The 209,748-nt window shown below is 63.5% G+C and carries 201 protein-coding genes, 2 tRNA genes, 3 pseudogenes and 2 riboswitches (1 of these 208 running past the window's edge); of the genes and pseudogenes, 94 read left to right on the plus strand and 112 right to left on the minus strand.

Features of this window, described 5'->3' with window-relative positions; all coding sequences use genetic code 11:
* The 7 genes from hpf to QUG01_RS02395 all read right to left on the minus strand — a co-directional run.
* Positions 1 to 124: the 5' end (the start) of a ribosome hibernation-promoting factor, HPF/YfiA family gene (hpf, locus tag QUG01_RS02365; RefSeq protein ID WP_500828707.1), read on the minus strand. Its footprint begins 203 nt before the window's first position; the window shows 124 of its 327 coding nt (coding positions 1-124); it begins with the start codon at positions 122 to 124; its stop codon lies off the left edge, out of view.
* 69 nt (positions 125 to 193) lie between these two features.
* Complete coding sequence (locus QUG01_RS02370) at positions 194 to 1,594, minus strand: RNA polymerase factor sigma-54 (RefSeq protein WP_500828708.1); 1,401 nt, start codon at positions 1,592 to 1,594, stop codon at positions 194 to 196.
* 3 nt (positions 1,595 to 1,597) lie between these two features.
* Positions 1,598 to 2,326, minus strand: a complete 729-nt coding sequence (lptB, locus tag QUG01_RS02375; protein ID WP_500828709.1) for an LPS export ABC transporter ATP-binding protein — start codon at positions 2,324 to 2,326, stop codon at positions 1,598 to 1,600.
* Positions 2,323 to 2,868: a lipopolysaccharide transport periplasmic protein LptA gene (gene lptA / locus QUG01_RS02380; protein WP_500828710.1), complete on the minus strand. Its 546-nt coding sequence runs from the start codon at positions 2,866 to 2,868 to the stop codon at positions 2,323 to 2,325. Before lptA ends, lptB begins: the two co-directional genes overlap by 4 nt.
* The gene (gene lptC, locus QUG01_RS02385) at positions 2,858 to 3,427 is read right to left on the minus strand and encodes an LPS export ABC transporter periplasmic protein LptC (RefSeq protein ID WP_103318624.1); all 570 of its coding nucleotides are present in this window, start codon (positions 3,425 to 3,427) and stop codon (positions 2,858 to 2,860) included. The genes lptA and lptC overlap by 11 nt, the downstream gene beginning before the upstream one ends.
* On the minus strand, positions 3,424 to 3,948 hold the full coding sequence (locus tag QUG01_RS02390) for a KdsC family phosphatase (protein WP_261173834.1): 525 nt from the start codon (positions 3,946 to 3,948) through the stop codon (positions 3,424 to 3,426). The genes lptC and QUG01_RS02390 overlap by 4 nt, the downstream gene beginning before the upstream one ends.
* Positions 3,949 to 3,991: 43 nt before the next feature.
* Entirely contained in the window at positions 3,992 to 4,972 is a 981-nt protein-coding gene (locus tag QUG01_RS02395) for a KpsF/GutQ family sugar-phosphate isomerase (RefSeq protein WP_500828711.1), read from the minus strand.
* A 121-nt stretch (positions 4,973 to 5,093) separates the two neighbouring features.
* Here QUG01_RS02395 and QUG01_RS02400 point away from each other — a divergent pair, with 121 nt between their 5' ends.
* Entirely contained in the window at positions 5,094 to 7,064 is a 1,971-nt protein-coding gene (locus tag QUG01_RS02400) for a monovalent cation:proton antiporter family protein (protein WP_500828712.1), read from the plus strand.
* Positions 7,065 to 7,144: 80 nt separating this feature from the next.
* Here the strand turns inward: QUG01_RS02400 and QUG01_RS02405 are convergent, their stop codons facing one another.
* From QUG01_RS02405 to QUG01_RS02415, 3 genes are all read right to left on the minus strand, one after another.
* Positions 7,145 to 9,295: an AsmA family protein gene (locus tag QUG01_RS02405; RefSeq protein WP_500828713.1), complete on the minus strand. Its 2,151-nt coding sequence runs from the start codon at positions 9,293 to 9,295 to the stop codon at positions 7,145 to 7,147.
* A gap of 58 nt (positions 9,296 to 9,353) precedes the next feature.
* A tRNA-Gly gene (locus QUG01_RS02410) sits at positions 9,354 to 9,427 on the minus strand.
* Between the two features lie 137 nt (positions 9,428 to 9,564).
* Positions 9,565 to 9,744 carry a hypothetical protein gene (locus tag QUG01_RS02415; protein WP_500828714.1) on the minus strand — a complete coding sequence of 60 codons (180 nt, stop codon included), beginning with the start codon at positions 9,742 to 9,744 and terminating at the stop codon, positions 9,565 to 9,567.
* Between the two features lie 204 nt (positions 9,745 to 9,948).
* Between QUG01_RS02415 and QUG01_RS02420 the strand changes: the two genes are divergently transcribed.
* From QUG01_RS02420 to QUG01_RS02440, 5 genes are read left to right on the plus strand one after another with little or no spacing between them, the layout of a single operon-like run.
* Positions 9,949 to 12,318 (plus strand): Hpt domain-containing protein, encoded by a 2,370-nt coding sequence (locus QUG01_RS02420; protein ID WP_500828715.1) that lies wholly within the window; start codon positions 9,949 to 9,951, stop codon positions 12,316 to 12,318.
* Between the two features lie 8 nt (positions 12,319 to 12,326).
* The gene (locus QUG01_RS02425) at positions 12,327 to 13,301 is read left to right on the plus strand and encodes a chemotaxis protein CheX (protein WP_500828716.1); all 975 of its coding nucleotides are present in this window, start codon (positions 12,327 to 12,329) and stop codon (positions 13,299 to 13,301) included.
* A gap of 25 nt (positions 13,302 to 13,326) precedes the next feature.
* Positions 13,327 to 13,695, plus strand: a complete 369-nt coding sequence (locus QUG01_RS02430; protein WP_500828717.1) for a response regulator — start codon at positions 13,327 to 13,329, stop codon at positions 13,693 to 13,695.
* A gap of 38 nt (positions 13,696 to 13,733) precedes the next feature.
* The gene (locus tag QUG01_RS02435) at positions 13,734 to 14,522 is read left to right on the plus strand and encodes a methyl-accepting chemotaxis protein (protein ID WP_500828718.1); all 789 of its coding nucleotides are present in this window, start codon (positions 13,734 to 13,736) and stop codon (positions 14,520 to 14,522) included.
* Complete coding sequence (locus tag QUG01_RS02440; protein ID WP_500828719.1) at positions 14,519 to 15,091, plus strand: hypothetical protein; 573 nt, start codon at positions 14,519 to 14,521, stop codon at positions 15,089 to 15,091. The genes QUG01_RS02435 and QUG01_RS02440 overlap by 4 nt, the downstream gene beginning before the upstream one ends.
* Positions 15,092 to 15,160: 69 nt before the next feature.
* On the opposite strand, the gene QUG01_RS02445 is transcribed toward QUG01_RS02440, so the two are convergent.
* Positions 15,161 to 15,901 carry a dienelactone hydrolase family protein gene (locus tag QUG01_RS02445; protein WP_500828720.1) on the minus strand — a complete coding sequence of 247 codons (741 nt, stop codon included), beginning with the start codon at positions 15,899 to 15,901 and terminating at the stop codon, positions 15,161 to 15,163.
* Positions 15,902 to 15,965: 64 nt separating this feature from the next.
* Positions 15,966 to 17,651, minus strand: coding sequence for an HTH-type transcriptional regulator SgrR (gene sgrR / locus QUG01_RS02450; RefSeq protein ID WP_500828721.1), 1,686 nt, complete (start codon positions 17,649 to 17,651; stop codon positions 15,966 to 15,968).
* An 86-nt stretch (positions 17,652 to 17,737) separates the two neighbouring features.
* Here sgrR and QUG01_RS02455 point away from each other — a divergent pair, with 86 nt between their 5' ends.
* Positions 17,738 to 17,968 (plus strand): hypothetical protein, encoded by a 231-nt coding sequence (locus tag QUG01_RS02455; RefSeq protein WP_500828722.1) that lies wholly within the window; start codon positions 17,738 to 17,740, stop codon positions 17,966 to 17,968.
* On the opposite strand, the gene QUG01_RS02460 is transcribed toward QUG01_RS02455, so the two are convergent.
* The 5 genes from QUG01_RS02460 to hflK all read right to left on the minus strand — a co-directional run bounded on the left by QUG01_RS02460 (position 17,956) and on the right by hflK (position 25,054).
* On the minus strand, positions 17,956 to 20,340 hold the full coding sequence (locus QUG01_RS02460) for a chitinase C-terminal domain-containing protein (protein WP_500828723.1): 2,385 nt from the start codon (positions 20,338 to 20,340) through the stop codon (positions 17,956 to 17,958). The two genes, QUG01_RS02455 and QUG01_RS02460, sit on opposite strands and share 13 nt — an antisense overlap.
* 459 nt (positions 20,341 to 20,799) lie before the next feature.
* Positions 20,800 to 21,885, minus strand: a complete 1,086-nt coding sequence (locus QUG01_RS02465; protein WP_500828724.1) for a TerC family protein — start codon at positions 21,883 to 21,885, stop codon at positions 20,800 to 20,802.
* A 9-nt stretch (positions 21,886 to 21,894) separates the two neighbouring features.
* Positions 21,895 to 23,148 carry an NRAMP family divalent metal transporter gene (locus tag QUG01_RS02470; protein ID WP_500828725.1) on the minus strand — a complete coding sequence of 418 codons (1,254 nt, stop codon included), beginning with the start codon at positions 23,146 to 23,148 and terminating at the stop codon, positions 21,895 to 21,897.
* Complete coding sequence (gene hflC / locus QUG01_RS02475) at positions 23,145 to 24,023, minus strand: protease modulator HflC (RefSeq protein WP_500828726.1); 879 nt, start codon at positions 24,021 to 24,023, stop codon at positions 23,145 to 23,147. The genes QUG01_RS02470 and hflC overlap by 4 nt, the downstream gene beginning before the upstream one ends.
* Positions 24,023 to 25,054, minus strand: coding sequence for an FtsH protease activity modulator HflK (hflK, locus tag QUG01_RS02480; RefSeq protein ID WP_500828727.1), 1,032 nt, complete (start codon positions 25,052 to 25,054; stop codon positions 24,023 to 24,025). Before hflK ends, hflC begins: the two co-directional genes overlap by 1 nt.
* Before the next feature lie 228 nt (positions 25,055 to 25,282).
* Between hflK and QUG01_RS02485 the strand changes: the two genes are divergently transcribed.
* The 3 genes from QUG01_RS02485 (at position 25,283) to QUG01_RS02495 (ending at position 26,916) form a co-directional block, all read left to right on the plus strand.
* Entirely contained in the window at positions 25,283 to 26,182 is a 900-nt protein-coding gene (locus QUG01_RS02485) for a prohibitin family protein (RefSeq protein ID WP_500828728.1), read from the plus strand.
* A gap of 104 nt (positions 26,183 to 26,286) precedes the next feature.
* Positions 26,287 to 26,502 carry an HP1242/YdcH family protein gene (locus QUG01_RS02490; protein WP_103318591.1) on the plus strand — a complete coding sequence of 72 codons (216 nt, stop codon included), beginning with the start codon at positions 26,287 to 26,289 and terminating at the stop codon, positions 26,500 to 26,502.
* Between the two features lie 120 nt (positions 26,503 to 26,622).
* Positions 26,623 to 26,916: a hypothetical protein gene (locus QUG01_RS02495; RefSeq protein WP_500828729.1), complete on the plus strand. Its 294-nt coding sequence runs from the start codon at positions 26,623 to 26,625 to the stop codon at positions 26,914 to 26,916.
* Between the two features lie 89 nt (positions 26,917 to 27,005).
* Here QUG01_RS02495 and QUG01_RS02500 read toward each other — a convergent pair whose 3' ends face one another.
* Entirely contained in the window at positions 27,006 to 27,395 is a 390-nt protein-coding gene (locus QUG01_RS02500) for a YybH family protein (protein ID WP_274771764.1), read from the minus strand.
* A gap of 77 nt (positions 27,396 to 27,472) precedes the next feature.
* Positions 27,473 to 28,243, minus strand: a complete 771-nt coding sequence (locus tag QUG01_RS02505) for a 2OG-Fe dioxygenase family protein (RefSeq protein WP_500828730.1) — start codon at positions 28,241 to 28,243, stop codon at positions 27,473 to 27,475.
* A 154-nt stretch (positions 28,244 to 28,397) separates the two neighbouring features.
* Here QUG01_RS02505 and QUG01_RS02510 point away from each other — a divergent pair, with 154 nt between their 5' ends.
* Entirely contained in the window at positions 28,398 to 29,081 is a 684-nt protein-coding gene (locus tag QUG01_RS02510) for a DUF1345 domain-containing protein (protein ID WP_500828731.1), read from the plus strand.
* Positions 29,082 to 29,135: 54 nt separating this feature from the next.
* Here the strand turns inward: QUG01_RS02510 and QUG01_RS02515 are convergent, their stop codons facing one another.
* From QUG01_RS02515 to aceB, 3 genes are all read right to left on the minus strand, one after another.
* Positions 29,136 to 29,747, minus strand: coding sequence for a glutathione S-transferase (locus QUG01_RS02515; RefSeq protein WP_500828732.1), 612 nt, complete (start codon positions 29,745 to 29,747; stop codon positions 29,136 to 29,138).
* Positions 29,748 to 29,836: 89 nt separating this feature from the next.
* Entirely contained in the window at positions 29,837 to 30,529 is a 693-nt protein-coding gene (locus tag QUG01_RS02520) for an SIMPL domain-containing protein (RefSeq protein ID WP_500828733.1), read from the minus strand.
* Between the two features lie 147 nt (positions 30,530 to 30,676).
* Positions 30,677 to 32,272, minus strand: coding sequence for a malate synthase A (aceB, locus tag QUG01_RS02525; RefSeq protein ID WP_500828734.1), 1,596 nt, complete (start codon positions 32,270 to 32,272; stop codon positions 30,677 to 30,679).
* Between the two features lie 127 nt (positions 32,273 to 32,399).
* Between aceB and QUG01_RS02530 the strand changes: the two genes are divergently transcribed.
* Both QUG01_RS02530 and treR read left to right on the plus strand, forming a co-directional pair.
* A complete protein-coding gene (locus QUG01_RS02530) occupies positions 32,400 to 33,296 on the plus strand; it encodes a LysR family transcriptional regulator (protein ID WP_500828735.1) in 897 nt (298 codons plus the stop codon).
* 81 nt (positions 33,297 to 33,377) lie between these two features.
* Entirely contained in the window at positions 33,378 to 34,082 is a 705-nt protein-coding gene (treR, locus tag QUG01_RS02535) for a trehalose operon repressor (RefSeq protein ID WP_500828736.1), read from the plus strand.
* 247 nt (positions 34,083 to 34,329) lie between these two features.
* On the opposite strand, the gene QUG01_RS02540 is transcribed toward treR, so the two are convergent.
* Positions 34,330 to 34,746 (minus strand): cytidine deaminase, encoded by a 417-nt coding sequence (locus tag QUG01_RS02540; protein ID WP_500828737.1) that lies wholly within the window; start codon positions 34,744 to 34,746, stop codon positions 34,330 to 34,332.
* Positions 34,747 to 35,274: 528 nt separating this feature from the next.
* On the opposite strand from QUG01_RS02540, the gene treP reads away from it, so the two are divergent.
* The 5 genes from treP (at position 35,275) to bcaP (ending at position 41,955) form a co-directional block, all read left to right on the plus strand.
* Positions 35,275 to 36,729, plus strand: a complete 1,455-nt coding sequence (gene treP / locus QUG01_RS02545; protein WP_500828738.1) for a PTS system trehalose-specific EIIBC component — start codon at positions 35,275 to 35,277, stop codon at positions 36,727 to 36,729.
* Complete coding sequence (gene treC / locus QUG01_RS02550; RefSeq protein ID WP_500828739.1) at positions 36,722 to 38,371, plus strand: alpha,alpha-phosphotrehalase; 1,650 nt, start codon at positions 36,722 to 36,724, stop codon at positions 38,369 to 38,371. The genes treP and treC overlap by 8 nt, the downstream gene beginning before the upstream one ends.
* Positions 38,372 to 38,467: 96 nt before the next feature.
* On the plus strand, positions 38,468 to 39,724 hold the full coding sequence (locus tag QUG01_RS02555; protein WP_500828740.1) for a carbohydrate porin: 1,257 nt from the start codon (positions 38,468 to 38,470) through the stop codon (positions 39,722 to 39,724).
* Positions 39,725 to 39,828: 104 nt separating this feature from the next.
* On the plus strand, positions 39,829 to 40,296 hold the full coding sequence (locus QUG01_RS02560) for a hypothetical protein (protein ID WP_500828741.1): 468 nt from the start codon (positions 39,829 to 39,831) through the stop codon (positions 40,294 to 40,296).
* 261 nt (positions 40,297 to 40,557) lie between these two features.
* Positions 40,558 to 41,955 (plus strand): branched-chain amino acid transporter BcaP, encoded by a 1,398-nt coding sequence (bcaP, locus tag QUG01_RS02565; RefSeq protein ID WP_500828742.1) that lies wholly within the window; start codon positions 40,558 to 40,560, stop codon positions 41,953 to 41,955.
* 73 nt (positions 41,956 to 42,028) lie between these two features.
* Here the strand turns inward: bcaP and QUG01_RS02570 are convergent, their stop codons facing one another.
* From QUG01_RS02570 to QUG01_RS02590, 5 genes are all read right to left on the minus strand, one after another.
* On the minus strand, positions 42,029 to 42,583 hold the full coding sequence (locus QUG01_RS02570) for a flavodoxin family protein (RefSeq protein ID WP_500828743.1): 555 nt from the start codon (positions 42,581 to 42,583) through the stop codon (positions 42,029 to 42,031).
* A gap of 214 nt (positions 42,584 to 42,797) precedes the next feature.
* Entirely contained in the window at positions 42,798 to 44,258 is a 1,461-nt protein-coding gene (locus tag QUG01_RS02575) for a DegQ family serine endoprotease (RefSeq protein WP_500828889.1), read from the minus strand.
* 123 nt (positions 44,259 to 44,381) lie between these two features.
* On the minus strand, positions 44,382 to 45,014 hold the full coding sequence (gene nth, locus QUG01_RS02580; protein ID WP_500828744.1) for an endonuclease III: 633 nt from the start codon (positions 45,012 to 45,014) through the stop codon (positions 44,382 to 44,384).
* Positions 45,011 to 45,781: an electron transport complex subunit RsxB gene (gene rsxB / locus QUG01_RS02585; protein ID WP_500828745.1), complete on the minus strand. Its 771-nt coding sequence runs from the start codon at positions 45,779 to 45,781 to the stop codon at positions 45,011 to 45,013. The genes nth and rsxB overlap by 4 nt, the downstream gene beginning before the upstream one ends.
* 81 nt (positions 45,782 to 45,862) lie before the next feature.
* Complete coding sequence (locus tag QUG01_RS02590) at positions 45,863 to 46,756, minus strand: LysR substrate-binding domain-containing protein (protein ID WP_500828746.1); 894 nt, start codon at positions 46,754 to 46,756, stop codon at positions 45,863 to 45,865.
* 105 nt (positions 46,757 to 46,861) lie between these two features.
* Between QUG01_RS02590 and QUG01_RS02595 the strand changes: the two genes are divergently transcribed.
* The 3 genes from QUG01_RS02595 to QUG01_RS02605 are packed head-to-tail and all read left to right on the plus strand — an operon-like array spanning position 46,862 to position 48,148.
* Positions 46,862 to 47,176 carry a carboxymuconolactone decarboxylase family protein gene (locus QUG01_RS02595; protein ID WP_500828747.1) on the plus strand — a complete coding sequence of 105 codons (315 nt, stop codon included), beginning with the start codon at positions 46,862 to 46,864 and terminating at the stop codon, positions 47,174 to 47,176.
* Between the two features lie 10 nt (positions 47,177 to 47,186).
* The gene (locus QUG01_RS02600) at positions 47,187 to 47,594 is read left to right on the plus strand and encodes a tautomerase family protein (RefSeq protein WP_500828748.1); all 408 of its coding nucleotides are present in this window, start codon (positions 47,187 to 47,189) and stop codon (positions 47,592 to 47,594) included.
* Complete coding sequence (locus QUG01_RS02605; RefSeq protein ID WP_500828749.1) at positions 47,588 to 48,148, plus strand: DUF4865 family protein; 561 nt, start codon at positions 47,588 to 47,590, stop codon at positions 48,146 to 48,148. Before QUG01_RS02600 ends, QUG01_RS02605 begins: the two co-directional genes overlap by 7 nt.
* A 92-nt stretch (positions 48,149 to 48,240) precedes the next feature.
* Here the strand turns inward: QUG01_RS02605 and QUG01_RS02610 are convergent, their stop codons facing one another.
* Positions 48,241 to 49,206: a SphA family protein gene (locus QUG01_RS02610; protein WP_500828750.1), complete on the minus strand. Its 966-nt coding sequence runs from the start codon at positions 49,204 to 49,206 to the stop codon at positions 48,241 to 48,243.
* A gap of 171 nt (positions 49,207 to 49,377) precedes the next feature.
* Here QUG01_RS02610 and QUG01_RS02615 point away from each other — a divergent pair, with 171 nt between their 5' ends.
* Positions 49,378 to 49,908 (plus strand): GNAT family N-acetyltransferase, encoded by a 531-nt coding sequence (locus QUG01_RS02615; RefSeq protein WP_500828751.1) that lies wholly within the window; start codon positions 49,378 to 49,380, stop codon positions 49,906 to 49,908.
* 229 nt (positions 49,909 to 50,137) lie between these two features.
* On the opposite strand, the gene acs is transcribed toward QUG01_RS02615, so the two are convergent.
* The 5 genes from acs to QUG01_RS02640 all read right to left on the minus strand — a co-directional run bounded on the left by acs (position 50,138) and on the right by QUG01_RS02640 (position 55,270).
* The gene (gene acs, locus QUG01_RS02620; RefSeq protein ID WP_500828752.1) at positions 50,138 to 52,102 is read right to left on the minus strand and encodes an acetate--CoA ligase; all 1,965 of its coding nucleotides are present in this window, start codon (positions 52,100 to 52,102) and stop codon (positions 50,138 to 50,140) included.
* 72 nt (positions 52,103 to 52,174) lie between these two features.
* A complete protein-coding gene (locus QUG01_RS02625) occupies positions 52,175 to 53,854 on the minus strand; it encodes a cation acetate symporter (RefSeq protein ID WP_500828753.1) in 1,680 nt (559 codons plus the stop codon).
* Entirely contained in the window at positions 53,854 to 54,162 is a 309-nt protein-coding gene (locus QUG01_RS02630; protein ID WP_103318538.1) for a DUF485 domain-containing protein, read from the minus strand. Before QUG01_RS02630 ends, QUG01_RS02625 begins: the two co-directional genes overlap by 1 nt.
* A 383-nt stretch (positions 54,163 to 54,545) precedes the next feature.
* Positions 54,546 to 54,746: a hypothetical protein gene (locus QUG01_RS02635; RefSeq protein WP_500828754.1), complete on the minus strand. Its 201-nt coding sequence runs from the start codon at positions 54,744 to 54,746 to the stop codon at positions 54,546 to 54,548.
* A 77-nt stretch (positions 54,747 to 54,823) separates the two neighbouring features.
* Positions 54,824 to 55,270 (minus strand): lysozyme, encoded by a 447-nt coding sequence (locus tag QUG01_RS02640; RefSeq protein ID WP_500828755.1) that lies wholly within the window; start codon positions 55,268 to 55,270, stop codon positions 54,824 to 54,826.
* A gap of 311 nt (positions 55,271 to 55,581) precedes the next feature.
* On the opposite strand from QUG01_RS02640, the gene QUG01_RS02645 reads away from it, so the two are divergent.
* From QUG01_RS02645 to QUG01_RS02665, 5 genes are all read left to right on the plus strand, one after another.
* Positions 55,582 to 56,124 carry a cytochrome b gene (locus QUG01_RS02645; protein WP_500828756.1) on the plus strand — a complete coding sequence of 181 codons (543 nt, stop codon included), beginning with the start codon at positions 55,582 to 55,584 and terminating at the stop codon, positions 56,122 to 56,124.
* Between the two features lie 21 nt (positions 56,125 to 56,145).
* The gene (locus QUG01_RS02650) at positions 56,146 to 56,715 is read left to right on the plus strand and encodes a YceI family protein (protein WP_500828757.1); all 570 of its coding nucleotides are present in this window, start codon (positions 56,146 to 56,148) and stop codon (positions 56,713 to 56,715) included.
* Between the two features lie 31 nt (positions 56,716 to 56,746).
* On the plus strand, positions 56,747 to 57,325 hold the full coding sequence (locus QUG01_RS02655; protein ID WP_500828758.1) for a YceI family protein: 579 nt from the start codon (positions 56,747 to 56,749) through the stop codon (positions 57,323 to 57,325).
* A gap of 567 nt (positions 57,326 to 57,892) precedes the next feature.
* Positions 57,893 to 58,888, plus strand: coding sequence for a hypothetical protein (locus QUG01_RS02660; RefSeq protein ID WP_500828759.1), 996 nt, complete (start codon positions 57,893 to 57,895; stop codon positions 58,886 to 58,888).
* Between the two features lie 15 nt (positions 58,889 to 58,903).
* Positions 58,904 to 59,938, plus strand: a complete 1,035-nt coding sequence (locus QUG01_RS02665) for a fatty acid desaturase family protein (protein WP_500828760.1) — start codon at positions 58,904 to 58,906, stop codon at positions 59,936 to 59,938.
* Here the strand turns inward: QUG01_RS02665 and QUG01_RS02670 are convergent.
* Genes QUG01_RS02670 through QUG01_RS02685 form a run of 4 tightly spaced genes read right to left on the minus strand, consistent with a single transcriptional unit; the run spans position 59,927 to position 65,013 of the window.
* Positions 59,927 to 61,018: an NAD(P)/FAD-dependent oxidoreductase gene (locus QUG01_RS02670; protein ID WP_500828761.1), complete on the minus strand. Its 1,092-nt coding sequence runs from the start codon at positions 61,016 to 61,018 to the stop codon at positions 59,927 to 59,929. The genes QUG01_RS02665 and QUG01_RS02670 overlap by 12 nt on opposite strands.
* Positions 61,008 to 62,822: a LodA/GoxA family CTQ-dependent oxidase gene (locus QUG01_RS02675; protein ID WP_500828762.1), complete on the minus strand. Its 1,815-nt coding sequence runs from the start codon at positions 62,820 to 62,822 to the stop codon at positions 61,008 to 61,010. Before QUG01_RS02675 ends, QUG01_RS02670 begins: the two co-directional genes overlap by 11 nt.
* Positions 62,823 to 62,837: 15 nt before the next feature.
* Positions 62,838 to 64,118: a ferritin-like domain-containing protein gene (locus QUG01_RS02680; RefSeq protein ID WP_500828763.1), complete on the minus strand. Its 1,281-nt coding sequence runs from the start codon at positions 64,116 to 64,118 to the stop codon at positions 62,838 to 62,840.
* A 55-nt stretch (positions 64,119 to 64,173) separates the two neighbouring features.
* Positions 64,174 to 65,013, minus strand: a complete 840-nt coding sequence (locus QUG01_RS02685; protein ID WP_500828764.1) for a heme-binding protein — start codon at positions 65,011 to 65,013, stop codon at positions 64,174 to 64,176.
* Positions 65,014 to 65,578: 565 nt separating this feature from the next.
* Between QUG01_RS02685 and QUG01_RS02690 the strand changes: the two genes are divergently transcribed.
* The gene (locus tag QUG01_RS02690; protein WP_500828765.1) at positions 65,579 to 66,892 is read left to right on the plus strand and encodes a hypothetical protein; all 1,314 of its coding nucleotides are present in this window, start codon (positions 65,579 to 65,581) and stop codon (positions 66,890 to 66,892) included.
* A 10-nt stretch (positions 66,893 to 66,902) separates the two neighbouring features.
* Here QUG01_RS02690 and QUG01_RS02695 read toward each other — a convergent pair whose 3' ends face one another.
* The 4 genes from QUG01_RS02695 to QUG01_RS02710 form a co-directional block, all read right to left on the minus strand.
* Positions 66,903 to 68,021, minus strand: coding sequence for a MalY/PatB family protein (locus tag QUG01_RS02695; protein WP_500828766.1), 1,119 nt, complete (start codon positions 68,019 to 68,021; stop codon positions 66,903 to 66,905).
* A 76-nt stretch (positions 68,022 to 68,097) separates the two neighbouring features.
* Positions 68,098 to 68,844, minus strand: a complete 747-nt coding sequence (locus tag QUG01_RS02700; RefSeq protein ID WP_500828767.1) for a helix-turn-helix domain-containing protein — start codon at positions 68,842 to 68,844, stop codon at positions 68,098 to 68,100.
* Positions 68,845 to 69,000: 156 nt separating this feature from the next.
* Positions 69,001 to 71,241: a M9 family metallopeptidase gene (locus tag QUG01_RS02705; protein WP_500828768.1), complete on the minus strand. Its 2,241-nt coding sequence runs from the start codon at positions 71,239 to 71,241 to the stop codon at positions 69,001 to 69,003.
* A 439-nt stretch (positions 71,242 to 71,680) separates the two neighbouring features.
* Entirely contained in the window at positions 71,681 to 72,706 is a 1,026-nt protein-coding gene (locus QUG01_RS02710; protein WP_500828769.1) for a magnesium transporter, read from the minus strand.
* 75 nt (positions 72,707 to 72,781) lie between these two features.
* A riboswitch (M-box (ykoK) riboswitch) is annotated at positions 72,782 to 72,949 on the minus strand.
* A gap of 354 nt (positions 72,950 to 73,303) precedes the next feature.
* Between QUG01_RS02710 and QUG01_RS02715 the strand changes: the two genes are divergently transcribed.
* Positions 73,304 to 74,080: an HAD-IIA family hydrolase gene (locus QUG01_RS02715; RefSeq protein WP_500828770.1), complete on the plus strand. Its 777-nt coding sequence runs from the start codon at positions 73,304 to 73,306 to the stop codon at positions 74,078 to 74,080.
* Positions 74,081 to 74,154: 74 nt separating this feature from the next.
* Here QUG01_RS02715 and QUG01_RS02720 read toward each other — a convergent pair whose 3' ends face one another.
* Entirely contained in the window at positions 74,155 to 75,150 is a 996-nt protein-coding gene (locus QUG01_RS02720; RefSeq protein ID WP_500828771.1) for a sodium:calcium antiporter, read from the minus strand.
* A 62-nt stretch (positions 75,151 to 75,212) separates the two neighbouring features.
* Positions 75,213 to 75,358: riboswitch (yybP-ykoY riboswitch) on the minus strand.
* 285 nt (positions 75,359 to 75,643) lie between these two features.
* On the opposite strand from QUG01_RS02720, the gene QUG01_RS02725 reads away from it, so the two are divergent.
* Positions 75,644 to 77,521: a methyl-accepting chemotaxis protein gene (locus QUG01_RS02725; RefSeq protein ID WP_500828772.1), complete on the plus strand. Its 1,878-nt coding sequence runs from the start codon at positions 75,644 to 75,646 to the stop codon at positions 77,519 to 77,521.
* Positions 77,522 to 77,553: 32 nt separating this feature from the next.
* Here the strand turns inward: QUG01_RS02725 and QUG01_RS02730 are convergent, their stop codons facing one another.
* From QUG01_RS02730 to QUG01_RS02760, 7 genes are all read right to left on the minus strand, one after another.
* Complete coding sequence (locus tag QUG01_RS02730) at positions 77,554 to 78,558, minus strand: ABC transporter ATP-binding protein (protein ID WP_500828773.1); 1,005 nt, start codon at positions 78,556 to 78,558, stop codon at positions 77,554 to 77,556.
* 15 nt (positions 78,559 to 78,573) lie between these two features.
* The gene (locus QUG01_RS02735; RefSeq protein ID WP_500828774.1) at positions 78,574 to 79,374 is read right to left on the minus strand and encodes an ABC transporter permease; all 801 of its coding nucleotides are present in this window, start codon (positions 79,372 to 79,374) and stop codon (positions 78,574 to 78,576) included.
* The gene (locus QUG01_RS02740; protein ID WP_103318481.1) at positions 79,371 to 80,276 is read right to left on the minus strand and encodes an ABC transporter permease; all 906 of its coding nucleotides are present in this window, start codon (positions 80,274 to 80,276) and stop codon (positions 79,371 to 79,373) included. Before QUG01_RS02740 ends, QUG01_RS02735 begins: the two co-directional genes overlap by 4 nt.
* 67 nt (positions 80,277 to 80,343) lie before the next feature.
* Positions 80,344 to 81,444 (minus strand): ABC transporter substrate-binding protein, encoded by a 1,101-nt coding sequence (locus QUG01_RS02745; RefSeq protein ID WP_500828775.1) that lies wholly within the window; start codon positions 81,442 to 81,444, stop codon positions 80,344 to 80,346.
* Between the two features lie 177 nt (positions 81,445 to 81,621).
* Positions 81,622 to 82,881, minus strand: a complete 1,260-nt coding sequence (gene hcnC, locus QUG01_RS02750; RefSeq protein WP_500828776.1) for a cyanide-forming glycine dehydrogenase subunit HcnC — start codon at positions 82,879 to 82,881, stop codon at positions 81,622 to 81,624.
* A 1-nt stretch (position 82,882) separates the two neighbouring features.
* Complete coding sequence (locus QUG01_RS02755; RefSeq protein ID WP_500828777.1) at positions 82,883 to 84,289, minus strand: FAD/NAD(P)-dependent oxidoreductase; 1,407 nt, start codon at positions 84,287 to 84,289, stop codon at positions 82,883 to 82,885.
* Positions 84,286 to 84,597 (minus strand): (2Fe-2S)-binding protein, encoded by a 312-nt coding sequence (locus QUG01_RS02760; protein ID WP_500828778.1) that lies wholly within the window; start codon positions 84,595 to 84,597, stop codon positions 84,286 to 84,288. Before QUG01_RS02760 ends, QUG01_RS02755 begins: the two co-directional genes overlap by 4 nt.
* A gap of 539 nt (positions 84,598 to 85,136) precedes the next feature.
* Between QUG01_RS02760 and QUG01_RS02765 the strand changes: the two genes are divergently transcribed.
* The 3 genes from QUG01_RS02765 to QUG01_RS02775 all read left to right on the plus strand — a co-directional run bounded on the left by QUG01_RS02765 (position 85,137) and on the right by QUG01_RS02775 (position 87,229).
* Positions 85,137 to 85,616, plus strand: a complete 480-nt coding sequence (locus tag QUG01_RS02765; RefSeq protein ID WP_500828779.1) for a hypothetical protein — start codon at positions 85,137 to 85,139, stop codon at positions 85,614 to 85,616.
* Positions 85,617 to 85,652: 36 nt separating this feature from the next.
* Positions 85,653 to 86,156 carry a hypothetical protein gene (locus QUG01_RS02770; protein ID WP_500828780.1) on the plus strand — a complete coding sequence of 168 codons (504 nt, stop codon included), beginning with the start codon at positions 85,653 to 85,655 and terminating at the stop codon, positions 86,154 to 86,156.
* Positions 86,157 to 86,233: 77 nt separating this feature from the next.
* On the plus strand, positions 86,234 to 87,229 hold the full coding sequence (locus QUG01_RS02775; RefSeq protein WP_500828781.1) for an asparaginase: 996 nt from the start codon (positions 86,234 to 86,236) through the stop codon (positions 87,227 to 87,229).
* 28 nt (positions 87,230 to 87,257) lie between these two features.
* On the opposite strand, the gene QUG01_RS02780 is transcribed toward QUG01_RS02775, so the two are convergent.
* Complete coding sequence (locus QUG01_RS02780) at positions 87,258 to 87,395, minus strand: hypothetical protein (protein WP_500828782.1); 138 nt, start codon at positions 87,393 to 87,395, stop codon at positions 87,258 to 87,260.
* A 440-nt stretch (positions 87,396 to 87,835) separates the two neighbouring features.
* Here QUG01_RS02780 and QUG01_RS02785 point away from each other — a divergent pair, with 440 nt between their 5' ends.
* The 9 genes from QUG01_RS02785 (at position 87,836) to QUG01_RS02825 (ending at position 93,715) form a co-directional block, all read left to right on the plus strand.
* Positions 87,836 to 88,387 (plus strand): AAA family ATPase, encoded by a 552-nt coding sequence (locus tag QUG01_RS02785; RefSeq protein ID WP_500828783.1) that lies wholly within the window; start codon positions 87,836 to 87,838, stop codon positions 88,385 to 88,387.
* A gap of 206 nt (positions 88,388 to 88,593) precedes the next feature.
* Entirely contained in the window at positions 88,594 to 88,809 is a 216-nt protein-coding gene (locus tag QUG01_RS02790; protein WP_500828784.1) for an RNA-binding S4 domain-containing protein, read from the plus strand.
* Position 88,810: 1 nt separating this feature from the next.
* Positions 88,811 to 89,005, plus strand: coding sequence for an oxidoreductase-like domain-containing protein (locus QUG01_RS02795; protein WP_500828785.1), 195 nt, complete (start codon positions 88,811 to 88,813; stop codon positions 89,003 to 89,005).
* Positions 88,992 to 89,858: a 3',5'-nucleoside bisphosphate phosphatase gene (locus QUG01_RS02800; RefSeq protein ID WP_500828786.1), complete on the plus strand. Its 867-nt coding sequence runs from the start codon at positions 88,992 to 88,994 to the stop codon at positions 89,856 to 89,858. Before QUG01_RS02795 ends, QUG01_RS02800 begins: the two co-directional genes overlap by 14 nt.
* A gap of 7 nt (positions 89,859 to 89,865) precedes the next feature.
* Positions 89,866 to 90,447, plus strand: a complete 582-nt coding sequence (locus QUG01_RS02805; RefSeq protein WP_500828787.1) for a dihydrofolate reductase family protein — start codon at positions 89,866 to 89,868, stop codon at positions 90,445 to 90,447.
* Between the two features lie 13 nt (positions 90,448 to 90,460).
* Positions 90,461 to 91,084, plus strand: coding sequence for an L-threonylcarbamoyladenylate synthase (locus tag QUG01_RS02810; protein WP_500828788.1), 624 nt, complete (start codon positions 90,461 to 90,463; stop codon positions 91,082 to 91,084).
* A gap of 20 nt (positions 91,085 to 91,104) precedes the next feature.
* Positions 91,105 to 91,746 (plus strand): site-2 protease family protein, encoded by a 642-nt coding sequence (locus QUG01_RS02815; RefSeq protein WP_500828789.1) that lies wholly within the window; start codon positions 91,105 to 91,107, stop codon positions 91,744 to 91,746.
* Between the two features lie 58 nt (positions 91,747 to 91,804).
* On the plus strand, positions 91,805 to 92,443 hold the full coding sequence (locus tag QUG01_RS02820; protein ID WP_500828790.1) for a site-2 protease family protein: 639 nt from the start codon (positions 91,805 to 91,807) through the stop codon (positions 92,441 to 92,443).
* 75 nt (positions 92,444 to 92,518) lie between these two features.
* The gene (locus QUG01_RS02825) at positions 92,519 to 93,715 is read left to right on the plus strand and encodes a tryptophan--tRNA ligase (protein ID WP_500828791.1); all 1,197 of its coding nucleotides are present in this window, start codon (positions 92,519 to 92,521) and stop codon (positions 93,713 to 93,715) included.
* A gap of 55 nt (positions 93,716 to 93,770) precedes the next feature.
* On the opposite strand, the pseudogene QUG01_RS02830 reads toward QUG01_RS02825, so the two are convergent.
* The 4 genes and pseudogenes from QUG01_RS02830 to flgA form a co-directional block, all read right to left on the minus strand.
* A pseudogene (locus QUG01_RS02830) lies at positions 93,771 to 94,115 on the minus strand (methyl-accepting chemotaxis protein); the annotation flags it as partial.
* Between the two features lie 216 nt (positions 94,116 to 94,331).
* A pseudogene (locus tag QUG01_RS02835) lies at positions 94,332 to 95,096 on the minus strand (PAS domain-containing protein); the annotation flags it as partial.
* A gap of 184 nt (positions 95,097 to 95,280) precedes the next feature.
* Positions 95,281 to 97,869, minus strand: coding sequence for a TonB-dependent receptor plug domain-containing protein (locus QUG01_RS02840; protein WP_500828792.1), 2,589 nt, complete (start codon positions 97,867 to 97,869; stop codon positions 95,281 to 95,283).
* A 384-nt stretch (positions 97,870 to 98,253) separates the two neighbouring features.
* Entirely contained in the window at positions 98,254 to 98,943 is a 690-nt protein-coding gene (gene flgA, locus QUG01_RS02845; protein ID WP_500828793.1) for a flagellar basal body P-ring formation chaperone FlgA, read from the minus strand.
* Positions 98,944 to 99,067: 124 nt separating this feature from the next.
* On the opposite strand from flgA, the gene flgB reads away from it, so the two are divergent.
* The 13 genes from flgB (at position 99,068) to QUG01_RS02910 (ending at position 110,250) form a co-directional block, all read left to right on the plus strand.
* Positions 99,068 to 99,424, plus strand: coding sequence for a flagellar basal body rod protein FlgB (flgB, locus tag QUG01_RS02850; protein ID WP_043626395.1), 357 nt, complete (start codon positions 99,068 to 99,070; stop codon positions 99,422 to 99,424).
* Between the two features lie 3 nt (positions 99,425 to 99,427).
* Positions 99,428 to 99,832: a flagellar basal body rod protein FlgC gene (flgC, locus tag QUG01_RS02855; RefSeq protein ID WP_043626392.1), complete on the plus strand. Its 405-nt coding sequence runs from the start codon at positions 99,428 to 99,430 to the stop codon at positions 99,830 to 99,832.
* Positions 99,829 to 100,518 (plus strand): flagellar hook capping FlgD N-terminal domain-containing protein, encoded by a 690-nt coding sequence (locus tag QUG01_RS02860; protein ID WP_500828794.1) that lies wholly within the window; start codon positions 99,829 to 99,831, stop codon positions 100,516 to 100,518. The genes flgC and QUG01_RS02860 overlap by 4 nt, the downstream gene beginning before the upstream one ends.
* Positions 100,519 to 100,538: 20 nt before the next feature.
* Positions 100,539 to 101,720: a flagellar hook protein FlgE gene (locus QUG01_RS02865; RefSeq protein ID WP_500828795.1), complete on the plus strand. Its 1,182-nt coding sequence runs from the start codon at positions 100,539 to 100,541 to the stop codon at positions 101,718 to 101,720.
* Between the two features lie 4 nt (positions 101,721 to 101,724).
* On the plus strand, positions 101,725 to 102,456 hold the full coding sequence (locus QUG01_RS02870; RefSeq protein WP_500828796.1) for a flagellar basal body rod protein FlgF: 732 nt from the start codon (positions 101,725 to 101,727) through the stop codon (positions 102,454 to 102,456).
* 12 nt (positions 102,457 to 102,468) lie between these two features.
* On the plus strand, positions 102,469 to 103,257 hold the full coding sequence (gene flgG / locus QUG01_RS02875) for a flagellar basal-body rod protein FlgG (protein ID WP_103319288.1): 789 nt from the start codon (positions 102,469 to 102,471) through the stop codon (positions 103,255 to 103,257).
* A complete protein-coding gene (flgH, locus tag QUG01_RS02880; RefSeq protein WP_500828797.1) occupies positions 103,254 to 103,907 on the plus strand; it encodes a flagellar basal body L-ring protein FlgH in 654 nt (217 codons plus the stop codon). Before flgG ends, flgH begins: the two co-directional genes overlap by 4 nt.
* Before the next feature lie 8 nt (positions 103,908 to 103,915).
* Complete coding sequence (locus tag QUG01_RS02885; RefSeq protein WP_103319292.1) at positions 103,916 to 105,022, plus strand: flagellar basal body P-ring protein FlgI; 1,107 nt, start codon at positions 103,916 to 103,918, stop codon at positions 105,020 to 105,022.
* A gap of 142 nt (positions 105,023 to 105,164) precedes the next feature.
* On the plus strand, positions 105,165 to 105,587 hold the full coding sequence (locus QUG01_RS02890) for a rod-binding protein (protein ID WP_103319293.1): 423 nt from the start codon (positions 105,165 to 105,167) through the stop codon (positions 105,585 to 105,587).
* A 12-nt stretch (positions 105,588 to 105,599) separates the two neighbouring features.
* Positions 105,600 to 106,967: a flagellar hook-associated protein FlgK gene (gene flgK, locus QUG01_RS02895; protein ID WP_500828798.1), complete on the plus strand. Its 1,368-nt coding sequence runs from the start codon at positions 105,600 to 105,602 to the stop codon at positions 106,965 to 106,967.
* An 8-nt stretch (positions 106,968 to 106,975) separates the two neighbouring features.
* Entirely contained in the window at positions 106,976 to 107,884 is a 909-nt protein-coding gene (gene flgL, locus QUG01_RS02900; RefSeq protein WP_500828799.1) for a flagellar hook-associated protein FlgL, read from the plus strand.
* Between the two features lie 4 nt (positions 107,885 to 107,888).
* On the plus strand, positions 107,889 to 108,920 hold the full coding sequence (locus QUG01_RS02905; RefSeq protein ID WP_500828800.1) for a hypothetical protein: 1,032 nt from the start codon (positions 107,889 to 107,891) through the stop codon (positions 108,918 to 108,920).
* A 115-nt stretch (positions 108,921 to 109,035) separates the two neighbouring features.
* Complete coding sequence (locus QUG01_RS02910) at positions 109,036 to 110,250, plus strand: phospholipase D-like domain-containing protein (RefSeq protein ID WP_500828801.1); 1,215 nt, start codon at positions 109,036 to 109,038, stop codon at positions 110,248 to 110,250.
* A gap of 6 nt (positions 110,251 to 110,256) precedes the next feature.
* Here QUG01_RS02910 and QUG01_RS02915 read toward each other — a convergent pair whose 3' ends face one another.
* Positions 110,257 to 110,700 carry an Lrp/AsnC family transcriptional regulator gene (locus QUG01_RS02915; RefSeq protein WP_307913807.1) on the minus strand — a complete coding sequence of 148 codons (444 nt, stop codon included), beginning with the start codon at positions 110,698 to 110,700 and terminating at the stop codon, positions 110,257 to 110,259.
* Positions 110,701 to 111,097: 397 nt separating this feature from the next.
* Here QUG01_RS02915 and QUG01_RS02920 point away from each other — a divergent pair, with 397 nt between their 5' ends.
* Positions 111,098 to 111,706: a LysE family translocator gene (locus QUG01_RS02920; RefSeq protein WP_500828802.1), complete on the plus strand. Its 609-nt coding sequence runs from the start codon at positions 111,098 to 111,100 to the stop codon at positions 111,704 to 111,706.
* Positions 111,707 to 111,748: 42 nt separating this feature from the next.
* Here the strand turns inward: QUG01_RS02920 and QUG01_RS02925 are convergent, their stop codons facing one another.
* From QUG01_RS02925 to ppk2, 4 genes are all read right to left on the minus strand, one after another.
* Positions 111,749 to 113,830 (minus strand): methyl-accepting chemotaxis protein, encoded by a 2,082-nt coding sequence (locus tag QUG01_RS02925; RefSeq protein ID WP_500828803.1) that lies wholly within the window; start codon positions 113,828 to 113,830, stop codon positions 111,749 to 111,751.
* Between the two features lie 269 nt (positions 113,831 to 114,099).
* On the minus strand, positions 114,100 to 115,866 hold the full coding sequence (locus QUG01_RS02930; RefSeq protein WP_500828804.1) for a hybrid sensor histidine kinase/response regulator: 1,767 nt from the start codon (positions 115,864 to 115,866) through the stop codon (positions 114,100 to 114,102).
* Positions 115,863 to 116,411 carry a putative pterin-binding protein gene (locus tag QUG01_RS02935; RefSeq protein WP_500828805.1) on the minus strand — a complete coding sequence of 183 codons (549 nt, stop codon included), beginning with the start codon at positions 116,409 to 116,411 and terminating at the stop codon, positions 115,863 to 115,865. Before QUG01_RS02935 ends, QUG01_RS02930 begins: the two co-directional genes overlap by 4 nt.
* 157 nt (positions 116,412 to 116,568) lie before the next feature.
* Complete coding sequence (ppk2, locus tag QUG01_RS02940) at positions 116,569 to 117,555, minus strand: polyphosphate kinase 2 (RefSeq protein WP_500828806.1); 987 nt, start codon at positions 117,553 to 117,555, stop codon at positions 116,569 to 116,571.
* Between the two features lie 208 nt (positions 117,556 to 117,763).
* On the opposite strand from ppk2, the gene QUG01_RS02945 reads away from it, so the two are divergent.
* The 7 genes from QUG01_RS02945 (at position 117,764) to QUG01_RS02975 (ending at position 125,481) form a co-directional block, all read left to right on the plus strand.
* Positions 117,764 to 118,465 carry an ABC transporter ATP-binding protein gene (locus QUG01_RS02945; protein WP_500828807.1) on the plus strand — a complete coding sequence of 234 codons (702 nt, stop codon included), beginning with the start codon at positions 117,764 to 117,766 and terminating at the stop codon, positions 118,463 to 118,465.
* On the plus strand, positions 118,462 to 119,838 hold the full coding sequence (locus QUG01_RS02950; RefSeq protein ID WP_500828808.1) for an ABC transporter permease: 1,377 nt from the start codon (positions 118,462 to 118,464) through the stop codon (positions 119,836 to 119,838). The genes QUG01_RS02945 and QUG01_RS02950 overlap by 4 nt, the downstream gene beginning before the upstream one ends.
* 10 nt (positions 119,839 to 119,848) lie before the next feature.
* Complete coding sequence (locus tag QUG01_RS02955; protein WP_500828809.1) at positions 119,849 to 120,616, plus strand: outer membrane lipoprotein-sorting protein; 768 nt, start codon at positions 119,849 to 119,851, stop codon at positions 120,614 to 120,616.
* A 3-nt stretch (positions 120,617 to 120,619) separates the two neighbouring features.
* Entirely contained in the window at positions 120,620 to 121,843 is a 1,224-nt protein-coding gene (locus QUG01_RS02960; protein ID WP_500828810.1) for a hypothetical protein, read from the plus strand.
* A gap of 9 nt (positions 121,844 to 121,852) precedes the next feature.
* Positions 121,853 to 122,875, plus strand: a complete 1,023-nt coding sequence (locus QUG01_RS02965; protein ID WP_500828811.1) for a sensor histidine kinase — start codon at positions 121,853 to 121,855, stop codon at positions 122,873 to 122,875.
* Between the two features lie 30 nt (positions 122,876 to 122,905).
* Positions 122,906 to 123,628, plus strand: a complete 723-nt coding sequence (locus tag QUG01_RS02970) for a LytR/AlgR family response regulator transcription factor (RefSeq protein WP_500828812.1) — start codon at positions 122,906 to 122,908, stop codon at positions 123,626 to 123,628.
* A 185-nt stretch (positions 123,629 to 123,813) separates the two neighbouring features.
* Positions 123,814 to 125,481, plus strand: a complete 1,668-nt coding sequence (locus tag QUG01_RS02975; RefSeq protein WP_500828813.1) for a SulP family inorganic anion transporter — start codon at positions 123,814 to 123,816, stop codon at positions 125,479 to 125,481.
* A 108-nt stretch (positions 125,482 to 125,589) separates the two neighbouring features.
* Here QUG01_RS02975 and QUG01_RS02980 read toward each other — a convergent pair whose 3' ends face one another.
* Positions 125,590 to 126,516, minus strand: a complete 927-nt coding sequence (locus QUG01_RS02980; protein WP_500828814.1) for a 2-hydroxyacid dehydrogenase — start codon at positions 126,514 to 126,516, stop codon at positions 125,590 to 125,592.
* Between the two features lie 174 nt (positions 126,517 to 126,690).
* Positions 126,691 to 128,058, minus strand: a complete 1,368-nt coding sequence (locus tag QUG01_RS02985; RefSeq protein WP_500828815.1) for an HD-GYP domain-containing protein — start codon at positions 128,056 to 128,058, stop codon at positions 126,691 to 126,693.
* 156 nt (positions 128,059 to 128,214) lie between these two features.
* On the opposite strand from QUG01_RS02985, the gene QUG01_RS02990 reads away from it, so the two are divergent.
* Positions 128,215 to 128,724, plus strand: coding sequence for a GNAT family N-acetyltransferase (locus QUG01_RS02990; RefSeq protein ID WP_500828816.1), 510 nt, complete (start codon positions 128,215 to 128,217; stop codon positions 128,722 to 128,724).
* 4 nt (positions 128,725 to 128,728) lie between these two features.
* Here QUG01_RS02990 and QUG01_RS02995 read toward each other — a convergent pair whose 3' ends face one another.
* From QUG01_RS02995 to QUG01_RS03005, 3 genes are all read right to left on the minus strand, one after another.
* Complete coding sequence (locus QUG01_RS02995; RefSeq protein WP_500828817.1) at positions 128,729 to 129,121, minus strand: hypothetical protein; 393 nt, start codon at positions 129,119 to 129,121, stop codon at positions 128,729 to 128,731.
* 91 nt (positions 129,122 to 129,212) lie between these two features.
* Complete coding sequence (locus tag QUG01_RS03000) at positions 129,213 to 130,688, minus strand: protein adenylyltransferase SelO (protein WP_500828818.1); 1,476 nt, start codon at positions 130,686 to 130,688, stop codon at positions 129,213 to 129,215.
* Between the two features lie 297 nt (positions 130,689 to 130,985).
* Complete coding sequence (locus QUG01_RS03005) at positions 130,986 to 133,253, minus strand: YgiQ family radical SAM protein (RefSeq protein ID WP_500828819.1); 2,268 nt, start codon at positions 133,251 to 133,253, stop codon at positions 130,986 to 130,988.
* Positions 133,254 to 133,527: 274 nt separating this feature from the next.
* On the opposite strand from QUG01_RS03005, the gene kdoO reads away from it, so the two are divergent.
* The 8 genes from kdoO to QUG01_RS03045 all read left to right on the plus strand — a co-directional run bounded on the left by kdoO (position 133,528) and on the right by QUG01_RS03045 (position 144,002).
* A complete protein-coding gene (kdoO, locus tag QUG01_RS03010; protein WP_500828820.1) occupies positions 133,528 to 134,379 on the plus strand; it encodes a Kdo hydroxylase KdoO in 852 nt (283 codons plus the stop codon).
* 251 nt (positions 134,380 to 134,630) lie between these two features.
* The gene (locus QUG01_RS03015) at positions 134,631 to 135,239 is read left to right on the plus strand and encodes a GNAT family N-acetyltransferase (RefSeq protein WP_500828821.1); all 609 of its coding nucleotides are present in this window, start codon (positions 134,631 to 134,633) and stop codon (positions 135,237 to 135,239) included.
* Between the two features lie 149 nt (positions 135,240 to 135,388).
* Positions 135,389 to 137,071, plus strand: coding sequence for a glutamine--tRNA ligase/YqeY domain fusion protein (locus QUG01_RS03020; protein WP_103319346.1), 1,683 nt, complete (start codon positions 135,389 to 135,391; stop codon positions 137,069 to 137,071).
* 92 nt (positions 137,072 to 137,163) lie between these two features.
* A complete protein-coding gene (gene ushA, locus QUG01_RS03025) occupies positions 137,164 to 138,807 on the plus strand; it encodes a bifunctional UDP-sugar hydrolase/5'-nucleotidase UshA (protein WP_500828822.1) in 1,644 nt (547 codons plus the stop codon).
* Positions 138,808 to 139,060: 253 nt separating this feature from the next.
* Positions 139,061 to 140,278, plus strand: a complete 1,218-nt coding sequence (locus QUG01_RS03030; protein WP_500828823.1) for a 6-phosphofructokinase — start codon at positions 139,061 to 139,063, stop codon at positions 140,276 to 140,278.
* A gap of 117 nt (positions 140,279 to 140,395) precedes the next feature.
* Positions 140,396 to 141,769 (plus strand): cysteine--tRNA ligase, encoded by a 1,374-nt coding sequence (gene cysS, locus QUG01_RS03035; protein WP_500828824.1) that lies wholly within the window; start codon positions 140,396 to 140,398, stop codon positions 141,767 to 141,769.
* Between the two features lie 108 nt (positions 141,770 to 141,877).
* Entirely contained in the window at positions 141,878 to 142,093 is a 216-nt protein-coding gene (gene rpmE / locus QUG01_RS03040; RefSeq protein ID WP_043624491.1) for a 50S ribosomal protein L31, read from the plus strand.
* Between the two features lie 247 nt (positions 142,094 to 142,340).
* Positions 142,341 to 144,002: an ArnT family glycosyltransferase gene (locus QUG01_RS03045; RefSeq protein ID WP_500828825.1), complete on the plus strand. Its 1,662-nt coding sequence runs from the start codon at positions 142,341 to 142,343 to the stop codon at positions 144,000 to 144,002.
* 134 nt (positions 144,003 to 144,136) lie between these two features.
* Here QUG01_RS03045 and QUG01_RS03050 read toward each other — a convergent pair whose 3' ends face one another.
* From QUG01_RS03050 to QUG01_RS03075, 6 genes are all read right to left on the minus strand, one after another.
* Positions 144,137 to 144,955 carry an HDOD domain-containing protein gene (locus QUG01_RS03050; protein ID WP_500828826.1) on the minus strand — a complete coding sequence of 273 codons (819 nt, stop codon included), beginning with the start codon at positions 144,953 to 144,955 and terminating at the stop codon, positions 144,137 to 144,139.
* A 314-nt stretch (positions 144,956 to 145,269) separates the two neighbouring features.
* Positions 145,270 to 147,231: an acetoacetate--CoA ligase gene (locus QUG01_RS03055; RefSeq protein WP_500828827.1), complete on the minus strand. Its 1,962-nt coding sequence runs from the start codon at positions 147,229 to 147,231 to the stop codon at positions 145,270 to 145,272.
* A 62-nt stretch (positions 147,232 to 147,293) separates the two neighbouring features.
* Positions 147,294 to 148,187, minus strand: a complete 894-nt coding sequence (locus QUG01_RS03060) for a hydroxymethylglutaryl-CoA lyase (RefSeq protein WP_500828828.1) — start codon at positions 148,185 to 148,187, stop codon at positions 147,294 to 147,296.
* A gap of 9 nt (positions 148,188 to 148,196) precedes the next feature.
* The gene (locus QUG01_RS03065) at positions 148,197 to 148,706 is read right to left on the minus strand and encodes a GyrI-like domain-containing protein (protein ID WP_500828829.1); all 510 of its coding nucleotides are present in this window, start codon (positions 148,704 to 148,706) and stop codon (positions 148,197 to 148,199) included.
* 27 nt (positions 148,707 to 148,733) lie between these two features.
* On the minus strand, positions 148,734 to 149,216 hold the full coding sequence (locus tag QUG01_RS03070) for a tetratricopeptide repeat protein (protein WP_500828830.1): 483 nt from the start codon (positions 149,214 to 149,216) through the stop codon (positions 148,734 to 148,736).
* Between the two features lie 31 nt (positions 149,217 to 149,247).
* The gene (locus tag QUG01_RS03075) at positions 149,248 to 151,203 is read right to left on the minus strand and encodes an acetyl/propionyl/methylcrotonyl-CoA carboxylase subunit alpha (protein ID WP_500828831.1); all 1,956 of its coding nucleotides are present in this window, start codon (positions 151,201 to 151,203) and stop codon (positions 149,248 to 149,250) included.
* On the opposite strand from QUG01_RS03075, the gene QUG01_RS03080 reads away from it, so the two are divergent.
* Positions 151,178 to 151,450 (plus strand): hypothetical protein, encoded by a 273-nt coding sequence (locus tag QUG01_RS03080; RefSeq protein ID WP_500828832.1) that lies wholly within the window; start codon positions 151,178 to 151,180, stop codon positions 151,448 to 151,450. The genes QUG01_RS03075 and QUG01_RS03080 overlap by 26 nt on opposite strands.
* On the opposite strand, the gene QUG01_RS03085 is transcribed toward QUG01_RS03080, so the two are convergent.
* From QUG01_RS03085 to QUG01_RS03105, 5 genes are all read right to left on the minus strand, one after another.
* Positions 151,445 to 152,230 (minus strand): enoyl-CoA hydratase/isomerase family protein, encoded by a 786-nt coding sequence (locus tag QUG01_RS03085; RefSeq protein WP_500828833.1) that lies wholly within the window; start codon positions 152,228 to 152,230, stop codon positions 151,445 to 151,447. The two genes, QUG01_RS03080 and QUG01_RS03085, sit on opposite strands and share 6 nt — an antisense overlap.
* A 10-nt stretch (positions 152,231 to 152,240) precedes the next feature.
* On the minus strand, positions 152,241 to 153,839 hold the full coding sequence (locus tag QUG01_RS03090; protein ID WP_500828834.1) for a carboxyl transferase domain-containing protein: 1,599 nt from the start codon (positions 153,837 to 153,839) through the stop codon (positions 152,241 to 152,243).
* A 14-nt stretch (positions 153,840 to 153,853) separates the two neighbouring features.
* On the minus strand, positions 153,854 to 154,216 hold the full coding sequence (locus QUG01_RS03095) for a nuclear transport factor 2 family protein (protein ID WP_500828835.1): 363 nt from the start codon (positions 154,214 to 154,216) through the stop codon (positions 153,854 to 153,856).
* Positions 154,217 to 154,347: 131 nt separating this feature from the next.
* On the minus strand, positions 154,348 to 155,517 hold the full coding sequence (locus tag QUG01_RS03100; RefSeq protein ID WP_500828836.1) for an isovaleryl-CoA dehydrogenase: 1,170 nt from the start codon (positions 155,515 to 155,517) through the stop codon (positions 154,348 to 154,350).
* A 123-nt stretch (positions 155,518 to 155,640) separates the two neighbouring features.
* Positions 155,641 to 156,111, minus strand: coding sequence for an NUDIX hydrolase (locus QUG01_RS03105; RefSeq protein ID WP_500828837.1), 471 nt, complete (start codon positions 156,109 to 156,111; stop codon positions 155,641 to 155,643).
* 104 nt (positions 156,112 to 156,215) lie between these two features.
* On the opposite strand from QUG01_RS03105, the gene QUG01_RS03110 reads away from it, so the two are divergent.
* Entirely contained in the window at positions 156,216 to 156,665 is a 450-nt protein-coding gene (locus QUG01_RS03110) for a YaiI/YqxD family protein (protein ID WP_500828838.1), read from the plus strand.
* A gap of 16 nt (positions 156,666 to 156,681) precedes the next feature.
* Here QUG01_RS03110 and QUG01_RS03115 read toward each other — a convergent pair whose 3' ends face one another.
* The 8 genes from QUG01_RS03115 to QUG01_RS03150 form a co-directional block, all read right to left on the minus strand.
* Complete coding sequence (locus QUG01_RS03115; RefSeq protein WP_500828839.1) at positions 156,682 to 157,140, minus strand: hypothetical protein; 459 nt, start codon at positions 157,138 to 157,140, stop codon at positions 156,682 to 156,684.
* Between the two features lie 99 nt (positions 157,141 to 157,239).
* Positions 157,240 to 158,130: a DMT family transporter gene (locus QUG01_RS03120; RefSeq protein WP_500828840.1), complete on the minus strand. Its 891-nt coding sequence runs from the start codon at positions 158,128 to 158,130 to the stop codon at positions 157,240 to 157,242.
* Between the two features lies 1 nt (position 158,131).
* Complete coding sequence (locus tag QUG01_RS03125) at positions 158,132 to 158,872, minus strand: helix-turn-helix transcriptional regulator (protein ID WP_103319385.1); 741 nt, start codon at positions 158,870 to 158,872, stop codon at positions 158,132 to 158,134.
* Positions 158,873 to 159,099: 227 nt separating this feature from the next.
* Positions 159,100 to 160,323 (minus strand): L-lactate MFS transporter, encoded by a 1,224-nt coding sequence (locus QUG01_RS03130; protein WP_500828841.1) that lies wholly within the window; start codon positions 160,321 to 160,323, stop codon positions 159,100 to 159,102.
* A 106-nt stretch (positions 160,324 to 160,429) separates the two neighbouring features.
* Positions 160,430 to 161,176 (minus strand): LytR/AlgR family response regulator transcription factor, encoded by a 747-nt coding sequence (locus QUG01_RS03135; protein ID WP_500828842.1) that lies wholly within the window; start codon positions 161,174 to 161,176, stop codon positions 160,430 to 160,432.
* Entirely contained in the window at positions 161,173 to 162,840 is a 1,668-nt protein-coding gene (locus tag QUG01_RS03140) for a LytS/YhcK type 5TM receptor domain-containing protein (RefSeq protein ID WP_500828843.1), read from the minus strand. Before QUG01_RS03140 ends, QUG01_RS03135 begins: the two co-directional genes overlap by 4 nt.
* Positions 162,841 to 162,967: 127 nt before the next feature.
* Positions 162,968 to 164,965, minus strand: a complete 1,998-nt coding sequence (locus QUG01_RS03145; protein WP_500828844.1) for a pyridoxamine 5'-phosphate oxidase family protein — start codon at positions 164,963 to 164,965, stop codon at positions 162,968 to 162,970.
* Positions 164,966 to 164,984: 19 nt separating this feature from the next.
* Positions 164,985 to 165,497 carry a MarR family winged helix-turn-helix transcriptional regulator gene (locus QUG01_RS03150; protein ID WP_500828845.1) on the minus strand — a complete coding sequence of 171 codons (513 nt, stop codon included), beginning with the start codon at positions 165,495 to 165,497 and terminating at the stop codon, positions 164,985 to 164,987.
* Between the two features lie 110 nt (positions 165,498 to 165,607).
* Here QUG01_RS03150 and QUG01_RS03155 point away from each other — a divergent pair, with 110 nt between their 5' ends.
* Positions 165,608 to 166,513: an EamA family transporter gene (locus tag QUG01_RS03155; RefSeq protein ID WP_500828846.1), complete on the plus strand. Its 906-nt coding sequence runs from the start codon at positions 165,608 to 165,610 to the stop codon at positions 166,511 to 166,513.
* Here the strand turns inward: QUG01_RS03155 and QUG01_RS03160 are convergent.
* Both QUG01_RS03160 and QUG01_RS03165 read right to left on the minus strand, forming a co-directional pair.
* Positions 166,506 to 167,012 carry a GNAT family N-acetyltransferase gene (locus QUG01_RS03160; RefSeq protein ID WP_500828847.1) on the minus strand — a complete coding sequence of 169 codons (507 nt, stop codon included), beginning with the start codon at positions 167,010 to 167,012 and terminating at the stop codon, positions 166,506 to 166,508. The genes QUG01_RS03155 and QUG01_RS03160 overlap by 8 nt on opposite strands.
* Before the next feature lie 66 nt (positions 167,013 to 167,078).
* A complete protein-coding gene (locus tag QUG01_RS03165) occupies positions 167,079 to 167,471 on the minus strand; it encodes a MerR family transcriptional regulator (RefSeq protein WP_199153251.1) in 393 nt (130 codons plus the stop codon).
* Between the two features lie 118 nt (positions 167,472 to 167,589).
* Between QUG01_RS03165 and QUG01_RS03170 the strand changes: the two genes are divergently transcribed.
* From QUG01_RS03170 to dcuC, 3 genes are all read left to right on the plus strand, one after another.
* Positions 167,590 to 169,278, plus strand: coding sequence for an AMP-binding protein (locus QUG01_RS03170; RefSeq protein ID WP_500828848.1), 1,689 nt, complete (start codon positions 167,590 to 167,592; stop codon positions 169,276 to 169,278).
* A 92-nt stretch (positions 169,279 to 169,370) separates the two neighbouring features.
* Positions 169,371 to 170,051, plus strand: a complete 681-nt coding sequence (locus QUG01_RS03175) for a UPF0149 family protein (RefSeq protein ID WP_500828849.1) — start codon at positions 169,371 to 169,373, stop codon at positions 170,049 to 170,051.
* Between the two features lie 593 nt (positions 170,052 to 170,644).
* Complete coding sequence (dcuC, locus tag QUG01_RS03180) at positions 170,645 to 171,994, plus strand: anaerobic C4-dicarboxylate transporter DcuC (protein ID WP_500828850.1); 1,350 nt, start codon at positions 170,645 to 170,647, stop codon at positions 171,992 to 171,994.
* A 278-nt stretch (positions 171,995 to 172,272) separates the two neighbouring features.
* Here dcuC and QUG01_RS03185 read toward each other — a convergent pair whose 3' ends face one another.
* The 3 genes from QUG01_RS03185 to QUG01_RS03195 form a co-directional block, all read right to left on the minus strand.
* The gene (locus tag QUG01_RS03185; RefSeq protein WP_500828851.1) at positions 172,273 to 172,788 is read right to left on the minus strand and encodes a DUF5610 domain-containing protein; all 516 of its coding nucleotides are present in this window, start codon (positions 172,786 to 172,788) and stop codon (positions 172,273 to 172,275) included.
* Positions 172,789 to 172,814: 26 nt separating this feature from the next.
* Positions 172,815 to 173,480 carry a DUF5610 domain-containing protein gene (locus QUG01_RS03190; RefSeq protein ID WP_500828852.1) on the minus strand — a complete coding sequence of 222 codons (666 nt, stop codon included), beginning with the start codon at positions 173,478 to 173,480 and terminating at the stop codon, positions 172,815 to 172,817.
* A 196-nt stretch (positions 173,481 to 173,676) separates the two neighbouring features.
* Entirely contained in the window at positions 173,677 to 175,461 is a 1,785-nt protein-coding gene (locus tag QUG01_RS03195; protein ID WP_500828853.1) for an acyl-CoA dehydrogenase C-terminal domain-containing protein, read from the minus strand.
* A gap of 188 nt (positions 175,462 to 175,649) precedes the next feature.
* Between QUG01_RS03195 and QUG01_RS03200 the strand changes: the two genes are divergently transcribed.
* The 6 genes from QUG01_RS03200 to QUG01_RS03225 all read left to right on the plus strand — a co-directional run bounded on the left by QUG01_RS03200 (position 175,650) and on the right by QUG01_RS03225 (position 182,254).
* Positions 175,650 to 176,207 (plus strand): DUF2062 domain-containing protein, encoded by a 558-nt coding sequence (locus QUG01_RS03200; RefSeq protein ID WP_500828854.1) that lies wholly within the window; start codon positions 175,650 to 175,652, stop codon positions 176,205 to 176,207.
* Positions 176,194 to 176,751 (plus strand): NUDIX domain-containing protein, encoded by a 558-nt coding sequence (locus QUG01_RS03205; RefSeq protein WP_043628394.1) that lies wholly within the window; start codon positions 176,194 to 176,196, stop codon positions 176,749 to 176,751. Before QUG01_RS03200 ends, QUG01_RS03205 begins: the two co-directional genes overlap by 14 nt.
* Positions 176,738 to 177,055: a PilZ domain-containing protein gene (locus QUG01_RS03210; protein ID WP_103319420.1), complete on the plus strand. Its 318-nt coding sequence runs from the start codon at positions 176,738 to 176,740 to the stop codon at positions 177,053 to 177,055. Before QUG01_RS03205 ends, QUG01_RS03210 begins: the two co-directional genes overlap by 14 nt.
* Positions 177,056 to 177,362: 307 nt before the next feature.
* Positions 177,363 to 179,291 (plus strand): PrkA family serine protein kinase, encoded by a 1,929-nt coding sequence (locus tag QUG01_RS03215; protein WP_500828855.1) that lies wholly within the window; start codon positions 177,363 to 177,365, stop codon positions 179,289 to 179,291.
* 147 nt (positions 179,292 to 179,438) lie between these two features.
* Positions 179,439 to 180,716 carry a YeaH/YhbH family protein gene (locus tag QUG01_RS03220; RefSeq protein ID WP_500828856.1) on the plus strand — a complete coding sequence of 426 codons (1,278 nt, stop codon included), beginning with the start codon at positions 179,439 to 179,441 and terminating at the stop codon, positions 180,714 to 180,716.
* A complete protein-coding gene (locus tag QUG01_RS03225) occupies positions 180,713 to 182,254 on the plus strand; it encodes a SpoVR family protein (protein ID WP_500828857.1) in 1,542 nt (513 codons plus the stop codon). The genes QUG01_RS03220 and QUG01_RS03225 overlap by 4 nt, the downstream gene beginning before the upstream one ends.
* Before the next feature lie 126 nt (positions 182,255 to 182,380).
* Here QUG01_RS03225 and QUG01_RS03230 read toward each other — a convergent pair whose 3' ends face one another.
* The 5 genes from QUG01_RS03230 to QUG01_RS03250 all read right to left on the minus strand — a co-directional run bounded on the left by QUG01_RS03230 (position 182,381) and on the right by QUG01_RS03250 (position 185,904).
* Positions 182,381 to 182,848, minus strand: a complete 468-nt coding sequence (locus QUG01_RS03230) for a hypothetical protein (RefSeq protein ID WP_500828858.1) — start codon at positions 182,846 to 182,848, stop codon at positions 182,381 to 182,383.
* Positions 182,849 to 182,916: 68 nt separating this feature from the next.
* On the minus strand, positions 182,917 to 183,714 hold the full coding sequence (locus tag QUG01_RS03235) for an ATP-binding cassette domain-containing protein (protein WP_500828859.1): 798 nt from the start codon (positions 183,712 to 183,714) through the stop codon (positions 182,917 to 182,919).
* The gene (locus QUG01_RS03240) at positions 183,707 to 184,672 is read right to left on the minus strand and encodes a FecCD family ABC transporter permease (RefSeq protein WP_500828860.1); all 966 of its coding nucleotides are present in this window, start codon (positions 184,670 to 184,672) and stop codon (positions 183,707 to 183,709) included. Before QUG01_RS03240 ends, QUG01_RS03235 begins: the two co-directional genes overlap by 8 nt.
* A 33-nt stretch (positions 184,673 to 184,705) precedes the next feature.
* Positions 184,706 to 185,512: a 4-hydroxy-tetrahydrodipicolinate reductase gene (gene dapB, locus QUG01_RS03245; RefSeq protein WP_500828861.1), complete on the minus strand. Its 807-nt coding sequence runs from the start codon at positions 185,510 to 185,512 to the stop codon at positions 184,706 to 184,708.
* On the minus strand, positions 185,509 to 185,904 hold the full coding sequence (locus tag QUG01_RS03250) for an outer membrane protein assembly factor BamE (RefSeq protein ID WP_500828862.1): 396 nt from the start codon (positions 185,902 to 185,904) through the stop codon (positions 185,509 to 185,511). The genes dapB and QUG01_RS03250 overlap by 4 nt, the downstream gene beginning before the upstream one ends.
* A 97-nt stretch (positions 185,905 to 186,001) precedes the next feature.
* Here QUG01_RS03250 and fur point away from each other — a divergent pair, with 97 nt between their 5' ends.
* Genes fur through QUG01_RS03265 form a run of 3 tightly spaced genes read left to right on the plus strand, consistent with a single transcriptional unit; the run spans position 186,002 to position 187,873 of the window.
* Positions 186,002 to 186,433 carry a ferric iron uptake transcriptional regulator gene (gene fur / locus QUG01_RS03255; RefSeq protein WP_500828863.1) on the plus strand — a complete coding sequence of 144 codons (432 nt, stop codon included), beginning with the start codon at positions 186,002 to 186,004 and terminating at the stop codon, positions 186,431 to 186,433.
* Positions 186,430 to 187,131: a leucyl/phenylalanyl-tRNA--protein transferase gene (gene aat / locus QUG01_RS03260; RefSeq protein WP_500828864.1), complete on the plus strand. Its 702-nt coding sequence runs from the start codon at positions 186,430 to 186,432 to the stop codon at positions 187,129 to 187,131. Before fur ends, aat begins: the two co-directional genes overlap by 4 nt.
* Complete coding sequence (locus QUG01_RS03265; RefSeq protein ID WP_500828865.1) at positions 187,118 to 187,873, plus strand: arginyltransferase; 756 nt, start codon at positions 187,118 to 187,120, stop codon at positions 187,871 to 187,873. Before aat ends, QUG01_RS03265 begins: the two co-directional genes overlap by 14 nt.
* A 46-nt stretch (positions 187,874 to 187,919) precedes the next feature.
* Here the strand turns inward: QUG01_RS03265 and QUG01_RS03270 are convergent, their stop codons facing one another.
* The 8 genes from QUG01_RS03270 to QUG01_RS03305 form a co-directional block, all read right to left on the minus strand.
* Positions 187,920 to 188,381: an outer membrane lipoprotein gene (locus QUG01_RS03270; RefSeq protein ID WP_103319466.1), complete on the minus strand. Its 462-nt coding sequence runs from the start codon at positions 188,379 to 188,381 to the stop codon at positions 187,920 to 187,922.
* A gap of 20 nt (positions 188,382 to 188,401) precedes the next feature.
* Positions 188,402 to 189,436 carry a quinone-dependent dihydroorotate dehydrogenase gene (locus QUG01_RS03275; RefSeq protein WP_500828866.1) on the minus strand — a complete coding sequence of 345 codons (1,035 nt, stop codon included), beginning with the start codon at positions 189,434 to 189,436 and terminating at the stop codon, positions 188,402 to 188,404.
* Between the two features lie 64 nt (positions 189,437 to 189,500).
* Positions 189,501 to 190,091, minus strand: coding sequence for a malonic semialdehyde reductase (locus QUG01_RS03280; protein WP_500828867.1), 591 nt, complete (start codon positions 190,089 to 190,091; stop codon positions 189,501 to 189,503).
* Complete coding sequence (gene motD / locus QUG01_RS03285) at positions 190,088 to 190,885, minus strand: flagellar motor protein MotD (RefSeq protein ID WP_500828868.1); 798 nt, start codon at positions 190,883 to 190,885, stop codon at positions 190,088 to 190,090. Before motD ends, QUG01_RS03280 begins: the two co-directional genes overlap by 4 nt.
* A 16-nt stretch (positions 190,886 to 190,901) precedes the next feature.
* The gene (locus QUG01_RS03290; protein WP_500828869.1) at positions 190,902 to 191,840 is read right to left on the minus strand and encodes a S49 family peptidase; all 939 of its coding nucleotides are present in this window, start codon (positions 191,838 to 191,840) and stop codon (positions 190,902 to 190,904) included.
* A gap of 43 nt (positions 191,841 to 191,883) precedes the next feature.
* Positions 191,884 to 192,243, minus strand: coding sequence for a Rieske (2Fe-2S) protein (locus tag QUG01_RS03295; protein WP_500828870.1), 360 nt, complete (start codon positions 192,241 to 192,243; stop codon positions 191,884 to 191,886).
* Positions 192,219 to 192,875 (minus strand): HAD family hydrolase, encoded by a 657-nt coding sequence (locus tag QUG01_RS03300; RefSeq protein WP_500828871.1) that lies wholly within the window; start codon positions 192,873 to 192,875, stop codon positions 192,219 to 192,221. The genes QUG01_RS03295 and QUG01_RS03300 overlap by 25 nt, the downstream gene beginning before the upstream one ends.
* Positions 192,875 to 193,813 carry an RluA family pseudouridine synthase gene (locus QUG01_RS03305; protein ID WP_500828872.1) on the minus strand — a complete coding sequence of 313 codons (939 nt, stop codon included), beginning with the start codon at positions 193,811 to 193,813 and terminating at the stop codon, positions 192,875 to 192,877. Before QUG01_RS03305 ends, QUG01_RS03300 begins: the two co-directional genes overlap by 1 nt.
* Positions 193,814 to 194,340: 527 nt before the next feature.
* Here QUG01_RS03305 and QUG01_RS03310 point away from each other — a divergent pair.
* The 4 genes from QUG01_RS03310 to QUG01_RS03325 all read left to right on the plus strand — a co-directional run bounded on the left by QUG01_RS03310 (position 194,341) and on the right by QUG01_RS03325 (position 199,692).
* Positions 194,341 to 197,304, plus strand: coding sequence for an Rne/Rng family ribonuclease (locus QUG01_RS03310; RefSeq protein WP_500828873.1), 2,964 nt, complete (start codon positions 194,341 to 194,343; stop codon positions 197,302 to 197,304).
* 96 nt (positions 197,305 to 197,400) lie between these two features.
* Positions 197,401 to 197,476, plus strand: a tRNA-Asn gene (locus QUG01_RS03315).
* Between the two features lie 179 nt (positions 197,477 to 197,655).
* Positions 197,656 to 198,258, plus strand: a complete 603-nt coding sequence (locus QUG01_RS03320) for a phosphatase PAP2 family protein (RefSeq protein WP_500828874.1) — start codon at positions 197,656 to 197,658, stop codon at positions 198,256 to 198,258.
* Between the two features lie 141 nt (positions 198,259 to 198,399).
* The gene (locus QUG01_RS03325) at positions 198,400 to 199,692 is read left to right on the plus strand and encodes an L-cysteine desulfidase family protein (protein ID WP_500828875.1); all 1,293 of its coding nucleotides are present in this window, start codon (positions 198,400 to 198,402) and stop codon (positions 199,690 to 199,692) included.
* 64 nt (positions 199,693 to 199,756) lie between these two features.
* On the opposite strand, the gene QUG01_RS03330 is transcribed toward QUG01_RS03325, so the two are convergent.
* From QUG01_RS03330 to QUG01_RS03350, 5 genes are all read right to left on the minus strand, one after another.
* Positions 199,757 to 200,686, minus strand: coding sequence for a CysB family HTH-type transcriptional regulator (locus tag QUG01_RS03330; RefSeq protein ID WP_500828876.1), 930 nt, complete (start codon positions 200,684 to 200,686; stop codon positions 199,757 to 199,759).
* Positions 200,683 to 201,756, minus strand: coding sequence for a sulfate/molybdate ABC transporter ATP-binding protein (locus QUG01_RS03335; protein ID WP_500828877.1), 1,074 nt, complete (start codon positions 201,754 to 201,756; stop codon positions 200,683 to 200,685). Before QUG01_RS03335 ends, QUG01_RS03330 begins: the two co-directional genes overlap by 4 nt.
* A gap of 1 nt (position 201,757) precedes the next feature.
* The gene (gene cysW / locus QUG01_RS03340; protein ID WP_500828878.1) at positions 201,758 to 202,636 is read right to left on the minus strand and encodes a sulfate ABC transporter permease subunit CysW; all 879 of its coding nucleotides are present in this window, start codon (positions 202,634 to 202,636) and stop codon (positions 201,758 to 201,760) included.
* Entirely contained in the window at positions 202,636 to 203,493 is an 858-nt protein-coding gene (cysT, locus tag QUG01_RS03345; protein ID WP_500828879.1) for a sulfate ABC transporter permease subunit CysT, read from the minus strand. Before cysT ends, cysW begins: the two co-directional genes overlap by 1 nt.
* A gap of 480 nt (positions 203,494 to 203,973) precedes the next feature.
* Positions 203,974 to 204,969, minus strand: coding sequence for a sulfate ABC transporter substrate-binding protein (locus QUG01_RS03350; RefSeq protein ID WP_345909944.1), 996 nt, complete (start codon positions 204,967 to 204,969; stop codon positions 203,974 to 203,976).
* 206 nt (positions 204,970 to 205,175) lie between these two features.
* Here QUG01_RS03350 and QUG01_RS03355 point away from each other — a divergent pair, with 206 nt between their 5' ends.
* The 3 genes from QUG01_RS03355 to QUG01_RS03365 are packed head-to-tail and all read left to right on the plus strand — an operon-like array spanning position 205,176 to position 206,772.
* A complete protein-coding gene (locus QUG01_RS03355) occupies positions 205,176 to 206,051 on the plus strand; it encodes an EAL domain-containing protein (RefSeq protein ID WP_500828880.1) in 876 nt (291 codons plus the stop codon).
* Between the two features lie 40 nt (positions 206,052 to 206,091).
* A complete protein-coding gene (locus tag QUG01_RS03360) occupies positions 206,092 to 206,289 on the plus strand; it encodes a hypothetical protein (RefSeq protein ID WP_500828881.1) in 198 nt (65 codons plus the stop codon).
* Complete coding sequence (locus QUG01_RS03365) at positions 206,290 to 206,772, plus strand: GNAT family N-acetyltransferase (protein ID WP_500828882.1); 483 nt, start codon at positions 206,290 to 206,292, stop codon at positions 206,770 to 206,772.
* 77 nt (positions 206,773 to 206,849) lie between these two features.
* On the opposite strand, the gene QUG01_RS03370 is transcribed toward QUG01_RS03365, so the two are convergent.
* From QUG01_RS03370 to QUG01_RS03390, 5 genes and pseudogenes are all read right to left on the minus strand, one after another.
* On the minus strand, positions 206,850 to 207,407 hold the full coding sequence (locus QUG01_RS03370) for a phosphonate degradation HD-domain oxygenase (RefSeq protein ID WP_500828883.1): 558 nt from the start codon (positions 207,405 to 207,407) through the stop codon (positions 206,850 to 206,852).
* Entirely contained in the window at positions 207,407 to 208,543 is a 1,137-nt protein-coding gene (locus QUG01_RS03375) for an alpha-D-ribose 1-methylphosphonate 5-triphosphate diphosphatase (RefSeq protein WP_500828884.1), read from the minus strand. The genes QUG01_RS03370 and QUG01_RS03375 overlap by 1 nt, the downstream gene beginning before the upstream one ends.
* Complete coding sequence (gene phnL / locus QUG01_RS03380; protein ID WP_500828885.1) at positions 208,540 to 209,247, minus strand: phosphonate C-P lyase system protein PhnL; 708 nt, start codon at positions 209,245 to 209,247, stop codon at positions 208,540 to 208,542. Before phnL ends, QUG01_RS03375 begins: the two co-directional genes overlap by 4 nt.
* Before the next feature lie 4 nt (positions 209,248 to 209,251).
* A complete protein-coding gene (locus QUG01_RS03385) occupies positions 209,252 to 209,563 on the minus strand; it encodes a hypothetical protein (RefSeq protein ID WP_500828886.1) in 312 nt (103 codons plus the stop codon).
* 14 nt (positions 209,564 to 209,577) lie between these two features.
* Positions 209,578 to 209,748: pseudogene (locus QUG01_RS03390) on the minus strand (IS1595 family transposase); the annotation flags it as partial.

Below are 209,748 nucleotides of genomic sequence, written 5' to 3' on the forward strand. Positions count from 1 at the left end.
ACAGGGTCACGGAGATGTCGATCACGTTGTCGACATGGCGGGTAATGCGCTCCAGTTTGTTCTCGATGTATTCGCGCAGCGACGGAGTGACTTCCAGGTGCAGGCCAGTTACTTTGAGGTTCATACCCTAGCTCCTTCTGGTGTTGACCGCCCGGGCGGGTTGTCGGGCGGCATTGTATTCTTGTGCAGGCCCTTACAGCGCCTTGCGCAGATTCACCGCCGGAATCTGCATGGCTTCACGATACTTGGCTACGGTGCGTCTGGCAACCTGTATTCCCTGCTTGGCCAGCGCGTCGGCGAGGGCGCTGTCCGACAGCGGCTTCGCCCGGTTTTCGCCTTCTATCATGCTGCGAATGTGGGCCTTGATGGCGGTGGCGGAACACTCGTCACCGCTTTCAGTCTCCAACGAACTGCCGAAGAAATACTTGAGCTCGAACAAACCTCGCGAACAAAGCAGGTATTTCTGGCTGGTGGAGCGGGATACGGTGGATTCGTGCAGGCCCAGCTCTTCCGCGATATCGCGCAGAATCAGCGGCCGCATCGCCACTTCGCCTTGTTCAAAGAACAACTGTTGACGCTCAACAATAGCTTCCGCCACTTTCAGGATGGTGTCAAACCGTTGCTGGATGTTCTTGACCAGCCAGCGGGCCTCCTGCAGCCGGGCGGACATCTCGCCGCCCTGGCCGCGGCTGTCGGCCAGCATGCGCTCGTACAGCTGGTTGACGCGCAAGCGCGGCACGGCCGAGCGGTTCAGCTCCGCCACCCAGCGTCCGCGCAGCTTGCGCACGCTGATGTCGGGGATCACGTAGTGGACATCGCCGTGATGGAAGCCGGTGGCCGGGTGCGGGTTGAGGCGGGCGATCAGCGCCTGCGCCGCGCGCAGTTCGGCGTCGTTGCAAGTCAGCAGCTTTTTCAGTTTGGCGTAGTCGCGGCCCCCCAGCAGCGCCAGATGTTCGCGCACGATGGCCAGGGCCAGCGCATGGCCTGATTCTGTTGTGGGCAGCCGTTGCAGCTGCAGTTGCAGCGATTCCGCCAGCGTGCGCGCGCCGACGCCGGCTGGGTCGAACTGCTGCAGCAGGGCGAGGCCTACGGCCAGCTCGTCGCTTTCCAGCTGCAGCTCCAGCGGCAGATGGCTGGCCAGCTCGTCCAGGCTTTGCGGCAGGTAGCCGTCGTCGTCCAGCTCCTCGATCAGCAGCCGCACGATGGCCTCGTCGCGGCGCGGCAAGGCGATCTCGCCCAGCTGCGCCAGCAGGTGCTCGCGCAGGCTGATCTGGCAGGGGACATTGAGCATCGGGTCGTAGTCGTCGTCGCCGCCGTGGCGGCTGCCTGCGCCCCAGTCCAGCAGCTCGGCCGCGCTGTCGTCGCGGCTGTCTGCCGCTTCGCTCTCCGTCGTTTCCCGCGTTTCCGCCGCCTCCGAGGGCGCGTCGCTGTCGCGCGGCTCGTCGCCGCGTTCCAGCAGCGGGTTGTCCAGCAGAAAGCGCTCCACCTCGGCCTGCAGGTCCAGCGTGGACAGCTGCAGCAGTTTGATCGACTGCTGCAGCTGCGGGGTCAGCGTCAGCTGTTGCGAAACCTTGAGCTGTAGTGCCTGCTTCATGGTTTACAGGTGGAAGTGTTCGCCAAGGTAAACCTTGCGCACCTTGTCGTTGTTGACCAGCTCCTCCGGCTGGCCGGAGGCCAGCACCGAGCCGTCGCTGATGATGTAGGCGCGGTCGCAGATGCGCAGCGTCTCACGGACGTTGTGGTCGGTGATCAGCACGCCGATGCCGCGCTCTTTCAGGAAGGAGATGATTTTCTGAATATCGATTACCGCGATCGGATCGACGCCGGCGAACGGTTCGTCCAGCAGGATGAAGCGCGGCCGGGTGGCCAGCACGCGGGCGATTTCCACGCGGCGCCGCTCGCCGCCGGACAGCGCCAGCGCGTTGCTGTCGCGCAGATGGCCGATGTTCAGGTCGTCCAGCAGCAGGTCCAGTTCCTTTTCCAGCTCCTTGCCCTTGAGGCCGGAGATTTCCAGGATGGCGGTGATGTTCTCCTCCACTGTCATGCGGCGGAAGATGGACGCCTCCTGCGGCAGATAGCCCAGGCCCAGCTGGGCGCGCTGGTGTATCGGATAATGGGTGATGGATTGTTCGTCCAGCCGGATGTCGCCATCGTCGGCGCCGATCAGGCCGACGATCATGTAGAAGCTGGTGGTCTTGCCGGCGCCGTTGGGGCCGAGCAGGCCGACGACTTCGCCGCTTTCGATATTCAGCGAGACATCCTTGACCACGGTGCGCTTCTTGAAGCGCTTTTTCAGCTTCGAGACGGTGAGAACGCTGTGCTTCATGGCTTGGCGGCTCCGCTGGCCGCCGGCTGCGAGGCCGTCTTTTTCGGCTGCAGGATCACCACGGAGCGGCCCTTGCCCGAGGCGGAGGCGCCGCCGCCGACCACTTCGAAGGTTTCTTCCAGCGTGTTGTAGCGGATGACGTTGCCGATGGACAGGTCGCCGTTGCGCTTGACGCGGGCATTGCCAGTCAGCACCACCAGGTGTTTGGCGCTGTCGTAGTCGAGCACGCTGCTTTGGCCCTCGACCCAGCCGCCGTCGCGGTCCATTTTCTGGCGGAAGGTGACGATGCGGCCGGTGGCGTGCATGGTCTGGTTGCCTTGTTTGTCCTGGGTGACGGTCAGTTGGTCGGCGTTCAGCCGCAGCGTGCCCTGGATCACCACCACATTGCCGTTGCAGATCGAGATGCCCTTGATCTGGTCCATGGTGCAGCCGTTGTCGCTGGTGATTTCGATCGGTTTGTCGCGGTCGGCCTGTTCGGCCTGGACCAAGGTGGAAGCGGCCAGCAGCATGCCGGCCAGCAGGATTCGGGTCTTATTTGGCATAGATGATCTTGGTTGTGGACAGCAGATTGAGCAGACCCAGCGGCTCCTGATAGGTGAAGCCGATGGAGTGGGCCACCGAGTTGCCCTGGGTGATCACGGACGGCGATTTGGAGCTGGCGTAGCGCTTGCCGGTGTCCACGAACATCGCGCTGCTCTGCAGCCGGGTTTCCGGCTGCTTGCTGTCTGCGGGTTTGATCAAAAGGACTTTTTTGTCGAAGAAAGCCTGCTGGTTCTTGTTGTTGTAGCGGCCAGTCTCGCCGATCACGTGGTACTGCAGCACGCCCGCATCGTATTGATACAGGTCCGGCTTCTCAAAAAACGCCTCAGGCTTGCCGGGGTACTGCCACATGCGGCTGGCGATCAGCTTGTCCAGCATTTTGCCGTGTTCGTCGTAGCGGGTGGCGATCAGATCCTCCGCCACATATTCCGGCTTGTCCGGGTCCAGCTCGCGATGACGGGTGTCCCAGCGCGAAACTTGGTCCAGCCACAGTGTCAGCATGGCGGTCAGGCCGATCAGCAGCACCGGGAACAAGCGGTGGGAACGCAGCAGGCGCATCATGCCAGGTATTCCTCGACAATGGCGTCGAAGGTGCCTTGCGCCTGCATGATCAGCTCCACCAGCTCGCGCACCGCGCCATGGCCGCCGGGGTTGCCGGTGACGTAATGGCAGTGCTGGCGCACCTGCGGCGGCGCTTCCGGCACCGCCACCGCCAGGCCGACGCGAGTCAGGATGGGCAGGTCGATCAGGTCGTCGCCGATGAAGGCGCATTCCTCGGCTTTGAAGCCGGTTTTCTGCAGCAGGTCGGCCAGCGCGACTTTCTTGTCGTGCACGCCGCCGTAGTAGTGGTCGATCTTCAGCGCGCGGGCGCGGTGTTCCACGCAGCGGTCGGCGCGGCCGGAAATGATGGCCAGTTGCACGCCGGTGCGGCTGAGCAGGCGCAGGCCTAATCCATCCTGCACGTAGAACGATTTGCTCTCTTCGCCCTGAGCGTTGTAGTAGATGCGGCCGTCGGTCATGACGCCATCCACATCCATGATCAGCAGTTTCACCTTGCGGGCCTGCTCGGCAATCATACGCATACTTATGTCCTGTAAGCCGTCCGCCATGGGGCGAGCGGCGGAATCAGAATACTCCGGCGCGCAGCAGGTCGTGCATGTGCAGCACGCCCGCCAGCTTGCCGGCATTATCCACCACGGCCAGGCTGGTGATCTGTTTTTCCTTCATCACGAAGCCGGCTTCGGCCGCCAGCTTGTCCTGATGAATGGTGCGCGGGTTGGCGCTCATCACTTCGTCTATTTTCAGACGGTAGACGTCGGCGGCTCTTTCCAGCGTGCGGCGCAGGTCGCCGTCGGTGTAGATGCCGAGCAGCGTGTTGTCCGCGGCGCAGATGGTGATCATGCCGAGGCGCTTCTGCGACATCTCCAACAGCGCGTCCTTCAGCAGGGTGCCCGGCGCGACGCGCGGCAGATCATCGCCGCCGTGCATCAGGTCGCGCACATGCACCAGCAGACGGCGGCCCAGGCTGCCGCCGGGGTGGGACAGCGCGAAGTCGCTCTGGCCGAAGCCGCGCACCTCCATCAGCGTGACCGCCAGCGCATCGCCCAGCGCCACCTGCACCGTAGTGCTGGTGGTGGGCGCCAGGTTCAGCGGGCAGGCTTCCCTTTCCACATGGGTATGCAGCAGGATGTCCGCGGCCTGGGACAGAGACGATTCGGCGCGTCCGGTGATGGCGATCAGCTTGCTGCCCTTCAGCTTGAGCGCCGGCAGCAGCGACACCACTTCGGCGGACTCGCCGGAATTGGACAGCGCGATGACCACATCGTCGCCGGTGATCATGCCCAGGTCGCCGTGGGCGGCTTCGGCGGGATGGACGAAAAAGGCCGGCGTGCCGGTGCTGGCCAGCGTGGCGGCTATCTTGCGCGCCACATGGCCGGACTTGCCCATGCCGGTGACGATCACGCGGCCCTTGCCGGCAAGAATGATTTCAACGGCGGCCAGGAAGTCGCCGTTCAGACGCTCGGCCAGCGTGCTCAGCGCCGCAGCCTCGGTTTGCAGGACTTCGCGCGCCATTTCCAGGCGGCGGGTGTCTTGTATTTTTTCCATAAGGCAAAAGTATATCAAAGGTTATAATCGATTGACGCGCGCGCTGGTGCAACTTTTGCTTGGGCGCGTCGTTTTTCGTCGCTTCCTTCCCCTGCCACCACCGCTGGAGACCCCGCCGCCAATGCATTCCATGGCCCCCATCGTTCTTGTTTTGTTGGCCGCCGTGTTGGTGGTGACCTTGTGCCGCAGCCTGAGGGTGCCGGCGATGCTCGGCTATCTGGTGGTGGGCTTTCTCGCCGGTCCCGGCGTGATGAAACTGATTCCCGAGGGCGAGGAAACCGCCTTTCTCGGCGAGATCGGCATCGTGTTCATGATGTTCACGATAGGCCTGGAGTTTTCGCTACCCAAGTTGAAGGCGATGCGTCAGCTGGTATTCGGCGTCGGCCTGGCCCAGGTGGCCGTCACCATGCTGCTGGTGGCGCTGGCGATAGGCTGGATCACCGGCAGCCCCTTGATCGGCCTGGCGACGGGCGGCGCGCTGGCGATGTCGTCCACCGCCATCGTCAGCAAGCTGCTGGCCGAAAGACTGGAATTGAACCAGCCGCATGGCCAGCTGGCGATAGGGGTGCTGCTGTTTCAGGACATCGCGGTGGTGCCGCTGCTGATCCTGCTGCCGGCCTTCGCCGGCGGCAGCGACACGATGTGGCTGGACCTGGCCAAGGCCGGCGGCAAGATCGTGGTGGTGCTGGCGCTGTTGCTGTTTTTCGGCCAGCGGCTGGTGCGGCCGTGGTTCCATCTGGTGGCGCGGCAGCGTTCCGGCGAGCTGTTCATGATCAATGTGCTGCTGGTGACGCTGGGCGTGGCGTGGCTGACCGAGCTGTCCGGCCTCAGCCTGGCGCTGGGCGCCTTCGTCGCCGGCATGCTGATTTCGGAAACCGAATACCGCTACCAGGTGGAAGAGGACATCAAACCGTTCCGCGACATCCTGCTTGGCTTCTTCTTCATCACCGTGGGCATGCGGCTGGAGCTGCCCATTCTGTTCGATCACCTGGGCGTGGTGCTGCTGTTGCTGGTGCTGCTGCTGCCCTTGAAGCTGGGCGTGGTGTTCGGCCTTGGGCGTTTGTTCGGCCACCGCTCCAACGACGCGATGCGCGCCGCGCTGGCCTTGGCGCAGGGCGGCGAATTCGGTTTCGTGCTGCTGGCCTTGGCCATGAACTTGAAGCTGGTGCCGATTCCGGCAGCTCAGGCGGCGATCGCGGCCATCCTGATCTCCATGCTGATTGCGCCCTTCCTCATCATGCATGGCGAACGCATCACCCGGCGCCTGATCAAGCAGGACTGGATGCTGCAGTCGCTGGACCTGCATCAGATGCTGGTGGCCAGCATGAGCAAGAACGAGCACGTGCTGATCTGCGGCTACGGCCGCAGTGGCCAGGCGCTGGCCCGGCTGCTGGAAGCCGAGAACATCAATATGTTCGCGCTGGACATGGACCCGGAGCGGGTGCGCGAAGCCGGCGAGGCCGGCGACCAAGTCGTGTTCGGCGATGCCGGCAAGAAAGAAGTGTTGATCGCGGCCGGCCTGATGCGGGCCAAGGTGGTGGTGGTGACGTTTGCCGATACCCACGCCGCCTTGCGCATTCTGCACGCGGTGCGAGAGGTGCGGCCGGAGTTGCCGGTCATTGTGCGCACCGTGGATGACAGTGAAATGGATGTGCTGCGCCAGGCTGGCGCGGACGAGGTGGTGGCCGAGGTGATGGAGGGCAGCCTGATGCTCGCCTCGCAGGCCCTGCTGGAAGCCGGCGTGCCGCCCAGCCGTGTGCTGCGGCGCATCCGCGCGGTGCGCGAGGAGCGCTACGATCTGTTCCGCGGCTTCTTCCGCGGCGCCAGCGACGAGGTGGAGAGCCTGGAGGAGGCGATGGTGCCGCGCTTGCTCAGCGTGCAAGTGTGCGGCGGCGCCTTCGCCATCGGCCAGCCGCTGGGCGCGCTGCGGCTGGAGGATGCCGGGGTCGAGGTGAAGGCGGTGCGGCGCCAGCGGACGCGGCGCACCGATTTCGATGACAGCTTTGAACTGCAGGCCGACGATATCCTGGTCTTGCTGGGCACGCCTGAGCAGCTGGCGTTGGCGGAGTCGCGCATTCTGCAGGGCGAGTGAGCCGCAGCCGCGTATGGCATCGATGAAACGAAAAAGCCCCGTATGTTACGGGGCTTTGTCTTGCGCGCAGGCTGCGCCGCTTACGGCAGGATGGTGGTGATCTGCTTCTGCAACTGCTGCTTCAACGCCTGCTGCTTCTCGCCTTCGGTCTTCTTGCCCTTGACCAGGGCATTGAAGTCCAGGGCGTACACTGGGGCGTTGATCGGCCCGGTGATCTTCAGCGGCACATTGACGCCCTTCAGCCGCGCAAACTCCTGCGGATTGGCCTGCACATCCATCGCGTAGTCGACAATGCTCTGTTTCAGGTCCAGTTTGCCGCCGCCCTTGACATTGACCAGCTGCGAGGCGAGCTTCAGGTCCTGGCTGCGCGCCACGCCCTTGTCCAGCTTGAAGCTGGTGGACAGGGTGGAGAAGGTGGTCTTCTGGTCGTTCTGCGCCGCGCTGTTCCATTCCTTTAATTCCGCCGGCAGATTCTTCAATGCCGCCACCAGGTCGATGCCGGTCAGCGCGCCGTTGTTCAGGCTGAAGGCGGCGTCGCCGCTGAGGGTGTTGCGCAGCTCGGCGAAGGATTTGCCGTCGGCGCTGATGTCGATCTGGCCATTGCCCTTGCCGTCCAGCCGGCCAAAGTTGAACAAGTCCACCAGCAGCGGGCGGATCTTCATGCCCTGCAGCGTTTGCTTCACCGCCAGATGCGGCACGTCGCGCCGGCTCAGCGAGGCATCGCCCTGCAGCCGGCCGTCGTAGATGTCGGCCGACATCTGGTCCAGCTCGAAGGCGCGCGGATTGATGCGGACATTGCTGCTGATGTGGTTGATGCGGAAGCGGCCCATTTCCAGCTCGCCGATGGCGATCTTGCCGTTCAGGTCGAAGAAATCCAGCCAGTCCAGCGGGATCTCGTTGGTGTTCTGGAAGATGGCCACCGGATCGCCCTGGGTTTCCGGCAGGTAGCGGTTCAGGTCCAGTTTGCCGATGGACAGCATGGCCTCGTGCCGCGGCCGGATCAGGCCGTATTGGCTGAGCGTGGCGGAAACATCGGAGCCGTCCAGCTTGCCGCCGACCCGCAGGTTGAAGCGCGGTTCGTCGATATCGCCGTCCAGCATGCCGTCCATGCTGGCCACCAGTTGGCCGCGCGGCAGCGCCGGCGTGGTGATGGTGCTGGTCAGCTTCAAGGGCTGCATGCGCAGCTGGCTCAGCCCGGCCAGCGACAGCGGCGCGTTCAGTTTGACGTTGACCTTGGTGGAGCCGGCCAGCCAGTTGAACTCGCCGTTCAGCTTGTCGGCGTACAGCCCGCCCTCGCTCAGCTTCAGATTGTCCAACGCGGCTTGCAGCTGGTATTCGCTGCGGGCGTAGCTCAGCTTGGCGCTGAGGCTGCCGGACGGCATGGTCAGCTCATGCAGGCTGGCGTTGACCTGCGGCAGCGTCAGTTTGACTTCGCTGGTCGGACGGTCGCTGTTGAAGCTGACCGTGACGTCGTTGCCGGTGGCCTGCAGCGAGGCGAAATTGAATTTGTAGGCGCCGGCGATGCCGAGCTTGGTTTCGCCCAGCCCCTGGATGTTGCTGATGGCCACGGCGTCCAGTTCCGGCAGGCTGACTTGGTCGTCCTGAATGGTCAGCGGCGTGTTCAGCGCCAGCCGCACCGGGCGCTTGTCGTCATCCAGCACGGCGCCGGCGCTCACTTTCGCGGTGCTGCGCAGGCCATCGGCGTCCACGCTGATGCTGGAGAGGCGCTTGTCGGTATGCGTCATCTGGTCGGACAGCAGCAGCGTGCCTTCGCGGATGCGCAATTGGTCCAGCTTGAAGCTGTAGCCGTTCTGGTTATGGCGCTGAAACAGGTCGGCGATGTTCAACTGCCCATCCAGGCCTCGGCTGATGCTGGCGCTGGGGCCGTACAACTCGACTCCCTTGATTTCGCGGTTGCCCAGCAACAACGGCATCCAGGCCAGCGACACGCGCAGCATTTCCACGCGGGCAAAGACGTCGGGCTTGCCGGCTTCGCTGATGCTGATGCGCTCGATATCGAGTCCGGGGGAGGGGAATACATTCGGGGTGATGCGGCCTTCAATGCGCACGGTGCGGCCGCTGTCCTGCAGGGCCCGGGTGAGGTTGCCGCGCACCGCGGCTTCGTCGAACTGCCAGTAGATCAGGGCGCGGATCAGCACCAGCGCGGACACCACGGCCAGCAGACCGTAGGTCGAGATTCTTAGCCACAGCCGGCCTGAGTTCCATTTCATCTGATTTCGCTCGGATAGGCTATGCATGCGGGATTGGTCGTGAGGAATGGGAGGGCGCTGGAGCGGGTGAAGGGAATCGAACCCTCGTCGTAAGCTTGGGAAGCTTCTGCTCTACCATTGAGCTACACCCGCGCGCTTCGCTAGAGCACCCGAATTTAGCGGGTTTCGCCGGGGTTGGCAAGGTTTTGCGGCGCAGCAAATCCAGTCGCCGTAGCGGATTTTGAAGTGGTTATTGATTTTGGTTTGCTAAGTGATTGATGCGCAAAGATTCATGCGGAATGGCTGACCAGTGTCAGTGGGTTTTGTGCGGGCCTGCTGGCTCCAGCAAAGCGCCGACCATTTTGGCCAGCAGTTCGCGCGCGTATGACCTGATTGCGCAGTTCCTCCGCCGATGGCTGGTTGTAGAGGTCGAAGACGTCCTTCAGCTCGAAGTCCATCGTCGTGGCCATCTTCTCCAGCGGTTCTTATGATTTTTTTGCATAGTCCCTGTTCAATGCTAATGACGTTCACATTGAAGCGTTAGCTTATCAGTTTGACCCCGAATGTGATGGATTCCTGTCATAACGCTGTCATCGTCTTTTGAAAAAATGGTTCGGATAATTATTTAAAAGCATACTGTTTAAACATTAACAATCTTTTGCGTTGGGCAGGCCATGAGTATACGTAATAGGATTCTCTTGCTGGTATCGGTCAGCTTCTTGTCCATCCTCGCCGTCGGCGGCTATGCGGTATGGAAATCGCATGCCAATGCCGCGGCCGTCAAATCGGTGACCGAGGGCGAGGTGCCCAGCGCGCTGGCCTCGGCCGACCTGCTCTCATCGTTGAAGGACGTGCAGCTGGGCATGATGACCTTCCTGCAAGCCTCCGACGCCAATCTGCAGTCCCAGGCCAAGGAGCTGCTGGCCGCCAGCGAGAAGGCGCTGCGGTCGCAACTGGCGTTGCAGAGGAGCATGGCCAGCAGCCCCACCCAGCGCGGTCTGGCCGATCAGGCGCAGGAGGTGTACGACAACTACGTCGGCGCCATCAACGATACCATCAAGTTCAAGCAGGGCGGACAGAGCGACCTGGCCGACGCCACCTACGCCGGCGGCGTGCTGCAATACCATGACAATCTGCAGCAGATCGTCACCACGCTGCGGGTGGAGAAAAACCGCAACAAGGACGAGGCGATCCTGACGCTGAACCGCAACCTGTCCGGCGCCGCGATGACGCTGACGCTGGTGACGGTGGCGACGCTGCTGGCGCTGGGCGCGCTGGGTTGGCTGCTGTACCGCCAGATCGTGCTGCCGATCCGCCACATGCAGGACACCATGAGCGAGATCGCCGACAGCCAGGACTTTTCGCGCCGGGTGCCGGTGGCGCGCGAGGACGAGATCGGCAAGTCCATCGTCGCCTTCAACAGCATGGTGGCGCGCATCGAGGAGAGCAGCGCCCTGGTGCGGCAGAAGAGCAACGACATCCAGGCCATGCTGCAGAACATCCCGCAAGGCATTCTCACCATCGTCGACGGCATGGCGGTGCATCACGAGTACTCCGCCCATCTGGAATCCATCCTGGGACACGGCAACATCGCTGGCCGCAACATCATGGATGTGCTGTTCGCCGACGGCAAGCTGGGCGCCGACGCGCTGTCGCAGGTGGAGGCCGCCATCGCCTCCTGCCTGGGCGAGGACAGCATGAATTTCGAATTCAACCGCCACTTGCTGGTGGGCGAGCTGGAACGCCAGGGCAAGGTGCTGGATCTGAGCTGGTCGGTTATCGTGGACGAGCAGGACCGCGTGGAGCGGCTGATGCTGTGCGTGCGCGACGTGACCGAGCTGAAGACCCTGGCCGCCGAGGCCAACGAGCAGAAGCGCGAGCTGGCCATCATCGGCGAGATCCTGGCGGTGAGCCAGGACAAGTTCCACGACTTCATTGCCGGCGCTGTGCGCTTCATCGGCGAGTCCGAGCAGTTGATCCGCCAGTATCCCAACGGCGACCGCGAGGCCATCAATCAGCTGTTCCGCAATCTGCACACCATCAAGGGCAACGCCCGCACCTACGGCTTGTCGCAGCTGACCGACATCGTGCACCAGGCTGAGCAGAGCTACGAGCTTTTGCGTCAACCCAAGCCGGAAATCGTCTGGGACCAGACCCAACTGCTGCGCGAGCTGGAAGCGGTGCGCGACAGCGTAGAGCACTACGCCCGCGTCAACGAGGTGAGCCTGGGCCGCAAGGGGCCGGGCCGGGTGGGCGGCGCCGATTTCCTGCTGGTGGACCGCGATCAGGTGCGCGAGATGCTGCAACGGCTGGAAACCGTCAACACTGGCAATCTGCACGAGCTGATTTCCGTCCACAACAGCGTGCGCCATGTGTTGAGCCGCATGGGCACGGAGCCGGTAACGGAAATCCTGGCCGGCGTGCTCGATTCGCTGCCCTCGCTGGCGCATGAGCTGGGCAAGGACGTGCCGCAGGTGCGGGTGCGCGACAACGGCTATGTGCTGCGCAACCAGGCCTCCGCCACCCTGAAGAATGTGTTCATGCACCTGATGCGCAACGCGCTGGATCACGGCCTGGAAGCCCCGGACGAGCGCGTGGCGCTGGGCAAGAGCCCCCAGGGCGCCATCGTGCTCGACTTGCGTGTGGCCGACGGCCGCTTGGAGCTGGCGCTGGCGGACGACGGACGCGGGCTGGCTTTGGGGCGCATCCGCGAACGCGCGCTGCAGCAGGGGCTGATCGCCGCCGATGCCGAGCTCAGCGACGAAGAGACCGCCCAGCTGATCTTCCGCCCCGGCTTTTCCACCGCGGCCAAGCTGACCGCCGTGTCCGGCCGCGGCGTGGGCATGGACGCCGTGCAGTCCTTCGTCAAGCGGGAGCAGGGCAGGATAGAGCTGCGTTTCCTCGACAACGAGCGCGGCATGGACTTCCGCCGCTTCGAGACGGTGGTGGTGTTGCCGGACAGCCTGGCGGTGGCGGTGGAGCCGCGCGCGGCCATCAGCGATGTGGCGCACGTTGCCGCTGAAAACGCCCTGAATCCGGTGTGAGCGCAGCGATGACCGATACCCTGCAAACCTGCCTGCGCACCAAGATGCTGGTGCTGGATGACGGCCAGACCTATTCCGGCCGCCTGAAGCACTTCTGCCGCGACAATGAACTGATCTGCATCCGGCCGCAAAAAGCCGGCGCGGACAACGTGATGGCCATCTTGCGCTCCAATGTGGACTTGGGCGGCATCATGCTGTTCGAATACTACGGAGGCCGCAAGGCCGGGCTGGAGCTGGCGCGGCAGATCCACGCCGCGCGGCCGGAACTGCCGATTTTCCTGCGCCGCGAGCAGACGCCCAGCCTGGCCGGCCTGTCCGAACGCGACGCGCTGCGTTTTTGCTGCGGCTATACCCTGAACGATCTGCATATTCTCAGCGACGCGCTAGCTTCGTCCATCTTCAGCCGCATCTATCCCAACCCGCTGGTGCGCGGCATCACCGAGATGAGCCGCGACGCGCTGGCGCTGCTGTTTCCGCGCTGCGAGGTGACGGTGCAGGCGCCGTTCCTGGCGGTGAAGGACCGCCTGGTCTACGGCGAGATGTTCACGCTGATCGCCATCGAAAGCAGCTGGTGCCGCGGCTACATGATGCTGCAGGCCGAGGAGGCGCCGCTGATGGCGCTGCTGGAGCCAGAGGGCGATGCCGAGCCCGATTTCCGCCAGCTCAATGCCGCATTGGGCGAGGCCACCAATCTGATCTGGGGTTCGTTCAAGAACCGTTACGCCGGCAATGGCGCGCAGCATCCGGCGCTGCTGACCCAGGTGCCCATCATCGTCAACCACCAGCGGCGTTATATCTCCTTCGGCTCGGAGGATCCGCAGCTGTGCATCAAGTACCAGCTGCGCGACCGCGACGCCGCCGACGGGCATGAGGTCACGCTGGTGCAGCGCTTCGTATTCAACCTGTGCTGGTCTCCGGACGAGTTTCAGGAAACACCTAGTGTCGAATCGCTGGTGGAATCCGGCGAGCTCGAACTGTTTTGAAACCCAATGATAAAGAGGAAGTGAAATGGCTCAAGTTCTGATGGTGGATGACTCCAGCACCGTGCGCAATGAAGTGGCGGATTTCCTGAAGGCCAACGGCATCGCCGTGGTGACCGCGGTGGACGGCAAGGACGGTCTGGACAAGTTGCGCGCCCATCCCGGCATCAAGCTGGTGGTCAGCGACGTCAACATGCCCAATATGGACGGCCTGACCATGGCCGAGAAAATCCGCAGCGAGCTGAAAAACGCCGCGGTCAACGTGATCATGCTCACTACCGAGAACAGCCCGGCAATGAAGGAACGCGGCAAGGCGGCCGGCGTCAAGGGCTGGATCGTCAAGCCGTTCAACGGCGCGGCCGTGTTGCCTACCTTCAAGAAGCTGGTGACCGGCTGAGCCACGCCGCCGCGCGGACGCGGTACGGAAAGAACGAGATGGACGCAGTAAGCATGATCGCCTTTGTCTGCGCCGGCCTGTGCCTGGCGCTATCGGTCGTGGTTGGCGCGCTGGCTTGGCGCGCCGCCGGACGCCATCGCTTGCAACTGAGCGAGCGCGATGCCCGCATCGCCGAACTGGAGCGGCTGGAGCCTCCGGAGCGGGTGGCGGAGCGTTACCGGCAGCAGCTGGAGGCGGCCGAGGCAGCGCATGGCCGCAAGCTGGATGAGATGAAGGCGCAGTTGGCGCAACGGGAGGCGGAGGCGCAGCTCCTGGCGGAAGCCGCGCGCGAATCGGCGCGGCGCGAATCCCGCGACGAGGCCTTGCAGGCGCTGCAAAGCGTGCGCGCCGAAATGCGCCAGGAGCAGGCGACTCTGGCCGGCGACGTGGAGCTGCTGCTGGGGCTGGTGCAGACCATAGAGCGCTGGCACGAGGAAATGCAGGCCATTCTGGTCAATAACCGCCGCCTGAAAGAACAGAACGAAGACTTCTCCACCATCGTCAAAAACGTGGTGATGCTGGCGCTGAACGCCTCCATCGAGGCCGCGCGCGCCGGTGAATACGGCCGCGGCTTCTCGGTGGTGGCCGACGGCGTGCGCCAGTTGGCCAGCAACGCCGCCGATCTGTCAGGCGAATACAAGAAGAATCTGGAGCGCAACGACCTGGTGACCACCACCACCTTCCAGGATTTGCAGGCCTGCGGCAATATGATCCGCACCGCGGTGTTCGGCCTCAAGGCCTCCAGCGAGCGCATCCTGGCCAAGCTGGAAAGCGGGGAGACGGTATGATCAGCGCCGCCGCGGTGGAGTCGCTGGAAAAGATTTGCGAGCAGGCGCTGCGCGAGGGCTGCGGCGTCGGCGAGGACGGCCCTTGCGTGGTGTCGGCGCTGGGCGAGCAGCTGCCGCGACTGGATATCGTCGGCGACGAACTGATGCTGCTGAATATTTCCTCCTACCATTTCCGTTTCGCCATGCTGTTCCAGTTTGCCGACGATGCCGCGATGAAGGACAGGTTGGCGCGCTGGGTGCGCAGCAGTTCTCCGCTGACGGCGGCCGCGCTGCGCGACGCGCACGGCGAGCTGGCCAATATGATTTGCGGCGCGGTCAACCGGGCGCTGTGCGCCGTCTTTCGCCATGTCGGCATGTCCACGCCGCTGGGGGTGGGCGCCAGCAGCCTGCAGCATCTGGAACTGCTGAACAGCGCCTTGCGCCGCAGCTGGCGGGTGGACATGGGCGGCGGCGCGCATTTTTGGCTGACCGCATGCCTGACCCTGTCGAGCGGCGCCAGCCTGGATTTCCGCTACCAGCCGCCGACGGCGGCGGTGGCGGAGAGCGTGGGCGAGCTGGAGTTGTTCTAAAAACCGTTCATCAACGCCCTGATCCGGTGTTGCGCTTGCTGCGCGCAGCGGATATGCGACGATAGGTAATCAAGCAAACAGCCCGCGCAGGAACTCCTCCGCCAGCATGCGCGCCTCCGGCAGGTTGTACAGCGTATGCGGCGCATTCGGCAGCAGAACCAGCCGCGCCTTGGGCATGTCCGCCAGTGCGCGCCGGCTGTCGCCATCGACTTGGCGGCCGCGGTTGTATTGGCTGTCGCGGCCGAAGAACGGATCGGTGTCCGACAGCAGATTCAGCAGCGGGCAGTCGGCATCAAAGCCATTGTCCGCTTTCTCCACAAAGTAATTGTCCTCGCAGCTCCAGCCATAGAGGATGCGGCCGGCGAATTCCTGGCCGCGCCAACGGGCCGCGGCCACGCCGCCCTCGCTGCTGCCGGCCAAGGCCAGCCGCTGGCTGTCCACCCATGGCAGTTGCGGCAGCGCCGCCACTGCCATGGCGATCTCTTCTTGCCGCAGCGCGTGCACCGCCTCGTATTGCTCCACTGGAGCTGGACTTTGATAGCGCGGACGCTGGGGACGGGCGAAGCTGTCCGGCGCCAGCGTGGCGATGCCCAGGGTGTCGCTGGCCCAGCGCTGAAACGCCAGCGTCTGTTCATTCAGGCCGGAGGAGCCGTGCAGGAACAACAGCAGCGGCAGCGGTTGGCCTGGTCTTGCTGGCGGAAGCGCCGCCAGCCTGCCTTGCCAGGGCGCGTCGCCGCAGACGCCGGCGGGCAGCGTCAGCATCGCTTGGCTTATCGGTTCAGGCAGGTAGGCGGAGTCAGTGCGGGACATGGCCTTGGTTTGGGGGAGGAGGCGCAATCGATTGTGCCTGCCGCCCTGCGCGGCGGCAACGGGCTCAGTCTTCTTCGGGCCGCAGCCAGACGGATTTGAAATCGAACCAGCCCATGCTGTTGAGACGAAAGTCCTCGATCTGGCCCGGCCCTTTCAGCCGCAGCCAGTTGTGGAACAGCGGCAGGATCCAGTGTTGGCGCACCGTCTGCGCCGACAGGCTGGCCGCGCTGTGTTCGCCGCCGCGCCAGCCGCGCAGCCAGTCCGTCAGCGGCAGCGTTGTTTCCAGGCAGCGCCGCAGCAGCGGCGTGCCCAGCAGCCAGGCCGGCACGGCGTAATCCGTGCCGCTGCTGAAGTTGACGGTGCCCAGCCACAGGTCCGTTTCGGCCAGTCCCAATTCCCAATCGCTATAGCGATGGACCGCGCACTCCAGCGCGATGCCGTGCGCGGCGAGGCAACGCGCGATGGCGTCCGCGATCTGGCGGTATTCCGGATGCTGTTCGTAATAGGCCAGCCGCAGCCGCGTCAAAGGCGGGGCGGGCGGGACAGGCTCGGGCTGGACGTGGTGCCAGCGCGGCAGCAGGCCGGAAGCGGCCACCCAGTACTGCCGGGTGGCCGGCGGCGTCTGCTGCATGATGGCCAGCGGCGACAGCGCCTGGGCCAGCCACAGGCGCACGGCATCATCGCGCATGGCCGGGGAGCGGCCATCGCACAACAGATAGTAGACGCCGGTTTCCAGCGCCATCTCGGTTTGCTCCTCCACCGGCAGGGGATTGATTTCCACCGTCAGATTGCAGGTTTCCTGCACCTTCAGCGACAGCTGGTCTCCGAGCTGCGGCATCATCCAGATATCGACTTGGTCCAGCAGCGCGCGGAAGCCGAAATAATCGTCGAAGGCTTGCAGCGACAGCCGGTGCGCGTCGTTGACGGCCACGCGGTACGGGCCGGTGCCGACCGGGCGGGAGGCGAAATCCGGCAGCGCGGCGTGGTCCGCCGGCAGGATCAGCGCGGCCGGGTCCGCCAGCAGCCAGGGCAGCCACGGGTCCGGCTCCGACAGCTCCAGCGCGATGCTTTGCGGCGACAGGCGGCGCACGCCGCGCAGATGGGCGAACAGCGGCTGCGCGCGCAGCCGCGCCACGCTGGCGGCGATGTCGTCCTGGCGCAGCTCGCGGCCATCATGCCAGCGCACGCGTGGCCGCAGATGGAAATGCCACTCTAGATCAGAATAGGGTTCCCAGTGGTGCGCCAAGTCACCCTCTATTTCCCCTTTTTCCTCATTCAGCCGGGTCAGGCCGTTGAAGATCTGGCTGACCAGATGGCGTTCGGAACGCCTGAGCGGCGTGCCGGGATGCAGATTAGGCATCGGCCGGTAGTAGGGCACGCCCAGCACCTGGCGGTCTGCGCTCCAGCGCCGTCCCAGCCTCGACAGCAGCAATGGCGCCAGTTGCTGCGGATCGTCGCCCAGCAGGGCGACGGCCTGCTCCACCTTGCCTTGTTCCAGCAGCTGCGAGGCTTGCTGTTGCTGCAGTTGGCCGATATCGCGCAAAAAGCGCAACGCCGAGCGCTGGCCGCGTCCCGAGCGGGCGCTCCACTCCAGCCAGCCCAGCGCCTGCATCTGGGCCAGCAGGCTGCGCATGTGGCGGCGGGTGCAGCACAGCAGGTCGGCCAGCTGCTGCAGCGACACGGCGCAGGCTTGACCTTCCAGGCCGCGATGCAGGCGGCTGTATTGTTGCAACAGGCGGTTAGGGCTCATAAAGAGGAAATTTGTAGTAAAAAGTCAGCAATTTTTTGTTCACGTTATTGGCGTGACAATACGGTCTCCCACGCAAGGAGTCCAGCATGAAAACCGAACCAATGTCAGATTTCTTTCCGCAATATCTGAGCCGCCAGCGCCGCTTGTTCGGCATTGATCCCTCTGAGGCCATGGCGCAATTGAGCGAGGTGATGCAGTGGCAGGAGGGGACGGGAAAAAAAGCGGCCGGGGATGAGGCCCGGCCGGCAAGGGAGGAACTGGAGAGGAAACATGCCGGCCCGCCGTCTAGCGAGCCGGGCAAGGCTTACTGCAAGTAAGGCAGATACGGCGCTTCGTCGCGGATGGCGTAGGTTTTGCCGTTCAGTCCCACCGTATAGTGGCTGGGGCCGGAAATCGGCAGGTAGTACACCACGTCCAGCGTCACGCTCTGTCCCGGCGCCAGGGTCTGCCAGGTGGGCAGTTTCACCGATACGCGGTTGAAATCGCCCTTCAGGCCGCCGATATTGCTGCCGCTGTGACCCACGCTGATCACCTTGAGGCCGAAGCCGGACTGGTCGGCGATATTGGCCGGGGCCGAGGTCGGCACGTCGAACTGGAACTCGGTGCCGCCGGGCAGCGTGGTTTTGGAGCGGTTTACGATGGTCAGCTTGGGGTTGATCGGATAGTTGTTGTCGCCCAGCGCGAAATTGCCCAGGCTGAAGCCGACGTCTATGGCTGCGGTCGGAGCGGGAGCGGCGTTCGCGCGCTTGGCGTTCACCTTGGCCGGCTGGCTGAAGGTGTTGTACAGCAGGTTGGTCAGCGTATTGCCGATGTAGTACTCGCCCTGGCCGTTGTTGCGCTGCGCGTTCCAGTCGTAGTCGCCGGCCAGTTCCCAGAACATGACGCCGCCGATATTGTTGGCGTCGATCCAGGCTGCCTTTTGCGCGATGGACTGCTCATCCTCGGTGGACAGGAACACGTTCTTGCTGGCGTTCCACAGCCACGGCGCGGCCAGCGCGGCGTTGTAGTTGCGCTGGTAAGTGCCGATGAGCTGGTTGATCGGCTGGGTGACGTCGATGCCGTAGGACGCGAGATAGCTGCCGGCGATGCCTTTCTCCAGGTTCTTAGCGTGCCACATCGGGTTTGAGCCGCCCGGGATCTCCTTGCCCTTGTCGTCCAGGTCGTGCCAGATATTGTCTATGCCCACCGCGCCGTCGCCGCATTCGGTGAGACCGGTTGGGCAGTTGCTGCCCACCGCGCTGCCCCACAAGCCGTTGCTGCCGCCCGTCACGTTTTTCCAGCCGCGGGTGTAATAAGGCACGCCCATATTGACGCGAGAGGCCGGCAGGCCGCCGCGGTAGTAGTGGTAGGCCCAGTCGGTGTTGAGGTAGCCGATATTGCCGTATTGCGCGGTGCCGTAGACGTTCCAGAACGAGAGTTCGGCATCCTTGCCGTCGTCGTACAGCGCGGCGTTGGGGCCGACGAAGCGGTTCCACGAGCCGTGCAGGTCATACGACATCACGTTGACGAAGTCCAGATACTTCAGGCCGGGGAAGGTTTCCATGCCGCGCAGCAGGTAGCCGGAGGCCGGCACTGCGGCGGTGATCTGGTAGTAGTGGCCGTCCTGGGCGGCTGCGCGGTCCAACCGGTCGCGCAGCGTCTGCAGCAGCGCGACGTAGCCCTTGCTCAAGGAGCCGAGGCGGGCGTTGGAGAAGCTCCAGTCCAGCGGGTTGCCGGCGTTGCTCATCGAGGTTGGGTATTCGAAGTCGATGTCCACGCCGTCAAAGCCGTATTTGCGCAGGAAGGCGACGGCGGAATCGGCAAAAGCATTGATGCCGGCCTGGTTGACGCTGCCGTCGGCGTTGACCGTCATGCTGTAGAAGCCCCCGCTGGCCACGCGCTTGCCGCTGGCGTCGAAGTAGCCGCCGGTTTCGGCCCAGCCGCCCACCGAGATCAGCGTTTTCACGCCCGGGAATTTGCGCTTGTACTGGGTCAGCAGGTTGAAATGGCCTTTGTACGGCAGGCTAGCGTCCATCTCGGCGCCGGCTACGCCGGGCCAGGTCATGTCGGTGGCCGGGTTGCCCGGCGCGCTGTCGTTGACCGACAACTGGTTGTTGCCATCCACATGGGCGAAGGCATAGTTGATGTGGGTGAGTTTGCCCCAGGGGATATTGTTGACCAGATAGGCCGGGCTGCCGTCCTTGCCGGTGCGCCAACTGGTGAAGTAACCGATGATGCGGCGGCGGCTGCCGTTGGCCAGCTGTTCCGCGCCGCCTTGCTTGTAGGCGGCGCAATAGGGCACATCCACGCTGGGGGTCTGCGCCAGCGCCTCCGGGCGACACAGCGCGTTGCCGGTGGGAGCGGGCACCTGCACCAGCGGCGGATCGACGGGAGGCGGATTGCCGCCGCCGCACTGCCCGATCAGCTGCCAGGGGCTTGCATCGCCGCTCGTCGGGGTATTGCCCTGAGTCCACCACTTGGCTTGCCAGGTCTGGTTCTGGTAGCTGACGCGCTGCCCGCCGTTGTAAACCGTTGCGGCGTTCCAGGCGGGATCGGTACAGCTGTTGTCAGCGGTTTTCACTGATCCGGTTGCTTGTGCCTGCGGCCAGGGCGCGTCGCCGCTAAGCGCGGCATGGCCGGCCAGTAGCGCGGCGCCTCCGACGGCGCCCAAGGCCAGACTGCTTTTTACCAACATTAGGGTTTTGCTCACTCTATTCTCCTTTGTCTAAGACGACGCCAAACCGGATGTTCTAATTTGTATTTAAGTGGTATTGACAGGTGGACTCTAGTTGGTATGGATTGAGAATGCCCCTGTACTTTTTAACAGTCTGGCCTGGCATGGGAAATCGGCTGCCAACCGTTGCGCCGCAGCAGGGGGCTCGGGTGTGAAATGTATATAAAGCAAGCATTTTGGATGTTTTGACGACTTTGTTTGAGGCGGCAGACGATGGGGCAGGGGTGTGGAAAGGCAGGGTGGTGGGTGGGGCGGCAAGCAAGGAAGCCTGCTTGGAGACGGATGATATTTGGGTCCACATTAATACCAGTTGCGCCGCTGGCCAAACCGCGAAGAGCATGCGAGCCAAGGCGCGCCGATACGGCAAGCAGATGCCGCGCAGGGGCAGGAGGCAGTGTTGAAGGGCGCCGGAGTCTGCGCCCTTGCAGGGTAGGTTCAGCGCGCTGGTTTGATCGGGTGTTTAGGCGCAGGCAGCAGGCCCTGGCTCAGCAAGTGCCAGCCGAGCCATAGCAAAACCAGGATGCCGATCAGCGCCGCCGCGCCGACCAGTAGCCGCAGCGCAGGGCTGAGGCGGTTTTTTGCGCTGAAGTCCTCCGCGTCGGCGTTTTCCGCAGCGATGGCTTCCGGCGCAGCCATTGCCGCGATATCCAGCGGGACGGGTTGCGCTGCCGGCGGCGGGACAGGCTCGATGGCGGCATGGGACACCGGCTCCAAACAGTCTTCAGTGGCTGGAGCCGCGGTGGCTTGCGGCTGAATGTTGGCCTCTCCCAGCAGCGCCAGGCGGCGGGTCAGGGGTTCAAACGGCCGCCACGGCGGCATGGGTGGCAGCTTGGGGCGCTGCTCGCGGATGATGCGGCTTTCCAGCAGCACGAACAAGGCGCCCAGCAACGGCACCACCAGTTGCAGCGCCGGCGCCTGCGCGGCGACCCAGTCGCCCCACAGCGCATCGCTTACCGCCAAGCTGCCGGCCAGCCAGCCCAGCGCCGCCGCGCCGGCCGGGATCAGCAGCGGATAGTCGTCCATCAGCCGCGCCAGCAACAGGCTGCCGTACATCAGCAGGGGCACGCTGAGCATCAGGCCGAATAGCAGAAACCACACGCTGCCTTGCGCGGCGGCGGCCAGCGCCACCACATTGTCCAGGCTCAGCGCCAGATCGGCGCCGACCACCAGCATCACCGCATTCCACAATTGCTGGCTGTGCCCGGCTTGTTCCGCCAGCTGCGATCCATCGTCGCCGTCGGTTTCGCCCAGCAGCAGCTGCATGGCGATGACCAGCAGGATGACGGCGCCGATCAGCTTCAGCATGGGCACCATCAGCAGCACGCCGGTCAGCGCCGCCAGCAACAGCCGCAGCGCGATGGCGAAGCCGGTGCCCCACATGACGGCGCGGCGGCGCAGCGCCGGCGGCAGCGAGCGGCAGGCCAGCGCGATCACCAGCGCGTTGTCGCCGCTGAGAATCAGGTCGAGGAAGGTCACCTGAAAGGTCAGGCCAAAGGCGTGGGCGAGGCTGTCGGGTTCCATTTCTATCCTTTAGCCCAGGCTGCCGACGATGCCGGCGTAGAGGCTGAAGCCAGCCACCGGCAGCAAGAGCGCCGCCAGCGCCAGCCGGTAGCGCCGGCTCAGCTGCAGCGCCGGCGGCAGCTCGCGGCAGGCCAGCCAGTACAGGCCGGCCAGCATGACCGGCAGCAGCAGCGCGTTGGCCACCGAGGTGGCGATGGACAGCTTGACCAGATTCACGCCGGACGACACCAGCGCGCCGGTGACGATCAGCATGGCGGCGAAACTGCCGTAGAACCAGGGCGCCTCCAGCGGGTGCTTTTCCAGCGATTCGCGTTTGCCGGCCAGCTCGCCCAGCGTCCAGGCGCTGGTGAGGCACACCACGATGGTGGCGACCAGCGCGCCGCCGGACAGGGCCAGCGCGAACAGCAGCTTGCCGCCGGTGGGGCCGAGCAGGCGGGTGAAGCCGCCGGCGATCTGCGGGATGGTGTCCAGGGTTGCGCCGCCGGCGCCGTTGCCGAAGGCCACCGCGGCGGCGATCAGGATGCCGGCGGTGATGACTTGGCACAGAATGGCGCCCAGCAGCGTGTCCAGCCGCGCCGGCTTCAGGTCATCCAGCGTCAGGCCCTTGTCCAGCATGGCCGACTGTTGGTAGCACAGCGTCCACGGCATGATGCAGGTGCCGATATTGGCGGCGGCGAGCAGCAGGTAGTCATGGTTGGCCAGCGGCAGCTGGCTGAGCTGCGCCAGCATTTGTCCTGGCACGGGGCGGGCCAGCCACGCTTCGGCCAGGAAGGCCAGCTCGAACACGCCCAGGCCGATGGCGATGCGCTCCACCGAGCGGTAGCTGCCGGTGCACACCATGATGAAAATCAGCGCGCACAAGAGCCCTATGCTGCGCCAGACCGGAATGCCGAAGATTTGGGCGATGCCGGCCAGGCCGCTCAATTGGGTGGCCAACGCCCCCAGGCAGCTGGTCAGCAGCAGGGCTGCGGAGGCCCGTTCGGCGCGGCGTCCCCAGCGCCGGCGCACCAGTTCGCCGTAGCTCTTGCCGGTGCCCAGCGCCAACCGTATCGTCAGCTCCTGCGCCATGTACAGCACGGGAATCAACAGCAGGAGCAGCGGCAGCATGCGGTAGCCCCAGTGCGCGCCGCTCTGCGCGGCGGCGATCACGCTGCCGGTTTCGGTGTCGGCCAGCATCACCACCAGGCCGGGGCCGACGGCCGCCAGCAGGCGGCGCAAGCGGCGTAGAGTGCTGGGTTGCAGCGCCATGCTGGCTTCGCTCATGGTTTGGCGCCCGCGGGGCCGTTTTTCAGGTCATGCAGCAGCGCCGAATCCGGCGACAGCACCAGCACTGGAGCGGACTCCGCCAGCGACTGGCGATAGGTCTGCAGCGAGCGGTAGAACTTGTAGAACTTGGGATCGCGGCTGAAGGCCTGGGCCAGGATGCGGCCGGCTTCGGCGTCGGCCTCGCCGTGGGTGATGGCGCTCTGGCGCTGCGCCTCGGACAGGATCACAGTGCGGTCGCGGTCGGCCTTGGCCTGGATCTGCTGCGCCCATTCCGCGCCCTGGGCGCGCAATTCCTTGGCTTCCTGCTGGCGAGCCGACTTCATCCGGTCGTAGATGGCCTGGCTGGTTTCCAGGGGCAGGTCGGCGCGGTGCAGCTGCACCTCGGTGACTTCCAGCCCCATCGGTCGGGCGCGTTCCATCACTTCCTGCTGGATGCGTTCGACAATGCCGCGGCGGCGCGGCGACAGCAGGTCGGTCAGCGGCGCCTTGCCCAGCTCGCGCCGCAGCGAGGTGCTGACCAGCTGCGTCAGCTGGGCGCGGGCCTGCTCCTCGGTGCGCAGCGCCTGGTAGAAGCGCAGGGTGTCGGCGATGCGATAGCGGGTATAGGTTTCCACTTCCAGCCGCTTCTCGTCGCCCAGAATGATCTGCTCCGGCGGCGGAGCCAGTATTTGCAGACGGGTATCGTAATACTGCACGCTATCAATCAGCGGCAGCTTGAATTTCAGCCCCGGCTCGCCGTCCACATTGACCGGCGCGCCCAAGCGCACCACCAGCGCCTTCTGCCCCTCGTTCAAAGTGTATTGCGCCGACAAGGCCAGCCATACGGCGGCAATGCCGGCCACCCAGCCTATCCCGCGCCATTGCTTGTCCATCAGCGGTTCTCCTTGCCGGGCTTGGCTTTGTCTTGCAATTGCAGCAGCGGCAGCACGCCGCTGCCGTTCTTGCCGCTGCCGTCTATCACCACCTTGCTGGCCTTTTTCAGCATCTCGTCCATGCTTTCCAAATACAGGCGCCAGGCGGTGACGTCCTTGGCCTGGGCGTAGGTCTGGTACACCGAATCGAAGCGCTTGGCCTCGCCCTGCGCCAGATTGACCACCTGGCTGCGATAGGCCTCGGCCTCTTGGCGGATGCGCTCCGCCTCGCCGCGCGCCTTGGGCAGGATGTCGTTGCTGTAGGCCTGCGCCTCGTTGCGGGCGCGCTCCTGGTCGGCGCGGGCGCGCTGCACGTCGTTGAAGGCGTCGATCACCGCCGCCGGCGGGTCCACCCGCTGCAGTTGCACCTGGGTGATCAGGATGCCGGCTTGCTGGGCATCCAGCCTTTGCTGGATCAAGCCGCGGGCCTCCTCGGCCACCTGCTGGCGGCGGTTGGACATCGCCGCCTGAATCGGGGTGTGCGAGAGCACCTCGCGCAAGGCGCCCTCGGCGGTGATGCGCAACGCCTCTTCCGGCTTGCTGGTGCGGAACAGGAACTGGCCGGCGTCCTTGATGCGCCAGAATACCGCGCAATCGGCCTCGACGATGTTTTCGTCGCCGGTCAGCATTTGTTTCTCGCGCGGGTCGGCCGCGTCCGGCGGCGAGCCTTCGTACAGATTGGCCAGCTTCAGTTGCTTGATCTGGGTGGCCTTGGGCAACTGCACGGTTTCGATCGGCCACGGCAGGTGGTAGTGCAGACCGGCCGAAGTGGTGTCGGTCCAGCGGCCGAAGCGCTGCACCACGCCTTGCTCATCGGGCTGCACGCGATAGATGCCCGAAGCCAGCCAGATGATGGCGGCCATGCCGGATAGCAGCGCCAGCCCCTTGCCGCGCATGCCCAGCAGTTCAAGCGTGTAGTCCAGACGCTGGCGAATGGCGCCGAATGTCGAATCCGCGGCATGGGTTTCCTGGGGCGGGAGCGGGCTGGGCATGTGAGGATCCTGGTTTTTGACCTTGTTGCTAAGCGGGTTAACGCAGTCGATGCGGCTTGGATGACATCTGTTGCCAATTTAGCCCATTGCAGATGCGTCCAGGCGGCAACCATAGCAAACCCGGCTTATCCATATTGCATCGAATTGTTTGCAAGACATATGCTGTGGTGGGCAGATGGCTGGCGGATGGCGCCGGCGGCACCGTTGCCCATTTATCGGGATGATGGCATGCAAGCGTTGAAGGGATGGATATGGAAACTGGGCGTGGCCGCACTGGGCTTGATCGTATTGTTCAATATATTGGACAAGACCATATTGAGCTGGACCGTGATCAATCCCGGTTATACCGGCATCAAGATCAACCGTTTGGTCGACCGCGGCATCAGCAAGGAAAACGTGGTCACCGGCTTTGTGTTTTACAACCCCATCCAGAGCGTAGTAGTGGTGTACCCCACCTTCGTGCAGCGCGAGGTATGGACCCGGTCGGCTAGCGAGGGCAGTCCGGCCAACGAGGAGTTGAGTTTCAATACCAAGGATTCGGTGCCGGTGGCGATAGACGTGGCGGTGTCCTACCTGCTGCGCGCCGACAAGGTGCCGGAGTTCTATACCCGCTTCCGCGCCGACGACATCTCCAACTGGACGCACGGCTATCTGCGCGACACCGCCCGCAATATCGTGGTGGCCATCGGTTCCGAATACAGTTTTGACGATATCAACGGCGTCAAGAAGGAAGAGTTTCTGAACCGCGTGGCGGCGGAGTTGAACCGGCGCACGCAGCCGATAGGCGTGACCATCCAGCAATTCGGCCTGGTGGGCGCGCTGAGGCCGCCGCCGGAGCTGGCCAACGCGGTCAATGCCAAGACCAAGGCGATCCAGGACTCCATCCGCACCGAAAACGAAGTGCGCGCGGCCCAGGCCGAGGCAAGGAAAAAAGTGGCGATTGCCGAGGGCGAGGCGGCAGCCAACCGCGCGCTGGCCTCGTCGCTGGACGACAGGCTGCTGGCCTGGGAGAGGCTGAAGCTGCAGCGCGCCTACATCGATAAATGGAACGGCCAGATGCCTGGCGTGGTCAGCGGGGAGGGCGGCGGCATGCTGCTGAATATTCCGGCGCCTCCTGCCCAGAAATGAGGCGCTTTAGCTGAGGCAGGTCAAGCGCCCCGCGGGGATTTGCCTTTAGCATGGGGTCATGAGCCGGCGCGGCCAGCGCCGACACCCCACCCAGGAGGCTGCTGATGTTTCCCGAATACCGCGATCTGATTTCCCGCCTGAAGACAGAAGATGCCCGTTTCGCCAAGCTGTTCGACCTGCACAACCAGCTGGATCAGCAGATCAAGAATATGGAAGAACGGATTGTTTCCGCCACGCAGCAGGAAATTGAAGTGCTGAAGAAAGAAAAGCTGAAGCTGAAGGACGAGTTGTATGTCTTGTTGAAGTCGCATACGTCCTGATTGCCTCATCGCTTGCCCGCGTCGGATAAGCCGAAACCGTTGGTTTCGGCTTTTTTGCTGCACATTGGAACAGTTGGAGCTAAAACTATAAAACGATCATGCAGGGACGGGGACGCAACCATGCACTTCGACGAAGTTCACAGCAAGCATTTTGTCACCCTCAGCCGGACGCCGCAGCCGCATGTCCTGATGGAGCAGGCCTTGGTGGCCATGGGAGGCGGCGGCAACGACGGCATGAATTTCCGCAAGCAGGCGCTGGCGGCGGCGGGATGGAGCTATGACGGCCTGGTGCCGTTCGCCAAGCATCCCGATCATGCCGCCCAGGCCTTCAACAAACTGCGCCAGGCTTTCGCCAAGGCAGACACGCCGGAGCAGCTGTTGCAGGCTTTGGGAATAAATGAGGGCCTGATCTGACCCTTGCCAGGCTGGTGGTGGGCCACCATGTCTTTTACGATGGCGGCGCAACGCGCGCCGCCATTGTCTATTCGCATGCCAGTTTTGACTTACTGCTGCGGCTCCAGCAATTGGTGGCCGTAGGAGTTGTCTATGGTGCAGCGCCAGGCGCCATCGGTGTCCTGAGCGAAGACATAGGTGGCGTCGCGGGTGATTTCGTCCAGCTCGTCCGCCTTCAGCCGCGTTTTGGCCAGCGCCAGCGCGCTGGCGCCGCTGTGCAGGATGTGCACGGCGTCCTGGCTGACTTGCAGGCTGTGGTTGAAGTGGGCGGCGATGGCGATAAAGGCTTGCCGGATCTGCTCTTTGCCGCAGGCATTGAGTCCGGGGCGTATTACCAGTACCGCATCATCGGCGTAAAAATCCATGAGCCGGTCAAAGTCTTGCGCGTTGATTGCCGCGTCGGCGGCGGCGATCAGCTGGGCGACGGGATGATCTTGCATGGCGGCCTCCTCATGCGGTCGATATCGCCACTTTACGCCGGTTTGCGCGGTCCGGATATCCGGACCGCTGGGTAGCATCAGCGGCGCCTGAAACTCAGCAACAGCACATCGCGTATGCCGTCGCGGGAGGGGTCCAGTTGCGCGACCGGCGTCACCCCGTGCAGCACCCGTTCGTCGTTGATGAGAACCAGGTCCAGCGGGTCGGTCAGCGTGAACTCGGCAAGCGGCTCATGTTCCAAGTTGTACAGTTCGGTGGCGCCGTTTACCAGATTGTGGCGGCCCACCATCATGATCAACAGAAACTGCATGCCGTCGCGGTGTATGCCTTCCGGGGTGGGTTTGCCCGACAGACGGTTGCGCGCTTCGATCCGGTACTGGTGCGCCTCGATGTGCCACGGCGTGTATGGCGAGAGCTTGCCGAATACGCTGCAAGCGAGCTTTAGCACGGATTGCATGGTGTGGCCGAGCAGGATCTCGTTGCGTATCGGCTCGTAGTGGCGCGGCACGCCGCCGTTCAGCGGATTGTAGAAGCGGCTCTGGTAATGCGGCTGATGCGGCTCGGAGCGGGCGTGGCGCGCGCCGGGTTGGGCGCTGAGGGTGGCATGCAGCCGTTTGCGGTAGCGGCCGCCATCCGCCATGAATTTGTCCAGCTGCAAGTGGTTCCAGCTATCATGGAACGCTTCCCAGTCATCCAGCGCCGACGCATTGCCCTGTAATAGCAGCCGACGCGTCTGTTCTGCCGGAATCAGGCAGAAATCCTGGCGTGCCAGCCGTTGGCAAATCGGCTCGAGTAAGGCGTCATCATTCAGCATCGCAGGCTGCTGGGGCGAGTAAGATGCCGAGCTCATGCCATTGTCCTGTTTTGTCGATTTGCGGATTGTGCCCGGTTTTTTGAAAAAACAAAAATAAATATTTGTTATAAATTTTACATGCCAAATAGACTTGTTCAGTCCGCCGCCTGGCGGTTTCCCATCCACCTCAATCAAGGAGCAAGAGCAATCCATGACCCTGTTCGCCATCGCCCGTCGTTCCCTATTTGTCCGCCTCGTGCTGGCCCGGCCACGCTTGAGCGGGTCGGCGTTGTTCGGCCTGTTGGTCATCCTGATCCTGCCGCATGTCGTCGAGATGTACGACGTCACCCGCTACATCGTCGGCTGGAACGCCGGCGCCTGGCTGTACCTGGCCTTGGCCGGCGGCATGATGTTCGGGCCGCGCCGCCAGTCGGCGCGGCATTGGGCCAGACTGGAGGATGAGGGGCAGTGGCTGGTGCTGTTGCTGGTGTGCCTGGCGGCGGCAGCCAGCCTGAGCGCCATCGTGATGGAGTTGGCGGTGGTGAAGGACATGCGCGGTTGGCAGCGCGCAACCCATATCGGTTTGGCGGTGCTGACGCTGCTGTCGTCCTGGGCGTTTACCCATGTGATGTTCGCCTTGCACTATGCGCGGGCCTTTTATGCCGAGGAGGCGCGCGGCGGCTCCGGCGGCTTGGAGTTTCCGGGCACGGATCAGCCGGACTACAGCGATTTTCTGTATTTTGCCTTCATCATCGGCACATCGGGCCAGACCGCGGACGTCAGCTTCACCAGCTCTTGCCAGCGCCGCACCGGAACCGTGCATTGCGTGCTGGCTTTCTTCTTCAACGCCACCGTGCTGGCCTTGATGATCAATATCGCCGCCGGCTTGATCTGAATGGCAAACGCCACCGGATTGCGCCGGTGGCGTTTTGTCGGAAGCCGTTGAAAATCAGGCGGCGGGCGGCTCGGTGTCGATGAAGGACTGGCGTTGGTTCAGCCGCTGCAGCAGCGCGTCCAGGTTCGGATACGCGGCGCGCCATTGGATCTCCGGCGCGCGGAAGTCCAGATAAGCCAGGCAGCAGCCAACGGCGATATCGGCCAGGCTGTAGCCGTGGCTGGTGCACCACGGTTTCTCGCCCAGGTCTTCCGACAGCGTGGCCAAGCCGCGCAGAATCTTGCCGCGCTGGCGCTCCACCACTTCCTCCATCTGCTTTTCAGGCGGGCGGCGATGTTCCAGCACGATGGTCACCATGGCGTCGATGATGCCGTCCGCCAGCGCCTCCCAGCGCCGGGTATTGATGATCTGACGGTTGTCCTGCGGCAGCAGGCGCGACACCGGCGAGCTGTTTTCCAGATATTCGACTATCACCCGCGAGTCATACAGCGTGGAGCCGTCGTCCAGTTCCAGCACGGGCACCTTGCCCAGCGGGTTGTACTCCGGCACGCGGGTGTTGTCTCTCCAGGGCACATCTTCCTCGAGCGGGCAGTCGATTTTCTTTTCAGCCAGCACGATGCGCACCTTGCGGGCATAGGGGCTGGTCAAAGAGGCGATCAGTTTCATTTTCGGCGATGGAGAGATGACGGGGAGGTTGCCGGCCCCCGGGGCGGCCAGCACCTAACTGTAGCGCAAGCCGGCCGGGGCTGAAAGCCTTACTTGAGTTCCACCTTGCCGCTGACTTGCAGTTGCAGCTGGCTTTGGCCCGGTTGAAGGTCTGGCTGGGCGACATTGGCTTCGGCGCCGGCCATGGCCGCCTTCATCATCATGACCGGAGGCCTGAAACCGTGGTTTTGCTGGCCGATGTCCAGCTGCTGAATGTTGACCACGCTCTTGCCCAGGGCCTTGGCGGCGATCTCGGCCTGGCTCTTCAGGCTGGCGATGGCCTCCGGAATCATGCCTTGCTCGGCCTCGCGCCGCGCCAGATCGGATACGCCGAATTGCACGCCCTGCAACAGCATGGTTTGCTGCAGCTTGGCGATCAGTTCTGCCGCCTGGCTGAAGTTGCGGCTTTTCAGCTGGATTTCCGAACGGCCTTGCCAGCCATTGATCTTGCCGTTTTTGTCGTAGCTGGGCCAGGTGTTGTAGCTGCCGCTGGAAAGCTGGACTTCCTTGTATGTTTTACCCTGTGCCAGGCTGCTGGCGGTGATCTTGTTCAGCCTGTCCGCCAGGACTGCCGCTTGACTGTTGCTTTGTTGCACATACAGCGTGGCGGAGATCTCGTCGTTAGGGACTTCCCGCTGCGCATTGGCGGATAGATTGAGCTGGATGCCGTCGGCGGCGGCGAACGGCGCCGCGCCAGCCAACAGGCAGCACATCAGCATGGGTTTGATGCGGGATTTTTTCATTTCGGCTCCTGAGCGGATGGATGGCGGAAAGTAGACTCCGCTTCGATTCACTTGGCAAGCGGCGGTTCCATGCTGTGTGGCATTTTCATTGTCGATGAAAAATGCCAAACGGCCCCTAGGGGCCGTTTGGCAAGCCATGGCAGGCGGTCAGGCGATGTATTCGTAGCCCGGCAGCGTCAGGAATTCGACGAAGTCGTCCGAGGTGGTCAGCAGGTCGAACATCTTGGCCGCGTCGTCATACTGTTGCGTCCAGCGGCTGCCGTATTCGGCCTTCAGCTTGGCCACTTCCTGGGCTTGCAGCGCGCGGAACAGCTCGACTGTGACCTTGCGGCCGTCGTCCAGCACGCCCTTGGGCGAGCGTATCCATTGCCAGATCTGCGAGCGCGAAATCTCGGCGGTGGCGGCGTCCTCCATCAGGTTGTGGATGGGCACGCAGCCGTTGCCGGAAATCCAGGCGCCCAGGTACTGGATGCCGACGTTGATGTTCATGGCCAGGCCCGCTTCGGTGATCGGCGCTTCCGGCTGGAAATTCAACAGATCGGCGGCGCTTACCTGCACATCCGGGCGCTGCTTGGCGATCTGGTTGGGCGCGTCGCCCAGCACGGCGCTGAAAGCGGCGTCGGCGATAGGCACCAGGCCCGGGTGGGCCACCCAGCCGCCGTCGTAGCCGTCGGTGGCGTCGCGGTCCTTGTCCGCCTTGACGCCGGCCAGCGCCTTTTCATTGGCGGCGGCGTCGTTCTTGATCGGAATCAGCGCTGCCATGCCGCCGATGGCCGGAGCGTTGCGGTGGTGGCAGGTTTTCAGCAGCAGCAGCGCGTAGGCGCGCATGAAGGGCACGGTCATCGTGATCAGCGCGCGGTTGGCCAGGCAGAAGTCGCGGTTCTGCTTGAACTTCTTGATGCAGCTGAAGATGTAGTCCCAGCGGCCGGCATTCAGGCCGGCGGAGTGCTCGCGCAGCTCGTACAGGATTTCGTCCATTTCGAAGGCGGCGAGGATGGTCTCGATCAGCACGGTGGCCTTGATCGTCCCCTGCGGGACATTCAGCTCGTTCTGGGCGAACACGAACACATCGTTCCACAGCCGCGCTTCCAGATGGCTTTCCATCTTGGGCAGGTAGTAATAAGTGGCGCTGCCGTGTTCGCGCAGGTAATGGATGTTGTGGAAGAACGACAGGCCGAAGTCGAACAGGCTGCCGGACACGATCTCGCCGTCCACCTTGACGTGCTTTTCCATCAGATGCCAGCCGCGCGGACGCAGCAGCAGGGTGGCGATGCTGTCGTTCAGCCGGTACTGCTTGCCTTCCGGGCTTTGGTAGGAAATGGTCTTGCGATAGGCGTCGCGGACATTGATCTGGCCGGCGATCTGGTTGTCCCAGCTGGGGCAGTTGGAGTCCTCGAAGTCGGCCATGAAGCTCTTGGCGCCGGAGTTCAGCGCGTTGATCATCATTTTGCGCTCCACCGGGCCGGTGATTTCCACGCGGCGGTCCAAGAGGTCCGCCGGCAGCGGCGCGATTTTCCAGTCGCCGGCGCGCACGGCGGCGGTTTGGGGCAGGAAGTCCGGCAGCTTGCCGGCGTCCAGCTCCGCCTGGCGCGCCACGCGGGCGGCGATGCGCTCGCGGCGCGTGGACTCGAAGCGGCGGTGCAGCTTGGCGACGAATTCCAGCGCCTCCGGCGTGAGGATTTCGGCGTAAGCCGGAGTGATGTCGGCGAGGATTTCCACGCCCTGCGGAAGATTGGCTGCCATGCGCGCGCTCCTTGATGAGAGGGTAATGATGTGAGAATGCTGCAATGCAATGATTGACAGTCTATTCGGCGCGCGAGTAAAAAGAAATGGTGAGATTTGCACAACATTTTTTACTTTTAGGTAGCTAATGAGCGAGTTGAAGCAGCTGGAGACCTTTGTCGCCGTGGTGGGGCTGGGCAGCCTGTCGGCCGCGGCGCGGCAGCTGGGCGTGGTGCCGGCCATGGTGGGGCGGCGGCTGGACGCGCTGGAAGAAAGGCTGGGCGTGCGCCTCTTGGTGCGCACCACGCGCAACGTGGCGCCGACGCAGGAAGGCGAGGCGTTTTACGAGGACTGCCAGCGCATCCTGGCCGATTTGACAGAGGCCGAGGCCGCAGTGGCGTCCGGCAGCGGCAAGGCGCGCGGCCATCTGCGGCTGTCCGCGCCGGCTGGTTTCGGCCGCCGCCACGTGGCGCCGCACGTCGCGGCGTTTCAGCGCCTGCATCCGGAAGTGAAAGTCACCTTGGACCTGTCCGATCGATTGGTGGATTTGCAGCGCGATCGCATAGACTGCGCGATCCGCATCTCCGACCTGTCCGATTCCAGCCTGGTGGCCATCCGCCTGGCGGAAAACCGGCGCGTGGTGGTGGCGTCTCCTGAATATCTGGCCGCCCACGGCGCGCCGCGCGCGCTGGAGGATCTGCAGCGCCATCAGTGCCTGTCGCTGGGGGAAAGCCAGAGCCGCGGCTGGAGCTTTGCGGTCGACGGCAAACCGGTAAACCTGAAAGTGTCCGGCGCGCTGGAGTGCAACGACGGCGCAGTGCTGCACGACTGGGCGCTGCAGGGTCTGGGCCTGGCCTGGCGCTCGCTGTGGGAGGTCAAGGACGATCTGTCCGAAGGCCGGCTGGCGACGGTGCTAGACGATTTCTCGTCGCCGGACTACCCGGTGTACGCGGTGGTGCCGCAGCGCAAGCTGCTGCCGGCCAGGGTGCGCCATTTCATCGAGCACTTGAAGGCGGCCTACGCCGCGCCGGGCTATTGGGATTGAGGGCGGTTTGCCGCGCCGGGCGCGGCTTGCTAAGGTAGGGCCTCGCCGCGCAGGGGCCGCGCGCACAAGAAGACAAACAACGTGAACAAATACCATCAGATCTATTCCGACATCGTCGCCGACATCGACAACCGGCGTTACGCCCAGGGCGAGCGCATCCCATCCGAATCCGAGCTGATGCACAGCTACGACGCCAGCCGCGGCACCGTGCGCAAGGCGGTGGACATGCTGCAGGAGCGCGGCTATGTGCAGAAGATACACGGCAAGGGCATGTTCGTGCTCAAGCCGGGCAATATCGAATTCCAGCTCAGCGGCATCGTCAGCTTCCAGGAAATGAACGAGCGCATGGGGCGCAAGGTGGTCTCCCGCGTGGCGGAGCTGGCGGAACAGCCGGCCGACGCCGCGCTGGCCAAGGCCACCGGCCTGGCCGAGGGCACCGGCATAGTCAAGATCAAGCGGGTGCGCAATATCGACGGCGAGAATGTGATCCTGGACGTCAATCACTTCGTCGCCAGCCTGGTGCCCGGCCTGAACGAAGACATCGCCGCCGGCTCCATCTACCGCTACATCGAGCAGGAGCTGGGCCTGACCATCAGCTACGCCCAGCGCATCATCGAAGCCCAGCCCTGCAGCGACGACGACCGCCGCTACCTGGACCTGAACGGCATGGACCACGTCATCGTGGTCAAAAACCTGACCCACCTCTACGACGGCCGGCTGTTCGAGTACACCGAGTCGCGGCATCGATTGGACAAGTTCTATTTCACGGATATTGCCAGGCGCTAGTATTTTTCATTAGGGTTTGCGCGTGCTGGAGTGCCAATTGAATTTGGCCCGGTAACGTTTCAGTTAATGCTTCCTCCGGCGCGAGTGGACAAAATTTTTTGTAGCTTAATTCAGTCCAATGGTCGGCGATGTCGAATTGATCGGTGGTGGAGTCGTAGCTTTGTCCGGAGGTGCGATGGTAGACGTGGAGTTAGGCGTTTCATCATATTTCCGAGCTTCGGTACGGAGTATTTTACTCCCGAAACTCTCACTCTCCGGCATCGCGGACGGCATCGAGCCAATAATGCGGATTCACTTCGCGCAGTAGTTTGGATTGCCATGCGCCCAGCTTGCCGGGAACGGACACCGCAACTGCAACTTCCGGCCCCCAAAGGGCCAAACGCTCTTGGCAGACACCGCAAGGAGGAAGAATCAAAAATGGACGATCCGGTTGACTGCGAGAAACACACACAGAAGCCACTACCTGCTCTCCAAGCCGATAAGCCTCGCAAAACGCGCCGGTTTCATGACAAAGACTAACGGCATCATAGGGCGCTTGAAGCCCTACGCTGGTAAGAATGCGCCCAGCGTTGGTGCGAATGGCAGCGGCACCGGCATAGCCAGAAGGGAAACGTTGTAATGCCTGCTGTATTGCCGCATCCACGAGAGATTGGTCAACGCACATTATTTAATTGCTCGAATGCTTAATTAGCTACCCGAAATGCCGGGCGAAGTGTGATATTTTGGTGTGCAATAATTATGCCGTCAAGATTTTAATATTGAAATCATCATGACATCATGTATTTTGGACATCATTTGGGTCCCACCACGTACCCAGGATACTGCCATGATTTCGGCGACTCGGCGACTCGGCGACTCGGCGGAACTCCCGGCTTTGCCGGGATTCCGCCCTACGGCAGGCGGTTTTGTAGGGTGGATGCCCCGCAGGGGCGATCCACCGTTGATTGCAGAACAGATGAATGAGACCGGCCCGGCGCGGAGTGATCCGCCCGGGCCTTCTCTTTGCCGCTGTCGCGAAATGGCGGCAGTCGGTTTGACTTTTCGCAAACTCGTACATACGAGTGTTGACCAACTTGTATGTACGAGTTAACTTGCCCTCGGTTGCCATGCAGACAATCACCACAAACAGGCGGATTTCGGGCATCGTGAATAGACGCTGACCCGCCGCCGCAACAAGGGACAGGGAGGGATGATGAGTCACAACTATCAAGCGATCGCCGCGCAGATACTGCAAAACATCGGCGGCGCGGCCAATATCCGCCAGGCGGCGCACTGCCTCACCCGGCTGCGCATCTCTTTGCACGACGAATCCAAGGTGAACGGCGATGCGCTGCGCCAGGTGGCACTGGTGAAGGGCCACTTCAGCAATGCCGGGGTGTTCCAGATCGTGATCGGCGCCGGCGACGTGGACCGCGTCTACGCCGAGATGGTGAGGCAGGGCGGCGTGGCGCGCGCCACCATCGCCGACGTCAAGGCCAGCGGCGACGCCAAGCAGAACCGGCTGCAGCAGCTGGTCAAGGTGTTCTCGGACGTGTTCATGCCGATATTGCCGGCCATCGTCATCGCCGGCCTGCTGATGGGCGCCAACAATCTCTTGGGCGCCAAGGGCATGTTCATCGCGGACAAGAGCCTGCTGGACGCCTATCCGGGCCTGTCCGGGCTATGGGGCCTGATCAATATGATGGCCAACACCTCCTTCGTGTTCTTGCCGGCGCTGGTGGGCTGGTCGGCCGCCAAGCGCTTCGGCGGCAGCGAGATTCTCGGCATCGTGCTGGGCCTGCTGCTGGTGCATCCGGACTTGCTGAATGCCTGGAATTACGGCAAGGCGGCGGCCGGGCTGGACGGCGCGTCGGTGCCTTACTTTGATCTGTTTGGCCTGCATATTGAGAAGGTGGGCTACCAGGGCCAGATCCTGCCCATCCTGGCCGCTGCCTGGGTGATGTGCCGCGTCGAGCTGTGGCTGAGGTCCCGGGTGCCCAACGCGGTGCAACTCTTGGTGGTGCCCATCGTCACCATCGCGGTCAGCGGCTTCCTGGCGCTGGCGGTGATCGGCCCCTTGGCGCGCCACCTGGGCATTGCCGTCACCGACGCGCTGGTTTATGTGTTCAACCTGGCGCCGTGGCTGGGCGCTGCGCTGTTCGGCGCGCTGTACGCGCCGCTGGTGCTGACTGGCATGCACCATATGTTCATCGCGGTGGACCTGCAGCTGATCTCCAGCCAGGGCGGCACCTTCATCTGGCCGATGATCGCGCTGTCCAATATCGCCCAGGGCAGCGCCGCGCTGGCGATGTTCTGGCTGGCGAGGAACGCCAACGACAAGAATATGGCGTCCACCTCGGCGATATCTGCCTTCTTCGGCATCACTGAGCCGGCGATGTTCGGCGTCAATCTGCGCTACAAGCTGCCGTTCTACGCGGCGCTGGCCGGTTCGGCCTGCGCGGCGGTGTTGATCAGCCTGGGCCACGTCAAGGCGTCGGCGATCGGCGTCGGCGGCCTGCCGGCCTTCATCTCCATCATTCCGCAGCACATCCCGCTGTTCCTGGCGGGCACCGTGCTGGCGCTGGCGCTGCCCTTCGGCCTGACCTGGCTGCTGGCGCGCCGCCAGTTGACGGCGGCTGCCCAAGAGGAGGCTGCGCAGCATGCTTAAGGACATGAAACAGGCGGTGGTGTACCAGATCTACCCCAAGAGTTTTTGCAGCCACCGCAACCAGCCCACCGGCGACCTGTTGGGCGTGGTGGACCGGCTGGACTACCTGGCCTGGCTGGGGGTGGACTACCTGTGGCTGACGCCGTTCTACCGCTCGCCGCAAAACGACAACGGCTACGACGTCAGCGACTACTACCGCATCGACCCGGCCTACGGCAGCATGGAAGACTTCGAGTTGCTGTTGGCCGAGGCCAGGCGGCGCGGCATCGGCGTGATGCTGGACATCGTGGTCAACCACACTTCCACCGAGCACGCCTGGTTCCTGGAGGCGCTCAAGGGCAGGGACAACCCGTACCGCGACTTCTACATCTGGCGCGACGCGCCGAACAACTGGCAGTCCAAGTTCGGCGGCAGCGCCTGGGAGAAGGACGAAGCCAGCGGCCAGTACTATCTGCATCTGTTCGACAAGACCCAGGCCGACCTCAACTGGGACAACCTGGCGCTGCGCCAGGCGGTGTTCGAGATGGTGCGTTTCTGGCGCGACAAGGGCGTGGCCGGCTTCCGGCTGGACGTGATCAACCTGATCTCCAAGGACCCGGCCTTTTCCGAGGATGACAGCGACGGTCGCCACTTCTACACCGACGGCCCGCGCGTGCATGAGTATCTGCAGGAAATGCACCGCGAGGTGTTCGCCGGCCATGACTTGCTGACCGTGGGCGAGATGTCATCCACCTCGCTGGAGCACTGCATCGCCTACAGCCGGCCGGACCGGCGCGAGTTGAGCATGACCTTCAACTTCCACCATTTGAAAGTCGATTATCCAGACGGGCAAAAATGGCGGCCGGGCCAGGTGGACTTCATCGCGCTCAAGCGCATCCTGTCCGCCTGGCAAACCGGCATGCACGCCGGCGGCGGCTGGAACGCGCTGTTCTGGTGCAACCACGACCAGCCGCGCGCTTTATCGCGCTTTGGCGACGACGGCCGCTATCGGACCGAATCCGCCAAGATGCTGGCCACCGCGCTGCATGGCCTGCAGGGCACGCCGTATATCTACCAGGGCGAGGAGATAGCCATGGCTGATCCGGGCTTTGCCGACATCAGCCAGCTGCGCGATGTGGAAAGCCTCAACGCCTACCGCCAGCTGTTGGAGGAAGGCTTCAGCGACGGCGAGGCGATGGCGGTGATACGCCAGCGCTCGCGCGACAACGCCCGCACGCCCATGCAGTGGGACGACGGTCCGCACGCCGGCTTTAGCGCAGCCGAACCCTGGATAGCGGTGGCGCCGGATGCCGGCAGCGTCAACGTCGCCACCGCCATCGGCGACCCCAACTCCGCCGTGCATCACTACCGGCGGCTGATCCAGCTGCGCAAGCAGTATCGGGTGTTCGCCGACGGCGATTACCGCTGTCTGACGCCGGATCATCCCAACCTGTGGGTTTACACCCGCCGCTGCGCTGACGAAATGCTGCTGGTGATCAGCCACTTCGGCGCCGACAACATCCATTACCTGCCGCCGCAGGACGTGGTGCCGGAGGGGTGGATGCTGCAGCTCTTGCTGTCCAACTATCCGCCGCAGGCCGTCGGCCAGCTCAAGCCCTGGCATTCGCTGCTGTACCGCGCGACGCCGCCGGCTTCCCCGTAACGCTTTCCTAAAGCCTTGCCCCGCCATGCCAGCCATCAGGCCGGCAGGGCGGCGCTTTGCCCGCGCGCGGGCCTTCATCCACACAAGGAGACGATAATGAGGACGAAAACGATCAATTGGCTATGGATCTTGCTGCCGCTGGCCTGGCATATCCAGGCGCGGGCCGACGACGCCCCGGCGCCGCAGATCAGCGCCGAGCAACTGAGCGGCGCGGTGAAAAAGGCGCTGGACGACATGGGTTTCCAGTTTGACGGCTATCTGCGCAGCGGCTTCTACGGCAGCGCCGGCGACAATCGGCCCAAGGGCCAGTACCAGCTGGGCGGGGACTTGCAGCACTACCGCCTGGGCAATGAGGGCGATACCTATATCGAGTTCGGCGTCGGCAAGAAATGGACGCTGGGCAACGGCGTGAGCTGGGGCGCCTATGTGATGCCCACCATCTACAACGGCAAGACCAGCGCGTCTCAGGTCTACGGCTATATCAGCGGGTTGGACTTCGCGCCCAACCTGACGCTGTGGGCCGGCCAGCGTTATCACCGCATCCAGGACATCCACATCCTGGACAACTGGCTGATGCAGGATGGCGACAACTACGGCGCCGGCGTGGACGGCATCGCCGTGGGCCAGGCCAGGCTGAACCTGTCCGTTTCCTCGTCCGGCAGCTACGCCAACGACAACGCCTCGCTCAACAACGCGCGCCGCGCCAACTTCCAGCTGAGCGGCATAGCAAGCAATCCCGGCGGCAAGCTGACGCTGACCGGCGCGGCGATAGGCGGCGATTTCGCCATCGGCAAGCCGGGCGCGGCGCTGGGGCTGTTGCACAATCAGAAGGATTTCCTGGTTACTGGCCTCAATAACTCGCTGTTTCTGCAAACCTCAACCGGCCATGCCTCGCTGTCTGGCCAGTTCTACAACCTCGACAGCAATGGCGCGGCGCAGGCCGGCGCGCGGCAGAGCCGCATCGCCGATGTGTTGGACTGGCAGCGCGGGCGCTTCGGCGGCCAGGCGGTGCTGGGCTGGCAGACGGTGGCGCCGGACCGCGCCGCCAAATACCGCGACGCCACGCTGGGCGGGCGCTTGTCGTATGGCGTGATGGCCAACGTCAAGCTGCTGACCGAGATCGGCCTGACCAGCCGCGATACGGACAATCAGCCGCAGCAGCGGCTGAACAAGGCGACGCTGGCGGTGGCTTTTTCGCCGAATACCGACTTCTGGACCCGTCCCGAGCTGAGGGTGTACGCCAGTCATTTCGCTTGGAACGACGCGGCGGCGCAGGCCAATCTGAGCGGCTTTGCCGCCGGCAGCCGCACCCACGCCACGACGCTGGGCGTGCAGATCGAGGCTTGGTGGTGAGCTGGTCAGCATCCTGAAGTTTTTGCAGTGCCGCGGCGAAAGTTGCGGCACTTTGCGTTTTTGCGGCAGTCTGAAGCCGATACGGTTTCGTGTCGGGAGAGAGTATGAGGTGGGTTCTGCTTGGCGGCATGCTGGCCGCGTGTCTATGCGCGGGCTTGGCCTCGGCTGATGGCGTGGCCGCCTCCGCGCCAGCTCCGGCCGCGGCGAACGGGGTCCGTTTGGAGTGCCTGCCGTCCGGCGACGCGGTGGGCGGTTGGCGCGACTGGGTGGCCACGCGTCTGGCCTTGCGCGGGCTGGAAGAGAACCCGCGCGGCGAGTGGCGGCTGTGTTTCACCGAAAGCCAGGAGCAGCAATGGGTGACGCAGCCTACAGACTGGCGCTACGACGGCTATTGGCGCGATCCGCCTTATCGCCTGGAAACCTGGCCGGTGTTGAATCTGGCGGTGCGCGCTGCGGACGGCGCCGTGGTGTGGAGCGGGCGCGAGCGGCTGGGCGGCGGCGACAATGCGCGCGAGCGGTTGGAAGCCGCGGCGCGCAGGCTGCTGGACAGGATGTCGCTGCCGCAGCAATAAAATTAATGAATGCCGAATGGCTGGATTTTGGCCATTGCCGTTTTCCCGTATTGTGGCAATAGGCCCCTGCTGTAGTATCGGATGCCTTCGTTGACATGGCCTGCGCATAGACAGGGCAGCGGCGGAGGGACAAATCAGATCACTTTACAGCCTAATCCGAGCATGAGGCGCCCGCCTGGACAGCGGGCGTCTCGTCGTTTCAGCGCGATGCGCTTTGCGCGCGCGCCGACCGGTGCCGGCCAAAATACGGGATAGTAGACAATGAGTTTGATGCGCAAGAAGAGCGTCCAGGGCATGCTGGCCACCGCTCAGACTTCGCGCGGGCTGCGAAAAGAGCTCTCCGCGTTTGACCTTACCATGTTGGGCATCGGCGCCATCATCGGCACTGGCATTTTCGTGCTGACCGGCACCGGCGCCACCATCGCCGGCCCCGGGCTGGTGCTGTCCTTCGTCATCAGCGCCTTCGCCTGCGGCTTTGCCGCGCTGTGCTATGCCGAATTCGCCTCCATGCTGCCGATTTCCGGCTCCACCTACACTTATGCCTACGCCACGCTGGGCGAACTGATCGCCTGGATCATAGGCTGGGACCTGCTGCTGGAATACCTGCTGGCTTCGTCCGCGGTATCGGTTGGCTGGTCTGGCTATTTCCAGAGCCTGCTGTCCGGCTTCGGCGTGACGCTGCCGCAGGCGCTGACCGCCGCCGCCGGCTCGGTGCCGGGCAAGGACACGCTGTTCAATCTGCCGGCCTTCTGTATCGCGATGCTGATCACCGCGCTCTTGGCCTTCGGCATCAAGGAATCCAAGCGCGTCAACAATGTGGTGGTGCTGATCAAGGTGGGCGTGGTGCTGCTGTTCATCGCCATCGGCGTTTGGCACGTCAAGCCAGTCAACTGGCAGCCGGCGCTGCCGTTCGGCTTCTCCGGCGTGTTCCATGGCGCGGCCATCGTGTTCTTCAGCTTCATCGGCTTTGATGCCGTGACCTGCGCGGCCGAGGAAGTGAAGAACCCGGCCAAGGACATTCCGCGCGGCGTGATCTGGTCGCTGGCGGTGTGCTCGCTGCTGTACGTGGTGGTGGCCGCCATCATGACCGGCATCGTGCCTTATCTGCAGTTTGCCGGCGTCGATCACCCGGTATCGCTGGCGCTGCAGGTGGCCAAGCTGGACTGGTTCGCCGGCTTTGTGGACCTGGGCGCCATCCTGGGCATGATGACCGTGATCCTGGTGATGACCTATGGCCAGACGCGCATCCTGTTTGCGATGAGCCGTGACGGCCTGTTGCCCAAGATCTTCTCCGAAGTGAATCCGAAGTACGGCACCCCGTACAAGGCCACCTGGCTGATCGGCACCATCATCGCGCTGCTGGCCGGCCTGGTGCCGCTGCACACGCTGGCCGAGCTGGTGAATATCGGCACGCTGGCCGCCTTCGCCTTGATCGCGCTGTCGGTCATCGTACTGCGCAAGCGCGAGCCGGACCTGCCGCGCAAGTTCGTCTGCCCGGCCGTGCCCACCATTCCGGGCCTGGCCATCCTGTTCTGCGGCTTCCTGATGACGCAGCTGTCGCTGCTGACCTGGACCTGCTTCGCCGCCTGGCTGGCCATTGGCCTGGTGGTGTACTTCGGTTACTCGCGGCGCAATTCGCTGCTGCACAATCCGGCCTGAGCCCGGTTTCTGCATGACAAACGGCCCGCCTTTGCGCGGGCCGTTTTTGCTTCGGACGTTTGGATGGCTGCGATCAGCCGCGCCACTTAGCGGCGACGGCGGCTACCCGCTGGCCATAGGCTTTGGCGGTATCGAGATCGCCTTGCGGGATTTCGTCCACGCTGGCATCGGCTGGCGATTGCACCAGTACCCCGGCGGAGCCGCCCAAGTTGTTGATGTCGGTGCGGCTGGCGGCCTTGGTGTTGCTGGGCAGAATGCCCAGGCTGACCCAGATGCCGCCGTGTTGCGAGGCCAAGGTTTGCAGATAGATCAGCGTGACCTGTTTGTCGCCGTTGAGGCTGGCGCTATTGGTGAAGCCGCCGAAGACCTTGTCCTGCCACGCTCGGGTAAACCAGGCTTTCGAGCTGGCGTCGGCGAATTTCTTGAACTGCCAGCTCGGGCCGCCCATATAGGTGGGGGTGCCAAAGATGATGGCGTCGGCTGCGGCCAGCGCGTCCCAGCCGCCTTCCGGCAAATTGCCTTCGGCATCGATGGCGATGAGCTGGGCCGATGCGCCCGACGCGACCGCCTCGGCGACTTTCTGGGTATGGCCGTAGCCGGAGTGGTAGACAACGACAATCTTGGACATGGCGGGTTTTCCTTGGCAGGGTCGAAATGGCAGCTCAGTATGCCCCGGTCAGAGGCATCTGAAACAGAGCGCGCGGATGAATTCTTTGTTTCGCGGGAAGAAATGATTGTTGCGAAGCGTTTTGCGGCCGGCTCTGCTAAGCGTTGCGTTGGGCGGAAATGAAAAACGCCGCCCACTGAAGAGTGGACGGCGTAGCGTGGCGATGGCTGCGCGATCAGTCGGTGCGCAGCGCGATGAACAGCATCGCGTCGCCGCGTTTGACCAGCAGCGCGGCGTGGCCGCCGGAGTTGGCCAGCGCTTTCTCGAACGCGGTGATGCTGGTGACGTCGTTCTGGTTCAGGCCCATGATGATGTCGCCGGGCTGCAGGCCGGAACGGGCGGCCGGGCCTTGCGCCTTCTGGATCAGCAGGCCGCCGCGGATGCCCAGGTCGGCGCGCTGCTCCGCCGTCAGCTCGGACAGCGTCAGGCCCAGCTTGCCGAACTGATAGCCTTGCGGCGTGTTGTCATTGGCTGGCTTGGCATTGCCTTCGGTGTCCGGGGTCTGTTCCACCAGGGTGGCTTCCAGACTCTTCTCGAAGCCCTTGCGCCACACCACCAGCTTGATCTTGGTGCCGGGTCCGAGCGCGCCCACCAGCATCGGCAGGTCTTTGGAGCTGTCGATGACCTGGGTGTTCAGCTTCAGGATGATGTCGCCCGGCATCAGGCCGGCCTTGGCGGCCGGTCCCTTCGGATCCACCCGCACCACCAGCGCGCCGGATGGGCGCGGCAGGCCGAACGATTGCGCCAGCTCCTGCGTGACTTCCTGGATATTGATGCCCAGTTGGCCGCGGCTGACCTTGCCCTTGGTTTTCAGTTGGTCGGCCACTTGCATCGCCAGATCGATCGGAATGGCGAAGGAAATGCCCATGAAGCCGCCGGAGCGGCTGTAAATCTGCGAATTGATGCCGACGACTTCGCCGCGCAGATTGAACAGCGGTCCGCCCGAGTTGCCGGGATTGATCGCCACGTCGGTCTGGATGAACGGAACCAGCGTCTCGTCGGGCAGGCTGCGGCCCTTGGCGGAGACGATGCCGGCGGTGACGGTGTTGTCGAAGCCGAACGGCGCGCCGATGGCGGCCACCCATTCGCCGACCTTCAGGTCGGACGGGTTGCCTATCTTGGCCACCGGCAGGTCCGCCGCCGCCACTTTCAGCAAGGCCACGTCGCTGCGCTTGTCCAGGCCCACCAGCTTGGCGCGCAGCTCGCGCTTGTCGGTCAGCGTGACGCGAATCTGCCGGCCATCGGCCACCACGTGGGCATTGGTCAGGATATAGCCGTCGCTGCTGATGATGAAGCCGGAGCCGTAGGACACGCTGTCTTCCTGCGGCTGTTCTTGCTGCGGGGAGGGCGGCATGAAGCGGCGGAAGAAATCATACAGCGGGTCGTCTTCCGGAACCGGGAGTTGAGGATGGCTGCTGGGCTGCGTCGAGACGGAAGCGTCGCGCGCCGCCTGGATATTGACCACCGCCGGCCCGTCGCGGGTGACCAGCTGGGTGAAGTCGGGCAATAGCATGGCCACGCGGCCATCCTGCTGGGCGGGAATGGCAACGGGAGCGGGTTGGCTGCTGCCTTTGACAAACTGCTCGATTCTGTCGCAGCCGGACAGTAACGACGCCGCGAGCAGGGCGCCGGCCATGATGCGGAGACTGTTGGTCACGGGCGATCCTTTTGGGCTGATGCGGGAAGGTAAATGGGGGCGGCTACGCGTTTTTGCAATCCGCTTATTGTCATGGGCGCCCAGTTTCTCTCTCCATTTTTATCATAACGGTTTTGCCGGATATTCGCAGAGGTCCGCGATGACGCAGTGCTGGCATTCCGGCTTGCGGGCCTTGCATATGTAGCGTCCATGCAGAATCAGCCAATGATGCGCGTCCAGTTTGAATTCGGCCGGCACGAACTTGATCAGTTTGTCTTCCACCTCGCGCACATCCTTGCCCGGCGCGATGCGGGTGCGATTGGAAACCCGGAAAATATGGGTGTCCACCGCGATGGTGGGCTGGCCAAAGGCGGTGTTGAGCACCACATTGGCCGTCTTGCGGCCCACGCCGGGCAGCGCTTCCAGCGCTTCGCGCGTTTGCGGCACCTCGCCGCCGTGCTTTTCCAGCAGGATGCGGCAGGTGGCGATCACATTCTTGGCCTTGGTCTTGTAGAGGCCTATGGTCTTGATGAAGTCGGCCAGGCCTTCTTCGCCCAGCGCCAGCATGGCTGCCGGGGTGTTGGCCACCGGATACAGCCGGCGAGTGGCCTTGTTGACGCCGACATCCGTTGCCTGCGCCGACAGCAGCACCGAGATCAGCAGCTCGAACGGCGTGCTGTATTCCAGCTCGGTGGTCGGGTGCGGGGTGGCCTCGCGCAGGCGTCGGAAGATTTCCAGGCGTTTGGCGGCGTTCACTCTTTATCCTTATCGGCTTCCTGTTGCGCCGCTTTCATCGCGGCGGCGCGTTCCATCGCGGCGCGGATCACCGCCATTTTATCGGAGGAGGCGGTGGCGGCTACCGGCGCCTGCTGCTTGGCGCGCTCCATGGCTTTGCGGATCAGTTCGTTCTTGTCCACGACTTCGGCAGCCGGCGCGGCGGCTGCGTTCTGCGCCGCAGTAGGAGCGGACGCAGCCGGAATGGCGGCGCGTTCGGCCAGCCGCTTCGCCTTGTCCGCCGCATCGCGCGCCTTGCGCACCTGGCGGGCATCGTAGCGCTGGCGGGCCAGGGCGGCGCGCGCCATCACCCGTTCGCGTTTGCCGTCGTCGGGATCGGCCACCGGCACCAGATCGATGCAATCCACCGGACAGGGCGCCAGGCATAGTTCGCAGCCGGTGCATTCGTCGGCGATCACGGTGTGCATCTGCTTGGCCGCGCCGACGATGGCATCGACCGGACAGGCCTGGATGCACAGCGTACAGCCTATGCAGCTGTCTTCGCGTATCACCGCCAGCGCGCGCGGCTTGGGCTGCGGCCCGGCAGGGTCGAACGGGATGACCGGCTGATTCAGCAGCGCCGCCAGCGCCCGCACGCCGTCCTCGCCGCCCGGCGGGCAGCGGTTGATCGGGTCGCGGCCTTCCGCCAGCGCCTCGGCGTACGGGCGGCAGCCGGCGTGGCTGCACTGACCGCACTGGGTCTGGGGCAGGAGGGCGTCGATCCGGTCGACGAGTGTGATGACGGCCATGCTACGGATTCCGCTTCAAAAATCATTAATTATCAATGTTAAGAGCTTTTGCTTCAACTCCCGCAATGCGCGGACGCTTTCTTATGCGATGGCGGTTTCTTCAGGCATGCGCTCCGCCAGACTGTCCAGCAGGATGCGGCGCAGCTGCTCCGCGGCATCGGGCAGCGGCGTTTGCGTCCGCAGCAGCGCCAGTTCCAGCCGCGGCAGCGACGGCAATCCGCACTCCGCGGGAGACAGGGGACGTAAATCCGAAGGCAGACCCAGAGCCGTGCGGACGCTGATGCCCAAGCCGGCGCGCACCGCGGACCACAGGCCGGCCAGGCTGCTGCCGCTGACGGCGATGCGCCAGGGCTGGCCGGCCTGGTCCAGCGCGTCGCAGGCCAGGCGCCGCACCAGGCAAGGCGGGTCGAACAGGACCAGCGGCAAGGGCCGTCGGTCCGTGCGGGGCGGCTGGCTGGAGGCGGCGATCCAGTGCAGCGGAATCTGCCCCAGCTGGTCTTGATGAGGCCAGGGCGAACCGTCGCCCCATAGCAGGGCCAGGTCCAGCTGGCCGGCTTGCAGCGCGCGCTGCAGTTCCAAGCTGCGTCCCACTCGAACCTCGACATGCACTTCCGGGCAGGCGCGGGCGAAGCGGCCCAGCGCTTGTGGGAGCATGCCCTCGCCGAAATCCTCGGCCAGCCCCAGCCGCACGCTGCCGGCCAACTCCGCGCCGCGCACCGCCTGCACGGCCTCGTCATTCAGCTCCAGCAAGCGGCGGGCATAGGACAGCAAAACCTCGCCGGCCGGGGTCGGCTCCAGCCCGCGTCCGTTCTTTTGCAGGATGGGAACGCCGGCTTGTTCCTCCAGTTTTTTCAGCTGGGCGCTGACAGCGGAAGTGGAGCGATGCAGCCGCTCCGCCGCGCGGGCGAAACTGCCCAGTTCCACGCCACTGGCGAAGCTTTGCAGCGCGTCCAGGTCGAGCAGGGGTTTACGCATGAATCATCCTGAATTTTGGGATGGATGGTAAAAATATATGCGATTTTCAGCATTGATGACCAGGGCTACAGTGAGCGCATGTCTTTCACCACGCAGGAGCCAGTCATGTTTTCCGCAACTGAAGCCTTGTCTCGCCTCGCGCCCAAGCTGGACCAACTGACGCGCGAAGTCCTGTTCGACGATGTTTGGCAGCGCGGCGCATTGTCGCCGCGCGAGCGCAGCCTGATCACTCTCGCCGCCGTGCTGGGCCAGGCCCGTCCGCACGCGCTGGAATTTCACCTGAGACGCGGGCTGGACAACGGCTTAAGCGCAGAGGCATTGGGCGAGCTGCTGACTCATCTTGCCTTTTATGTCGGTTGGCCGTCCGCCACCGCCGCGCTGGAGCAGCTGGATGCCGTTCTGGCCGATCAGACAAGATAAGGAGAGCCTCATGCCCTATGCCCGCATTTCCCTGCTCAAGGGCAAGCCGCCGCAGTACCTGCGCGCCTTGGCCGACGGCATTCATCAAGCCATGGTGGAATGCTTTGCCGTGCCGCCGGCCGACCGTTTCCAGCTGATCCACCTGAATGAGCCGGGCGAAATGATCTTCGACCGCGACTACGCAGGCGGGCCGCGTTCAGATGATTTTGCGATGGTGGCCATCCAGACCGGCCGGCCGCGCACGGCAGCAGCCAAGGCTGCCCTGTTTGCGCGGATGGCGGAGATACTGGCCGAATCGCCTGGCTTGGCCCCGGCTGACCTGCTGGTGGTGATTGCTGACGGCGAGATGGACAACTGGTCGTTCAGCCATGGCCGCCAAGCCTCGACATTGAGCCGACAGGAGCTGCAATCATGCTGACCATGCAATATCGCATCGTTTTACCGACTGATTATCCGATGGAAATCATCGAGCGCCGCATCGCCGAGCGCGGCCATCTGACCGACGGGCTGTCGGGATTGGCGTTCAAGGCCTACCTGTATGCGATCAAGGGCGAGCCGGGCGCTGCTGCCAATGCCTATGCGCCGTTTTATCTGTGGCGGACGGCGGAGGGCATGCGCGACTTCCTGTCCGGCCCCGGTTTCGCCGCGCTGAGCGAATCGTTTGGCCGGCCTGTTGTGAATGGCGCCGTGGCCTGGTTCGGCGAGTGCAAAAGCGCTGCGACGCAAGCTGGCTTTGCCGTAATCGAGCGCCTGCCGTTGACTGCAGAAGAAGGATTGACTGCCCGGCGCGCGGCCGAGGCGGACTGGGGGCAAACGCAACTGCTCGATTCGAACACGGTGACGGCGGCAAGCGCTTTCGATCCGGCCGAGTGGTCGCTCACGCGCATCGTGCTGATGCGCGAGGCTCCGGGCAATCTGGAACCTGGTTGCGAGCTTTACCGTGTGGGTCGGGTATCGCTGGGCGCAACGTGATGTGCGTAGGGCAGATGCCCCGCTTGCGGGGCGATCTGCCACTGATTGACATCATCAATGACGGAACGCCCTCCGGGCTTCCGCTCGAACAATCAGATCGGCACAAACAGCGACAGCCAGGCGTTCCAGCCAGACGTGCGGTTGTAGGCGTCGAATTCGTCGTAGGCTTTCAGGTTGGCGTACCACTTCTGCTGGCCCACTTTGAAGAAATAGCCCAGCTGCGGGCCGAGGCCGGCGACGCGCGCTTTGTAATCTTTTTTGCCTAGTCCCGGCGCGCTGTCGTTTTCCAGCTGATGGTAGGCGTAGCCGACCAGGCCGATGTGGAAGTCTTCGTTCAGAAACTGCGATAGCGAGACATCCAGGTGGGCATCGTTGCCGTTCTTGTAGTCGGTGTCCGGGTTCTTCTGATTGAATGTCAGCCCCAGCACGGCGGAAAATTCGGTGCCGCTTTTTTCGTTGAGATAGGTGTAGCCGCCGCCGCCGTCGTAAGACCAGTGGTTCAGCCCCAGGTTGGCGTTGCGGTTGGGATCGTAGGCGCCGACCGGCACGCCGATGGTGGCGTAGGCCAGGTAGTTGTGGTTGCCGCGATTCCATTTCAGCGTCGCCATCGGGTATAGATCGCCGAAGCCGTCGTGGACGTCATCGCTGCTCTGCGAGCGCGTTCTGCCGTGCACGGTGGTGGTGGATTGGCTGGCGTAGGCTTCGGCGCGGCCATAGTAGCCGGTCATCGAGACCGCCAGCTGCGCGCCGGCTACCGGCGTGGCGAAGGTGTAAGTCGGCGCGACAAACAGCAAATCATTCGGCGTGCTTTGCAGGCTAGCGGAGACCGTGCCTTTTTTGTTGCGCTTGACGCTCTCGGAGCTGGCTTTGCCGTGATAGGCGCTGAAGCTCCAGGACCAGCCCGGGTCGTTTTGCACGGCGGCGAAAGTGCCGATCTGGCCGGGTAGCCAGAAACTGACGCCGTTTTCATCAGCGCGGGCCGGCATGGACAGGGCGAGGCAAGCGGCTGCGGCCAAAGCGGCAACGCTGAGGGCGGGGATTCGGGCTGGCGTGTTCATCTTTATTCTCATCGACGGTGCCTGATGGTCAGGTCTGTAACTGATTTGGATCATCGCAGATAAATATGACGCCGGCCAGCGGCGGCGCGCTGCCGGATCGCTTTACTTCGGTGGTATGCTATTTGATTTTTATTGATCTGCAGTCTGGGCGAGATGATCAGAGGGATGAGGATGAGCATTCGGCTGTTGCCGCCGCAAGCGGAGGACGCAGAGGCGCTGCTGGCTTTCGAGCTGAGCAATCGTACCTATTTCGAGCACTGGATCAATGCGCGGCCTGAGGCTTATTACCGGCTGGACGCGGTGCGGGATGCGATAGACGCCGCGGCGGGGGAGGCCAAGGCCGATGCCGGGTATCAGTATCTGATCTGGCGAGGCGATGAGATTGTCGGCCGCATCAATCTGCGCGGAGTGGAGCGGCGATATTTCCACAAGGCGGAGCTGGGCTACCACATAGGCGAAGCGCATGCCGGACAAGGTATCGCCAGCCAGGCTTTGGCCGCCCTGCGCGAGCTGGCCTTCGGCGAACTTGGTCTGGCCAGGATGGAGGCCACGGTGCGGCCGGCCAATCCTGGCTCGCTCAAGGTGCTGCAGCGCAATGGCTTTACGGTGTTTGGCAAGGCCGAGAAGAGCATGCTGCTGCATGGACAATGGCATGATCTGTGGCATATGGCGTGTCGTTCGCCGCGGATTCGTTTTCAATAAACCGTAAACTTTATTGGCCACGGAACCACACGGACAAGGTCCATGCATGCTTGCGCGGCGGGCATTCCGCTGCATTTTGGCAACGGGCAAGGCGCTCATCGCGCTGTTGGCGAGCGGCTGGCTGTCTGCCTTCTATTTCCGGGTTTTTCCTGTGTTTCCGTGGCGCTGATGTTTTTAAAAGAAAAAAGGCCGTCGCGCGGGCGACGGCCAATCAGGCTCTCCTCGGGTATTACAGCGGCTGCTGCAGCTGCGCCAGGATCTGCGGATTTTCCAGCGTGGACACGTCCTGGGTGATCTCCTCGCCCTTGGCGATGGAACGCAGCAGGCGGCGCATGATCTTGCCGGAGCGGGTCTTGGGCAGGTTTTCGCCGAAGCGGATGTCGTCCGGCTGCGCGATCTTGCCGATCTCGTGCGCCACCCAGTTTTTCAGTTCGGCCGCCACGGTTTTGGCGGCGTCGCCCTGCGGGCGCGGCCCTTTCAGCACCACGAAGGCCACCACCGCCTCGCCTTTCACATCATGCGGCTTGCCGACCACCGCGGCTTCCGCCACCAGCGGGTTGGCCACCAGCGCCGATTCGATCTCCATGGTGCCCAAGCGGTGGCCGGACACGTTCAGCACGTCGTCGATGCGGCCCATGATCCAGAAATAGCCGCTCTCGTCGCGGTGGGCGGAATCGCCGGCCAGGTAGTATTTGCCGTCGAATTCATCCGGGAAGTAGGTCTTTTTGAAGCGGTCCGGGTCGTTCCAGATGGTGCGCACCAGGCTGGGGAAGGGCTTCTTGATCACCAGGAAGCCGCCGCGGCCCGGTTCCACCTGGGCGCCGGATTCGTCCACGATATCGGCGATGATGCCGGGCAAGGGCAGGGTGCAGGAGCCCGGCTTGGTGGGCACCGCGCCCGGCAGCGGCGCGATCATCGCGGAGCCGGTTTCGGTCTGCCACCAGGTGTCGACGATGGGGCAGCGGCCGCCGCCCACGGTTTCGTAATACCAGATCCAGGCTTCGGGGTTGATCGGCTCGCCGACGGTGCCCAGCACGCGCAAGGACGACAGATCGTACTGTTTGGGCAGGTCGGCGCCCAGCTTGATCAGCGAGCGGATCGCCGTCGGCGCGGTATAAAAGATGGAAACCTTGTGCTGCTCGATCATTTTCCAGAAGCGGCCCGCGTCCGGGTAGGTGGGCACGCCTTCGAAGATGACCTGGGTGGCGGCATTGGCCAGCGGGCCGTAGCAGACATAGCTGTGGCCGGTGATCCAGCCTACGTCGGCGGTGCACCAGTACACGTCGTTGGGTTTGTAGTCGAACACCCAGCGGAAGCTGTTCATCGCGCCCAGCAGGTAGCCGGCGGTGCTGTGCTGGATGCCCTTGGGCTTGCCGGTGGAGCCGGAGGTGTAGAGGATGAACAGCGGGTCTTCTGCGTTCATCCATTCCGGTTCGCAGGTTTCGCTCTGGCCTTCGATCAGCTTGTGCCACCATACGTCGCGGCCATCGGTCCAGTTGGCGCCGCCGTTGGTGCGCTGGTAGACCACCACGTGCTTGACCGATTCGGCGCCTTCCAGCGCCAGCGCCTCGTCCACGGTGGGTTTCAGCGGCACGTTCTTGCCGCCGCGCTTGCCTTCGTTGGCGGTGATGACCACCGTCGCGCCGGCGTCCTGGATGCGGTCGCGCACCGCGCCGGCGGAGAAGCCGCCAAACACCACGGAGTGGATGGCGCCGATGCGGGCGCAGGCCTGCATGGCCACCACCGCCTCAATGCCCATCGGCATGTACACCACCACGCGATCGCCCTTCTTGACGCCCAGGCTTTTCAGGCCGTTGGCGAATTGGCAGACGCGGCGGTGCAGCTCGGCATAGGTGATGCGGGTGACGTCGCCGTCGTCGGCTTCAAAGATGATGGCGATCTTGTTGGCGTTGGCGGCCAGGTGGCGGTCCAGGCAGTTGTAGGACGCGTTCAGCACCCCATCCTCGAACCATTTGAAGAACGGCGCCTGGCTGTCGTCCAGCACGCGGGAGAACGGCTTCTTCCAGGTGATCAGTTCGCGCGCCAGATCCCCCCAGAACGACAGGTAGTGATCGTCGGCCTGTTCGCACAGGGCGTTGTAGGCCTCCATGCCGCTGATCGTCGCCTTGCGGCGGAACTCGTCCGACGGGGCGAAGCTGCGGGTTTCCTTGAGGATGGAATCTAGCGTCGACATGTATTTCTCCAGAGTCTTTGATGTTGTCGCCGCGCGCCGTGAAGACGCGCGGCCTGTCTATGATATTGACATTTAGTGCTTGCTGGCGCCACTGGCGCCGATGCCTGTCATCGCCCGCACGTACTGGGCGTCGAACTTGGCCTTTTCATCCGCGGCTTGCTTGGACGTATCCAGCACCGAGATCAGCCAGGTGGCGACGAAAGCCAGGGTCATCGAGAAGATGGCCGGGTTCTTGTACGGGAAGACGGCATGTTCATGCTTCAGCACCTCCACCCATACCGTCGGTCCCAGCACGATCAGCACCACGGCGCTGAGCAGGCCGATCAGGCCGCCGATGACCGCGCCGCGCGTGGTCAGCCCCTTCCAGAACATCGACAGGAACAGCACCGGGAAGTTTGCCGAGGCGGCGATGGAAAAGGCCAGGCCCACCATGAAGGCGATATTCTGCTTCTCGAACACCAGGCCCAGCACGATGGCCACCACGCCCAGCACCACGGTGGTGATCTTGGAGACGCGGATCTCGTCGGCCTCGTTGGCCTTGCCGTGCTTGAACACGCTGGCGTACAGATCGTGCGACACCGCGCTGGCGCCGGACAGCGCCAGGCCGGACACCACCGCCAGGATGGTGGCGAAGGCCACGGCGGAGATGAAGCCGAGGAAAATGTTGCCGCCAACGGCGTCCGCCAGATGGATGGCTGCCATATTGCTGCCGCCTATCAGCTGATGCACGGCCTTGCCGTCCTTCATCACCGTTTCCATCATCCCAGGCTGATTCAGCACCAGCATGATGGCGCCGAAGCCGATGATGAAGGTGAGGATGTAGAAGTAGCCGATGAAGCCGGTGGCGAAGAACACCGACTTGCGCGCCTCCTTGGCGTCGGCGACGGTGAAGAAGCGCATCAGGATGTGCGGCAGGCCGGCGGTGCCGAACATCAGCGCCAGGCCCAGTGAGATGGAGTCTATCGGATCGGCCTTGCCCGGCGACATGATGGCGATGCCCTTGCTGTGCGCGGCGACGGCTTTCTCGAACATCAGTTCCGGGTTGAAGCCGACCGTGGCCAGCACCATCAACGCCATGAAGGTGGCGCCGGCCAGCAGCAGCACGGCCTTGATGATCTGCACCCAGGTGGTGGCCAGCATGCCGCCGAACAGCACGTAGCACACCATCAGCACGCCCACCATCAGCACGGCCGAGCCATAGCTCATGCCGAACAAGAGCTGGATCAGCTTGCCGGCGCCCACCATCTGCGCGATCAAATACATCGCTACCACCACCAGCGTGGACAGCGCGGCGAAGCTGCGCACCGGTCCTTGCTGCAGGCGGTAGGACGCCACATCGGCGAAGGTGTACTTGCCAAGGTTGCGCAGCCGCTCCGCCACCAGGAACAGGATGATGGGCCAGCCCACCAGGAAGCCCATGGAGTAGATCAGGCCGTCGTAGCCCTTGTCGAACACCAGGGCGGAAATGCCCAGGAAGGACGCCGCCGACATGTAGTCGCCGGCGATGGCCAGACCGTTCTGAAAACCGGTGATGCCGCCGCCTGCGGCGTAGAAGTCGCTGGCCGACTTGGTGCGGCGCGCCGCCCAGTAGGTGATGCCCAGCGTGAAGGCGACGAACAGGAAGAACATGATGATGGCGTGCCAGTTGGTGGCCTGCTGCTTGACATCGCCTTCTATCGCGCCCGCCGCCAAGGCCAGCGTGGGCAGCAGGGCCGCCGTACAGGCGGCCAGGGAGAGTTTGCGTGGCTGCATTATCGGGACTCCTCGACGATCTGTTGGGTCAGCGGGTCGAACTCGCGGTTGGCGCGGCGCACGTAGATGCCGGTCAGCACGAAGGCGGACAGGATGATGCAGATGCCCACCGGGATGCCCACCGTCATGGTGGCGCCTGCATACAGCGGCTTGCCCAGCAAGGACGGGTCGAAAGCCAATACCAGAATGTAGCCGTAATAAATGGCCAGCATGACGATGGCCAGGGTCCAGCCGAGGCTGGTTTTCTTGTGGACCAGTTCCAAGTACTTCGGATTGGACTGGATCTTCTTCAGAGTCTCCTCATTCATGACATCCTCCTTTGGGGGTGTGCTGCGCTTGAAGGGGCGCTGATCCAAACATACGAGAGGACGGCGGCGGTAATCTAATCGTATTTTTTGATGCGGTAAATTTGTCGCACCGATGATGGCTTGGGAAATATTATGAAAATCAATAGTATGTAGTGGAATTTTTGCTCGAATTTACGCTGTTTGCGCTGCTTGTCATAATGACGCCGGGTTGTTTGTTGCGGTTGGGGGAGAGGGGCAATCAGTTGGATATGGCGCGGGGGTTGGCTGAGGTAAGCAGCTGACTCGAGGCTGGGGCGGAGATGGCGGCAGGGCAGCGACAACTATATGACCGGGAGGCAGTGGCGCGTTCAGGCTGAGCCTGAACCGACCGGCCGCATGCCAAGTCAGCCGCGCGGGGGCGTCGTTTTGGGAACGAAGCGCATGCAGGCCTGGCCGGAGGCCTCCTGCACATCGAGGCAGGGCAGGCGTTTGCTGGAAAAGCCCATCGCCCGGCAGCCGTAGGGGAAGCTGGGATGGTAGGTGACGAAGTAGTACTGGCAGCGCCGGCACAGCAACGCGCCGCGCGCAGGGCGGGAATCTGGCATGACGGCTAGGCAAAATGACGAACCCGCCCAGCTTAGCAGCGGACGGGGGGACTGTGGCGATTATTCGCTGGCTAGGGTCAGGCCGTTGCGGTGACAGGCGTCAGGAACAGCGCCTGCTCGGCAAGACGGCGTTTTTGCAAGCCGGGCAACACCTGGCCACCGGCCTTGTCCCACAGCGGGAACTGTCCAGCCGCGCCCTGGTAGTCGCCCTGGTTCAGCAAGCGCAGCAGGGTGGAGCTTTGCAGATTGCCCAGGCCCAGGTTGTAACTGAAGCTGATCAGCGCATCGAACTGGTTCTGGTTGATGGCCGCCTTGACCAGATTGGACACGCCCTGTTCAAAGCGTTGCAAGTCCTGGCTCAGCAACTGCGTAGCCTGGCTGTCGCTGATGCTCAGGCCCGCCCGGACATCGGGCCCGGTGTGGCCATAGCCTATGGTCCAGATGCCGACCGAGTCCTGATAGGCGGTCAGCCGCAGCCCTTCGAATTGCTGGATCAGCTGGATGCCGTTGCTGCTGGTTTGCATGAAGTAGTCTCCTTTATCTGCAGATAGGGTAGGGGGCGAGCGCCATGACAGTTGGCGCAGGTGTCGCTGCGGCCGCGTCGAGCGGGAAATGGCGGCTTGGAAATCTGTTTGGTATTTTTAATTTTATTGGCAATGCGTGGATGTCAAGATATGAACTGGACTGCCGCTATTTTGGCAGTGAGAGAATCTATTGTTTATTAATGAGAAACAATAAATTTGTTTAGCCGGGCTATTTCGTGAAATGAAAACCGCTTACATTGAGCATCGTCCGTCGGCTGCCATGCAGCTTTGACTTTCCAGCAGAGGCTTCCATGTCCCAAACGCGCTACACCTCCACCGCCATCTTCCTGCACTGGCTGATGGCCATCATGCTGCTCTGCCTGTTCGGCGTCGGCTTCTACATGCATGGCCTGCCGCTGTCGCCGTTCAAGCTGAAGATTTATTCCTGGCACAAATGGGCTGGCGTCACGGTGTTTTTGCTGGTTTGGCTGCGCCTGATCTGGCGCTTTGGACACCGGCCGCCCGCGCTGCCGACCAGCATGGGCACGGCGATGCGGGCGTTGGCGCATGTCGGTCACCTGGTGCTGTATCTGCTGATGATCGCCATCCCGCTGTCCGGCTGGCTGATGAGCTCGGCCAAGGGCGTGCAGACGGTCTATTTCGGCGTGCTGCCGCTGCCGGATCTGATTGCGCCAAACCAAGAGCTGGGACATCGCCTCGGCGCGGTCCACACCGCGTTGAATTACCTGCTGGCGGCGACGGTGCTGGGCCATGCGGCCGCCGCCCTGAAACATCATCTGCTAGACAAGGACGATGTGCTGAGCCGCATGCTGCCGTGGCGCGCGCGTTCCTGACCCTTACCCGGAGAACCGAACATGAAAATCCAATCCCTTGCGCTGTCCTTGCTCATGGGCAGCGTCTTGGCTGCGCCTTTGGCCGCCAGCGCGGCGGCTTACACCGCCATCCAGCAGGACAAGAGCCATATCGCCTTCGGCTATAAGCAGATGGGCGTGGGCATGCAAGGCCAGTTCAAGAAATTCTCCGCCGTGCTGAATTTTGATCCGGCCAAGCCGGCCGCATCCAAGGCTGAGCTGACGGTGGACATCGCCAGCATCGACACCGGATCGGCCGAGGCCAATGACCAAGTGTCTGACAAGGACTGGTTCAATACCAAGCAGTATCCGACCGCCCGCTTCGTGTCCGGCGCCATCAAGCCGCTGGGCGGCAACCGCTTCCAGGTGGACGGCAAGCTGACCATCAAGGGCCGTACCCAGGCTGTCAGCACCGTGGCCACCATGACGCCGCAGGGCGCGATGGCGGCTTTTGATGGCGCGCTGAACATCAAGCGGGCCGACTTCGCCATCGGCGAGGGCGACTGGAAGGACTTCGGCACCGTCGCCAATGAAATCCAGATCAAGTTCCACCTGCTGGCGCGCGCCAAATAAGCGCGGCCGCTTTCAACCAAGGAAAGAAGCCATGAATAAACTGACTCGCCTCACTCTGGCCGCCGTGGCCTTCGCCGGCTTCAGCAGCGCCGCGCTGGCCGCGCCGGAAACCTACGTCATCGACGGCACCCACACCTTCCCGCGTTTTTCCTACAGCCACTTCGGCTTTTCCACCCAGCTGAGCCGTTTCGACAAAACCAGCGGCAAGATCGTGTTGGACAAGGAAGCCAAGACCGGCTCCGTCGACGTCACCATCGACATGAAATCGGTGGACACCGGCTACCCGGTGTTCAACGGCCACATCCAGGGCGCGGACTTCTTCGATACCGCCCAGTATCCGACCGCCACCTTCAAGTCCACCAAGGTGTTGTTCGACGGCGACAAGCCGACTGCCGTGGAAGGCAATCTGACCATCAAAGGCGTGACCAAGCCGGTGACGCTGACGCTGAGCAGCTTCCTGCAGCAGCCGCACCCGATGCTGAAGAAGGACGCCATCGGCGCCAATGCCAGCACCGTGGTCAAGCGCAGCGAATTCAACGCCGGCAAGTACGCGCCTTACGTCGGCGACGAAGTGACCATCACCATCGCCGTGGAAGCCATCCACGAATAAATCGTCTTGCCGGTTTGGGACGGGAACGGCCGCGCTTTGCCAAGCGCGGCCGTTTTGTTTGGCTCATTCAGTTTGATCTCCACCAGACCAGCCTCTGGCGTTGCTTGCAACGGACCCCGCCGTCCGCGGGGCCGAGTCCATGCTTGGCAGTGTGGAACGGGTGATTCTCTGGATAATCTTGTCATTTTTGAATTGACTATCTCGTAATTTCGAGCAATTGGCGGGATCAAAACTAGCTTGGGTATTCACCGTATCTTTGTGTCGTGATTGGTCGCGGAAACCTGATATTTGGAACAGGGTATGGCTATCTGAGGTTTGTCTGCTGTCTGCAAAGACTTTTTACTGACATGATTGCCTGATAAATTCCCATTTGTCATTTAAATTGACGGGCTGTTTGTACATGGATGCAGGCCTTTCCCATGCTGGCTCTTGGGAAGTGCTTTTGCAGTCAATTGTTATTCATTTGGCATGATTATGCATGAGATTGCTGCTTTACAAAATCACAATCCTGTCGGGAGCCTAGAACAGGATGCGACGACACGCGGACTGGCGCCGAGGCAAGCTTCCTTGAGCGATGCGGGAGGCTTGGCGCGCTTGTTCCAGCTGACTTATGGCGATACCAGCCATCCTTGTCAGCAGGAACAGTTCATTCGCGATGGCATTGCATCCGGCTGGATGCACTGGCAGCTCGTTGAGTGGGGAGATGGCATTGGCGCCTGCGTTTGTTTGGCGATCTATCCATGGAACCATTCCCGGGAGGTATGTTTTGGCGCGGTGCTACCGTCGCTGCGACAGATGGGGATCGTTTCCTCGCTTTGTCGCCTATGCCTGGAGAGCGTGTCGCCCAAGGTCGGCGAATTGGGGTTCTGCACGCTGCGTCAGCCGGTTTCTCTGCGCGCGGTGCGGAAATTCCTGACGACTGTTTTGCTTGGCCACGATGGCGGTCCCAACACCGTGGCCGGCGTGCGCGAATACCACCTGTTGGCGATGCACCCCCCATACTACGAACCGTTTCCTCACGTCGCGCCCAATGTGCAGGCCATTCTGGCTTCGGCCTTTGTTCGAGAGCGGCTGTACGCCCCGCTGGGGTTGCGGATGCTGCCCGGCGTTTATCCGGCAACCAGTTTTACAGGACATGAGTGCGCTGAATGCGACGGAGCGTTTCATTTTTCCCGAGACGATGCCATCCAGGCGCTGTTCATCGGCACGTATCGGGGCGAGCAGCCCGTTGAGGCCGCGTTGCGTGCTTTTCTCATCGAACAGGGCGATGTGCGTTATGTCAGCGCAAGAGTGCTGGCGGACAAGACTACGTTGATCGCCAGCATGCTGCGCATGGGTTTCGAGATCGCCGCCTATCTGCCTGCCTGGCATTGGGAAAATGGCATGCGCTTCGATTGCCTGCTGCTGGTGTGGCGCGACTTTGATGCCCAGCCGCTGGTCCACGGCTTTGCCGAGGAAGTGGCCGAGCTCGATCAAGCCTGGATCACGCTGGCTGCTGCTTTATTGCAGGATGTTCCGGCACTCCGCGAGCCGAAGCCGCTGCGCGCTGGCGCTACTATCTGACGAAAGGAAGGGCCGATGCAGAAACAACAATGGTTGGCGGTGCGCCAGCGTTTTCCCAATGGCCCCAAAGGGCCGTGGACCATTCTGCTGTGGCTGACCGACATCGCCGTCATCGGAGGTGCCTGGGAAGCATGGAACGCTGAGTCGCTGGCGCCCAGACTGATCGCGCTTCCGCTTGCGGCGCTGGCGCTGATGCAGCTGTACCTGATCATGCATGAGGCTTGTCACGGCGTGGTGTCGCAGAACCGTTTCGTCAATGGATGTGTGGGCCACGTATGTTCCTGGTTCATCGGCTTGCCGTATCTGGTGCGCCGGCAGAACCACCTGGCTCATCATGCCTGGACCGCGCATTCGGTCAACGACCCGGAAAATCGGGGAATGATTGAACGGTTTGCGGTGATGACCGAACGGGAAGCGCGACGGCTGGAACGGATGTGGAAATGGTGGATCCCCATGATTGCGCTGAACCACTTCATCGCTCATTGGCTGGCGCCGTTCCGCGCGCGGCCTGCGCCGGGTAATCGGGTCTGGCAGCAACGTCTCTTCAACTGCCTGTACGCGGCCGCTTATGCGGTGCTGATCGTCGTGGCCAGCCAACATCAGATGCTGGGGAAGTTAGCCGGATTCTATCTGCCGATCTGGTTGTTCCTGCTACTGATGGTGGAGTTGCTGAATCTGCCGCACCATGCCGAAGCGCCGATTCTAGCCGCGGATCATCCTGGGTTAAAATTATGGGAGCAGGATGCCTACACGCATGATTGCGCGCATGTGCCTTTGTGGTCGCGTTTTGTCATTCTGAACTTCAATCTGCACATTACTCACCATGCCTTTCCCTGGCTACCCTGGCATCAGTTGGCACAGGCCAACGCCATGGTGGTGGCGATGAATGAGGACTCCCCGCCGGAGCGGGTCAGCGAGTTGGCTTTTTCCTTGCGCAACCGCCGCCGGCCATTGCTTAGCCTGATGGGGCATTTCTTCGACAAACGGAATGCGCCGCAGGCGACCACCACCACGCGCATGGGCCAAGCCGCCGGAGGTTCAGGCGGATGAGGGGTGCCTGGCTAGTTGGCGGCGCTGCCAGAACGGCCACTCCGCCCAGCGCGTTTCCAGGGCATAGTGTTGGCGCCGCTCCGCAAGATAGCGGCGAAAGCTGTCGTTGGCGCGTTGCGTGTAGTGGCGCGCTGCGGCCAGGTCGCCATCCAGCATGCCGGCTATGGCCGGCGCCGCGGCCAAGGCGTCGCTGAGCGCGCCGCTGATTCCGGACGAGGTCAAGGGGTCCAGTCCCATCAGCGCATCGCCGACGCAGATCCAGTTCGGTCCGGCGGCACGGGCGACGCAGCCGCTGTGCGCGGCGAAGGCGTGCAGCGGCGCGGCCCGCAGTGGCGGCGGCAGCCGTTCCGACAGCAAGCGGGTGGCGCGCCAGGCGGCCATAAAATTGTCGGCGTGGTCCAGGCGTTGCTCGCGCGCCAGATCCTGATCCGTCATCAAGGCAACGAGCGCGCGTCCGTCCGGCAGCGCGGTGGCGTACCACCAACCGTGGGGGCTGGACTCCACCAGCGAATATCCGCTCAAGCCGCCGGCGGTTTCGACATGGCAGGCCAGCGCCTGCAGCCGGTCCAGCCGATGGCGGGCTACGCCCAGTCTGGCGGCCAGCGGCGAGCGCCGTCCGCCGGCATCGACCAGCGCGCGCGCGCGAACCTCCCCCATGCCGCGCACCTGCACCTTCCATCCATCTTCATCCGGCGCAATGCCGTCCACGCCCGATTGGCCTAGAAAGGCGACGCCGCGCGCCATCGCTTCCTGCTGCAGCATGCGGTCGAAGGCGCTGCGGTCAAGGTGCCAGCCGTGGCCGCGCCCGCGAAACAGGAAGTGGTCCAGTTGCGGCTGGTCGCTGCCCCACAGCGCCAGGTTGCCGTGGTAGGGGCTGTGGCCCGCGAGGTCGATCCGCATGTCCAGCCGCTGCAGCAGGCCCGCCACGTCAGGCGTGGCGGACTCGCCGATGCGGAACGGCTGCGCCAGCGGCCGGTCGGCCAGCAGCGTCTCGACCCCAAGGCGCTGCAAGGCCAGGGCGACGGCGCAGCCGGCCGGACCGGCGCCGGCGATCAGCACGTCATAGCGTTTAGCGGACATTGGGCGGCGGCAGGTCTTCCGGGTTGAACGGCCGCGGCAGCGCGCGCTCCACTTCGACAAAGCGCCGTTCGCCGTCCACCTGCTTTTCCATGATGAAGCCCAGGCCGGACCAGTATTTCACCATCTCGATGTCTTCGGCGAAGCTGATGTAGTCGCTGGCCATCTGGTCGTAGTCGGTGCCTATCCATGGCACTTGCTTGCCGGTTTCCTGATCCGGCGCCGGCGGCGGCGAAGCCTGCATGGTCCTGGGCTGAGGTCGCGGCTCCAGGTAGACGTATTCCGGCCGCTGCGCCGGCCACCACCAGAGCGTGCGGCCATCAATCGGCTGCGACGAGCATTCGTTGAAGTCCGCTTGCCACGGGATGGCCATATAGCGCGTGAGGTCGCCCGGCTCCATGCCGCGCTGGAGGTCGAAATCCAGGCTTAACGGGCCTTGCGGCACAAAGTGGTTTCGGATGCGGAACGGCTCGCGGTAGATGGCCGGATTGCGCGAGATCCAGGTCATCTCGATGCCGGGAGAGAAGGGACCGCCCACGCAGTTTTCCAGCACGGCGCGGGTCAGGCTGTCGGCCGTGGCGTCCTCCTCCACAACCCGGTTGACGAAACAGCCGGCCACCCACTGCTGCAACATGAAGTATTGGGTGTCGGTCAGCCGCATGTATTTGCTGGTGGCGGTGCTGGGCACCAGGCAGTTGTCGCCGGCCAGATAGGGCATCATCGTCGCGCCGTTGGCGCTGAGGATGTCGTTTTCCTGGCTGGGCGGGCGGATGAAGTCCAGGATGTACTGGCGGAAGCCGCGGAAAGCCTCGTCGCCCAGGCCGTCGGCGCCGGTGGCGCCGAGCATGCCGAAGTCGAACTGGTGAGGTTTGGGCGGTATCGCCGATACCCAGGGCATATAGGTGGCGCGCTCCAGCAGCGGACGGATTTCGGTGTGGAAATTGGGCAGGAAGCCGCTTTTGCCGGACTTCCAGAAACCGTTCTGGTAGATCTCCGGATAGTGGCCGCTGCGCACCATGGCGTCGAAGATGGTGTCGTACAAGGTCACCAGATTCGGGACTTCCGGCGCGTACTTCGGCGGGGCCACCAGCACATGAGCGGGCAGGGCTTCGATCACCGTGCCGTCGTTGAACTCGATGACGGCGCTGACCGGGCCGTCCGAGGTGTCGTCCCACCAGCCGTCGTTATTGGCATAGTCGGTGATGGTGGCGTCGGGGTCGGCGGAGCCGGAGATGCCGTAGCCGCCCAGCACCAGCAGCCGGCCATCCTGGTCGGTGCGCAGTTCGCCCAGCGTGTCGATCGAATCCTTCATCGGGTACAGCGGGCTGGGCGGGAAATGGGCGCCTTGGTAGTCGGCCGGCACGGTGTGCCTGCTGAACTGTACGCCCTGTTGCCCGCGGCCGGCGATCTGGCGCGGACCGACGTCGATCAGCAGGGTGTGGCGGTCGGCCACCTGAGGGTTGCGCAAGGGGTGGTTCGAGGCGTAGCCGTCCTCGCCCTCGGCCGGCACGAAGGTGTACCAGCTGGGTTTCTTGTTGGCCAGGTGGGCAGTCCAGCGGATGGTTTTGATTCCGGCGCTGGACAGCGTCAACGGTTCGCTGACGCCGTTCTCCACCTTATATACCTGAAAGCGCGCCGCCTGCCGGCACAGCCGGCCCTGCTCGTCGCGGAAGTCCTGCTGCGTGAACGGCTTGCCGTCCGGCATGATGGGCAGGCCGCAGTAGCGGTCCGGTTCGATGTAGAACTTTTCCGGCGCGTTGCCGACGCGGGCGATGCCGATGGCGGGGTAGATCCGATACTCGATCATGGTGCCTCCAGGAGCTTAGGCGTGTTGGGCGTGAACGGCGGCGATCAGCTGGTTGACATTGGCGCGCACGCCGGCCAGCGTTTGCTCCAGCGTTTGGCGCTCGTCCGGGTCCGATACCTGCTGTCCCACCGTCTTGACGGCCTGTTGCAGGCGATTGGCGAAGTCCTGCAGATTGCTGCCAGGCTGGTACAGGTAGGTGGGGGCGCCATTGGGGCCGACACTGCTGTTGGTATCCTTGTGCAGCGGCGTATTCATCAGCCGGCGCGCCAGATTAGGCATGGCCTGGTGCATCAGCGGCAGCGCCAGCGTGAAGAAGGTGTCGTTGGCGTGGCCGGCGCGCGCGGCGAAGCTGTGCTCCATCGCATCCAGCATCAGGCTGTAGGCGATGTCGAACAGTTCGGCCAGCTCGATCGCCACCGGATTGGTGAAGTCGCTGCGCTTGGGGTTGGACACGATGGGGTAGCTGTCCGGAAAGCTGTCCTTGTCCAGCGACACGGTGCGGAATTTCTTGAAGTGCGACATCTCGTACGGGGTGCCGATGATGGGGCCGTAGGTGCCGTCGGTGCGCTCGCCATAGGTGTTGTAGGTGGCCCACGGCTCGATCGGAATCATGGATTGCGATTCGGGCACGCTGCCTTCGCCCTGCTGCACGATCTGCCGCACCCCGAGCTTGGCGCTGGCCAGATCCGTCACTTGTATCGGCGTGCCGCCGAACTTGCCCAGATAGATATCGGTGCGCTGGCAGGCATCCGGGTTTTGCTGGAACAGCGGTTGGGCGCCCTGGTACGCCTCCAGTCCGTCTTCCAGCGCGTCATACAGCTGGGCGATGTAGCTGTAGTTGTTGCCGCGGGCCGGGGCGTGCGGCGGCGCCGGCGTCTCGATGGCGGTGAAGGTGTCGTTGAATACCTGCGGCGAGGCGCGGCACAAGCCGATGAAAGGCGTGGTATTGGGATTGGCGTGCGGCAGATAACAGGGATAGGTTGGCGCGTAGACGCCGGTCATTTTAGGCCTGCCGCCGATGGCCACCATCAGGTTGGCGGCCTGATTGATGTGGAACATTTCCTCCATCATCACGCTGCGCAGCAACTGGTAAGCCTTGCAGTTCGGGTCGCTGATGGAGTAAAGGGCGGTCAGATACGGCGGGATGGTGGTCATTTCCACCATGATCGCCAGTTGGGCCATGTCCTGCAGCGGTTTGCGGCTGTCGCCGCAGGCTTTGTCCTCGGCGCTGAGCTGGCCGCTGACGCGGTCGAACAGCATGCCGAACGGTTTTTTGGAGTCGGCCTGGATAGTCATGTTGCCTCCGCGAGTGGTGATGGGCGCGCGACAAGCGGCGCGCGCCTTCCTGCGTTCAGCGCTTGATCAGCGTGGCGACGGATATGTGCGGCCAGACGATGCCGTCGAATACCAGCAGCACGGTCTGCGTGTACTGAAGCTGCAGGAACTGGCTGCCGTCCGGGCGCTGCACGGTTTCGATCCAGAAGATCGAATTCATCTCCGTGGCGTTGGCGTTGACCACAATGAAGGGGATGTTGACGACGGCGCCGACGTTCTTGGAGCTCACCGGCAGATTGGTGGTATTGACGATCTTCAGTCCTTGCTCCGCCTGCTGGCTCAGCACGTTGACCAAGGCCTGGTTGGGGTTTTGCATGTCGAAGCCCGGGGGGAACTGGCCGTTCAAATACGGGTCGATGTAGCCCAGCGGCGGCTGCGGGGTGCCTGGCAGCAGAGTGGGCAGCGGGCTGACGGGGGCGATGACGGGGGCGCGGGCCTCGCTGGAGGACTGGCCTTGCGCCAGCAGGGCGTCGCCATGCGGAATGGTGGCCTGGCGCACGATGGTGGACGGCGCGTCCGGATCGCTGGTGGGCGGCACATTCAGCCACAGGCCCGGCTCTGTATGGATGCCCTCGTCGGTGGCGGCGTCGTTGACCTGCTGCAGATACGTGAGGCCGTACAGGAAGATGTCGTCCTGTTTCGAGCCGCGATTGGGAATCGGGCCGCCGATGGGTGTGAAAGTCAGGGTTTCCTTGGTGGTGTTGACGATCAGACGGAAGATTTGCTTGTTCTGGAAGTCCGGTACGGCGATCAAGTTATAGCCATGTCCCACCCAGGTGCCGGGTAGTTCGGCGAGCGGCCCCAGATTGTGTTGGGCTTGTTTGATTGGTGTGGCGGCGCGTTGCAGCAGATTCATGTATCCACTCTCCCACGTAAATGTGCGGACGGTAGTGCCCTTCAGGCGAACGATTCCCCTTGCGATTGATTCATGCCGTATAGGTGTTATTACTTATCCATGCTGGCACAATGGAATATTTGGCATGTGCTGGTTATAGATAGGGCAGAGGCGATGTCAAGACGCGCGCAACGCGGCGGCCAGCCGCCAAGTCCGGCAGTCAGCATTTCTACCTGTAGCCGGGCCTAGGGGCTGTTGGCGTTTGGTGAGCGGTCGCGCCGGGATGCGTTTTGCGCCGAATCGAGGCGTTTCGCGCGCCGCATAGTCATTCTCTGCCAGCGCGGAACAACGAAGAGTCGGCGCGAAAGGCGCCCGGCCCTGCGGGTTTGGCCGCTTTGGGCCGGAAGCCACGTTGCCCAGCCCTTGCATAGAATGACTATGCGGCGGACTGTGCGCCTTGCTTCCGGCCCAAATCGGCGCAAACGCGATCCACTCACCAAACGTCAACAGCCCCTAGGGGCCGCCGCCTATGCTGCAGGAATCTGGCGGCCGGGCGCGGTTTCCGTTCACAACGATGGAGAGAATGATGGCGAATCCTATCGACAGCCCGGCGCTTGACGATTCTTACGTGGTGGCGGAAGAAGATCCGCCGGTCGCTAACCATCGCAAGGTCGGGCGGCGCATCGGCGCGGCGATCATCCTGCTCAGCCTGACTTTGTCGCTGGCGATGGGCGTCGGTTTGAAATTGCCGTTGATCCTGGCATTGCTCGCCGGCGGGTTGACCCTGTTCGTGGTGATGCTGGCGGCCACGCCGTATCTGCGTTTCATCGACCACGGCTGGTGGACGCGCTACGAGGAATTCGGCAACCAGCTATGGGGAAATGCCTTGTCCCAGTATCTGTGGCACTTCTGGCACCGGCGGGCCGAGGCGACGGGCGCGCTGGCGCGAGGACAGGCAGGGACGGACGTTCAGCAGCAGGCGAGGGCGGCCGGGCTGTTCGACGCGATTTATCGCGAACAATATGGGCCGGATGCCTTCATGGTGCCGTTGACGCTATTGTTGTTCGTGGTGTTTTTCGAGGCCAATTACGTGGTGTTGTTTCCATTGAAGGAAATGCTGCCGGGCGGCCATCCCTTGACGGGTTACCTGGCGCAGTTCGGCCACTTTGAACTGCAGGCCGGTGCGATGAGCGGCGCGTACATGTTTGTGGTGGGCGATGCGGTGAACAGCGTGCGCAAGCGTTGTCTGAATGTGTCCGACGTCTATTGGTACGTGCTGCGCATGCTGCTGGCGGTGCCCATCGCGTATTCGATCACGCTGGCGCTGCCGGCCAGCGCGGCGGTGGGCGTGGCTTTTGCGCTCGGGGCTCTGCCGATAGACAGCATCATCAAGCTGCTGCGCCGGCTGGTGAACAGCAAGCTGAGTACCAACGAAACCGATCAACCGGATCCCTTGCTCTCGCTGGATGGCGTGACGCCTGCCATCGCGAGCCAATTGGAGGCGGAAGGGGTGTCATCGATTGACCAGCTGCTGGACATGGACCCGGTTTTGCTTGCCATTCATACCGGTTTGCCGTTTCGCTTCATTCTGCGTCTGATGTCGCAAGCCATTGTGCGCAGGCATCTGGGCGACGCCGCTTTTGAGCTGGCGCCGATGGGGCTGGCTGACGCGATTTCCATTGCCCGCCTGGTGCAGGAACTGCAAACCGCGCGGACGCAGGGGCAAACGGACTGCCCTGCGGACAAAGTGGTGGACGGCGCCTGCCAGTTGCTGCAGTCGGTTTCCAAAGCCGCTTGGCCGGACAGACAGGCGGTGGAATTCGTATTCGGCAATATCGCGGCTTATGCCTATACCGGACTGCTGATGTCCGCCGGTGGCGACAGCTCGGTCCCTGCCTGAGCAAGCGTTTTCACAGCAAGGGCATGATCCGTCGCAACGCTTCCTCCAGCAAGGCTGGCGGACAGCCAAAGTTCAGCCTGAGCCAACCGGGGCTGCCGAAATCCCGGCCATCGCTGAGGCCGACCCCCAGCCGCTCGAATTCCGGCAACGGGTTGTCCGGATGGATCGCGCGGGCATCGCACCAGGCTAGGTAGGTGGCTTCCGGTGGAATCAACGGCAGGCGGCTGTCGGCGAAAGCCTGCGCCAGCCGGTCGCGGTTGCGCCGCAGCGTGCCCAGCAGCGCCTGCCGCCATGATTCGCCATCCCGGTAGGCGGCTTCCGCCGCGACATAAGCGAGCGCGCCCACCGGCGGCACCAGATGCGACATCTCGCGGCGGAAGCGGCTGCGCAGCGTTCTATCCGGAATGACGGCGAAGGCGCAGCCCAGGCCGGCCAGGTTCCAGGTTTTGGACGGCGACATCAAGGTGATGGTGCGCGCGGCGAAGTCGGGATCGACAGCGGCGAGCGGACGATGGCGCCGCGGCGCCAGAATCAGATCGCAATGGATTTCGTCCGAACAGATGATCAGCTCGTGCCGCTTGGCCAGAGCGATCAGCGCCTTCAATTCGTCCTCGTCCCAGCAACGGCCGGTGGGGTTGTGCGGATGGCTCAGCAACAGCAGCTTCGCGCCCGGCGCCGCGCGCTCCATCGCGGGCCAGTCCCATTGCCAGCGGCCATCGCCGATGAGCAAGGGGATGGCGCGGAGCGCGCGTGAGGCTTCTTGCGGCACCCTGAGGAAGGGGGGATAGATAGGCGTCGTGGTCAATACGGCATCGGCGGGGGCGCCAACCGCGCGGCACGACACATTCAGCGCCGGCACCAGGCCGGGCAGCCAGACCAGCCATTCCGGCTGGATGGCCCAGCCATAATGCGCCATGAGATGCGCTTGCGCCGCCTCGACAAGCGAGGCCGGAACATGGGTATAGCCGAACACGCCGTGGTCTATCCGCTGATGCAGGGCGCGCAGGATGGCGGGCGCGGCGGCGAAGTCCATGTCGGCCACCCACATCGGCAGGATGTCGCGCCCGGCGTATTTGTCCCATTTTTCGCTGGCGGTGCCGCGGCGGTCTATGAGGTGATCGAAATCCATGGCGGTAACCGACTCTCCCGGAGAAACGGTTGAATGGATTCCATCATATCCCACAGGGCCTGATCCGGGCTGCGTTTCAGCCGCGAGTCAGGCCGATTCTGAGCTGGCGAGGACTGACGCCCAGCAACTGGCGGCATAGCCGGGTGAGGGCGCTCTGGTCGGAGAAGCCGCAAGCCGTGGCGATGTCCGCCAGAGGCCGACGGCTGTGTCGAATGGCGTGGCTGGCCGCATCCATGCGGGTTCGGCGGATGAAGTCGCCGGTACTGAGTTGAAACACGCGTTTCATGCGCCGATCCAGCTGACCGATGCTGAGGCCGGATAGTTCGCACAGCTCGTCCAGATGCAGCGGGCGGTGGTAGTGGGTCTGGATGTGGTCTACACAGGAGGCGAAGCGCTCATCGAGCAGTTTTTCCCGGGTCAGATCGGCCAGATCTTTCGAAATGCAGACCAGGCCGAGCAGTCGTCCATCCGGATGTTGCAGCGGCTGCTTGCTGGTCAGGCACCAGCCGTGGGCGCCGTCGGGGTAGACGGTCAGGTCAAGCCGGTTGCGCAGCGGCGCCCGCTCGGCGTAGAGCGAGCGGTCTTGCGCGTGGTAGCGGTCTGCCATGACGCTGGGAAACAGCTCGTGCGCGGTGCGGCCTTCCGCCTGGCAACGGTTGCGCAGCGCGCAGCGCAATACGCAGCCTTCACTGAGCGCAAGGTAGCGGCTGTTCAAGTCTTTGATCGCGAATACGACATCGGGCAGGTGGTCGAACAGCGATGCCATTGTGCGGGCGGCGGGCAGCTCGCTGATCAGAAATGGCTGTTGAAGGGACATGTGCATGTTGTGACGATCCTTGCGCAAGGCCGCCTGGCGGCGGCGTGGTGGCGATGCCATCCCGGTGCCAATTATTTACTTGGCATTTACATGGATAACATGGATCAACTTCATGCATTTTGCAAGAAAGCCGCGGCGAGGGCTGCGCCGCGGCTGATTGGATTATTCGTAACTGGCGTTGACGCTGACGCTGGCAAACGGCTGCTTCGCCTGAAGCGTCAGATAATACCAATGCCCGCTTTGCGGGGCGGGGATGGCGACGGACTCCTCATTGCCGATGCTGGCCGAGGCGTAGTCATAGCTGGCCGGTGTCGGGTAGCGGTCTTTGGCGACATAAAGATCCACGTCTCCCGTGCCGCCGCTGGTCCATAGCCGCAGATTGCGCGCGCCGGCCGGCAGCAGAATGGTGGCGTAGGCGGCGCCGGCGGCGGATGCGGTGATCGAGCAGTTCTTGCCCAGCCGGTTCGGATAGCCTTCATTGCATGGCGGCAGGCTGGAGGCCGGGGGCAGCGGCGGCTGGCCGGCCGTGGTGGCGGTTTGCGCCCAGGCGGTGAACTCACCGTCGTAGCGGTTGCCGATCTGCCGCATCAATCCCATATAGCCGCCCGCGTAGTCGCCTTTGCGCCACAGCGGCAGCATGGCGTCGATATCGGCGCGGTGCCGCTCGAACATGAAGCGGGTGGCCATATAGCCCCAGCGGTAGGCGCGGGTGACATAGTCCGGCATGTCGTAGGTGTTGCCGAAAATCTGGCTCAGCTTGTAGTTGCCGGTCTTGGCGACGTCGATGGCGGTCTGGTTGTCGTTGCGCAAGGAGAGATATTCGGCCAGCCCCTCTATCCACCATACGGTCGGCTGCTGCGTAGCGGCGGCGAAGTCGCCGTACATGTCGAAGCGGCCGTCCAGGTAGTGGATGTATTCATGCTCCAGATTCCACACTTTGAACACCGGGCGCAGCCACGAGGCCTCGTGGGCGATGAAGCGGGCCTGGTTGTTCGGATCGGCCGGATTGCCTTCCAGATACATGCCGCCGTTGTCGGTGGAGATGCCGTAAATCACGCCGGCGTACTTGGAGTAATTGTCGTAGTCGTCGAATACCACCACCTCCAGCGAGGTGCTGTTGTCGTTGGCCACCGGCTGGTTATGCGTCTGCAGCATCTGGTGGAAGTACGATTCCTCCTTCTGCAGCAGCGCGCACGACGATTGCATCTGGTCCGCGGTCATTTCCTGCGCCCGGATATGGATGGTGGGGCTGCAGGTGTAGCGGTTGACCAGGATGGCGTCGGCCAGCCTGGTTTCGAAGCCGCAGGTGCCGTACTCGGCGCAGTTGTTGTTGTCGTAGTACTTCACCGCTTCCGCCGCCGCCAGCCACATCTCGTTGTCGGCGCCGGTCATGCTGCTGCCGGCCAGAATGGTCTTGGCCTGCGGCTTGATCGATGGCAGCAGCGCCGGGTACTGCATGAAGCGCAGCCCCTCGCGGGTGGCGTCGCCCAGCTGGAAGGCGCTTTCGGTGCCGATCAGGCTGGTTTTGTCTGCCAGCACGAACTGAGTCAGCGCCGCCGCATAGCTGCCGTCACTCTGCAGCAGCGGCAAGGCATTGGCGCGGCCATGGGCGTAGAACAGCACGGTCAGCGCACCAGTGAAGCCGCGGCTGGCCGAACTTTCCCGCAGGGCGAGCGCGGCATTGGGATTGGCCGCGCTGTTGGTGTAGCGCTGGATGATGGCGCGTATCGAGGGCAGGTAATAGGCCTCATCCGCCATATTGGTGATCAGCGTCATCACTTCATTGGCGGTGGTGGGCGCCTGGGCGTTGGCGGCGAACAGCGCGGCGCCATCCGTCAGCTGACGGATGCCGGGACGCAGCAAGGATTGAAGGTTGGGGTCGAGCGCCGGCAGCGTGCCGGTGCTGGCCAGATAGTAGCCGGCGCGCAGGTACAAGGTGAGATTCACCAGCGCCATCGACGAGGCGTCATAGGCTGCCGCCTCCTGGATGAAGCGGCTGGCCGCCGCGTTGAGATTCGAGGACGTGAAGATCGTAGATGCCAGGTTCTTATCCAGCGCAAACAGGCCGTAAGCGCAGGTGTAGTCGGGCAGGGTGGCCAGGTAGTTGGCCAGATCGGCGCCGCTGTGGCTGGCCAGCGCGTTCATGTCCTGGCACTGCGGCGTGGCGGCGTGGCGGATCAGTTTCTTCAGCGGCCGGCCGATCACGGTGCGGTTGTCTTGCAGGCGATAGCGGGCTTGGAAGTCAGTTGGCGGACGATGCTGCCACAGCCGCGGCGCGGCCGGTTGTCGGACTTGTATTTTCGCTTGGTGCGGCATTTTGTACGGCTTGGGCGAGGCCTGGGCAGGCGTCGCCAGCGCGGCGGCCAAGGCGATGCACAGCGCGGCAAGTGAGATGCTTCGCATGTTTTGTCTCCGGAAAATCAGGGCGTTTCCCTGACCCGAAAATCATGCCTAGTGTCCTTGCGCATTTCTTGCCGAGTCTTTCCGCCGCCGCGCGCAGATTTGCCAAATGCGTTCCGGCCCGAGAGGCGATCAGCGGTAAGCGCTTCCCTTTGTCTGCTGAAGGCGCTCACTGCAGCCGCTTGCCGTTGGACCGGAGGCTGCAAATCTTGGCGTTTCTCGATTTGGTTGGACTTGGGCCTGAGCGAAAGCCATCGGAGGGCGTTCGCGTGCGCGATGAGGAGTTTGCTGGGGTAGCCGGCATTGCCGGCCGAAATTCAAGCCGGTGGAGGACTAAGGTCGGTTGACGTTTGCTGTGTGGATCGCGTTTGGGTTCCGCCCAACCCATAGGGTCGGGCGCTGGTCGCGACCGCTCAGCAAACGTCAATGACCCTTAACGCGCTCAGGCCAGGTCGGTGATGACCAGCTTGGCGATGTTGAAATAGATCACCAGGCCTGTGCCGTCGATGAAGGTGGCGATGAAGGGCGCGGACACCACGGCCGGGTCGATGCGAATCTTCTTCAGCAGCATCGGAATGATGGACGACACGATGGCGCTCCATACCGTGATGGCGAACAACGTCAAACACACCACTATCGCCACTTCATGGCCGACGCCCAGCATCCAGGCGCGGAGCAAGCCCACCATGCCTATCGCCAGCGCGATCATGAACGAGGTGGTGACTTCCTTGCGCAGCACGGTGCCCAGATTGCGCAGTCCCACTTCGCCCACCGCCATGGCGCGCACCAGGGTGGAGGTGATCTGCGTGCCGCTGTTGCCGCCGGTGCCGATCAGCAGCGGAATGAAGAAGGCCAGCGCGATCACCGCCTCCAGTTGTTCCTCGAATACCTGCAGGATGGTGCTGGTGTAGGCTTCGGCGGCGAACAGCAGCAGCAGCCAAGGCAGGCGCTTCTTCCACAGGCCCCATGGGCTGGTGCTCAGATACGGCGTGTCCAGCGGCAGGCTGGCGCCTTGGCGCTGGGCGTCGTCGGTGCCTTCATCGCGGATCAAGGCGGCGATTTCGCGCTCATACAACGCACCCACCAGCTTGCCGCCGCGAACCACCGGCACGATGTCCAGGGTTCTTTCGGTCAGTTCCGGCGCGATATCCCGGCGCAACTGGCCGGGTTCGACCGAGTAGTCAGGCGCCAGCATCATGGTGGAAACAAGGCGCTGTTCGTCCTGCTCGGTCAGCAGCGCCTTCAGCGACAGCCGGCCATGCAGAAAGCCGCTGTCATCGGTGACAAAGACCTGCGCCGGAACATCGTTCTCGTGCAACTGGCTCAGGATATGGCCGCGGGCGCGGCCGACCGACATGCCTGGTCTGAGCGTGATCAGCGAGGCGCTCATATACGATGCGACGGTTTCTTTCAAATCAATATCCGCTCGTGGTGCGGCGGCGTGGATGTGGCTTGCGACGTAAGTCATGTAGGAATTCCCCGTTTAGCTGTTTAAACCGCAAACAGTTCTCAATGGGGGCGACAACCAGGAGGCGAGTGCAGGAAGCGATCTCCGCGTCTAGGTTTTGGCACTATGCAACGTATCCTGCCAGGGAAGTCACTTTGGGCTAAACCTTAATCCGATAAAGCCTGTCCTAACCTTGGGCGTCTCTCGACGTCGTCAGATCAGTGACCTGTGTTTGCATAGGAGCCTCGCCGAACGAGATACTGCATCTTTTCGATGAGTTGGGCGCCGGCCAGTCTTTGGGAGACGGGCGCGGCATCCGCCTGGCCGGCCCGCTTGGGCGTCAGCCAGACAGGTCTGAGCCAGGATTGTCGCTTTTGTTCCATATTTTTTCGTTTTTCTTATAATAAATATCATTATCATAAACAAGAAGCGCGCCAATCTGCCGTGGGCATGCCGCATATTGCGGCCGCAGGCAGGCGTGAGTCATGGCTGCGGATGGCAAGGGCTTGCCAGCGCAATAAAGCCGTCCCACAGCCGTGCTATGCTGTGCCGGTCGCGCAACCCAGCCGCGGCCCGCGATCGTGCCCGCGCAATCGGCACTGCGTTCTGGAACCACCTATGAGCAAGAGCATCATTTCCGACATGGATGGCGTGATCTATCGGGGCAAGCAGTTGATCCCCGGCGCGCGCGAGTTCATCCAGCGCCTGATCGACACCCAAACCCCCTTTCTGTTTTTGACCAACAACGCGGAGCAGACGCCGCTGGATCTGCGGCTGAAGCTGGAAGGCTTGGGCATCGTCGGGCTGACCGAGGACAACTTCATCACCAGCGCGATGGCGACGGCGATGTTTCTGAAGAGCCAGACCCGCAAAGCCATGCCCACTGCCTACGTGGTGGGCGGCGCCGGCCTGATCAACGAGCTGTACAATGTGGGTTTCTCGATTTCGGAATCGCACCCGGACTACGTGGTGGTGGCCAAGTCGCAAACCTTCAGCTTCGAGCAGATCAAAAAAGCCGTGCGCTTCATCGACCAAGGCGCCAAGTTCATCGGCACCAACCCGGACATGATCGATCCGATCGAGGGCGGCTACGAGCCGGCCGCCGGCACCTTGCTGGCCGCCATCGAGGCCGCCACCGGCAAGAAGCCTTATATCGTCGGCAAGCCCAACTCCCTGATGATGCTGCTGGCCACCCGCAAGCTCGGCGTCCATCCGGAAGAGGCGGTGATGATAGGCGACCGCATGGATACCGACATCGTCGGTGGCCTGGAGGCCGGCATGTGCACCGCGCTGGTGTTGTCCGGCGTCTCCACCCGCGAATCGATGGAGCAGTTTCCGTATCAGCCGGACTATGTGTTCGACAGCGTGGCGGACATCGATCCGCATGCGTTGTAGCCGATTCGGCGCATTGGTTTGATGCTTGCATGGCAGAGACGTCGCACCGCGCGTTCTCTGCCTGCTGCCTGGCGCTAGCTGCAGGCGACGAAGGCCACGAATACGCCGTACAAGCCGCTGACGGCCATCAGCGCGCGGCTATCCACCGCGCCGCGCCGGAACAGCAGCCATAGGAAAGCGATAGCCAGCGAGGTAATCACGCCGGAGGCCAGCAACGGGCCATCGAAGAGCCAGGGCGTGAAGAACATGCCCAGCGCGCTGGGGATGGTGGCCTGTATCATCATCGCGCCGGAGATGTTGGCCAGCGCCAGGCGTTCCTTGCCCTGGCGCACCCAGATCAGGGCATTCATGGTTTCCGGCAGCTCCGTCGCGACAGGGCTGAGCAGCAGCGCCACCAGATGGGGCGACCATCCCATGAGCGTGCCGATGGCTTCGAGCTGGGCGACGAACAGATGCGACGCGAAGCCGATGACCGCCAAGGCCAGCAGGGTTTGCAGCCCGGCCCAGGCCAGCGAGGGCTGGCTGCTGCGCGGGCGGATTTTCAGCGGCTCCAGCGTTTCCTCGTCCTCCGCGGTATCGGCATCGCGGATTTCGCGCCAGACATAGAGGGCGTAAGCGGCCAGAAACAGCACGCCCAGCCAGGGCTTGATGGCGAAGGCGACCAGGCCGAGCGCCACCTTGACCACAAACACGGCCAGGAAGGCGGCCTGGTCGCGGCTAAGCCGGGCATGGTCCACCCGCACCTGGTGCGAGTCCCGAACCAGGCGTTTGCGGTTGAGCAGCAGGGCAAAGCCGACCACGGCATAGGCCAGGGTGGCCAGAACCAGCGGCCCGCCCATTGCGGCGCCTACGCCAAGATCCTTCTGCGCGGGCGTGTCTCCAAACACCACGGCCATGAAGGTGACGGCGCTTTCCGGCAGCGCGGTGCCGAAGGCCGCCAGCACCGAGCCGACAGCGGTGGCGCCGAGCTTCATGCCGCGGCCAACCCATTCAATGCCATTGACGAAATATTCGCAGGCGAGATAGATCGCTACGGCGGACAGGAAAAACAGGACAAGAGTGAGAAACATGGAACGGTCCGGCCGGGCAAGCAAGATTCCAATGGCGCGGCAATGCGGCTTGCCCGGCTGGCAAAGCGCATTGCGGCCAAAGGTCTCGCCGGGCTCACGCTGCTGTTGCAGCGGCTGACCACGCCATGAGACAGCTGCCTCAAGTTTGTTGACGTGGTCTTCCCAGCGGGGACGCTGGGAATGGCTACTCCCCAATGACTACAGCGGGCGATGTTACCAGCTTGAGGCCATCCTGTCTCCTGTTGGGCGCTGTGTCGGAACGCCCGGCTTTGCCAGGCGCATACGCCATCAAGCCGAGGTTTCACTGTTTTGCGCGGGCCGCCTGATTGCCCTGGACTGACGCGGCGTTGTCGCGGATGGGCGGGCGTTTTTCCCGATATCCCCCAGCCTGATCGGTCGCGGGAAAACAACTCGGACAGGCTTTAAGTGCTTTCGCTTACGCCAATGCCTGGGTACTTCTATAGTGAATCATTCTGGCGTGGGAGGGATGGCTATGCGAGCGCGGCTCAAGGTCGCCCACAAACTGGTGCTGTTGATTGCGCCGCTGGTGCTGGCGCTGTTCATCGCGGCGCTTGGCTATGCCTGGCATCAACGCCTGCTGTTGCAGGAGTTGAACCGGGATCAGTCGCTGGCGGAAAACATCGCGCTGGCAGGCGACCTGATCCATGACCTGCAGGCGGAGCGCGGGCTGAGCTATGGCTATCTGAACCTGCATCAGCCGCTGCCCGCGCCACTGAGCCAAGCCAGGGCGGCGGCGGACGATGTGCTGCAGCGTCTGCAACGGCAGCCGCGCGCCGACATGTCCAATGAACTGCGCGCTTATCTCGACAACGCCGTGCCGCGCCAGGACGCCTTGGCGCAATTGCGGCGCGACATCGATGCCCGCCATATCTCTCCCGATCCGGCTTTTCTGCGCTATTCCGACATGATCGAACAGCTGTCCCGCATCGTCGCGCTGTTCCACGCCAACACGCAGCAAGTGCAGGCCTTGGTGCTGCAATGGTCGGCGGTGAATTGCCAGAAAGAATACACCGGCCGCGCGCGCGGGCTGATCACCGGGGTGCTGACGGTGGGCAGTTTCAGCATCACCAATTTCCGCCAGGTCAGCGGGGTGGTGTCGCAGGAGGAGCTGTGCCGGGCGCAATACCGCCAATATGGCGGCGACGAGGCCGTGCTGCAGGCGGCCATGGACGGCTCGCGGCAGTTCGAGTCGGCGCGCGATGCCGTGCTGGCGCGCGGGGCCGGCGCCATGCAGAGCCTGCGTCCGGACGAGTGGTTCCAGGTGTCCAGCCGGCGGGTGGACGCCTTGATGGGGGTGGAGAAGGCCATTCTGGCCCAGATCAGCAGGTTGCTGGAGCAACAGGCCAGTTCGGCGCGGCTGAGCAGCTATCTGGTGCTCTTGGGTTTGTTGTTGCTGTTGATGCCGGTAGGGCTGGCGGTGGTGGTGGGCCGCAACATCATCCGCACCCTGGGCGCGGAGCCGGACGAGGTGGCGCAGGGCATGCGCGAGTTGTCGGCCGGACGGCTGGATTTCTTCCTGCCTTTGCGCGAAGGCGATACCCATAGCCTGGCCGCCCACATCCGCCAGATGGGACAGCGGCTGTCGGGGGTGATCATGCAGGTCAAGGAAGATGCCGATGCGGTGGCCAATGCTTCGGACGAACTGAATTCGGCGTCGCAGGGGCTGTCGCAGGGCGCGGCGCGCGCATCGGCCGATGTGGAGGGCACCAGCACCTCGGTGGACGACATCGCCGGCTGCATGTTCCGCATGGCGAGCGACGCCAATCACGCCGGCGGCATGGCCGATACCGCCAGCGTCCAGGCGGCGGAGGGCAACCGGGTGGTGCAGCAGACGATCGCGGCGATGCACAAGATTGCCAAGCGCACCGACATCATCGACGACATCGCCTATCAGACCAATCTATTGGCCTTGAATGCGGCGATAGAGGCGGCGCGGGCCGGCGAGCACGGCAAGGGTTTCGCCGTGGTGGCCGACGAGGTGCGCAAGCTGGCCAAGCGCAGCCAGGCGGCGGCGCAGGAGATCGGCCAGGTGGCGATCAGCAGCGTGCAGCTGGCCGAGAGCGCCGGCCAGCAGTTGAGCGATATCGTGGAGTCCAGCCTCAAGACGCTGGAGCTGGTGAAGGGCATTTCCTGCGAGGCCACGCAGCAGGCGCAACGGGTGGGCGGCATCAATCAGGCCATGCAGCGGCTGAACCAGCTGTCGCAGGACAACGCCGCAGCCAGCGAGGAACTGTCCGCGGCGGCGCAGGAGGTGGCGATGCGGGCGGATAGCTTGCGGCGCCAGATGCAGTATTTCCAGCAGGGGGCGGAGCCGGCGCAGCAAAACGGCCCCGGAGAGGCGGGGCCGTAACGGTCAAGCGGTAGAGCGGCTCGGGCTGGCGTTCAGCGCACTTCGCGCAGGTCGTCGCGCGCGATCTTCAGCCGCACCTGGGTGCCGCCGGCCAGCAGGTCGGCCGCGTTGCGGTTCAGCCGGTCCACTTGCAGCATGGCGCCGTGGGCTTCCACCTGATAACGGATGACGTTGCCCAGCAGCTGATGCTGGCGGATCACCGCCGGCAGCGCGCCTTCGGTCGGGTCATCGTGGCTCAGCAGCTGGACCGATTCCGGACGGATGGCCAAATGGCCGCTGATCTCCATTCCCAACAGCGCGTGGCTCTGCTGCGCCGTCAGCAGGTTGTAGTTGCCCATGAAGCGGGCGACGAATTCGGTGGCCGGCTGGGTGTAGATCGTTTCCGCCGCGCCTTCCTGCTCGACCTTGCCCTGATTCATCACGAAGATGCGGTCGGACAGCGTCAGCGCTTCCTCTTGGTCATGGGTCACGAAAATCGTGGTCAGGCCCAGGCGGCGCTGGATGTCGCGGATCTGCTCGCGCAGGTTCTTGCGGATGCGGGCATCCAGGGCGGACAGCGGCTCATCCAGCAGCAAGAGGCGCGGCTCCACCACCAGCGCGCGCGCCAGGGCCACGCGCTGGCGCTGGCCGCCGGACAACTGGTGCGGGAAGTGCTGCTCGCGGCCGTTCAGCTCCACCAGCGCGATGACTTCTCCCACCTTGCGGCGGATCTCGTCGGCCGAGCGCTTTTGCATTTTCAGGCCAAACGCGATGTTGTCCGCCACGTTCATATTCGGGAACAGCGCATAGCTCTGGAACACCATGCCGATGCCGCGCTTCTGCGGCGACAGGTAGGTGATGTCGTCGCCGCAGAGGCGGATGACGCCGCCGCTGGGCGTTTCGAAGCCGGCGATCATGCGCAGCACGGTGGTCTTGCCGCAGCCGGACGGGCCGAGGAAGGTGACGAATTCGCCGGTTTCCACCTGCATGTTGAAATCGTGCACCACGGCCTGCTGGCCGAAACGCTTGTTCAGATGATCAATGTGCAGAAATGCCATGATTGCTTCCGTATATCAGTGTTTGTCGGCGCCGAGCGCGGCGCGGTTGCGGCTGAACACCTGCATCAGGCCCATCGCCGCCCAGGTGACCAGGAAGGCGATGATGGCCAGCGCAGCCGGTTCGTAGGCGCGGTTGGCGCCGATCAGCTGCAGATAGGGGCCGAAGGCCGGGCGCGCCAGCAAGCTGGCCAGGGTGAACTCGCCGATGACGATGGCGAAGGTCAGGAAGGCGCCGGACAGGATGGCGGTTTTCAGGTTGGGGAAGATCACCAGCCTGAGGATGTCGAACCAGCCGCTGCCCAGGCTTTGCGCGGCCTCGGTCAAGGAGCGCACATCGATGGCGGACAGGCCGGTATCGACCGAGCGGTACAGATAGGGCAGGGCCAGGGTTACGTAGCCGCATACCAGCAGCAGATCGGTGCCGCGCTCGTTGCCGGTGAACGGCAGCCAGCCGCCGCTGCCGTACAGCCGCAGGTAGCCGAACACCAGCACGATGGCGGGGATCACCAGCGGCAGCAATGTGATGAATTCGATCAGCGGACGCAGCCGCGGCAGCTTCAGCTGTATCCAGAACGCAGTGGGCACCACCAGCAGAATCCCCACCAGGATGGTCAGCAGCGCCAGTACGGCGGAGTAGGCGAAGCTGGCCTGGAAGCCGGGGTCGGCCAGCACCACCTTGTAAGCCTCTAGGCTGTAGCCTTCGCGGCGCATCTTCAGGCTGAACTCAAATGTGGCGATCAAGGGCAGCAGGAAGTAGCCGCTGCCCAAAAGAATGGCGATCCAAGCGCCCAGGCGCGATGTGGCTTTGGTTTTCATGCGGCCTCCCGGTGGCTGCGCTTGCGCAGCCAGATATAGCCGGCGTTGGCGCTGCCGGTGATCAGAACCATGCCCAGCGCCAGCGCGTAACCGAGGTTCTGGTCATGCAGTACGTCGCCGTGAATCTGCGCGTACAACAGGATGGTGACGATATTCAGCGAGCTGCCGGTCAGCGCGTAGGCGGTGGCCACGGCGCCGAAGGCGTTGGCGAACAACAGCAGCGCGGCGCCGACCAGGCTGGGCCACAGCACCGGCAGCGCGATGTGCCGCCAGTAAGCGAAGGCCGATCCGCCCAGGCTCTCGCAGGCTTCGCGCCATTCGTCCTTCAATCCTTCCACGGCCGGGGCGATGATCAATACCATCAGCGGCACCTGGAAGTACAGATAGGTCAGGGTCAGGCCGGCGAAGCTGAGGATGGAGAAGCCGCTGGCGTACAGGTCGAAGTCCAGATACTTGCGCAGCAGCATGGTGACCAGGCCCATGCGGCCCAGCGTGGACAGGAAGGCGAAGGCCAGCGGGATGCCGGCGAAGTTGGACGCCACCCCGGAAAACGTGGTCAGCGTCGGGCGGATCCAGGCGGGCAGGCCGCCGCGGATGGCGGCCAGCGCCAGCAGCAGGCCCAGCAGTGTGCCTAGCACGGCGGAGGCGGCGCTGATCTGCAGGCTGATGCGATACGCGCTGAGGATGTTGTCGTCGAACAGGCGGGCGATATTGTTCAGCGTGAAGTTGCCTTGCGCATCCTGAAAAGCGCCCACCATCAGCATGGCGGTGGGCAGGATCAGAAACAGCAGCGCGAACAGCAAAAACGGCGCGACGCCCAGCCAGGACAGCAGCGCGGCGCGGGTGCCGCCGGCGGCTGCGCCGGCGACGGGCGTCGGTATGGATTCGGTGGATGCGGACATCGTTGTATTTCTCGAGCGAGGTAAAAGGGCCGCCTTGGGCGGCCCTGGTGGCTGGCGAGGGAGCGGCTTACTTGACGCTGCTGCCCACCACGCTGTCCCACTGCTTGGTGATGCCGGCCTTGTAGTTTTCCTGTTGTTCCACGGTCGGGAACACGGCCTTCTTGTAGGCGGCTGCATCCGGCAGCTTGTTGAGCAATTCGGCCGGAATCTTGTTCTTGGCGGTCAGATCGTTGAAGCGGATCGGATGGCAATAGCCCTTCAGCCAGGCCACTTGGCCTTCGTCGGAGAACAGGTATTCCATCCACAGCTTGGCGGCGTTCGGGTGCGGCGCGTAGGCGCTGATGCCCTGTGCGTAAACGCCGGCCACTACGCCGGTCTTCGGCACGATCACGTCAACCTTGGGGTTGCCCTTCAGCGTGTCGCGGTCGGCCAGCGCGTTGTAGTCCCAGCGCACGATGATGGGGGTGGTGCCCTGGGCCAGCGAAGCGGCCTTGCCGATCACCGGCACGAAGTTGCCGTTCTTGTTCAGTTGCGAGAAGAACTTCAGGCCGGCGTCGGCAGACTTGCCCACATCGCCCTTGGCCTGGGACAGGCCGGCGGCGAACACGCCCTGGATGGCCTGGTTGGCGGCGCGCGGGTCGCCGGCCAGGGCCACGGCGTTCTTGTATTCCGGCTTCAACAGGTCGGCCCAGTCGGCCGGCGCCTTGCTGATCAGGTCTTTGTTGACCTGGAAGGTCAGCACGCCGTAGTAGTCGCCGTACCAGTAGCCTTCCTTGTCCTTGACGTTGTCCGGAATGGTTTTCCAGGTGGACACCTTGTACGGCTGCAGCAGGCCCTGGGCCTTGGCTTGCGGGCCGAAGGACAGGCCGACGTCGATCACGTCCGGCGTCTGCGGGCCCTTGTTGTTCTTGTTGGCCTTGATGGCCTCCAGCTCGTCGGCGGAGCCGGCGTCCGGATTCAATTCGTTGACCTTGATGCCGTACTTGGCCTTGAAGCCGGCGATGACGTTGCCGTAGCCGCACCAGTCGTGGGGCAGGCCGATCACGGTCAGTTCGCCTTCTTTCTTGGCGGCCTTGACCAGGGCATCGAGGTTGGCGGCCAGGGCGGCGTTGGCAACCGTGGCCAGCGCGCCGGCAACGGCGAGGTAAGCGAGCTTGTTCTTCATCATGGGTCCCCTTTCACGGCCAGTGGCCTATTTATCAAAAAACTGATGCGATGGTATGAGGGAATGATGACAAAACGACGTCATTAATATGACAAACTGATTTCAGTGCTGGATGGCGCGCGGCTTGCAGGAAAAACCGCCAGGCCCAAAGGCCATGGCGGCGCAGGAATAGACGCTTGGTCAAGCGTGCAGTGCGAAGTCCATGGCTTTTGCGCTGCGGTTGGGGAAGCGGCTGGCCAGAAACGGCGTGATGTCCAGCGGCAGCGGCTCTCCGCGCACCAGGCCGTTCAGCAGCACGCCGGTGATCGCCGAGGTAAGCATGCCGGTGCGGAAATGGCCGCAGGCGTTCAGATAGCCTTCTATGCCGTCTTCCGGCCCCAGAATGGGCAACTCGTCCGGCGTGCCAGGGCGCAAGCCGGCCCAGCAGCGCTTGATGTTGATGTTGGCGAGTTCCGGCAGGCAGCGCACGGCGCCTCGCACCAGCCCATTGATTTCCGGGTAGGTGATGCCGGTGTCGAAACCCTTGTCCTCCGTGGTGCTGCCGATCAGGATTTCGCCGTTGTCTTTCTGCGCGATGTAGCAATCGCTGGTGGTGATGCAGCCGCGCAGCAGCTTGGGCATCTTCTCGGACAGCACGATCTGGCCCTTGACCGGCTTGACCGGGATGGTGCGGCCGGTGGCCCAGCGCGACAGTTCGGCGGCCCAAGAGCCGCCGGCATTGATCAGCGTGTGGCAGGAAAAGTCTCCCGCTTCGGCGGTGCGCACGCCGGTGACGCGGCTGCCCTGGCGGACGACGTCGGTGACGTTGACATTGAAAAACACGTCCGCGCCGTTCTGCCGCGCCGCTTCGGTGTAGGCGTCGGTCAGGCGGAAAGGATTGATCTGGTGGTCGCACAGGAATTCCAGCGCGCCCTGTGCCTCTTCGCTGACGTATGGCTCATGCTCGCGCAGCTGGGCGCGGTCCAGCCAGCGCATTTGGCTGGACAGATGGGGAATCTGGGCGGCGATGTGCTCGGCGTAGAGCTGGTCTTCCTCGTCGTAAATGATGTACTTGAGCCCGGTTTCCTCAAACTTGAAGTCCATGCCGTGGTTTTCCATCAGCTCCTGGTGCAGGGCCGGGTACAGCGCATTGGAGGCCAGCGCGAAGTCGAAGAAGCTCTGCGGCAGGATGTGCGGCGTGGTGGCATCCACCGCCATCGCCGCGCCCGTGGCTTCCCGCTTGTGTTTGGCCGAGGTCATGCGGAAGAAGATCACGCCGCAGCCCAGGCCTACCGATTCGCCTATCGCCCACAGGCCGCCTGCGGAGGCGCGGGAAGCGTTGCCGGGGCGCTTGCTGTCGATCAGCGCGATCTTCAGGTCGCGGTTCTTGGACAGCTGGTAGGCGCAGGAGGCGCCGATCACGCCGCCGCCGGCGATCACGATGTCGTATTGCTTGCTCATGTCAAATCTCTTCAGTCTGTTGGGCGTCGATGGCGGAGAAGGCCGAGAACGGCAGCGGGTCCAGCGGAAAGCGCGGGCGTATCCAGCCCACGTCGCGCTTGCCGGTGTGCTCGCGCAGGCGGTCGCTGCAATAGCCGACGCACATCTTGCCCTGGCAGTCGCCCATGCTGACCCGGGTGCGCATCTTCAGGCTGATCAGGTCATTGACGCCCTGTTCCAGCGCGGTGTCGATGTCCTGGCGCGTGGCATGCTCGCAGCGGCAGATCACGGTGTCGGGGGTGGGCAGCGCCAATTGGCCGAGGCCGCGTCGGGTGAAGCTGTCTATGCCCTTGCGGAAGCGCAGGAGGGACGCCAGCTCGCTCAGGCAGGTTTGGCGCTGGCTCAGCGCCTGCCGCTCGTCCAGTTTGCCGAGTTGGCGCAGCATGGATAGCGCGGCGATGCGGCCGGAAAGCATGGCCGCTTCGCCGCCCCGCAGGCCGCCGATGTCGCCGGCCAGATGGATGTTGTCGCGACTGCTGCGCTGCCAGTCGTCGTTGACGGGCTTCAGGTAGCCGTCGTCGGCGTAATGGTGAGCCAGGTCCATCTGCTGGGTCAGCTGAGTGCGGGGAATGAAGCCGTAGCCTACCGCCAGCGTTTGCGCGGGGAAGCGGCGCGCGCGCGTCAGGTCGGCGTGCCAGTCGGCGTCATACGGCGCGACCGTCACTTCGTTCAGCTCGGCATCGCCATGCGCTTCCACCACGCCCCAGCCGTAATGCAGCGGAATGCCGTGACGCTTCAGATAGGCCACCATGCTCAAGCCATCCAGGAACAGCTGCGGCTGGTTGAGCAGGGCCAGCGCTTCTTTAGCCAGCCGGCCAAAGGCGCTGGCCTCGTAAACGCCGGCCACTTCCGCGCCGGCGCGGTGCAATTGGCACGCCACCAGCGGCAGCAGCGGGCCGGTGCCCGCCAGAACGGTGCGTCCCAGCGGCTTGACGACGCCGCTCTTGATCTGCAATTGCAGGCCGCCCAGCATGATCACGCCGGGCAGGGTCCAGCCGGGGAAGGGCACGCTGCGTTCGTGGCAGCCGGCGGCCAGCAGCAGTTGCGAATAAGGGATGGGTTGAACCAGGTTTTCTTCCGTGAGCGCGAAGAGTTGGCTGGCATCGCCGCCGACGATGCGCGTGTTCAGGCGGATGTCGATCTGCGGACGGAATTGCTCGAATTCGCGGTGCAGCGCCTGCATGTTTTCGCGATAGCGCTCGCCCAGATAATCCAGCACCACGCCTTCCCGCAGCGGGCCGCGGTAGACCACGCCGCCCAGGCGCGAAGCTTCGTCCAGCAGCATGCAGGGCACGCCGTGGCGGGCCAGCGTCATGGCGGCGGACATGCCGGCCGGCCCGCCGCCGACGATGACGGGTTTGGCGCTCATTTCAGACCCTCCGTATCGAAGCGGTTGCTGGCGGTTTCTACCCGCATTCCGGGCTGCACCAAGGTCTGGCAGGCCCGCCGCTTGTGGTGGCCGTCTATGCGGACCTGGCAGCAATGGCAGACGCCCATGCCGCAATAGGAGCCGGCGATTTGTTGATTGTCATTGCGGCTGAGCCGGCGCAGACCGATCGCGTTCAGCACGCTGAGCACGGTTTCTCCAGGTGCGGCGGCAACCGCTTCTTCGTTGATGTGTATGGTGAGTGTCTGGCCTTGCAGGGCCTGGATGTCATGATTGCGGTTTAGAGCCATGAAACACCTTGCTGAATGGAAGATTTGGCGGGTGTGCTTGTATCTGCATGCGCCGGGAGGCCCGCCCATCCTTTCCCGCCATGCTTTAGCCGTTTGCCCATAGGCTGGGTTTTGACTGAATTCATATAATTATGACATATGAAAATTAATTTAATTTGAATAAATTTTTATCATTGTCTGAATTTTATTCATTTAACAAAAATCAAATTTTGAATTCATATCCACCAGAAAATGACAGTTATCCAATCTGTCTGTTACTTTTTTCGGACGGTCTGTTTATGCAAATTAATCGGGGTTCTTAATAAAATTTCACATAAGAACCTTGTTTAGAAATTTCTATTTAAAACAAATATGTCCTCGGCGCGAGGCGGCTACAAACGCTTACATGCGGAAACCTAAAGCGTGCTGAAAGCGCAGGTGACCGATGTCAAGCTGTGATCGGCAGGAGTTTGGTTCGGACTCCGGAAACATCGAGAAGACAGATTCCAAGGAGATGCAAGGTGGAATGGAGGAAACACGGCGGTAAATGGATAGCCCTGATGCTGGCAGCCGCCAGCCTCAGCGCTTGCGTGGTGACGCCGCCGCGCGCCCAGGTGGTGTATCAGCCGGCGTCGGCGCGCCTGGACCTGCCGCGCGAGTGGCGACCGGCGGATCACCCGTATTATCTGCATGCGATGAGCGACTTGCGCCAGGCGCGCGCTTATCTGGCGCGGCCGGATTATCCGCAGATCGCCGATGACGAGCGCCGCGCGGTAGGCGAGATCGATGCCGCGCTGAACGAGATGCAACGCGCCGCCATAGAAGATGGCAAAGACCCCTGGCGCTATGAGCAGCCGGACGCGCGCATGAGTCCAACCGACCGCTTCCACAAGGCGCTGGCGCTGCTGGATGCCGCCCGCCGCGACGCCAGCCATCAGGAAGACGATCCGTGGGTGCGCGATCTGCAGCATCGCATCCTGCGCCACATAGACGGCGCGCACCGTGCCGTGCAGCAGGCTATCAACGACGCCCTGCGCTAAGGCGGCGAAAGTTAAGAACAATTCGAGGAGACAACCATGAAGCTGCGTGGAATTCTGACGGTCCTGGTTTTTGCCGCCGCCGGCAACGCCATGTTGAGCGCGCCTGCCTGGGCCGATGGCTGGCGCGAGGGAGATCCGTGGAGCTGGCAGCAGCACCAATGGCATCCGGAGGAACACCCGTATTATCTGCACGCGATGAGCGATTTGCGTCAGGCGCGCGATCTGCTGGCCAGGCCGGACTATCCGCAAGTCATGGATGACGAACGCCATGCCGTGGATGAGATAAACAAGGCGATGCGCAAGATGCGCGACGCGGCCATCGACGATGGCAAGGACATCTACGACCGCATGCCGCCGGATGCCCGCTGGCGTCCGGAAGACCGTTTCCATCAGGCCAAGGAGCTGCTGGCCAAGGCCCGCCAGGATGCGACCCATCGCGAGGACGATCCGTATCTGCGCTCGCTGCAGCGCGACATCGTCCATCATATCGATGAGGCACAGCGCGCCATTGATCAGGCAATCAACGACGCATTGCGCTGAGCCCCGCCTGCCGCCGGTGTGACGCCGGATAGGGCTTGCGCTACCATCAGGCAAGATTAAGCCAGATGGAGTATGCAATGAGCCGAATCCTGGTGCTCTACACCGGTGGTACCATAGGCATGGACCACACCCCCGAAGGCCTGGCTCCCGTGCCGGGCCTGCTGCCGCGGCTGCTGCAGCGTTTCGAACGTCCCGGGCTGGAATTCGACATCGTTGAATTCGCGCAGCTGATCGACTCCTCCGCCATCACCCCGCGTCAATGGAACGAGATCATCGACGCCTTGGTCTCGCGCTATGCGCAATACGACGGCTTCGTTGTGATCCACGGCACCGACACCATGGCCTATACCGCCAGCGTGCTGGCCTTCGCCCTGCAGGGCTTGGCCAAGCCGGTGGTGCTGACCGGCGCCCAGTTGCCGCTGGTTCATCCGCGCTCGGACGGCTGGGCCAATCTGGCAGATGCCTTCGAGGCCGCCTGCCAGGCTGATCTGCATGAAGTCGCCATCGCTTTCAACCGCCTGCTGCTGCGCGGCTGCCGCGCCCGCAAGCTGGACGCCGAACATTTTGACGGTTTCAACAGCCCCAATGCCGAGCCCCTGGCCGAGTTCGCCATCCATGCCCATTGGCGGCGCGATCGCTGGCTCAAACAGGACGGTGGATGGCGGCCGCAACGGGTCAATGAAGAACTGAAGCTGGCCGCGCTGATGCTGACGCCGGGCTATGGCAGCGCATGGGCCGGGCGCGCCTTGCAAAGCGGGGAGCTGGATGGCGCCATCCTGCTGAGCTATGGCAGCGGCAACGCTCCCGCCGATCCCTCGCTGCTGGACGGCATTGCGGCGATGACGGCGCGCGGTTGCCCGGTGTTGACCTTGACCCAGGTGGTGAAGGGCGCGGTGGAGGTGGGCGCTTATGCCGCCAGCCAGCCGCTGGCGCGAGCCGGCGCGCTGCCGGGAGGGGATCTGACGCCGGAGGCGGCGCTGGCCAAGCTGCATGTGCTGTTGTCGGCGGCGCCGTCGGCCGCGGCGCTGCGCGAGGCGCTGGCTTGCTCCTTGCGTGGCGAGATCACCCTGTAAGGCGTGGCGGGTGTTGAAGCCAGGCTGCCTAAAAAACAGGCAGCCTTTTTTCATGCTTGGCATTCAAGGACTTGCCATGCTTGTCCACAGCGCTTCCACATTTCTCTGCACCGGAGATGTGGGCAAGCGCCTCATCGGCGCCGAAGATGGAAGCGGCGGTTTGCATGGCCATCTGCCTAAAAAATAGTCAGATCGGTATGGGTAAAGCAAAATCAGCCACTTGCGTTGTTTGTCCACAATCGGCGCACAGGATTGTGTACCGTAGGTGGGGATTTCTCTGGATGGGCGGGAGGATGGATTTGCCTAAAAAATAGGCGATCAGGTTTTTTCTTTGGATTTCATCGGCTTGCTCAAGCTATCCACAGCGGGTCCACACAACGCTTCACTTGAACTGGGGGGAAAGTTCTCGCTTGATTAAAAAATAGACGGGTGGGCAAATGTCTCATTCCATCAAGGCTTTGCCTGTCTTTTCCACAGCCGGCTCACAGCGCTGTCCCCGGCTATTGTGAAAAACGCGGAAAGCCTTTGCCGTCGCGGTATAATGGTGGGCTTGGCCGGGCGATGGCCGGCGCGTCCTGCCGGCGGCTTGGCGCGGATGCGAGGGCAATGCGGCAACAATATGGCGACAGGCCGATCCGGGTGGCGATAGTCGGGCCGGAATCCAGCGGCAAGAGCACATTGGCGGAAGATCTGGCGCGCCGCTTGCGCGAGCAAGGGTGGGCGGCGACGTGGGTGGAGGAGTATTCCCGGGCCTATTACGCCGATAAGCCCTACGTCTCCACACCGGCCGACATCGAGGCAATCGCCGCCGGCCAGCTGGCTGCGGAGGATGCGGCGGCGGCTGGCAGCCGCATCCTGTTGTGCGACACCACGGTGCTGACCTGCAAGATCTGGGCGGAAGTGGCCCACGGCGCGGCTTCGGCGCAGCTGTTGGCCTTGTACCGGCCGCACGATTACGACTTGACGCTACTGGCCTGCCCGGACATTCCCTGGCAGCCTGACCCATTGCGCAGCCATCCCACCCAGCGCGATTGGCTGCTGGAACTGCACCGGCAGGAACTGGCGCGGCAGGGCATCCAAGCGGTGGAATTGCGCGGCGCGCGCGAGCTGCGGCTGGCGCGCGCGCTGCAGGCGGTCTTGGCTTTGCTGCCTGCTTAAAAAATGAACAGAGGCGGAACGGGCAGCAAAAACAGCGGCTTGCCGCGCTTGTCCACAGCGCCTCCACAAGTTTGTGCGCCGGGAGCGTGGATAGCCCGGCGGCGCTGCCTAAAAAATGGGCGGCCAGAAAAACATCAGACAGATTAAGGGCTTGGCGGCCTTGTCCACAGGCCGCTCACAAGCCTGTCCAGAATGAGTGTGAAAAAATGAAAGAAAGCTTCAAGCTGGCCAGCGAATACATCGCGCTGTGCGACCTGCTCAAGGCCTGCAACGTCTGCCATTCCGGCGGCGCCGCCAAGCATTTCATCGGCGAGGGCAATGTGCGGGTGGATGGGAAGGTGGAGCTGCGCAAAACCTGCAAGATCCGCGCCGGTCAGCAAGTCAGCGGCGATGGCTTCAGCATCGTGGTCGAGGCCGCCTGACATGGCAGACCCGGCTGACATCAGGCCGGAGCCGCCGTTCGAGGTCAGCGACGATATGTGCTGCGGCAGCGGCTGCGAGCCGTGCATTCTGGACCTTCATCAGCGGGAGCTGCGCGAATACCGCGCCCGGCTGGCGGCCTGGGAGCAGCGGCAGGCCGCACCGCAGGCCGGAGGAGAATACGATGGGCGGCATTGACCTGCATTTCCATTCCCGCACCTCGGACGGCGCGCTGACGCCGACCGAGGTGATAGACCGCGCCGCCTTGCGTCAGCCGGCGCTGTTGGCGCTGACCGACCACGATTGCACTGGCGGCTTGGCCGAGGCCGCCGCGGCCGCGGCCAGGCATGGCATAGGCTTTTTGAACGGCGTCGAGATTTCGGTGAGCTGGGGCCGCCACACGGTGCACATCGTCGGATTGGGCGTCGATCCCGACAACGGCGCGCTGGCCGCCGGGCTGCAAAGCATACGCGACGGGCGGCTGGAGCGGGCGCGGCAGATGGCGGACTCGCTGGCCGCGGCCGGCATCGCCGGTTGTCTCGAGGGCGCCATGCGCTGGTGCGACAATCCGGAAATGATCAGCCGCACCCACTTCGCCCGCCACCTGGTGGACTGCGGCGCGGTCAAGGACGTGCGCACCGTGTTTCGCAAGTATCTGACGCCGGGCAAGCCGGGCTACGTGGCCCACGAGTGGGCCAGCCTGGAAGATGCCGTGGGATGGATTGTCGGCGCCGGCGGGATGGCGGCCATCGCCCATCCCGGCCGCTACGACATGGGCCGCACGTTGATCGAACGGCTGATCCTGGACTTCAAGGCGGCAGGCGGACAGGGCATAGAAGTGGCCAGCGGCAGCCATAGCCTGGACGATATGCACAAGTTCGCGCTGCACGCGGATCGGCACGGGTTGTTCGCCAGCAGCGGCAGCGACTTCCACACGCCGGGCGAGGGCGGCCGCGACGTCGGCCACACCGAGGATCTGCCGCCTATCTGCCGGCCGATCTGGCGTGAGCTGGAGCCGCGCATCATCCGGGCAGCGTCCCAGAGTGATTAGGAATAAGATGCAAAACGATAATGCAGATGTGTGTTGCGTCGCGTATATGGCGGCCAGCTTAGATGGCTATATCGCTCGGAAAGATGGTGGCCTGGAGTGGCTAAACCAAGTGGCGGTGGAAGGCGAGGACTATGGCTACAGCGCTTTCATGGCGACGGTGGATGCGCTGGTGATGGGGCGCGGCACTTTTGCCAAAGTGATGGGCTTTGCCGAGTGGCCATATCCTGGCGTGAAAGTCGTGGTGGCCAGCGCCAGCTTGCGCGAGGCGGACCTGCCGGCCGCCCTGCGTGGCAAGGTGGCCTTGAGCGACGCGACCCCGGCTGAGCTGGTGGCCCAGTTGGCGGCGGATGGCGCGCGGTGCGTCTATGTGGATGGCGGACGCTTGGTCACGTCTTTTTTGGAAGCGGGGCTGTTGAGCCGCGTCATCATCAGCAGAGTGCCGGTGCTTTTGGGCGGCGGCATTCCCCTGTTTGGCAGCTTGGGGCGTGAGCTGGAATTGCAGCATCAGTCTACCCGCGCTTTTGCCAGCGGTTTGGTGCAAAGCGATTATCTGATCAATAGCAACTGCCGCGCCGACGCGCGGCTTTGAAACGACGGCGAATATGGCGCAATTTTTTGTGATTCATCCCGACAATCCGCAGGCCAGGCTGATCCGCGAGGCGGTGAAGATCCTGCGCGAAGGCGGCGTGATCGTCTATCCCACCGACTCCTGTTACGCGCTGGGCTGCATGCTGGGCGACAAGGCGGCGCTGGAGCGCATCCTGGAGATTCGCGGCGTCGACCTCAAGCAGCGCATGATGACGCTGGTGTGCCATGATCTGTCGGAACTGGCCAATTACGCCAAGGTGGACAACGGCCAGTTCCGCGTGCTGAAGTCCACCACGCCGGGCAGCTATACCTTCATCCTGCAGGCCACGCGCGAGGTGCCGCGCCGCACGCTGCATCCCAAGCGTTCAACCATAGGCCTGAGAGTGCCGGACCATGAAGTCGCGCTGGCCTTGCTGGAAGAACTGGGCGAACCCATATTGTCCTGTACGCTGCTGCTGCCGGGCGACGCCGAACCGCTGTCCGACCCTTACGAAATCCGCGAGCGGCTGGAGCATGCGGTGGACGCGGTGATAGACGGCGGCTGGTGCGGCACCGAGCCGACCACCGTGATAGACATGACCGACGGCATGGAGCTGGTGCGCCAGGGCAAGGGTCCGCTAGCGCCGTTTGGTCTGTAACCCCATTGCAATAGGAAATCATGCAGTCCCTTTCCCTGATTCAACAACTGGCGGTGTCCATTCTTCCCATCCTGTTCGCCATTACCATACCGGCCGGCGCGCAGGCCTTCATGGCGGATTATCTGGGCGACCGCACCGCCTACATGACCGGCCGCCGCACGTTCAGCCCGCTGGCTCACATTGACCCGATTGGCTCCATCGCGTTGCCGCTGGCTGGCGTGGCCATGGGCGGCTTCATCATCGGCTGGCCCAAGTCGTTGCAATTCAATCCCGGCGCCATGCGCAAGCCGCGCAGCGCGCTGGCCAAAGTGGCGCTAGTGACGCCGCTGGCCAATCTGGTGATGGCGTTGCTGTGGGCCGGGGTGGCGGTGGCCGCCAATCATCTGTCGGTCTACTTCGGCGAGCCGCTGCAACTGATGGCGCTGATAGGCATCAAGGTCAATGTGGCCTTGATGATCTTCACCTTGATTCCGTTGCCGCCGCTGCCCGGCGGCATCATTATGCAGGCCTTGTTGCCGGCGCGCGCCGCCTGGCAGTTCTCCAAGGTGGAGCGCTACAGCTTCTGGATACTGCTGCTGTTGATGTTCAGCGGCATTCTGGGCAAGGTGCTGTTGCCGCTGGTGCAGGCCATCGTATTGCTGATTGTCGGCGCGGTGCTCTGAGCGCCGTTAAGCAAATGAACAGGCCGCGCACACGCGGCCGGATAGACAAGGAGTGGGGATGGATCTCGACCTGATGGTGCAGCGTGTCGCCATTTATGCCTTGCCGGTGCTGCTGGCGATCACCATGCATGAGGCGGCGCACGCGTATGCGGCTCGCCGTTTTGGCGACAGCACGGCTTATATGATGGGCCGGATGACGCTGAACCCGCTGAAACACATCGACCCGGTGGGCACGGTGCTGCTGCCGCTGTTGACCTTGTGGATGGGCGGTTTCGTGTTTGGCTGGGCCAAGCCAGTGCCGGTTAACTTCGGCGCGCTGCGCAAGCCGCGCCAGCACAGCCGCTGGGTGGCCGCCGCCGGGCCGGCCGCCAACTTCGCCATGACCATAGGCTGGACGCTGTTGCTGAAGCTGGCGCTGCATACCGACAATGCCTACACCGAGCCGCTGATGCTGATGAGCAAGGCCGGCATCGCCATCAATATCTCGCTGATGCTGCTGAACCTGCTGCCGATTCTGCCGCTGGACGGCGGCCGCATCGTCGAAAGCCTGCTGCCGCCGGGCACGGCCTGGAAGTATTCCCAGACCGAGCGCTACGGCATGTGGATACTGCTGTTGCTGATCGCCACCGGTTTGCTGGGCACCATCCTGCAACCGTTTTACCAGTTGATGTATCATCTGCTGCAACTGTTTTTCTAGAACCCTGCGCGGGCCAGGCCGCCGGATGCTGCCGGCGGCTTTTGCTTTCCCGCGGCCTATCGAGAGCACAATAATATGTCCGCCAACCGCATCCTTTCCGGCATGCGCCCCACCGGCAGCCTGCACCTTGGCCACTACCATGGCGTGATCAAGAACTGGGTGGAACTGCAGCATCATCACGAATGCTTCTTCATGGTGGCCGACTGGCACGCGCTGACGACCAATTTCGACGACGTCTCCATCATCGGCAAGTCGATCAACGAAATGGTGATCGACTGGCTGGCTTCCGGCGTCGATCCGGAACAGGCCACCATCTTCGTGCAGTCCAAAGTGCCGCAGCACGCCGAGCTGCACCTGGCCTTGTCCATGGTGACGCCCCTGGGCTGGCTGGAGCGGGTGCCCACCTATAAGGACCAGCTGGAGAAGCTGAGCCACAAAGACCTGACCACTTACGGCTTCCTCGGCTACCCGCTGCTGCAGGCGGCGGACATCCTGGTATACAAGGCCGGCATGGTGCCGGTGGGCGAGGATCAGGTGCCGCACATCGAGCTGACGCGCGAAGTGGCGCGCCGCTTCAACCACATGTTCGGCCGCGAACCCAATTTCGACGAGCTGGCCCGCGCCGCCGTCAAGAAAATCGGCAAGAGCGGCAAGCTGTTCGAGCAGCTGCGCAACCGCTATCTGCAGGACGGCGAAGTGGAAGCCCTGGCGCAGGCGCGCGACATCCTGGCCGCCAGCCAGAACCTGGGCAACGCCGATCGCGAACGCTTGTTCGGCTGGCTGGAAAACAAGGGCAAGAGCATCCTGTCCGAGTGCGAGGCCAAGCTGACCGCCGCCTCCAAGATGCCGGGTCTGGACGGCCAGAAGATGTCCAAGTCTTACGGCAACACCATCACCATGCGCGAAGCGCCGGAAACGGTGAGCAAGAAAATCCGCGGCATGCCGACCGATCCGGCGCGCGTGCGCCGCACCGATCCGGGCACCCCGTCCAAATGCCCGGTGTGGCAGCTGCACGAGGTGTACAGCGACGGCGCAACCAAGGAATGGGTCAAGGCCGGCTGTACCAGCGCCGGCATCGGCTGTCTGGACTGCAAGCAGCCGGTGATCGACGCCGTGGTGCGCGAGCAGCAGCCGATGTTCGAGCGCGCCGAGAAGTACCTGGCCAATCCCAAGCTGGTCACGGAAATCCTGGCCGACGGCAATGCCCGCGCCGAAAAGGTGGCGCGCGAGACCATGGGCGAGGTCCGCGCGGCGATGGGCTTGGGCTACTGAGCCGGCGGCTCTGGTCGTGATGCCGGTTGGCGCCGTCCGCTGGACGGCGCCCGGCTCAGTTTTGTTGCAGCAGTTCCGACACCTCGCGCACGACTTGCACCACATCGCGCGCGCCGCTGCGGATTTCCTGAATCGCGCCGCGCGCCTGGTCGGCCAGCTGCAGGCTGTTGTCGGCCAGCGTCTGCATCTGTTGCATCGCTTCGATCGCCGAGCGCGAGTCGTCCTGAATGCTCTTGACGATGCCGGAAATCTCCCCGGTGGACTGGCTGGTGCGTTCCGCCAATTTTCTCACTTCATCCGCCACCACGGCGAAACCGCGGCCCATCTCGCCGGCGCGCGCCGCCTCGATCGCCGCGTTCAGCGCCAAGAGATTGGTCTGGTCGGCGATGTCGCTGATGGTGTCCACGATGCTGCCGATCTGCGTGGAGCTGTCGCCCAGTTTGGCCAGGATGCCGGACGAGGTTTCCACGCTGCCGGCCACCCGGTTGATTTCGCTGGCGGCCTGCTCCAGCACCGATGAGCCTTGAATCGACAGCTGTTCGGTGTTCTGCGAGGCCTCTACCGCGCTTTGCGCGTTTTCCGCCTGTTGCCGCAGGCGCAGCATCTGCTCGCTGATGTCGCTGGCGAACTTCACCACCCGCACCGGCCGACCGTCCGGGTCCAGCACCGGGTTGTAGGTGGCCTGCAGCCACACCGTCTCGCCGTTCTTGCGCAGGCGGCGGAACTGCCCCTCCATAAAACGCCCCTGCCTGAGCTGTTGCCAGAGTTTCCCGTATTCCGGGCTGGCGGCGTACGTTGCCTCGCACAGCATGCGGTGGTGTTTGCCTATCAGCTCGCCGCGCCCATAGCCGAATACCTTCAGAAAGTTATCGTTGGCGTCGAGGATATTGCCATCCAGATCGAATTCAATGCGCGCCATCGAGTGGTCTATCGCCTGGCGCAAGGCCAGACTGTCCTGCTCCGCGCGGACCTGGGCCGTGATGTCGACCGCCACTTTGATCACGCCGGTAACCCGCCCGGATTGATCGCGAATCGACGAGTAATTGGCTTCCAGCCAAACTTCCGAACCATCCTTGCGCAGCCGCAGAATGCGGCCGGATTGAAATTCGCCATGCCCCAGCTTTTGCCAGAACTCCCGATAAGCCGGACTGGCCGCGTACGCCTGGGGGCAAAAGATGCGGTGGTGCTGGCCGGCGATGTCCTGCATCTGGTAACCCATCGCCCGCAGAAAGTGTTCGTTGGCATGGCGGATGGTGCCATCGACGGAGAATTCGATCACCGCCATCGAGCGATCGATGGCCGCGAGCCGGCCGCGGGCTTGCTCAAGCTCCAGGCGGACGGCGTCGAGTTCGCGGGAGAGGCCGCGGTTGAAAAGTGACATGGCGTGTTCCTTGAGAAAACCATCAAACCTACGCGCCGTGCCCGGCGAAGGATGGATTTGGACATGACTGCATAGTCAATACTAGTAGAAATACTGATCGTTATTATGGGCCATGCCATGGAAAAAGCGCCCGGTTGCGGCGGGCGCTTCTGATCGGGATGGACGGCCGATAGGCAAGCGAGAGTCAGTCCAGTTTGTATTGCGCGCCCAGTATGAAAGTGCGGCCGGTAGGGTCGTACTGGCTGGAGTCGAAATAGACGTCGCTGTGGGCATCCCAGGGCGGGCGTTTGTTGGTCAGGTTTTCCACCGCGGCGGTCAGCGTCAGCCGTTTGAAGCCCTTGTAGCTGGCGCTGAGGTTGAAGGTGTCGGAACCCTTGACCCAGGCCTGATCATTGTCGTCGTCGCGAGTGGCCTGGGTATAGCCATTGGTATGGAACCAGGTCAGCGTGCCGCTCCAGTCGCGGGCCTCCCAGTTGGCCGAGGTCTGGCCCTTCCAGCGCGGCAGCGCGCCGTGGACATTGCTGCCGGCGCCCTCTATCTGCGGGCCGTTTTGCTGCAGCGGCTTGCTGAACGACAGCAGCCGGGTCCATTGCGCGGCCAGCGTCAGCTTGCCGGGCGCGAATTTCCAGCTTTGCGACAGCTCCAGGTCAAAGCCGGAAGTGCTTTGCGAACTCAGATTGATGAATTTCTGGGAGATCGATTGCAAGCGGCCCTGGCTGTCGCGCACCACTTGGCCAGGATAGGCCTGCGGATTGCGGATCAGCGTTTCGGGGTCTTCCAGCCCGATGACGTCTTTCTGGCGGATGCGATAGTAATCGACGCCTATGCTGGTGCTGGCGGTGGGGGAGAACACAAAGCCCAGGTTCAGGTTGTTCGAGCGCTCCGGCTGGATGGCCGGATTGGCCACCACCAGGTGGGTGAACGATACCGAGCGCCCCGGCGTCACCGGGTCGAACGGATCCTGGGCGCTGCTGTAGCTGACTGCGGTGCTCTGGGTGATTTCCGGCAGCGAGGGCGCGCGGAAGCCCTTGGACACCGAGCCGCGCAGCGTCAAGCTTTCCAACGGCTGATAGCGCAGGCCCAGCTTGGGCGAGAAGGCGTTGCCGAAATCGCTGTAGTGGTCGGCGCGGGCGGCGGCGCTCAGCGACAGGTTCTTCAGCAGCGGCACGTTCAGTTCCGAGTACGCCGCCTGGATCAGCCGCGAGCCGTCGATCAGGTCCAGCGCCGGACGCAGCTCGGTGCCGCTCAGCACTTGCCAGGAGGTGCCGGCGTTCATGACTTCGCGCCGCAGCTGGTAGCCGGCGGCGAAGCCGATCGGTCCCGCCGGCAGCCGGCCAAGTTCGGTGCTGGCGGTGGCGTCCAGGCTCATCACCCGGTAGTAAGCCGGGCGCAAGGTGTTGATGCGCAGGCTGTCCTTGACCGCCTCGCTGTTTTTAGAGGGATCGGTGAAGCTGTAGCCGCCGTTCTGCAGCAGGACTTCATAGGCGTAGCGGTTGACGAAGTTGTAGGCGTATTCACGCAGCCGGCTGTCGGAATACAGGCCGGAGATGTCCCAGTCCCACTTGTCGCCGCTGCCCTTGACGCCGGCCAGCAGGCGGCGGAACGAGGTGCTGTCGGTCTTGTCGCGTTCGCCCTGCCCGAACAGCACGGTGCTGAACGGCGTCGGCGCGGCGTTGGGATTGTCGGGATGGCCGACCGGCAGCGTGGTGCTGATCGGCACCAGTTTCTGATTGGCGGCGTCCCAGGCGCGCAGCGAGCTGGTGAGCGATAGCGGGCCGGCGAAGATGGCGCTGGCGTGGCTGGCGCCGTACAGGAATTCGGCATAGGCCTCGGCGGTGGCGTTCAGCCTGTAGCTGCCGTGCAGGGCGGCGTGATAGCGCTCGATGGCCGGCATCAGCGTGGTGTACTGCGCCGGGTTGTAGGCCCAGACGCGGCCGCTTTTTTCCGGGTTCAGGGTCGAGTAGTCGGTATCCTGCAGCGGGCCGACGGCCTTGGGGAAGCGATTGGTCGGGTCGGATCCATAGTAGTTGGTGACCGCCCGGTTCAGCGAGCCGCCGGGCAGGCCGCGAAAATCGTTGTCCTTCAGCCAGGAAACGTCGGTCTGGTCCAGGCGGCCGCGCTTTTGCGAATCGAAAGCGAACCAGACGTTGTAGCCGTCTTGCTCCAGATCGCCCTTGCCGGCCAGCAGATTGAACTTTTGCTGATTCTGGCCGGTGCTGCTGTCGCGGCTGAACTCCACGCCGGCCTCGGCGCCCTGGTAGTCGGGGTAGAGGATGATGTTGACCACGCCGGCGATGGCGTCCGATCCGTAAATGGCCGAGGCGCCGTCCTTCAGAATCTCGATGCGCTTGACGGCCTTCAGCGGCAGCGCATTCAAGTCGACAAAGGTTTCCTGCAATTCCTGCGCGGTGGCGTAATTGGAAACCCGCTTGCCGTTGACCAGCACCAAGGTGTTGCGCTGCCCCAGGCCGCGCAGCGAAACGCCGGCGGTGCCGGCGGAGAAACTGCCGGTGACTTGCTCGTTGAAGCTGTTGCCGCTGTTCACCGCCAGCGATCTCAGCACGTCCGGCAGGTCGGCTTTGCCGCTTTTGGCGATGTCGGCGGAGGTGATCACCTGAACCGGATTGGCCTTGGCTTTGACGCTGGCGCGGATGTTGCTGCCAGTGATGGTGACGCGCTCCAGGGTGTTGTCGGGCGCGGATGAGTCGGCGGCGAGGGCGGAAAAAGGCAAAGCGGCGCCCAGCCCGGCCAGCAGCAGGGTGTGTTTCATCATGGATGGCTTTCTTTGTTATCGGTTTGCGGTATGCGGGTGCGCCTGTCCGGCGAGTCTTGCCGTCAGCCGGACAGGCGGCGACAGCGGAAAACGGGGAAGGAAGTCGGCGAAATGGAAGGCATTTTTGGATACAAAATACATAATCTGATATGCAAAATGTATCAATGCGAAGTGGGTATGTGAAATGAAAGATTGCGCTTAGCTAATCACGGAGACGGGATAGGGCATGAGGCTGGCTGGTGGCATGCGTTCGATGTCAGGAGAGCGGTTGAAGCTGCTTGGGGCGGCGCCCACGCAGGGCAAGGGGGCGCCTGCGCGCGATCTGTCGCCCTGCGCGTGTTGTTGACAATAAACAGCGCGGGCTGCGCCGCGCTCAGGCGCGCCTCACTCCACCGGGTTGACCTCGCCGTCCGCGCTGACGCGGGCCTGGATGGTCTTGCCGCTGCTGAGGTTGCGCACCGGGATGGTCTCGCCTTGGCGGCCGTTGGCCAGCGCCTCGCCGGCCACAGTCACTTCGATGCCGTCCTGCCGCGCCACGATGCGCAGGCCGGCGCCGCGTTTCACTAGCTGCGGCGCCTGCAATTGCCGGCGTCGCAGCGGCTGGCCGGCGCTGAGCGCCGAGCGGACCTGCAGGCCTTGCGGCGGCGCGGCGCGGCCGAACAGGTCGGCGGGGTCGGCAATCGGGCGTTCTTCCCAAGCGATGTCTTCAGCTTGCAGCATTTCGCCGGCGCGCAGGTCGCGGGCGGCCACGGCGACGCGCGCCGAAACCGCGGCGCGGACGATGACATTGCCGCGCCAGCCCATGCCCGGGCAGGCCAGGGTGAAGCGCATGCGGCTGAAGGCGCGCGTATCGGCGGCCTCTGCCTGCCAGGGCGCGGGGCAGGCGGGCGCGTCGCGCGGCGGCAGCAATTGCAACTGCGCGCTGCTGGCCTCCAGGCCAGCCTGCTGCAGGCGCTGATGAATCCGGGCTTCCGCCTGTTGGCGCACGGCGGCGTCCGGCCCCGCGGCGGCCTGTATGGTTTGAGGCAGGGCGAGGGCGAGCAGCGTCAAGGCTTGAGTCGTGAATTTTGCCATTCGGAATTGCTTGGTAATTGTTGCGTATACGATGCTGGATTCACTTATTAGTATCGCTTTCCAATTAAAGGGCTATTTGTAGCGAATAGCTTGAACATGGTAGTGAACTGATAGGGTCAAGGCAATGGGCTTACATCTGGACAAGGCCCTGAGCATCCATCCCGAGGCCTTGCGGCTGCGGGCGGAGCGGACCCGGGTGCTGGCGTCCAATATCGCCAACGAGAACACCCCGGGTTATCAGGCGCGCGATATCGATTTCAAGGCGGCGCTGGCATCGGCCGGCGCCGACTCGCCATTGGCGCTGGACGACGGCGGCGATCTGCTGTACCGGCTGCCCAATCACCCGTCCCGCGACGGCAACACCGTCGAGCTGGGCGTGGAGCAGGCCGAATTCTCCCAAAACGTTTCCGAATTCCAGACCAGCCTCACCTTCATCAATATGAAGCTGCACGGGCTGGCCAAAGTCATTGCGGGGCAATAAGCCATGTCATTTCGCGATATCTCGCGCATTGCCGGCTCGGCGATGACCGCGCAAACGGTGCGCCTGAATACGGTGGCCAGCAATCTGGCCAACGCCGATGCCGCTGCCGGCAACGAGCAGGCGGCCTACCACGGCCGCAAGCCGGTGTTCTCCAGCCAGATGATGGGCGAGGGCGTCGGCGTGCAGGTGCTGGATGTGGTGCATAACCCGGAGCCGGTGCGCAAGGCCCACGAGCCGGGCAATCCGCTGGCCGACGCCGACGGCAATGTCTACTACAGCAACGTCAACTCGGTAGAGGAAATGACCGACATGCTGTCCGCCAGCCGGGCGTTCCAGACCAATGTCGAAGTGCTGGCGCGAGTGAAAACCATGCAGCAGGACCTGCTGAAACTGGGAGACAACGCATGAGCGTGGATCAGACGCAGTCGTCGCAACAGTCCTCGGGCGGCCAGTCCTCGTCCGCCGCGCCGAAAGTGGCGCCGGCCGCCGGCAAGAAGAATGATACCCAGGACATGTTCATGACCTTGTTGCTGGCGCAGATCCGCAACCAGAGTCCGCTGGACCCGGCCGATCCGTCGCAGTTTGTCAGCCAGCTGGCGCAGATGAACCAAGTGCAGTCGACTCAGGACATGGTCAAGCTGCTGCAAAGCCAGAGCGGCATGCTGCGCGAGCTGCAAGGCCTGGCGCTGGGCGCGCAGGTGGGCAAGCCGGTGCTGGTGCAGACCGACCGCTTCCGCAGCGACGGCCAGACCGCGCTGTCCGGCCGGCTGACCCTGTCCGGCGCGGAGGAGGCCAATACTTTGATCCTGACCGACGCCGCCGGCCAGCGCACCCGCATCGAGCTGGGCAAGCGCGCCGCCGGCGCCAGCGAATTCCAGATCAAGCTGGCCGATCATGGCCTGGCGGCCGGCGATTATCAGCTGGAGCTGGCCACCGCTTCCGGCAGCGCCGGCTTGCTGGAACTGAAGGCCAACGTCAACGGCGTGCGCCTGCCGGTCAACGGCGGCGAGCCGGTATTGTCGCTGGCCGGCTTGGGAGAGTTCCCGTCGTCCTCCGTTTCCGCGCTGCTGGGTCTGCCCGGCGCTTCCGCTTAAAGTCCCGTTCGGAGAGTTCCATGAGTTTCGAAATCGCCCTGTCCGGCATCCACGCCGTCAACGATCAACTCGGCAGCATCAGCGACAATATCGCCAACTCCGCCACTTACGGCTTCAAGTCCGGCCGCGTGACCTTCGCCTCCGCCTATGCCGGCAGCCAGGCCATGGGCGTCAACAGCCGCGGCAACAGCCAGAACATCGGCCGCAACGGCGGCCTGGTGAATACGGGCCGCACGCTGGACGCCGCCATCGACGGCCGCGGTTTCTTCGTCTCAAAGAGCACGGCCGGCACGGTCAGCTATAGCCGCGTCGGCATCTTCGATACCGACAAGGACGGCTATCTGATCGACGCCAACAAGGGCCGCATCCAGGGCTATGCCAAGGCGGACAGCGGCGCGCTGGGCGCCTTGGGCGACATCCAGATTCCCACAGGCAATATCCCGGCCAAGCCGAGCGACGCCTTGCAGTACACCGGCAATATGTCGGCCGGCTGGACGACGCAGACCATCCCATTCGACAAGGGCAATACCCAAAGCTTCAACCACTCCAGCGTGTCCACCGTCTACGACTCCCTGGGCAACAAGCACAACCTGACCCAGTACTTCTGCAAGAGCGCGGACAGCACCGTCACCGTCCACTACGCGCTGGACGGCCAGGCTTTGGGCGCCACCACCAATCTGCAGTTCGACAGCAACGGCAAGCTGACCCAGCCGGCCGCCGCGGTGGCGCTGGACCTGGGCACGCCGGCCGGCGCCTCGCCGCTGAAGCTGGCCGTCGATTACACCGGCACCACCCAGTTTGCCGGCGAAGCCAGCACCAGCCGCAACGCCGCCACCGGCTATCCGCCGGGCGCGCGCACCGGCGTCAGCCTGGGCGAACACGGCGAGGTGATCGTCAGCTACAGCAATGACCAGAAGCAAGTGATCGCGCAACTGGCCATCGCCAATTTCGCCAACGAGAACGCGCTGGCCGCTTCGTCGCAGACCAGCTGGCAGGAAACCACCGAATCCGGCGCGGCCCTGCTGTCCACCGCCGGCAGCAGCATGGCCGGCAAGCTGGCCACCAGCTCGCTGGAGCAATCCAATGTCGACGTCACCTCGGAGCTGGTGACGCTGATGACCGCGCAACGCAACTATCAAGCCAACACCAAGGTGATCTCGACCGAGAACCAGGTGATGCAGGCTTTGATGCAGGCGGTGTAAGGCGATGGACGCGCTGATCTACACCGCGATGAGCGGCGCGGGCCGTTTGCTCAAATCGCAGCAAATTCATGCCAACAATCTGGCCAACGCCGAAACCGGCGGCTTCCGCGCCGACATCGACACCGCCGTCAGCCAGGCCGTGCCGGGCTACGGCTACGACGCCCGGCTGCTGAGCCAGAATGCGCCGACCGCGCTGGACACCCGCAACGGCACGGTGGTGGAAACCGGCCGCGATCTGGACGTGGCGCTGCAGGGTGATGGCTTCATCGCCATCGCCGCGCCGGACGGCAGCGAGGCTTACACCCGCGCCGGCAGCATGGTGGCCGGCGCCGACGGCACGCTCAGCGTCAATGGCCATCCGGTGCTGGGCGACGGCGGTGCGATCCGCCTGCCGGAAGGCTATCTGAAGGTCAGCGTCGCCGCCGACGGCACCGTGTCGGTGCTGAATCCCGGCGATGCCGAGATGCAGCCGGTGGACAAGCTGAAGCTGGTCAAGCCCGATGCGCGCGAACTGGCCAAGAGCGCCGACGGCCTGATCGTGCCGCGCCAGGGCGCGCCGCTGCCCGCCGACGACAGCGTCAAGGTGCAGAGCGGCCATCTGGAACGCAGCAATGTGTCCGCGGTGGAGGAAATGGTGGCCACCATGACGCTCAACCGCAATTTCGAAATGCAAATGAAGCTGTTCAACGCCGCCAGCGACATGAACGAGGCGGGCAACCGCCTGCTGCGCGGCTGATAGGAGAGTTCGATGAACCCGGCACTGTGGATCAGCAAAACCGGCATCCAGGCGCAGGACGCGCGCCTGACCGCCATCGCCAACAACCTGGCCAACGTCAACACTACCGGCTTCAAGCGCGACCGCATGGTGTTCGAGGACATGTTCTACCAGGTGGACCGCCAGCCCGGCAGCAAGGTGGACGACAACAACCTGTCGCCGTCCGGCGTGCAGCTGGGCAACGGCACGCGCCTGGTGGGCAGCCAGAAAGTATTCACCGAAGGCAACCTGACTACCACCAACCAGACGCTGGACGTGGCCATCGTCGGCCAGGGCTTTCTGCAGGTGAAGATGAGCAACGGCGAAACCGGCTACACCCGCGCCGGCCAGTTGCAGCTGAACGCGGACGGCCTGGTGGTCAATGCCCAGGGCCTGCCGCTGGAGCCGGAAATCAAGATTCCGGCGACGGCCACCAAGATTTCCATCAGCGAAACCGGCGTGGTGTCGGTGACCGAAGGCAGCGCGACCACGCCCACCGATGTCGGCCAGATCACGCTGGCCAACTTCGTCAACCCCACCGGCTTGTTGGCGCTGGGCGACAATCTGTTCCAGGAAACCGCCGCCAGCGGCAACGCCACCACCGGCAACCCCGGCGCCGACGCGCTGGGCAAGCTGAAGCAGGGCAGCCTGGAAGGCTCCAATGTGCAGGTGGTGGAGGAAATGGTGGACATGATCGCGGCGCAGCGCACTTATGAAATGAACACCAAGGTGTTGAGCGCGGCCGACAATATGCTGCAGCAACTGGGCCAATCGGTGCGATGACCTTGCTACGCCCGCTCACGCTCGCCGCGCTGCTGTTGGCCGGCTGCGCCCAGTTCCAGCCGGCGCCGCCGCCGCCCGATCCGCTGCCCGAGCTGGTGCGGCAGTCGGCCGAGGCGCCGCGCGGCGGCGGCGTGTTCACCGCAGGCGGCACGTTGTCGCTGATCTCGGACAACCGCGCCTTCCGCCCCGGCGACATCCTGACCGTGGTGCTGGAAGAAACCACCCAGGCCAGCAAGCAGGCCGGCACCACCTTCGGCAAGCAATCCGGCGCCAAGATCGGGCCGTCGCTGATCGGCAACACCACCTTCAATGCCCAGGTGGGCATAGACGCCAACCGCAATTTCAACGGCTCGTCCACCTCCACCCAGCAGAACGCGCTGGCCGGCTCGCTGACCGTGGTGGTGCACAAGGTCTTGCCCAATGGGCTGCTGCAGGTCAAGGGCGAGAAGCAGCTGACGCTGAACCAGGGCGAGGAGTCCTTGCGGCTGGCCGGCTATGTGCGGGTGGAAGACATCGACACCGACAACCGCGTGTCCTCGCTGCGCATCGCCAACGCCCGCATCGGCTATTCCGGCAGCGGCGCGCTGGCCGACGCCAATAATCCCGGCTGGCTGATGAAGTTCTTCACCAGTCCGCTGATGCCGTTCTAGGGCTATCGATGAGATTGACACTTTTGAAGCGCCTGATCGTCGCCGCCAGCCTGGCGGCGTTGTCGCTTGCCGCCGCCGCCCAGCCGCTGCGGCAACTGGTCAATGTGGAAGGCATACGCGACAACCAGCTGATAGGCTACGGCATCGTGGTGGGCCTGGACGGCACCGGCGACAACTCGCAGGTGAAGTTCTCCGGCCAGTCCGTGGCCAATATGCTGAAGCAGTTCGGCTTGAAAATGCCGGAAAAGACCGACACCCGCGTCAAGAACGTGGCGGCGGTGATGGTCAGCGCCAGCCTGCCGCCGGGTTACAGCCGCGGGCAGACCATAGACGTGACGGTGTCGTCGCTGGGCGACGCCAAGAGCCTGCGCGGCGGCACGCTGCTGTTGACGCAGCTGAAGGCGGCCAATGGCGAAGTGTACGCGCTGGCCCAGGGCAGCGTGGTGATAGGCGGCTTGTCGGCGCAGGGCAAGAGCGGCTCCAGTGTCACCGTCAACACGCCCACCGCCGGGCGCATTCCCAACGGCGCCAGCATAGAGCGCGAGATTCCCAGCGATTTCGAGCAGGGCGATTCGGTTCGGCTCAGTCTGCGCCGCCCCAGCTTCGAAACCGCCACCAATGTGGTGAAAACCATCAACCGCAGCTACGGCAAGATCGCCAGCACCCGCAACGCCACCACCATAGAAGTGCGGGCGCCGCAGGACCCGACCGAGCGCGTGGCCTTCGTCGCGCGGCTGGAAAAGCTCAATGTGGACGTGGGCCAGGAGATTCCGCGCGTGGTGTTCAATTCGCGCACCGGCACCGTGGTGATCAGCGAGGGTGTCACCGTGCGGCCGGCTGCGGTGTCGCACGGCAGCTTGCGCGTGGTGATTTCCGAGTCGTCCCAGGTCAGCCAGCCCGGGCCGTTCAGCAACGGCGACACCAAGGTGGTGCCCAATTCCAGCGTGCAGGTGGAGCAGGGCCAGGGACGCATGTTCAAGTGGCCGGCCGGCGCCAGCCTGCGCGCCATCATCGACACCGTCAACCGCACCGGCGCCACGCCGGACGACGTGATGGCCATCCTGCAGGCGCTGGATCAGGCCGGGGCGATAGATGGCGAGTTGGTGGTGATATAAAAGCTCGTGTTTGCAGATTTTGAATCCGCTTCGCAAGGGCAGGCTTGAAGGGACTGGGCGCGACGAAGACGCCATGGCTTGCGGATCAGACATGCCTCTGCGGCGAGTAAATACTATGAACAGGTTCTATGGAGCGTCTGCGATGCTGAACAATGACTTGCAAAACCCGTCCGCGCAAGGCGGAGCCGAGCAGCCTGTCGCGCCGGCCAGCCCGGAATACCGCAAGAAGGCCGAAAAAGCCGCGGAGATGTTCGAGGCGCAGTTCGTGCGCGAGATGTTCAAGCAGATGCGCAAGACCACGCGCGAAGTGGCAGGCGAGGACAGCGTATTCGCCAAGTCCGTCAACGGCGACATGCAGGACATCGCCGACGGCGCGTTGGCGGACCAGCTGGCCGGCAAGCGCGCCTTCGGCATCGCCAACCTGATCCTGGCGCAGCTGCTGCCGGCCGACGGGAATATTCCCCTTAAGAACCCGGACCAGGCCGTCGCCCGTCTGCAGCAGGGGCGCGACGCAGGCCAGGGTTTGGCGGCCTTCTCCGCGCCTATGTTTCCACTTTCCAAGTGATGACCGCCCACGATGCGCATGATCGATAACGCGCTGACCGGCGCGCAGGCCGCCCAGGTCGCGCTCAATACGGCCAGCCAGAACATCGCCAACCAGCAGACGCCCGGCTACTCGCGCCAGGGCGTGGCGCTGGCCACGCAAACGCCGGGACTCGGCGATCCCAATAGCGCCGGCTATGGCGTGGCGGTGGCCAGCGTGCGCCGCTTCAGCGACGACTACAAGAATCTGCAGCAATGGCAGGCCGGCTCCCATGTCGGCGCGCTGTCTGCCGCCCAGCCTTACTTCAGCCAGCTGGAAAAGGTGATGGGCAGCGACGGCAGCAGCCTGTCCGCCGGCTTCGACAAATTCTTCGCCGCGCTCAACGCCGCCAGCCTGGATTCCAATACCATGCGCGACCAGGTGGTGCGCGAGGCCGGCTCGCTGGCGCAACGCTTCAACAATCTGTACGGCGTGCTGACCTCGCAGCAGGCGGCCATCGCCGAACAACGCTCCGCCACGCTGACCCAGATCAACAGCGCGACGGCCAATCTGGCGACGCTCAACCAGAAGCTGATCGCCGCGCGGGCGCAGGGCATCAATACCTCCGGCCTGGAAGACGAGCGCGACCGCCAGATCGACGCGCTGGCGTCCCTGGTGGAAGTGCGGGTCGTGGCGCAGCCGGACGGCGGCAAGTCCATCTCGCTGACCAACGGTCTGCCGCTGGTGTCCGGCGACAGCGCCGCCACCCTGTCCAGCGAAGCGCAGCCGGATGGCAGCCAGCAGCTGAAGCTGGCCTTCGGCACCGAGAAATACGCCATGCCCGGCGGCGATCTGGGCGGCCAGCTGGGCGGGCTCAACCAGTTCGAGGTCCAGGTATTGCGGCCGGCGCAGGAACAGGTGCGCGCGCTGGCCGGCGAGCTGGCCAGCCGCGTCAATGGCCAGCTGGCCAAGGGCTACGACATGAATGGCCAGAGCGGCAAGCCGCTGTTCCAGTTCGACCCCGGCGCGGCGCACGGCCTGCTGCAAACTACCGGCATCGGCGCGGCGGATCTGGGCTTTTCCGCCGATCCGGCCAAGCCCGGCAACAACGACAATCTGCAGCAGATCCTGGCGATCCGGCAGCAGCGCTTCGCCTTGTCCGGCATTGGCCAGGTGACGCTGGGCGACGCCTATTCGCAGATGATCGGCCACCTGGCCATCGCCAGCCAGCAGAACAAATCCGGCCTGGACACCGCCAATGTGATCCGCGCCGAATCGGAAAAAAACTGGCAGGGCACGTCCGGCGTCAACGGCGACGAAGAAGCGGTGAGCCTGATCGAATTCCAGAAGATGTACCAGGCCAATATGAAGGTGATTTCGGTGGCGAACCAGCTGTTCGAAAGCACCTTGGCCATCCTGTAAGGACAAGCATGCGTATCTCCAGCAACCAGTACCAGTCCGTCGTGCTGCTGGCCATGCAGAACAGCAGTTCCGGTATGGCCGAGCTTCTGCAGAAGATGTCCAGCGGCAAGAGCATGCTGGCGCCGTCGGAAAACCCGATCGCCAGCGTGCGCCTGCTGCGGCTGCAGCGCGAAGAGGCCGCGCTGTCCCAGTACCGCGACAATATCGGCGCGCTGAAGTCCCGGCTCAGCCAGAATGAAACGTTGCTGGGCGGCATCAGCGCCAATCTGCGCGACGCGCGCGACATCCTGGTGGCGGCGGCCAATCCGGCGCCGGCCGAAGACCTGAAGGCGATGGCGTCGCCCTTGATCAGCCTGCGCGACAGCATCCTGTTCGCCGCCAACACCAAGGACAGCGAGGGCCGCTATCTGTTCTCCGGCAGCGCCGTCAACAGCGCGGCCATCAAATTCGACGCCAGCCAGGCAGTCGGCAGCCGCTACAGCTTCAGCGGCAACACCGATCGCCAGCAGGTGACGGTGGGCGAAGGAGTGACCCAGGCATCCAACGTCACGCTGGAGTCCATGCCGGCGCTGCTCAACCAATTGGACAAGGTGATCGCCACGCTGCAAAGCCCGACGCTGGACAGCAAGGACCCGGCGGTGGGCGCCGCCGTGCGCGCCACCATGGACAGCGTGGACAGCGCCTTGTCCAGCGTCAGCGGCAGCATTTCCGAGCTGGGCGGCGCGCAGAACGTGCTGCAGACCCTGGACGGCAACCACAACAGCCTGAGCCTGGCCAACCAGCAGAGCCTGCTGGAGCTGGGCGGTCTGGACTACGGCACCGCGTATATGAATATGGGCCAGTTGTCGATGGCGCTGCAGGCCAGTCAGAAAGCCTACGGCAAGGTCAGCCAGCTGACGCTGTTCAATGTGATCTGACGCCATGCCCGCCACACTCGGTTCCATTTCCCATTCGCCAGGCGACAAGCGCTGGAGCAAGGACGGCGCGCCGATCGCGGCTGCCGCGCGCGGCGCCGGCGTCGCTTCCCGCGCGGCCTTGGCCAGCGCCCGCCCGCAGACGGGCGCCGCTTCCGGCTGGCGTTACAGCACCCAGCTGAACGAACAGCTGACGTCGGCGCAGTGCGCGCTGGACTACGTGGAAGACATGCTGAGCCAGCTGCAAGGCTTCAAGGACAGCCTGAGCCAGCAACTGACGCAGCGCCGTCTGGATACGGAAGGCTTGAATGCCCAGCGCGACGCATTGGGTCAGGCGTGGCAGCGCCGCCGCGATGACAGCGCCGGCAGCCTGGACAGCCAGCTGCGCCTGTCGCTGGGCGCGCCGGCGCGGCAGCGTTTCGTCGCGCGCGGACTGGACTTGGACAGCCTGACCTCCGGCGCGCCTGAAACGCTGGTGTTTTCGGTCGGCGGCGGCGCACCTGCCGCGGTGCGCGTCGGCGAGGGCGTCCGGCGCGACGAGGCATTGCGCGGCCTGAACCAGGCTTTGGGGCCGGCCGGCGTGCGTTGCGAACTCGATGACTACGGGCGCTTGGGTTTCAGTTGCAGCGAGCGGGACTGGGACAAGCTGCAGGGCGCGCTGACCGTGCGCGGCGGGGGCGTGCGTTTTCCCGGCGGCGTGCCGCAGCCGCTGGCGCTGGAAGCCGAGGCTCCTGCGATCGATGCCTCGCGCTGGCGGGCGGACGATCACGCCCAGGTACGCTTGGCCTTGCAGGACGTGCTGCGCGCCATCGCCAGGCTGCAGCAAACCCATTCGGCGATTGACGGCGCCATCGCCGAGGCCCGGCAGTCGATCAGCCAGCTGTCGCGCACGGACGAGCAAAGCTGGGCCAGCGGTTTCGTCAGCGACTTCAACGCCCGGCTCAACCAAACCGCCGACTTCAACCATCTGCAGCAGCTGGTGCCGGCGCTGCTCGGCATCAGCCGCTATAGGGTGCTGGCGCTGCTTTCGCTTCGTTAACAGGCCACAGCGGGTCTGTCTTGATGGCTGCCTTTCGGCAGCCTTTTTTCATGTCGGGTACATACTCGCTTAACATGGCTATGTCATGATCTGAAATTTTCCGAAGGAAGCCGCAATGTCCAAACGCTGGTGGCCGCTGGCCCTGACCATGGCAGCCTCGCTGGCCCGCGCCGATTTCTCCATTCCCGGTTTCGAGCTGGTGCATACCGCGCCGCAGCATGCGCATCTGGATACGCCCGACCTGCGCGACCCGGCCACGGTGTGGAGCCAGTTGTTCGACGCTGCCAAGCGCGAGATTGTGTTGGAGCAGTTCTACGTGGCCGGGCACGATGGCAGCAAGCTGGATCAGGTGATCGATCATCTGGACGCCGCCGGCCGCCGCGGGGTGAAGATCCGCTTTCTGATGGAAAAGAAGGGCATGTTCGCCAGCGAGCCGGCAACGATAGCGCGGCTGAAGCGCATCCCCAATCTGGAATACCGCCAGTTGGACTACAACCAGCTGACCGGCAACGGCATCATCCACGCCAAGTTCATCGTGGTGGACGGGCAGTCCGCTTATGTCGGCAGCCAGAACTTCGACTGGCGCTCGCTGCAGCACATCCATGAAACCGGGCTCAAGGTGGACGATGCGGCCATGGCCGGCCGCATGCAGGCCATCTTCGAACAGGATTGGGCGGCGCAGGCGACGCTTGCCGCCGGCGGCAAGGTCAAGCCCTTGCGCGAGGACGAGCAGGCGGCAGACCTGTCACAGCCGGCGGCGCTGCTGGCCAGCCCCAATGCCTACAACCCGGACGGCGTCGGCGATTCAGAACAGGCGCTGCCGCGACTGATGGCCGAGGCGCAGCGCGAAGTCCGCATTCAGCTCTTGGACTACGCGCCGCTGAGCTATGGCAAGCCGCGCAGCTACTATCCGATGTTCGACAACGCCATCCGCGGCGCGCTGGCGCGCGGCGTCAAGGTCAAGCTGATGGTGTCGGACTGGAATCTGGAAAAGCCGGGCGTGGACTACTTGAAGAGCCTGGCGGTGCTGCCCGGCATGGAGGTCCGCATCGTCACCATCCCGCGCGACGGCGCCTGCATTCCGTTTGCCCGCGTCATCCACAGCAAAACCATGGAGATAGACGGCAAGATCGCCTGGGTGGGCACCAGCAACTGGAGCGGCGGCTATATGGACAAATCGCGCAATCTGGAAGTGGTGCTGCGCAACGAGGCGATGGCGCGACGCATCGCCGCCTTGCACGAACAAACCTGGTCCTCGCCGTACGCTGCGCCGCTGGATGCCGGCCGCGCATATCAGGCGCCGGACAAGGCCTGCCGCCAGGCAGGCTGAGGCCGCTCAGCGCGGCGGCCGCACCGGCCGCTCCGACAGCGGCGTGGACAGGATGATGGAGGTGCGGGTTTCGCCCAGGTCGTTCAGCTGCGCCACCAGCATTTCCAGATGGGACACGTCGCGCGCCAAGAGCCTGAATACGTAGGAGTCCACGCCGGTCACATGGTGGCATTCCATCACCTCCGGCATGGCCTCCAGCCGCGCGAGCAGGGTTTTCTTGTCCGGCTGCGGCACAGTGATGCCCACCAGCGCCGACAGCGCGTAACCGGCGCGCAGCGGCGCCACCCGCGCGTGATAGCCCTGGATTACGCCGGCCTCCTCCAGCCGTTTGACCCGTTCCGACACCGCCGGCACCGACAGGCCCACCGCCTGCGCCAGCTCGGTCAGCGATTGCCGGGCGTTGGCCTGCAGGGCGGTCAATATCGCCCAGGATTTGGCATCGACTTCCATTCGTAAACGCTTTCCCGCTTTTGATGGTGTTTTTGAAGGTTAGCATGGTTGATGGCCGAAAAATCCTCATAGGCCGCCGCGCTCGGCGCAGGCAGACTAGGGGCTGTTGACGTTTGGGGAGCGGTCGCGCCGGGATGCGTTTTGCGCCGAATCGAGGCGTTTCGCGCGCCGCATAGTCATTCTCTGCCAGCGCGGAACAACGAAGAGTCGGCGCGAAAGGCGCCCGGCCCTGCGGGTTTGGCCGCTTTGGGCCGGAAGCCGCGTTGCCCAGTCCTTGCATAGAATGACTATGCGTCGGACTGCGCGCCTTGCTTCCGGGCCAAATCGGCTCAAACGCGATCCACTCACCAAACGTCAACAGCCCCTAGCGGCATCGCAAATACGAAAGGAGGCGGCGATGTTTTGGCAGGCGGCTTGGATAGGCATCGCCATCGCGGCGCCGGTGGGGCCGATAGGTTTGCTGTGCATCAGCCGCACCCTGCGCGGCGGTCCGCGGCTGGGGCTGGCCACCGGCCTGGGCGCGGCGAGCGCCGATGGTTTGTTCGCGCTCTCTGGCGCATGGGGAGGCGGTTTCGCCATGCAGCTTGCCGGCGCCTTGGCCCGGCCGCTGGGGTGGGCGGCTTGCTTGCTGCTGGCCTGGCTTGGCCTTGCCACCTTGCGCCGGCCCGCCGCAGAAGGGCGGGATGATGCGGAGCGGCATCTGGGCAAGGCCTACCTCAGCGCCTTGTTGCTGACGCTGGGCAACCCGATGACGATACTGTCTTTCGCCGCAGTCGCCGCCGCGCTGTCCGGCGGTTTGCGCCTTGACGCCGCGCGGCAACTGGAAATCGTGGCGGGCGTGTTTTGCAGTTCGGCCATGTGGTGGCTGTTGCTCTCCTATGGCGGCGGCGCGCTCTTGCTCAGGCTGGGGCCACGCGGCCGGCGAGGGCTGGACCTGGGCTGCGGCCTTGTCTTATTGGGCTTCGCCATCGGTTTGGCGCTGCGCATGGCGGGGCGAGGGCAATGAAAAAGCCCGGGCAGGCCGGGCTTTCAGCGAAGCGGGCGCCGATTACAACTTGAAGTGCCCCACCAGTTGCTCCAATTCGCTGGACAGCTCGCGCAGGCGGCTGACGGCATCGCTGACTTCGCGCACGGTCTGGTTATTGCTTTGCGCCATGCCGCTGATGCGCTCCACATTCTGGGCGATTTCCTGGCTGGCGCTGGATTGCTGGCGGGTGGCCGTGGCGATGTCGACAATGCTGGCCACCAACTGGCGGTTGTAGTCCTGCACTTCGCGCATGGCCTGGTTGGCTTCCTCGGCGATGCCGACGCTGAGATCGACCTGCTGGCTGCTGTTCTGCACGTCCCCCACTGCCTGGCGCGTTTCGCTGCTGATCGCTTCGACGATGCGGGTGATCTGCACCGTGGCCTCGGCGGTGCGGCCGGCCAGATTACGGACTTCGTCGGCTACCACGGCGAAGCCGCGGCCCATTTCACCGGCGCGCGCCGCTTCGATGGCCGCGTTCAGGGCCAGCAGATTGGTCTGATCGGCGATGTCCTTGATCACGCCGACGATGGTGGTGACCTCATTGGAGCGGTTGCCCAGGCCGCTCATGCGGTCGGCCAGCGCGTGCATGGTGTCGGTCATGCGCTGGATTTCGCCGGTGACGCGGTTGACCTTGGCCACGCTCTGTTCGGTCAGTTCGCCGGTTTCGCGGGCGATGCTGCCGGCCTGCTGCGCGGTGTCGGCGATGTGCTGGGCGCCGACGGTGACCTGTTGCACGCTGGCGGCGCTGGCGGAGGCCGCATCGGATTGCTGGGTGGACGCGTCGTGCACCTGGCTGGCGGAATGGCTGAGCTGGCTGGCGGCGGCCGAAACCTGGCGGCTTTGCTCCCGCACCTGGATGAACATGTCGCGCAGGCTGTCCAGGAAGCGGTTGAAGGCATAGGCGGTGCGGCCGATCTCGTCGCGGTTGGCGATGGCGATGCGCGAGGTCAGATCGCCGCCGCCGTCGGCCAGTTGCTCCATGGTTTCCGCCAGTTTGATCAGCGGTTTGGTCAGGGTGCGGATCACTACGGTCAGCAACAGCAGGATCAGCGCCAGCGCCGCCACGCCAATGGCGATGGCCGCGAACATCGAGCGCCGGGCCTCGGCCGTGATGGCGGCGGTGGGGATGCTGATGCCGATGGACCAGAACTGGCCGGTTTCGCCGACGCGTATGGGGTGGAAGAAGTGGGTGAACCCTCCGTCCTCATAGACGAAGTCGCTGCCTTTTTTAATGTCGGGCAGGCGGGCGAACAGCGGATCTTCCTTGGCCACCGGCTTGCCCAGCAACTCGGCCTGGGGATTGACGACATAGATGCCGCCTTCGGACACGATGCGGATGAAGCCGGTTTCGCGCGGGTGGATGGGGCCAAAGCGCTTTTGCAGCTGGTCCAGCGCCAGGTCGGTAGCCGAAACGCCGGTCATCTTGCCGCTGGCGTCCTTCATTACCACGGCCAGGGAGCTTTCCAGCACCTTTTTGCCTTGCACCTCGTAAGGGTAGGGCTCGGTGATGGTGTCGCGTCCGCGTTGCTTGGGCACGTAGTAGAAATCGCCCCAGCCCGGCTTTTCGTAATCCGGTTGATAGGCTTCAGGATGTTCCTTGTATTTGGGAAACTGCTTGACGCGGTCGCTGTCCACCATCACGTCCATCTGCGCCTTGCCCTGCGCATTGCGGGTGATGTAGGGCTGATAGCGGCCGGAGGGATCATGGCGCGGCCAGTCGAAACGGAAAGCGTTGTCGTTGCCGTCGAAAGCGTTAGGCTCCCACAGCATCCATAGCCCGATGGATTGCGGCGCGTTGTCCAGCAATTGCATGATCATCGCGTCGGTCTGCTTGCGGTCCGGCTTGCCGGTGCGGCGTATGCCCTCAATGGCGCCGGCCAGGTGCTTGGGCAGTTGAAAGCCGCGGTCGAAATCGCTTTCGGCATCCTTGGCGTAGCTGGCGGCTTGTTCCGTTGCCAGCTGGTAACCGTTGTCGATGGCCTCGTTGTAGTTGAGCTTGGCGATCAGCGCGATCATCACGGCAAACGCTACCGTGATGGCGGCTGCCGCGACCAGGATGATGCGGATGCCCAGGTGGCCCCATTTTTGTTGCGTCTGATTCATGACCATTACCTGCTAAACCACGTGTTGTCCGGGATTGCGATGGGCTATAAGTAGTTCTTCTTATTTGCTTTGAATATAACGTCATCTGGATTTTGTCGGCAATCCCCTTGATGGGGACAGGGGAGACTTTTGGAAATCTTAAAATAGACCAAAATCGGCCCCATCCCAGGCCTGGTTCGGGAGTGCGCAGGCGGGCTGATGCATGGTGAGGGCAAGGGCTTGATGCGCGCCGCAGGCTCAGCGGTGGGGGGGGGATGGTGAGTGAGGATTCAGGCCGTCCTGGCGGCCCCCTGCCGGCTTGCGGGCAGGTAGAGCGTCAGCAGTTTCTGCAGCTGGCCGAAGTTGAATGGTTTTTCCAGCTTGCCGGTCAACAGCGTGTGGCGCGGATCGTAGAATTCCTGTTTGAACGCGGTCATCCCGATGACTGGGGTTTTCAGATTGGTCAGCGTTTGCCGCGCCGCCTCAGCCACTTCGTAGCCGCTGGCGTTGCCGACCTGCAGATCGAGCAGCAGCAGGTGGTAGCGTTGCGACAGCACTCTTTCAATGGCCGCCGGCACGGTGGCCACGGTGTCCACCGTATAGCCCTTGGCTTCCAGCAGGGCATGGTAGGACTCGCGAATATGCTCGTCATCGTCGAGCAGCAGGATGCGTCCGGGCTGCGGCTCCGCGTCTTCAAGCTCGGCCATGCTTGCCGCCTCCAAGGCGGGCAACAGCAGCCGGAAGCAACTGCCGGCGCCTACTTGGCTGGAAACCTTGATGGTGCCGCCGAACAGCATGACCAGCTCGTGGACGATGGCCAGGCCCAGGCCGCTGCTGCCGGGGCGGCGGTTCTTGCCGCGGGCGAAAGGCCGAAACAATTGGGCTTTGATTTCATCCGGAATGCCGACGCCGGTGTCTCTTACCCAAATTTCCAGTTGCCGCTCATGGTAGCGCAAGGTCAGTTCTATGTGGCCGTTGTCGGTGTAACGAATGGCATTCGATAGCAGATTCCAGACGATCTGCCGCAGCCGGTGGCCATCCAGCCACAATGCCGGGAGGGCCGGACAGTCTATGCGCAGGCTCAAGCCCTTGGCCTCGGCATGGCTTCTATGCGCCAGCTCTACGGTTTCGATCAGCGCGGCGACGTCGGTGGCTGCCGGCTCCAGCGTCAGTTGATGGTTTTTCAGCGCCGAGATGTCCATGATGTCCCGCACCTGCTCCAGCAAGTGCTCGGTGCTGTGTTTCAGCCGGGCGAGGTAGCCATAGCCCGGCGTGTCGCGCTGCACGCTGTATTCCAGCAGTTCGACGCAAGTCTGGATGCTTTGCAGGGGCGAGCGGATTTCATGGCTGATGGTGGCGAGGAAGGTGTCGCGCGCCAGTTCGCTTTGCACCAGCGCCGCGCGCGCCGCCTGCTCGCGCTCCAGGATCTGCTGCTGTTGCGAGGCCTGGCGTTTGATTTTGCCGAAGCGGTGCATCACCACCCAGAACAGGCAGAGAAAGCCCAGCCAGCAGGTCAAACCCAGCAGATACATGGTTTGATGGTTTTCCATCAGTTTCATCTGCTGCACCATCTCGCTGTTTTCCCGCTGGCGGGCCTGGACGGCGAAGTCCGCTAGCTGCGGACGCAGCTGCGCCAAGTCCTGGGACAATTGCTGCGCGTCTTGCCGGCTCCATTGCCGCGCCGGGCGCTCGAACACGCCGGCCAGCGCGGTCCTCAACTCCGGGAAGCCCGGCACCGCCGCCAATATGGCATTGGCAGCGGACGGCTGCGAGTACATGCGGTATTTGCTGACGGCGATGGCGTAGCTGCTGTCCACTTCCTGCCGGGGAATCTGTCCGGCCTGGTAGCGCCAGGCGTCCATTTCCACTCGGTTCAGCGACAGCTGCAGCTGCGCCACCATCCAGTACAAGTCACTGGCCTTGTCTGGAATCGGCCGTTTGATCACCGATGAATACAGCGCGGCGGAAATCAGCAAGGTGGCGCACAGCGATATCACCATGAAAACGCGGCCGTAGCCTAATATCTCGCTCAGCGAGAAGCGTTTGGCGAGGCTCATCTCACCTCCATGCGGGTGACCTGCCAGATCAGCTTGGAGGTGAAAGTGCCGCCGGTTTCGTCTGACGGCATCGTCGGAATCGGGTACATCACCCAGAACGGGCCGTAGTTTTCCAGCTGTAGCGGTTTGCCGTTCCAGCGCCATGCCAGGATCACGTCGTAGCGGCTGAAATCGGCAATCGGCACGGTGATGCTGTAATCGTCCGCGCCGTAGAACTTGACTTGCGTGCCGCGGGCGCCGGCCTTGGCCAACAGATCGCGCAGCAGCGGTCCGCTGAACGTGCCCTTGGGCGTCCAGTCGGTGGCGGTGGTGATATTGCGCTGCGGCATGCTGGCCAGGCTGGCCAAGCTTAAGGTGTAGGTTTTGCTGCCTTTATCGGTGAAGTGGCCGATATCGCCGCTGATCGTCAGCGCGGGCGAGGATCCGTCCGCCGCCAAGCCGCCAGGACCCGGCGCGCCAGCCAGGACCGCCGATAGCAGAGCGGCTGCCGGGCGGAAGCGGGAAGGCGCGCTGCGGGCGCGACGACAAGCAGGGTCATGATTCATGGGCGAGGGCATGCGGGATGGACGAAAGAAAGCGCCGGGACGGGTTGAGTCCTGACGCTTGTTTTGGGATTATTTTATGCCATTGACGATTCATACGGCAATGCGCATATGTCCAGTATCTTGCCCGGCCCGTTAGAAAGGTCAGGCTCCGCGCCGATCACGCGCCTGTCATTTCTCCCGGATCGCCCACGATCAGCGGATCCGGCGCGCGGGCGACGCGCGTGTCCTTGCCTGGATAGTCCAGCCGCGACAGGAAATGGCGGATGCAGTTGAGGCGGGCGCGTTTCTTGTCGTCCGACTTCACCACCGTCCATGGCGCGTCGCCGGTGTGGGTATGGAAGAACATCGCCTGCTTGGCGGCGGTGTAGTCGTCCCATTTATCCAGCGACTGTATGTCTATCGGTGACAGTTTCCAGTGTTTCAGCGGATCGTCGCGGCGCGAGATGAAACGGCGCAGCTGCTCTTCGCGGCTGACCGAGAACCAGTACTTGAACAAGCGGATGCCGCTATTGACCAGCATGCGCTCCAGCTGCGGCGCCTGGCGCATGAACTCCAGATATTCCACCGGCGAGCAGAAGCCCATCACGCGCTCCACGCCGGCGCGGTTGTACCAGGAACGGTCGAAGAACACGATTTCGCCTGCGCTGGGCAGGTGGGCGATGTAGCGCTGGAAGTACCATTGGCTGCGCTCCTGCTCGCTGGGTTTTTCCAGCGCCACCACGCGCGCGCCGCGCGGATTCAGGTGCTCCATATAACGCTTGATGGTGCCGCCCTTGCCCGCGGCGTCGCGCCCCTCGAACAGGATGACGATTTTCTGCCCGCTTTCCTTGACCCAGCTTTGCACTTTCAGCAGCTCGATCTGCAGTTCCTGCTTCACCCGCTCGTATTCCGGCCGGCGCATCCGCGTATGGTAGGGGTAGCCGGGCGGGAGTTCGGCCGTGGTGCTGTCCTCGCTGCTGCCGGACGGCGCCAGCGCCACTTGTTGCGCCACCGGCTGTTGGCTGATCTCTTGAATGGTCTGCACCGACGCGTCATGCACGCGTTTGACATTGCGCTGGCGGGCGGTCTGGCGCCGTTGAGGGGCGGCGGTTTCCACCGGTTCCATGTCCGGCGTCTGCGGCGTCTTGTCTTGGTCTGGGGTCATAGGCTGGCCTTTACCATAGAGTAAGCATGGTTTTGATCCTACCCCGCTCGGCCGTAGGTGTCGATGCCGCAGGTCAAGCGTACGTCATGCGACTGGCGACGGCTGAGCGGCACTCGCGCCGCATGGCTGCATTTCGTCGCAAGCCGGAGCAGGGAGCGATGCGGCTGTTTATAGTCCCGGGGTGGCCAATCTTATGAGGAGAGCATCAATGTGGACAGTGGAGATGCGCGGCGTCTGCAAGCATTACCAGTTGGATCAGATCACGGTGCCGGCGCTGCAAGATGTGGCGCTGACCATCCGCCCCGGCGGTTTCACCGTATTGGCTGGTCCGTCCGGCAGCGGCAAGACCACATTGCTGAACCTGATAGGCGGCGTGGATAGACCGGACGCGGGTTCCATCCTGGTGGCCGGGCAGGACATCGTTCATCTGGGCGACGACGCGCTCAGCGATTTCCGCGCCCGCCATATCGGTTTCATCTTCCAGAACTTCAACCTGCTGCCGGTGCTGTCGGCATACGAGAACGTGGAGTATCCGTTGATCTTGAACCGGGTGCCGGCGCCGGAGCGCAAGGGCCGGGTGATGGAGCTGCTTGACGCGGTGGGTCTGGCGGACAAGGCGCGCAACCATCCCGGCCAGCTGTCCGGCGGCCAGCGGCAGCGGGTGGCCATTGCCCGCGCGCTGGTCCATCGGCCCTCGCTGGTGCTGGCGGACGAACCTACCGCCAATCTGGATAGCCAGACCGGCGCGGCCATCCTGGGTCTGTTGCGCGATCTGCAGCGGCAATATCAGCTGACCGTGGTGTTTTCCTCGCACGACCCGCAGGTGATCGCCGCCGCGGACGACCGCTATCAGGTGCGCGACGGCCGGGTCAGCCTGCAGCAGTCGCAAATCGAAAAGGAAATCGCATGAATACCGCCAAACTGGCCTGGCGCAATCTCTTGCGCAATCGCCGCCGCACCCTGGCCACGCTGGGCACCATGGTGGCGGGCGTGGTGGCGCTGTTGCTGTTCGGCGGCTACAACCGCACCGTGCAGTACGGCCTGCAAACCAGCTTCGTCCGCGGCATGGGACATCTGCAGATCCAGCACCGCGACTTTTTCCTGTATGGCAGCGGCAACCCGGCGGCCTACGGCATCCGCGATTACCCGCGGGTGATGCGGGTGGTGCAAAACGACCCGGTATTGAAGCCCATGCTGACCGTGGCGACGCCCACGCTGTCGCTGGGCGGCATCGCCGGCCATTACGCCGCCGGCGCTTCGCGCACCGTGTTCGCCCAAGGCAGCGAGGTGGATGGCCAGAACCGGATGAGGCAGTGGGACGACTATCATTTTGGCACCCCCAGCAAGCCGGCGGCGCTGACGGGCAGCGCGCCCGACGCGGCGGTGATAGGCAAGGGCTTGGCGCGGGTGCTGCAATTGTGCGCCGCGCTGAAAATGGACCACTGCGCGCCGCCTCCGCCAACGGTTGCCGCCGGCGCGGCCATGCCGGCGGACCTCGCCGCGCTGTCCGCCTCCTCGCCGCAACCGAAAGCCGACGGCAGCATCGAGCTGCTGGCCGCCACCGCCAGCGGCGCGCCCAATGTGGCTAGGCTGCAGGTGGTGAAGGCACAGAGCATGGGCGTGAAGGAGCTGGACGATATGTTCGTCAGCCTGCATCTGGCCCAGGCGCAGCGGCTGGTGTACGGCTCGGACGAGCCGCGCGTCACCGCCATCGCGCTGCAGCTGCAGCACACCTACCAGATTCCGGCGGCGCGCGCGCGGCTGGCCCAGTTGTTCGCCACCTCGCTGAAAGATCAGCCGCTGGCGGTGTATGACTTCAGCGAGCTGCAGCCGCAATACGGCCAGATCACCGGCATGTTCGGCACCATTTTCGGTTTCCTGTCCATCCTGATCGGCTGCGTCTCGCTGTTCACCATCGCCAACACCATGAATATGGTGGTGATGGAGCGCACGGTGGAGATCGGCACGCTGCGGGCCATGGGTCTGCGCCGCGGCGGCATCCAGCGCCTGTTCCTGTGCGAGGGCGTGATGCTGGGCGGCCTGGGCAGCGTCTGCGGCATCGCGCTGTCCCTGCTGCTGGCGGCGTTGATCAACCACGCCGGGCTGACTTGGCTGCCGCCGGGGCAGGTGGACCCGTCGCCCATTTATGTCCGGCTGTGGGGCGAGAACGGCATGATGCTGGCCACCGCGCTGGGACTGATGCTGATGGCCATGTTGTCCGCCTGGTGGCCGGCGCGCCGCGCCGCCCGCGCCGTGATCGTGGACGCGCTGCGCCATGCCTGAGGAAAAAAAGATGAAAACGATGCTGATGGCCCTGACCTTTGCCCTGGCAGCTCCGTTTGCCCTGGCCGCGCCGGACGCGCAGACCATACTGGCGGGCAGCGACGCGGTGCGCAATCCGGACAAGCCGTTCGGCCTGATCGTCTCGCTGGTCAGCTACAAGGACGGCCAGGAGAACGAGCGCAGCGCGCTGGCGGTGTACTCGCGCGCCGACCAGAACAGCGGCCAGTTTCGCAGCCTGCTGCGCTTCGTCAGCCCGGCGCGCGACGCCGGCAAACTGATGCTGAAGAACGGCAACGACCTGTGGTTTTACGACCCGGCCAGCAAGGCCAGCGTGCCGATCTCGCCGCAGCAGCGGCTGCTGGGCCAGGCATCCAACGGCGACGTGGTGACGGTGAATCTGGCGCTGGACTACGCGGCCAAGCTGGACGGCGAGGAGGACATCCAGGATGGCGATCGCCAGCCCCGGCATTGCTACAAACTGCATCTGTCGGCCCGCAACGGCGGCGTCACTTATCACGCCATAGATCTGTGGCTGGACAAGGACGGCTACCGCAGCCGCAAGGCCAAGTTTTACTCGGAGAGCGGCAGCCTGCTGAAAACGGCCTATTACCGCGGGTATCGGCAGGTGCTGGGGCGCGAGCGGCCCACCGAGACGGTGATCATCGACGGCCTGAATCCCAAGTGGGTGACGGTGATGCGCAACAGCGACTTCGCCTGGCGCGAGGTGCCGGAAGCGTGGCTGCAGCGCGACTATCTGCCGCGCTTCAGGGCGGAGTGAGCGATGCGCGCCTGGTTGATGCTGGCTTTGGCGGCGCTGCCGGCGGCAGCCTGGGCCGATGACGACGCGGCGGCGCTGCAGCTGGCGGATCAGACGCCGGCGATGAGCGACAAGCCGCGCGATCTGAAGCTGCTGTTCGAATCCGCCGCCATCGTCAACCAAGCGATGCCGGACGCGCAGCGGCTGTCCTTCGATCTGCGTTGGGATGGCCGCTTGAACCCGGACTGGCGCGCGGTGTTTTCGGATCGGCTGGATCAGAGCTTCGTCAACTCGCCGCAGCGTTCGCACGGCGTCAACACGCTGCGCGAAGCCTACCTGAGCCGGGAGTTTGGCAATCAAAACCTGCTGGATATCGGCCGCGTCAACACCCGATACGGCGTCGGCGTGGGCTATAACCCGACCGATTTTCTGGGCGAGGGCACGGTGCGCTCGGTGGTGTCGGCCGATCAGGAAAGCCTGCGCGAAAACCGGCTGGGCAACGCCATGCTGCGCTGGCAAAAACTGTGGGATAGCGCCTCGCTGACCGCGATCTGGTCGCCCAAGCTGGCCGACGCCCCCAGCGGCAACGGCCTGAGCGCGGACTGGGGCGCGAGCAACCCCAGGGAGCGGATGTTGCTGGCTTACAGTTATCAATTTTCCGAAAGCTGGAACCCGCAATGGCTGCTGTTCCGCCAACAGGGCGGCTCGCCGCAGCTCGGATTCAATCTCAGCCATGTGCTGACCGATTCGACCGTCGCCTACGTCGAATGGGCCGGCGGACAGACGAAGAGCGATTGGCGGCGCTGGCTGGGTGAGGAGGGCGGCGGCTGGCGCAACCGGATGGCGCTGGGTGCCACCTGGACCGGCGCCGACAAGCTGAGCTTGACGCTCGAGGGCCAATACGACGGCGCGGCGCCCGAAGCGGCCGATTGGGACCGTCTGCGGCAAAGCCCGTTCTATGGGTCATACCGCCAGAGCATGGCAAGCTCGGCCTCGCTGTTGACGCGGCGCGCGGCCCTGTTGCGCGCCAGCTGGCAGGACGCGCTGGTGGACAATCTTGACCTGACCGCGATGCGGCAGGCCAGCCTGGTGGACCATAGCGGCATGAACTGGGCGGAGGCGCGCTACCATTGGAGCCATGTCGATCTGGCCTTGCAGTGGCAGCGATTCGACGGCGGGCCGCTGACGCAGTACGGCGCGGCGATGCCGCAGCAGAGTTGGCAGCTGGTGTTTGATTATTTTTATTGAGGCTTAATCATGAATGCATTCCAGCGCTGGTCCGGCGTACTTCAGGAGTTTGCCGTCTGCAGCGGCATCAATCTGGCCATCGCTTTGTTTTTTTCCTCATTGGGCGGCTGGGTCCGGCTATACGACAATGTGCTGATTTCGTTTTGCATAGGCTATAGCTGTTGGTTGAGCGGCAGCGTGCTGGGCGGCTGGTTCAAGCTGAATCGCGCCCTGGTCTATGTCTTGGTGCTGCTGTTCAGCGTGCCGTTCGGTTTCAAGCTGGCGGCCTGGCTGGGCGCTTTCGATGTGTTGGCGCAAGCTTTGCGCGTGCCTGAGCGCGCGTATCTGTTTCTGGTGCCGACCTTGCTGGTGGCGATGTTCGCCATGACGATGAGCCTGCTGTACTACCGTTCTCAGGCGCTGGCCGGCGAGCTGGAGGCCACGCGCCGGCGCGAGGCGGAAAGCCGCGAGGCGCAGACGGCGGCGCAGCTGGCCATGCTGCAGGCGCAGATCGAGCCGCATTTCCTGTTCAACACCCTGGCCAATGTGCAAAGCCTGATCGAGACCGATCCGCCGCGCGCGAGCCGCATGCTCGGCTATTTGAATACCTATTTGCGAGGCAGCCTGGCGCGCAGCCGCAGCGCAAGCGGCACGCTGGGCCAGGAACTGGACATGGTGGGCGCGCTGTTGGACATCGCCGCCATCCGCATGGGCGAGCGGCTGCGGGTCAGCGTGGAGGTGGCGGAAGAGTTGAAGGCGCTGCCGCTGCCGCCCTTGTTGCTGCAGCCCCTGGTGGAGAATGCGCTGAAGCATGGGCTGGAACCCAGCATGGCCGGCGGCGAAATCGTCATCCGCGCCGAACGGCAGGATGGTTCGCTCCGCTTGATGGTGCGCGACAGCGGGGTAGGCATCGCCGAAGCGGCGCCGGCCGGCGTAGGGCTGGCCAATATCCGCGAACGGCTGGCCGCGCTGTACGGCCCGGCGGCGCAGCTGCGCTTGTCGCCGGAACAGCCGCGCGGCGTGCTGGCCGAGCTGGTCTTGCCGATTGCATAATGAACGGACGCTTTTGCCAGGAATAAAAATATGCCCACCGCCCTGATCGCCGACGATGAACCGCTGCTGGCCGCCGCGCTGCAATCCGCCTTGTCCAGATTGTGGCCGCAATTGGAAATCCTCGCCGTGGTTCACGATGGCGCGTCGGCGCTGGCCGAGATCAACCGGCTGCGGCCGGACATCGCCTTTCTCGACATCCGCATGCCCGGCCTGGATGGCATGGCGGTGGCCAGGAGCGTCAGCGGTTGCCGCGTGGTGTTCGTCACCGCCTATGACGAATATGCCTTGCAGGCTTTCGACGCGGCGGCGCTGGACTACCTGCTCAAGCCCATCGACGACGCCCGCTTGTTGCGCTGCATCAGCCGGCTGCAGCAGGCCGCGCCGCTGGTTCAGCCCATCGCGGCGGCGCCGGCCGAGGCGCAGCCGGCATACCTGAGCTGGATCACAGCCGGTCTGGGCAACAGCAAGCGCTTGATCGCGGTGGATGAAGTGCAGTATTTCAAGGCCTGCGACAAGTACACCGAGCTGGTGCTGGCCGGCGAGACCCAGCTGATCCGCACGCCGCTGAAGGAGCTGGCGGCGCGGCTGGACCCAAGGCAGTTTGCCCAAATCCACCGCGGGCTGATCGTGCGGCTGGCGGCGGTGCAGGGCATAGAGCAGGACTTGCTGGGGCGCAGCTTTGTGCTGTTGAAACACGGCGGCGACAAGCTGCCGCTGAGCCGCAGCTTCGCCGCGCAGTTCAAGGCCATGTAGGGCGGAAGCCCGCTTGGCGGGCGTTCCGCCGCTGCCCGGGTGGGCGGCTTGATGCTCGGCAGGCGGCATGGCGGTGCGGAGTGGCAGCGCTGAGCGGCCGACCCGCCGCGCCATCGATAAGGCGGCGCGGATGGCGATGAGCTACGCTGACAGCATACTCAGCTCAAAATCAGAAAGCACGCGCGATGTCCGCCCTTGTTTTTCGCCCCCGCCTGCTCGATACCCTTCGCCACTACAATGCCAAGCAACTGAGGGCCGACCTGATGGCCGGCGTCACCGTCGGCATCGTCGCGCTGCCGCTGGCGATGGCGTTCGCGATAGCCAGCGGCGTGCCGCCGCAGGCCGGCATCGTCACCGCCATCATCGCCGGCGCGCTGGCGGCCGCGCTGGGCGGCACCCGGCTGTGCGTCACCGGACCCACCGGCGCCTTCATCGTCATCCTGTATGGCATCGTCAGCAAGTACGGCGTGGCCAATCTGCTGATCTGCACCTTCATGGCGGGGATCATGCTGGTGCTGATGGGGGTGTTCCGGCTGGGGCAGGTGATACGTTTTTTCCCGATGCCGCTGATCACCGGCTTCACCAACGGCATCGCGGTATTGATCTTTCTGACCCAGTTGAAGGACTTCTTCGGCCTGCCCATCGCCAAGATGCCGTCCGGCTTTTTCGCCGTGATGGCGACACTGCGCGCGCATTTCTCCGGCCTGGACGGACCCACCACGCTGCTGTCGTCTAGCCTGCTGCTGCTGATTCTGCTATGGCCCAAGCGCTTGAACCGGCTGCTGCCGTCGCCCTTTGTCGCCCTGGTGTTGGCCACGCTGGCGACCGTATTGTTCGATTTGCCGGTGGCGACGCTGGGCAGCCGCTTCGGCGGCATTCCGCAAGGGCTGCCGTCGCCGGCCGGACTGGACCTGAACCCTGTCCATCTGTCCGATTTGCTGGCGCCGGCCTTCACCATCGCCCTGCTCGGCGCCATTGAGTCCCTGCTGTGCGCAGTGGTGGTGGACAGCCTCACGGCTGACAAGCACGACGCCAATCAGGAGCTGATAGGGCAGGGCATCGCCAATATGGTGGTGCCGTTCTTCGGCGGCATTCCGGCCACCGGCGCGGTGGTGCGTTCGGTCACCAATATCGGCAATGGCGCGCGCACGCCGCTGGCGGCGGTATTCCACGCTGCCTTGTTGCTGATGGTGCTGCTGTTGGCCGCCCCGCTGGCAGCCCATGTGCCGCTGGCGGCGCTGGCGGCGATTTTGGTGTCGGTGGCGCTGAAGATGGGCGACTGGGACATCCGCAAGGCGCGGCAGTTTCCGCCGCACGACACCTTGGTGCTGCTGGTGACCTTCGCGTTGACGGTCGCTTTCGATCTCACCGTGGCGGTGGAAATCGGCCTGCTGTTGGCCGCGGTGTTCTTCATCCGCAGCATGGCCAGCCATACCGCCATCCATCAGCTATTGCCGGAGCATGCGCAACTGTTCGAGCGCCACAGCATCGCCGGCAAGAGCGTGCCGGACGGCTGCGCGGCCTTCCGCATCGAGGGCGCGCTGTTTTTCGGCGCGGCGGACAGCGTGGACATCATCCTGAAGGAAGCGCCGCGCGCGCGTGTGATCATCCTGCAGCTGCATAGGCTGGTGCTGCTCGACACCTCCGGCTTGTTGGCGCTGGAAGCCCTGCGCGCGCGGCTGGCGGAGCAGGGCAAGACGCTGATCCTGTGCGGCGCGACGGATGAGGTGATGGACATGCTGGAGGGCTCCCGGCTGATGGAGCGCTTGGGCGAGGATAATCTGCAGCCGGATCTGGCCGCTGCCTTGCAGCGCGCCGAGGAGGTGCTGACCGATGGCGTGGTGTGGGCTTAGCGTGGGCGTCCGGTTGCGCTGCTGGGGCGGCGGCAATGGACGCATGATCTGGCCGATCAGAAAGTCGATCTGGTTGCTTCGCCCGCCCGCGTGGCGAAGGTCCGCTCCTCAATAACCTTGCGAGCGCTCAACCAAGCCGTCGGCGGCTTGTCCGGCAGCCAGCTGGCGCAAGCGGCGGACGATCTGCTCCACAGAGGGTTGGCGCAGCGTGATCGCGGCGACATGCGGCGTGACAGTGACCGCCGGGTGGCGCCACAAAGGATGGTCCGTCGGCAGGGGCTCTTCCTCGAAGACGTCCAACTGCGCGCAACGCAGGTGCCCGTTGTCCAATAACGCCAGCAAGGCCTGCTGGTCCAGCAGGTCGCCGCGGCCGGCGTTGATCAGCATGGCGCCTTGCGGCAGCGCCTCCAGCCGCGCGCGGCTCAGCAGGCCGCGGGTATCCGGCGTGGACGGCAATACGCAGGCCAGCACCTGGCTTTCGGCCAGCAGCTGGGTTAGCCCGGCTTCGCCATGCAGGCAGCGGATGGCGCGGATGTCCTTGGGGCTGCGGCTCCAGCCGCTTACCTGGTAGCCGTCCGCTGCCAGCGAGCGCGCAACCGCTGCGCCGATCTCGCCCAGCCCCAGCACGCCGACGCGGATGTCGTCCGGCAGCCGCGGCGCCAGCATGCGCCATTGGCCGCTGGCCTGCTGGCGGCGGTACAGGTCCATATTGCGCTGGTAGCCGAGCACGCCGTAACGAACATATTCCGTCATCTGCGCCGCCATGCCGCCATCCAGCAGGCGGTAGACGGGCAGGTCGGCCGGCAGGTCCGGGCGGGCCAGCAGCTTGTCCACGCCGGCGCCCAATGCGAACAATGCTTCCAGGCTGGGCATCTCGGCCAGCAGGCCGTCCGGCAGCCCCCACGCGACGATATGCCGCACGGCCGACCGCTGGGCGTGTTCCAGATCGACGAACTCCCGCTCGGGCATGGCGGCGCGAAACAGCTGCAGATAGGCGGCAACTTCCTTCTGATTGGGAGTGTGGATCAGGATCATGGAGGGCTTTCTTCAGGCAAGAGGTTTCACTATTAAGCGGCGCGGGCGCGCTTTATGTGTTTTGCAAAGCTGATTTTGCCATCGCGCTTCCAATGGCTCTGCTTTAACCGGTATGCGGTGAATGGCGATGCAAAGAATGCAATTGTAATGTCTGCAGAGCGTCCTTTGTAGGGCTTAGGTCAGGCAGATCACATCGCTCTCCAGCGCGTCCTCTTCGCGCAGCACGCCTTCCAGCGCGGCAAAGCAGCGCGGATCCAGCGCGCTGCCCAGGCTTTGCCGCATGATATCCAAGGTGACGGGCACCGGGTTTTCCGGGTGGTAGGGGCGGGCGGCGTGGATGGCGTCGAAGATGTCTGCTACCGTGATGATGCGGGTTTCCAGGGCAATCTGGTCCGCTGTCAGGCCGCGCGGATAGCCGGCGCCGTCCAGCCGCTCGTGGTGCGCGCCGGCGACGCGGGCCAGTTCGGCGAATGACTCGATCCGCCCCAGGATGGTTTCGGTGTACGCGGCGTGGCGCTTCACGGCCTCCCACTCCTCCGGCGTCAGCTTGCCGGGCTTGTCCAGTATGGTGTTGCTGACGCCGAGTTTGCCCACATCGTGCAACAGCGCGCCGCGCTTCAGCCAGCGGCGGCGTTGTGGATCCAGCCCAAGTTCCATCCCGATGCGGTCGGCGTAGTGGCCCACGCGGTGGCTGTGGCCGGCGGTGAACGGGCTCTTGGAGTCCACCACTTGGCCGAAGCCTTCGGCGATCTCGTCCATATAGTCTTCGTCCAAGGGGACCGTGAATTGGGCCGGCTCCAGATCCAGCACGGCCTGCTCGATGTCGTCGGATTCCAATTGGCGCCAGAAGCCATCGTCGCTTGCCGCGCCGCGAAAAGCCGCCACCAGCTCCGGATCGAACCAGCCGCCGCCGCGGCTCACCGCCTCGTCCAGCGCGGCGTGGCGGCCGTGCGTGACGTTGAAGACGTCGATCACCTGGGATAGCAGGGCGATGCGCGCGTTCAGCGGAATCGCCTGGCCGCTCAGGCCCAATGGCCGGCCGGAACCGTCCCAGTGCTCGTCCAGATATTGGATGCCGCGCGCCACGTTTTCGTTGAAGCGCAGCTGGCGGGCGATGTCCGCGCCGCGGTGGCAGCGGGTGTTGATCAGCTCATCCGCCATTTCCTTGCCGCGGCGCAGCACGTTGAGAATGGACGCGGCGCGTTGCCGCCAACCGGCGGCGTGGGTGCCGGTATTGGCGAACACGAAGCCCAGCATTTGCGGCAGGCTGGCGCCCACCCGCTTGAAGTCCTGCTTGAAATCGCGGTCGTCGGTGAGGTAAAGCTCGCAAATCCGCGCGGCATTGCTGCTGCAGCCCAAATCCTTCAGCAGAATGGTGTAGTACAGATCCCACAGCTCCTGCGGCGACAGCCCGATGGCGCGCCCAATATGCATGCCTATCCAGCAGCTGCGCACGCAATGGCCTTCCGGCTGGCCTTCGGTGATGTCCAGCGCGTAACTGAGGGAGCCTATCAGTTGCGATAGCTTCAGGGCTTGCGTCATGGCGTGTCCGTTGCGGGGAGAGAAAATACCATTTTAGTCGCTGAGCATGGCCATTTGGCCATGATGATGGCTGCGCGCGCGGCGTTGGAATAGAGTGGGGAAAATGTCTACGACGATAGCCTCGCGATCAAGCGATCGATACAGGAGTTTGCTGCCATGAAGCGCCATGTCGCACTGGATTTTCTGACCACAGACGATTTCCACGCCATCGCCGAGTTGGGCGCGGCCATCTGGCGCCAGCACTTCATCAGCATGATCACGCGCGAGCAGATCGACTACATGCTGGCCAGCCGTTACATGCCGGAAAAACTGAGTCGCTATCTGGACGCGCCGGACCGCTGGTTCCGCGTGCTGCGAGTGGACGGCAAGCCGTCCGGCTATTGCAGCTACGCGCTGACGGATAAGTCCGGGGAGATGAAGCTGGAGCAGCTGTATCTGCTGGAAGAACTGCGCGGCCAGGGCCTGGGCGGCCGCATGATGGACGAAGTGGAAGCCGCCGCGCGCGCCAAGGGCTGCGCCACGCTGATGCTGACCGTCAACCGCCATAACGCCGGCTCCATCGCCGTGTACGAGAAGCGCGGCTTCACCGTGCGGGAGCAGGTGGTGGCCGATATCGGCAACGGCTTTGTGATGGATGATTATGTGATGGAGAAGAGGCTGAGCTGAGTGGTCAGCCTTGGCTGCCTGAATAAAGCTCCGACATTCCCTGTTGGGCGCGGCCCCAGATTTCCTCGTCGCTCAGCATGGTCTCAATGAACTCGATCGGCACCCCGTCTTCCTCGATGATGGCAACGTGAAAGCCAGGCAGCGGCTCGTAGGGCCCCAGCAACATGTTTTTATCGGCGATGGCCATGGCGAGGCTGGGTACCTTGAATGCCGGATGCGGCACGGTCTGGATCAGCGGATGCAGCGGACAGCCGGCTTCAAAGCGGTGCCACTGGATGCGGAAATCCGCGCTATCGGCATCGGCGGTGTACATCCGGTATCTGGCGCTATAGCGTTCGTTCGGCTTGGGCTCCGTGGTGGGGATGCCCATGTGATGGAATTGGTAGCGCGGATTCATGCAGGGCATCTGGCTTTCGTTCAATTTGGCAGATATGACATTCTGCATAAAGACTGTTCTGGTGTGCGGAGGTTCCCTGTTGCCGCGGACATCACGTCCCGCAGAAGGTCCGATACCCCTCCGCCACCTCCGGCGCGGCCGGCAGCGCATAGCGTTCCAGGCCTTCGCGCTCGCTGAACGGGTCGCGCAAGGCTTCCAATAATTTCAAGCTTGGCCCCATGTCGCCATATTCGCTGGCTGCGGTCAGCGCTTCTTCCACCAAGTGATTGCGCGCGATGTACAGCGGGTTTTCGCGACGCATCGCGGCGGCGATGTCGGGCGGGCGGCGGGTGCGCGGCACATGGCGCGCGTGCCATTGCTTGAGCCACGATTCCAACTCGTTCTGCGATGGGAAGAGCGCGGCCAGCCTGTCCGGCTTGCCTTCGGCCTCGTCGGCCAGATAGCGCCAGGCCAGGGTGTGATCCACGCCATAGGCCGCCAGCAGCGCCAGCCAGTCTTGCAGCAGCTGCTTGTCCGACGCCTTGGCGTCCAGCAGGCCGAACTTGCGGCGCGCCTGATCCAGCCAGTGGGCTTGATAGCGTTCGGCGAAGCCTTCGATGATCTCGGTGGCGGCCGGCACGGCGGAAGCTGGATCGTCCGGCGCGATCAGCGGCAGCAGGGTTTCGGCAAAGCGCGCCAGATTCCATTGCGCGATGGCCGGCTGGTTGCCGTAAGCGTAGCGGCCGGTGTGGTCGATGGAGCTGAACACCGTATCCGGGTGGTGGGCGTCCATGAAGGCGCAGGGACCGAAGTCTATGGTTTCGCCGGACAGCGCCATATTGTCGGTATTCATCACACCGTGGATGAAGCCTGCGTGCATCCAGCGGGCGATCAGCTCGGCTTGGCGCTCGGCCACCGCGCTCAACAGGCTCAGGTAACGATGGTCTTGGTTTGCCAGTTCCCGGTAATGGCGGGCGATGGTGTAGTCGGCCAGTTTTTTCAGCGTCTCGCTTTCGCCGTGGATGGCGAAATACTGGAAGGTGCCGACGCGCAGATGGCTGGCGGCGACGCGGGTCAGCACCGCGCCGGGCAGCTGGCGCTCGCGTTGGACCGGCTCGCCGGTGGCCACCACCGCCAGCGCGCGGGTGGTGGGGATGCCCAGCGCCTGCATCGCTTCGCCCAGGATCAGTTCGCGCAGCATCGGTCCGACCACAGCCTTGCCGTCGCCGCGGCGGGAGAAGGGGGTGCGGCCGCTGCCCTTGAGGGCGATGTCGCGGCGCTGGCTTTGGCGATCAATGACTTCGCCCAAGAGCAAGGCGCGGCCATCGCCCAGCGACGGCGACAAGCCGCCGAACTGATGGCCGGCATAGGCCTGGGCGATGGGTTGCGCGCCCGGCGGCAGGCTGGCGCCGGAAAACAGACGCGCCAGCTCGGCTGCGCTGGCTTGCGCCGTGTCCAGACCCAGTTCGTCCGCCAGTTCGGCATTCCAGAACAGCAGCGCCGGCGCGGGAGGTATGTCCGGCTGCGCGGCTTGCCATGCGCCGGGCAGGTCGCGGGCATAGCTGTGGTCGAAGGCGATGTGGATCATGGCTGGCCTCGTGGGGTCTGTCGTTTATGTTCTTGCCGCGCTGTTTTCCATCCGGTTTGCCGGCGGACATTAACCGCGCCAAGCGCGCTCAAGCGTTCACCAGTTTAGGCGGGACGTGTTGCTATATTGTGCGCTCAAAAGCGGTATGTCGATGGCGGCATGCACGGCGCCATTTTGCCTGTTCGATGAGACAATGGATAGCTCAATGGCATAATTTCGCGCCAAGTTGCCGTTGACGCTTCTCGGCTGAAAAAAACGCCACGCTTTTTGAGAGGCGTGGCGTTTTTTCCTGCTGGATCAGCGGTTGCGGCCGGTTTTGCCGCCAGGCTTGGCCGGCGAGCGGCCAGCCTGCGGTTTGCCGGAGCCCGGCTTCCCGCCGGTGCCGCGCGCGCCGACGGTTGCCGGCTTGCCGCGCTGCCCCCGCGGGGCTTGTCTTGCGCCGGTGGCCTTGCCGCGGTTCATGGTCGCGCCCATCTTGTGGCGCACGGCGGCGGCTTTGTCGCCCGGAGGCGTCGGCGGGATCAGGCAGTGCTTGCTGTGGCCGATCAGGTCGCTGCGGCCCATCTGGAGCAATGCATCGTGGATGATCTGCCAGTTGTCCGGGTGGTGGTAGCGCAGGAAGGCTTTGTGCAGCTTGCGGCGGTAGCCGTCGCGCACCACATCCACCTTTTCCGAGCTGCGGCCCAGCCGCTTCAGCGGGTTGCGGCGCGTGTGCCACATGGTGGTGGCCAGCGCCATCGGCGTCGGGGTGAAGGTCTGCACCTGGTCCAGGCGGAAGTTGTTCTTCTTCAGCCACAGCGCCAGATTCATCATGTCCTCGTCGCTGGTGCCCGGGTGGGCGGCGATGAAGTAGGGGATCAGATACTGTTCCTTGCCGGCCTGGCGGCTGAAGCGCTCGAACAGCTCCTTGAACTTGTCGTAGGCGCCCATGCCCGGCTTCATCATCTTGGACAGCGGGCCGTCTTCGGTGTGCTCCGGGGCGATCTTCAGATAGCCGCCCACATGGTGTTGCACCAGCTCCTTGATGTATTCGGGCGAGCGCACGGCCAGATCGTAGCGCAGGCCGGACTGGATGTTGATCTTCTTCACGCCCGGCAGCGCGCGCGCCTTGCGGTACAGCTGGATCAGATGGCTGTGGTCGGTGTTGAGGTTCTCGCAGATGTCCGGGAACACGCAGGACAGCTTTCTACAGGACGATTCGATCTTCGGGTCCTTGCAGGCCAGGCGGTACATATTGGCCGTCGGGCCGCCCAGGTCGGAGATGTGGCCTTTGAAACCCGGGGTTTTGTCGCGGATTTCTTCGATCTCGCGCAGGATGGACTCTTCCGAGCGGCTCTGGATGATGCGGCCCTCGTGCTCGGTGATGGAGCAGAAGGTGCAGCCGCCGAAACAGCCGCGCATGATGTTGACCGAGTACTTGATCATCTCCCAGGCCGGGATGTGGGCGTCGCCGTAGCTGGGATGCGGATTGCGGGCGTAGGGCAGGCCGTAGACGAAGTCCATCTCTTCCGTGCTGAGCGGAATCGGCGGCGGGTTCAGCCACACGTCGCGCTCGCCGTGCAGCTGCACCAGCGCGCGGGCGTTGCCGGGGTTGGATTCCAGGTGCAGCGTGCGGCTGGCGTGGGCATACAGCACCGGGTCGTGCGCCACGGCTTCGTAGGCCGGGATGCGCAGCACGGTCTTGGCGCGCTCGGCGCGGCGCTTGGCCAGGCGCTCCTCGCGCGATTCGATGCGGATGACTTGCGGCTTGGCCGGGTCCATGCCCTTGGTGGCTTCGGCCGCCTGTTCCGGGATTTCCTGGTACGGATTCAGGTGCGGATCGACGCGGCCCGGCTCGTCTACCACGCTGGAGTCCATCTCCTGCCATTCTTCATCCGGCTTCCAGCCGTGCGGCACAATGAAGGCGGTGCCGCGGATGTCGCGCATCTCGGACAGTTTTTCGCCCTTGGCGGCGCGATGGGCGATTTCCACCAGCGCGCGCTCGGCGTTGCCGAACAGCAGGATGTCCGCCTTGGACGTGATCAGCACCGACTGGCGCACTTTGTCGCTCCAGTAATCGTAATGGGCGATGCGGCGCAAGCTGGCCTCGATCGAGCCTATCATCACGCCTATGCCCGGATAGGCCTCGCGGCAGCGTTGGGCATACACGGTGACGGCGCGGTCAGGGCGCTTGTTCGGCGCCGCATGCGGCGTGTAGGCGTCGTCCGAGCGCGGCTTGCGGTCCGCGGTGTAGCGGTTGATCATCGAGTCCATATTGCCTGCGGTGACGCCGAAGAATAGGTTCGGCCGGCCCAGTTCGCGGAACGCGTCCGCGCTGTGCCAATCCGGCTGGGCGATGATGCCGACGCGGAAACCCTGCGCCTCCAGCAAGCGGCCCACCAGCGCCATGCCGAAGCTCGGATGATCGATGTAGCAATCCCCGGTGACCAGGATGATGTCGCAGGAGTCCCAACCGAGTTGGTCCATCTCGGCGCGGGTCATCGGCAGGAACGGGGCGGTGCCGAAACGGCTGGCCCAGTACTTGCGGTAGGAATCGATCGGTTTGGCGGCTTGCGGAGTAGTCATGCGTTCACGTCTATTTCTGGCAGCCGGCCATTATGCCGCAATCCGGTAAAAAAATCAGCATAAACAATTGTTTATTGTCATGAATCGCCTGGCTGTTTGTAGGGGTTTTGCGCGGCGGGATTTTTCAGGCAAATCAAGGCGCTGACGAGGCTGTCCTGGCGGCGGGCTGCCTTTGTCATAGATTTGGGTGTACCCTTCCGCCTTTGATCGGCGCAAAGGGCCCGCGGCAAGGCTGCCAAGGTTGCCGTCGTTGAGTCTGGATAGGGGGAAGGTTATGGTCGAGCGTATCGTCAGCGTGAGGGGCGGAGAGCAGGGCTTGGTGCAAAAACTGGAGGCGGGCGCCGTGCTGCATGTGCCGGATTTCGGCTTTAGCCTCAATGCTGTGGAGCAGGCCTTGCTCAACCCGTCCATCGCCGATCCCAAGCGCAAGAACATCAGCCTGGAACCGAATAACGGCGCCCTGCACGGCGTGCAAGGCGGAGACGATACTCGGCAAGCGGTGCGCGCCTTGATTTCGCGTTATCAGCAAGCGGCGGCGCAGTTATTGGCGCAAGTGCTGCCGGAGTATCAGGGCAAGACGCGGGCCGCGCCCACCAGCCTGCGCCTGGTAAGGGTGGAAGACCGCAAGACCTCCTGGCGCAAGGACGACAGCCGGCTGCACGTCGACGCCTTCCCGTCCCGCCCCACCTATGGCGAGCGCATCCTGCGCGTGTTCTGCAACGTCAACCCTGCCGGCGAGCCGCGGGTGTGGCGCGTCGGCGAGCCGTTTGAGGACATGGCGAAGACAATGCTGCCGCGCGTGCCCAGGCAATGGCCCGGTTCGGCCGCGCTGCTGGCGGCGCTGAAAATCACCAAGCGCAAGCGCAGCGCCTACGACCACATCATGCTGCACCTGCACGACGCGATGAAGGCCGATCTGGCGTACCAGAGGGATTGTCCGCAGCAAACCGTGCCGTTCGCGCCGGGCGGGGCCTGGATCTGCTTTTCCGACCATGCCTCGCACGCCGTGATGTCGGGTCAGTTCATGCTGGAGCAGACCTTATGGCTGCCGCTGGGGGAAATGGATGATCAGAGCAAGTCGCCGCTGCGGCAGTTGGAAAAACTGACGGGGCGGGAGTTGGTTTGAGCGCATCACCTGTCCTTTAGGATGGGTTTGGTGAGGCGTCGTTTCATTGCAAAATACTGAAATTATTTAGCCGGCGCTTCGCTGAAGCGCCGTTTTCATGGTTCCTCGTCGTTAGCTGATATAGAAATGGGTGCCCACGCATGAACTCCCCGCAAGCCACTCCCCATTCCGCACCGTCCTCGCAACGCTTGCCAAACTGGCGCTCGGCCGGGAAGGCGCCTAACGCACCCATTCAGGGACGGTCAGTATTTTTGCTGCCGCTGGATCCGCCGCGGCATGGCGAAGCGCTGTTCAAGCTGTTTTCTAATGACGAGGCGCATTGGGCGCATCTGCCATACGGGCCGTTTGCCGATGAAGAAAGCTTCATGTCCTGGCTGGCGCTGACCGTATCCGCCGCCGATGCCGCGCTTTATGTGGTGTTCAAGAAGGATTCCAACCAAGTGCTGGGTTTCCTGGGCTATCGGCAGATTGTTCAGGCGCACGGGACCGTGGAGATTGGGCACGTCAATTTTTCTCAGGCGCTGCGTCAAACCCGCATGGCGAGCGAGGCCATGTACTTATTGCTGAAAACCGCTTTTGAATTGGGCTATCGCCGCTGCGAATGGCGTTGCGACGCCCGCAACGCCGCGTCCGTCAAGGCCGCGCGCCGTTTGGGTTTTCAATTTGAAGGCATGCTGCGCCAGGCCATGGTGGTGAAGGGGCGCAATCGAGATACGCTGCTGTTCTCGATGCTGGACGGCGAATGGGATGGTCTTTGCCAGGCCTACGAAGCCTATCTGGCCGATGACAATTTCGATGCGGAAGGGCGGCAGTTGCAGTCATTGGGCCGCTTTATGGCCAAGGATTGCGCATTGGCGTGAGCGTGTGGAAGGGGTGCCGCCCGAGTCTATTGGTTTGAGCCCGCGAAGGCGGGCTTGGCCGGCAAATGACGCGAATCCGCCCGCTCGCGGAAAATGCTGGAAAAATCGGTTACAATGGCCGATTCGCTATCCTTACCCACAGCCAGAACATGAGCACGGAAAACAACGCGCCGGTTGTCAACAACTTCATTCGCAGCATCATCGACGAGGACCTGGCCACGGGCCGCCGCAGCTCGGTGGTGACGCGCTTCCCGCCAGAGCCGAACGGCTTCGCCCACATCGGCCACGCCAAGGCCATCTGCATCAACTTCGGCCTGGCTGAGGATTACCAGGGCCAGTGCAATCTGCGCATGGACGACACTAATCCGGAGAAAGAGTCGGACGAGTTCGTCGAGGCGTTCAAGCAAGACATCAGCTGGCTGGGCTTCAAGTGGAACGGCGAAGTCCGTTTCGCTTCGGACTACTTCGACCGCCTGTACGATTACGCCGTCGAGCTGATCCAGGCCGGCAAAGCCTACGTGGATGACCTGTCCGCCGAGGAAATGCGCCAGTACCGCGGCAGCCTGACCGAGCCGGGCAAGAACAGCCCGTACCGCGACCGCACGCCGGAAGAGAACCTGGACCTGTTCACCCGGATGCGCAATGGCGAATTCCCGGACGGCAGCAAGACGCTGCGTCTGAAGATCGATATGGCTTCGCCCAATATCAATCTGCGCGATCCGGCCATCTACCGCATTCGCCGCGTGCATCATCACCGCACCGGCGACAAGTGGTGCATCTACCCGATGTACGACTACACCCATTGCATCTCCGACGCCATCGAGGGCATCACGCACTCGCTGTGCTCGCTGGAGTTCGAGGACCACCGCCCGCTGTACGATTGGGTGCTGGACAACATCAGCATCGATCACCATCCGCAGCAGATCGAGTTCTCGCGTCTGGAGCTGTTGTACGCGCTGACCTCCAAGCGCAAGCTGCAGGCGCTGGTGAACGATGGCGTGGTGACGGGTTGGGACGATCCGCGCATGCCCACCATCGCCGGCATGCGCCGCCGCGGCTACAGCCCGGCCGGCATCAAGCTGTTCGCTCAGCGCATCGGCGTGTCGAAGAGCGAAAACATCATCGACATGACCATCCTGGAAGGCGCGGTGCGCGAGACGCTGGAAAACGACTCGCCGCGCGTGATGGCCGTGGTCAACCCGATCAAAGTGACGCTGACCAACTACGACGCCGCCGTCACCGCCAGCCGCAGCGCGCCGTTCCATCCGCATCATCCGGAGTTCGGCGAGCGCGACGTGCCCATCGCCCGCGAGATCTGGATCGAACGCGACGACTTCGCCGAAGTGCCGCCGCCGAAGTGGCAGCGCCTGACCGCAGGCGGCGAAGTGCGCCTGCGCTACTCCTACGTGATCAAGTGCGAGGAAGTGGTCAAGGACGCCAATGGCGAGATCGTCGAGCTGAAGTGCTCGATCGACCACGATACCCTGGGCAAGAATCCGGAAGGCCGCAAGGTCAAGGGCGTGATCCATTGGGTATCGGCCGAGCATGCCATCCAGGCCGATGTGCGCTGGTATGATCGCCTGTTCACCGAGTCGCGCCCCGATGCGGTGCGCGGCGAGGATGGCGAATATGTCGACTTCCGCCAGTTCCTGAACCCGGAATCGTTGAAGCTGGTTCCGGCCTATGTGGAGGCTTCGGTGCTGCAGGCCGCGCCGGAAACGCGCTTCCAGTTCGAGCGTTTGGGTTACTTCGTGACCGACCGCTATGAGCACCAGCCAGGCGTCAAGGCGGTGTTCAACCGCACCGTGGGCCTGAAGGACAGCTGGAAGTAAGCTGTTTGGCCATCCATCAATGGCGAACCTCCGGGTTCGCCATTTTTGCGTGCAAAGGCGGCTGTGCCTGCCGCCCGGAACAAGGAGAAAAAATGCACATCGCGCTCAAGTCCGTTTCCCTGTCGCTGCTGGCCGCGGGTCTGTTGACCGCCTGCACTACGCCGCCTGGCAAGAACAACTACCTCGACAAGACCTACAAGATCACCATCCTGCACACCAACGACCATCACGGCCGCTTCTGGCCCAACGCCGACGGCGAGTATGGCCTGGCGGCGCAGAAAACGGTGGTGGACAAGGTGCGCGCCGAGGTGAAGGCGGAGGGCGGCTACACCTTGTTGTTGTCCGGCGGCGACGTCAATACCGGCGTGCCGGAGTCCGACCTGCAGGACGCGGAGCCGGATTTCCGCGCGATGAGCCGCATCGGCTACGACGCGATGGCGGTGGGCAACCACGAGTTCGACAAGCCGGTGCCGGTGCTGATGAAGCAGCGAGGCTGGGCCAGCTTCCCCATGTTGTCGGCCAATATCTACCAGGACGGCCACCGGATGTTCGATCCCTACACCATCTTCAACCTGGGCGGGGTCAAGGTGGCGGTGCTGGGCCTGACCACGGACGATACGGCCAAGATGGTCAATCCGGCGCAAATTCAGGGCATCGAGTTCAAGAGCCCGATCGCGGAGGCCGCCAAACTGGTGCCGGATTTGCGCCAGAAGGCCGACATCGTCATCGCCGCCACACATATGGGCCACTATCCGGACGGCCAGCATGGCGTCAACGCGCCGGGCGATGTGGAGATGGCGCGCGCGGTCAAGGGCATTGATCTGATCGTCGGCGGCCACAGCCAGAACCCGGTGTGCATGAGGGCGGAAAACGTCCGCGACGACGCCTATGTGCCGGGCCAGCCTTGCGCGCCGGACCGCCAGAACGGCGCCTGGATCGTGCAGGCGCACGAGTGGGGCAAGTATGTCGGCCGCGCCGATTTCGAATTCAACAACGGCAAGTTCAAGCTGGTGAAGTATCAGTTGATTCCGGTCAATCTGAAAAAAACCGTCGCCACGGCGGATCGCAAGACCGAAAAAGTGCCGTATACCGAGCTGATTCCGGAGGACGGCAAGCTCCGGACCTTCCTCAAGGCTTACCAGGATAAAGGCCAGCAAGAGCTGGGCGTCAAGGTGGGCGAGCTGTCGGCCAGGCTGGAGGGCGACCGCGCGGTGGTGCGCAGCCACCCCACCAATCTGGGCGTGTTCGTCGGCATGGCCATGATGGACAAGACCAAAGCCGACTTCGCGGTGATCAATTCCGGCGGCATCCGCGATTCGCTGCCGGCCGGCCCGGTCAGCTACCGCGACGTGCTCAAGGTGTTCCCGTTCGGCAGCACGCTGGTGTATGTCGACCTGCTTGGCAGCGAGGCGCTGGATTACCTGAAGGCCGCTGCCAGGATGACGCCGGGCGCCGGCGCCTTCGCCCAGTTTGCCGGCGTGAAGCTCAGGATAGAGGGAGGCGAGCTGCAACAGGCGCTGATAGGCGGCCAGCCGATTGATCCGTCCAAGACCTACCGCATGGCGATCAACAGCTTTATGGCGGCGGGCGGCGACGGTTATCCCAAGCTGAATCAGCACCCGGGCTACGTCAATACCGGCTTTGTCGATGCCGAAATCCTGAAGGACTTTGTCGCCCAGCATTCTCCCATCCAGGCGGCCCGCTACGCGCCGGGCGACGCGGTGCGGCGGCGTTAAGTCTGCGAGCTTGAGATCACCCATGCGGCCCCGCCTTGGCGGGGCTTTCCTTTTCCTGTCGACGGGGCCGTTTGCGTGTGTAGTGCCGACGCTACTTTTGCGCCGGTTTGCCGCCGGTCAAGGAAGCATTTCTTGTCGCGGCTAACCGGCTTGAGGCGACTCTCGCGCCGGTGGTATGGTGGTGGTGTTAGCAGCGTAGGCAGGCTGTCTGGTCTTGCGCTGCCCGGACTGTCCACTATTTCAGGTTGCGATCATGACCAAGCCAAGAGCCGTATATCTGCAATCCGGCGGACCCACCGCCGTTCTGAACGCTTCCGCCCAGGGCGCCATCGAGACCGCGCGCCGTCTGGGCCTGTCCCTGTATGCCGCCTTTGACGGACTGGCGGGCCTGCTGGAAGGGCGCCTGTGCGATACCGACGGCGTATCCGACACCGCCATCGCGCAATTGGCCTTCATGCCCGGCGGCAGCTTCGGCGTCAGCCGCCGCATGATAGGCACGTTCGAAGAAGCGCCGGAAGACTGGCTGCGCCTGCGCGATGTGCTGGCCAAGCACGACATCCACTATTTGCTGATCAATGGCGGCAACGGTTCGCTGGGCTGCGCCGAGCGGCTGGTCGATTTTGAAAAGCATACCGGCTACAAGCTGGGCGTGATCGGCGTGCCCAAAACCATAGACAACGACTTGGTCGGCACCGACAACAGCCCGGGCTACGGCTCGTCCGCCAAGTTCCTGGCCAGCGCCATGCGCGAGGTGGGCCTGGACATGACCAGCATGGGCTGGGGCCGCGTCTTCATCATGGAAACCATGGGCCGCCACACCGGCTGGCTGGCCGCCGCCTGCGCCGCGTCTTCGCGCAGCCCGCAGGAAGCGCCGCATCTGTTGTTGCTGCCGGAGGTGCCGTTCGACGAACAGCGCTTCCTGGCCGCGCTGGATGCCAGTCTGGCCAAGTATGGCCAGTGCGCCATCGCGGTGGCCGAGGGCATCACCGGCAAGGACGGCCGTTTTGTCGCCGAAGCCAAGAAGTCTGAAACCTACGGCCACGAGCAACTGGGCGGCGCCGGACACTGGCTGGCGCAACTGATCCTGCGCGAGCGCGGCATTTCCGCCCACGTGGCGCAAGTGGATTATCTGCAGCGCGCCGGCGGCCACCTGGCTTCCACTACCGACGTCCGGCAGGCCTATGTCATGGGCGAGCGCGCGGTAGAGTGGCTGCTCGCCGGCAAAACCGGCTTGATGGCCGGCATCAAGCGCCTGAACGACCATCCTTACTGTTGGGACGTGGCCGAAGTGCCGCTATCGGCAGTGGGTGACAAGGAAAAGCGGCTGCCGCCGGAATTCATCGGCGAGGATGGCTTCAGCGTCACCCAGGCCTTCCTGGATTACGTCAAGCCGCTGATGGAGGGCGAGCGCATTCCGCCGTTCAAGGATGGTCTGCCGGACTACCGCCCCATCGCCTGGCCCAAGGTATAAGGCAGTTTGATGTTGCCAACCGCCGGCTTTGCCGGCGGTTTTGCTTTGCGGCTGCAGCGCGCGCCGCGCATCTGTTACAATCATCGTCTTTTTGACCGATCACAATAGGTTTCAGACATGCTCAGCTTGTACAACACACTGACCCGCCAGAAGGAAGCGTTCAAACCCATCGAACCCGGCAAAGTGCGCATGTACGTCTGCGGCATGACCGTCTACGACCTCTGTCACATCGGCCACGCGCGCATGCTGGCCGCCTTCGATGTGATCTACCGCTGGCTGAAAGCCTCCGGCTACGACGTCACCTATGTGCGCAACATCACCGACATCGAAGACAAGATCATCAAGCGCGCGTTGGAGCGCGGCATCACGCCGGAGCAGCTGGTGGAAGAAACCATCGCCGACATGCACCAGGATGCCGCCGCGCTGGGCCTGCTGCCGCCCACTTTCGAACCGCGCGCCACGCATCACGTCGGCGGCATGATCGCGCTGATCGAACAGCTGATCGCCAAGGGCAAGGCCTATCCGGCCGCCAATGGCGACGTTTACTACGCGGTGCGTGAGTTTGAAGGCTACGGCAAGCTGTCCGGCCGCACGTTGGACAAGCTGCGCGCCGGCGAGCGCGTGGAAGTGGACCCGAACAAGCGCGATCCGCTGGACTTCGTGCTGTGGAAGGCTGCCAAGCCGGGCGAGCCGTCGTGGGACAGCCCGTGGGGCAAGGGCCGCCCGGGCTGGCACATCGAGTGCTCGGTGATGAGCTGCCACCATTTGGGCGAGCATTTCGACATCCACGGCGGCGGCGAAGACCTGCAGTTCCCGCACCATGAAAACGAAATCGCCCAGTCCGAGGGCGCACACGGCCATCAGTACGTCAATTACTGGCTGCACAACGGCTTCATCAATGTAGACGGCGAGAAAATGTCCAAGAGCCTGGGCAATTTCTTCACCATCCGCGATGTGCTGCAGCACTTCGACGGCGAAGTGATCCGCTTCTTCATCGTGCGCAGCCACTACCGCAGCCCGGTCAACTACACCGACAGCATTCTGAACGACGCCAAGCAGGGCCTGACCCGTCTGTATACCGCGCTGCGCGGCATCGACTTGCCGGCGTCGCAGGGCATTGATTGGAACAATGCCTACGCCGCCCGCTTCAAGGCGGCGATGGACGATGACTTCAATTCTTCCGAAGCCGTGGCCGTGCTGTTTGACTTGGCAGGCGAAGTCAACAAGAGCCGCGATCCGCAACAGGCAAGGCTGCTGAAGGATCTGGCAGGGGTGCTCGGCCTGCTCACGCGCGATCCGGACGCCTTCCTGAAGGGCGGCGTCAGCGAGGGCGAACTGTCGGCCGAGCAGGTGGAAGCGCTGATCCAGGCCCGCAAGGACGCGCGCGCGGCCAAGAACTGGGCCGAGTCCGACCGCATCCGCGACGAACTGACCGCCAAGGGCATCGTGCTGGAAGACAGCGCCGCCGGCACCACCTGGCGCCGCGCCTGACCGTTATTTGCCCCGCTTGGCTTGTCAAGGGCGGGCAAACGGCGGATAATGCCGCGTTTAGCAAGCAGTACAGGCAAAACCCCTGTACCCGATTAGAAAGGTAGAGAGATGAAAACCGATATTCACCCGAACTACAAAGAACTGTCCGTTACCTGCTCCTGCGGCAACCAGTTCGTAACCAAGTCCACCATGTCCAAGGACGCCTTCTCCATCGAAGTGTGCTCCAGCTGCCACCCGTTCTACACCGGCAAGCAAAAGATCGTGGACACCGCTGGTCGTGTGGACAAGTTCAACCAGAAGTTCGGCAGCTTCTTCAAGCGCTAAGCGCTACGCCGTATCTGGAAAAAAAGGCAGCCCCGGCTGCCTTTTTTGCTGCGCGGAGGAAAATGGTGCGATGGCTCCATGCGTGATGTGAACGATTGTCTCCGCCATGGCTCTTTATCCATGCCAGGCTGCATGCGGTGCGGATGTGCCGATAGGCAGTGGCATGGGCACGGCTAGAAGCGATAAGCTTGCTTCAACTGCGCGAAGTCGACGGCCCTTGGCCGCACAAAACCGATTTGAATTAAACATGCTCACTTATTCCGCTCAGGCCAGCCAACTGGCCAAGCCGACCGAAAAACCCTGGGTGCTGCTCCTGCTGTGCTTCATCTGGCTGTGGCCGGGTATTCTGGGGCACGACCCGTGGAAGCCGGACGAGCCGTATGTGCTGGCGGTTGTCCAAGGCATGCTGCACAGCGGCAACTGGCTGTTGCCGACGCTGCAGGGCGCGCCGTATCTGGAGAATCCGCCGCTGTACTATTGGCTGGCTGCCGGCTGCGTCAAGCTGTTTTCGCCATGGCTGCTGCCGGCGCATGACGCCGCCCGCCTGTCCACGCCGCTGTTGATGGCGCTGGCCTTGTTGCTGGCGGGCATGGCCGGCCGCGACCTGATAGGCCGCCGCCATGGACGCAGCGTGGTGATGATCCTGATCGGCTGCCTGGGTTTGGTCGAATCCGGCCACCAACTGACGCCGGTCATTGTCAGTTTTACCGGTTTTGCCGCCGCCTTCTACGCCTTGTCGCTGACGCTGCGCTCGCCAGGCCTGGCCGGCGCGCTGCTCGGCGCTGCCAGTGTCGCCACCTTCCTGGGCGGCAGTCTCACCGACCTGATGCTGATCTGGCTGACCGCGCTGATGTTGCCGGCGTTCAGCGCCTGGCGCTGCAAGAACTATGCGCTGACGCTACTGCTGGCGCTGATGGTGGCGCTGCCCGCCATCCTGGTATGGCCGATGTTGCTGTTGCGCGAGTACCCAGCCGTCTTCGCCGATTGGTGGGCCAATTACTGCTTGGGCCAGACCAGCGGCTTCAAGCACATCAGGATGTTCCACGATTTCGGCTACTACACCGTCAACGTGTTGTGGTTCGCCTTCCCGGCTTGGCCGCTGGCCTTGTGGACCCTGTACCGCCAGCGTCAGCCGCTCGCGCCCAAGCTGCAGCTGCCGCTGCTGTTCGCCTTGATGATCGCGCTGTTGCTGACGCTGTCCGACCGCGCCAGCATTACCGACGCCATGCCGTTGCTATTGCCGCTGTCCATCCTGGCGGCAGTGGAGCTGGATACGCTGCGCCGCGGCGCGGCGGCCTTCCTGAATTGGTTCGCGCTGATGACCTTCGGGCTGTTCGGTCTTTTGGTATGGCTGGGCTGGGCGGCGATGAACTACGGCTGGCCGGCCGGCTTGGCCGGACGCGCCCAGTATTTCAGTCCGTTCTACCAGCCGCATGTGTCATGGTGGCATGCGGTGGGCGCGCTGGTGGCCACGCTGGTCTGGCTGTGGGCGCTGACCCGCCCCCATTTGCGCGGCCGCCAGGCCATCACCAACTGGGCCGCAGGCCTGACCCTGCTGTGGGGTCTGGGCATGACTTTGTGGCTGCCCTGGTTTGACGCCGCCAAGAGTTACCGCCCGGTGGTGCAGAGCATGTTGCGCAAGCTGCCGGCTGGCGGGGTGTCGTGCGTTGCCACGGAGAGCCATAATAGCTTGGCCCTGATCAGCTGGCGCTACTACGCCGGTATGGATTTGCTGCCATTCCCGGCAGGCGAAACGCCGCCGTGCGATTACTGGTTGGTCGTTCGCGACAGGCAACAAGGCATGGCCGAGCCGGGGTGGCAGGTGCTATGGACCGGCCACCGTCCGCGTGAGGACAATATGACTTTTGCCTTGCTGCAGCGTTTGCCGCCGACGCAACCATCCAATTAATGGCCATGGGTTGGAGCCAAGCCGTCTCTGCATGCAGAGGCGGCTTTTTGTCTTTGGGAGAGCGGCGCAGGCATGGAGGCGGCGCGCATGCCGTCCGCGTGCCCCCTTATCCCGTGGCGAGCACGGACGTCGGGTCATGGCTCTGGCAGATGGGCAAGAAGATGGGCTTGCTGAGTTTCGGAAAGTGGCAGGACCGAGATCAGTTTCTCTTTGGCGACGCCTGGGAGGTATTGGGCGATGTTGCCGATGTCGGAAGGCAGGGCGGGATTGTCCGGGTTTTGCATCAGATGCCGCGCGCAGTCGATGGCGATTTGCGCGATATGCGTGCGCGGCTTGTCTACTCCCCGGATAAGCTGGCTGATCATTTGCGGTAGTTGCCAGACATCCGCCAGCTGCAGGGTCAGCTGCCGGAACGTGAATCCCGCGGTGTTCAACTGGGCAAGGCCTGTTCTGCCGGCGCGTCCGGCTTCGAACTCCGCGATAGCCTCTATCGGCAATTCCGGCGCGAAATGCCAGAGCAGCAATTCGCCTGTTTCGGAAAGGAGCGTGGCCAGGGAAATTTCTTCGGGCGAGGTGTCTGAGCGGAAATTCGACCACGCCCGGGCAATGCCGGACGCCATGACGGCGGTTGAAACCGCGTTTCTCCAGCCAGGGTGATCCACTTCCACCACCGGGCTATGGGCGATCAGAGTATACAATTCATCGCTGCCCAGCTGGAGGATGGTCGCCAGCGGGGTAGTGGTTTCTTTGCCTAGCCGCCTGGAACGATGCCGTTCAGCCTCTATCAGTAATTTGAGAGCCAGATACGGATCGTCTTGCACCCTTTCGGCGAGTTCTTTGGGCGCGAATTCCGGCGCGTCCTGGCCTTGGGATTTCAGCGACTGGAAAAAATCACGGGTCGCGGAGAGCACAGGTATATCCCTGTCTTTCAGATAAGCCGCCCAATGTTCCATACCCCAGCTGCGCTGGTGCCGACTCAACATGTTTATCCGCTCCGAAAACCGCCGCTTTCCGCTTTCTTGTACTGTTGGTGAATATTATGGGTATTTCAGCGCCTGTTGCGACTCGGAAATCACCTTGCCCTTCTTTTCATGATAATTCAGTTCGCCGCATTTATGGGTGGAAACCTCCGTATATTGTGTCGGAGCGGCCATCGCCATGCCGTTTTCAGGTTTTGGAATTTGGCGTTTTGGAGTCGATATATCCGTTGCCCGCGTAAAAAAAACGAGGACAAAAGCCCTCGTTTGCTCAGGCCGATTTGAAAGGCTTACTCGTCCAGCTCCTTCAGATTCTCGAACAGCTTCAAGGCCTCCGGATTGGCCAATGCGCTGACGTTGCTGACCGGGCGGCCGTGGATGATGTTCTTGACCGCCAGTTCCACGATCTTGCCGCTGACGGTCTTGGGGATGTCGGCCACGGCGATGATGCGGGCGGGGACGTGGCGGGGACTGGCGCCGCTTTTGATTTGCGTCTTGACGCGGCTGATCAGGTCTTCGTCCAAGGCCACGCCTTCCCGCAGTTTGACAAACAACACCACGCGTTCATCGTCCTGCCATAACTGGCCCACTGCCAGGCTTTCCAGGATTTCCGGAAAGGCTTCCACCTGGCGGTAGATCTCGGCGGTGCCGATGCGCACGCCGCCGGGATTCAGCACCGCGTCGGAGCGGCCGTAGATGATCACGCCGCCATGGGCGGTGATTTCGGCGTAGTCGCCATGGCACCAGATGCCGGGGAAGCGGCCGAAGTAGGCTTGGTGGTATTTTTCGCCGCTCGGGTCACTCCAGAAGCCTATCGGCATGGACGGGAAGGGCTTGGTGCAGACCAGTTCGCCTTTTTCCTGCCAGATCGGCCGGCCCAGCTCATCGAAGATGTCCACCGCCATGCCGAGGCCGCGGCATTGCAGCTCGCCGCGGTAAACCGGCAGCGTGGGGGCGCCCAGGGCGAAGCAGGAGACGATATCGGTGCCGCCGGAAATGGAAGCCAGGTTCAGGTCCGGCTTGACGTTGGCGTAGACCCAGTCGTAGCTTTCCGCCACCAGCGGCGAGCCGGTGGAGAACAGCGAGCGCAGCCGCGGCAGCTGCCAGTCGCGCGCCGGCACGATGCTGGTCTTGCGCAGGCTGTCTATGTATTTGGCCGAGGTGCCGAAATGGGTGAAGCCATGCTCGGCGGCATAGTCCCACTGCACGCGGCCTTCGTCGGCAAACGGCGAGCCGTCGTACAGCATCAGCGCCGCGCCGGATGCCAGGCCGCTCATCAGCCAGTTCCACATCATCCAGCCGCAGGTGGTGAAGTAGAAGAAGTGGTCGCCGGCGTGGATATCGGCATGCAGCTGGTGTTCTTTCATGTGCTGCAGCAGGGTGCCGCCCGCGCCGTGCACGATGCATTTGGGTTTGCCGGTGGTGCCGCTGGAGTACAGGATGAACAGCGGGTGGTTGAACGGCAGCCGTTCGTATTCAACCGGGCGGGCGTCGTAAGCAGCCAGGAAATGCGCCAGCGTTTTCGCCTTGGGCACCGCGGCGGCGAAGTTTTCGCCATCGCCGATATACGGCACCACCACCACGCGGCCGACGCTGGGGAGCTGTTCGGCCAGCTGGATCATTTTGCCGCGGATGTCCACCGCCTTGCCGTTGTACCAGTAGCCGTCCGGGCAGAACAGCAGCTTGGGTTCGGTTTGGCCGAAGCGGTCCAGCGCGCCGTCCAGACCGAAGTCCGGCGAGCCGCTGGTCCACACCGCGCCCAGGCTGCTGGCTGCCAGCATGGCCGCCAGGGTTTCCGGCATATTCGGCATGAAGCCGGCCACGCGGTCGCCTGGCTGGATGCCGCCCGCGCGCATGGCTTGCTGCAGACGCGAGACCAGTTGGTTCAGCTCGCGCCAGGTGAGTTTGGTTTCGATCTTGTCCTCGCCGCGGAACACCACGGCCAGCGTGTCGTCGTTGCGGCGCAGCAGGTTTTCCGCGTAATTGAGCCGCGCCTCCGGAAAAAAGCGGGCGGCGCGGATGTCCTCGCCTTGGACCAGCGCCACGCCGCCCTTGTCGCCGACCACGCCGCAGTAATCCCAGACCAGCGACCAGAAACGGCCGGGATCGTCCACGCTGGCGCGCCACAGGCTGTGGTAGTCGGGCAGTGGGCGGCCCCAGGCGGTTTCGGCCAGGCGGGTGAAGGCGGTGAGGTGGCAGCCCGCCAGCCGTTCGGCCGACGGGGTCCAGATCGGGGTATTGCTTGCTTGCATGGTTTCTCCTGTGGCGCGGCCCGTCATTATTGATTTTGAGGTGGGCGGGCATGCCGGTTTGTTCAGCTCTGGCGGCCGAGCGCGTGCGCCAGCTTGGAGGCGGGGGCTTTGCCCAGCGCGTCGGCAATATACCAGGCAGCGTTCACCAGTTTAGTCAGATCGATGCCAGTGTGGTAGCCCTCGCCGTGCAGCAGGTACGCCACGTCTTCCGTCGCCACGTTGCCGGAAGCGCCTTTGGCGTAGGGGCAGCCGCCCAGGCCGGCGACGGAGGCGTCGAATACCCGCAGGCCTGAGTCCAGCGCGGCGCGGATATTGGCGATGGCCATGCCATAGGTGTCGTGGAAATGGCCGGCCAGCTGTTTGGCCTGCAAGGCGTCGAGCACCGCGTCCAGCATCTCGCGCACCGAGGCCGGCGTGCCCACCCCTATGGTATCGCCCAGCGAAATCTCATAGCAGCCCAGATCGGACAGGGCCTTGGCCACGTCCGCCACTTTTTGCGGGGCGATCTTGCCTTCATACGGGCAGCCCACCACGCAGGAAACATAACCGCGGACCTTGATGCCGGCGTCCAGCGCGCGCCGCGTCACGCTTTCAAAGCGCTGCAGGCTTTCTGCGATGCTGGCGTTGATGTTTTTCTGGCTGAAGCTCTCGCTGGCGGCGCCGAACACGGCGATCTCGCGCGCGCCGGCTTCCAGTGCCGCGTCCAGCCCCTTGTCGTTGGGCACCAGCACCGGGTAGGCGATGGGGCCGTCCAAGTCCAGTCCGGCCAGCACTTCGGCGCTGCCGGCCATTTGCGGCACCCACTTGGGCGACACGAAGGCGCCGGCCTCTATGCTGAGCAGGCCGCTGTCGGCCAGGCGGCGGATCAGTTTCAGCTTGACGGCGGTGTCCAGCGGCCGCTTTTCGTTCTGCAGCCCGTCGCGCGGGCCGACTTCGACTATCTTGACGCTTTGCATGACTTTCCTTCAGCGCTGGCGCGGCTGTACCGGGATGTAGATGTCCATCTGCAGCTGTGTCCGCTCCGGCTCGCAGCGCTCGTCGTAGCGTTCGAAAGTCTCGCCGGCGGCGTGTTCCCATTTGGCGGAAGCGGGCAGCCAGTCCTGATAGATGTGCCGCCAGGTCTGAACGATGGCTTGGCCGAAGTCGGCAGGGCTGGCCGGCGGCGTGGTGAACACGGCGTACTTGGCCGGCGCGATGCGGCGGCGTTCGCAGCCCGGCGGCAGGGCGCGCTCGTCCGGGCACGGCATGGCTATCAGGTAGCGGAAGCGCTCTGTCGCCGGGTCGAAATCGCAGACCACGCCGTATTGCGGGGCGTAGGCGAGTTGCAGCGCATCCAGCAATGGCTGGCGCAGCCGGGTGAAATACTCGTCCCAGAACACGGGTATTTGCCGCAGATTATCGTCGCCGGCCTTGCCGGTGGCGATGCTGTAGCCGGCTAGCGCCAGGCCGGGGTGGTCGATGATGATGGGATCCATCCTTGCGTCCTCCGGAGTGGGGCGGGCTTACCAGGTTTTGTCCAGATCCTGGGCGTAGAAGCGGATGGCCTGCTGGTAGCGGCGAATGTTCTCGTCGGCGCTGGTCTGCGCCAGCAAGGTCAGCAGTTTTTCGGCGGCTTCCTTGTGGCGGCCGCAGTTGTAAAGCGTCATCGCCAGGAAGGTTTTCAGCGCCTGGTCCTCAGGAAAATGATGCAGGCCTTCGCGCAGCGCCATCTCGGCCTCGCGATATTGGCCCAGCGCGCGGTAGCTGCTGCCCAGTCCCAGCCAGGCGCTGGCGGCGTCGTGGCCGCTGAGGCCCAGCTCCAACGCCTGCAGATAATGCGGGATGGCGGCGGCTTCTTCGCCGCGTCCATCGTGCAGGCTGGCGGCCAGATAATGCAGATCGGCATGCTGCGGTTGCTGGCGCAGCAGCTCCTGAGCCTGTTGCAGCGCTTGCTCCGGCTGGCCGTTGTGCTGCAGTTTGCGGATGTTTTCCAAGGCGATGTGCATAGCGCGTCCTTTTGCTGGTTTTATGACTTGGTCATTCTGCGGCAAAGTCGACCAGTTCGTCACCATCGTTGACTTGTTCCCCTGCGGCGAAATAAAAGTCCTGAACGATGCCGTCGCCGGGGGCGGTGATGGTGTGTTCCATCTTCATCGCTTCCAGGATCAACAGCGGCGAACCCTTGGCCACCTTCTTGCCGATCTCGGCCAACAGCGCCACCACCCGGCCCGGCATCGGCGCCTTAAGGTGGGTTTCGCCGTGCACGCCGGTCTCGGTGTAGGCATAGGGATCGACCCGTTCCACGGTCAGACGTTCGCCGCCGTCGAACAGAGCCCGCTGCGCGCCGTGGCGCACTACGGTGGCCTTGATGCTGACGCCGTCCAGCACCGCTTCCAGCTGCGAGTTCCTCAGGCTGGCGCGGGCGGGGAGCGATGCGCCGCCGGCATGGACAATGAAGCCGTCGCCATGGTGCTGCAATGACGCCTCGTAGTTTTGATCATTCAATAGGAAAGCGAGGCGGCGGGTCAGCGCGCCGTTCAATCTCCAGCCGGCGGGGGCTGGGTAGCAGGCTTGATCCTCCAAGGCTTCGGCCAGCGCCAGCAAGGCCAGCTGCCTGGCGGTCGGCGCGGCGGGCGGCGGCAGCAGCGCGTCGTGGTGGCGCGCGATCAGGCCGGTGTCGACCTGGCCGCCGGCGAAGCTGGGATGGTTCACGATGCGGCGCAGGAAGGACACATTGCTGGACAGGCCGACGATCTGGTACTGCGCCAGCGCGGCGTCCATCTGCCTGAGCGCGGCCTCGCGGGTCTCGCCCCAGACGATCAGCTTGGCGATCATCGGGTCATAGAACGGCGAGATGGCGTCGCCCTGCTCGACGCCGGTGTCGATGCGCACATTGGCGGATTCGGCCGGCGTCGCCAGATGCACCAGCGTGCCGGTGGACGGCAGGAAGCCCTTGTCAGGGTCTTCGGCGTAGATGCGCGCCTCGATGGCGTGGCCGCGCATCGCCAGCTGTTCCTGCTTGAGCGGCAGTTCGCCGCCGGCGGCCACGGCCAGCTGCCAAGCTACCAGGTCCTGGCCGCTGATCATTTCCGTCACCGGGTGCTCGACTTGCAGCCGGGTGTTCATTTCCATGAAGTAGAACTTGCCCGTATCCACGTCCATGATGAACTCGACGGTGCCGGCGCCGACATAGCCGACCGCGCGCGCGGCGGCCACCGCCGCCTGGCCCATCGCTTCGCGGGTGGCCTGCGGCAGGTGGGGAGCCGGGGCTTCTTCCAATACTTTCTGGTGGCGACGCTGCACCGAGCAGTCGCGTTCGAACAGGTAGACGCAGCCGCCATGCTTGTCGGCAAATACCTGGATTTCCACGTGGCGGGGGCGGGTCAGGTATTTCTCGACCAATACCTTGTCGTCGCCGAAGCTGGCGCGCGCTTCGCGCTGGCAGGAGGCGAGGGCGGCGGCGAAGTCTTCGCTCTTCTCGACAATGCGCATGCCTTTGCCCCCGCCGCCGGCGCTGGCTTTGATCAAAACCGGGTAGCCGATGGCGTCGGCCTGCTTTTGCAGCAGCGCCGGGTCCTGCTCGTCGCCGTGGTAGCCGGGCACCAGCGGTACGCCGGCTTTCTCCATCAGCGCCTTGGCGGCGGACTTGCTGCCCATCGCCGCGATGGCCGAGGCCGGCGGGCCGATGAAGGCGATGCCGGCGGCTTCGCAGGCGGCGGCAAAATCTTCGTTCTCCGACAGGAAGCCGTAGCCGGGATGCACTGCCTGGGCGCCGCTCTGCTGGGCGATGGCCAGGATCAGGTCGGCGCGCAGATAGGATTCGGCGGCCGGGGCCGGGCCCAGGCGGTAGGCCTCGTCGGCCAGCTTGACGAAGCGGGCGCCGGCGTCGGCGTCGGAGTAGACGGCGACGGTGGCGATGCCCAGGGCGCGGGCGGTCTTGATGACGCGGCAGGCGATTTCGCCGCGGTTGGCGATCAATATCTTATTGAACATGGCGGTCTCCCGCGGCGAAACCGCCTCGGCGCGCGCGCGCCGTCAGGGGATTTTGCTGCGCAGCTGCGCAGCCTTGCGGCTGCTGGTCGCCGCGGTTGGCGATCAGGATTTTATTGAACATGATTTTCAACCTGGGTTTTGCCACGAAAACCACGAAACGACACGGGCGATCTGCAGCTGCCTGTGGAACCGGTCGGTGTGCCATTTTTTGTGTTCTTTCGTGGATTTCGTGGCTAAAAGTTCATAGCCAGTTAGGTGGGCGTTTTTCGAAGAACGACGCCAGCCCCTCGCGCGCTTCATCGCCGGCGCGAATGGCGGCGATGCGGCCGGCGGTGCGCTCCAGCAGCTGGTCGTCCCACGGCGAGCCTTCGCGCAGTTCGGCCAGCAGCAGCTTGGCCTCGCGCAGCGCGCCGGGCGCGCCTTTGGCCAGTTCCTCGGCGATCTCGGCTACGCGCGCGTCCAGCAGCTCGTCGCTGACCAATTCGTGGATCAGGCCCAGCTTCAGCGCGGTGCCGGCGGTGATGCGCTCGGCGGACAGGAAATAGCGTCGGGCCTGGCGCCAGCCTATCGCGTCGGCGACGTAGGGGCCGATGGTGGCCGGGATCAGGCCCAGCCGCACCTCGGTCAGCGCGAACTTGGCGGCGTCGGTGGCGATGGCGATGTCGCAGACGGCCGCGAGGCCGGTGCCGCCGGCCATCGCCGCGCCGTGGATGCGGGCGATCACCGGCTTGGCGCTGCGGTAGACGGCCTTCAGCATGGCGGCCAGCTTTTGCGCGTCGGCCAGGTTTTCCGCCTCGCCGTAGCCGGCGGCGCGGCGCATCCAGTCCAGGTCCGCGCCGGCGCAGAAGCTCTTGCCGCGGCCGGCCAGCACGATCACGCGCACGTCCTGCTTGCGATTCAGCTGGCGCATCGCCTCGGTCAGCTCGGCGATCAGCACCTCGTTCAGCGCGTTGTGCAGCTCCGGCCGATTCAGCCAGACGGTGGCCACCTTGCCGGTTTGCTCGATTTGCAGCGTGGTGTAGCTCATCATCCGCTCCTCACATCCGGAACACGCCGAAGCGCGTGGCTTCGACCGGGGCCGACAGCGCGGCGTCCAGCGCCAGCGCCAGTACGTCGCGGGTCTGGGCCGGGTCGATCACGCCGTCGTCCCACAAGCGGGCGCTGGCGTAGTAGGGGTGGCCCTGCTCTTCGTATTGCTGGCGCACCGGCGCTTTCAGCGCTTCTTCCTGCTCTGGCGTGAAGGCGTCGCCCAGTTGTTCCTTTTTCACCTGGGCCAGCACGCCGGCGGCCTGCTCGCCGCCCATCACCGAGATGCGGCTGTTCGGCCACATCCACAGGAAGCGGGGCGAGTAGGCGCGGCCGCACATGCCGTAGTTGCCGGCGCCGAAGCTGCCGCCTATCAGCACGGTGAACTTGGGCACCTTGGCGCAGGCCACCGCCGTCACCAGCTTGGCCCCGTCCTTGGCGATGCCGCCGTTCTCGTACTTCTTGCCCACCATGAAGCCGGTGATGTTTTGCAGGAAGATCAGCGGGATGCCGCGCTGACAGCACAGTTCCACGAAGTGCGCGCCCTTCAGCGCCGATTCGGAGAACAGGATGCCGTTGTTGGCCAGGATGCCGACGCGGTAGCCATTCAAACGGGCGAAGCCCGTCACCAAAGTCGTGCCGTAGTTCTGCTTGAACTCGTCGAAGTCCGAATCGTCCACCAGCCGGGCGATGATCTCGCGCACGTCGAATGGCTTTTTCGGATCGGCCGGAATCACGCCGTAGATTTCTTCTGCGGCGTAGCGCGGCGGCTTGGGCTCGGCGCGGTCCAGCTCTCCCTGTTTTTTCCAGTTGAGGTCCGACACGATGCGGCGAGCGATGGCCAGCGCGTGGGCGTCATTCTGGGCCAGGTGGTCGGCCACGCCGGAGATCTTGGCGTGCACATCGCCGCCGCCCAGTTCCTCGGCGCTGACCACCTCGCCGGTGGCCGCGCGCACCAGCGGCGGGCCGCCCAGAAAAATGGTGCCTTGTTCCTTGACGATGACGGTTTCGTCGCTCATCGCCGGGACGTAGGCGCCGCCGGCGGTGCAGCTGCCCATCACCACCGCGATCTGCGGAATGCCGGCGGCGGACAGATTGGCCTGGTTGTAGAAGATGCGGCCGAAGTGCTCCTTGTCCGGGAACACCTCGTCCTGCAGCGGCAGGAAGGCGCCGCCGGAGTCCACCAGGTAGACGCAGGGCAAGCGGTTGTCGCGGGCGATTTCCTGCGCGCGCAAATGCTTTTTCACCGTCATCGGGTAATAAGTGCCGCCCTTGACCGTGGCGTCGTTGGCGATGATCAGGCAGTCGACGCCGCTGATGCGACCGATGCCGGCTATCATGCCCGCGCCGGGCGCGTCGCCGCCGTACATGCCGTAGGCGGCCAGCTGGGATAGCTCCAGGAAAGGCGCGCCGGGGTCCAGCAGCAGGTCGATGCGCTCGCGCGGCAGCAGCTTGCCGCGCGCGGTGTGCTTGGCGCGGGCCTTTTCGCCGCCGCCCAAGGCCGCCTGGGCGACTTTCTGTTTCAGATCGTCCACCAACGCGCGCATCTTGTCGGCATTGGCGACAAAGTCCGCGGCGCGCGGCGACAGCTTGGATTCGAGAATGGGCATGTTCCTTTACCTTGTCATTCAGCGTCGACGAACCACACAGCCGCGATCAGGCCATCGGCGTTGACGTCGTAGATGGCGACGGCGCGAAAGCGGGTTTCGCCGTCCAGCGTCACGTCCTCGTGGTCGATGACGCGGCTGCCTTGCACGATGCGGTGCAGCAGCGCGGCGTGCAGCTTGGGCAGATGGAAGCGCTTGCTGGTGTAATGGTCGGCCAGCGCGGCGCGGCCGGATAGGCTCTGCGCCATCGATGGCAGGCGGTAGACCTTGACGTCCTCGGCGTAGCAGGCGGCGAAGGCGTCCAGGTCTCGGGCGTTGTAGGCGTCAAGCTGGGCCTGGACGATGCGTTCGGCGGCGTTGCCGGAAGAAAGCACGGGCATTTTTAAACCTCTGTTTTGCCACGAACCCCACGAAAAACACGAAAAACGACGCTCTCGATAGATGGGAAACGCACGATGCTCGTTTTTCTTTCGTGTTCTTTGGTGGGTTTCGTGGCTGTCTTTTAAAGGCCTTATCGGGTCTCGGACATCAACTCGCGGCCGATCAGCCAGCGGCGGATTTCGCTGGTGCCGGCGCCGATCTCGTACAGCTTGGCGTCGCGCAGGAGGCGGCCGGTGGCGTACTCGTTGATGTAGCCGTTGCCGCCCAGGCACTGGATGGCGTCCAGCGCCAGCTGGGTGGCGTTTTCGGCCGCGTAGAGGATGGCGCCGGCGGCGTCCTTGCGGGTCTGGCGGCCGGTTTCGCCGCGGTCCAGCGCCTGGCCCACGGCGTAGACGTAGGCGCGGCTGGCGGACAGCTTGACGTACATGTCGGCCAGCTTGCCCTGCATCAGCTGGAAATCACCGATGGGCTGGCCGAACTGGCTGCGGTCGTTCAGGTAGGGCACCACGATGTCCAGGCTGGCCTGCATGATGCCCAGGGGACCCGCCGCCAGCACCGAGCGCTCGTAATCCAGGCCGCTCATCAGCACTTTCACGCCGTTGCCTTCGCCGCCCAGCACGTTCTCGTCCGGCACGAAACAGTTGTCGAAGAAGATGGGGTAGGTGTTGGAGCCGCGCATGCCCAGCTTGTCCAGCTTGCTGCCGTGGCTGAAGCCGGCGAAGCGCTTTTCAATGATGAAGGCGGTGATGCCGCGTGCGCCGGCGTTGACGTCGGTCTTGGCGTAGACCACCAGGGTGTCGGCGTCGCCGCCGTTGGTGATCCACATCTTGCTGCCGTTGAGCAGGTAGCCGCCGTCGGTCTTGTCGGCCTTCAGCTTCATGCTGACCACGTCGGAGCCGGCGTTCGGCTCGGACATCGCCAGCGCGCCGACGTGTTCGCCGGAGACCAGCTTGGGCAGGTATTTCGCGCGCTGCGCGTCGTTGCCGTTCTTGTAGATCTGGTTGACGCACAGATTGGAGTGCGCGCCGTAAGACAGGCCCACCGAGGCGCTGGCGCGGCTGATTTCTTCCATCGCGATCATGTGGGCGAGGTAGCCCATGTCCACGCCGCCGTACTGCTCGCTGACGGTGATGCCGAGCAAGCCCAGCTCGCCGAACTTGCGCCACAGATCGGCCGGGAACAGGTTGTCCTGGTCGATGGCTGCGGCGCGCGGGGCGATTTCGCGTTCGGCGAAGTCGCGCACCGATTCGCGCAGGAGGTCGTAAGTCTCGCCGAAGGCGAAGCGCAGGCTGCTGTACATGGGGTTTCTCCTCGTTCTGATCGTGGGGCGCGGTTGGCGTCGCCTGATGAGCGCATCATCTCTTACGTTTACGTAAGCGTCAATATGTCGACATGATGGCCGCCGTAAAGGGAGGCCGGGCGATTAGCCGCGGTTGACTACGTGGCGCAGGCTGCGCTTATCGTTCAGCAGCAGGTCTTTCACTTCCACAGGCAGCACGCGTAAGTCAGCTAACTGCTCGCGGTCGAACCAGAAAAATTCCAGCGGCGCGCCGGCATCGTGGACGACGAAGGGAGACGCGCGCAGCGGCAGTGTCGAGTTTGCCGCGAGGAGGGTCTCGAAATACAGGCCGATTTCATGATTGGGCTTGCCGCGGTAGTTGAAGAAGTTCTCGGCCAACAGCAGCAGCGGGCCGCATGCCACCTGTTCGTCCAGCTCTTCGCGCATTTCCCGCTCCACTGTGGCGGCGGCATGCTCGCCTGGCTCCACGCGTCCGCCGGGCAGTGTCCAGAACTCGTCGCGGATCAGGCGGTGCAGCAGCACCTTGCCTTCATGCTCGATGATGGCGGCGGCGCGCAGATTGAAACGGGTGCCAGCAATGTCGACGCTGATCACTTGATATCTCCTTGGCATTTTTGGCGGGCGCGCAGCATAGCGCTTTCTCCCGTCATGGACAAGGGCGGGTATCATGGCGGCCTATGGATAGAGAAAGAAACGCGATGACGATCTGGGTAGACGCCGACGCCTGTCCCAAGGTGATACGGGAAGTGCTGTGCCGCGCGGCGCAACGCACCGGCGTGGAGCTGGTGTTCGTCGCCAACCAGCTGCTGACGGTGCCGAAGGCGCCGAATATCCGCGCGCTGCAGGTGCCCAAGGGCTTCGACGTGGCCGACAACGAGATCGCCCGCCGCATCCAGCCGACCGACTTGCTGATTACCGGCGACATCCCGCTGGCGTCCGAGGCGTTGGCCAAGGGCGCGCAGGCGTTGAACTGGCGCGGCGACGCCTTCTCCAAGGAGACCATCGCCGCCCAGCTGACGATGCGGGACTTCATGGACAATCTGCGCGCCAGCGGCATCCAGACCGAAGGCCCGCCGCCCTTGAGCCAGGCGGATCGGCAGGCTTTTGCCCGGCAGCTGGATATCTGGCTGGCCAAACGCGCAATTTAAGAAAAACCTGCTTTTCTCACATGATCAAAAGCGGCGCTTGAAGACATGGCTCAGTTGGCTGGAGCAGGCCATTGTGATCGTCCGGCCATCCCGGCGGGTAGGCTGGATAGGTGAGCCAAAAGCATAGCGAGTCGCAATCGGGAGCGGGGCTCCAAAGATAGATGCCGCTTTCTCTGAAATAGCAGAGCGGGCTTTCTGCTATGCGGCCGATAATTTCCAGTTGCTGATAAAAATATGGCGCCGACAGTATTTCCAGTGGCGAAATCTGTTCTTCATACGCGTAATGGCGGATGCGGCCTTCAATCGAGTCGAACGCGGCGAATTGCAGCTCGGGATCGTGCGATGGCGTGCTTTGCGCCAGTGCTAGCAGCCGTTGCCATTCCGAAGGCGCAAGTTGATTGCTGATGTGCTGTGAGACGCCTTGGATGAAGTCTTCAAAGAAACATTGCAGCTTGGGAAGGTGCATGCTGGTCATGTCTGCCTCGATGCGGTGATGAAAGAGGGCGATACGACCATTATAGTTTTCTCCCCAATGCCAGCTAGGGGAGAAAACCGCCTTATTTATTTTAAATGGTCATGATACAATCAGCGATTTTTTGGCAGGCCTCCACTCGGCAAGCTGAGGCGCGCTGGCATTGATGATCACGCCTGTGACGACAATGCACGAGAAGAAGACTTTTTGCATGGTTATGATCTCTCCTAGTACAAGATGAGAGAATAACAGGGCAAAAGCTGGAACCAGCAGGTAGCTGGGTGCGCTCAGTATCAATTGATTATTGCTTAGCAATAGGGTCCACAATCCATATCCCACCAATGTGGTAATGTACCCTTGGAAGGCGATGGCTAGCCAGGCTTGCTTGTCGATCTGTTCAATGGTGTGGATGATGGTCATGCCATTGCTCAAGTTGATCAGCAATAAAAACAGGGCAGATACCAGACTGCCCCATGCGACAAAGCTGATCGGGCGTTCGGTGCGGGAAAGCCTCACCGCAAGATTGGCGAAAGTCCAGCTAAAGGCGGAACCTAAAACCAAGGCGATGCCTGCGGTATTGATGCCTCCCTCTTTGATTCTGGAAATAGAGTAAATTCCCGCGGATGCGATCAGGCACCCAATGATATTGAACTTATTCCATTTTTCCTTGAGAACCATTATCCCGCCAATCGCGGTGAAGAGAGAGCCGGCTTGCATGATGACCGATGAAATGCCGGTATCGATGCCAGTTTTCAATCCCTTGAAAAACAGAAAAAGACCCAGAGAAAAAGCCAGGCCATACAGCAAGACGTAAGGAGAGTCGGCGCGCTTGACGCGCAAGAACAAGCAGGCGGGCAGCGCTGCGAACATGACGCGCAGCATTGCTGTCTCAGCGGGATCAATTTTGATTCCGCTGATTTTTGCCGCAACGTAATTAAAGCCGAAGATGCTGGTGGACAGCAGGATGATCAGAATCGTTTTACTGTTTTTCATATCACTCCACCAGCAGGTTGTATGTCATGTGATCTTTGAATATGGCGCGTGATATGACTGACTGGTACCCCATTTTCCTGGCGGTATCAATCAGGTTTTGTTGGTTCAGCGCGCCAAATTTATCTTTTAAAGACTCTATTCTATTTTCAACCGTGCGCGTGGATAGGTCGTAGATGGAGGCGATGCGCTTGACCGGCACGCCACGGAGCAGCAGCGTCAGGACCGATAATTCATTTTCGTTAAGCGGGATTTTGAGTTCCTTGGACTCCAGCAGCTGCGCATAGGAAGCCGCAACTAATTTTTCCACTTTGAAAGCCGGTTCGATGCCCCACAGAATGTCGCTCCAGAACGTGGTATCGCAAGTCAAATCCTCGCCGGTGAATAGAATAAGCGGATCTTTGCCGTTTAGCAGGGCGGGGTATTTGCGGAACTTGTAGGCGCGCGGATCGCCGTTGCGATGAGGGTGAATGCTTCCCATGATGATCTTTTTTTTCTGGAGCAGCACCATTTGATCTTGTTCATACATGAGCTGGGACAGAACGGAAATGCCATTGGGCATGTCCCCAGACTTCTTGCCAATGATTTGTTCCCGCGGCAAACCATGGAAGTCTGCATAGCTGGCGTTAACGTACAGGAAATTGTGCTGGAGGTCTTTGGCGCCAGCCATTTGTCCAACGCTTTCCAGTTGATCGATGAAGATCTCCAGTTCCGCAAAACTCTTGAATGAATAGATGGGGTGCATGTTTGTCTCGATTGATATGATTAAGATAAGTACAAATAAATATAATATACATTATACATATCCTAATCGTATGCGAGGCTTATGGGAAGACAGTAAACAAAGCGGATGGAAATGCGGGACAGTTTCCCTTGCTGGTCAAGGTTCCAAGACCAGGTCTTGCATGGATGGGTCGTCATCAATGCAAAAAGCCCCCGATGTCGGGGGCTTTGTCGTTGCGGGCGGGTGGATCAGGCCTTGCCCAGATGCGGCTCGGCGTGGAAGTTTTCTTCTGCGGCCTTCGCTGCGCCTGGCTGGCGGATGATCAGCGAAAACAGCAGGGACACGATCAGCAGCGCCAGGATCAGGTGGAAGGTGGCGAGGAAGCCGCCGAACAAGGAAGCCACGATGGAGCCGACGATGCTGCCGATGCCGAAGCCCAGGTAGATCACGCCGTAGTTCTTGGTCAGATTGTTCAGGCCGAAGAAATCGCTGACCAGCGACGGGTACACGGTGATGGTGCCGCCGAAGCTGAAGGCGATGCAGGCGATGGCGGCGAAGAACAGCGTGGCGTTCAGCGGCGCGAGCAGCAAGGTCAGCATGCCGGCCAGGGCGGCGATCTGGGCAAGGGTGATGACGCGGATGCGCGGCATCTTGTCGGACAGCACGCCCAGCACCAGGCGGCCGGACAGATTGGCCACGGCGATCACGGCGACGGCATTGGCGGCGGTCAGCGCCGGCAGGTGGACAAAGCTCTCGCCGATGTCCTTGGCCACGCCGATCACATACAGGCCGCTCATGCACACGGTCAGGAACATCATGGCCAGCATCCAGTATTGCGGCTGGCGCATGGATTCGGCCAGCGTGAAGTCGCGGCTGCCGTTCGATTGCGCAGCGGCTTCTTGCTTGGGCGCGTCCGTCATCAGCAGCGAGCCGGCCAGCACCATGGCCATGGCGATCAGCCCCCACAGCTGGAAAGTGGCTTCCAGGCTGAAGTGCGACAGCAGCGCCAGATTGATGAACTTGAAGCCCAGGCTGCCCAGGCCGTAAGCGCCGATGGCGCAAGCCGAGATCAGGCCCTTGCGTTCCGGGAACCATTTCACGCAGTTGGACAGCGACATCAAATAGCCGGCGCCGTCGGCAAAGCCCACCAGCAGGCCGGCGCACAGATAGAGCATCACCAGATTGCTGGCTTGGGAGGTCAGATAGAAGCCCAGCCCCAGCAGCAAGCCGGCGCCGATGGCGACCTTGCGCACGCCGAAGCGTTCTTGCAGCTTGCCGGCCAGGGAAGAGGCGACAGCCAGGGCCAGGCTCAGCAGGCCGAAGGCGAACGCTACTTGGCTGACCGGTTCGGAGAGCTTGTGCGACAGCTGGGCGTTGAACAGGCTCCAGGTGTAGACGGAACCGAGGGCGAACTGGGTGAGAACGGTGCCGGCCAGGGTACGGTAGCGGATGGAATTGAGAGAGGCATTCATGGCGCTGCTCGCTTAAAGTCATTACTGTTGGCATGACTATAAGCCTGCGCTTATGGATGTGGCGCAGTCGGGGAATGAAATGCAGGCGCGGCGGAATGAACTGCAATCAGAGGTGCATCAGCTGCCGGAAGGCCTTGATATTGCTGCGGCTGACCGGGATTTCCGCCTTCAGGTCATATAGCTTGATGATGTAGGTGCTGTTCAGCCACGGCGCGATTTCACGGATTTTGTGGATGTTGACGCAGAAGGAGCGGTGGCAGCGGAAGAAGCTGTCGGCCGGCAGCCGCGATACGAATTCACTGATGCTCATCGCCATCACATAGCGGTCGTGCGCGGTATAGACCAGAGTCACTTTTTCGTCCGCCTCGACGTAATAGATGTCGTCGCAGGGCGTGACGATGATGCTGTCGCCTTTGGCCAGGTTCACCGTGCGGCTGACCGGCGCGGATTCGGGGAGGGGCGCGGCTGTGTGCGGCGCCGCGGCCGGCGGCGCCTGTTCCAGCGCTTCCAGCTTGGCCAGCAGGCTGATGATGCGCGTCTCGTTATACGGCTTGAGGATGTAGTCGAAGGCTTCCACTTCAAACGCTTCCACCGCGAACTCCTTGTAGGCGGTGACGAAGACGATGCGCGGCGGCTTGGACGTTTTGTGCAGGTTCTTGGCTAAGAGCAGGCCGTCGATGGATGGGATGTTGATGTCCAGAAACACCACGTCCACGGCCTGTTCCTGCAGGAACTTGAACGCTTCCAACCCGTCCTCGACGCTGGCGGCGATCTCGATGGCGCTGTGCTCCTGTATCAAATAGGCCAGTTCCTGACGCGCCAGGTATTCGTCTTCCACAATCAGCGCCTTCATGCGACTTCCTCCAGCGGCAGCTCAAAACTCACTTCGGTGCCCGGTTCCAGCCGGGTAAGCCGCAGGCCCTCGCCATACAGCAGCTTGATGCGCTCGTTGACGTTGGACAGGCCTATGCTGCGGCTTTCCACTTTGCCTCTGGCGATGCCGTCTATCACTTCCTGGCTGATGCCGTAGCCGGTATCGCGCACCGAGACATGGATGCGTTCGTCCCACTTTTTCACCGCGATGCGCACCTCGCCCGGCTCCTTGCGCGGCTGGATGCCGTGCAGGATGGCGTTTTCCACCAAGGGTTGCAGCAGCAGGCTGGGCACGCGCGCATGGACCTCGTCGACATCGAATACGACGGATAGCTTGCTGCCGAAGCGCGCCTGTTCGATCGCCACGTAGTCTTGCACCTGCTTCAGCTCCTCCTGGATGTCGATCAGCGTATCGCCCAGCGACAGGTTGTAGCGCAGGTAGTCGGCCAGTTTGGCGATCAGCTGCCGCGCTTCGGTCGGCTGGATGCGGATCAGCGACGAGATGGCGTTCAGCGCGTTGAACAGGAAATGCGGGTTGATCTTGCTTTGCAGCGCGGTGAATTCCGCCTTGCGCGCCATCTCCTGCAACTGCTTGATGCGCGAGGCTTCCATCTGGGTGGAGATCAACTGCGACAGGCCCACCGCCAGTTCGCGCAGCGAGCCGGTGATGCCGCCGCTCTGGCGGAAGAAAATCTTCAGCGTGCCGGTGACGCGGCCGTTTTCGCGCAGCGGAATGATGATGACGGAGTGGAAGTCCGCCACCCGGTATTGGCGCAGATCATTCTCGATGATGATCTGATCCGTGCGCACCGCGCGGCGGGTGATTTCGCCGATGGCCGAGTGATCGGCCGGCTCGTAATAGTCCTTGCCCAGCCCCACATAAGCCAGCACGTCGCGGGTGTCGGTGATGGCCACCGCGTCGGCGCCGATGTGGTTGCGGATCACCGTGCACACCTCCACCAGCGCATCGCGATCCACGTTCTGGAAGTAGGGCAGGGTGCGGTTGGCGATGGTCAGCGCCAGCTTGGCCTGGCGCGCGGCCAGCAGTTCCTTCTCGTCGTCCAGGTCCTGCACCAGCCGGATGATCAGGCCGATGCAGACGGTGCCGGTGATCATCGGATAGGCTATGTGGCTGACGATGGCATGGCCGACGGCCGGCTCGGTGAACCATAGAATCAAGGCCATGGTCAGGCTTTCGCAGGCGACGCCGGCGGCCACGCCGTACAGCCACAGCCGCTTGCGGCCGGCGCGGAAATGAATGAAGGTGGACAGCAGGCCGGCGCAGATGCTGGAGATCAGGCAGGGCAGCGAGGTATAGCCGTGGATGTCTATCAGATAGCGGTGCAGGCCGGAGACGATGCCGGCCGGGATGCCCACCCACGGGCCGAACAGAATGCCGCCGGCCAGGATGGCGATGGTGCGGACATTGACCAGCGAGCCGTCCACCGGAATGCCGGTATAGGTGCTGAACACGGCGAACAGGCAGAACAGCAGCGAGACGCCGGCCAGTTCCGCCGGGCTGTGCTTCTGCTGGCGCAGCAGGTCCTGGAACGGCCGGATGCGGGTGAGGAAGAACAGCGCCATCAGCATCAGCGCGGCGCGTTCAAAAACCGCCAGTAGCAGCATATTGGGATTGTCTATCATTCGGGGCCTGGCCACGCGCGGCGGCGGGATGGGAGCCAAAACAGTTGACGGTATTTTAAGGCATGGTTGGCTCTGGGTCAGACATTTGCGCGATAAAAGACCGCTGACATGCCGAGACGTCCTGTCGCTACAGGCGGATTTCCAGCTTGTCCGTTCCTTCTGCCGGATAGGCGCAGCACAGCAGGATTTCGCCCGGCGCGGTTTGATAGTCCGGCGGCTGCAGATAGGTGGCCTGGCCCGCCAGCAGGACGGCGCGGCAACTGCCGCAGCTGCCGCCGCGGCAGCTGAAGTCCGGGTTCAGGCCGCAGGCTTCCGCCAGCTCCAGCAGGCTGCCCTGGCCGGGTTGCCACGCGGCGTCCAGCTCGGCATCGCTGAAGCGGACCGCGACGGCGTGGTCGGCCATCGGCGGCAGGATTGGCTCGGCATGGCCTATGCGTTGCAGCCCGGCCGGGCCGAAGGCCTCGGCGTGGATGCGGCTGTCTGCCACGCCTGCGTCAATCAGCTGATCGTACAGGGCCTGCATGAAGCCGGCTGGGCCGCACAGGTAGAAGTCTCCGGCCAGATCCGCGCCAAACTGGCGCAATAGCCTGATGTCGATGCGGCCGGCGTGCTGGTAGTCCTGGCCCAGGCGGCGGTTTGTTTCCGGCTGGCTTGCCGCCTTGACGATGCGCAGCCTGCCGGGCGCGCGGGCTTGCAAGGCCTCCAGCTCGGCATCGAAGGCGCGTTCGGCCACGGTCTTGGTGGCGTAGACCAGCAGCGTGGGCGGCATCGCGGCGGCTTGTTCCGTCAACTGGTGCAGCATGGCCAGCAGCGGAGTGATGCCGATGCCGCCGGCCAACAGCGTAATGGGCCTTTCCAGGCTGGATACGGTGAAGTCGCCGCGCGGCGGCAGCGCCTCCACGATGTCGCCCGGCGCCAGCTGGTGCAGCCGGGCGGACGCCTTGCCCTGGCGCTTGACGCTGATGCGATAGCCGCCGGTCTGCGAAAGCGTGTAATTGCGCAAGCGCACGCCGTCCACGCCCATCACCTTGAGGCTCAGGTGCTGGCCAGGCAGGAAGGGCGGCGGGGGCGAGCCGTCCGCCGGTTCCAGATAGATCGACCGCACGGCATCGCTCTCATCCTCCACATGGCTGACGCGCAGCGGCAGCCATTGCCGGGCGGGGGCGGGCTGCGGCCAGGCGCCGGTGGCTAAGGCGAACGGCGAATATTCGCGCAGCGTCCAGCGCAGCGCCAGGGCGTTGCGGCGGCGCACCACCCGTTCGATCCGAAACGACCACAGCCGCTCGGCGCCGTGGAAAGCGGACGCGGCGTCCCCATCCCGCACCTCGGCGCGGCCGGCCAGCTGCAGCGTGTCGCCGCTGGAGAAGTCGATGAACAAGAGGCCGGCGCGCGGATGGCGCAGCAGATTGCCCAGGGTGTTGAAGTAGCCGTTGCCCGGGAAATCCGGAATGGTCAGCATGTCGCCGTCGACGCTGACGAAGCCGGGCTTGCCGCCGCGATGCGATACATCGACCTGCCAGCCGGGTTGGCCATCGTCGCCGGGGCAGGCGCTGGCGACGAAGAAGGTGTCGGCGGAGGCGATGGCGGCGCGGGCGTCCTCGTCCAGCTCATCCATCCATTCCACCGTGCCCACGATGCGCGGCCCCGGTTCGCGGGCAAATTCAAATTCGCGCAGCTGGATGTACTTGGGGCAGTTGCCGAATGACTGGCGCACCGTCAGCGCGCAACCGGCCTCGCCCAGCGCAATCAGTTGGCCGTTCATGCGGTTGCGGCGGCGCGTGTGCAGTTCGATGCCGAGCAGGCCCACCGCCGCGCCGGGACGCAGGCAATCGCGCAGCGGGTCGGCCGGGCTGGGCAGGGCGGCGAGACGCAATTCGCGCGGATCGGGCGAATCGACAAAACCGGGCGCGCCTTCCACCACGCCCGCCCACGGCCTGCCGGCATCATCCAGCGCCGCCAGCACCACGAAAGGGAGCTGGCGGAAGAAGGCGCGATGCTGATCCGGCATGTGGTCGCGGACATTGCGCGGCCCGACCACGGCCATTTGCTCCAGGCTGCCGGCGCGGCGCTGCATTTCCAGTTCGCCGGAATGCCAGGGCTGCGGGTGGGGACGATGCTCGCTCATGGGACGCTCCGTGGGGCGGTCAGTTGTTTTCCGGTTCCAGCGCGGCCAGCAATTCGGCCAGGCGTTTCTGCAGCGCATCCACGCTGCGCGCCGGCAGCGCGGACAGAATGGCGTGCTCGTTGGCGACATGCGCCTCCACCGCGCGCTCGATCAGCGCGAAGCCCGCCTCGCTGAGCCTGACCAGCGTGCTGCGCGCGTCTTGGCTGCAGGCTTCGCGCACGATCCAGCCCTTGCCTTCCAGGACTTTCAGCCGATGCGTCATGGTGCCGGAGGTGACCATCATCGTCGAGAACAATTCGGTGGGCGCCAGCCGATACGGCGTGCCGGCGCGGCGCAGCGTGGCCAGCATGTCGAACTCCCAGGCGCTGAGGTCATATTGCCGGAATACCACATCCAGCCTGTGTTCCAGCAGCGCCGCGCAGCGGCCCAGCCTGCCGATCAGCCCCATGGGACTGACGTCCAGATCCGGCCGCTCTGTGGCCCATTGTTGCAGAATGCGGTCCACCGCGTCGCCGGTTTCGGATTTTGTCATATGAAATCTGTCTTGAGTTCAAGATTAATTTGCCTTGAATTCGAGATAAATGTTATCTTGAATTCAAGCTAAATACGCTTCGAGTATAAACGCAAACGAAAGGATTGCCCATGACGGCGAAAACGGGAATCGGCCAATGGCGGGATGTGCTGTTGACCGCGCTCACGCCAGTGATCTGGGGTTCGACTTATATCGTCACCACCGAGCTGCTGCCGCCGGATCGGCCGTTCACCGCGGCCCTGCTGCGTGTGCTGCCGGCCGGACTCTTGCTGGTGATGATGGGCGGCTGGCGGCCGCGGACAGGGGAATGGGGCAAGCTGTTGATGCTGTCCGCGCTGAATATCGGCGCGTTCCAGGCGCTGCTGTTCGTCGCCGCCTATCGCCTGCCGGGCGGACTGGCTGCGGTCGTCGGCGCTTGCCAGCCCTTGCTGGTGATGACGCTGGCTTGGCGGCTGGACAGCGGCCGTCCGGCGGCGATGGCCTTGTGGGCCAGCCTGGCCGGCGTGGCCGGCATGGCCTTGCTGCTGCTGTCGCCAGGCACGCGCTGGGATGGGCTGGGCATGTTGGCGGCCTTTGGCGGAGCGGTGGTGATGGCTTGCGGCACCTATCTGACGCGGCGCTGGAAATTGTCGGCGCCGGTCACCGCGCTGACCGGCTGGCAGCTGTCGCTGGGCGGACTGATGCTGCTGCCGCTGGCCTGGGCCATCGATCCGCCGCTGCCGCGTCTGGGGTGGGCGCAATTTGCCGGCTATGGCTATCTGACCCTGTTTGGCGCGCTGCTGGCCTATCTTTTGTGGTTCCGCGGCATCGCGCGGCTGTCGCCGGTGGCCGTGTCGTCGCTGGGCCTGCTCAGCCCAATGACGGCGGTGGTGTTGGGTTGGGCCCTGCTGGGCCAGGCGCTTTCCGCGCAATCGCTGCTGGGGATGGCGGTGGTGTTGGGCAGCGTGCTGGCGGTGCAACGCAGCATGATGGCGCCGCCCGCTCCCAAGGAGGGCGCCGCCGTTCGCGTCAATTGATCCGCGCCATCAGCACCGCGTCGCCAAAGCGGCCGTCGATGTGGATGGCGTCGCGCAAATGGCCTTCCTGCTGGAAGCCATGGCGGCGGTACAGCTGAATGGCGCGGCGGTTGTCGGCGTGCACCGTCAGTTCCACGCGATGAAGGCCGCGCTTGGCGGCGAGCGTCAGTGTTTGCTCCAGCAGCCAGCCGCCCAGGCCCAGACCGCGATGCGCCGGCAGCATGCCCATGCCCAGGGTGCCGCGGTGGCGGTGAATGGGCCACTCGTGAGGGGAAACATCGCACCAGCCAACCACCTGGCCGCCGTATAGCAGCAACAGGTGCGGGGCGTTCGCCGCCAATTGCCGCGCCACATATTGCGCCGACAGCTGCTGCGAAATTTCCAGAAACGATAGGTAGCGGCGTTCGCGCGCCACGCTGTCGGTCACGCGCCAGAAGTCTTCGGCCCGATCGGCGGTCAGCGCTTGCAGCGAGTAAGGCGTGGTATAGGGGCTGGGCATGCGGCATCTCCAATGCGGATTTGCTTATTTTGTCCGCTTTGAAATGACGATGCAATTTTTTGGGCGTCAGGCGGCCGCGCCGTCGCTGGCGATCACCTTGCGGCAGTGCGCTTCCAGCGTGCCGATTTCGTCCAGTACGGCGTCGATGTCGCGTCGCTGCTCTTCCAGTTGGCGGCGGCGCGCCAGCAGCAAGTCCAGCAGTTTTTGCGACTGGCTGGCCTCGTCGCGCGCCAGCTGGTACATGTCTATGATCTCGCGAATCTCGGCCAAGGACAGGCCGATGCGCTTGCCGCGCAGGATCAGCTTGAGCCGCGCGCGGTCGCGCCGGGTGAACAGGCGCTGGCGGCCATCGCGTTGCGGCTCGATCAGGCCTTGTTCTTCATAGAAGCGTATGGTGCGCAGCGTGACATCGAATTCGCGCGCCAGATCGGAGATGGTGAAAAATTCGGCTTGGTTCATAAAGTCTTCCTTAAGGCGGCGATTGTAGCGTTTTTCCCAACGCAGCAGCGCAAAGCTTGATTTACGTTTACGTAATCGTCAATCTGTCATTCGCCAACGACTTCAAAGGGAGTGCTTGATGCCGCAGTTCAGCTATGCCAACGGCGCCGTCGCGCAGCCGCTGCTGGGACAGACCATAGGGCGTTTTTTCGACGAGGCCTGCGAACGCCATGGCGACAGATTGGCGCTGCGCGTGCGGCATCAGGATATCCGCTGGAGCTATGCCGAACTGAAGCGGCAGGTGGACAGCCTGGCTTGCGGCCTGCGCCGTTTGGGCCTGCAGCCCGGCGAACGGGTGGGCATCTGGTCGCAGAATCGCGCCGAATGGGTGCTGATGCAATTCGCCGCCGCCAAGGCCGGCCTGGTGCTGGTCAACATCAATCCCGGCTACCGCCGCGCCGAGCTGGAATATGCGCTGAACAAGGTGCAGTGCCGCGCGCTGGTGTTGTCGCCCAGCTTCAAGAGCAGCGATTACGTCGCAATCATCCGTGATCTGGCGCCGGAGCTGGACCACTGCCAGCCCGGCGAACTGAGCGCGGCTAGGCTGCCGGATCTGCGTTGGGTGGTGCGGATGGGGCAGCAGGCATTGCCCGGCATGCTGGCTTTTTCCCAGCTGTTGGCCGCGCCGTCGGAAAAGGAGCTGGCCGAATTGCGGTCTTTGGGCGACACGCTGCAGTTCGACGAGGCGGTCAATATCCAGTTCACGTCCGGCACCACCGGCCATCCCAAGGGCGCCACGTTGTCGCACCACAATATCCTCAACAACGCCTGGTTCGTCGGCGCGGCCATGAAACTGGGCCCGAACGACAGACTGTGCATTCCGGTGCCGCTTTATCATTGCTTCGGCATGGTGATGGGCAGCCTGTGCTGCGTCTGCCATGGCGCGGCCATGGTGTTCCCGGCCGAGGGTTTTGACGCCGAGGCGGTGCTGGAGACGGTGGAGCAGGAGCGCTGCACCGCTTTGCATGGCGTGCCGACCATGTTTATTTCCCTGCTCGATCATCCGCGCTTCGGCGAATTCGATTTGAGCAGCCTGCGCACCGGCATCATGGCGGGCAGCCCGTGCCCGGTGGAGGTGATGCGGCGGGTGATAGAGCGGATGCACATGGCCGAGGTGACCATTTGCTACGGCATGACGGAAACCAGCCCGGTCAGCCTACAGAGCGCCACCGACACGCCGCTGGCGCAGCGCGTCAGCACGGTGGGCTGCGCTCATCCGCATGTCGAGGTGAAGATCGTCGATGCCGAAGGCCGCATCGTGCCGCGCGGCGTCAGCGGCGAGCTGTGCGTGCGCGGCTATTCGGTGATGCTGGGCTATTGGGGCGATGAGGAGATGACGCGCGCCGCCATCGATGCCGCCGGCTGGATGCATAGCGGCGACCTGGCCGCGATGAACGAGGACGGTTCGGTCAATATCGTGGGCCGGGTCAAGGACATGGTGATCCGCGGCGGCGAGAACGTCTATCCGCGCGAGATAGAGGAGTTCCTGTACCGCCATCCCAAGATTCAGGAGGTGCAGGTGATAGGGGTGCCGGATGTCCGCTATGGCGAGGAGCTATGCGCCTGGATCCGGCTGCGCGACGGCGAGCAGGCCGGCGCCGAGGAGATTCGCGCTTTTTGCCAGGGGCAGATCGCGCATTACAAGATTCCGCGTTACATCGAATTTGTGGACAGCTTCCCGATGACGGTCACCGGCAAGATACAGAAGTACTTGATGCGGCGGCAGATGCTGGAGAAGCTGGGGCTGGACGATGTGAAAACCGCATGATATCGGACAAGCGATGACAGCAAAATGCGCCGCCTGGGCCACGCTTTTGGCTTACAATGCCGCCAAACCGATTCACCTTGAGGAATGACACCATGACCGTGACCGAATTCAACGATGCAGACCTGACCCGTCTTGAAACGCTGCTGACGCCGTTGTCCGCCAGCGGCAGCACCATGCGCCCGGACGAAGTGCAGGGCTTCTTCGCCGCGCTGGCCAGCGGTCCGGACAAGGTGGACGCCGCGTTCTGGCTGCCGGAAGTGCTGGGCGACGCGCCGGCCTTTGAAAACGCGGCGGACGAAACCGAACTGAAGGCCCTGCTGCAGAAGCTGTTCGACAGCATCCGCGAAACGCTGGCCGAAGGCGATGAGCTGGACATGATCCTGTACGCCGAAGAAGGCAGCGAGGAAGAAGGCGAGCCGGACTACTGGCCGTGGGCCAATGCCTACCTATACGCGCTGGATCTGGTCGACACCGACTGGTTCGAAGTGGCGGAGGAGGACGAAGGCTTCGAAAGCCTGATGATGCCGATGCTGGTGCTGGGCGGCGCCTTTGAGGACGAAGACGGCGGCGAAGACCTGCTGACCTTCACCGACGAGGAAGTCGAAGGTTACAAGGAAGAACTGACCGACGCCCTGGTTGCCGTGTTCGGCTATTGGCGCGCCAAGGAACAGGCGCCGACCACCGTTCGCCGCGAAGGCGACAAAGTGGGCCGCAACGACCTGTGCCCGTGCGGCAGCGGCAAGAAGTACAAGGCCTGCTGCGGCGCCAACTAAACCTGATCGGTTGGCGATGTTCAGAAAGCGGACGCGAGTCCGCTTTTTTCATGGGTCTGGCCTAGGGGCTGTTGACGTTTTGTGAGCGGTCGCGCCGGGATGCGTTTTGCGCCGAATCGAGGCGTTTCGCGCGCCGCATAGTCATTCTCTGCCAGCGCGGAACAACGAAGAGTCGGCGCGAAAGGCGCCCGGCCCTGCGGGTTTGGCCGCTTTGGGCCGGAAGCCGCGTTGCCCAGCCCTTGCATAGAATGACTATGCGTCGGACTGCGCGCCTTGCTTCCGGCCCAAATCGGCTCAAACGCGATCCACTCACCAAACGTCAACAGCCCCTAGTTGGCGATAAGGGTTATGGATTGCTTGCCGCGCCATTCCGGAGCCAGCGATGGCTGCCGCCATCCGTTTAGATCACCATCATTCGGCCCGCCTCTGTTTTGGCGCCGGCCTTTTCCCGCGACGTTAAGCGCCGCCGCCATCCATTGTGGCGCATAGCCGCCATCAAATTTGTTTCAAGTCAAGAGAGGCTTGACTGCTGCGGCGCGACAAACGATAAGCCTGTAAATTAGAAATAGTTAATTTACATTAAGGATCAGGTCATGGAGCTGCTGCTTGGCCTTATCGTCACCATCCTGGTGGGACGCTATATTTTCAAGGGTTATTCCGCCACTGGGGTCTTGCTGGTCGGCGGTCTGTTTCTGTTGCTGGTTTCCGTGCTGCTGGGGCATAACATTCTGCCCAAGAATGTGGCGAGCACGGGTCATCCTTTTGCCGACATTCCGGAATACGTCAAGTTCTTGCTCAGCAATCGCGCTGCCGATCTGGGCCTGATGGTGATGGCCCTGTGCGGCTTTGCCAGTTACACCACGCATATCGGCGCCAACGATATGGTGGTGAAGCTGGCGTCGCGTCCCTTGAGCAAGATCCGTTCGCCGTATGTGCTGATGGTGGCCGCGTATTTTGTCGCCTGCGTGCTGTCGCTGGCGGTGTCCTCGGCCACCGGCCTGGGCGTGTTGCTGATGGCCACGCTGTTTCCCTTGATGGTGAATATGGGCATCAGCCGAGGCGCAGCTGCGGCGATTTGCGCTTCGCCGGCGGCGGTGATCCTGTCGCCCACTTCCGGCGATGTGGTGATCGCGGCCCAGGCTTCGCAGATGCCTTTGATCGATTTCGCCTTCAAGACCACCTTGCCCATCTCCATCGCGGCCATTGCGTGCATGGGCGCCACGCATTTCTTCTGGCAACGCTATCTGGACCGCAAGGCCGGCGTGGAACTGAGCCGCCAGGATGTGAAGGAGATCCAGACCCAGGCGCCGGCGTTCTATGCGCTGCTGCCGTTCACTCCCATCGTCGGCGTGCTGGTGTTCAACGGCAAGATCGCGCCGGAGCTGAACATCGTCACCATCCTGATCATCTGCATTCTGCTGACGTCTTGCCTCGAATTCATCCGCTATCGCCATGCCAAACCGGTGTTCGCCGGCCTGGACACGGTCTACAAGGGCATGGGCGATGCGTTCACCAGCGTGGTCATGCTGATCGTCGCGGCCGGCGTGTTCGCGCAGGGGCTGTCCACGCTGGGTTTCATTAGTCAGCTGATCGCGTTGGCGCAGTCATTCGGCTCGGGCGCGGTGGTGCTGATGCTGGTATTGGTGGCGATCACCACCATCGCCGCGCTGACCACCGGTTCCGGCAATGCGCCGTTCTACGCTTTTGTCGAGCTGATTCCGAAGCTGGCGACGCAGTCCGGCATCAATCCGGCCTTTCTGGCCATCCCCATGCTGCAGGCGTCCAATCTGGGGCGCACGGTGTCGCCGGTGTCCGGCGTGGTGGTGGCATGTTCCGGCATGAGCCAGGTGTCGCCGTTCGAGATCGTCAAGCGCACGTCCTTGCCGATAGTGGTGGGGCTGGCGGTGGTGATCGCCGGCACCTGCGTGCTGGTGCCGGCCTGATGGCTGGGGGCTGTTGACGTTTGGTGGGTGGATCGCGTTTGCGCCGATTTGGACCGGAAGCAAGGCGCACAGTCCGCCGCATAGTCATTCTATGCAAGGGCTGGGCAACGTGGCTTCCGGCCCAAAGCGGCCAAACCCGCAGGGCCGGGCGCCTTTCGCGACGACTCTTCCTTGTTCCGCGCCGGCAGAGAATGACTATGCGGCGCGCGAAACGCCTCGATTCGGCGCAAAATGCATCCCGGCGCGACCGCTCACCAAATGTCAACAGTCCCTAGGGTTCAGGCTATGCCGAATCGTTCATCCAGCAGCTTGCTGGTCAACTGATACAGGCCTTGCAATTGGGCTTGGGTGGAAGGGGGCAGGGCATTCAGCTGGATCAGAACCTGGCAGGTTTCCTGCAAGCCGCGGTCCAGGCCCTGGCGTGCCAGCGGCGCGAAGGCGAGGCCGGCTTCGCGGACAGATAAGTGGGGATGGGACTGGCAGTAGCGCTCGAACAGCATGGCGATGCCCAGCAGCAGATGCTGGCTGTGGCTGGTGCCGGGCAACTCCCCTTCCGGCCGCGGCCCCGGATCGTGATCGAGTCCAGCCAGATGCGCCACTTGATCCATTGTCGCGCTGTACAGCAACTCTGCGGCCTGATGGCCGTGGCTCAGGCCGATGTCGGCGCTGTCGTCCTGTTCTGGCTGGCGTGGTTCATGGTGGCCGGCGCGCGCCCCCACCCTGGCGACGCTGCCGCCCTGGCGCGGATGGACCGGGCCTATCGGTGCGATGATGATGTCGTCGTCTATGGCCATGGCGGGCGCTCCGCGCGTTCAGCCGCTCAACTGCCGCTTGCCGATGAGGAGGCCGATTGGGTGCCGCTGTTGCCCTGATACTGCTTCAGGAAGTCGTCGAAACCCTTTTCCACCAGATCGTGAGTCTTCTGCACGCCGCTCGCCACATCGCCGTTGAACACGTTCAGGTTTTTCAGGATATCCGTGGCTTCCTGATAACCCTGCTCAAAACCCTGGCGCACAAGTTTGATGAAGCTCTGCGCCTGATCGCTTGTGTTCTGGTCCGGGTGCTGCTGCTGATACAGGCCAAACAAGCCCAGCGCGCCGTCCAGGATGCGCTTGGATGTGGCGTCCGGAGAAGTGTCTTCGCCGCTGGCGCTATTGCCGTCGCCGCTGCTGTCCTGTTGCTGGATCGAAATGCTCAGCTGCGTGCTGCTGATCTGGAGACTGGCGCTGCCCTGGCTTCCGCTCTGGTTGTTGCCGTTGGCGAAGTCGGCGTTCAGAACCTGGTTGATGTTGGTGATGGAGGCCTTGAACAGCAGAGATTGCGACTGTTTGCCGCTGCTGATGGATACGCTGAGCGATTCCACCAGCAGCTGATTCAGTTGGTTGCGGGCAGTCTGGGCGCTGTAGGCGCTGTTTTGCGTTTGCGACGCGCCGCCGGCTTGGCCGGTTTGGCTGGGCTGGTTGTTGTTCAATGACGAGATCGACATCACGGACTCCTGTCGGCGCATGGTTGCCGCTTGGCGCACGCTGAGGGTGGAGGGGAATAACTTGAGTATGACTTTATTTCGGCTGCGGCATGGAAAACTTGTGGCTTGGAGGGATGGCTTAAGTAGTTTTGCGATGAAAACGCAACAGGCCGCTCCCTCGCGGTGAGCGGCCTGTCATGGACGCGCTAAGCCTGCTTTAGAAAGCGAAGTGCTCGTCTGCCAATGCCATCAGCGGCTTGGCTCCGGATTTGATGCTGGCCTTCAGCGCTTCCACTTCCGGCAACAGCTTGGCGTAGTAGAAGCGGGCAGTGGCGATCTTGGCCTGGTAGAAGGCGTCGTCGCCGTTGCCGAGCTTGGCGTAAGAGACTTCCGCCATGCGCGCCCACAGCCAGGCGTAGGTCAGGTGGCCCACCAGGCGCAGGTAGTCGGTGGCGGCGGCGCCGGCTTCATCCTTGTCCGACAGGCTGGCCATGCCGATGCCCATGGTGATTTCGCCCACTTCCTTCATCAGCTTGGACAGCGGGCCGACAAATTCGCCCAGCTGCGCATGGCCTTCGTACTGCTGGCAGAACTTGTGGATCAGCTTGGTGAACTTGCGCAGCTTGGCGCCCTGGTCCAGCAGCACTTTGCGGCCCAGCAGGTCGATCGCCTGGATGCCGTTGGTGCCTTCGTAGATTTGCGAGATGCGGCAGTCGCGCACCAGTTGCTCCATGCCCCATTCGCGGATGAAGCCGTGGCCGCCGAAGACTTGCACGCCCAGGTTGGCGGCGGTATAGCCGTTGTCGGTCATGAAGGCCTTGGCCACCGGGGTCAGCAGCGCCACCAGATCGGCGGCGTCGGCGCGGGCGGCGGCGTCCGGGTGCTTGTCCTCGATGTCCAGTTGCAGCGCCAGCAGGGCGGCCAAGGCGCGGCCGGCCTCGGTGTAGGCTTTCTGCGTCAGCAGCATGCGGCGCACGTCGGGGTGGACGATGATGGGATCGGCGGCCTTGTCCGGACATTTGGCGCCGTTCAGCGCGCGCATCTGCAGCCGTTCGCGGGCGTAGGCCAGCGCGCCCTGGAACGAGGCCTCGCCTATGCCCAGGCCCTGCATGCCGCAGCCGAGGCGGGCGGCGTTCATCATGGTGAACATGCAGGCCAGGCCCTTGTTCGGTTCGCCGATCAGCCAGCCCTGCGCGCCGTCGAGATTGATCACGGCGGTGGCATTGGCCTTGATGCCCATCTTGTGCTCCAGGCTGCCGCAGAAAACGGCATTGCGCACGCCCTTGTCCAGGAGCTTGGGCACGATGAACAGCGAAATGCCCTTCACGTCCTTGGGCGCGTCCGGCAGGCGGGCCAGCACCAGGTGGATGATGTTGTCGGACAGGTCGTGTTCGCCGGCGGAGATGAAGATCTTGGTGCCGGTGATGCGGTAACTGCCGTCCTCATTCGGTTCGGCTTTGCTTTTCAGCAAGCCGAGGTCGGTGCCGCAGTGCGGTTCGGTCAGGCACATGGTGCCGGTCCAGCTGCCGTCCACCAGTTTGGGCAGGTATTGGGCTTTTTGTTGTTCAGTGCCGTGGGCGTGAATGGCAGAATAAGCGCCATGGGACAGGCCGGGGTACATCGACCAGGCCACATTGGCGGAACACTGCATTTCCATGATGGGGAAGGCCATGCTCTTGGGCATGCCCTGGCCGCCGTAAGCGGGATCGCAATCCAGCGCCGGGAAACCCAGCTCGCAATACTGCTTGTAGGCTTCCTTGAAGCCTGCCGGCGTGGTGACGGACTTGGTCGCGCTGTCGAACTGGCAGCCTTCCTCATCGCCCAAACGGTTCAACGGAGCAAGTTCGGATTCACAGAACTGGGCGGCCTGCTCCAAGTAGGCCTGGAAGATATCCTGCGTCGCCTCTTCATAACCTGGCAACGTGGGGATGATGTCCTGTACCTTGATCAGTTCGTTGAGAACGAAATCAAAGTCGCGCAGCGGGGCTTGGTAAGCAGGCATTCGGTTTCTCCAGTTCGGTTGGTGCGGCCTGGTGCGTGCCAGGGCGATGCGTTTTATGATGCCCCTGATCTGAGGCGTTGTTTCATTCAAACGCTTGTTTAAATTATTCCCATGCTTTTGACAACCAAATTGCGCGCGAGTGCCCGGTAAACTGTGGCTTAACGGCAACGTGATGATTTGAATGCTGAATGACACTATTGAAACGAAAAATCCGCGCGTTTTCCGCGTGCCGGCATGAATGGTTCGCCCATCCCGCCTTGCGCTGGCTGGCGCCGTATCTGGACCAGCCGGCGCTCTGGGCCTTCAACCGCCGCAAGGTGGCGATGGGGGTGGCGGTGGGTTTGTACTCGGGCGTGATGCCCGGCTTCACGCAGAAGGCCACCGCGCTGGCGCTGACGCTGCTGTTGCGGGTCAATCTGCCGGCGGCGATGGTGGTCTCGCTATACAGCAATCCCTTCACCGTGCTGCCCTTGTATTACTTGGCCTATCGCTATGGCCGCTGCTTACTGGGCGAGACCGGGCCGGCTACAATGACTGCGCCGCCAAGCTTTTTCGGACTGGGGCCGATGGCCTGGCTGGGGCAGATGCTGGCTTGGCTGGCGGAACTGGGCTGGCCCTTGCTGGTGGGCATGCCTGCCCTGGGGCTGACTTTGGGCGCGGCGGGCTATCTGGCCACGCGCGTCGTGTGGCGCTGGGCTGTGGTCAGCGCATGGAACAATAGAAAGGCGAAATGTGAATCTGCTTGAGAAACAACTGTCTTCGGAACGAGTCTACCAGGGGGGCTTCCTGTCGGTGCACAAGGACATGGTGGAACTGCCCGACGGCAGGCAGGCGCCGCGCGAATATATCGTCCATCCCGGCGCAGTGGCCATACTGGCGCTGACGCCGCGGCAGGAGCTGGTGCTGGAGCGTCAATTCCGCTACCCGGCAGGCCGCGAGTTCATCGAGATTCCCGCCGGCAAAATCGATCCGGGCGAAGCGCCGGAAATCACCGCGCGTCGGGAATTATTGGAAGAAACCGGCTATCGTTCCGACAAATGGATATATTTGGGTACGGCCCACCCATGTATTGGTTATTCCAATGAAAAGATCAGCTACTATCTGGCACAGGACCTTGTGCTCAGCGAGCGGCAATTGGATGAGGGCGAGTTTCTGGAAGTGTTGACCCGACCGCTCGACGCAGCCATGGAAATGGTGTTGACCGGCGAAATCTGCGACAGCAAGTCGATTGTCGGCCTGCACTGGCTGGCGGCCTATCTGAGCGGGAGGATGCGAGGTGTCCCGATTTGACGCGTACTACGATCGCCGGCGCGGCCGGCGCATCAGCATGGGGTGCAAGGCGCGCATCAAGTGCCTGACCAACGGGCAGACCTTCTATGGCGAGTGCGTTGATCTGTCTGTGGATGGCATGGCCTTGCGCTCGGTCTTCGTGCCGCAATACGGCGAACGCTTGAACGTGATCGTGCTGGTGCCGGGGGTGGGCGGCGCCCCGGGCAAGCCGTTTGAAGCCGAGGTGGAGGTCAAACGCTGCAACGAGGTGCAGCGTGGAACGATTTATGAGATTGGCGTCCGCATTGTTTTGCGTAAAAGCTGACAAACTATTGTTTTAAATAAATATATGGAAATTATTCCAGTTGAAATTACAAGCTTTTACTAAGCTTCATTTGTTGTTACAAAAATCTGAATTTAAAAAACGCTTATCGATTCAATAGCTTTTCTGTTTTACGGCTTCCCGCAAGATCGAGAAACCGCTCATACCTGTTTTTTCCGGCCATTCCGTGCTGCTATGCTATACCCAAAAAAAGAACCGGAGACAAAGTCAGTACTCTAATTCAGCAAGGGGGACGACGAAGGCGACTCAGCCCTAGCCGCAACCACCTGCTACCAGCCAGGAGAGAGTCATGCACCCGGATATCTTCAGCCACTACGCAGTGCGCTACGATAAAACCCGCGAAGAAGAGTACACCATCCAGGAGTACCTGGAACTGTGCAAACAGGACCCGGGCGCCTACGCCACTGCCGCAGAACGCATGCTGGCAGCCATCGGGGAGCCCGAGTTGGTGGACACCCGCCACGATTCGCGGCTGTCACGCATTTTTTCCAACAAGGTCATCAAGGTCTATCCCGCCTTCCGCGACTTCTACGGCACCGAGGAAGTCATCGAGCAGGTGGTGGCGTATTTCCGCCACGCGGCTCAAGGCCTGGAAGAGAAGAAGCAGATTCTCTATCTGTTGGGGCCGGTAGGCGGCGGCAAGTCGTCCATCGCCGAGAAGTTGAAGGAGCTGATGGAGCTGGTGCCGTTCTATAGCCTGAAGGGCAGCCCGGTCAACGAGTCTCCGCTGGCCCTGTTCAACTATGACGAAGACGGCGCCATCCTGGAAGAACAGTACGGCATTCCGCGCCGTTATCTCAAAGGCATCCCCAGCCCATGGGCGGTGAAGCGCCTGCACGAGTTCAATGGCGACATCGGCCAGTTCCGCGTGGTCAAGCGCTACCCATCGGTGCTGAAGCAGATCGCCGTGGCCAAGACCGAACCGGGCGACGAGAACAACCAGGACATCAGCTCGCTGGTGGGCAAGGTCGATATCCGCAAGCTGGAAAAATACGCTCAGGACGATCCGGACGCTTACAGCTATTCCGGCGGTTTGTGCCTGGCCAACCAGGGCTTGCTGGAATTCGTCGAAATGTTCAAGGCGCCGATCAAGGTGTTGCACCCGCTCTTGACCGCTACCCAGGAAGGCAACTTCAAGGGCACGGAAGGTTTCGGCGCGATTCCGTTCGAGGGCATCATCCTGGCCCACTCCAACGAGAGCGAGTGGAAACAGTTCCGCAACAACAAGAACAATGAAGCCTTCCTCGACCGGATCTACATCGTCAAGGTGCCGTATTGCCTGCGCGTGACCGAGGAAATCAAGATCTACGACAAGCTGATCCGCAACTCCTCGCTGGGCAAGGCGCCTTGCGCGCCCGGCACCTTGAAGATGATGGCCCAGTTCGCCGTGCTGTCGCGGTTGAAGGAGCCGGAAAACTCCAGCCTGTACAGCAAGATGCAGGTGTACGACGGCGATAACCTGAAAGACACGGATCCCAAGGCCAAGTCGCTGCAGGAATACCGCGACTACGCCGGCGTGGATGAAGGGATGGCGGGCCTGTCCACTCGCTTTGCCTACAAGATCCTGTCCAAGGTGTTCAACTTCGACCATAGCGAAGTGGCCGCCAACCCGGTGCATCTGCTGTACGTGATCGAGCAACAGGTGGAGCGCGAGCAGTTCCCGGCGGAGACGGAACAGAAATACCTGACTTTCCTGAAGGAATATCTGGCACCGAAATATGTCGAATTCATCGGCAAGGAAATCCAGACCGCTTATCTGGAAAGTTATTCCGAATACGGCCAGAACATTTTCGACCGCTACGTGACTTTCGCCGATTATTGGATCCAGGATCAGGAATACCGCGATCAGGATACCGGCGAGATTTTCGACCGCACGTCGTTGAATGCCGAGTTGGAAAAGATCGAGAAACCTGCCGGGATTTCCAATCCCAAGGACTTCCGCAACGAGATCGTCAACTTCGTGCTGCGGGCCCGCGCCAACAATGGCGGCAAGAATCCGGCCTGGACCAGCTACGAGAAGCTGCGCACGGTGATCGAGAAGAAGATGTTCTCCAACACCGAAGAGCTGCTTCCGGTCATCTCCTTCAATGCCAAGGCCAGCGCCGAGGATGCCAAGAAACACGAGGACTTCGTCAACCGCATGGTGGAAAAAGGTTACACCGCCAAGCAGGTGCGCCTGTTGTGCGAATGGTATCTGCGTGTGCGCAAGTCATCCTAAGCCGCCAGACCCCCGCCGCTTGCGGCGGGGGCGGCAGGCGCCGGGCCGGGGCGGCCAGGCGACGAGGAGAGTCAACCGCGCGCGGAGTTGGACGGCAGGTTTCCAGGCGGGGCCTGCCGGCCGCGATTGCGCGCTAGAGAGGTGGCCATGTCCCACATCATAGACAGACGCCTCAACGGCAAGAACAAGTCGGCGGTCAATCGCGAACGCTTTCTTCGCCGTTTCAAGGCGCAAATCAAGGAAGCCGTCTCCAAGGCGATCAAGGGACGGAGCATCACCGATATCGAAAGCGGGGAAAAGGTATCCATTCCGGTCAAGGATATTTCCGAGCCGCATTTCCATCACGGCAAGGGCGGCGTTTGGGAAAACGTCCATCCCGGCAACGAGGAATTCATCAAGGGCGACCGCATCCCCAGGCCGCAGGGCGGAGCGGGCGGCGGCGGCAGCAAGGCCAGTCAGGACGGAGAGGGCGAGGACGATTTCGTCTTCCAGCTGTCGCGCGAGGAGTTCATGAATGTGTTCTTCGACGATCTGGCCCTGCCCAACCTGATCAAGACCCAGCTGATGGGGATTGAAGAACTGAAGACGGTGCGCGCCGGCTATACCAACGACGGCACGCCGGCCAACATCAATATTGTCCGCTCCTTGCGCGGCGCGCTGGCGCGCCGGGTGGCGATGTCCGCGCCGACGCTGGCCAGCCTGGATGACGCCGAGGAGGAGCTCGACACGCTGATCGAATCCGACGACGACAATGCCGTCGAGGTGCGTGAGAAGCGGCAGAAGATCCACCAGATGCGGGAGCGCTTGGCCTGCATTCCGTGGATAGACCCGTTCGACCTGCGCTACAACAACCGGGTGAAGCAGCCCAAGCCGACCAGTCAGGCGGTGATGTTCTGCATCATGGACGTGTCCGGCTCGATGGACGAGCAAAAGAAGGACATGGCCAAGCGCTTTTTCATTCTGCTGTACATGTTCCTGCAGCGGAATTACGAGAAGATCGAAGTGGTGTTCATCCGCCACCATACCAGCGCGGTGGAGGTCAATGAGCAGGACTTCTTCCACTCGCGCGAGAGCGGCGGCACCGTGGTGTCGTCGGCGCTGAACCTGATGAGCGACATCGTCAAGAAGCGCTATGCCAGCAGCGAATGGAACATCTACGCCGCCCAGGCCTCGGACGGCGACAACTGGGACAGCGATTCGGCCAATTGCGGCCGCATTCTGGAAGAGGAGCTGCTGCCGTACTGCCAGTACTTCGCCTACATCGAAATCACCGAGGGCGAGCCGCAGAACCTGTGGTACGAGTACCTGAAGGTCAAGGCGCAATGCCCGCAGTTCGCCATGCAGAAGATCCGCTCGGCGTCGGACATCTATCCCGTATTCCGCGAACTGTTCAAGCGCCAGCCGGCGGGAAGGAGTGGCGCATGAAGCGGGAAAAGAAGGGGGAAAGCATGAAGCCGATTTCCACCGGATCCGAATGGACCTTCGAATTGGTCGGCGAATACGACCGCGCCATCCGCGAGATCGCGGTAGACGAATTCAAGCTGGATGTTTACCCCAACCAGCTGGAAATCATCACGGCCGAGCAGATGATGGATGCGTACGCCTCGGTGGGCATGCCGGTCAATTACCACCACTGGAGCTATGGCAAACACTTCGTCTCCACGGAGAAAAGCTACAAGCGGGGCCAGATGGGGCTGGCCTATGAGATCGTGATCAACTCCAACCCCTGCATCGCCTACCTGATGGAAGAAAACTCCATGACGATGCAGGCGCTGGTGATCGCGCACGCCGCCTACGGCCACAACAGTTTCTTCAAGGGCAATTACCTGTTCCGCTCCTGGACCGACGCTTCCGCCATCATCGACTACCTGGTGTTCGCCAAGAGCTACATCATGAAGTGCGAAGAGCGCTATGGTATCGACGAGGTGGAAGAGTTGCTGGATTCCTGCCACGCGCTGATGAACTATGGCGTGGATCGCTACAAGCGGCCGCAGAAGCTGTCGCTGGCGCAGGAGCAGGCGCGGCAGGAAGAGCGCGAGCAGTATCTGCAAATGCAGGTCAACGACTTGTGGCGCACCATTCCCAAGCGCGACAAGGACGATTCCGGCAAGTCCGCGCCGCGCTTCCCCACGGAGCCGCAAGAGAACCTGTTGTATTTCATCGAGAAATCCGCGCCGCTGCTGGAGCCCTGGCAGCGCGAGGTGGTGCGCATCGTGCGCAAGGTGGCGCAGTATTTCTACCCGCAGCGACAGACGCAAGTGATGAACGAGGGTTGGGCCACCTTCTGGCATTACACCATCATGAATCGTCTGTACGACAAGGGGATGATCACCGACGGCGCCATGCTGGAGTTCCTGCAGAGCCACACCAATGTGGTGACGCAGCCGCCGGTGACGGCGCGCTGGTACAGCGGGATCAACCCCTATGCCTTGGGTTTCTCGATGTATCAGGACATCAAGCGGATCTGTCAGGAGCCAACCGATGAAGACCGGGCCTGGTTCCCGGATCTGGCCGGCACGGATTGGCGCGAGTCCCTGGAATTCGCGATGCGCAATTTCAAGGACGAGAGCTTCATCTCGCAGTACCTGTCGCCCAAGTTGATTCGAGACTTCCGCTTGTTTGCGATCCGCGACGACGACAGGGATGACAAGCTGGAAATCTCGTGCATCCACGACGAAGAAGGCTACCGCGAAATCCGCAACCGGCTGGCCGATCAGTACAACCTGGGTTCGCGCGAGCCGAATATCCAGGTCTGGTCCGTCAATGTGCGCGGCGACCGCAGCCTGACGTTGCGCCACACCATGCATAACCGCCGCCCGCTGGAAGAGCAGAGCGCGCAGGAGGTGTTGAAGCATGTGTGCCGGCTGTGGGGCTTCGATGTCCGTCTGGAAAGCGTGGACAGCAATGGCGAAGTCAAGCAGCTGTTCGAGGTGCAGGCCAACAAGGACCCGGCGATGATCTGAAGCGCTTGGGCGTGACAGGCGGCGCCGCCAGGCGCCCGGCAAAGAAACAGGCAACGCGCGCGTTGCCTGTTTTCACGATGCCATAGCTGCTTTCAAGCCGCTAAGGAGGGTGTGGAGTCGCCGCGCTCAGGCGGTGCCGCCCACTGGGGAGAGCCGGCAATGCGAGCGGTCCTCGAAGTTGCCATTGGGCAGGCCCCAGGCATGGGCGTAGTGCATCTGGCCGTTGGCCTCTATGCGAATGGTGATTTCCTGGCGGAACTGCTCGCTCAGGCTGCGCGGGCCGCTGGCGAATACCACTTCCAGTAAGCCGTTGCCGCTCTCGGCCAGGCGAATGGCTGGATGAGGCAGAACAAAGGGCAGCTCGTCCATCACCGGCCACAAACACAAGGTGCCATCCGGTTGGTAGCCGAGCAGAGTCGTTTCCCGGTGCAGGACTTCGCCATCGGTGCCGTTGGCGGTGTAGTGCAGCAGCAAGGCTCTCTGGCCGGGCAGCGCTTGCCAGTGCAGGCAGCCGGTGAAGGTCTGGTCATCGTGATTGATGCCCTCGCCACAAAACTGATTGGGCAGCGATTGCAGAGCGGCAAGCAGAGGCATGGCTAACCTTCCGGTTGCATGGGGGAGGTAGTCAGGATGGCAGGTTTGACAGCCGCGCGCAATACGTCTTAGGGCCTGGGAGCATGGCCCGACAAAGGAATGAAGGCGCGCCACGGCTGGTCCGGATGCGTCAGTTCGGCCAGCCGCACGCCGTAAACTTGCTCCAGCCTTTCGAGCTGCATCATTTCGGCGGTGTTGCCATGCCCGGCGGCGCGGCCGTCGTTCAGCAGCAGCACTTGGTCGGCATGGCGCAAGGCGAGATTGAGATCGTGCACCACGGCCAAGACGCCGATGCCCAGCTGGCGGCACAGCGCGCGGGCCTCTGTCATCAAGGCGTCGGACAGCGCGAAATCCAGCGCCGCAGTCGGCTCGTCCAGCAGCAGATAACGCTGCGGCTGATCGGACAATAAAAGCTGGCACAGCGCGCGGGCCAGTTGCAAGCGCTGCTTTTCGCCGCCGGACAGCTGCGACAGCCGGCGCTTGCGCAGCGCCGTCGCATGAGTCAAGGCCAGCGCCTGATCGATGGCGGCATGGCTTTGCGCGCGGGCAGCGCCGGCGAGCGGATAGGCGCCGGCCGCGACCAGCTGCTCCGCGGTCCAGTCCTCCGGCATGGGCGGGGCTTGCTCCATGACGGCGCGCCGCGCCGCCAACTGGCGCTTGCTCAGCGTCGACAATGGTTGGCCGTCCAGCAGGATGTCTCCTTGATCGGGCCGCCATAAGCCAGAGAGCAGCTTCAGCAAGGAGCTTTTGCCGGCGCCATTCGGCCCCAGCACGACCAGCAGTTCGCCCGCTTGCAGCGTCAGACTGATGTCGTCCAGCACCTGTCTGCCGTTGCGGGTCAGCGAGAGATGGCGCGCCTCAAGCATCGCGGCCCTCCTGGCGTTTCAGCAGCCACAGGAAGAATGGCGCTCCCAGCAGGCTGGTGATCACGCCCACCGGCAGCTCCGCCGGCGCCAGCAAGGAACGGGCCAGCCAATCGGCGCTGACGCTGAGCCAAGCGCCCAGCAGCGGAGCCGCCAGCAAAAGGCGGCGCGAGTCGCTGCCGACCAATTGCCGCGCCAGGTGCGGCGCCATCAGGCCGACGAAGCCTATCATCCCGCAATTCGATACCACCAGGCCGGCCGCCAGGGCCGCCAGCAGGATGATGGCCCACTCCTGGCGGCGCACCGGAAAGCCCAGGTAGAACGCCGCGCTTTCGCCCAGCTGCAGGGCATTGAGAAAGCGCCAGCGCTGGTATAGGCCCAGCCAGATCACAGGCGCCGCGAGCAGCAAGACCAGGGTTTGCGGCCATTCCATGCTGGCGAAGCTGCCCATCAGCCAGAAAGTCACGGTGCGCAGCGAGCCGTCCGGCAAGGTGGTGATCAGCAGCGTCAGCAGGCTGCCGAGCAGGGTGCTGACGGCCAGCCCGCTGAGTATCAGCTGTTTGCCGTCGCGGTCGCTGCCCAGCAGGCGCACCAAAAGCAAGGCGGCGAATCCGCCAAAGAAGCCCGCCGCCGCCACGCCGTACAGGCCGACGCCCAGGCTCAATGCCAATGCGGCGGCCAGCGCCGCGCCGCTATTGATGCCTATCAGGCCGGGTTCGGCCAGCGGATTGCGAAAGCGCGCCTGCACGGCGGCGCCGGCGCTGGCCAGCAAGATGCCGGCGCTGGCCGCGGCCAGCAGCCGCGGCAGCCGCAACTCCACCAGCAACTGCCATTCCAGAAGCGGTTGCGGCGCCAGCCGCAGCAGGCTGGCAGGCTGCAGATGGCTGTGGTGCAGCAGGGAGGCGCAGGCGGTGGCGCCTAGCAGAAACAGCAGCAGGGGAATCAGCGTCGAGAGGCGCATGGAGGGGGAGGAGGGGCTTGGCCCCTCCGCGTATCAACGCAGGCCAAGCACGTCCTGCATGTCGAACAGGCCGTGCGGTTTGTCGGACAGCCAGCGCGCGGCGCGCACGGCGCCGTTGGCGAAGGTGGCGCGGCTGGAGGCTTTGTGGCTGATTTCCACCCGCTCGCCCAACGTGGCGAACAGCGCGGTGTGGTCGCCCACCACGTCGCCGCCGCGGACGGTGGCGAAGCCTATGGTTTGCGGATCGCGCTCGCCGGTGACGCCCTCGCGGCCGTAGACGGCGCACTGCTTCAGGTCGCGGCCCAGCGCGTCGGCGATGACTTCGCCCATGCGCAGCGCGGTGCCGGACGGCGCATCCACCTTGAAGCGGTGGTGGGCCTCGATGATTTCGATATCGTAGCCTTCATCCAGCACGCGGGCGGCCATGTCCAGCAGCTTGAAAGTCAGGTTCACGCCCACGCTGAAGTTGGCGGCGAATACGACGCCGATCTTGTCCGCCGCCTCGCGGATGGCGGCCTTGCCGGCATCGTCGAAGCCGGTGGTGCCGATCACCATGCGCACGCCGCGTTCGACGCAGGCCAGCATGTGTTCCAGCGTGCCTTCGGGGCGGGTGAAGTCGATCACCACGTCCGCGCCGTCCAGCGCGGCGATGAAGTCCGAACTGATGGCGACGCCGCTGTTGCGGCCGCAGAACAGACCGGCATCCTGGCCGATGAAGCCGGAGTCCGCGCGGTCGATGGCGGCGTGCAGGCGGGTGCCGGACGTGTTCAGCACCGATTCGATCAGCACCCTGCCCATGCGGCCGGACGCGCCGACGATCACGATGTTCTGCGGATTCATGGCTTCTTCACTTGTTCAGCGGGGATGGCCAGCGGAGCCGAAGCGTCCAGTTGCTTGGGCGGCGGCGCAGGCTGCGATTGGCCCTCTACACGGTCCAGCACATCGCCTTTGAAATAGACGGTCAGCAGTTTGTCGCTGTTCGGGTCCACTTTGCCGCCCTTGGCCTCGCTATACTTGTAGTCCCAGCGATTGGCATGGAAGGCGTCGGTCAAGAGCGGCGTGCCGAGCACGAAACGAACCTGGGCGCGGGTCATGCCCGGTTTGAGTTTGGCCACGGCGTCGGCGGTGACATAATTGCCTTGCTGAACTTCCACCTTGTGGGTCCAGTCCAGAGGATTCAGGGAACTGCAGCCAGAGACGGCGATGACAGCGGCGAAAATCAGGGCGCGCATGATACTCCGATTGACTCGAATGTTTATGAGGCTGTAATTAGGCAAAGCCGTCAAAAGGCTTTATCATGATTCGAAAACCGACACACTTTATATCACGATGAGCAAAGCCAGTCACCTCAAAGATATCGGCCTGAAAGCCACCGGACCGCGCCTGAAAATCCTGGATCTGTTCGAACAGGCCGACTCCGGGCATATGTCAGCCGAAGATGTCTACCGCAAGCTGTTAGCGGAAAACATCGACATCGGTCTCGCCACCATCTACCGCGTGCTGACGCAGTTCGAGCAGGCGGGCATTCTGGTGCGCCATCATTTCGAAACCGGCAAGGCCGTGTACGAATTGAACCAGGGCGGCCACCATGATCATATGGTGTGCGTCAGCTGCGGCAAGGTGGTCGAGTTCTTCGATCCCGAGATCGAGGCGCTGCAGAACCGCATCGCCGAGCAGCATGGCTACCGCATCGTCGACCACGCGCTGTACATGTATGGCGAGTGCCCCGACTGCCTGGACAAGGGCGGTCAGCGCGGATGATTCCCTGGCTCGGACCCGAGCCTGTCTTCCCGCCGGTGACGCAGGCGCTGGGGCATCCCAACGGTCTGCTGGCCGCCGGCGGCGATCTGTCCCCGAGGCGCATCCTTAGCGCCTATTGCGAGGGCATTTTCCCATGGTTTTCCGAAGGCGAACCCATTTTGTGGTGGTCGCCCGCGCCGCGCATGGTGCTGTATCCGGAGGAGCTGAAAGTCAGCCGTTCGCTGGCTAAGACTCTGCGCAATCTCGATTATGAGATACGCGTCGACAGCGCCTTTGACGAGGTGATGCGGGCCTGCGCCGAGCCGCGCGCTGGCCAGGACGGCACCTGGATCGTGCCCGAAATGGTGGCGGCCTATTGCCGGCTGCATCAGCTGGGCTATGCCCACAGTTTCGAGACCTGGATAGACGGCGAGCTGGTCGGAGGCTTGTATGGCGTGGCCATCGGGCGGATGTTCTATGGCGAGTCGATGTTTTCCCGCCGCGCGGACGCCTCCAAGCTGGCCTTCGTCCACATGGTCCGCCATCTGGCCGGGCAGGGGGTGGGCATGATCGACTGCCAGATGCATACCGCGCATCTGGCGAGTCTGGGCGCCCGGCTGGTGCCGCGCGATGTTTTTCTTGCTACGCTGAAGGAGCGGGTCGGGCAATCCCAGCCTGACCGGATGTGGGAATACCATTATCGCCATGAGCCATCGTGAAGCCGGCCAAGTTGCGGCCATCCATTTCTATGCCACCGCGCCTTATCCCTGCAGCTATCTGCCGGAGCGGCAGGCGCGTTCGCAGGTGGCGATTCCGGCCGAGGCGATAGACAGCGGGGTCTACAGTCAATTGGTGCGGCTGGGCTTCCGCCGCAGCGGCCTGTATACCTATCGCCCTTATTGCGATTCCTGCCAGGCATGCATCCCGGTGAGGCTGCCGGTGAGCGAGTTTCAACCCAACAGGACGCAGCGCCGGGTTTGGAAGCGAGCCTCGCCGCTCAGCGCGCATTGGCTGCCGCTGCGCTTCGATGCCGAGCACTACGCCTTGTACCGCCTGTATCAGCAAACCCGGCACGCCGGCGGCGGCATGTCGGAGGATGACGCCCAGCAATACAGCGAGTTCATCCTGAAAAGCGGGGTGGATAGCCATCTGGTGGAGTTTCGGCAGGATGGGGTGCTGAAGATGGTCAGCCTGGTGGATAAATTGATCGACGGTTTGTCCGCCGTTTACACCTTCTACGATCCGGAAGACAGCCAATCCAGCCTGGGAGTTTACAACGTGCTGTGGCAGGTGGAGCAGGCCAGGCAGATGGGGCTGGATTATGTCTATCTGGGTTACTGGATCGCCGACTGCCGCAAGATGTCGTACAAGTCGGCCTACCGTCCGCTGCAGATATTGCGCGGCGGGCGTTGGCAGTGGCTGCCGGAGCACGCGCGCGACGCGCTGGCGAGCGGAAAATGAAACAGGCCCGGAAGGGCCTGTTTGCTTGGCTGCCTTGTTTGCCTGATCAGTACGGCACGACGCGGTCGTTGCCGCCGCCGCTCAGCACTTTCACGCGCTGATTGGCGACAAACGGGATGTCGGCTTCCTGCACGATGGATACGGTACGGCCGGTATCCAGCTTCACGGTGATTTCCAGCGCGTTCTTGGTCATCGCGCGTTGCGCGGCTTGAGTGCCGAAGCCGCCAGCCAGCGCGCCGACGATGGCGCCGGCCGCCTGGCCCTTGCCGCCGCCGATATTGCTGCCCGCCAGGCCGCCCAGCGCGGCGCCGCCCAGAGTCAGCAGTTCGTTGTTGTCGCCTTCCATCTTCACGTTCTGCACCGAAACCACGGTGCCGAATTGCACGGTTTGCGCTTGGCGCATCTGGCTCTTGGAGTAGACGGCGGCGGAGTCCGAAGTGGCGCAGCCGCTAAGGATGCCTGCGCCGAGCAGGGCAATCAGGGTTGCGCGAGAAAAGGTAGAGATCATGTCCTGCTCCATTCTTTGGTTCAATTGCGAGCTTTTAGGTATTGTGCCACGGCTTTGCTGCATTCTCCCACCAATTCTGGTCCGCGGTAGATCAGGCCGCTGTAGAGTTGCACCAGCGTGGCGCCGGCGTCCAGTTTTTCGACGGCGTCGTTGCCGGACAGGATGCCGCCAACACCTATGATAGGCAATGCGCCGTCAAGTTCCCGCGCCAGCTTGCGGATCACCGCGGTGGAGCGGCTGCGCACCGGGGCGCCGGACAGGCCGCCGGCCTCGTGTTCGTGCGGGTGGCCGGCTACTTCGGCGCGAGACAGCGTGGTATTGGTGGCGATGACGCCGTCTATGCCCTTGTCAGTGAGCAGGCGGGCGATTTCCGTGATCTGCTCTTCGTCCAGATCCGGGGCGATTTTCACTGCCAGCGGCACGTAGCGGCCGTGCTGGTCGGCCAGCGCCTGTTGGCGTTGTTTCAGGGCGGCCAGCAGCTTGCCGAGTTCGTCGCCTTGCTGCAGTTGTCGCAGATTCTTGGTATTGGGCGAGGAGATGTTGACCGTGACGTAGCTGGCTGCGGCGTAGACCTGGTCCAGGCAGGCCAGATAGTCGTCTACGGCGTTTTCGATCGGCGTGATCGCGTTTTTGCCGATATTGATGCCTAGCACGCCCTTGAATCGGCAGCGGCGCACGTTTTCCAGCAGCGCCGCCACGCCGTGGTTGTTGAAACCCATGCGATTGATGATGGCCTCGTGCTCCGGCAGGCGGAACAGCCTGGGTTTGGGGTTGCCGTCCTGCGGACGCGGGGTGACGGTGCCGATTTCGATGAAACCGAAGCCCAGCGCCGCCAGCGCGTCGATATGGTCGCCATTCTTGTCCAGCCCGGCGGCCAGGCCCACCGCATTGGGGAAAGTGATGCCCATGGCCTCCACCGGCTGGCGGATGGCCGGCGCCGCGGCCAGCGGGGTCAGATGCAGCCGGTGCGCGCGGTCCAGCATCTTCAGCGTGTGTTCATGGGCGGTTTCCGCATCGAACTTGAACAGCAGCGGGCGCAGCAGCGGGTACAGCATGGCATTCTCCGGGCAGACAAATGCCCGGCATTATAACCGGGCATGGCGGCGGGGCCAGCGGGAATTACAGGATGCGGCAGGCTTCTTCGAAGCTGAAGCGCGGCGAGCGCGGGAACAGCTTGTCTGCCGCGCCGTAGCCCAGGTTGATCAGGAAGTTGGACTTGAAGCGGCCGTCCGGGAAGAAGGCGGCGTCCACGGCGGCATTGTCGAAGCCGGACATCGGGCCGCAATCGAGGCCCAGAGAGCGGGCGGCCAGGATCAGGTACGCGCCTTGCAGCGTGCCGTTGCGGAAGGCGGTGGTGTTGATCAGTGCCTCATTGCCTTCGAACCAGCTCCTGGCGTCGGCGTGCGGGAATAGCTTGGACAATTCTTCATAGAAGCGCGTGTCGTGGGCGACGATCACGCAAACTGGCGCGGCCATGGTCTTTTCCACATTGCCTTCTGCCAGGCACGGCTTCAGCTTGGCCTTGGCCTCGGCGCTCTTGACGAACACCAGGCGCGCCGGCGAGCAGTTGGCGCTGGTCGGCGCCTGCTTCAGCAGGTCGTACAGCTGATGCAGCAGCTCGTCGTTCACCGGCCGCGGTTGCCAGTGGCTATGGGTGCGGGCGTTCAGGAACAGTTGTTCCAGCGTGGCGTGCGAAAGGGGAGTGCTCATGGTTTGACCTCGTTGGGGGTGGGGGATGCCTCAGCCGCTCCGGCAGTGTTGTTCGCCTGCACGGATATTGTCACGCGGCGATTGCGGGCGCGGCCCTCGGCTGTGGCGTTGTCGGCGGCGGGCAGGTTGGCGCCATGGCCAACCGCGACCAGCCGCTGCGGCAGCACGCCGTTTTCCTCGAACAGCCGGACGATGCCGCCGGCGCGCGCCGCGGACAATTCCCAGTTGGACGGGAAGTTGGCTGTGCTGATCGGGACGTTGTCGGTAAAGCCTTCCACCTTGATGGAGTTGTCCACGCCGGCCAGCAGCTTGGCCATGCTGGACATCAGCGGCATCGACTGCGTGCTGGGTACGGCCTGGCCGACTGCGAACAGGGCGCTGTCGCGCACCTCTATCGTGATGCCCTGGTCGTTCTGGGTGATGGTGACTTCGCCGCTCTGCACCAGCGGGTTCAGCACTTTGGCCAGATTCTGCGTCAGCTGGCTGAGTTTGGCGGTTTCCTGGGCCGGATGGCCGGACTTGATGGCCTTGCCGATAGGTTTGGTCTGCGGAATTTCTATCAGGGTATTGGCGCCGCCGGTGGGGGGCGAGGTTTGCACCGTGACCATCGTTCCGCTGCGGAAGGCGTCCATGATGGCCGACGACATGACGCGGTATTTGCCTTCGTTCAGGGACGAGATGGCGTACATCACCACAAAGAAGGCAAACAGCAGGGTGATGAAGTCTGCGTAGGAGACCAGCCACCGCTCGTGGTTTTCGTGCTCTTCTTCATGCCGCTTGCGTCGGGATGCCATGGCCGCCTCCGCTTGATCAGAACAGTTTGGTGTCGAACAGCGACTTCACGCCGCCGGCGAATTCCACGCCGATGCGGCGCGCCACGCGGCTGGAGAAGTCGTCCTGTTGAGTGTAGTCCACGGTCTTTTCCGCCTTGATCACGTTGCGGGCAACCGAGGCCACGGTGCCGTAGCCGTCGGCCAGGCCCAGTGGGATGGCTTTTTCGCCCAGCCACACCATGCCGCTGAACAGCTGTGGGTCATTTTTCAGGCGGCTGCCGCGGCCGGCTTGCACGGCCTGGATGAACTGGGTGTGGATGTCATCCAGCAGCTGCTGGCGAATGGCCTCGTGCTTGGGGTTGGTCGGCGAGAACGGATCGCCCATCGCCTTGTTTTCGCCCGAGGTCTTCAACCGCCGTTCCACGCCGAGTTTTTCCAGCGCGCCGGTAAAGCCGAAGCCGTCGGACAGCACGCCGATGGAGCCGACGATGCTGGCCTTGTCGACATAAATCTTGTCGGCGGCGGAGGCGATGTAATAGCAGCCGGATGCGCATACTTCGCTGACCACCACATAGACCGGAATATTGGCGTGCAGCTTCTTCAGCCGCCGGATTTCATCGTAGACCATGCCGGACAGCACCGGGCTGCCGCCGGGGCTGTTGGCGTCGATGATGATGCCTTTGGTGTTGCGGTCGCGGAAGGCTTCATCCAGCGCTTCGGTCATTTTCTTGCCAGTGTCGTTTTCGCTGCTGATGGCGCCGTCCAGCTGGATCACGGCGCTATGGCCGCTGCCGGTCAGGCTGGCGCCGGCCTTTTCCTCGCTGCGCATGAACAGGCTGACGGCGATGAAGCCGATGATGGCCAGCCAGATCAACCGGAAGAAGATTTTCCATTGCCGGCTGCGGCGTTGCTCCACCAGGGCGGCGGAGGCCAGTTTTTCCAGTAGTTGTCGTTCCCAGTTATGGGTGTCGCTCATGATAGATTTCGCTCCGGAGATAATCCCGGCAGTCTAGCAAAAATCATCCGGGCATGACATTGAGCCAGACTTGGCCGTTTTCTTCAATCACGTCGAGGGCGGTCAGCGATTGGCCCCGGCACGGCCCCCAGCTGCAATAGCCGGTGGCGGGGTGGTAGCGCGCGCCGTGCATGCTGCAGATCAGGTGGTGGCCGCTTAGGTCGAACAGCTTGCCGTCTTGCAGGTCCAGCTCAACCGGGACATGGCAGCAACGGTTCAGATAGCCATGCACCTGGCCGCGGTAGCGGATGGCGAAGGCGGGCAGGCGGCTGCCGTCGGCTTGCGCGATTTCAAAACGGTGGGCCAGGCCGCCGTCTTCAAGTTGCGCCGAAGCGCAGATCAGCACAGCCTGGGCAGCAGCCATGATGCCAGCTCGGGCAGCGAGTGGACGATGGCGCGCGGCTGGCAACGCTGCAGATGCTCGCTGGCGTGCGCGCCGTGGCCGATGCCCACGCTGTGGCAACCGGCATGGTTCGCCATCAGCAGGTCATGGCTGGTGTCGCCTATCATGACGGTGCGGCCGCGTTCCACGCCGAAGAAATCCGTCAGCTGCAGCAGCATGTCCGGATGCGGCTTGGAGTGGCATTCGTCCACGGTGCGGGTGGCGTCAAACAGCTCCGCTATGCCGGCTGCCGCGAGCGCGCGGTTCAGGCCGGCCCGGCTGCTGCCGGTGGCGATTGCGACGAAGACGCCGTGAGCGCGGATGGCTTCCAGCGTTTCGCGGGCGGCGTCGAACAGGGTGACTTGGTCCAGATTGGCCTGGTAGTGGCGGCGGAAGGCGTCGATCAAATCCGGCAAGCTATCAGTTTGCCGCTCGGGGCAGAACTGCCGCATCGCATCGGCCAGCCGCAGGCCGATGACGTGGCTGGCGGCCTCGCGTTCCGGAACGGGGAGGGCGAGGTCGCGGCAGGCTTGCTGGATGGCATGGACGATATGGCCAGTCGAATCCATCAGTGTGCCATCCCAGTCGAACACTACCAGATCATACTCACGCATCAGCGCCGCTCCAGGGTTTTCAGGAATTTTTCCAGCTCCGGCGGCAACGGCGCTTCCAACTGGAGGGGCGCGCCGGTCAGCGGGTGCGGCAGGCGCAGGCTTCGGGCATGCAGGAACATGCGCTTCAGGCCGCGTTTGGCCAGTTCCTTGTTCAGCGCGAAGTCGCCGTATTTCTCGTCGCCGGCGATGGCGCAGCCATTGGCCTGCATGTGCACGCGGATCTGGTGGGTGCGGCCGGTGCGCAGGTGGGCTTCCACCAGCGTGAATTCCGTGTAGCGCTGCTGGATGGCGAAGTTGGTGTGGGCGTATTGGCCGTCGTCGCCTTCCGCTACCTTGACCCGGCGCTCGCCGTCCGGCGTGTGGAACTTGAACAGCGGCAGCTTCACCTGTTTGATGTTTTCCGGCCAGTGGCCGGTGGCCAGCGCCAGATAGCGCTTGTCCGGCACATTGTCGCGCATCATGTCGTGCAGTTTGGTCAGCGCGGAGCGTTTTTTGGCCAGCATCAGCAGGCCGGAGGTTTCGCGGTCCAGCCGGTGCACCAGCTCAAGATAGCGCCATTCCGGGTGGGCGCGCCGCAATTGCTCGATCACGCCGAAGGACACGCCGCTGCCGCCGTGCACGGCCACGCCGGCCGGCTTGTTGATCACCAGCAGCGCGTCGTCCTCGTAGATGACCGGGAAGGTGGCGGCCGGCACGACTTTTTCCGGGCGCTCGGCGATGCGGATCGGCGGAATGCGCAGCGTATCCCCGTCCGCCACCCGGTAGCTGGCGTCGACGCGGCCTTTGTTCACGCGCACTTCGCCGGAGCGCAGAATGCGGTAGATATGGCTCTTCGGCACCCCCTTGAGCAGGCGCTGCAGGTAGTTGTCCAGCCGTTGGCCGGCATCTTCTGCGGTGACTTCAAGGAAGGTTACGGAATCTTTGCGAATGTCTGTCATATTGCTTATACTTGTGGCGCTGTCCGTGGTGCGTGGCACCCTAGAGCGGACGGCGGCCGGAAAACCACGATCACGGGTTGTTTTGCGTGATGCTGCTGCGGAGATCCGAAATGGCCGGCAGGGGCCAACTCCTGACCTGATGCCGTTTGTCACAGCCGCAGCCAAGGTTAACTCGCTCACCGAAAAGTAGCGATGGTAATGCATTTATACGCATAACGCACTCACGAGTATTCCATCTTTCGATGCCAAGCCAGTCGAGAGATTTCGCAGCGAAGTTTGACCCGGCATGCCAGCCGTCCTGCTGTGTTTGTCCCGCCTGGTAGGCGGGATCGGCGACAACGCCGATGCGCCGGTTGCGCACAGAATAGCGGGGCTGCATGTGACTCAATTCAGGAAGTAGGCTGTCAAAGCAAACCTGTTTTTCTCGATCTTTACCTCGACACTTCTTTCGGAAAGCGCCCATTTATAGTCACTGGGCCGTCAAATACTGGCTGCGTCCTTGCGTGAGTGCTGCGCAAGGAATGTAAATGAAACGTATGTTGTTCAACGCGACGCAAGCTGAAGAGCTGCGCGTCGCCATTGTCGATGGGCAAAAGCTCGTCGACCTCGATATCGAGACCGTAGGCAAAGAGCAGCGCAAGGGGAATATCTACAAGGGTGTGATCACCCGCATCGAACCTTCGCTGGAAGCCTGCTTTGTCGATTACGGCACGGAACGCCACGGCTTCCTGCCGTTCAAGGAAGTGTCCCGCTCCTATTTCCAAGGCTATGAAGGCGGTCGTCCGCGCATTCAGGACGTGCTGCGCGAAGGCATGGAAGTGGTGGTGCAGGTGGAGAAGGACGAGCGCGGCAATAAAGGCGCGGCGCTGACCACCTATATCAGCCTGGCCGGCCGTTATCTGGTGCTGATGCCGAATAACCCGCGCGGCGGCGGCGTATCGCGCCGCATCGAGGGCGAGGAGCGCCAGGAGCTGAAAGACCTGCTGTCACAACTGGAAGTGCCTCACGGCATGAGCCTGATCGCCCGCACCGCCGGCATCGGCCGCAATCTGGAAGAGCTGCAGTGGGACATGGGTTACCTGATGCAGCTGTGGCGCGCCATCGAAGGCGCCGCCGGCGCGCAGTCGGCGCCGTTCCTGATCCTGCAGGAAGGCAGCCTGGTGATCCGCGCGATCCGCGACTACTTCCATCCAGACATCGGCGAAGTGCTGATCGACACCGACGAAATCCACGACCAGGCCCGCCAGTTCATGAGCCATGTCATGCCTAACATGCTGTCGCGTGTGAAGCTGTACAAGGATCATGTGCCGCTGTTCTCCCGCTTCCAGATCGAACACCAGATCGAAACCGCCTTCTCGCGCAGCGTGCAGCTGCCGTCGGGCGGCGCCATCGTGATCGACCACACCGAAGCGCTGGTGTCGGTCGACGTCAACTCCGCTCGCGCCACCAAGGGCGCCGACATCGAGGAAACCGCGGTCCGCACCAATCTGGAAGCGGCCGAAGAGATCGCCCGCCAGCTGCGTCTGCGCGACTTGGGCGGCCTGGTGGTGATCGACTTCATCGACATGGAAAACCCGAAGAACCAGCGCGACGTGGAAAACCGCCTGCGCGACGTTCTGAAGCATGACCGCGCCCGCGTGCAGATGGGCAAGCTGTCGCGCTTCGGCTTGCTGGAGCTGTCCCGTCAGCGCCTGCAGCCGTCGCTGGGCGAGACCAGCCACGAGCCGTGTCCGCGTTGCCATGGCATCGGCTTCATCCGCGGCACCGAATCGTCCGCGCTGCACATCCTGCGCATCATCCAGGAAGAGGCGATGAAGGAAAACACCGGCGCGGTGCACGCGCAGGTGCCGGTCGACGTGGCCACCTTCCTGCTGAACGAGAAGCGCGCCGAGATCCACTCCATCGAAGAACGCCTCGATGTGGACGTGGTGCTGATCCCGAACATCCACCTGGAAACGCCGCATTACAAGATCGTGCGCGTGCGCCACGACGACCTGGCCGAAGTGGGCGAAGCCGCGAGCTACACCCGCGTCGAAGTGCAGGAAGAGGATGTGATCACCAACTTCGGCCAGGAAAAGCCGAAGGTGGTGCGCCAGGAAGCCGCGGTCAAGGGCATCACGCCGCAGCAACCGGCGCCGACCGCTGCGCCGGCCCCGGCCGCCAAACCGGTGGAGCAGGCTGGCCTGTTCTCCGGCATCGTGTCCTGGTTCAAGGGCCTGTTCGCCGAGCCGGAGAAGGTAGCCGAGCCGGAGAAGAAAAAGCCGGCTCCCGCAGCCGCCCGCAACGAGCAGCGCGGCAACCGTTCGCGTCAGCAGGAGCGCCGTACCGGGGCCCAGGCTCGCCGCGAGCACGAGCAGCGTCGCCAGACCGTTCAGGATGAGGTGAAGCCGCGCCGCCAAGACGAACGCAAGGATGCCGAGCGCCCGGATCGCAAGGATGCGGAACGCAAGGAGCCTGTTCGCGAACGCGAAGAGCGCAACGAGCAGCAGCGCGAGCGCGGCAATCGCCGCCGCGAGCGCGAGGGCCGCGAACCGCGCGAAGCGAAGGAAGTCCGCGAGCAGCAGCCGCGTGAAGAGCGCGTGAGCGACAAGGCTGAAAAGCAGGACAAGCCGCAGCAGGAGCCGCGTCGCCGTCAGGCGCCGGTTGCCGCTCCGGTTGAGGTTGAGGTTGAGAAGCCGCTGGCGCAAGAAGAATTGCGCGCCGAAGGCATTGAAGGCGAGCAGGCCGAGCAGCAGGAACGCGGCGAGCGCCGCCGCCGCCGCAGCCGCCGCGATCGTCGCCGCGACAATCCGGAAGCCCAGGTGGAAGGCGTGGCAGCCGAAACCGGCGCCGAAGCGCCGTTGGCGGAAGCCGCCGGCGTAGCCGCCGCAGCCGCCGTGGCAGTGGCTGCGGTGGAAGTGGCAAGCGAAGCGCCGGCAGCCCAGCTGGTTGAAGTGGAAACCAAGCCCGCCGAAGCGGTGGCGAGCGAAATCCCTGCGGCTGTGGCCGCGCTCGAGGCGGCGCCGGCGGTGGCTGAAGTCGCCGAAGCGGCAGAGCCTGAGGTGGTGGAGATTCAGCCGGTTGCCGAGCCGGTTGTGGCGCCGGTGGTGGTGGCCGAACCTGAGCCCGAAGCCGTGGTGGCGACGCCGGCGCTTGAAGTTGAAGCGCAAGTTGAAACGCAAGCGGCTGAGCTGGTTGAGCCAGTTGTCGAGGCGGCTCCTGTCGTAGTGGTGGAGCAAGTTGTAGCCGTGGCGGCTCAGGTTGAGGCGCTTGCCGAGGCGCAGCCGTCCATCGAGCAGGCTCCGCAGGCGGTTGAGACCGTTGTCGAGGCCAAGCCGCTGGATCTGGGCGGGCTGGTCATGGTTTCGACCAAGCCGGCGCAACTGCAGCCGCAAGCGGTAGAAGAGCCGCTGCTGCCGCAAGGCCCGCGCCGCCGCGACGTGGTAGGCCAAGCGCAAGCCGACGTTGAGCAGCCGGTGCAGTTGATGCAGGTAGAAACCCGCCAGGGTTGATCCTGCTGGGCGGGGAGGGCGCAAGTCTTCCCTGCCCAGATTTCTGATGTGTTGACGAGGAATGGGATGTAGGTTATTATCCTTTTCTCTAAATGTTCCCTGATAGCTCAGTCGGTAGAGCGACGGACTGTTAATCCGCAGGTCGCAGGTTCGAGCCCTGCTCGGGGAGCCAGAATTTAAAAGCCCGCATCATTTGATGCGGGCTTTTTGCTTTGCTTCATCCTGCTGTCCGATCCCGGCGCGGGTGGCGCCCCGTTTCATGGAAATGGAACAAAACAGTCATATTCATGACTAATCTTCCAATCTCAATACTTTCCTGGCCGAGACGCGTTCCGGCCAGTTCGGTGACCGATGGCATTTCTCGAATCCTTCAATCAATCGCTGTTTCTGTTGATCAACGCTACACCGGCTAGCGCGCCGTTTTCCATCCAGCTGGCTACTTTCATCGCCCGTGATGTGATGCGCCTGTTGCCAGTGCTGCTGTTCGCATTATGGCTATGGGGGCGCCCTGCGCTGCGCGACACCATACTGAAAGCCCTGCTGTTTACCGGCGTCGCCTTGCTGGGCAACTGGCTGATCGGGCTGGCCTGGCCCCATCCGCGGCCCTTCGCCGTGCCTATCGGCTATACCTTTCTGGCGCATGATGCCACGCCATCGTTTCCCAGCAACCACGGCACGATTTTTGCCATGATGGCGCTGTGCTGGTGGTTCAGCCCGGCGCGCGGCTGGGGCTGGCTGTTGGCGGTTGCCGGTGCGGCCGTGGCCTGGTCCAGAGTCTTTCTTGGCGTGCATTTCCCCTTGGACATGCTGGGGGCCTTGCTGGTGTCCATCGCCTGGTATGCGGCGTTGTCGCCTGCGTGGGCGCGATATGGCGCCGCCTTGACCGGGATGGCCGAGATGCTATACCGGCGCTTGCTGGCCAAACCCATCGCCCAAGGGCGGATCCGGCACTGAGCGTAGCCGCCGGCCTTTGTTTGATCGGAATGCTGCGCTGCTTCGGATAGCCTATTTCTTAAGCACACGCGATCGCCGCTTGGTGGTAAAGTAAACAAAAGTTATTTGTTTATATCAATTGCAGTGGTATCGGGAATGAGCATGTCTGAACGCGAAATGAGCTTGTGGCCGGAATTCGTCAAGGCCTTGAAGCAGGAAGTGGTGCCGGCCTTGGGCTGTACCGAGCCGATCTCGCTGGCGCTGGCCGCCGCGCTGGCCGCGCGGGAACTGGGCAAGACGCCGCAGCGCATCGACGCTTCGGTGTCGGCCAACCTGATGAAGAACGGCATGGGCGTGACCGTGCCGGGCACCGGCACCGTCGGTCTGCCGATCGCCGCCGCCGTCGGCGCGCTGGGCGGGGATCCGGACGCCAAGCTGGAAGTGCTGAAGAACCTGACTGTGGAGCAGGTGGCCGCCGGCAAGCAGATGCTGGCCGAGGGCAAGGTCAAGTTGGGCGTAGCCGCGGTGCCGAATATCCTGTACGCCGAAGCCTGCGTCTGGCACGGCGAAGAATGCGCGCGCGTGGCCATCGCCGACGCCCATACCAATGTGATCCGGATAGAGCGCAACGGCGAGGTCTTGCTCAAGCGCGAGGCGGCCGACGCCAAGCCGGTGGAAAGCTACGATCTGGGCGACGCCACCGCGCGCGACGTCTACGACTTCGCCACCCGCGCCCCGCTGGAAATGATCGAATTCATCCACGACGCCGCGGTGCTGAACAGCGCCTTGGCCGATGAGGGCATGAGCGGCAAGTACGGCCTGCACATCGGCGCCACGCTGCAGCGGCAGATTGAGGCCGGTTTGCTGTCCGAGGGTTTGCTGTCGCGCATCCTCACTCGCACCACCGCCGCGTCCGACGCGCGCATGGGCGGCGCCACGCTGCCGGCGATGAGCAATTCCGGCTCCGGCAACCAGGGCATCGCCGCGACCATGCCGGTGGTGGTGGTGGCCGAGCACGTCAAGGCCGACCGCGAGACCCTGATCCGCGCGCTGGCCTTGTCGCATCTGATCGCCGTCTACATACACACCCGCCTGCCCAAGCTGTCCGCGCTATGCGCCGTCACCACCGCGTCCATGGGGGCGGCGGCCGGCATGGCGCAGTTGCTGAACGGCGGCTATCAGGCGGTCAGCATGGCGATTTCCAGCATGATAGGCGATTTGGCCGGCATGATCTGCGACGGCGCGTCCAATAGCTGCGCGATGAAAGTGTCCACCTCGGCCGGTTCCGGCTACAAGGCGGTGCTGATGGCGCTGGACGGCACCCGCGTCACCGGCAACGAAGGCATCGTCGCCCACGACGTGGACGTGTCCATCGCCAATCTAGGCAAGCTGGCCACGCAGGGCATGGCGCAGACCGATACCCAGATCCTGCAGATCATGATGGATAAACGCTGAGTCAGCCCATCGCGTCATGAAACAGGCCCGGCATTGCCGGGCCTGTTTGTTTAAGTGCAGAGGCCTAATCCTGCGTCGCCGGACTCAGCGCCTGGCGCACGCTGGCTTCGTTCAGCGCCGGCGCGCACAGTTCGATGAAGCGGTAGGCGTAGCTGCGCAGATAATGGCCGCGGCGGATGGCGATGCGGCTGGTCTGCTGGCCGAACAGCGGCGCGCCTTCCACCACCTTGACGCTGGTATCGCGGCGCGGGTCCACCGCCATGGAGGCGACGATGCCGACGCCCAGCTCCAGTTCGACATAGGTCTTGATCACGTCGGCGTCCAGCGCCGACATCACGATGTCCGGCGCCAGGCCGGCTTCGGCGAAGGCATTGTCTATCCTGGCGCGGCCGGTGAAGCCGTTGTGGTAGGTGACGATGGGGTGCTCGGCCAGCGCCTCCAGCGTCAGCGGCGCGTCATGCAGCGGATGATCGGGCGGGGCGATCACGCAGTGATGCCAGCTGTAGTAGGGGAAGGACACCAGTTCCGGCACCTCATGCACGGCCTCGGTGGCGATGCCGATGTCAGCCTCGCCTTCCAGCAGCAGCTTGACCAGCTCGGCCGGGCTGGCCTGATGCAGCACCAGATGCACGCGCGGGAAGGCGCGCTTGAACGCGGTGACCACCTGCGGCAGCGCGTAGCGCGCCTGGGTGTGGGTGGTGGCGATGGTCAGCTGGCCCTCTTCGCGCAGGCTGAATTGCTGCGCCAGCCGCTTGATGTTGCCGGCGTCCAGCAGCATGCGCTCGACGATGGTCAGCAGCTCCTTGCCGGGGTCGGTCAGGCCGAGGAAGCGCTTGCCCTTGCGTACGAACAGCTCCACGCCCAGTTCGTCCTCCAGGTCCTTGATATGCTTGCTGACGCCGGATTGCGAGGTGTACAGCGCGTTGGCCACTTCGGTCAGGTTGAAGCCCTGACGCACCGTTTCGCGGATGATGCGCAGTTGCTGGAAGTTCATGCCTCGGCTCCTTGCGCAGCGGCAAACACGCGGGCGGCGCGCGCCTGCAGCCGCACCGGCTGGCCGGCGGCCAGCGTTTGCAGCAGCGGGGCGTCGGCCGGCAGTTCGGCGTCGAAGGTCTGGCCGGCCAGTTCGTCGCGTCCTTCCAGCTCTACGCGGGCCAGGCCGCCCAGCGTCAGCACGCGCTGCACGCGCGCGGGCAGGCCTGGCCCATGATCCGGGACGATGGCCAGTTCGTGCGGGCGGATGAAGGCCTCCACCGGCTGGCCGTGCGGTTGTTGATGGTCGGCGTCCAGTATCTGCCCGCCCACCGCGATGGCGCCCGGGCCGCTGATGCCGCGAATGCGGTTGGCGCTGCCAAGGAAGCCGTAGACGAAGGCGCTGGCCGGCTGGCTGTACACCTCGGCCGGCGAGCCGATCTGCTCCACCTGGCCGTGATTCATCAACACCACCCGGTCCGCGACTTCCAGCGCCTCTTCCTGATCGTGGGTGACGAACAGCGAGGTGATGTGCAATTCATCGTGCAGCTTGCGCAGCCAGCGGCGCAGCTCCTTGCGCACCTTGGCGTCCAGCGCGCCGAACGGTTCGTCCAGCAACAGCACGCGCGGCTGCACCGCCAGCGCGCGGGCCAGGGCGATGCGCTGGCGTTGGCCGCCGGACAACTGGGCGGGGAAGCGGTCGGCCAGCCAGTTCAGCTGCACCAGGTCCAGCAGCTCATGCACGCGGCGGGCGATCTCTGCTTCGGACGGCCGTTCGCGGCGCGGCTTCATGCGCAGGCCGAATGCCACGTTGTCGAACACGCTCATATGGCGAAACAGCGCGTAGTGTTGGAACACGAAACCGACCTGGCGCTCGCGCACATGGGTGGCGGAGGCGTCCTCGCCATCCAGCAGCACGCGGCCGCGATCAGCCTGCTCCAGGCCGGCGATGATGCGCAACAGCGTGGTCTTGCCGCAGCCGGACGGACCCAGCAGCGCCACCAGCTCGCCGCTGGGGAAGTTCAGGCTGACATCGTTCAGGGCGACGAAGTCGCCAAAAGCCTTGCGGATGTTTTCTACTTGTATGCTCATCTCAGTTTTCCTTGGCGCCGCGCCATTCCACCCAGCTCTTCAGCGCCAGCGTGACCAGTGCCAGCAGGGCCAGCAAGGACGCCACGGCGAAGGCCGCAGCGAAATTGTACTCGTTGTAGAGGATTTCCACGTGCAAGGGCAGGGTATTGGTTTCGCCGCGGATATGGCCGGACACCACCGACACCGCGCCGAACTCGCCCATCGCCCGCGCGTTGCTGAGGATCACGCCGTACAGCAGCGCCCAGCGCACATTGGGCAGGGTGACGTGCCACAGCACCTGCCAGCCGCGCGCGCCCAGCACCACGGCGGCCTCTTCTTCCTCGCGGCCCTGCGCTTCCAGCAGCGGGATCAACTCGCGGGCGACGAAGGGCACGGTGACGAACAGCGTGGCCAGCACGATGCCGGGCACCGAGAAAATGATCTTGAAGCCATGCTCGGCCAGCCAGGGCCCCAGCCAGCCTTGCTGACCGAATACCAGCACGAAGATCAGGCCGGCGACGACCGGCGACACCGAAAACGGCAAATCGATCAGCGTGATCAGCAGCTGTTTGCCGCGGAAGTCGAAGCGGGTAACCGCCCAGGCCGCGGCGACGCCGAATACCAGATTCAGCGGCACGGAAATCACGGCGGCCAGCAGGGTCAGCCGCACGGCGGACAGCGCGTCCGGCTCGGCCAGCGCGGACAGGTAGGTCTGCCAGCCCTTGGCCAAGGCTTCCGCGAACACCACGAGCAGCGGCAACAGCAGGAATACCGCGAAGAAACTCAGCGACAGTGTCAGTATCAGCCATTTCACCGCGCCCGATTCGCGGGTGGCGGCGCGGGTTGCCAGCAGCGCGGCCTTGTCCGCGCCGGCATGCAGTTGGGACAGCGCGGCGGCCATCAGCGGCCTCCCGCGCGGCCGTGGCGGCGCGCGCTCCAGTATTGCAGGCCGTTGATCGCCAATAGCAGCAGGAAGGACGCCGCCAGCATCACGCTGGCGATGGCGGTGGCGCCGGCGTAATCAAACTGCTCCAGCTTGCTGATGATCATCAGCGGCGTGATTTCCGACACCATGGGCACATTGCCGGCGATGAAGATCACCGAGCCGTATTCGCCCACTGCGCGGGCGAAGGCCAGCGCGAAGCCGGTGAGCAGGGCCGGCTGCAGCGTGGGCAGGATCACGTGGCGAAAAGTCTGCCAGCGGCGCGCGCCCAGGCAGGCGGCGGCCTCTTCCCGCTCGGTTTCCAGGTCTTCCAGCACCGGCTGCACCGTGCGCACCACGAAAGGCAGGCCGATGAAGACCAAGGCCACCAGCACGCCGAGCGGGCCGAAGGCTACCTTGATGCCCAGCGGCTCCAGATACTGGCCCAGCCAGCCGTTGCCGGCGTACAGCGCGGTCAGGGCGATGCCGGCCACAGCCGTCGGCAGCGCGAAAGGCAGGTCCACCAGCGCGTCGATCAGCCGCTTGCCGGGGAAGCGGTAGCGCACCAGCGACCAAGCCAGCAACAGGCCGAACACGCTGTTGATGGCGGCGGCGGCCAAGGCCATGCCGAAGCTGAGCCGGTACGAGGCCAGCACGCGCGGCGAGGCGGCGGCCTGCCAGAAGCTTTCCAGCGGCTGGCCGGCGGCGCGCAGGGCCACGGCGCTGAGCGGGATCAGCACCAGCAGCGACAGATAGCTGACGGCGAAGCCCAGCGACAGGCTGAAGCCAGGCAACACGCGGGGAGGATGGGGTGGAGGAGCGAGCGTCGCGGACATCGGTGGATTCCAATTCATATAACCAGATAAACGATATCTGCGAGGCTCTTATTCTGAAAATAAGTATTTCTTCAATGCTTATTCGATATTATGCAAAACGGGCGGAGGTGAAATGGTCAGCGAAATGTGGTTTGTTTGAACCTAGACTGAGGAGTCCGCTATGCGGACAATATTTTAGGTGCCGGTTCCGCCCGGCAAACGGGCCAGGGGCTGAGCGGCCAGCCCCTTGGCAATTCCAGGCCGCCCCTGCCGCCCGCGAAACCCCTGCAAAAAAACGCCTGGCCTGGCGCCGCCGAAACTAGCCGCGCGCTAGCGTCGCGCGGCGTCGAACAAGTCGGCGGCTTAAAACCTGGCCAGGCACTTTTTTGCCGGCGCGTGTGGAAGGGGGAGCTGTCGCGTCACCGACCATTCGTCTAAACGATATCACTAAAAACAAACCGCCCGGCGTTGCGTCCGGGCGGTTTTGAATAGCGGGGAGTTTCAGCGCGCCACAATCTGATCGAACACGCCGCCGTCGGCAAAGTGCGTTTTCTGCGCCTTCTGCCAGCCGCCGAATACCTGATCGATGGTGAACAGCTTGACCTTGCTGAACTGGCCGGCGTACTTGGCCGCCACTTGCGGATCGCGTGGACGGTAGTAATGCTTGGCGGCCAGGTTCTGCCCCTCGGGGGTGTACAGATATTGCAGATAGGCCTCGGCCACTTTGCGGGTGCCGCGCTTGTCCACCACCTTGTCCACCACGCTGACCGGCGGCTCCGCCAGGATGGAAACCGACGGCGTGACGATGTCGAACTTGTCCGGCCCCAGCTCCTTGGTGGCCAGATAGGCCTCGTTTTCCCACGACAGCAGCACGTCGCCGATGCCGCGCTGGGTAAAGGTGATCAGCGAGCCGCGGGCGCCGGAGTCCAGCACCTTCACATTGCCGTACAGTTTTTTCACGAAGTCGCGCGCCTTGGCCTCGTTGCCGCCGGGTTGTTGCAGCGCGTAACCCCAGGCCGCCAGATAGTTCCAGCGTGCGCCGCCGCCGGTCTTCGGATTCGGAGTCACCACCTCCACGCCGGATTTGACCAGATCGTTCCAGTCCTTGATGTGCTTGGGATTGCCTTTGCGCACCAGGAACACGATGGTGGACGAGTAGGGCGAGGCATTGTGGGGCAGGCGCTGCTGCCAGTTGGGCGCGATGGACTTGGCCTGGCTGGAGATTTCATCAATGTCGTAGGCCAGCGCCAGCGTCACCACGTCGGCGTCCAGGCCGTCTATCACCGAGCGCGCCTGCTTGCCGGAGCCGCCATGCGATTGTTTGATGGTGACGGTTTCGCCGGTCTTGGCTTTCCAGTATTTGGCGAAGGAGGCGTTGAAATCCTGGTATAGCTCGCGCGTCGGGTCGTAGGAGACATTGAGCAGGGTCACGTCGGCAAAGGCCGAGGCGCTGCCGGCGAACAGCAGGGCGAGGGCGAGGCGTTGCAGCGGGCGCATGATGGTTCCCATGGTGTTTTCGAAAGGATGCTATGCACTGTAGGCGGGGCTGGCTCGAGGCGGGAAGCAAGAAAATATGCAGTCGATATGCAAAAAAATGCAAAAGCGGCCATTTCGTAAAAACCGATAGGCATATCGTCAAATCGTATATTACGTTGTCACATCCGGGGCTATAGTGGCGCCAAACCCACTCCCTGGTTACGGTCATGAAACGATTCAAGCCCGCCAAGTCGCTGCCGGCCGGTTTCACTCCTCCCATGCTGGCGGCCTGTCAGCAGTTGCTGCAGCAGGAAGGGGTTCAGGCGCGTTTGCAGTGGAACGAGCAGGAGGTATTCGCCAGCTTCGACGGCTGGTGGCTGTGCAGCGGCTTCATTCCGCAAACCCGCTTGCGAGAAGGCCGCTGCCAGCTGCTGCAATACGCGGCGCGGCTGCGCATTTTCGGCCAGTTCGGGCAGACGTTGCCGGCCAACTGGTTGTTCGCGATGAATTACGGCGAGGCCAAGGCCGTCGCTTTGCTCAAGCTGATTCGCGTGCTGCACGTGCTGAACCATCTGGGCCGCAATGGCCGCCACCTGCCGCTGCGCATAGACGTCGATCCGCGCATTTGCCATGCGTACAGCGACCGCATCGTCGACTTCACCGCCCGGCTGTTGGACACGCAGGAGTTCCCGGCCAGCCAGGCGCCTATGTTGCTGTTTCTGGACCAGCGCACCGCTGAGCTGGGCTTGGGCCTGGTGCGGCGCTACCGCCAGCATGGCCATCGGCTTGGCCTGGGCGACTTCGGCGCCGGCAGCCAGGATCTGCTGCGGCTATGGCGGCTGGAGCCGGACATGCTGGCGCTGGCGCCCAGCTTCATGGGCCGCGCCATCATGTATCCCAAAGTGCGCGACCAGTTGCTGGCGCTGATGCCTCAGTTGGCGGAGCAGGGTTTTGCGCTGGCGGTGGAGGACATCGTCTGCGACAACATGCTGGAGCTGGCGCTGAAGATGGGGGCGGACTACTGTTCCGGCCCCTTGCTGTCGGAACGCTTGCGGCGTGAGCGGGCGGAAAGAGCGCTGGATGGATATGATATTGCCTGTTAGGATGTTTGCATTATTTCATATTGTTTAGGAGGGAGGTGCGATGAAACATCTGGCATGGGCAATGGTGTGCGCGCTGGGCTTGTCGGCCTGCGTGATCGGTAATACTGACGGTTACCGCGACGCGGCGCAATTGCAGCGCATGACTGATCAGGCCGTGAAAACCTGCGGCCAGGGCAAGGTCAAGTCGGTGAGCTATAGCAGCTTCACCTGCGTGGCGGGCGACGCGGTGGCGAAGTAAATGCCGACGCAGGACGAGAATGAACAAACCATGCGGCCTATGTCGGATGTCGAAGCCAACCCGCTGTACCAGCTGATCGAAGCCGTGCCCGATGTGGAAACCTACCGCCGCTTGCGCGCCGAATCCGGCCTCAGCCCCAAGACGGAAGAGGCCGCACGCCGCGGTCTGGCTGGCACGCTGTTCGCCGTGCAGGTATGCTGCGGCGGCGAAACCGTCGGTATGGGCCGGGTGATAGGCGACGGCGGCTGTTTCTACCAAGTGGTGGACATCGCCGTGCTGCCGGCGCATCAGGGCCTGGGACTGGGCAAGCGCATCATGGCGGCCATTTCGGGCTACATAGAGCGCGAGGCGCCGGCCAGCGCTTACATCAGCCTGATAGCCGACGGCGACGCCAAACATCTGTACGCCCAGTTCGGCTTCAAGCCGACCGCGCCGAGGTCGGAAGGCATGGCGCTGTTCAAGCGCGCAGCCCAGCAGCCTTAGCGGATCGCGATCCACCTGACCGAATCCAGACACGGTTGCCGTAGCCAAAGGAGCCGGCGGTCACGGCCGGTTCCAAGTCAGACTCGACTGCTGGCCAGATGCTCGGCCATCAGCCGCCACACCCAGTCCGCCGCGTCCAGGTTCCAGCCGCCGTCCTTGGCGGCTTCGTCCAGCCGGCGGATCGCCAGAATATCGTCCAAGTCCGGCAACCGGGCGAACGCTTCCGTCTCGTCCGCGCGCATCGGCCCGCCCTGGTAGCCCAGCGTGGCGGCGCTGGCCGGCGACAGCGCGGCCAGATACGCCGGGTCGACCGCGCACAGGTAGCGTTTGGCCTCGACGTGCATGCCCACCAGCCGCGCCAGCCGGGGCGAGAAACCCAGCTGCAGCAGGTAGTCGCGCGCCAGCTTGTCGTGGGCCAGCACGCCGTAGTCGCTCATCGTCTCCGCGCCGTCGTGTTCCAGCAGGTGGCCGACGTCGTGCAGGAAGGCGGCCAGCGCCATCTCGTCGTCGTGGCCCCAGTCGCGCGCCAGCGTGGCGGCCTGGATGGCGTGGTCGAACTGCGAGACTGCCTCGCCGTAATGGCAGGCGCCGTGTTCGCGGTACAATTGCTGCAAAACAGCGATGGCGTCGCGCATCAGAATACCCTCCTGCCGCTGTTCCAGACTTGCTGTACCAGCGGCACGTCGCCATGAACGATCATGGCCGCCAGATCGGCGCGCTGGCCGACGGCAATGTCGCCGCGGTCTGCCAAGCCTACCGCGCGTGCCGGATTCAGGCTGACGGCGGCGACGGCGCGCGGCAGGCTCCAGCCCGCCTGCGCGTGCAGCAGCCAGGCGCCGTGCAGCAGGCTGGCCGGCACGTAGTCGGACGACAGGATGTCCAGCAAGCCATGGCGGGCCAGCTCCAGTGCAGCCACATTGCCGGAGTGGGAGCCGCCGCGCACCACATTCGGCGCGCCCATCACGGTGGCGAGGCCGTGTCGTTTCGCTGCTGCGGCGGCTTCCAGCGTGGTGGGGAATTCCGAGATCGCCACGCCGTCGCGCAGCGCTTCGTCTATGTGGGCGGCGTCGGTGTCGTCGTGGCTGGCCAGCGCGATGCCGCGCGCCCGGGCCATTTCCACCACCGCCTGCTTGTGGCGGCCGGCGAACTCGGCCTGCTTGGCCTTGCGTTCCGCCACGGCCGCGAGGAAGGTCTCCTCGTTCCAGCCTACCTTTTTCTTGCCATAGTATTTTTTGTATTGCTCCAGGTCGCGGTACTGGCGCTGGCCCGGCGTATGGTCCATCACCGATACCAGCTTTACCGCCGGGTGGGCGATCAGCGGCGTCAACTCGTCCAGCAGTTGCGGAAAGGCCAATTCGCAGCGCAGGTGGAAAAAATGCTCCGCGCGCAGCGCGCCTTCGTCCATGCCCTGGTTGATGGCGGCGAAGGCGCTGTGCAGCGTGTCCAGCCGCACGCTTTCGCCTTCTAGATCGCCCACCGCCAGCGCGTCCAGCACCGTGGTGATGCCGGCGGCCACGCATTGGGCGTCGTGGGTGATCACCGCCGGCAGAATCGGCCACACCACGCCGTTGCGCGGCATCAGGTGTTTTTCCAGATTGTCGGTGTGGATCTCCACCAGTCCCGGCAGCAGCAGGGCGCCGGCCAGGTTTTCGCCAGCAGGCTGCGGTTGTTCGTGGATGGCGGCGATCCTGCCGTCTTCAATTTCCAGCGCGCCGTTGTCGATGACGCGGTCGGCCAGCACGATGCGGGCGTGGTTCAAAATCTGTTTCATGCTGCGATTTCCGTTTGTTGCGCCAGGGGGACCTGGAAGACGTGGGTGGCGATGGCGTCGCGGGTGGGCGCGTCGTGGAAGATGCCGATCAGCGCCGCGCCGCGGGCTAGCGCTTCGCGCATCAATTGGATCACCACCTCGCGGTTGGCGGCGTCGAGGGATGCAGTCGGCTCGTCCAGCAGCAGGATGGGCCGCGGCGCGATCATGCCGCGCGCGATGTTGACCCGCTGCTGCTCGCCGCCGGAGAAGGTGGCCGGCGGCAGGCGCCACAGCCGCTCGGCGATATTCAGCCGCGCCAGCCATTCGCCGGCGGCCTGCCGCGCCTCGGCGTCGGCCGCGCCCCATTCGCGCAGCGGCTCGGCGACGATGTCCAGCGCCGACACCCGCGGGATCACCCGCAGGAACTGGCTGACGTAGCCCAAGGTATGGCGGCGCACGGCGGCGATCTCGTGCGGCAGCGCCTGGGCCATGTCCACCCAAGCGCCCTGGTGGAGCACGCCGATGCGGCCGCGTTCTACCAGATAGTTGGCGTACAGCGCCTTCAACAGCGTGCTCTTGCCGGCGCCGGACGGGCCGGCAAGCGCTACGCACTCGCCGGCGGCCGCCTGCAGCGAAACGTCGCTCAGAACCGGCAGTCGCAGCCCGCCCTGCTGGTGCAGGGTGAAGGTCTTGCTCAGATTTTGCGCGTCTATCAATAGATTCATGATTTCAGGCCTGCAGGATGGAAGACACCAGAAGCTGGCTGTACGGGTGTTGCGGGTCGTCGAGGATCTGGTCGGTGAGGCCGGCCTCCACCACGCGGCCCTTCTGCATCACCAGGGTGCGCTGCGCCAGCAGCCGCGCCACGCCCAGATCGTGCGTCACCATGATGACGGCGATGCCGGCGTCGCGCACCAGGCGCCGGGTCAGGTCCAGGAAGCGCGCCTGCACCGACACGTCCAGGCCGCCGGTCGGCTCGTCCATGAATACCAGCCGCGGCTGCGTGACCAGGTTGCGGGCGATCTGCAGCCGCTGCTGCATGCCGCCGGAAAAGGCTATGTCCCAATTGTAAGTTGGTAGCCTCTCCCCACCGCTTCCTGCAAACAATGCACAGGTTGTATCTGCTGATGATAGCGCTCCAACATTCGCCGCCATCCCAGGTAATTGACCAGATATTTGGTCGCAACCCCATGAAAGCGCGCCATCCATGCCTTCAGCCGACTGTG

This window comes from Chromobacterium sp. CCUG 76385, from assembly GCF_059916625.1.

Excerpts from the sequence above, each read along its gene's own strand:
- QUG01_RS02370 (WP_500828708.1), bottom strand. The coding sequence starts at position 1,594 with ATGAAGCAGGCACTACAGCTCAAGGTTTCGCAACAGCTGACGCTGACC.
- lptB (WP_500828709.1), bottom strand. The coding sequence starts at position 2,326 with ATGAAGCACAGCGTTCTCACCGTCTCGAAGCTGAAAAAGCGCTTCAAG.
- lptA (WP_500828710.1), bottom strand. The coding sequence starts at position 2,868 with ATGCCAAATAAGACCCGAATCCTGCTGGCCGGCATGCTGCTGGCCGCT.
- lptC (WP_103318624.1), bottom strand. The coding sequence starts at position 3,427 with ATGATGCGCCTGCTGCGTTCCCACCGCTTGTTCCCGGTGCTGCTGATC.
- QUG01_RS02390 (WP_261173834.1), bottom strand. The coding sequence starts at position 3,948 with ATGCGTATGATTGCCGAGCAGGCCCGCAAGGTGAAACTGCTGATCATG.
- QUG01_RS02395 (WP_500828711.1), bottom strand. The coding sequence starts at position 4,972 with ATGGAAAAAATACAAGACACCCGCCGCCTGGAAATGGCGCGCGAAGTC.
- QUG01_RS02400 (WP_500828712.1), top strand. The coding sequence starts at position 5,094 with ATGCATTCCATGGCCCCCATCGTTCTTGTTTTGTTGGCCGCCGTGTTG.
- QUG01_RS02405 (WP_500828713.1), bottom strand. The coding sequence starts at position 9,295 with ATGAAATGGAACTCAGGCCGGCTGTGGCTAAGAATCTCGACCTACGGT.
- QUG01_RS02415 (WP_500828714.1), bottom strand. The coding sequence starts at position 9,744 with ATGGCCACGACGATGGACTTCGAGCTGAAGGACGTCTTCGACCTCTAC.
- QUG01_RS02420 (WP_500828715.1), top strand. The coding sequence starts at position 9,949 with ATGAGTATACGTAATAGGATTCTCTTGCTGGTATCGGTCAGCTTCTTG.
- QUG01_RS02425 (WP_500828716.1), top strand. The coding sequence starts at position 12,327 with ATGACCGATACCCTGCAAACCTGCCTGCGCACCAAGATGCTGGTGCTG.
- QUG01_RS02430 (WP_500828717.1), top strand. The coding sequence starts at position 13,327 with ATGGCTCAAGTTCTGATGGTGGATGACTCCAGCACCGTGCGCAATGAA.
- QUG01_RS02435 (WP_500828718.1), top strand. The coding sequence starts at position 13,734 with ATGGACGCAGTAAGCATGATCGCCTTTGTCTGCGCCGGCCTGTGCCTG.
- QUG01_RS02440 (WP_500828719.1), top strand. The coding sequence starts at position 14,519 with ATGATCAGCGCCGCCGCGGTGGAGTCGCTGGAAAAGATTTGCGAGCAG.
- QUG01_RS02445 (WP_500828720.1), bottom strand. The coding sequence starts at position 15,901 with ATGTCCCGCACTGACTCCGCCTACCTGCCTGAACCGATAAGCCAAGCG.
- sgrR (WP_500828721.1), bottom strand. The coding sequence starts at position 17,651 with ATGAGCCCTAACCGCCTGTTGCAACAATACAGCCGCCTGCATCGCGGC.
- QUG01_RS02455 (WP_500828722.1), top strand. The coding sequence starts at position 17,738 with ATGAAAACCGAACCAATGTCAGATTTCTTTCCGCAATATCTGAGCCGC.
- QUG01_RS02465 (WP_500828724.1), bottom strand. The coding sequence starts at position 21,885 with ATGGAACCCGACAGCCTCGCCCACGCCTTTGGCCTGACCTTTCAGGTG.
- QUG01_RS02470 (WP_500828725.1), bottom strand. The coding sequence starts at position 23,148 with ATGAGCGAAGCCAGCATGGCGCTGCAACCCAGCACTCTACGCCGCTTG.
- hflC (WP_500828726.1), bottom strand. The coding sequence starts at position 24,023 with ATGGACAAGCAATGGCGCGGGATAGGCTGGGTGGCCGGCATTGCCGCC.
- hflK (WP_500828727.1), bottom strand. The coding sequence starts at position 25,054 with ATGCCCAGCCCGCTCCCGCCCCAGGAAACCCATGCCGCGGATTCGACA.
- QUG01_RS02485 (WP_500828728.1), top strand. The coding sequence starts at position 25,283 with ATGCAAGCGTTGAAGGGATGGATATGGAAACTGGGCGTGGCCGCACTG.
- QUG01_RS02490 (WP_103318591.1), top strand. The coding sequence starts at position 26,287 with ATGTTTCCCGAATACCGCGATCTGATTTCCCGCCTGAAGACAGAAGAT.
- QUG01_RS02495 (WP_500828729.1), top strand. The coding sequence starts at position 26,623 with ATGCACTTCGACGAAGTTCACAGCAAGCATTTTGTCACCCTCAGCCGG.
- QUG01_RS02500 (WP_274771764.1), bottom strand. The coding sequence starts at position 27,395 with ATGCAAGATCATCCCGTCGCCCAGCTGATCGCCGCCGCCGACGCGGCA.
- QUG01_RS02505 (WP_500828730.1), bottom strand. The coding sequence starts at position 28,243 with ATGAGCTCGGCATCTTACTCGCCCCAGCAGCCTGCGATGCTGAATGAT.
- QUG01_RS02510 (WP_500828731.1), top strand. The coding sequence starts at position 28,398 with ATGACCCTGTTCGCCATCGCCCGTCGTTCCCTATTTGTCCGCCTCGTG.
- QUG01_RS02515 (WP_500828732.1), bottom strand. The coding sequence starts at position 29,747 with ATGAAACTGATCGCCTCTTTGACCAGCCCCTATGCCCGCAAGGTGCGC.
- QUG01_RS02520 (WP_500828733.1), bottom strand. The coding sequence starts at position 30,529 with ATGAAAAAATCCCGCATCAAACCCATGCTGATGTGCTGCCTGTTGGCT.
- aceB (WP_500828734.1), bottom strand. The coding sequence starts at position 32,272 with ATGGCAGCCAATCTTCCGCAGGGCGTGGAAATCCTCGCCGACATCACT.
- QUG01_RS02530 (WP_500828735.1), top strand. The coding sequence starts at position 32,400 with ATGAGCGAGTTGAAGCAGCTGGAGACCTTTGTCGCCGTGGTGGGGCTG.
- QUG01_RS02540 (WP_500828737.1), bottom strand. The coding sequence starts at position 34,746 with ATGTGCGTTGACCAATCTCTCGTGGATGCGGCAATACAGCAGGCATTA.
- treP (WP_500828738.1), top strand. The coding sequence starts at position 35,275 with ATGAGTCACAACTATCAAGCGATCGCCGCGCAGATACTGCAAAACATC.
- treC (WP_500828739.1), top strand. The coding sequence starts at position 36,722 with ATGCTTAAGGACATGAAACAGGCGGTGGTGTACCAGATCTACCCCAAG.
- QUG01_RS02555 (WP_500828740.1), top strand. The coding sequence starts at position 38,468 with ATGAGGACGAAAACGATCAATTGGCTATGGATCTTGCTGCCGCTGGCC.
- QUG01_RS02560 (WP_500828741.1), top strand. The coding sequence starts at position 39,829 with ATGAGGTGGGTTCTGCTTGGCGGCATGCTGGCCGCGTGTCTATGCGCG.
- bcaP (WP_500828742.1), top strand. The coding sequence starts at position 40,558 with ATGAGTTTGATGCGCAAGAAGAGCGTCCAGGGCATGCTGGCCACCGCT.
- QUG01_RS02570 (WP_500828743.1), bottom strand. The coding sequence starts at position 42,583 with ATGTCCAAGATTGTCGTTGTCTACCACTCCGGCTACGGCCATACCCAG.
- QUG01_RS02575 (WP_500828889.1), bottom strand. The coding sequence starts at position 44,258 with ATGGCCGGCGCCCTGCTCGCGGCGTCGTTACTGTCCGGCTGCGACAGA.
- rsxB (WP_500828745.1), bottom strand. The coding sequence starts at position 45,781 with ATGGCCGTCATCACACTCGTCGACCGGATCGACGCCCTCCTGCCCCAG.
- QUG01_RS02590 (WP_500828746.1), bottom strand. The coding sequence starts at position 46,756 with ATGCGTAAACCCCTGCTCGACCTGGACGCGCTGCAAAGCTTCGCCAGT.
- QUG01_RS02595 (WP_500828747.1), top strand. The coding sequence starts at position 46,862 with ATGTTTTCCGCAACTGAAGCCTTGTCTCGCCTCGCGCCCAAGCTGGAC.
- QUG01_RS02600 (WP_500828748.1), top strand. The coding sequence starts at position 47,187 with ATGCCCTATGCCCGCATTTCCCTGCTCAAGGGCAAGCCGCCGCAGTAC.
- QUG01_RS02605 (WP_500828749.1), top strand. The coding sequence starts at position 47,588 with ATGCTGACCATGCAATATCGCATCGTTTTACCGACTGATTATCCGATG.
- QUG01_RS02610 (WP_500828750.1), bottom strand. The coding sequence starts at position 49,206 with ATGAACACGCCAGCCCGAATCCCCGCCCTCAGCGTTGCCGCTTTGGCC.
- QUG01_RS02615 (WP_500828751.1), top strand. The coding sequence starts at position 49,378 with ATGAGCATTCGGCTGTTGCCGCCGCAAGCGGAGGACGCAGAGGCGCTG.
- acs (WP_500828752.1), bottom strand. The coding sequence starts at position 52,102 with ATGTCGACGCTAGATTCCATCCTCAAGGAAACCCGCAGCTTCGCCCCG.
- QUG01_RS02625 (WP_500828753.1), bottom strand. The coding sequence starts at position 53,854 with ATGCAGCCACGCAAACTCTCCCTGGCCGCCTGTACGGCGGCCCTGCTG.
- QUG01_RS02630 (WP_103318538.1), bottom strand. The coding sequence starts at position 54,162 with ATGAATGAGGAGACTCTGAAGAAGATCCAGTCCAATCCGAAGTACTTG.
- QUG01_RS02635 (WP_500828754.1), bottom strand. The coding sequence starts at position 54,746 with ATGCCAGATTCCCGCCCTGCGCGCGGCGCGTTGCTGTGCCGGCGCTGC.
- QUG01_RS02640 (WP_500828755.1), bottom strand. The coding sequence starts at position 55,270 with ATGCAAACCAGCAGCAACGGCATCCAGCTGATCCAGCAATTCGAAGGG.
- QUG01_RS02645 (WP_500828756.1), top strand. The coding sequence starts at position 55,582 with ATGTCCCAAACGCGCTACACCTCCACCGCCATCTTCCTGCACTGGCTG.
- QUG01_RS02650 (WP_500828757.1), top strand. The coding sequence starts at position 56,146 with ATGAAAATCCAATCCCTTGCGCTGTCCTTGCTCATGGGCAGCGTCTTG.
- QUG01_RS02655 (WP_500828758.1), top strand. The coding sequence starts at position 56,747 with ATGAATAAACTGACTCGCCTCACTCTGGCCGCCGTGGCCTTCGCCGGC.
- QUG01_RS02665 (WP_500828760.1), top strand. The coding sequence starts at position 58,904 with ATGCAGAAACAACAATGGTTGGCGGTGCGCCAGCGTTTTCCCAATGGC.
- QUG01_RS02670 (WP_500828761.1), bottom strand. The coding sequence starts at position 61,018 with ATGTCCGCTAAACGCTATGACGTGCTGATCGCCGGCGCCGGTCCGGCC.
- QUG01_RS02675 (WP_500828762.1), bottom strand. The coding sequence starts at position 62,822 with ATGATCGAGTATCGGATCTACCCCGCCATCGGCATCGCCCGCGTCGGC.
- QUG01_RS02680 (WP_500828763.1), bottom strand. The coding sequence starts at position 64,118 with ATGACTATCCAGGCCGACTCCAAAAAACCGTTCGGCATGCTGTTCGAC.
- QUG01_RS02685 (WP_500828764.1), bottom strand. The coding sequence starts at position 65,013 with ATGAATCTGCTGCAACGCGCCGCCACACCAATCAAACAAGCCCAACAC.
- QUG01_RS02690 (WP_500828765.1), top strand. The coding sequence starts at position 65,579 with ATGGCGAATCCTATCGACAGCCCGGCGCTTGACGATTCTTACGTGGTG.
- QUG01_RS02695 (WP_500828766.1), bottom strand. The coding sequence starts at position 68,021 with ATGGATTTCGATCACCTCATAGACCGCCGCGGCACCGCCAGCGAAAAA.
- QUG01_RS02700 (WP_500828767.1), bottom strand. The coding sequence starts at position 68,844 with ATGCACATGTCCCTTCAACAGCCATTTCTGATCAGCGAGCTGCCCGCC.
- QUG01_RS02705 (WP_500828768.1), bottom strand. The coding sequence starts at position 71,241 with ATGCGAAGCATCTCACTTGCCGCGCTGTGCATCGCCTTGGCCGCCGCG.
- QUG01_RS02710 (WP_500828769.1), bottom strand. The coding sequence starts at position 72,706 with ATGACTTACGTCGCAAGCCACATCCACGCCGCCGCACCACGAGCGGAT.
- QUG01_RS02715 (WP_500828770.1), top strand. The coding sequence starts at position 73,304 with ATGAGCAAGAGCATCATTTCCGACATGGATGGCGTGATCTATCGGGGC.
- QUG01_RS02720 (WP_500828771.1), bottom strand. The coding sequence starts at position 75,150 with ATGTTTCTCACTCTTGTCCTGTTTTTCCTGTCCGCCGTAGCGATCTAT.
- QUG01_RS02725 (WP_500828772.1), top strand. The coding sequence starts at position 75,644 with ATGCGAGCGCGGCTCAAGGTCGCCCACAAACTGGTGCTGTTGATTGCG.
- QUG01_RS02730 (WP_500828773.1), bottom strand. The coding sequence starts at position 78,558 with ATGGCATTTCTGCACATTGATCATCTGAACAAGCGTTTCGGCCAGCAG.
- QUG01_RS02735 (WP_500828774.1), bottom strand. The coding sequence starts at position 79,374 with ATGAAAACCAAAGCCACATCGCGCCTGGGCGCTTGGATCGCCATTCTT.
- QUG01_RS02740 (WP_103318481.1), bottom strand. The coding sequence starts at position 80,276 with ATGTCCGCATCCACCGAATCCATACCGACGCCCGTCGCCGGCGCAGCC.
- QUG01_RS02745 (WP_500828775.1), bottom strand. The coding sequence starts at position 81,444 with ATGATGAAGAACAAGCTCGCTTACCTCGCCGTTGCCGGCGCGCTGGCC.
- hcnC (WP_500828776.1), bottom strand. The coding sequence starts at position 82,881 with ATGAGCAAGCAATACGACATCGTGATCGCCGGCGGCGGCGTGATCGGC.
- QUG01_RS02755 (WP_500828777.1), bottom strand. The coding sequence starts at position 84,289 with ATGAGCGCCAAACCCGTCATCGTCGGCGGCGGGCCGGCCGGCATGTCC.
- QUG01_RS02760 (WP_500828778.1), bottom strand. The coding sequence starts at position 84,597 with ATGGCTCTAAACCGCAATCATGACATCCAGGCCCTGCAAGGCCAGACA.
- QUG01_RS02765 (WP_500828779.1), top strand. The coding sequence starts at position 85,137 with ATGCTGGCAGCCGCCAGCCTCAGCGCTTGCGTGGTGACGCCGCCGCGC.
- QUG01_RS02770 (WP_500828780.1), top strand. The coding sequence starts at position 85,653 with ATGAAGCTGCGTGGAATTCTGACGGTCCTGGTTTTTGCCGCCGCCGGC.
- QUG01_RS02775 (WP_500828781.1), top strand. The coding sequence starts at position 86,234 with ATGAGCCGAATCCTGGTGCTCTACACCGGTGGTACCATAGGCATGGAC.
- QUG01_RS02780 (WP_500828782.1), bottom strand. The coding sequence starts at position 87,395 with ATGCAAACCGCCGCTTCCATCTTCGGCGCCGATGAGGCGCTTGCCCAC.
- QUG01_RS02785 (WP_500828783.1), top strand. The coding sequence starts at position 87,836 with ATGCGGCAACAATATGGCGACAGGCCGATCCGGGTGGCGATAGTCGGG.
- QUG01_RS02790 (WP_500828784.1), top strand. The coding sequence starts at position 88,594 with ATGAAAGAAAGCTTCAAGCTGGCCAGCGAATACATCGCGCTGTGCGAC.
- QUG01_RS02795 (WP_500828785.1), top strand. The coding sequence starts at position 88,811 with ATGGCAGACCCGGCTGACATCAGGCCGGAGCCGCCGTTCGAGGTCAGC.
- QUG01_RS02800 (WP_500828786.1), top strand. The coding sequence starts at position 88,992 with ATGGGCGGCATTGACCTGCATTTCCATTCCCGCACCTCGGACGGCGCG.
- QUG01_RS02805 (WP_500828787.1), top strand. The coding sequence starts at position 89,866 with ATGCAAAACGATAATGCAGATGTGTGTTGCGTCGCGTATATGGCGGCC.
- QUG01_RS02810 (WP_500828788.1), top strand. The coding sequence starts at position 90,461 with ATGGCGCAATTTTTTGTGATTCATCCCGACAATCCGCAGGCCAGGCTG.
- QUG01_RS02815 (WP_500828789.1), top strand. The coding sequence starts at position 91,105 with ATGCAGTCCCTTTCCCTGATTCAACAACTGGCGGTGTCCATTCTTCCC.
- QUG01_RS02820 (WP_500828790.1), top strand. The coding sequence starts at position 91,805 with ATGGATCTCGACCTGATGGTGCAGCGTGTCGCCATTTATGCCTTGCCG.
- QUG01_RS02825 (WP_500828791.1), top strand. The coding sequence starts at position 92,519 with ATGTCCGCCAACCGCATCCTTTCCGGCATGCGCCCCACCGGCAGCCTG.
- QUG01_RS02840 (WP_500828792.1), bottom strand. The coding sequence starts at position 97,869 with ATGATGAAACACACCCTGCTGCTGGCCGGGCTGGGCGCCGCTTTGCCT.
- flgA (WP_500828793.1), bottom strand. The coding sequence starts at position 98,943 with ATGGCAAAATTCACGACTCAAGCCTTGACGCTGCTCGCCCTCGCCCTG.
- flgB (WP_043626395.1), top strand. The coding sequence starts at position 99,068 with ATGGGCTTACATCTGGACAAGGCCCTGAGCATCCATCCCGAGGCCTTG.
- flgC (WP_043626392.1), top strand. The coding sequence starts at position 99,428 with ATGTCATTTCGCGATATCTCGCGCATTGCCGGCTCGGCGATGACCGCG.
- QUG01_RS02860 (WP_500828794.1), top strand. The coding sequence starts at position 99,829 with ATGAGCGTGGATCAGACGCAGTCGTCGCAACAGTCCTCGGGCGGCCAG.
- QUG01_RS02865 (WP_500828795.1), top strand. The coding sequence starts at position 100,539 with ATGAGTTTCGAAATCGCCCTGTCCGGCATCCACGCCGTCAACGATCAA.
- QUG01_RS02870 (WP_500828796.1), top strand. The coding sequence starts at position 101,725 with ATGGACGCGCTGATCTACACCGCGATGAGCGGCGCGGGCCGTTTGCTC.
- flgG (WP_103319288.1), top strand. The coding sequence starts at position 102,469 with ATGAACCCGGCACTGTGGATCAGCAAAACCGGCATCCAGGCGCAGGAC.
- flgH (WP_500828797.1), top strand. The coding sequence starts at position 103,254 with ATGACCTTGCTACGCCCGCTCACGCTCGCCGCGCTGCTGTTGGCCGGC.
- QUG01_RS02885 (WP_103319292.1), top strand. The coding sequence starts at position 103,916 with ATGAGATTGACACTTTTGAAGCGCCTGATCGTCGCCGCCAGCCTGGCG.
- QUG01_RS02890 (WP_103319293.1), top strand. The coding sequence starts at position 105,165 with ATGCTGAACAATGACTTGCAAAACCCGTCCGCGCAAGGCGGAGCCGAG.
- flgK (WP_500828798.1), top strand. The coding sequence starts at position 105,600 with ATGCGCATGATCGATAACGCGCTGACCGGCGCGCAGGCCGCCCAGGTC.
- flgL (WP_500828799.1), top strand. The coding sequence starts at position 106,976 with ATGCGTATCTCCAGCAACCAGTACCAGTCCGTCGTGCTGCTGGCCATG.
- QUG01_RS02905 (WP_500828800.1), top strand. The coding sequence starts at position 107,889 with ATGCCCGCCACACTCGGTTCCATTTCCCATTCGCCAGGCGACAAGCGC.
- QUG01_RS02910 (WP_500828801.1), top strand. The coding sequence starts at position 109,036 with ATGTCCAAACGCTGGTGGCCGCTGGCCCTGACCATGGCAGCCTCGCTG.
- QUG01_RS02915 (WP_307913807.1), bottom strand. The coding sequence starts at position 110,700 with ATGGAAGTCGATGCCAAATCCTGGGCGATATTGACCGCCCTGCAGGCC.
- QUG01_RS02920 (WP_500828802.1), top strand. The coding sequence starts at position 111,098 with ATGTTTTGGCAGGCGGCTTGGATAGGCATCGCCATCGCGGCGCCGGTG.
- QUG01_RS02925 (WP_500828803.1), bottom strand. The coding sequence starts at position 113,830 with ATGAATCAGACGCAACAAAAATGGGGCCACCTGGGCATCCGCATCATC.
- QUG01_RS02930 (WP_500828804.1), bottom strand. The coding sequence starts at position 115,866 with ATGAGCCTCGCCAAACGCTTCTCGCTGAGCGAGATATTAGGCTACGGC.
- QUG01_RS02935 (WP_500828805.1), bottom strand. The coding sequence starts at position 116,411 with ATGAATCATGACCCTGCTTGTCGTCGCGCCCGCAGCGCGCCTTCCCGC.
- ppk2 (WP_500828806.1), bottom strand. The coding sequence starts at position 117,555 with ATGACCCCAGACCAAGACAAGACGCCGCAGACGCCGGACATGGAACCG.
- QUG01_RS02945 (WP_500828807.1), top strand. The coding sequence starts at position 117,764 with ATGTGGACAGTGGAGATGCGCGGCGTCTGCAAGCATTACCAGTTGGAT.
- QUG01_RS02950 (WP_500828808.1), top strand. The coding sequence starts at position 118,462 with ATGAATACCGCCAAACTGGCCTGGCGCAATCTCTTGCGCAATCGCCGC.
- QUG01_RS02955 (WP_500828809.1), top strand. The coding sequence starts at position 119,849 with ATGAAAACGATGCTGATGGCCCTGACCTTTGCCCTGGCAGCTCCGTTT.
- QUG01_RS02960 (WP_500828810.1), top strand. The coding sequence starts at position 120,620 with ATGCGCGCCTGGTTGATGCTGGCTTTGGCGGCGCTGCCGGCGGCAGCC.
- QUG01_RS02965 (WP_500828811.1), top strand. The coding sequence starts at position 121,853 with ATGAATGCATTCCAGCGCTGGTCCGGCGTACTTCAGGAGTTTGCCGTC.
- QUG01_RS02970 (WP_500828812.1), top strand. The coding sequence starts at position 122,906 with ATGCCCACCGCCCTGATCGCCGACGATGAACCGCTGCTGGCCGCCGCG.
- QUG01_RS02975 (WP_500828813.1), top strand. The coding sequence starts at position 123,814 with ATGTCCGCCCTTGTTTTTCGCCCCCGCCTGCTCGATACCCTTCGCCAC.
- QUG01_RS02980 (WP_500828814.1), bottom strand. The coding sequence starts at position 126,516 with ATGATCCTGATCCACACTCCCAATCAGAAGGAAGTTGCCGCCTATCTG.
- QUG01_RS02985 (WP_500828815.1), bottom strand. The coding sequence starts at position 128,058 with ATGACGCAAGCCCTGAAGCTATCGCAACTGATAGGCTCCCTCAGTTAC.
- QUG01_RS02990 (WP_500828816.1), top strand. The coding sequence starts at position 128,215 with ATGAAGCGCCATGTCGCACTGGATTTTCTGACCACAGACGATTTCCAC.
- QUG01_RS02995 (WP_500828817.1), bottom strand. The coding sequence starts at position 129,121 with ATGAATCCGCGCTACCAATTCCATCACATGGGCATCCCCACCACGGAG.
- QUG01_RS03000 (WP_500828818.1), bottom strand. The coding sequence starts at position 130,688 with ATGATCCACATCGCCTTCGACCACAGCTATGCCCGCGACCTGCCCGGC.
- QUG01_RS03005 (WP_500828819.1), bottom strand. The coding sequence starts at position 133,253 with ATGACTACTCCGCAAGCCGCCAAACCGATCGATTCCTACCGCAAGTAC.
- kdoO (WP_500828820.1), top strand. The coding sequence starts at position 133,528 with ATGGTCGAGCGTATCGTCAGCGTGAGGGGCGGAGAGCAGGGCTTGGTG.
- QUG01_RS03020 (WP_103319346.1), top strand. The coding sequence starts at position 135,389 with ATGAGCACGGAAAACAACGCGCCGGTTGTCAACAACTTCATTCGCAGC.
- ushA (WP_500828822.1), top strand. The coding sequence starts at position 137,164 with ATGCACATCGCGCTCAAGTCCGTTTCCCTGTCGCTGCTGGCCGCGGGT.
- QUG01_RS03030 (WP_500828823.1), top strand. The coding sequence starts at position 139,061 with ATGACCAAGCCAAGAGCCGTATATCTGCAATCCGGCGGACCCACCGCC.
- cysS (WP_500828824.1), top strand. The coding sequence starts at position 140,396 with ATGCTCAGCTTGTACAACACACTGACCCGCCAGAAGGAAGCGTTCAAA.
- rpmE (WP_043624491.1), top strand. The coding sequence starts at position 141,878 with ATGAAAACCGATATTCACCCGAACTACAAAGAACTGTCCGTTACCTGC.
- QUG01_RS03045 (WP_500828825.1), top strand. The coding sequence starts at position 142,341 with ATGCTCACTTATTCCGCTCAGGCCAGCCAACTGGCCAAGCCGACCGAA.
- QUG01_RS03050 (WP_500828826.1), bottom strand. The coding sequence starts at position 144,955 with ATGGAACATTGGGCGGCTTATCTGAAAGACAGGGATATACCTGTGCTC.
- QUG01_RS03055 (WP_500828827.1), bottom strand. The coding sequence starts at position 147,231 with ATGCAAGCAAGCAATACCCCGATCTGGACCCCGTCGGCCGAACGGCTG.
- QUG01_RS03060 (WP_500828828.1), bottom strand. The coding sequence starts at position 148,187 with ATGCAAAGCGTCAAGATAGTCGAAGTCGGCCCGCGCGACGGGCTGCAG.
- QUG01_RS03065 (WP_500828829.1), bottom strand. The coding sequence starts at position 148,706 with ATGGATCCCATCATCATCGACCACCCCGGCCTGGCGCTAGCCGGCTAC.
- QUG01_RS03070 (WP_500828830.1), bottom strand. The coding sequence starts at position 149,216 with ATGCACATCGCCTTGGAAAACATCCGCAAACTGCAGCACAACGGCCAG.
- QUG01_RS03075 (WP_500828831.1), bottom strand. The coding sequence starts at position 151,203 with ATGTTCAATAAGATATTGATCGCCAACCGCGGCGAAATCGCCTGCCGC.
- QUG01_RS03085 (WP_500828833.1), bottom strand. The coding sequence starts at position 152,230 with ATGAGCTACACCACGCTGCAAATCGAGCAAACCGGCAAGGTGGCCACC.
- QUG01_RS03090 (WP_500828834.1), bottom strand. The coding sequence starts at position 153,839 with ATGCCCATTCTCGAATCCAAGCTGTCGCCGCGCGCCGCGGACTTTGTC.
- QUG01_RS03095 (WP_500828835.1), bottom strand. The coding sequence starts at position 154,216 with ATGCCCGTGCTTTCTTCCGGCAACGCCGCCGAACGCATCGTCCAGGCC.
- QUG01_RS03100 (WP_500828836.1), bottom strand. The coding sequence starts at position 155,517 with ATGTACAGCAGCCTGCGCTTCGCCTTCGGCGAGACTTACGACCTCCTG.
- QUG01_RS03110 (WP_500828838.1), top strand. The coding sequence starts at position 156,216 with ATGACGATCTGGGTAGACGCCGACGCCTGTCCCAAGGTGATACGGGAA.
- QUG01_RS03115 (WP_500828839.1), bottom strand. The coding sequence starts at position 157,140 with ATGACCAGCATGCACCTTCCCAAGCTGCAATGTTTCTTTGAAGACTTC.
- QUG01_RS03120 (WP_500828840.1), bottom strand. The coding sequence starts at position 158,130 with ATGAAAAACAGTAAAACGATTCTGATCATCCTGCTGTCCACCAGCATC.
- QUG01_RS03125 (WP_103319385.1), bottom strand. The coding sequence starts at position 158,872 with ATGCACCCCATCTATTCATTCAAGAGTTTTGCGGAACTGGAGATCTTC.
- QUG01_RS03130 (WP_500828841.1), bottom strand. The coding sequence starts at position 160,323 with ATGAATGCCTCTCTCAATTCCATCCGCTACCGTACCCTGGCCGGCACC.
- QUG01_RS03135 (WP_500828842.1), bottom strand. The coding sequence starts at position 161,176 with ATGAAGGCGCTGATTGTGGAAGACGAATACCTGGCGCGTCAGGAACTG.
- QUG01_RS03140 (WP_500828843.1), bottom strand. The coding sequence starts at position 162,840 with ATGATAGACAATCCCAATATGCTGCTACTGGCGGTTTTTGAACGCGCC.
- QUG01_RS03145 (WP_500828844.1), bottom strand. The coding sequence starts at position 164,965 with ATGAGCGAGCATCGTCCCCACCCGCAGCCCTGGCATTCCGGCGAACTG.
- QUG01_RS03150 (WP_500828845.1), bottom strand. The coding sequence starts at position 165,497 with ATGACAAAATCCGAAACCGGCGACGCGGTGGACCGCATTCTGCAACAA.
- QUG01_RS03155 (WP_500828846.1), top strand. The coding sequence starts at position 165,608 with ATGACGGCGAAAACGGGAATCGGCCAATGGCGGGATGTGCTGTTGACC.
- QUG01_RS03160 (WP_500828847.1), bottom strand. The coding sequence starts at position 167,012 with ATGCCCAGCCCCTATACCACGCCTTACTCGCTGCAAGCGCTGACCGCC.
- QUG01_RS03165 (WP_199153251.1), bottom strand. The coding sequence starts at position 167,471 with ATGAACCAAGCCGAATTTTTCACCATCTCCGATCTGGCGCGCGAATTC.
- QUG01_RS03170 (WP_500828848.1), top strand. The coding sequence starts at position 167,590 with ATGCCGCAGTTCAGCTATGCCAACGGCGCCGTCGCGCAGCCGCTGCTG.
- QUG01_RS03175 (WP_500828849.1), top strand. The coding sequence starts at position 169,371 with ATGACCGTGACCGAATTCAACGATGCAGACCTGACCCGTCTTGAAACG.
- dcuC (WP_500828850.1), top strand. The coding sequence starts at position 170,645 with ATGGAGCTGCTGCTTGGCCTTATCGTCACCATCCTGGTGGGACGCTAT.
- QUG01_RS03185 (WP_500828851.1), bottom strand. The coding sequence starts at position 172,788 with ATGGCCATAGACGACGACATCATCATCGCACCGATAGGCCCGGTCCAT.
- QUG01_RS03190 (WP_500828852.1), bottom strand. The coding sequence starts at position 173,480 with ATGTCGATCTCGTCATTGAACAACAACCAGCCCAGCCAAACCGGCCAA.
- QUG01_RS03195 (WP_500828853.1), bottom strand. The coding sequence starts at position 175,461 with ATGCCTGCTTACCAAGCCCCGCTGCGCGACTTTGATTTCGTTCTCAAC.
- QUG01_RS03200 (WP_500828854.1), top strand. The coding sequence starts at position 175,650 with ATGACACTATTGAAACGAAAAATCCGCGCGTTTTCCGCGTGCCGGCAT.
- QUG01_RS03215 (WP_500828855.1), top strand. The coding sequence starts at position 177,363 with ATGCACCCGGATATCTTCAGCCACTACGCAGTGCGCTACGATAAAACC.
- QUG01_RS03220 (WP_500828856.1), top strand. The coding sequence starts at position 179,439 with ATGTCCCACATCATAGACAGACGCCTCAACGGCAAGAACAAGTCGGCG.
- QUG01_RS03225 (WP_500828857.1), top strand. The coding sequence starts at position 180,713 with ATGAAGCGGGAAAAGAAGGGGGAAAGCATGAAGCCGATTTCCACCGGA.
- QUG01_RS03230 (WP_500828858.1), bottom strand. The coding sequence starts at position 182,848 with ATGCCTCTGCTTGCCGCTCTGCAATCGCTGCCCAATCAGTTTTGTGGC.
- QUG01_RS03235 (WP_500828859.1), bottom strand. The coding sequence starts at position 183,714 with ATGCTTGAGGCGCGCCATCTCTCGCTGACCCGCAACGGCAGACAGGTG.
- QUG01_RS03240 (WP_500828860.1), bottom strand. The coding sequence starts at position 184,672 with ATGCGCCTCTCGACGCTGATTCCCCTGCTGCTGTTTCTGCTAGGCGCC.
- dapB (WP_500828861.1), bottom strand. The coding sequence starts at position 185,512 with ATGAATCCGCAGAACATCGTGATCGTCGGCGCGTCCGGCCGCATGGGC.
- QUG01_RS03250 (WP_500828862.1), bottom strand. The coding sequence starts at position 185,904 with ATGCGCGCCCTGATTTTCGCCGCTGTCATCGCCGTCTCTGGCTGCAGT.
- fur (WP_500828863.1), top strand. The coding sequence starts at position 186,002 with ATGAGCAAAGCCAGTCACCTCAAAGATATCGGCCTGAAAGCCACCGGA.
- aat (WP_500828864.1), top strand. The coding sequence starts at position 186,430 with ATGATTCCCTGGCTCGGACCCGAGCCTGTCTTCCCGCCGGTGACGCAG.
- QUG01_RS03265 (WP_500828865.1), top strand. The coding sequence starts at position 187,118 with ATGAGCCATCGTGAAGCCGGCCAAGTTGCGGCCATCCATTTCTATGCC.
- QUG01_RS03270 (WP_103319466.1), bottom strand. The coding sequence starts at position 188,381 with ATGATCTCTACCTTTTCTCGCGCAACCCTGATTGCCCTGCTCGGCGCA.
- QUG01_RS03275 (WP_500828866.1), bottom strand. The coding sequence starts at position 189,436 with ATGCTGTACCCGCTGCTGCGCCCGCTGCTGTTCAAGTTCGATGCGGAA.
- QUG01_RS03280 (WP_500828867.1), bottom strand. The coding sequence starts at position 190,091 with ATGAGCACTCCCCTTTCGCACGCCACGCTGGAACAACTGTTCCTGAAC.
- motD (WP_500828868.1), bottom strand. The coding sequence starts at position 190,885 with ATGGCATCCCGACGCAAGCGGCATGAAGAAGAGCACGAAAACCACGAG.
- QUG01_RS03290 (WP_500828869.1), bottom strand. The coding sequence starts at position 191,840 with ATGAGCGACACCCATAACTGGGAACGACAACTACTGGAAAAACTGGCC.
- QUG01_RS03295 (WP_500828870.1), bottom strand. The coding sequence starts at position 192,243 with ATGGCTGCTGCCCAGGCTGTGCTGATCTGCGCTTCGGCGCAACTTGAA.
- QUG01_RS03300 (WP_500828871.1), bottom strand. The coding sequence starts at position 192,875 with ATGCGTGAGTATGATCTGGTAGTGTTCGACTGGGATGGCACACTGATG.
- QUG01_RS03305 (WP_500828872.1), bottom strand. The coding sequence starts at position 193,813 with ATGACAGACATTCGCAAAGATTCCGTAACCTTCCTTGAAGTCACCGCA.
- QUG01_RS03310 (WP_500828873.1), top strand. The coding sequence starts at position 194,341 with ATGAAACGTATGTTGTTCAACGCGACGCAAGCTGAAGAGCTGCGCGTC.
- QUG01_RS03320 (WP_500828874.1), top strand. The coding sequence starts at position 197,656 with ATGGCATTTCTCGAATCCTTCAATCAATCGCTGTTTCTGTTGATCAAC.
- QUG01_RS03325 (WP_500828875.1), top strand. The coding sequence starts at position 198,400 with ATGTCTGAACGCGAAATGAGCTTGTGGCCGGAATTCGTCAAGGCCTTG.
- QUG01_RS03330 (WP_500828876.1), bottom strand. The coding sequence starts at position 200,686 with ATGAACTTCCAGCAACTGCGCATCATCCGCGAAACGGTGCGTCAGGGC.
- QUG01_RS03335 (WP_500828877.1), bottom strand. The coding sequence starts at position 201,756 with ATGAGCATACAAGTAGAAAACATCCGCAAGGCTTTTGGCGACTTCGTC.
- cysW (WP_500828878.1), bottom strand. The coding sequence starts at position 202,636 with ATGGCCGCCGCGCTGTCCCAACTGCATGCCGGCGCGGACAAGGCCGCG.
- cysT (WP_500828879.1), bottom strand. The coding sequence starts at position 203,493 with ATGTCCGCGACGCTCGCTCCTCCACCCCATCCTCCCCGCGTGTTGCCT.
- QUG01_RS03350 (WP_345909944.1), bottom strand. The coding sequence starts at position 204,969 with ATGCGCCCGCTGCAACGCCTCGCCCTCGCCCTGCTGTTCGCCGGCAGC.
- QUG01_RS03355 (WP_500828880.1), top strand. The coding sequence starts at position 205,176 with ATGAAACGATTCAAGCCCGCCAAGTCGCTGCCGGCCGGTTTCACTCCT.
- QUG01_RS03360 (WP_500828881.1), top strand. The coding sequence starts at position 206,092 with ATGAAACATCTGGCATGGGCAATGGTGTGCGCGCTGGGCTTGTCGGCC.
- QUG01_RS03365 (WP_500828882.1), top strand. The coding sequence starts at position 206,290 with ATGCCGACGCAGGACGAGAATGAACAAACCATGCGGCCTATGTCGGAT.
- QUG01_RS03370 (WP_500828883.1), bottom strand. The coding sequence starts at position 207,407 with ATGCGCGACGCCATCGCTGTTTTGCAGCAATTGTACCGCGAACACGGC.
- QUG01_RS03375 (WP_500828884.1), bottom strand. The coding sequence starts at position 208,543 with ATGAAACAGATTTTGAACCACGCCCGCATCGTGCTGGCCGACCGCGTC.
- phnL (WP_500828885.1), bottom strand. The coding sequence starts at position 209,247 with ATGAATCTATTGATAGACGCGCAAAATCTGAGCAAGACCTTCACCCTG.
- QUG01_RS03385 (WP_500828886.1), bottom strand. The coding sequence starts at position 209,563 with ATGCAGCAGCGGCTGCAGATCGCCCGCAACCTGGTCACGCAGCCGCGG.